This is a genomic window from Candidatus Minimicrobia sp. QA0096 (genome assembly GCF_963967315.1).
Taxonomy (GTDB): domain Bacteria; phylum Patescibacteriota; class Saccharimonadia; order Saccharimonadales; family Saccharimonadaceae; genus Nanosynbacter.
In genome coordinates this window covers 519,045-689,351 of sequence record NZ_OZ017288.1, presented here as the reverse complement: position 1 = coordinate 689,351, position 170,307 = coordinate 519,045, and the positions used below count along the sequence as shown (strand labels likewise).

The following is a 170,307-nucleotide window of genomic DNA, read 5'->3' as shown; positions in this document are numbered from 1 at the left end:
ACGAATATTCTTCCATAATTTATCAATACTGCGCGGAATAGAGTCAGTTTTTTCAACTTCCAAATTATACTCTTTCAGTTTAGCGGCAACTTCTTCAATCGTCGTGTTATAAACATCGATTCCGTAATGCTTGCGAATAACCTCAGCATAATCCCAAACTTCCCACTCGCCACTCATATCGACGTTGAACTTGCCCAATTGGAATTGCAGGGTACCAAAAGTCTTCTGAAGCACATCTTTATACATCGACTCCATGAAACGCATTCCCTGTTTCCAGTTCCAGTAAGCCGCATACCACTCCATGGCAATATGTTCTGGCAGATGCTCGTCCGAATAATTTTCATTGCGAAAACGAGGACCGAGGTCGTAAACTTTCTCAAATCCAGCGCCAATTAATCGCTTTAATGGTAATTCGTGGCTAATTCGCAAATAAAACTGCTGATCGCCCAGCGCATCCATATGCGTCACAAATGGGTTCGCGTCCGCACCGCCAGTTGTATGCTCCAAAACAGGAACATTAATCTCAATGAATCCATGACTATTCAAATAATCTCGCGTTGCCTGCCAAAACTTACTTCGGCGAATGAACCGCTCGCGAACTTCGGGATTGACGTTCATATCAACATAACGTCGGCGCAAGCGCTCTTCCTTATTCTCTAATTTTTCTGGCATTGGCCTCAACGATTTAGTCAACAATCTAAGTTCGCGTACACCAACGGATTTTTCGCCCGTTTGCGTCGTAGTCATTACGCCCTTCGCCTCGATAAAATCGCCCGTGTCCAGCAATTTAAGCTGCTTCATTCCAAGCACACCGCGCGCAGCATCTAATTCCGCCACGTCATCACGCTGTAAGTAAAGTTGCACATCACCAGATTGATCACGCAACTTAATAAATGCCAATTTACCAAAACTGCGAATAGATGCCACACGACCCGCAACAACAACTTCCTTACCAGCTAGCTCATCGTATTTAGATAAAACCTCAGCACAAGTGTGAGTTCGTTCTGATTTTGCTGGATATGGTTCAACGCCTAATTGACGTAATGTTTCCAGTTTTCGTAGTCGTTCATTGCGATAATCTTGAAGTGTGGCCATAACAGAGATAATTATAGCACATTATACGCGGTAAATCCCGCCAGACTTAAGATATCGACTTAATAATGTAAGTAATTTCGGCTTTTGGAGTTTTAATTGTAACTTCATCGCCGATTTTCTTACCAATCAATTCTTTACCAATTGGCGACTGATCTGAGATTCGTCCAGCCAATGGATCGGCCTCAACTGGACCGACAACCGTATAAGTCACAGTTTTCTCTGGACATTGCAATTCAACTGTACTACCCAAACCAACACTTGAGCTGCCGCTGGATTTAATAATTTCGGCGTTCTGCAGAATATCTTCAATTTCCAAAATTCGCGTTTCCACCAAGCCTTGCTCTTCGCGTGCAGCGTCATATTCCGCGTTTTCACTCAAATCGCCAAAGTCTCGCGCTGCCGCAATTTTTTCAGCAATTTCACCACGTCGGCCTTTCAACTCTGCCAATTCTTTTTCTAAATCAGCTTTACCAGATTCTGTAATTTGATAAGTTTTTTTCATAAAAATCTCCTCCTCTACTGTATGTAGTGGTATTAGCCCTACGATCTACACTAAATATAGTGTTTTTAGTTAGTCTTGATTAAGTCTATCTGAGTATATCAATCGCTATTTATTATGTCAACATAATCAGCCCTACCGACTAAGGCAAAAATCCATCAATTGTTGATAATCCATTTTTCGCGTTTCGCCAGTTGCTCGTTCCGTCAATTCAAACAAGCCATCACCGTCAATCGCTCGATCGCCAATCGTTATCCGCCACGGCAAACCCATGAGCTCAGCATCAGCAAATTTCACGCCTGGACGCTCATCACGATCATCAAGCAGCGCATCGACGCCGCTATTAGCTAGCTCGTCATAAAACTTGCCCGCCAATTCCTGTCCTTTTTCACCAATTGCAACAATATGAACCTTAAACGGCGCAACATTTTCTGGCCAGACCAAACCTTTATCATCAGCGAACTTCTCAACAATCACGCCCATAACTCGCGTAATTCCAATGCCATAACTTCCCATATAAGCGTATTGTTCTTTACCTTCGGCGTCAGTAAATACCAACTTCATTTCTTCGGATTTCTGCGTTCCGAAATTAAAGATATTGCCAACTTCGGCAGTTTTCACCTTTTCCAACTCACTACGATCAACGCCGAGTTCCTCAATTGCCTCGTCCAAAATTTCTTCATTAACAGCGATATTTTTACCACGATGCAAATAAATATAATCCTCACCAGCCTCGCAAATCGTCTGAAATTCATGACTAAACTTCGTGAAAGCGCCACCAGAAGCAAATGTTACATACGTTTCATCGCCAATTCCAAATCGGTCATAACAACGCTTATACGCCTCAATAACTGAATTGTAGTAACTATCTAGACTCTCCTTGCTATCGTGAATCGAATACATATCCTTCATCACAAATTCACGACCACGCATAATTCCACTCTTAGCGCGAAGTTCGTTTCGCAATTTGTTCTGGAATTGATAAACGCTAATTGGCAAATCTTTGTAGCTCTTTAAGTAATTACGAAGAAGATCAACAATCGGCTCCTCGTGCGTCCAACCAAAGCCAATGTCCGTGCCGTCTTGCAACTTAGATTTAAACCAAACGTCGACCAATTCATCACTCCAGCGACCAGTTTCTTCCCACAATTCCTTTCGCTGCAAAGTACTCATCACCAATTCCTGGCTATTAACCTTGTCCATTTCCTCACGAACAATTTGCTTGATATTCTCAAGAACTCTCAAACCCAACGGTAAAAACGAATACACACCCGCCATCGTTTTATGTACGTAGCCAGCACGAATCAAAAGCTGAGCATTTCGCGCAACCTCGCCAGCTGGCGCCTGCTTCAAAGTTCTAGTAAAAAGTTGTGTCATTCGCATATCTTTTCTCCTTTACATAAATATAAATGGCAATAACGATTCTGTCTGATTAATTGCGCCCGTATTGATAAACAAGAAATAAAAAGCTATTCCGTTTTTCATCATATGCATCATAATAGGCACCCAAATTGCGCCAGTATATTCCCTAGTTGCGCACATCACCAAGCTTAAAGTAAGTGTATCAACTGCCACCGCCCATTGCAATGGCGAATCCGGACCAACCCAAAGATGTGCCGCGCCAAACGCTATGCTTGTTACGATAATTGATGACCAAATCGAGAAAGAATTGCGCAACTTGCCGTAAAGATATCCGCGATACAAAAGTTCCTCAACAATCGGCGCCAGCACCACCAGCACAACAAACGCCATGATAAATTGCCAATGAGTCGCCAGCATACTCTGACTGAACGGCATGACCTGCTTTTGCTGCATATCCACCGAGAAAACACCACTGGCGATGCTCATCGCGACCATTGTTAGTAAAAAGTAAGCCACAAAAGCAAACGGAGAAATAAATATTTCCAAAAATGTTGGCCAGTCATTCACGCCCAAATTGCCCAAAGTTGTTCGGCGCTTCTTAACCAAAAACGGCACAGAAATCACGACAATTAGCGACAAAATATATACGACAACCGAAAGCACCGTGTTAAAAATAACTGGATTCACAGAATTGAGCGGTACACCAGTTTTTATCAAAGCGCTGACCGCCAATGAAGCAACAACTTCCACCGCCAAAAATACGCCATAAACCCAAGCTGGGAGCGCCAAAATCAGCCACCATTTGCGGTTTTTTAATTTCTTAGAAGAGTTTTCCAACATCACTGATCGTCACCAAAATTGTTAAGATTAATAGAATTAGCATACCGGTTGCCTGAATATTTTCCTCGCGCTCTTTCGTTAAATCTTTCTTAAATAAGCGGAAAATTGTCATCGTGAACCAGCGACCGCCGTCAAGCGCTGGAATTGGTAAAATGTTCATCACCGCCAGCGTCAGTGAAATTAACGCCGCTACGAAAATGATTTGCTCAATTCCAGAACTGACAACTGACGGGAATAATACACCCAGTATGCCAATTGGTCCTGCTACACTCTGCCCAACAGATGCCAAATCCGCACGAGCCGATTCCTTTGATTCGTTAGACCCAAATATTTGTCCAACTAATCCATGAGCCGTCTTCGCCAACAATACGCCAACACCCTTCAGAGTCTCATATGATAATTGCCCAGTGGTCGCCACGCCCACTATGGGAGCTGACCACGTGCTATACATTTTCTCCGTCTGTCCCGGAATAACACCCAAATATCCACTTCCCTTCGCGGACTTTTCATCATTCAACTGGACGTCAACAGATGACTCTTTGCCGTCACGCCTATATTCAACCCTGACTTTCTTGCCAGAACTTTGCTTAGTTATAATTGGCAATTTTTCCGCCTCCGTAAGCGGCTGACCATTTATCTTAATAAGTTCGTCATTAACCTTAAGTCCAATTTTATCCGCTGGAGAATTCGGGGTGATTTTCACTATCGCTACTGGCGAACGCCTAACCTCTGTATCAAACGGCAATTGAACTTGGTTCGACAGGATTTTCGGCATGCCAATTATCGCAAGAATTGTGAACAAAACAATCGCAGTTATCCAGTTCATCACGACGCCAGCCAGCAAGATTTTCGTCTTCACCCAAAACGTCGAACCGCCATATGTGCCCTCGCCTTTTGCAGAATCGTATTCACCTTTCAACCTAACAAATCCACCAAGCGGCAGCCAATTCAGACTAAACGTTACGTTTTCACCCAAGAAACTTCGCTTTACTTTCCATTTTTTTGCGGCAGGCGGAAATCCAACTCCAAATTCCTCAACCTTGACGCCGTTTCTCTTGGCGACAATAGCATGACCTAATTCATGCAAAACCACCAATAAAATGAGAACAAATAGCCCTAAAAGTACTCCCCAAATAATCATTTTCCAAACCGCCTATTCCGATTAGCATATTCCTCTAAAATCACCGACACGTCTTCCACCGTCATGTCTGGCCAATTTTTCTCAACAAACATCAACTCACTGTACGCCGATCGCCACAACATAAAGTTACTGAGCCGCTGTTCGCTAGAAGTTCTGACAATCAAATCACACGGCGGCACCTCTGGCGCATATATATTTTGAGCAATCAACTCGGGCGTAATTTCCTCAGCAGAAACTCCAGATTGAACAATTTTTTTAACCGCATCAGCAATTTCCAAATGTCCGCCATAGTTCAAGCATAAGACCAGTTCTCCATTTTTCAGATCGGCGGTCTTTTTCTCAGCCTCGTCAATCGCTTTGATCAATTGATCCGACAAGCCTTCCCTGGACCCAACAACCCTCAAGCGAACCTCGTTTTCAATAAATATCGGAAGATCAGCCTTCAGTATGTTCAATAGTAATTTCATCAAATGTCGGACCTCTTCCTCTGACCGCTTCCAGTTTTCCGTACTAAAAACGTAAGCACTCGCATATTTCACACCTCGATGAAGAACCTCCAATGCCACGTCTTTTAGCGCGTTATAGCCCGCCAGATGTCCTTCGTATGTCGGCAAGCCATGCTGTTTTGCCCACCGCCGATTTCCATCAACAATAAACCCGATGTGCCTCGGCAAATTAGCATCTTCACTCATTATTCGCCCTCCATTCATCAATTAGCTCAACATCTCGTACGTCTTTTTCACGTCCACGCCAGCTCTTCCATTTGCGCAGAAATTCCAAATCAACAAACCTCACGCCATCATATTTCACCGCATAATCAAGCAAATCATCATAACTAACAGCCTGCCCATCAAACTCCCAGCCGTCCCAGACTTCAGCCGAACCGTCATCTTTTACAAAATAAAAACGCTGATTGTCATCAAACTTTTTAAGCCAATCACCACTTTCCTCAGAGAGCTTTTTCATCAAATCAGAACTCGCCGCAAGATCAATATCACTAGCTGGACGAATCCCCAATTGATCCAAAATCCCGCTACCAATAACAATAATTTGATCCAACGGCAAATTCAACGCCTTCACTTTATCGGCAAAAGTTTCGCTCATTAAACAGTCAAGACGTCCTTTTCTTTCGCCTTAAACGCCTCGTCAATTTGCGTTTGCATCTTACTCATTAAGCCGTCAATTTCTTTCTCTACACGCTTCAAATCGTCTTCGCTCAGCTCTTTATTGTCCTTCATTCGCTTAGCGTCCTTAAGGGCATCCTGACGAATATTTCGCATCGCAATTCGAGCCTCCTCAACCTTCTCGCTGACCTGTTTCACCAGTTGGTGGCGGCGCTCTTCGGTCAAAGCTGGAACTGGAACGCGAACCACTCGCCCATCGTCAGACGGATTAAAACCTAGACTTTGATTGTCGCGAATTGCAGAAGAAATTGCTGTAATATTACTCGGGTCAAATGGCGTAACTAACAACATTTGTGCCTCTGGAGCGGTTACGTTTGCAACCTGATTAAGCGGCATTTTCGTGCCGTAAGCCTCAACCATAATTCCATCAAGCATTCCAGCGTGCGCCCTGCCCGTTCGCACCTTCTTCAATTCATCTTGAAAAAAGCTAAACGCTGCATTCATTTTTTCTTCATAAGGGTTTGTGTCGAACATATTTCCTCCAATTTATCTATCCGTTATTATATCAAACTTCGGGCGTCTTGTCTGCTAATTTTGCCTTACGCCCCGTGCTATAATAACAGAGTGATTTCTAAGATTAAGCTATACAATTTCCGGTCTTATCATCTGCACGAAGCGGCTTTTAGTAATTCTGGGACGGTAATTGTTGGGCCAAACGGCACAGGAAAAACAAATCTGCTTGAAGCGGTTTACGTAGCTCTACGCGGCAGTAGTTTTCGAGGTAGCCTTAGCGATTGTATGACGCTGAATGCTCCGCAAACAATTATTCACCTGGAGGGCGATTTCGGCGAGCGACGTATTAAGCTTGATTCAATTTCCGGAAAAATCAACAAAGAATTCATCATCAATGACAATAAATCAAAGGCTTTAACCAGGAAAAATCGTCTGCCTGTCGTTTTGTTTGAGCCAAGCGAACTAAGATTAATTTCCTCCTCACCGTCCCGACGACGCGACTTTCTGGATGGCTTAATTGCCCGACTTGACCCCAAATACGACACGGATTTAAGAGCTTTCAATCGCACTCTTTTACAGCGCAACGAACTCTTAAAATCCCACCAAGAAGACTCATCAATTTGGCGTGACAATCTGTTTGCTTGGGACATAAAATTTGTCCAATACGCGACCAACATTGCCCAAAAACGAGCCAAATTTCTCCAGATAAACGAGCCCCGCATAAAAAATTTATACGAATCTTTGGCGGGAAAAGACACACAATTATCCATCGAATATGGAGCTATTGTACCTCTGGAAAATTACGACCAAGCCCTACTTAATCGCTTAGGAAAATCCCGCGAATATGAAATAGTCACAGGATTTACTTCGGCTGGCCCACACCGTGAAGATTTCACAATTTTCCTCCATGATCAGCCCGCTATTAAAGTTGCTTCACGTGGCGAAATGCGCACAATTATGCTGGCGTTCAAATTATTAGAGCTTGAAATGCAGACAGAAATTAGTCAATCTCGACCGCTAATTCTACTGGATGACGTTTTCTCGGAGCTAGACGCCACTCGCGAAAAACTCCTCCAAGAAACCATCCAAAATCACCAATTTATCGTCACCACGACAGATGCGCGCCACCAAAAAGACGGCTGCTCAATAATTTCCACACAATAAAAATCGGCCGCATTATTACAGCCGATTTCTTTCCAGAGCAATTTTCTAAACTAGGAATTATTCGCTTACACCCAGCTCGATTCGCTTGAACTGACGAATAACAATATTCTCGCCCAATTTAGCAATTGCTTCCTTAATGTGTTGCTCAACAGTCTTAGAATCGTCCAAGATGTAAGCCTGGCTCATAAGAACCTGCTCAGCAAAATGCTTCTTCAATTGACCTTCAACGATCTTTTCGCGCATTTCTTCAGGCTTGCTTGCCAAAGATTCGCTCGCCATAAGCTCAGCTTTAACGCGCTCCATTTCCTCTGCTGGAATGTCAGCTTCAGAAACATACTTTGGGCTCATCGCTGCAATCTGCATAGCAATTTCGTGCGCCAACGTCTTAAAGTCGTCAAGTCGAGCCACGAAGTCGGTTTCGCAGTTCACCTCAACGATAACGCCGATTCGGCCAGAGTGAACATAACTTTCGATCAAACCTTCACGGGCTTCACGATCACCCTTCTTTTCAGCTTTCGTCAAGCCTTTTTTGCGCATAGCTTCCAAAGCTTTATCGAAATCGCCCTCAGCTTCAACCAAAGCTTTTTTAGCGTCAGTCAAGCCTACGCCGGTCAATTCGCGCAATTTTTTAATATCGTCAACAGAAACGCCCATCCTATTTCTCCTCTTTTTTAGCTGGTTTTTCTTCAACCTTTACGCTACCTGCACCTTCAGCAACAGCTGCGGTGAAGTAATCTAATAGCAATTGAATACCCTTAACGGCGTCGTCATTACCTGGAATTACGTAATCAATTCCCGTTGGGTTAACGTTGGTGTCAACAATTGCAAATACTGGAACGCCCAAAGTTTGAGCCTCGCGAACTGCATTTGCGTCGGTCAATGCGTCAACTACAACAACAGCGCCTGGCTTGCCCATCAAATCCTTGATGCCGCCATATTTCATATTCAAGCTGTCGATTTCCTCTTGGAAACGCTGCACCTCAAGCTTATTGTAACGCTTTTCCAAATCACCTGAAGCCATTCGCTTTTCAAGATTCTTCAGCTTCTTAATTTGCTGAGCAATAGTTGAACCGTTAGTCAACATACCACCAATCCAGCGCTCAACTACGTATGGCTGGTTGATCTTTTCAGCTGCTTCACGAACAACGTCTTTAGCTTGTTTTTTAGTACCAACAAACAAAACCTTGCGGCCTGATGCAGCAATCTTTGTCAATTCCGGCAAAGCCTTATCCAAAGCTTCAACGGTCTTAGTCAAGTCAATAATGTGACTATCCTGACGCTTACTGTGAATATATGGCGCCATCTTTGGGTGCCAGCGGCTGGTTTTGTGTCCAAAATGAACACCTGACTCCAGCAAAGCCTTAATGTCTACCTTTACAGACATTCTCTTCTCCTTTTGCCTCATCCGCCCACGATTTGGAGTGTGAAACGGATTGTGTCATTAAAATTAGTTACTTGGCAATTATACCAAATAGTCAATAAATCTGCAAATATTACTCTTTCTCTAACAATTGTCTAAATCGCGACAAACCGTCAAAATTCTCACCATTTCGATACGGCCGTACTATATTTGCCAATGCAGGCAGACTTAGCTCATCAATTCCCTCTCCTTTGAGAATTCCTCTTTCGATAGCACAGTACGCTATACCATCAACTTCATAGCCAAATGTGTTATCGGTCGAAGAATGTATGCCTGTCACTCTACTCATACCCCCAGCATCAGGACTATTCTTGAGTCTGTAGCAAGCCTCTACAGAATATGTCGCTCCTCCATACTGAGAGTACGCACTTATGCCGTTATCAAGATAATCTCCACTAGCCGCCATAACCAAAACACTTGCCTCATGGCCCTCAGGATCATTATCCACTTCAAATCCTGCAATTCGCTCCTTTACCTGATCACCACTAACAATCCAATCATCAAGAAATAAAATCTTAGAACTCTTGCCAATCTCACCCCTACCGCCATACACTTTCAGTCTACCTTCATATTCTTCGAATTCATCGTCTGGAAATTTAGACAAGACCAGACTTAAAATATACTGACTACTTTTCATCTCGTTTTTAGCACGATACTGACTTAGCGAATTTCCTACGTCAATATAAACTGGCTTATTATCAACCTCCAAATGATACCTCAGCCTTTTTGCTAACGCGTTTGCTGCGAAATTTAGTTCCGGCACGCCCAAAAACGCCAATTCATCTATTAATTCTTTAGCGCAATCCTCCATATAATCAGGTAAATAATGCTTTATCATCTCTATAAATTGCACAAAATCATTTATCGCTTCGTATTCAGTCGTTTTACATCGACTTTCCATAAATGAAGGATCGCTCGTTTCCGTGCCCAGATAATTATCCGCTTTTACATAGACCATAAGATTATCTCGACTAGCGTCTTGAGCCTGCGATAATAACTTTGGCGGCGCCACTGGACTTAACTCACTCAAAGCATCAGGATTAGTCGGTAACTCAATCATATCTATATTATGTCATAATTTCGCCAAAATAGCAAAGTTAAGGTTACGGACTTTTGACATTTTCCGATAAATTATGTACAATTGAACAGTTATGAAAAGCAGTATTCACCCACAGAACTATCGCCCTGTCGTATTTAGCGACGAACAAGCGGGCTTCGCGTTCTTGACTCAGTCAACAGCGCAAACAACCGAAACCATCAAATGGGAAGACGGCAACGAATATCCATTGGTTAAGGTTCACATTTCATCAGCTTCACACCCATTCTTTACTGGTGAGGAAAAGATTATCGACACCGAAGGTCGTGTTGATCGCTTTAAGGCTCGTCAAGCAGCCGCTGAAGCTCGTAAAGCAGCTTTGGCAAACAAAGCAAAAAAAGCTAACGCTAAAAAAGCAGCTAAAACTGATTCTCCAAAATCAGATAAAAAGACTAAATAATCTGACAAATTAGTCCGACAATCCAAAAACCGCTCAATCACTGGGCGGTTTTATTTTACGTTAGTTCAATCTGACAATACTTATCTCGCGACATAATATTTCACGGTCTCCCCGCATTTTTGCAGCACATAAGCGGTGAGCACCATCCCCTTGTAAAGCTAAAAATACTCCGCCATCAGAATCCACAACAACATCTACACTGCGTATTGGAGGGCTAGTTTTCGGATTCATTCCTGCGTATTGTCTAATAATATCGCGGCTGCTTTTCCCACCTTTCGATTCCGACACTCGCCCTTCTCGCCAATCTTTAATCATCGGTGCAGCCACAAATAACTCAACCGGCAACGGAATGTCAGATCCCGGAATCGCTCTCATGTCAGGCCACCCACCCTCATATATGGATATTTTCGTTTCACTGACAATATTATCTTTAATTAATTCATTTAAATCGCGTAGTGGAACAGGCTTCGCTATTGGATGAGCGTCAATCTTAGACAAACTCTTCACAATCAAATCAACTCTCGGATCGTTTGCTGGTATAGCTTCTGGAAGATTTCCAATACATCGCATCAGTTCAGATGGCTCTCCAACATCGCGAAACGCCGACTTATCAGCATTTTCGTAAACCAAGTTATGCGAATTGTCCTCGTATTCTCTCATCACGGTCTATATAATATAATACAAGGAAACATTTGTCAATGTATGATATAATTCTATAGATATGGCGAAGATTTCTTTAGATATGAATTCTCTGAAAAGTGAGCGAGCTGATTTGAGCAATTTTCTGGCGCAACCTGACGCCTATAGCTCACCTGATTTTACCACAAAAAATAAACGATTTTCAGAACTGGAAACACTTATATCAAAGGGTGAAGAACGAGAAAACTTAGAAAAAAACTTAGCAGAAGCCAAAGAATTAGCAAACGAGGGTGGAGAGCTGGCTGCTTTAGCGAAGCTTGAAATCACTGAAATTGAAACCCGATTAGCTGAACTGGAAGAAGAATTATTCATCTTACTCACACCCAAAGATCCTAATGACGAGAAAAATATCATCATGGAAATCCGCGCTGGGGCTGGCGGCGATGAGGCCTCCCTATTCGCGGCGGAACTGTACCGCATGTATTTACGCTGGTGTGAGTCTAATGGCTATAAAATAGAGCTAATTAACGAATCAGCCAATGATTCTGGTGGCTATAAAGAAGTAATTTTCATGATCAAAGGCGATGCACCGTATGCTAAATTGAAGTTCGAAGGTGGCGTTCACCGAGTCCAGCGCATACCAGTAACCGAAAGCCAAGGCCGCGTCCATACTTCAACCGTAACAGTAGCAGTTTTACCAGAAGCAGAAGAGGCTGACATTGAAATAAATCCGAACGATTTGCGCGTTGACATTTACCGCTCCAGCGGACACGGCGGACAGAGCGTGAATACCACAGACTCAGCAGTGCGAATCACCCACTTGCCGACTGGAATGATCGTCACAAACCAAGACGAAAAATCGCAAATTAAAAACCGCGAAAAAGCCATGAGCGTGCTTCGTTCGCGATTGTTGCAGATGAAAATTGACGAGGAAAACGCCAAATTAAGCGCCGAGCGACGCTCGTTGGTCGGAACTGGCGACCGCTCGGAAAAAATCCGAACCTACAACTTCCCGCAAGACCGAATCACCGACCACCGCATTCACTACAGCCGCAGCAATATCCCCGCTGCAATGAACGGGGATATCGATGATTTGATTGAAAATCTACAGAGATATGAGCGTGAGCTGAAAGCTCAGAATGCTAATCATTAAAGAGGTCTGGATTCCTAAATTCTAAATCAAGCGCAGCCTCACTCCACTTATCACGGTCGTCAAGACTTAAAGATTCGTCGCTAGCGCGCCGTTTATATTTTCCGTACAAACTCTTAATTGCCGCTTCATCAGCTGCCTTCTGCTCCTCGGGGGTCATCTCTCGACGCTCTTCCTCTCGTTGATTCAACAACACATCAGTATCACTCTCTACTGTTACAACTGGAGTCTCTTTAGTCCTATTCCATCCATAATCAGCCCCTGTTTCAAGACCTATTCCCATAACCACGTTAGCGATAGGAAGCTCATACTTTTTTGTCATATTATCTAATATAATCCTTTTCTTCTGCTTAATAATATATCTGTACAATACTATCTTTTTCTTTATTTGTCAATATCGTCTATCTTCCCTCGCTTTTTACATTCCATAGATATATGTTATAATTAGCAACATGATTATCTCTGAATGGCTAAAAATTGCCACAAAATCCTTAAAAACGGCAAACATCCCGTCCGCCAGATTAGACGCTGAATTGATATTAGCCAACACTTTACGAAAAAACCGCACTTACCTACACGCTCACCTAGACGAAGAAATTGACCCCAGAAGATTTGACATCGCAAATGCCAGATTAGACCTAAGATTAGACCGCGTACCGATCGCCTACATTCTGGGCTATAAAGAATTTTACGGCCGTAGATTTACCGTATCTCCTTCCGTTTTAATTCCCCGCCCTGAATCCGAAGATCTGATTTCATTGTTCTTAGAACTGACCGCCAGCGAAATTGCCGAAAAAGTTTTAATTGACGTTGGCGCAGGATCTGGCTGTCTGGGAATTACTGCCAAATTAGAGAGGAGTAACTTGTCGGTAATTTTATCCGATATCAGCAAACCAGCCTTAAATATTGCAGAAAAAAATGCGAATGCCTTAAATGCGGACGTCCATATTCAACAGCAATCATTACTTAATGGCCAACTCAAACCAGTCGACTATATCTTTGCCAATTTGCCTTACGTTGACAAAAATTGGGACGTATCTCCAGAACTTCAATACGAACCAGAAATTGCGCTTTTCGCCGAAGACGAAGGATTGAAATTGATATTGCAATTGATCTCACAAGCACCAAAATGCCTTACTCCAGATGGATTATTATTCATAGAGGCAGATCCTCAGCAGCACAATAGAATAATTGACGAAGCTACAAAAAAAGGCTTCATAAAAGAAAGAATCTTAAATTACATTTTAGTTTTAAGATTTGTGGGTGCTCAGCAGTATTAAATTACTACAGAATTTAAGAACACTAGCATCGCTAAGATAATTCCGATAGTAAGAATCACCGGAGCGGATATGTCTGAAAATCGGATAGCTTTGTGTTTGTTGTAAGATTGGTAAGCTTTACTGGCGACGAGCGAGAATAGCAATAGGATTATTGTAACCTGTGAAACGCCGCCAAATAATGACTTTCCATAGCTATAAGTCCAATAATACGACAGCCAACCCAGCTCAGCAAAGACAAGTCCCCAGATTGCCGAAAGTAAAACCGTTTGTTCTTCGTCATAACTGTGTAGGAAATGACGCGCAGAACTATAGCCGATCAAGAACATCAGAATAACAACCACAGAAACTGGCCACTCGTATGACACCACCATAAGCGCAGTTACACCGACGAAAATAGCGATCAACGACTGCATGGCAACCTGCCAGCGCTTAGACATCGGCTTAATCACAACCAGCCAAATTGCATATAGTATTGCCAATGTTACGCGGAAATAAAACACTGACGTAGGTAGATACATCAGACCAACAACACCAATTCCGACCGTTAAGTCAACCAAGTTAGCCTGAATGTTTGCCCACCAAAAACGCGGACGAACGGCAATTATGCGCCATTTGCTCAGCACAACAAGCGCTAACGCCGGAAATGGAGTCTGAAACGCTTGAGCAATGACAAGCAATGCAGCTGCCAAGCCAATATTTAAGACATAGTAAACCAATTCGCTCCAAAACGTTCTTCGCTTAACAGTTTTCAGTAACTCCATAACTTACTCTATTATACCAAATTATGAGCCAGTTCCCACAACAACGATAAATTGCGCGTCAACATTCAAATTATACTTCGAGGAATCTGATGAAACCGAGCCGTACAACTCCTTAAATTTATCTTTTGTGGCGGTTTTTTCTTTACCAGCTGGCAATTGATAAACTTGAGTCTTCCCTAGCTTTTCATTACCTGGAGCATTGCCAACATGAACAACTTTCATTCCTAATTCCGTCAATTTGTCCGCTTCTTTCTGTGCTGCACCAGCCACGCCGGAACCATTCAAGACAGCAACTGTGGCTTTTTCCTTAGATAACGGCGTTGCGTAAATCTCAGATTTTATATAAGCGCGAATGTCGTTATAATCATACAATCCCGCAGCCGGCTGGACTATGCTTGCGCCACCTACCGTGCCAGTAGTCATAAGTACGTTGTTTTCATCCACAAAACTCAGTCTATGAATATCAGATTCTTTTATCTCTGAACCAAGGTTCATAATTGTACGGATTTCTTTCGTGTCAATGTTTGTGCGCAAGTTTTTGCCCATGGCATCCATAAGAGACGTCACCTTACCAAAGTCAGTCAGTGTTCCTGTGGAAGTAGCTTTGTTTTTCAGCGCCATAAGCACCAATTGCTGGTTTTTCTCTCGGTCAAAGTTAGATTGTTCCAATCCGTAAGTTGGTGCCACCAAACCACGCGCTCGAGAGAACCACATCGCTTTTTCGCCGTCCATTTCGTGCTTGCCGTTAGTCAATTGCATATAGTGACCCGTTGGGCATCGTTCGCGACGTTGCTGATAATTCAATTCCTTCGCTCGGCACATCCAGTCCATACTTGGATCAAGAATTCCTCGTGGATCACGACTCTGCACATCAACGGTAACTCCGCCGACCGCATTGACAGCATCGCGAATTACCGCGGTATTAATATGCGCCACGTATTGAATATCCATACCGAATATATCGCCGATGAATTTCTTAGTTTTATCCATTCGTTCGGCTTCTGCCTGTGCGCTATCTCCACTATTTACACAACCAAAATACTCATTGATTTTACCAGCGTAGCCAGAATTACACGCCATGCCAAATTTTACATACAAGTCACGCGGAATGCTAAACATATACGCATCCTTCTTTGTCTGATTGACGCTAAGAATCATCATTGAGTCAGTCAATGTCGCACCTGGATGGTCCGGATCGTCATCTGTTGTACCTAAAATCAGCACATTACTTCTGCCATAAGCATCCTCTTTCAGCTTCTGCTGCGAAAATAGTCCTAAGATTCCACCGTTATGGAATACTGAGTTCATTGTATGCCAAAGCTTCAACAACAGCCAACCAGCTGCAATTGCAATAATAATTCCGATAATCGCAAGAACAATCCTGGTAATTAACTTTTTCTTACGCTTCTGCTTACGCTCCTGCCGAGGAGAAGGCTGGGTGTTTTCATCAATCGCCGCCAACGATTCGCTAATATTCTGCTTTAATTTATTAGCAGAAGTTGGTTGCTGAATATTTCTTGTCGCATTATTCGACACTTGCGGACTATCTTCGTTACTACGAGAATGCCCGAGCGTAGTCGTTTTTTTGCTAGTAATTTCCCCCAACGAAGTTCGCTGTGGTCGCTTGGCGACAAATCCGTCCATCGACTGTTTGCGTGGTTTCATATCTATTGATTATAACACACAAAACGCTTATAATTGAAACAATGGACGCTACTTTTATGGATCGTCATCCAAAATTACAAGATGGCCTGGGAATGGTCATTTTCGTTGTTGGCGTAGTGATTGGTACACTTTTATTGAACACTTTTGTATTTCAAACTTTCAATGTTGAAGGCGCCAGTATGGAAACAACTATGTACACTGGTGATCGCCTGATCGTCAATCGATTGCCCGTCACTAGCTCAAAATTGCAAAATAAAAATTATATTCCAAATCGTGGGCAAATAATTGTATTTAAGAATCCTAATTTCAATTCTTCGACAGGTAAAGATGAGTATATCGTCAAGCGAGTCATTGCCTTTGCCGGCGAACGAGTTACCGTAAAAAACGGCAACGTAACCGTTTACAATACAGAAAATCCCGACGGATTCAACCCTGATACTTTAGTCAATAAAAATGAGCCAGGACAGCCTACTTCTGGAGATGTCGATACGACCGTACCAGAAGGCACAATATTCGTTATGGGCGATCACCGCCAAGGAAGTTATTCTTGCGACTCTCGAAACTGCATGGGACCGATCCCCCTTTATGACATCGTTGGGCCAGTTAGCCTACGAATATTTCCTTTCAATAAAATTCGCTCGTTCTAACAAAAATTATTTTTCGAGTAATTCTCTTATTCGCTCGAATTCAAGATTGTCCTTAAACTTGATACTGATTTGACCAGCGCCACGACCATTCGTCCGGATCTTTACTCCCGTACCAAACCTTTTAGAAAGACTCTCAATAGCGTCTGCATGCGGCATATCTGCTGGGCGTCGTTTATTCTCGATTGGACTAGCCTTCGCCTGCTTCCATAAAGTAACAACCTGCTCGATCCGTCGCGCAGACCACTCCTCGCGAATAGCTCGCTCCATAATATCTTCCGCGGCGTCATCAGGCAAACCGATTAGAGGCCTTGCCTGCCCTTCATTTAATCGCCCCTCAAACAACGCCTGCTGCACAGACTTCGGTAGCTTCAGCAACCTCAACGTATTACTGACCGCACTTATAGATTTGCCGCCCAAACGCTTGCCAATTTCCTCTAGCGTCATATTGAATTGGTCGCGTAATTTTTGATAAGCAGTCGCCGTTTCGAGCGCATTCAAATCATGTCGCTGCAAGTTTTCAATCAAAGAAATCTCCAGGCGATTTTGATCGCTCATACTCCTGATGATACACGGCACCTCTGCTAAATTCGCCCTATTCGCCGCACGCCAACGTCGCTCGCCCGCCACTATCAGATATTTATCGCCTTTTGGCGTCACAACAATCGGCTGAACCACACCATGCTCGCGCACCGATTCCGTCAACTCATTCAAAGCATTTTCATCAAAAAAGCGACGCGGCTGATCAGGGTCTGGGACAACTTGGTCAATAGCTATATCTCTCAAATGAGAAACTTTCACATCCTGTTGTGCTGTCGGATCAAACGTTTCATCGATCAAATTGGTTGGAATCAATGACCCAAAACCTCTACCTAAACCTTTTTTCATCGTTCCACCCTCTCTATAATTTCTTTCGTTAGTGCCTTATAAGCCCGAGAACCTTTTGAAAAACGATCATACGCCCCAACTGGCGCACCATGGCTAGGAGCCTCAGCCAAGCGAATGTTTCTCGGAATGCTATTCTTGAAAATCTTATCTGGAAAATACTTTTTAACCTCAGCATGAACCTGCCCAGATAACGTAGTCCTGGAGTCCATCATCGTCAATAAAACACCCAATAATTCCAGAGGCGGATTAAGCCCCTTCTTTATCAATTTCATACTTTCCAAAAGCTGCCCCAATCCTTCCAATGCGTAAAATTCTGCCTGAACTGGAAGCAATACGTAATTAGCGGCAATCATACCGTTGACTGTCAACAAGCTCAAGCTCGGCGGGCTATCAATAATAATATAATCGTAATCCGTCGCCTTTTGTAAAGCTTCTCGCAAACGAACAAATCTTCCCTGCGCCTGCGCCAATTCTACTTCCGTATTCGCCAAATGAGGTGTAGCTGGAGCGATTGATAAGTTTTTATATTCCGTCGGCAATATGATATTCGCTAGGTCAATTTGCCGCATAATCACCTCTGATATTGTTGCGCCCAAATTCTGCTTATCTATCCCAAGTCCGCTAGTGGCATTGCCCTGCGGATCAAAATCCACCAACAATGTTTTCTTGCCAGCTTTTGCCAAAAAATATGCTACGTTAATTGACGTCGTTGTTTTGCCGACGCCACCTTTTTGATTTGTCACCGCAATGATTTTTGTCATTCGTTCCCCTTTTTACCTGCCTTAATTATAGCATGAGCAGAACATAAATAACAGACATCAAAAAAACCGCTTCCTTTGCGAAAGCGGCTCTTAGACTATTTGATTGACGTAATTTCAATCTTCGTGTACTTCTGGCGATGACCAGTTTCTTTGTGCACACGCTTCTTACTCTTGTAGCGGATAACACGAAGCTTATCGCCCTTAACTTCCGCTTCTACGACCTTAGCCTTAACGCTAGAGCCTTTTACAGTTGGCGTACCAACCTTGATTTTATCACCATCAATCACCAAAAGTGCGTCGAGAGTGAGTTCTTTTGTGCCTTCAGGGAGGAGATCCACCAAGAGGGACTCTTTTTCACTGACAAGATATTGTTTGCCAGAGATTTTTACGACTGCTTTCATTTCGTTCCTTAATTATTATGAATTAACTCTAACAATTCTATCAAAAATTAGCAATAAAATCAAGTACAGTTAACAATTAACGTTTTTCGCCATAACGTTATTCGCCTTCAACCAACCACTCGGTGAGCCGCATTCCATATATTCGCCCTTAGCCTCACCAACAGCAATCACGCCGCCGCCATCGATATACGCATTAATCGCGTCCGTTAGCTCAAACTCGCCTCTCTTAGGGTTCGCTGGCAAGGTTCGCGCCAACTCAAAAATCTCTTTGTTCAGAACGTAAAAACTTGAATTGCTGAGGTTGCTTGGAGCTTCTTCCAGTTTCGGCTTTTCAATTATTCGCACAAAATTGCCCTGATCGTCAGTTTCAATAATTCCTGTTTGCGGAATAAACTCCTCTTCGACAGGATTTCCCAATAGCCCAGCCGACAATCCACGCGATTCCACCAACTCCGCCAAATCAGCCGCATTTGAGCCGCCGTCGTCACGCCAAAAGAATTGATCGCCCATAATCACAAAGGCCGATTCGCCCTGTTCAATAAATTCACTCGCCAGACCAACTGGAATGCTTGTGCCGTAACCACCAGTTCCCGGTTGGGTTAAAAAATGTATTCGGACGTCGCGAAGTGGCGCCACCAGAGGTAATTTATCTTCTTTTCCTGCACGGCGCAGATAATCGTTTAATTGAATATTTGATCGATAATAGCTCTGCACTTGAGTGCTTTGTTCACCAACCACGAAGTAAATATCCTTAACGCCAGCGCGCACAACGTCTTGCACGATATAATCAATCACCGGCCTCGTACCGACCGGCAGCATACATTTTTCAATAGATTTGGTAATCGGCAACATTCGCGTGCCCCAGCCCGCAACCGGAATAATAGCTTTAGTAATCATAGAACCTCCTGCATTTTCAGCTCTTTGTGAGAGTAATTATACATCATCAATCGTCAAAGCTATCATCCGCACGAGACCAAAACTTGCGGATATCCTCTATATCGTCGGCATCCAGACGAATCGCCTGCGGCTCCCGCTGTTCTTTAATAATTTCTTCAGCAAGTCCGTCTGCCAGCGGATCGATTGGCGAAAACCCTATTTTACTACCAAATAATTTGTTGAATAAATTTTGCATAACTTTTTTATTTTTATCAATTAACAATTATATATTAGCATAAGTATGGTTAAAAGTCAATAGAATATCCTCCCCATGAAGAGGAGGGTATTCTCATTTCACTTACTGGCCTTTAAGCTTCTTTCAGGGAAATTTCTACCAATTTACCCTCGATTTTGGCATCATATTTTTCTGATTCATCGACCACAGAGTTCAATTCCACAGCAAGAGTCTCAGATTTAATGACATCGGCGAAAGCATCAATAGCTTGAGATATTTCAGAATCGTCACTGAAAATACTCAATATAATTCGATCATCTATCTGTAGACCAGCCTGCTTGCGTGCGCTTTGAACGTGGCGAACGATTTCACGCATCAAACCTTCGCGCTTTAGTTCAGGAGTGATTGTTAAGTCATAAACAACGCTCGGTTGCGCCGACTCAGACTCTGAATCTGTAACAATTTCAACCGATTTCACGTTCAATTCATCTTTAGCAATATCGATCAAGAACTGCGCAACTTCCGCTGGCGTATCCTGAGAAATAGTGTTGATAAGCTTCACAGACGCCAACGGCTGACGCACCTTAATTCCCTCCGATGCGCGCTTCGACAAGCCATCATTCACCGCAGTACGCAGTGCATTCATGTCGCGTAGCATTGAATTATCTATTTCACCAGCTGGCAACCAATCTTTAAGATGAATCGACTCGTTATCGCCCGTCAAATTATGATACAATTCTTCCGCTAAGAATGGCGTAAACGGCGCTAGCATATAACTGAGTCGCACCAAAATATAATGGAGCGTGCGGTAAGCGTCATTTTTATCACTGTCATCTTCAGATTTCCAGAAGCGGCGGCGGCTGCGTCGGACATACCAGTTACTTGCGTCGTCTAAGAACGGCAAGATCGGCTTGGTTGCGTCCTGTAGATTGTAATTATTAAGACCTCGCTCAACCTCTGCTATCAATTGATGCAGCCTCGACACAATCCAAATATCCAACGGATTTGTTAAATCATGAAGCGGATCTGACAAATCGCTATTAAACTCCCAGCCGTCAACTTCAGCATACATCGTGAAGAAATCGTACATATTCCAGATCATACCAAGCTTACGCGCTACATCCATCACGTCCTTATCCGCCAAGGCAAAGTTTTCGCCATTTGTTAGCGGACTTGAAAGCATCAAGAATCGGAAACTGTCGGCCGAAGTCTTATTCATAAGTTCCATCGGATCGGTATAATTTTTTAGCTTCTTGCTCATTTTTTTACCGTCGGCGGCATTGATAAATCCAGTACAAATCAAATTCTTCCATGGAGATTTACCAAACAAAGCCACGTTTACCGCCGTTAAGCTATAAAACCAGCCACGAGTTTGATCAATCGCTTCAATGATGAAATCGGCAGGAAAACTTGCTTCAAATTTTTCCTTGTTCTCAAATGGATAATGGAACTGAGCAAACGGCATCGAGCCAGACTCAAACCAACAGTCCAAAACCTTACCAATATGATGCATTTCTGCGCCGTCGCACTCAAACGTAACGTCCATAACTTGCGGCAAGTGATAATCGTCCAACTTGCGGCCCGTAACTTCTTCAAATTCCGCAAAGCTACCAATCACCTTCACCACTTCCGTGCCGTCATTTTTCACGCCCTTCCACACTGGAATTGGTGTTGCCCAGTAACGATCGCGGCTCAAATTCCAATCCGGCGCCTGCTCGATGATGTTATGGAATCGTCCAGTCCTCAGATTGTCTGGCGTCCAGCTTGTCTGCTCGTTCGCCTCCAACATTTCCTTTTTCTGACTCTGAATATCCATAAACCAACTTGGGTGAGCACGGTACATCAATTTCGTGCCGCATCGATGGCAATGTGGATATTCGTGGCGAATATATTCAATTTTCAGCGCCCGACCTTCTTCCAATAAAGTCTTCGCTATCTCTTTATTTACTTCCCAAATATTGCGACCCAGCCACCTGCCTTCTGTGTAATTTCCATCACCGTCAACCAACGATAGCACTGGAACGTCATTTTTTCGGCACAATTCATAATCGTCCTCACCGTAAGCTGGCGCAATATGAACAATTCCCGTACCATCATCAGTCGTCACGAAATCGGCGTGAAGAATCTTATGCGCAACCGGCCCACGATTTTCGAACAAAGGCTCAAATCGCTTTCCTACCAATTCGGAGCCCTTAATCGTCTTAACAATCGAATGTTCCAGCGGCTGGTGTTTTTCATCCGTCATAACTTTCTCAACACGGTCGCTTGCAACGTAAAACTTTTTATCGCCGTACGCTACCAAAGAATAATCGACATCCTGATTCACCGCCAAAACCATATTTGCCGGCAAAGTCCACGGCGTTGTCGTCCACGCAAGCAAATACTCATCTTCATCCTCCAGCTTAAAGTAAACAAACAAGCTCGGATCAGTGTCTATTTGATAGCTATTTTCCATAGCCACTTCACTCTTAGAGATTGGTGTCGCATCCTTCGTACAATAGACCAAAATCTTTTCGCCTTCGTAGATTTTGCCTTCTTCGTAAAGTCTCTTGAATGCCCACCAAACAGATTCCATGTAATTATTATCCATGGTTTTATAAGCGCCCTTAAACTCGACCCAACGTCCAATTCGCTCAATCGTGTCTTCCCACTCGGTGCCAGTTCGCACCATAGCCGCTCGACATTCCTTGACATAGTCTGAAACGCTAATTTTCGTGCCAATCTCTTTTTTGTTAGAAATGCCTAGCGTTTTTTCGACGTAAACCTCTGCTGGTAGTCCGTGACAATCCCAACCCCAACGGCGCTCAACTCGCTGACCTTTCATCGTGTGAAATCGTCCCATCGTATCCTTCACCGTGCTAACCAACAAATGTCCGTGGTGTGGCGTTCCCGTCAAAAACGGAGGACCGTCATAAAAAACCCAAGAATTATCGGCAGGACGCTGCGCGACCGACTTGTTAAATGTATCATCCTCTTTCCATCGCCGCACCCAATATTTCTCATATTCCGCAGCCCGACGACGTGTTCCATGTTTGAATTTCATTATATTGCCTCCTTTATTTTTTAGATCTTCGACAATTATTTTCAATTAAAAATCACCTCTTTTGACTTCGAGAATCCGCTCAGGTGTTTTGTGCGGACGGTACCATCTCGATTCCAAAAGAAGTGATTCTTTCAGCTCTTTATTTGCTATTTACGCAAGCTCACGGCAGGTTCTAATCTCGACTTTGTGCCGATTTCTTCCCGCAGACTTCACGGCTGATAACCGCTCATTTCACGCCAATTCAACATACGCGAAAACGCCCTACTGCTATTGTAGCGCGTTTTCATTAAAATCCCAAGAACTTTATTTAATTTCCAGACCGCCTAAAATACACTCACCCTTCAGGCATAGAGTCTTTTTGGCAGAATCTTTAGGTAGAGTTTTATCATCAGTTCCGCCCAAAAATCCGCGCACTTCGTTCTCGATAATTACATCGTCTGGCAAAGTAATATTAACGCCACCGCAAAATGTAAAAATTTCAATTACAGAACCGTCTTTAATCTTTGCTTGACGCAAATCCAAATCCACGCCACCAAATATCGCAACCAACGAACCGCCAGTATAATCACCCTTTACAGCGTCTTCTTCGCCCCAAAAACAAGCAATTTTCTCATTACCTGCGCCGTCTTTATCCAACTTTTTAGAACGCTTAACACCCTTAGGGCTAGTATTAAACATCATTGCCAAACCAGCAGCAATCAAAACTACAGGCCAGAATACCTTCCAGATACTAACATCAACTATTCCGTAGGAATTTAAGCCAATCAGAACGCCAATAGCGACTAGTAATAATCCCCAAATCCACGCCGTTTTATTTCGATAATTGAATATATTCACCAGCCCAGACAATACAAATCCTGCAGCCCAAACCGTACCCCAGAAAATATCCCAGCTAATGTTGATAATATCGAGGTTCTTCAATAGCAAAACCCCGCCGAGCGCCACGACTACAATGCTCAAAAACGCTCTAATCAAAGAACTTTTCTTCATACATCTATTCTATCACTTTTTTATAAACTCAACGTTTTTTAAATTGAACAGTTTTTTTGTTCCGTTTTGATTTTATTACAATTATCACTATCAAGATAATGAACAAAAGTATTCCACCGCCAATCATCATTAGCGCTGTAGTTGATGGCCAGAAGAACAATTCTTTTGATTCGGCGGTTTTGGTGATTAGCTCATTTTTGTCCTGGCTAATCCCCCACTCGCCAGCCTTCTTTTTATAGGAAATCGACAACTCTACCTTATATTTTCCGCCCCAAAACGGCGCCAAATTACTATCATAATTAAACTGCCGCGTTTCATTCGCAATCGTTGCATTCACACCACCGTTTTTATAGACAACATTCCCCATCGGGTCTTTCACGACCAGCTTTACGTCAACATCAGCCGACACATTGCCAGAGTTTTTTAAGGCAATTTCATACAATTGACTACTGTTAGAATTCTTAATATTAAACTTCTCAATCGTCACGTCACGGTGAATATCGCCAGGAACGGTTATCGCCATACGGATAGCCTGACGAGTCTGGACTTGAATGCCACCAGCATTATTTGACGCCTGATTAGCCTTCCGCTGAACAACCATGCATGCATTATGCTCGCCAACATCTGCTTTGCTTGGAACATTTACCGTAAAATCAACAAGCGTGTTCTCATTCGCGCCAAGAGTCACCTCTTTTTTAGAGACAGAAACCCATTTGCCCGCACCAACTTTATCCTCCGACTTCTCTTTGCAAGTCATATCACCAGTCGTCGTAACCGTGCCGTCAACCGAATAAACTTCAATCGTTTCTTCTTTATCAGACCCGTTTTGAACATACAATTGGTCAGATTTCGAAGCGCCACCAGAAAGATTATATATGAAAATTGAGCTTGTCCTGGGATTATTCGGATCAGGATTTGCTGGTCGACCACCAATACCATTAGCAGACACCGACACAGGTAGAATCAACCCTGCAATCATCGCCGCTCCAATAGCCTTACTCCACAATAAATTCTTCATATTCCTCCTTAAAAACCCATTATGCTTATTATATCAATGTCACACATAAAAGAATAGACACTCATCAGAATGTCTATTCTCGTTTAACAATTTAAGTCCGCTAAAGAGCCGTAATCGTTTGAACCATTGGCAATACGTATGTACCTGCTGCCTGACCAGCTGGGATGGTTTGGGCTAATGAGGTATTAGTTATATATCCAGCCCATACTTTACTAGCAGTCGCTGAAGCGCTCATTAGTGTTACGGGGCTAGTACCAGAAAAGGTCGTAGAAGTACCCTTGGTAATACCTGCAGCTGCACCAATTACAGGAGTTACCGTACCGCCAGCTGGATTAACTGTTAGGCGACCTTCGTTAATGGTTCCATTGTATTTATACTGTTTTCCACCGCCTGCAGACCAAACACCAGTTCCTGGAATCGCTACGTTTAGTGTCAACGTCCAGCCATTATCTGCGGCACCTGGGTTTTCGGCATAAATTCGATTGTCGTTATTCCCAAAAACACCAGTTCCCGATCCTAATGAAGATGACACTGTCGTAGCGCCCATAGCGAATGTTGGATTATTAACTAAGGAATTCGTTGAATCACGGATATCAGTACTCAAAACTCCAGGATTAATTGTCTGAGAGAGTTTAGAGTTAGCAGTAGTTGCGGCATTAGCTACAGAAGAGTTTGTCATATTATACAATCCCAATAGACCAACTACGCCTACGCTCGCAACGATCAACAACGTTAACTTTTTCATTTTTTCTCCTTACTTAATTTATTACATTATAACTTATTATGCTTATTTTTTCATTCATCCCTCTTTTTCTGTTTTTTAACAATAAATAACATAATGAACGCCGCAACAATTACACCAATACCAGCAGCCATAATCATCCATAAATTAATTCCCGTATTAGCCAAAGCCTTACTTATCTCTTTAACAATCTTTGGAATAACAATAACATCTTCAATGGTCTTTTCCACGGTCTTTTTCGGAGTAGTAAATGAAAAATCAGCAAACCGCACTACTTCTGGAGATGTTGCATTAGCCTTAAGTTTAGCTGTAACACGACCGTTATGGGTGTATTCTGGAGTTGACGGTATAAAATTGTCGCCTGGATGATTATTCTGCCAATTTGAAAAATCCAGCATCCATATATTTCCCTTAACTTTAAGCTCACGATTACGCCCTAAAACAAAAGTTCGACCACCAAACTCAACCTTCAAATCGTGCTGACCTGTAGCGGGATTAACCACCGTATGGACCGCATCATAAACGCCATATACCAACAGGTCTTTCCCATTTACCAAATCAAACTTAGAGAATTTTGACGGAAAAATCGGACAAATTGACTCATTCATCTGGCTACCTGTTTCCAGAGAATCGCGAGCGCAATCAGTAATCACTTGTGACAAATTAGAATTAGCCGACGAATCTGCAAAAGCCGAATAAGGACTACTCAGAGCGATTAGTAATGTTATGACGATGAATAATTTTTTTACTCTATTTTTCATACTCAACCCTATTGCGCTGTTACTGTTAATGTCATTGGCAATTCATAAGCTCCTGGTTTTTGATATGCCGGAATAGTCTGGTTTAATCGAACGTTCTGTAGCAAAAATGCGCACCCCAATTGACCAGTTGACCCGCTGCTACTCATCAATGTAACGCCGTTAGCCGTAGCAGTCCCTACCTTAAATTGAGAATCAACGCCCTTTGATATTCCTGATATTTGGCAAGTTGACCCGCTCAATGAACTACCCGAAGCTAAGACGGATGATGTGCCAAAATTGACAGACAGAAATCCCTGATCGCCATTAGTGCCGTTGAACATATACGATTCTGTGCCAGCAGTTCGCTTCCATTTGGCGGTCGCGCCGTCAGATGCCGACAACACAACACTCCACCCAGAGATGGTCTGTGTATTCGTAACTTCAATTTGCTTCGAGCTTGAGTTGGACAAGAGAGCGCTGGTGGCTACACTGCTGCTACTCATCATGGAATTATCAAACCTCGTACCAGTATCTGCAATTGTAGCGCCAGCATTATCCCTAAAACGAATATCTAACGACCCAGGAGCGGTCTTAAATTCTGGATACATTGTGTAGCTATCAATACTAGATCCAGGAGCGGCAGTTGTGTCAGTTGCTACGCGGACACAATAATTTTCGTTCCTATCAAGCCCTTTATCGACAAGCGCCAAATCCCACACACCCACTTCGCCAGCAGATATTTTTTGCACATTCGTGAACGTTCCAGCCACTCCGCTTTTTCTCACCAGACTTTGAGGTCGAGAAGCGATAGCTCCTGACGGCAATTCTGGATCAGTCGAGTTACTATTGATATTAGTGCCGTCAGCAGGACCACCCACAGAATAAGCAAGTTTTGATACTCCGGTCACGACTTGCCAATCTGAACTACTTACAGCCGAACAAGTTGCCGCGCTACCCTTTTTTGCGTATTCGACACGCAGCTTCATTGATGAAGATTCAACGGCTCCTCCTGGAGGCGCAATTAGCGTAGGGCGCGTGACAGGACTATTACTCGACTGGCCATTCCCTACCTGCCCCTTGTTATTATTACCCCAACAATACATCTCGCCCGTACGTAAAGCGCATAAAAAGTCTTTACCTAAATACATGGAAGTTTCACCAGAACTCGTAAATGGAACATTCACTTTTACGGGAGAGGGCAAAAATCCTGTGGCAGTTCCACTGCCCATTTGACCCTTAGAGTTATCACCCCAACAATAAATTTCGCCAGTGTTTAATACCATACACGTAAATTCGCCGCCAGCGTAAACATTTTTAATAGTCTTCCCTCCAGAAAGAATGCTACTTCCAAAAGAAGCTCTTGAAGCAGTATTTCTATAGCCAGATGCTGTGTTACCCAACTGACCATTGTGATTTCTTCCCCAACAATACACTTCTTGACCGCCAGAAATAACAGCACAGGCATGCGAATCGCCAGCAGATATTGACTCAACTTTTTTCCCATTAAAACCTTTGACTTTAGTGGGATATTGAGTTCTACCAGCAACACTCCCTACTCCAGTCCTTCCTGTAGCATTATACCCCCAGCAGAATGCTGTACCTTCGACCGTCGAAGCGCACGTGAATCTATCCCCTGACACAACCTGCTTAACCGATTCCGTTCCAAAGTTATTCATATTAACCGCTGCTGGCGTGTATGAAGCTAGGAATACGTCACGACCTAATTCTCCATTTATGCCTCTACCCCAACAGTGCAATTTTCCCTCCGAGTTAAGCGAACAAGTATGCTCATTACCCGCGGCAATCTGAGAGATGACTGTAGTCGTGGTCTCTCTAACTGGATATGGAGCGTTGCGCTGAATTATGCCACCATTTCCTAGTCTTCCAACTGCACCAGAGCCCCAACAATAGTCTTTATTGTCAGAAGTAATTACGCAAGTGTGATAATAACCAGTAGTAATCTGTTTTATAGTCTTACCGTTAAGCACGTCTTGTGTATATACAGGCACTGGGGTTGTTGATGAGGTGGTTGAATTAGTACCAAGAGCTCCATACTGACCATTACCCCAACAATAAGCACTATCATCCGACATAATGGCGCAGCTATGTTCATACCCGCTTCCGTATTCAGCTAATTTTTTAAAATATGCACTCTTATTTTGCAGACCAACTCTCAGTCGAAAATCGGCACCGACTTTTGGTAACGTGGCAGCGATGTTGGTATTTGCAAGCGGACTGCCTGGATTAACACCATTGGAAGATTCGTATAATCGATAAGAAACTTGCCCCACTTCAATCTGCTTGCCACTACTAGGAATAGTCGCACGACTTTGCTGAGAATTCAAAAACATAAACCCTAAGGCTACACTAACGACAATAAAACTGCCAAGGGCAAAAAATCTCTTGGCTTTACGGTCTTTTATTATTGATAGCGGTCTATTATGTTTCATAGTGGTGGTATAAATTGAACATAAATATACATCATAAATATACCATAAGCACTTTAAATAAAGCAAGCAAATAAGCACACAGTTATAACAATTGACTGCCGAATTTGGCGATTATCGCGACAATTACCGCGACGACCAGCGACACCACGACAAGCACATCATATCCGCCGCCAACAATCTTCTGCATATATCGACAAGAAATATTTTTCTGTAGAACATTATAACGCGTCAAACCGAACATAATCATCAGCATTCCAAGATCCAAGGTCAAGCACCACGGACAAAGCACGCCAATTTCAATATAGCTCATATAAAACATCCAAATAGCAAATATCATTCCAATAATAGCACCAGCCTGCGCTGCCTGCATAAACCACTTCGGAAACTTTGCTCCCGCCAACAACGCCACTGCAATTGTTACCATAACAGGCAGGGTCATCACGCCGATGAAACTATTTGGAAATCCTAAAATAGCCGCCGACCAATGATTCGCCACCGCCGAACAGCTCAGAGCCGAGCTAAAATCGCAACTTAATACAGCATGAGAATTTTTTGCTAATTCTAAAGCTTCAATAGATAATACAAATGACGCCAATAACCCTAATCCACTACCGAGAAGCATTATAAACGCCGCCAAATTTTGCTTTTTCAAGTCTTCGTGAAATATCCAGTTTTTGATTTTATTAAACATAAAAACTCACTTCGCTAATTGTTGGTAATGGTAATCCGCGCCAAAGGTTTTGCAGTTGACCGCTGTCGCTCAACGCGATAATTGTTGGATACTCCACAATGTCATACACTTCGCAAAAATTATTACCTTCTGCAGAATCAGGACTCATTTCCTCTAAAACCCGACCAGTTTGTCGACTAAAATCACGCAAAAAGTCTGCAACTTGGCGCTCATAATCGCTTTCCGAACGATAAATCACAACTACTCGCATTACAATTCCCGCTCGCCCTTACTGCGTCGCTTCGCTAAAATCTCCACAAAATCATCCAACGTCTTAAACTCGTAAAAAACGCTAGCAAAACGAACATACGCCACTTCGTTGCGTTTTTCTAATTCATCCAAAACTTGATCGCCAATCTGTTTTGACGTAACTTCCGATTCGCCCAGCGCGTATAAAGAGTCTTCAACCGCCGTAATGATATTATCAACTTCTTCGTCAGACTTAAAGAATTTTCCGACCGAACGGCGTGTCGAATTCGCCAATTTCACTCGGTCAAACAGCTCACGATCACCATTTTTCTTTATCACCGCCAGGTTTGGTTTTTCAACTCGCTCATACGTAGTAAATCGCTTGCCATCTGGAGTTTCTCTGCGACGTCGAATTGCGGCACCATCAGAAACTTCGCGTGATTCAATAACGCGACTATTGCCGATATTAAACACCATTTCATCTACTCCTTGTTCTTCTTTCGTCGCCTCAGAAATGCCGGCGTATCATCCTCATCATCGTCAGCTTCAACGGTTGGATTTTCCCAAATATTAGTCTCTGGCTCAGCCGCAAAACTTTCGGCAGATTCTTCCTTATCCAACTCTAGGTCAATATTTTTAACCATTTCGTCATCAACTTCTGTTTCGGCAGGTTTCGCGTCGTCGCCTACAGTCAAGCTAACTTCCTGCTGGCGGAATGTATCGCTATCAAATCCTGTCGCAATCACCGTAATAACCAGCTCGTCTTCCATTTCCGGCTTCAAAGTCGCACCAAAAATAATGTTGGCGTTCGGACTAACAGCACTAGTAATAATTTCTGCGGCTTCCTGAATTTCCGCCATACTCATGTCGTAGCCGCCAGTTACGTTGAATAGCACACCCTTGGCGCCATCAATCGACACCTCAATTAGCGGACTTTCAATAGCTTGTTGCGCCGCCTGAACCGCTCGGTCATCACCGCTCGCTCGCCCAATTCCCATCAAAGCTGAACCGGCATTACTCATAATCGCCTTAACATCGGCAAAGTCAAGGTTAATCAAACCATGCTCAGTAATCAGTTCAGAAATACCTTGAACGCCCTGCCTTAAAACATCATCAGCAATCTTAAATGTTTCTAGTAGCGGCGTTCGGCGATCAATAGTTTGCAACAATCTGTCATTTGGAATAGTAATCAAGGTATCAACCTCGCGTCCCAAGTGAGAAATCGCCCAATCCGCGTTAACTCGACGCTTTTCACCCTCAAAGCTAAACGGTCGAGTTGCCACGCCAACTACCAAAATACCAAGCTCGCGCGCCACTTCTGCCACGACATAACCAGCACCAGAACCAGTTCCGCCACCAGCACCAATTGTTACAAACACCATGTCCGCGCCTTCTAGTGCTTCCCTGATTTCGTCACGAGATTCATTAGCTGCGGCCTCACCAACAGTAGGGTCGGCACCAGCACCCAAACCATTAGTTGCATCACGGCCAAGATGAATTTTTACGTCAGCCTTCGAATTATGCAACGCCTGAGCGTCCGTATTCATAGCAATGAACTGAACGCCAGTCAGACCAGCGTCTTTCATTCGGTTAATAGCTGAACCACCAGCGCCGCCGACACCGACGACTTTTATGCTGGCAAATGTTTGAACTTCACTTGGTTGTATTTGCGGCATATATTCCCTCTCTTAATCCTTACATAAAGTATATCATTTATTTAAATCTAGCGAAAATATTTTTGAGTAAACCGCCAGCTTTTTTAGTGACATCATTTGCGCCAACTATCGGTTTTATCTGCTGCGAAATACCCATAGAGTCGATCAACATCAGACCAACCGCAGCTGAAAACTCCGCGCCTTTCACTTCATCGCTAACTCCGCTATAGCCAGCCGGAACACCCAAGCGTGCCGCCACACTCAATTGATCTTTCGTGAACTCCACCATACCTTTTACTTTCGCCGCACCACCAACCAGCACAACGCCGCTCGGTAGCTTTCCTAATCGTCCAGCTCGCTTCAGCTCTTTAGCAATTGCTTCAAAGATCTCTTCATAGCGCGCCTGAACAATCTCATCAATTTCCTCTTGATTGAACTTATATGTCTGCTTTTCAACCTTCGTTTCGACTTCGCCCAGAGCCTCGCCGCCAAATCGAGCATGTGCCAATTTCACAACTTCCGCAATTTCCGGATCCGTCCTAAGTCCAATAGCCAAATCGTTCGTTACATTCTGACCACCCATTGGAATAACCGCCAGATGTTGCAAATCGCCCTCTTCGTAAATGGCAATTCCTGTAGTTGCCGCACCAAAATCAATCACCGCAACGCCATTTTCACGCTGACTTTCCGTAAGAACGGATTGAGCTGCCGCCAAAACCGACGGAACAACAGACACAGCCTCAACCTTAGCCATTTCCGCCGACTTCTGTAAATTAGTAATGTGTGGAACCAAACCAGACACGACATTCGCCCTAATTTCCAGACGCGCGCCAGTCATACCAATTGGATCTTTAATATTATCCTGACCATCCAGCCTATACGCGTGCGCAATAATATCCAAAATTTCTCTATTCTGCGGCACTTTTCCAGTTGTAGCAACTTCCTCCAGCCTTAATGTATCATCATGAGTGACCTCATTATTAACGGTTCCAACGGTAATCATTCCGTCGGCTTTTGTACTCAATAAATGAGATCCGTTAATACTCAATGTGGCTGCGTTAATCTGATGACCGCTCATTCGCTCGGCTGGCTCCAGGGCCTTATCAATAGCCTCAGCTGGACCGCTCAAATTCGTTACAGTCCCCTTTCGCATTCCGCTATTCGGCGCTTCGCCGACGCCAACAATTTTTGGCGCACCATTTTCTGCGTCAATATAACCAACGACACAGCGCACATTTTTCGTGCCAATATCAATTCCTACCACATATCGAGATTGCTCCTGCATAAGCTCTATTATACAGGTTATGTCTATAATTTGGCAAGCGAATTAGTTTAAAGCTTTGTCAGAATTTCAGCACCAGTTTCGGTAATCAATACCGTATGCTCAAAATGCGCACCTAGACTGCCGTCTTTCATACTAATTGTCCATCCGTCGCTGTCAGTAATAATTTTCTCACCGCCCAAGCTCGCCATCGGCTCAATTGCAATTGTGTCGCCAGCGTGCAACATCGGACCAGTTCCTCGCCTGCCGTAATTCGGAATTTCTGGCTCCATATGCATACTCAGCCCCACACCATGACCAACCAATTCACGGATTATACCAAGTTTAGCCTTCTTCAACACAGCTTCCACTCCCGCTGAAATATCACCAACTCGCGTTCCATCGCCAGTTATCGCGTCAATTCCCGCATATAAACTCTGTTCTGTTGCATGCAATAAATGTTTCTTCGCACCCTTAGGCTCTTCATCGACAACCATAGTAAAAGCGCTATCCGTCTTCATTCCACGATAGCCAATCACCAAATCGAAACTGACCACGTCGCCCTTTTCAAAAACATATTCGGTCGGCAAAGAATGCACCAACTGCTCATTCGTCGATATACAAATCACTCCCGGGAACTTCACCTCGTCCGTAAGATAAGTCGCCTCTGCGCCAAAATCTTTAATTCGCTTAGCTACAAAATCATTAGCGTCCAACTCACTCATTCCAGCCGTTACAGATTTTTTCAATTCATCGTAAATTGTCGCAAGCATTTTGCCGCACTCGCGCATATCTTTCATCTGCTGCGGCGTTTTTTCTCCAGTGATCAATTGGCTCATTTTATACCCTCAATAATGCCACGACTGACCAGCTCTCTCTCAATCTCATCATGAACTTGCCCGACAGTTCCAACGCCGCTCATATGTACAATTGGAACACCGTTTTCATTTAGATAATCCAGAATTGGGTAAATTTCACCTCGATAAATACTGAGTCGTTTGTCAATTGCTTCAGGCGTGTCGTCAACTCGACCACGAACCCTCAAACGCTCCAGAATTTCGTCGCGCGGAACTTCCAGCACAATCACCAACTTAACATCTTTTCCGTGATGTGAACGCGACTCAATCAGCCATTTAGCTTGCTCTAATTGCCTTGGATAGCCGTCCAGAATTACGCCATTAATATCCTTAGCCTTATTAAGAGCCTCGCCCATCAAACCGTTGATAGTTTCCATCGGCACCAGTTCGCCAGATTGCATACGATGAATCAATTCACCATCATGTGTGTCGCGAAGCAGCTGTCCGGCACTAAGCCAACGCCAACCGTGTCGTGCCGCTAAAATCTGCCCCTGCACACTCTTGCCAGCACCCGCCGGCCCAAAAAATACAATCATTTTTTCCTCCTATTTTGTGAGTTTTTCTTTAACAATTTTTGCCACCAACGCGCCATCCGCAGCATTGCCAACCTTACTTTTTACCGCGCCAATAACTTGTCCCATTTTCTGAATTGAGACATCGTCCATACCCGCAATAACTTCTTCTACTATCTTTGAGATTTCCGCCTCGCCAAGTTGCTCTGGCAAAAATTCTCGTAAAATTTCCGCTTCTTTTTCTTCAGGTTCCGCCAATTCCGCACGGTCGTTCTTTCGATATAAATCCGCACTTTCGACGCGCTTTTTCACTTCTCGAGCAACGACTTTTTCAATTTCAGAATCATCCAAGCCATCTTCTCGCTTGCCCAAAGAAACTTCTTCGTTTAAGATTGCTGCCTTTAGATTACGCAAAACATCACCACGAAAACGATCGCCGCTCAATAGAGCGGCTTTCATTTCACTAGTAATGCGCTCTTTTAGCGCAGACATTAACGCACCCCTAGGCGCATTTTTGCCGTTTTTTCAGCTCGTCGCTCGCGGCGAATAATAGCTTTTTTACGACGCTCGGTCTTTGAAATTGGTTTTTCAAAACGCATAACGCTCTTAGCGCGAGCCAAAACACCGCTTTGCAAAACCCTGCGGTTGAAACGACGAATGATATTTTCGTTCGCTTCCTTCTGATCTTTACGTGTTACTTGTACCATACTGCAAACATTATAACAGATAAGAAAGTATTTGCCAACTAGATTGTTATAAAATAGCCCAACATCTACACCCCAGAAATATGTAGCAATCGCCCTTCAACTGACTTCATCCCCTGCCATTCATTTACAGTCGGCTGGAACCAGACGGACACTTCGTCGCCCACTTCACGGAAAAACTCTTCTGGCGCGTTAAAAGCCAGCATCTGCAGCGCAACGCCATTCTTATCACGCAAGGTCAATTTCACGTGTTGCCCATCCGCGCCCATTCTCCTCACATTCAAAACCATCGCTTCAGTTATCTTCAATATAGGCTCGGCGTTACCATTGCCGAATGGCTCCATCTTTGCCAAATTATCAATCAGCTCCTCATTAATTTCCGAAAAATCGTCAATCTCAACGTCAGCTCTCGGTAGCAAATATAATTCCTGATTTTTTAATTGCAGCGAATCGTAAAACTCATTCACTCGTCGTCTAAAATCGTCAATTCTCTCGGTCGCCAGCGTCACGCCCGCCGCCGCTCCGTGACCACCACCTTTAATAATGATGTCGTCAGCTGCCCGAACCGCGTCAGCCGCAGAAAAATCGCCAAAACTTCGCGCCGAACCCGTAGCCTCATCACCACGCTCACCAATTATAAAAACTGGCTTCTTATATTTCTCAACCAACTTTGACGCCACAATGCCAATAATTCCGTGATTCCAATTGCCGCTATTCACCACCAAAACTCGATCATCAGTCATATTGTCCGCCTGCTGGCAAGCTTCGTCAAAAATCTCGTCCTGAATACTACGGCGTTTGATATTTAATTCTTCCAGCTTTTCGCTAGCCTCCAACGCCTCCAGCCCATCACTCGCTGTCAGCATATCCAGAGCATATTGCGCCGTTTCCAGCCTGCCCGCCGCATTCATTCGCGGCCCCAGACCAAATCCCAAATGCCTAGCGTTAACCTTCTCCGGCTCAATTCCCGCCACTGACATCAATGCCTTCAAACCAGGACGCCTCTGCTTTTTCAAAACCTCCAAACCCCAATAGACATTCGCCCTATTTTCATCCGCCAGCGTAACTATGTCGCAAACAGTCCCTAGCGCCACCAGATCCAATAGCCACTTCTCGTAACCATCTGGCAACCCGTCCAGTTCGGTTTGTAGAGCCTGAACCAATTTAAACGCCACACCCGCGCCGCATAAATCGCGAAACGGATATTTATGACCAGGAAATTTCGGATTAACCGCAGCAACGCTCGGCGGTGGAGTCTTAGCAACATTATGATGATCAGTCACCACCGTATCAATCCCCAAACTCGACGCATATTCAATTTCTGCATGACACAAACTTCCCGTATCAACCGTAACAATTAAATCCGCACCCATATTCTGCACTTTATCAACGGCGCCCATCGTCATTCCGTAACCCTCAACAAACCGATTTGGAATAAACGCACCAACTTCCTTAAAGCCAAACTTGCCAAACGCATCCAACAAAATTGCCGTTGCACTCAGCCCGTCAATATCATAATCGCCGTAAATAACAATTTTCTCACCCTCAGCGTGCGCCTTTTTCAAGCGATCCACTGCTTTTTTCATATCTGGCAATAAAAACGGATCGTGCTTTACTGACATGTAATTCGGATGTAAAAATTCCTCACGCGCCTTACGCGTAGTCAAGCCTCGAGCCGCTAAAATTTTCTCAAATAATGTCATTAGTCTTTATCAGCCATGCCGCGCTTTGATCGCGCTGAATATTGCTGAGATTTAATCACCATACTTTGCAATTCCTTAAAAATTGGGAATTGTTTATTAGTGAAATACGTGCGTGAGTTACCTTGCTTTTCACTCTGCAAAAATCCAACCTTTTCTAGTCGCTTCAATTCTCGTTGAATATTTCCAGGGTCTTCCTTAATTAGCTTTGCTAATCCGCGAACATGTGTGTGAAAATCAGGATACTTAGCGTATACTACTACAATTTTTCGCCGCACCCTAGATGTAATAAAAACGTCTAACATAACCTCCCTAACGCATCTTTCTTAATTAAAGTTTATCACAATTTTACAACACCCGACAAGTTTTTTATTTCCAATTCAAAATAACCTGGTTAATTTTCGCTATCGTTTCCTCTTTGGACGGCAATGTATTATCCTCATAATAATGATTTAATCCCATAAAATTCTCCTTCACGTCCAAGATATGCATTTCATCAACCGTCATGTGCAATTTATCCACCGCCGCCACGCCACAAAACGGCACCGCAATCACCAATTTCTCAATCCGAACTGACTTCAGAAAACTCAAAGCCACATCCAAAACCGACAAATCATCACCAAAACCATCACTTGCCAGAATCACCACCCGATCCTTTAGCATATCCTTATCGATGATTCCACCATCACCCAAAAGCCTATTCATTTTCTGATGAGCCTCGCGCTTTTTCTCTTCCAGATAACCGTGAAATTCACTAGTATATTCATTAATTTGACCGTCAGAAAATTGACTATTATACGTAAATTGCCCAGACTGTGACATCGCCCCGATGCTTAAACTTTCCCCAGGAATCTCAATCCCTTCGCTAAGCAACATCATGAGGACACAGTGAAGCTTCACTGCAATTTGCTCGCCGATCAGCACGCCACCTTCGCCAATTGCAACCACTGCGCAGTTTTCATAACGATACTTTTCCAGTACTTGATCAGCCAGAATTGCTCCAGCCTGCGAACGACTCTCAAAATACATATGCTTATTTTAGCATTTTTTTCGCGATATAATATAAACATGCATTACTATTTGGTTTCACCGACAAGAATCGTCCGCGCCGACGCAAGTTCGTTTACGTATTCTTCAGAAGAAAGACTGCCGACCGGAATGATTGTCGCTATAGAAATCGGCAAAATCAATGCCATTGGCGTAGTCCTACAAGAAGTTCGCCAGCCTGATTTTGAAGTCAAGCCAATTAGTAAAATCGTTGAAGAATATCCCTTGCCAATCGAACTCGTTCAAACTGCCATATGGATGAGCAAGTATTACGCTACACACCAAGCGACCGTCTGGCAAGCAATTTTACCCAGCGGATTATCCAAAAAACGTCGCTCAATTAACCAGTCCACCTCAGTTAATCAAGCAGAAAATCGAACAAAAAATGTATTCACAGATGAGCAAAAATCAGCCCTCCAGACCATCGAAAATCTCCATTCCGGAACAGTACTTTTACACGGCGTAACTGGCTCAGGAAAAACTCTAGTGTATATAGAAGCCGCAAAACAAACCTTAAAAGAAGAGCAATCATCAATAATTTTAGTTCCCGAAATCGCTCTAACTTCGCAACTGGTTGCTGAGTTCTCTGCTCATCTGCCAAATGTCATAGTTACCCATTCCAAACAAACCGAAACTCAACGATATGCAATCTGGAAAAGAGTCATCAGCTCAAACGATCCAGTAGTAATCATCGGCCCGCGATCTGCTCTTTTCATGCCCGTGCAACAGCTCGGACTTGTGGTGATTGACGAATGTCATGAGCCGAGTTTCAAGCAAGAGCAATCCCCTCGATATTCAGCCCTTCGTGTCGCCTCAGTTCTTACAAATCAACATCGCGGCAAGCTAATTCTAGGTAGTGCTACTCCAGCAGTTGCCGACTATTACGTTGCAAAAAAATCAAACACGCCAATTATTACAATGACAAAACCAGCAAGACCAGACACCGTTCGCCCCAACGTGACGCTGGTGGATATGACAAAGCGCAATAATTTTACTCAACATCAATTCCTCTCTAATCCACTCCTGAAATCTATAAACACAGCGTTATCAAAAAATAGGCAAGTCCTTATTTTTCACAATCGACGCGGCACAGCATCAATCACATTATGCGATAACTGCGGCTGGCAGGCTGGCTGCCCGCGCTGTTTTATTCCGCTCACGCTACACGCGGATAGTCATAAATTGTCATGCCACATTTGCGGTTTTTCGACCAAAGTTCCTACTAGTTGCCCTGAATGTAAAAATGCCGACATCATTCATAAAGGTATCGGAACTAAGCGAATTGAAGACGAATTACAGAGGTTATTCCCGAACAAAAAAATTGCTCGATTTGATAAAGACACCGATTTGAAAGCCACTGTAGACGAGCGTTACGATGAACTGAAAAATGGCGAAATAGATATAATTATCGGCACGCAAGTTATTGCTAAAGGACTAGATTTGCCACATTTAACAGTCGTCGGAGTCATTCAAGCCGACACCGGACTTTCCCTCCCTGACTATTCATCACCCGAACGAACATTTCAATTGCTCGCCCAAGTCGTCGGCCGCGTCGGCAGGTCAAGCATGCCAACAGAAGTTGTCGTTCAATCATACCAGCCAAGTCACCCATCCATCACAAACGGATTATCTCAAAACTATACAGAATTTTATCAAAGAACCATATCTCAACGACAAAAAACCAACTTTCCACCTTTTACTTACTTATTAAAACTAACTTGCGTTTATAAAACCGAAGACGCCGCCATAAGGAACGCTAAGAAATTGTCCGAACTATTAAAATCCAATTTTGATAACATTGAAGTTTTTGGACCAACGCCCGCTTTTTATGAGCGCATCCGCGATACATATCGATGGCAAATCGTAATAAAAAGCCCCAAACGACAAGAGCTTCTTGACGTCTTGAATCTCCTGCCATCATCACACTGGCAGTACGAGCTTGACCCTGTAAGTCTACTGTAATTTCTGGTATAATTATAGCAATGACAAAAGACGATATTATCACATTACCAAATCCACACCTTCGCCAAAAATCATCGAAAATCCACGTTGTTACTAATGATGTTGTAAAACTGGCAGACGAAATGACCGCAGCTGCGCTGGACTGGGAAGATTCCAGACCTCACGAAATTAGCGCTGCCCTCGCTGCAGTTCAAGTCGATAAATTAGAGCGTGTTGTGATTGTTCGAGCTGACTTTGAAAGAAAATCAACTCGCAAATTCATCACTCTTATCAATCCAGAAATCGTGAAATATGAAGGTGAAATTGTTGAAGACTTCGAGGGATGCTTAAGCGTTAAAAGCATTTACGGAAAAGTTCCCCGCTACAGTAAAATTCGCGTAAAAGCCATGGGTTTAGATGGCGAAGAAGTGCGAATTAAAGCCGAAGGATTTTTGGCGCGCGTATTACAGCACGAGATAGACCACTGCAACGGATTAGTTTTTATAGACCATATTAAGGATAATAAAGACGCTTTTTATACGCTCGATAAGAAAGGCGAGTTGCAACCGTTAGATTATGACAAAGATATCGCCGAAAATAGTATTCTTTGGGACTGAAAATTACAGTCTAATTACTTTAGAAGCTCTCGTTGAAGAGGGATTTAACGTTGTTTGCGTCATTACCAAACCCGACACCAAGCGTGGTCGCGGGCACAAACTTACTGAACCTCCAGTAAAAACATTCGCTAAATCTCACAATATTCCAGTTTTGCAACCAAGCAAAGTCAGTGAAATTACCGACTATATAAAACAACTTCAGCCAGTAACGGGAGTTTTGGTTGCATACGGAAAAATCATTCCACAGTCAATTATCGACTTATTTACACCGGGAATTATCAATGTTCATCCTTCTCTACTACCAAAATATCGAGGGCCTTCACCTATTGAATCAGCCATAGCCAATAGAGATGCCGAAACTGGCGTATCAATAATGCAACTTGATAGTAAAATGGATGCCGGTCCTATATACATCCAAACTCGACAATCGCTCACTGGAAAAGAAATAAAGTCCGAGCTGTACGACAAACTATTTCACGACGGCACTTCTCTGCTAATAAAAAACTTGCCAAATATCATCAATGGGAATCTTCAGCCAACACCACAAGACGATTCTCTGGCTTCATATTGCCAATTATTAAGCAAGGACAATTCATGGCTCGATATGGAGCGTATGACCGCGGCCGAGGCTGAAGCTCACGTCCGCGCACACCTCGGATTTCCGCGCAGCCGAATGACAATTGACGATCGAGATATCATCATCACGAAATCTCATTGCGACAAAACTCCGAGTTCTCATCTTGATAAAAAATTTGCCGACGGCAACTATTTAATCATTGACGAGCTCATCGCGCCCAGCGGAAAAACAATGACCGCTGAAGATTACCTAAGAGGCTACAATAAAAAATAACCCCACAATAAGGGGTTATTTTATCGTCCGCATAAAATTATGCTTGGACTGAACCTAAAATAGCATCTTTATTCGCTATAATTTCCTTTTTCAAATCAGCCATCACTGCAGCCACAACGTCACGATAATCTGGTCGATTGACCTCCAGCCACTTAGTAGCCGCAAATTCATCCTTCAGACGCGGATCGTCAACTGGCAAACCTGAAGCTTGCGACATTTTCTGCAACATTGGTTCCTGTTGATAATTAGGCGCATGTTTTGTCAGAAAATCATCCACAGCACCCGGAGTTTTATCGATAATTCCCGCAAACTCCTCCAGCTGAGCATCGCTCATTCCCTGGCTTAATCGTTCGCCAACTCGAAGCTCTAACTCGCTATAAATATGCTGTAACAACGATTTTTGCTGATCTTCCGGCAACTGGTCCAGCCCCAATTCTTTAAGAAATTCTTCATTCAGTTGGAACATAGTTCTCCTTTTCTTTCGTCTATATGATTAGGTTAAATTATACCAATAACTGTTTAATATTACTATCCACGCATCATATTCAGCGCGTCATTGTATAATTTTTGCAGCTCGACCATAGTCTCATTCATCGAGGTTTGAACAATTTCCGTTAAATTAACGCCATTGTTTGCGCACCAATTCAATACCACAGAAACATCGTCGCCATCCAGTAATTTCATAAACTCATCCAGCTTCGCTTCGCCAACAGCCAGCAAAATCTTCCTTGTAATCTTATCCTGTACACTGTTAGCGACGTCTTCCCTCATTTGCTCTTTTTTATCCGCAGGCAATGATCCAAAACCAGCCTGTGCTAAGAATTCGTCAGTAATTTCAAACATTTTTATCTCCTTGTTTATTTTATATTTTATCTATTAAGCGTATTTATTCAATACCTTCAATACGTCCGCAGTAGCGCTAGATCCGTCAACTTTCATCCAAACTGATCCGTCAGGGTTATTAAACCACTCTACGGTATGACCGTTAGCCATAGCTTTATCAGCCAGGTTGTGAAGTTGATCTATTGCGTTTGCGTCACCAAACTTCTCAGCAGCCCAGTCCCAAGGATAGTCGTAAGAATTGAAGTTTGATGTATCTGGATTAATATTATCTACGATTGCTTTGGCAGCAGGGTTATCCGCAGAAGATGCGCCACCAGACTGAGGTGTTTGCTCACCACCAGATTGTGGAGTTGTATCAGCATTACCCTCACCTCCAGTAGCGTGTGCAGAGTTAGCCCAGTCGCCAATATATTTACCAGCAAAACCACCCAAGGCAAAACCAACACCATACTTACCTAATGACGATCGCACCTTCTTACGCAGGGCATCCTGCCTCTCTGTACTCACGTCCTTAAGATTGTCAACTGATACATTGACTGCATGCTCCATAACATCGTCAATTTTCATGTTAGCCACAGTTTTTTCAAATGAAGGATCTATAGTTTCAAGGCGGTCATCAGCAGCTATGCGATCTTCGCCACGATGTTCTTCCAGAACAGCTTGCTTTGTTGCTCCAGCAACTCCTAATTCTGTTACAATACCGACAGCCGTCGTAATAGGCCATGCAGCAACAGACCCTACTATAGCACCGCCCACAAAACCAGTACCACCCAACTTCAGCCACTGAGCAATCTTACCACCCTTATTAAACCACTTACCAACTTTAGCGGCAGCTTTCTTAAATTTACCACGATCATCGAGCATGTTGTCATACTTATCTGTCGTTGTTCTTGAGGTTTCTCGCATACTTGCAAACGCCGCTTGACCCATTTCCGCTGCTAATTCAGCCTGCTTTTTTGGATCCTGTTTTGCTGCTTCGATTTTATCAGCAAACTTAAGACGCATATATTCTAATTCGCTCTGCTTCAATTGTTCCGTAGCAGCTTCTAATTCAGCTTGGCGCTTCTTTCCACCAAAGTACTTCTTAGAGAAATGAGTTTCAACGGCGATACTGGCCTTAGCGAATCTCTCCCTAGCAACCTTAAGAGAGGCAGCCGCCTCGTCATCTTCGGTTTTTTCAGCATCATCATGCTCATCACCAAGATACTTATCTCGCATAGCCTGTTCGTACAGTGTTAAGCCTTCTGGATTATCATCCACGTTAGGGATCGTCGTTCTAAACATCTCTTTGTCTATTACGTTTTCACCTTTAACCCTAGAGACCTCTTCTGGACTATATCTTGAGTAAATATCTACCCCAAAACTCTCAAGTTCCCTTAGATCCTCTTCAGTCGTCGGATGAACAAGAACAGAACGTTTAGCAGCCGCATCCCTCATATAGTCATTCCACTTAATTCTATCTAGATCAGCAAGTGTAGGTTCAGGCGGCTCAGAAACAGGAATGTTCTTTTCCGCAGAGCTTCCCGAAGCGTCTTCAGTATTATCACTAATCTGCTCTTCTGGATTTGAAATAACTACTACCCTAGCATCCCTCCTCAACACCTCTATCTGTTTAGGTGTCAAACCATTAGAACTACCTTCCCTGGAATCTTTTTCACCGCTCTCAGTACTACTATCAGAGGAAAGGACGCCTTCTGCTGCAGCACTATCAACATCAACTCCAGCCGCTAGGCCATTCTTATTTTCTGTGTTTATACCCAAGCGCTCGGCGAATCCGTTTCTATTTTTTGCTGTACGAACAATATCTCTTACTGCTCCTGCCGCTTTCGCTGCAGCCTGACCCAATTTTCCAATCACAGATAAATTCTTGTTTTCGACATCTGCACTGGATGGACGTCCTTCGGGTGTTTTGTTCATTTTGTGGTGGTTTCCTTTCACCTTCTGCACGCAGAATGGCAATAAACTTATGTATATCTAAGATACTACCATAAATACATAAAAAAGTCAATACTTAGAACAGTCTACCCCAGAGTTTTCTTCACTAATTCCCTAGTAAAGAACTCCAGCTTGTCGCCAATTTCTAAGGTAATTTTTTTCTTTGTCCTGAGGCTCAGTCCACACATTTCACCTTCAAAGACCTCTTTTGCTTCTTGTTGCTGACGTTGTACAGAAGAAACTTCCACTTCAGCAATTTGCTCTTCGCCACGCTTTACGCGCGCCAGCAAGTCCTTAGCGACTTTACCGTGCTTCACTTCGCCACCAGCAATCACTTCTTCGCGCATCGTCCTAAACACACCCTTAATTTCCAACTCACCAATTTCAGTTTCAACGATTTCTGGCGCTAGCAAAGCCTCCATTGAAGCCTTAGCGTCATCCAACAGCTCATAAATTACCTTAAAAATTCGCACTTCCACATGCTCACGCGCCGCTAATCGCTTAACTGCTGGTGGCAAATCGACATTAAAGCCATAAATCACCGTATTTTCACCGACCGCCAAATGAATATCGTTCTCGGAAATATTACCAACACCAGTTCCAACAACATGAAGCTCAACTTCGCCATTCGTATCAATCAGCTTCAAACTATCAACCACAGATGTTACCGAACCCTGAACGTCAGCCTTAACGATTACGTTAAATTCTTCCGCATCAAGCTTTCGATTCATCATCTTAAGAATATCTGCGCCAGTAACATTGGTTGTGGCTGCCATTTTCTCCTGTTCAATTTTAGCCTTTTGCGCCAAATTGCGAGCTTCTTTTTCGCTCTTCGCAATCTCAAATCCATCACCGAATTGTGGCAATTCCTTAAATCCAGTCATATTCACTGGCATACTTGGACCGGCATCTTTAACGGTTTTACCACGGAAATCTTGAAGCGTTCGGACTCGCCCGTAAGCCGTCCCAGCAACCAGATAATGACCAGGTTTCAAATGACCATTCTCCACCAACAAGCCAACAACAGCGCCACGACCAGTTTCCATGTGCGCCTCAATAACCAAACCTTCAGCAGGAACATCTTCATCCGCACGTAAATCTTCCATATCCGCCACCAATAAAACCATATCCAAAAGCTTGTCTAAGTTCTGACCGGTTTTTGCACTAACCTCAACCATCACAGTATCGCCACCCCATTCTTCAGGATTTAAACCATGCTCAGACGCCAATTGAGTTTTTACTAGTTGCGGATTGGCTGCTTCTTTATCAATCTTATTAATTGCCACCACAATTTTAGCGTTAGCTGACCTGGCAAATCGAATAGCTTCAACAGTCTGAGGTTTAACTCCGTCGTCTGCCGCCACCACGATAATCACCACATCAGTCAGCGTAGCTCCGTGCTGCCTTAGCGCTGCAAAAGCCTCATGACCTGGGGTGTCCAGTAAAGTGATAGTTCGTCCGTTGCGCTGAGCTTGATAAGCGCTAATATGCTGAGTAATTCCTCCGGCTTCACTAGCCGCTGTTTTCTTATCAAGAATCGCATCTAGCAAACTCGTTTTACCGTGGTCAACATGCCCCATCACAGCCACAATTGGCGGACGAGGAACTGCCTTGTCCGATAATTTATGTGCATGGTGATGAATTTCTGTAGAAACCGTCTTCCGTTTCAGCTGCACGTCTAGCCCCAATTCTTCAACAATAATCTGTGCAGTCTCAAAATCTAGTCGCTGATTAATTGTCGCAGCGATTCCGTTCTTAAACAATTCACCAATCAGCGTAGTTACTGACAATCCCAGAGTTTCGGCCAACTCGCCAACCGTTACCGAATCCGCAATATTGACGATTTTTTCTGCCATAATAAGCTCCTCTCACCTCTGGGCGTAACTACGCTTCAGGGGATTTGTATTATTTTTTCTTTGATGATTTGCCAAGTGAAAGAGAAATCTTACGATTTTCCTTATCGATATCCAAAACTGTAAATTCTTTACGCTCGTTCAATGTAAATACTTTTTCAGGATCAGTACCGTCACCACCAAGCTCTGACACATGAACCAAAGCTTCAACCGCTGGACTCAACTGTACGAATGCACCAAATGGAGTAATTCGAGTTACAGTTCCCTCAACTTTTTCACCAGGCTTAAATTGCTCAACTTCATCCAACCATGGATCTTTAGTCAATTGCTTCATACTCAAGCTCAAGCGTTCTTTGTCGATTGCGATAATCTTAGCTTCGATAGTTTGACCAACTTTTACATAGTCAGATGGGTTATTAACACGCTCCCAGCTAATTTCTGAGATGTGAATCAAACCTTCAATACCTTCAACGTTAACGAATACGCCAAAGTCGACAACACCTGTAACAACACCTGTAACTGTGTCACCGATTGCCAACTTCTGGAATCGCTCTGCCAAACCTTCTTTAACCGCCTCTTTTTCAGAGAAGATCAATTTGTTAGCTTTTCGGTCAGCGTCTAAGATTCGTGCTTTAATATCCTTCTTTACCAGGCTGTTCAATCGTTGCAAGATTTCGTCCTTGTCGCTAGAACCTACACGAGGATAGTGTTCAGCTGACAATTGCGATACTGGCAAAAATCCGCGAATACCTTCGTATTCAACTAGTAATCCACCGCGGTTGGCGTCGTATGGTACAACGGTGATGATTTCACCAGATTCCAATTTAGCCATAACTTCATCCCAACCACGATCTTTCGCAGCCTTGCGCAATGAAAGTAGCGAATAGCCATCTTCCAATTCGGTATCAATTACGCTAGCAATTACTGAATCGCCAACATTGTAGTTCTTTGAAAGGCTAACTTCGCGGCGTGGAACCAATCCAACGCCCAAAGGTCCTAAATCGATTAAAATTTCGTGCTTCTTTACTGATAAAACAGTACCGTCAACTGTTTCACCGACAGTAAGTTGTTTAACATTATCGCCTGCTTGAGCCAGCAGGTCATCCATTGTAATTTTGGCATCTGCCATAAGTCTTCTAAAGACCCCTTCCTTAAAATTGATATTATTCTTCAGGGACATAATAAAAATATCCCCACAGATTATCACAATTATACCACAACAGATAGATAGAAGTCAAAGCTAGATAAGATAGCGAGATCGCTGATAAGCTACCGTCAAAAACGCCAAAATACCAAAAGCCACTGCAGAAACAGCTACATCTTCTGGTCCAGTTTTTGGCAATCCTTTATCAGATTGCTTAGAAGAAGTAGAAGGATCTGGCGTTGTAGATGATGACGATTGTTGAGACTGAGAAGATTCAGATGTAGGAGTTGTCTTTTTTGACTCTTCAGTCTTCACGTCGGTTCGCGCCTCACCCCTTCCGCCTGACTGACTATTCGTTTTTTGATCTACAGACTGCTGAGATGTGCCGTTTTGTGAATTCTTATTACTATTCTCTGATGCTACCAAATCGCTAGAGATCGGCGATTCATCTTGTGATAAATTATTCTGCCTAATTCCGTAAAGAACAGCTAAAGATATAGCCACTAAAATAGCACCTACTACTACAAAAACTCCAATTGATCCAGCCCGATTTACTCGCTTCATATTATATCTCCACTCAAATTTTCTTTATTATATCATAATGACCTCTTATAGGTAAAGCTGGTGATATAATAAATATATGATTATTACGGTTGACACAGGTGGGACCAAAACATTAGTAGCCAGCTTTGACGAGGAAAAAAATCCTAAGCATATCATTAAGTTCCCCACCCCTAAAAACATAGACCAATATATTCAACGCATTGCCGATCAAATTCACCTGATTGCGAATAATAAGCCAATTGATGCAATTTCCGTGGCTCTGCCAGGAGTAGTCAAAGATGGCGTGGCAGTGTGGTGTCAAAACCTCGGCTGGAAAAATCAACCTATCCGTGAGCTACTTTCCCGATATTTTCCTAATATGCCAATATTTATTGCAAATGACGCCAATATGGCAGGACTGGCAAGTATGCTCAGATTGCCCAAAACCCCCAGATGTGGTCTATACATCACCCTAGGAACCGGCGTTGGCACTTCCCTGATTCTGGATGGAAATCTGCATAAAGAGCTTAGCGACTGCGAGGGCGGACATATGTCTTTGAATTACAATGGCAAGATTACCACTTGGGAAGAGATTGCTGCGGGTAGGGTTTTGCAGAGAATTTTTGGCGAATTATCATCAGACACACCCCTGGAAGTCTGGGAAGAGGTCGCCAATAGAATAAAAGCTGGATTGCAACCACTCATCGCCTTTACACAACCAGATGTCGTTGTTATTGGCGGGAGCGTGGGAGTGTTCACATCCTATTTTTCAGATATTTTAAGCGGTCTTCTGGCAGAAAACTTACCCGCCGCCATATCAGTACCAAAAATAATCAGCGCCCCTAACCCAGAAGAAATTGTATTATACGGATGCTACGATAATGCCATCAGTCAGCTTACCTCAAATTGAACACGATTTTCCAGAACTGCAATTCAAGGAGGGTGAAGTATTTTCCTGGAACCCCAATTCGCAAACAGTCTATTACGAAAAATTAGATTCACAAAAAGGCTTAGTGCAACTTTTACACGAAATCGCCCATGCTAAACTTGGTCATAAAAATTATCAATATGATGTCCAGCTGATCGAAATGGAAAGATCCGCCTGGGAGTACGCCGTTGATACTTTGTCTCCAAAATACGGCTTAACACTCAGTATGGACGACGATAATATTCAAGATTCTTTAGATAGCTACAGGGACTGGCTACATAAACGTAGTCTTTGCCCTCAGTGTGGCGCAGTTGGATTACAGGCTACTTCCTCATCTTACAAGTGTATTAATTGCCACTCGGAATGGCGCGTAAATCAGGCGAAATCCTGCCAACTTAAAAGATATCAAATAAAATAAGCCTCTCATACGGAGGCTAATTTTAAGAGATTGGAGCGGTCTTATTCTGCAATTTTTTGTACGTCTTTTTTCGTACGGCGTGAAATGCGTCCGCCCTTAGCGCCAGCGATACGAGCCAAAGCTGGATTTGCAGCAAAGCCACCAGTTCGACCATTTTTACCGCCCTTACGTCCAATTTTTGCATAAAAATCTGGATCGCGAGCTAGATTTTTTTGAGCAGCCTTTAAGCCGCCAGCCTTTGTTCCTGCCATAGGAAGGTTTTCCTCCGTTTTTAAAAAAGATTTCCACATAAATTTAAATGGAAACCCTCACCTTTATATATCACACATGATATGTGTTATGTTTATATGCTAGCATATAACTAACGCTTTGTCAATATTTACATAAGTAGTTTTTTATTGTGAATAAAATATTGCATTTTACTGACGCGTTAGCTATACTAATAAAGTCAGTTACTGACGGCACCTGTTGGAGCTTTAGAAATCATGAGTTCCACCACAAAAAATTCTCGTTTTCTGCGAGATTCGAGAAGAAAAATATCCCATCACATAAAGGGATATTTTTTATTGCAGATTTATTCTAAAACTCTCTTAATAGATTATCTATTCTAAGCTGAGATTCTTGTGTTAACTCATTTTGCAAACCAATCCAGGCGTTAATAGCCACGGTAAATTTGTCCCTAGCTACAGTAAACTGGTCGCTATCTTTCTTTTCGTTAGCCGACTTTAGATCGCGTACAGCCAATAAAATAGCGTCTATTCTCTTCATCGCTAACTTACGTAAGTCAACCTCGTCTTCTCTGGATTCCAACCTCTTCTTTACACCGGTCCATATTTTCTCCATAGCAATAAAGTCATTTTGCTTGGTCTTCGATAGGTTATCTAACACCATACGTATTTCACCACTCAACTCCTTATCTAACTCCGTAAAGCTGACAATCTTCTCTATACTCTGTATAGTTCGGTTCATCTTCTCTACCGATTTATTACATTCTTCTGAATACTTTTTAAATCTAGTATTAACGTTCTTCTGCCAAGATACAAGAAATACTACATCGCAGCTTTGGCGTTTATTTTTTAAATCAGCCAAATATTCGTTCAATTTTTCAGTAGATAATTTATCTTTTTGCAAATTAATAAACAGCGAGTTCTCCACTTCATTAGTGTTTTTTGTTACGCTTTGAACATTTTCCCAAGATTTCCAGCTCACAAATCCATATGCCAATATCATTATCAGCGTTATAAAACTCATGACAATAGCCAATTTAAGCGTGCGATAATTTTTTATCAATTTCATAGTTCTATCCCCAGCGTGGTTGACCATAATTCACTATCAAGCGGCCAAGGATTAAAAGCACACCCCTGTAAATCAATTGATTGCTGCTGCATAACCGCCGCTGGATTATTAACCCCAGAACAATTCAAATGCCCATGCCCCAACCAGTGTCCAACTTCATGATTGATTACCATATGTCGATAATTACGAATATCACCACCCGCTTTATTCCACGCTGTAGTCGCGCCAGACCATCGATTATCATTGATAATGACGGAAGATCCGACTCGACAGCTCCAATCCGCGTCACAACCTGATGAGAACGACGACATCAATTCAGCTTGCGACAGAACTAAATTGAAACTTCCACCCCCTTTCACCTCTTTAAAAACAATCCCCATACGCGCCCAGCCTCGATTGTCGTTTAAGGTTTCGTTTACTAGTTTCGAGAATTCAGACAAATTTGATCGGACATTGCCCTTTGTTGATATTGTATATGTGATTTCTTTTTTCGCTCCAGAATTTGATTTTTTTGACGATTGAGATGTGGAGTGCCAATCTGGAGTCTGGATATCTGATACCTTAAAGCTAGATAGCGACGACGGAGATTTTATTTCAGAGAAAATTTTAGCACTAATTACCTTCTTCGCATCACTCTTATTCTCATTGGGTGCTGTTATACTAACCGTTGGCGTTAAAGCAACAGCAATTGCCATACCGCCAGAAGCCACCCTACATACCATACACATGTAACCATTTTATCACCGACCAAAACATACCACAAACGTTTTAAGACAAAGAAGAAAGCCACCCTATTAGGATGGCTTTCTTATAATTCGGCACCGTGCTAGTTTCCCACTTTCGCAGTATAATCGCCGCTGGGGAGCTTAACTTCTGTGTTCGGAATGAGAACAGGTGTTTCCTCCTCGCCATGGGCACCGAAGGAGGGGGTTACGACGCTTGGTTCCGTATATATTCCACGGTGGGCCAAACCCCTTTCTTCGATGTCCAACATCAGCACGGAATTGATTTTTAACTGACCGGTACTTTTGAAAAGCACCAATTACTAGTTAAGTCTACCTTATCCGCAATGTTTATGCAAGCATAAACTCCACGGACAAGGACATAAAAAGGCAATGGGACTATTAGTACGCTTTAGCTCCATACATTACTGTACTTCCACCTTGCGCCTATCAAACAGATAGTCTTTCTGTGTCCTCATAGGGAAACCTTATCTTGAGGTTAGTTTCGCGCTTAATATGCTTTCAGCGCTTATCTAGTCCGCACATAGCTACTCGACAATGCAGCAGGTGGCCACAATCGATACACCAGAGGTGCGTCCGCCCCGGTCCTCTCGTACTAGGGGTAGATCCTCTCAAGTTTCCTATCGTCCATACCGGATATAAACCGAACTGTCTCACGACGTTCTGAACCCAGCTCGCGTACCACTTTAATCGGCGAACAGCCGAACCCTTGGAAGGTGCTCCCCCTCCAGGATGTGATGAGCCGACATCGAGGTGCCAAACAGCGCCGTCTATGTGAACTATTGGGCGCTATAAGCCTGTTATCCCCAGGGTAACTTTTATCCGTTTGCGCTGTCGATCCCACATTCATGTACAAAATGTACGTACAGCGGATCACTTACTCCGACTTTCGTCTCTGATTGGAATGTACTCCTCACAGTCAAGCTGGCTTATGCGCATACACTATCACTTCGATTTCCATCCGAAGTTAGCCAACCTTTGAACGCCTCCGCTACTCTTTAGGAGGCAACCGCCCCAGTTAAACTACCCACCATACACGGTCCGCTAACCGGATAACGGTCAGCGTGAGAACACAATCACAACAAGGGTGGTATTTCACTTGGTGACTCCACAAATACTGGCGTATCTGCTTCAAAGTCTCCCACCTATGCTACACATGTTGAAACCATATTCAATGTAAAGCTGTAGTAAAGCTCCATGGGGTCTTTTCGTCCTGGTACGGACAGACGGCATCTTTACCGCCAATGCACTTTCACCGAGTCCTTCGCTGAGACAGTGCCCACATGATTACTCCATTCGTGCGGGTCAGAACTTACCTGACAAGGAATTTCGCTACCTTAGGACGGTTATAGTTACCGCCGCCATTGACTAGGGCTTCAGTTCGCACCGTGAAGCGCTCCCCTTAACCTTCCAGCATTGGGCAGGAGTCAGCCCCTATACATCCACTTTCGTGTTAGCAGAGACCTGTGTTTTTGATAAACAGTTCCGTGGGCTCTTTTGCTGCGGCCCCCACATCGTTAGATGCCAGAGGTTCGCGTTCAAAAGAACAATTCGTTTGCTCTATCTCAGAAAATTCGTTTTTGTGATTAAAAATGTACTCTTTAACCTAATATTCACTGAGTGAACGCGGCTGATATCCACCGAAGTGGGGGCAGACCTTATCCCGAAGTTACGGTCGCTGTATTGCCGAGTTCCTTAGCGAAGGTTCGCTCGTAAGCCTGAGTCTACTCGACTCGAGCACCTGTGTTGGTTTGCGGTACGGGCGGCTAAGTCCACGCGTACACCTGCTTTTCTAGCCAGGGCTTTCACCAAAATCGCGACTCCGAAGAATCACTTTCACTCCCTTTGCGTTCCCGCTCGGTTGGACGGATAAACCATGAATCCGCTTCGATTACTTCCCCGTGAACAGTGTACAAAACTTAACCGGTTCAGGAATATTAACCTGATGTCCATCGCCTACGCTCTGCGCCTCGGCTTAGGCCCGACTAACCCTGAGATGATTACCATGGCTCAGGAAACCTTGCTCTTACGGCCGAGAGGATTCTCACCTCTCTTATGGTTACTCATTCCAGCATTCTCACTTCCTACCGCTCCACCGAACCTTCCGATTCGACTTCACTGCTGATAGGAACGCTCCTCTACCACGCCAGATAAATCTGACATCCATATCTTCGGTATAACGTTTTAGCCCCGTTACATTTTCCACGCAAGATCTCTTGACTAGTGAGCTGTTACGCACTCTTTAAATGAATGGCTGCTTCTAAGCCAACATCCTAGCTGTTTAAGAAATCTCACCTTGTTTCCCACTGAACGTTAATTTAGGGACCTTAGATGATGGTCTGGGCTGTTTCCCTTTTGAGCACCGATCTTAGCACCGATGTTCTAACTGCCGTGATTACACACATGGTATTCGTAGTTTGTTAAGGGTGGGTACAGTTGCCCGCCCCAGTCCTTTACAGAGCTCTACCCCCATGTGCTACTAACACGACGCTAGCCCTAAAGCTATTTCGAGGAGAACCAGCTATCTCCGAGTTCGATTGGCATTTCACCGCTAACCACAAGTCATCCAAACACTTTGCTGCGTATCCTGGTTCGGTCCTCCACCACCTGTTACAGTGGCTTCAACCTGCTCATGGTTAGGTCACCCGGTTTCGGGTCTAATCCTTACAACTTATTCGCCCTATTCAGGCTCGCTTTCACTGTGGCTCCGTCAATTGACTTAACCTCGCTGTAAAAATTAACTCGCTGGATCGTTCTACAAAAAGCACGCCGTCACCGGACAAGCCGGCTCCGACTCCTTGTAGGCACTAAATTTCAGGATCTATTTCACTCCCCTCCCGGGGTTCTTTTCACCTTTCCATCACTGTACTAGTTCACTATCGATCGTATATTATATTTAGCCTTGGCTGGTGGTCCAGCCAGATTCAAACAGGGTTTCTCGTGCCCCGTCCTACTCGATAAAACATACATAAGGTCAGCGTCGTTTTCATATACACGGCTTTCACGTTCTTTGGCTAGTCATTCAAACTATTCTACTAACCACGCCGATTTCTTACCTTACTAACTGTTGATAGCCAGTTATCACAAATCAGATTATTTGAATGAATCAAATTCTCTGACTTGGTCATATGTAATATCACAACCCCTTATAAGTATTCGTCTATCAACTTATTTGCCTAAATAAATAGGCAAAAACTTAAAAGGTTTGGGCTGTTGCGATTTCGCTCGCCACTACTTTCGCAATCGTTATTTACTTTCTCTTCCTCATCCTACTAAGATGTTTCAGTTCAGATGGTTCCCGCTCGCTTGCCTATGTGTTCAGCAAGTGGCAACATGACATGACTCATGCTGGGTTTCCCCATTCGGAGATCTCCGGATCAAAGCTTGTTGACAGCTTCCCGAAGCTTATCGCAGTCTTCCACGTCCTTCATCGGTAATATACGTCTAGGCATCCATTTAGCGCCCTTGAGTACCTTTTTATGCATTGACTTAACTAGTAGTTGCTACTTTGCAATTACTACTACCGTCAATTAAAAACTCAATTTCTTTTACTCTCAAATTGTTAATGATCAGTGCCTCACACATTTGAGTGCACAATCGACAAGTCAATAAATTGACAAATCTATCTACACTCAGATGTTTTCTCACTGCCCTCGCACGTTTTGCAGTGTATTGCCAGAGGTTCGTTTGAACATTCGCTTAACTAGTAATTAACTATACAGCAGCTGAGATTCTTTTGCAAGGGTTTTTTCAAAGTTTTTTCGACTTTTTTTGCTTTTTATTAAAATCAGCGCCAATCGCCTCAGAAATACTAGAAAAACCATCATTTTTTAGCAACTGAGACAGCTCGCGATTTATTCGCCCGATTAGCTGCGGACCTTCGAAAAACAGCCCAGTGATAAGCCCAACTAGACTAGCCCCTGCCTTGATCTTAGCGTATGCATCTTCGGCCGAAAAAACCCCACCAACACCAATAATAGTCAGTTTATCTCCATAATTTTTATATGTATGCTTAATCAATTCTAAGCTATGTGCGCGAGTAGGTTCGCCGCTTAATCCTCCCCTAATATCATCAGTCAAAGGATCTTTAAGATCTACCTTCTCACGATTCTTTATTAAATTAGCGACCGTTACGCCCTGAATATTATGCTCAACAATAACCTTTAATAACGAATCGAATTGCTTCAGATCATACAAATGTGGCATTTTAACCCAGAAAGGAACATTTCTCTCTACAGAATCTAATTCGCTCAATAAAGCCTCTAGCGTATCGGCATAGATAAACGGCTCCTTGCCAGCATTCGGACAAGAAATATTAATCTCTATAACATTAGCCAGGCTGTTTCCTACGATATAACTAACTGCTTTTTTTACGTCCCGAATTATATATTCTTCCGGAACGACTGGCCCAAATTCGTCTTTCGTGGATTTATCAGCAATAACAGCCACAGACACAACTGTCGGCATTGATTTAACTTTAAGTCTGTTTAGTTCAATGTAGTCACTAATCTTCTCTAATCCATAATTTGGCATACCGGCGTATACAACTACAGATTTAGTGTTCGGCAATCGATGAAACCATGGTCGCAGATTCCCCCTTCTCGGCTCCGTAGTCACAGATCCGCCAGAAGCAAAGCCAAATCCAACATCTTCCATTAAAGGTGACAGTTGTACATTTTTATCAAATCCCGCCGACAAGCCTATTGGGTTATTAAATACAACTCCATCAATTTCCTGCTGTAGCGACTTGTTCTGAAAGTTCCATAATTTACGAATAGCCCACCTAACAGGAGGGAATGCTTGCGCTACGCGTCCACAAAAAATAATTAATTTATGAGTAAAATCCGGTGTTAACAAAAATAATATCGGCTTAATAATACGCTTATACATATTCTAAGAGTATAGCTATCTATGCTTTATTAAGCAAGGTTACTTGTAAACAAAAAATCGCCTTCTCGGCGATAGTCATGACTATCTATGATTGGTGGGCGCTGAGGGGCTCGAACCCCCGACCCTCTCGGTGTAAACGAGATGCTCTAGCCAACTGAGCTAAGCGCCCATATTAAAAAATATGGTGGGCGATGAGGGACTTGAACCTCCGACCTCGTCATTATCAGTGACGCGCTCTAACCAGCTGAGCTAATCGCCCTCATTCGTCTTGGTGGAGTGTTGTGGACGTAAGCCCACTTCACCCCATATGGTGGAGACACAGGGACTCGAACCCTGGACCCCCTGCTTGCAAAGCAGGTGCTCTAGCCAACTGAGCTATGTCCCCATAAATTGCCAAGACTTTTTAATTGTACAGTATCTTTTTAATTCTGACAAGTGTATAATTAATAATATGTTATATCAATTTAGTTTTGGCTCATTATTTTTTGGGATTTTGGTCTTAATTGCCGGTGGAATCGTCGTTATTTTCCATCAAAAATTAGCCGACAATCTGGGAAGTGGCGTAAGTAGCTATGACCGTTTCAAATTTTGGGGACTTGTTACATGCGGAGTAGGATTCGCTATTATGCTCAGTCTACACACTATCCCACTAAACTGGCTACTAAACTCCCTTTTTGGCGGCGGACTATAATAGACGCTCACGAAAAGCATAAATAGCCAAAAATTATTGGCTATTTTTTATAATCACAATTCTACCAAAATATCAGATTTGATTAAATATGCCATATAAAAAAGCCCCTCATAGAGGGACTTTTTCGTTTAACAACTTGATTGTGCAATTCATCAATCGGCTTATCGTAGAGAAAGGTTGAACTTTTGTCTCGTCCTCGAGAGGACTATTGTAAATATGTAAGCTCGACACATTTACGAGACCGACCTAGCTCAATCTGTGATTGCTCGACAGATTGGCATCGTTACTCCCTAGAAAGGAGGTAATCCATCCGCACCTTCCGGTACGGATACCTTGTTACGACTTAACCCCAATCATGCCCCCCACCTTAGGCCGACGAATCGGACTTCGGGTGTTGGTCACTTTCATGGTTTGACGGGCGGTGTGTACAAGACCCGGGAACGTATTCACCGCAACTTGCTGATTTGCGATTACTAGCGATTCCGACTTCATGCAGGCGAGTTTCAGCCTACAATCCGAACTGGGACTAGCTTTGATGCGATTTGCTTCACCTCGCGGCTTCGCTGCGCATTGTACTAGCCATTGTATTACGTTTCTAGCCCAGGACGTAAGGGAAATACTGACCTGACATCATCCCCTCCTTCCTCCCCGTTACCGGGGCAGTCTGAATAGAAAAATACAACTATTCACAAGGGTTGCGCTCGTTGAAGGACTTAACCTAACATCTCACGACACGAGCTGACGACGGCCATGCATCACCTGTCACAGGGTTCCAAAAGGCACAGTCTACTTTCGCAGACCTTCCCTGGATGTCAAGCCCTGGTAAGGTTCTTCGGTTATCATCGAATTAAAGAACATAATCCACCGCTTGTGCGGGTCCCCGTCAATTCCTTTATGTTTTAGCCTTGCGGCCGTACTCCACAGGCGGGATACTTAACGCGTTAGCTTCGCTACTGAAGGGGTCGATACCTCCAACAGCTAGTATCCATCGTTTACGGCGTGGACTACCCGGGTATCTAATCCGGTTCGCTCCCCACGCTTTCGTGCCTTAGCGTCAGAAATGGCCCAGTAACCTGCCTACGCCATCGGTGTTCCTTCTAATATCTACGGATTTCACTCCTACACTAGAAATTCCAGTTACCTCTACCATTCTCGAGTTTAACAGTTTGAATAATAGTCTGTATGGTTGAGCCACCAGGTTTCACTATTCACTTATTAAACCGCCTACGCAACTCTTTACGCCCAGTCACTCCGGATAATGCTTGCACCCTACGTATGACCGCGGCTGCTGGCACGTAGTTAGCCGGTGCTTATTCATGAGTTACCGTCATATTCTTCACTCATAAAAGAAGTTTACAACCCGAAGGCCTTCATCCTTCACGCGGCGTTGCTCCATCAGGCTTTCGCCCATTGTGGAAGATTCCTCACTGCTGCCTCCCGTAGGAGTCTGGACCGTGTCTCAGTTCCAGTCTGGCTGATCATCCTCTCAGACCAGCTATGGATCGTCGGCTTGGTAGGCCATTACCCTACCAACTACCTAATCCAACGCAGGCTTCTCCCAAAGCGCCCGAAGGCTTTAATCCGAAGACCATATGCGGCATTAGCTACCCTTTCGGGCAGTTATTCCTCACTTTGGGGCAAATTCCTACGCGTTACTCAGCCGTCCGCCGCTCGCCGACATTTTACACAAAATTCTTGAATAGATCTTCTATATTACCCAGAAGCTTCCAGAATTCAGTGTAAAACTCGCTGCCGCTCGACTTGCATGTGTTAGGCACGCCGCCAGCATTCATCCTGAGCCAGGATCAAACTCTCCGTTAAAATCTACTTTGTATCAAAGTATTAAGGCTCTACAAAAATATAAACTGACGATGATATTGCACAATCAAATTGTTAAAGTTCATCTTAAGTCAGACTGAAGTATGATTTACCTCGCTTTACAGATTGTAAATCGTTGCTTAACTCGCACTCCAGCAACCAGACTTGTTACTAATCTTACAGTATATAATTGCTTAGGTCAATAGATTTTTACAATTATTTTGTTGCGAAAAATACAACGGCAGCTACGACCATACCAATAGTCGCCCCAGCCGCCACTTCTACAGGGGTGTGACCATGAGCAACGCGAAGTTTTTTCAACTTGCTACCCTGCTCCGAAATTAACTTATTAAGCGCTTCACCCTGCATTCCGGACGAATAACGGACCATCATAGCGTCATACATCACTATAATAGCCAGCCAAGTAGCTAGTCCAAATATGGAACTATCCCAGCCATCTTGTAGTCCCAGAAATACCGCCAGCGACACAACAATCGCACTATGAGCGCTTGGCATGCCTCCGGATAGAAGTATTTTTGGGTTTGTATCACCGCTAAATACTCGACGATTACGCCCCATGAGATGAAACACTTGCTTCAACCCTTGGGATATCGCCCATGCAATTACTGGGACTATCAAGACCTTCACTATTAATTACCCTCATCCTGCGGGCGATCCGCCATCAAACCGATTGACGAAACAGCATCGCCGTCAGATAGACGCATAATCGTCACACCCTGAGTTGTCCTTCCGAGCAATTTAATGTCACTCAAGCCCAGGCGGATAGTCTGACCATTCTGAGAAACCAATAACGCCTCTGTTATTTCTGGGTCAATAGTCTGCACAGAGATAATCGGACCAGTTTTTGCAGTTACAACTGCGGCTTTTATACCGACTCCGCCACGCTTATGGCTTGGGAAGTTTGATACCTTTGTACGTTTACCGAAACCCTTTTCACTAACCACCAACAAGGTTTGGTCGTCACCTGTAACGATATCCATACCAACAACAGAATCGTTTGGACGCAATCTTACGCCGCGAACACCGCGAGCCGATCTACCCATTGGGCGAGTGTCTTTTTCGTTAAAACGAATAGCCTGTCCTGCAGACGTAGATATAATTACGTCATTTTCGCCGCTCGTTCTCTTTATCCAGCGAAGTTCATCGCCTTCATCCAATTTAATTGCAATCAATCCATTCGTACGAACATTGGCATAATCTTTCACAGGAGTCTTCTTAACTGTACCCTTCTTTGTCGCCATGAATAGATATCCGTCTTCGTTAGCGTTCTTTTCATGCTTGATAATCGCCGTTATCTTCTCTTCTGGCTGAAGTTGCAATAAGTTAACCGCAGCAACACCTTTCGCGCTTAGGCTGGCAGCTGGCACTTCGTAAGCCTTCAAGCGGAAAATCCTACCCATATTGGTGAAGAATAGCAAATAATCATGCGAGCTTGCCTGAACAACTTGATCAATGACATCTTCTTCCTTAGTCGTCATTCCGCGCTTACCCTTACCGCCACGATTTTGCCTGCGATAATCACTCACAAGAGTTCGCTTAATGTAATTTTCGCTTGTAAGTAGAATAACTGATTCCTCTTCCGGAATTAGCTCCTCGTCAGAGAACTTTCCTAATTCGTGATTAATGATCTTACTGCGCCTATCATCGCCATATTTTTCTTTCATAGCAAGCAATTCTTCCTTAACAACACGCAAAATCTCGTTCTCGTCAGCCAAAATTGCCTCCAGCTTCTTAATCAGTTCATGAAGTTGCTTCAATTCTTCTTCAATCTTGTCGCGCTCCAGCCCTTGCAATCGTCGTAGTTGCATCGCCAAAATTGCGGCCGCTTGAATTTCCGACAGACCAAATCTCTCCATCAAACGTTTGTCGGCATCATCATAACTTTCGCGAATTGTCTTGATCACCTCGTCGATATGATCAAGCGCAATTTTCAGACCTTCCAATATATGAGCTCGTTCCTTAGCTTTTCGAAGTTCAAACTCAGTCCTGCGTCGAATAACGCCTTGACGATGCTTAATGAATTCCGACAAAATCTCCTTCAAGCCCATAACTTTAGGCTGAATACCATTGACCAAAGCCAGGACATTATAATGGAATGATGTTTGTAATCCAGTCAATTTATACAATTGGTTAAGAATCTTCTTTGGATAAGCATCTTTTTTCAGTTCAACAACAACTCGAACCTTACCGCGAGCACTTTCATCTCGCGCATCGGCAATGTGCGTTATTTTTTTGGCAAGGACAAGTTCTCGAACCTTATCAACAAAGCCCTCCTTACTCATGCCATACGGAACTTCGGTGATTATAATACTGTAACGGCCATTTTTGCGCTCTTCAATCGACGCAACCGCACGAATCGTAACTGAGCCACGCCCAGTTTCATATGCTTGACGCATTGGCGCACCACCATAAACTTCCGCACCCGTCGGAAAATCAGGACCCTTAATATGTGTCAATAGTTCGTCTAGTGTAATTTCAGGATTATCTATCTTAGCAACTGTAGCGTCAACCACCTCACCAAGATTATGTGGCGGAATATTTGTCGCCATACCAACAGCAATACCCATCTGACCGTTCAACAGAATATTTGGAACGGCCGACGGCAAAACAACCGGTTCTTTCTCCGTTCCGTCGAAGTTGTCACGAAAATCAACAGTTTCTTTGTCGATGTCAGACAGCAACTCGCCGCCAATTTTATCCATTCGCGCCTCAGTATAACGAGAAGCCGCTGGCTCGTCACCGTCCATAGAACCGAAGTTACCCTGACCTTCAACCAGCGTATAACGCATCTTCCAAGGTTGAGCCAAGTTCACCATGGCGTCATAAATTGATGAGTCACCGTGCGGGTGATAGTTACCCATAACTTCACCGACAATTTTTGCCGACTTCACTGTAGCATGAGGAGCACGCCAACCATTCTTATTCATCGCATACAAAATACGACGATTAACAGGCTTCAGCCCGTCACGAACGTCCGGCAAAGCACGGTCAATAATAACCGACATAGAGTATTTAAGGAAGGAGTCTTCCATAACACGCTCAACTGTCGACTTTTCAATACCGCGAACTTCTGGCTCTTCGTTCAGAATTTCCGGTTCTACTATATTTTTATTGTCATTATCCGCCATATCTCCTCCTTAAAAGTCCAAATCTTCCACATTAACCTTAGCGGCATTTGTTTGAATAAAATTTTTCCTCAATTCTACACTATCACCCATAAGCTTCGTAAATATCGCATCTGCCCGTTCTGCATCTTCAATATTAACCTTCACTAATGTTCGGTTTTCTGGATTCATAGTTGTTTCCCATAATTGGGCGGCATCCATCTCACCAAGACCCTTAAATCGCTGCTGTGCTGTGTAGCCTGCCTGCTTAAATTTCTCAGCATTTTCATCAATCTTTACACCAGCAGCCTTGCGTTCATTGATCTTTTCGTTCAATTTTTGCTCGAGGGCTACTTCATCATAAACGTAATCTATCTTACGATTGCTGCCAGTTCCTCTACTCAACCCAAACAGAGGCGGTTTCGCCAGATATACGTGGCCCGCTTCAATCACTTCAGACATATATCGAAAGAAGAATGTCATCAAAAGTGTAGAGATGTGCGCACCATCAACATCGGCATCTGTCATAAATATAATCTTGTCGTAACGAATGCCACTGATATCAAATTGGTCGCCAATTCCAACGCCCATAGCCTTAATCAACGAAACAATTTCAGCATTAGCAAACATCTTATCAAACCTTGCGCGCTCAGTATTCAGCACTTTACCGCGAAGAGGAAGAACAGCCTGAATAGTTGAATCGCGACCATCCTTAGCTGAACCCGCAGCCGAATTACCCTCGACAATAAATAATTCACAATCTTTTCGGTTACGAGATGAGCAATCCGTCAATTTAGATGGCAAGTTTAAGCCTTCAAATGCTCCCTTACGGATAACGTTGTCTCGCGCAGCCCTTGCCGCCTTACGAGCTCGTGCCGCCAATGTAGCCTTGCCAACAACCTTCTTAGCTGTAGCTGGATTTTCCTCCAAGTAATACGCAAAATATTCGCTCATCACCTGATCAACATAGCGGCGCATCTCTGGATTACCAAGTTTATTCTTGGTCTGACCTTCAAACTGAGGATCTGGCAACTTCACCAAAATAACTGCCGTCAAACCTTCACGGATGTCATCACCAGTCAGATTATCCTCTTTTTCTTTCAGTAAGCTATTCTTGCGAGCATAATCATTAATTACACGCGTGAGGGCTGTTCGGAAACCAACCAAATGAGTACCGCCATCAGGAGTTAAGACGTTATTAGCAAATGGCTTTACCACTTCAGCGTAAGTGTCGTTATATTGAACCGCAATTTCCACCATACAATCTTCAACCTGTTTCTCGACATAAAATATATCGTCCGATAAAACATCCTTGCCAATATTCAGGTTTTTTACATAGCTCTGAATACCGCCCTCAAAGTAGAAAGCTTTTCGTTCGCCAGTTCGCTCATCAATAACCGACGTGTGAATGCCTTTTGTAAGGTACGCCTGATGACGAAGATAATTAACAACCCATTTATAGTCAAAATTAACCGTCTCCTTAAAGATAGTTGGGTCTGGATAAAATGTAATTGTCGTTCCAGAATCATCAGACTTTCCGACTACCTCTAATTCTGTCTGAGGCACGCCTGTTGCGTATTCTTGGCGATAGATTTTACCGTTCTTCCTAACTTCAGCAATCATCCGCGTAGATAGCGCGTTCACAACACTAGAACCAACACCATGAAGTCCAGACGAGACCTTATAGCCACCGCCACCAAACTTACCACCGGCGTGTAAGATTGTTAATACCGTCTCTAGTGTACTCTTACCCGTCTTTGGATGCTTATCGACAGGAATACCACGACCGTCATCAGATACTCGAACACCACCATCCTTTAACAAAGTTACTTCGACCTTTGTAGCGTAACCAGCGATTGCCTCGTCAATTGAGTTATCGGCAATCTCCTTAATCAAGTGATGTACGCCCTCATACCCCGTACTACCGATGTACATTCCTGGACGCTTACGAACCGGCTCAAGGCCCTCTAGGACCTGGATTTGTGAGCCATCATAAGATTGTTCATTTGTTTGTTTAGCCATATCTCCCTCACTATTATCTGAATTATCAGCTCTTTTCAACAACCTTATTATACATCAAAATAGATATATTCTCAAACTATTTACTTTTTCAGCATGCTTATGCTAAAGTTAGATTAAAGTTATATAACAACAAAAATAAAAGAGGTCAAAATGTTCAAAAAAATTATCTCGCGCCTACCATATAGCCCTTCAATGATCCACAGTTTGGGCTTTTACGCGAAACGCTTACGCAAAGAAGAAGCTACTCGAAAGATCGGGCTTATTTTAACTGCCCTAGCGCTTATTGTGCAATCTTTCACTGTTTTTTCACCGCCAGAATCAGCCAATGCAGCAGATTCCAGCGACCTAATTTACGGCGGAATTTCTAGCGGCCAACAACTAATGGCTCATTATGACGCGAACACAAATAATATTCACGACCTCTACGATCATCTTGGTATTAGCCGCTCTGATTTGGCAGCGGCAACTGGTAATCTTCAGACCTTAAATAGCAATATGGGTACCTATTCTTGGGGACTTACACCTCACTTTGGTGCAGCAAGAGGTGAAGGTTCATATGTAGTGCGCACATCTCAAGGAGGGGCTCGCACTTTCTACTATCGACCTCACAACCTCTGGGGCAGCTTCTCATATAGAGCATTCGTTGGATATTCAGCTGGAACCGGATGGTTTGCAATCATGCTTAACTGCGGTAACTTAATCCTTAAAATCGCACCACCGAGCCATCAATGTCCAACTGGGCAAGTCGGCACATACCCAAACTGCTCTACTCCGCCACAGCCAGTAGCTACGTGTAACGCCTTAGACATAAAGAAGAATGGCGATACATATCAACTTACTGCTAACGCCAGTGCGGCCAATGGTGCGACAATCCAAAAATATGTATACAGCATTTACCGAGGAAATACTCTAGTTAAGACTATCGAAGGCAACGATAAAATCGTAACTTATACAGAGAAAACACCGGGATCATATAAAGTTATTCTAACGGTAAAGAGCTCATTAGGCGATAAGACCTCAGACGCCTGCGTAAAGACATTTACTATACCAGAGCCAGCAAGATGCCCTCAAAACCCTAAATTATTAAAGGACGATCCTCAGTGTCAACCATGTCCAGGCGACTCTACTATATGGATTAACGATAGTCGATGTTCTGCCTCGTTCGTGCAGACAAAAACCGCAGTTAATCTCACCCAAAATAATGCCGATGCAACAACTACGGTTGCGAAATCTGGAGATCGAATTATCTACACTCTTTCGGTAAAAAACAAAGGTCTTAAAGAGGAAGAATTTACGTTTAAAGATCAAGTCAGCGACCTATTAGAATATGCAGACATATTCGACGCTGGCGGTGGAACATTGACAGATGATAAAGGCGCTAGCGCGGGCAGCGGCAACGCAAAAGTACTAGTATGGAACCCTATCAAGATCAAGCCAGGAGAAACCCAGAAGCGCAGCTTTACCATCCAAATAAAGAACAGCATCCCGGCGATGGCTAGCGGTAAAAGTAATCCAATGTCTTATGATTGTAGGATCGATAACACATTTGGCAATACTGTCAGCACAAAAATTGACTGCCCTGCACCGAAAGTTATTGAACAAACCACTTCGCAACTACCAAAAACTGGTGCCAGCGAGAATATGATGTTCGCAGGAATTATTGCAGCCGTGGTCGTATACTTCTACGCTCGATCACGTCAATTAAATAAAGAAGTTAGAATCATTCGGCGAGACATGTCCGCAGGAACTTTATAGGAGGTGAAAAATGAGTGAAAAATTAAAATCTACCGTAGAGAATGCTGTCGACACCAGAGAATTAGCAGATTTAAGCAGAGAAAAAGCTGCTGAAATCGAAAGATCCCTAGAAAAGGCGGTTGAAAAAGAAAAATCAAATGCCGAAAATGAAATTAGCATTAAACATGAGGCTATAGAAATTGCCGCCCGCCAAGAAAAACGGCAAGAACAAAAAGAATCTAAAGAGATAAAAGAAGATAAACCTCTTACAAAAAAAGATATTGAAGCTTCGTATAAGAAGACCTTGGAAAATGTACAAGACCAACTATCAGCTCCATCCAGAGCTTTCAGCAAGGTCATTCATAATCCAGTCGTCGAAAAGACTAGTGACGCAATCGGCAATACCGTTGCCCGCCCTAACTTAATCATCTCTGGCGCCTTAGGCGCAATAGCTTCTGTCGTCGTGTATTTTATCGCCAAACGATACGGATATCTATTATCAGGATCAGAAACTATTATCTTGTTTGTAGCTGGCTGGTCTATCGGCGCTGTTATCGAATACGCTCGAGTAGGGTTTATCAATAACAGGAAAAATAGCTAGATAGATGTTGAATCTTATCTCAAACTAATCATCACTTCACTATCGTCATCATCACCATTACGTAAATCGAGCCTATTCTTAACCACAGGTTGGTTCGGTTTTACATTTACAGAAGAGACAGGGTTATTATTTGTAGTCATGGACACATTTGTCCTATTGACGACAGCACTATCTATCGCAGAAGGTTGACTTTGCTGTTTGCTGTCAAGATTAGAAGCTGTAGCATTTACGCTATTTATATTAGAAGGCGCATTATTAACCACCCCTGGGCGACCTTGCGGATTCTGTATTTGCGAGGAAGTCTGTGGGGCTTGCGAATTTACCGGTCTTACAGTTGAGTTAGAAGCGGGCTTTCCTCCTAATTGTTGTCTCTTCGCTAGCCATTCATCCAAGAACGACGACCCACCAGATGCCTTTTGATTAGCAGAAGGCGCTAATTGAGAAGGACTCGTCTTTGGTTGCACACTACCTCTAATCCTGTCAAATATCTCCTTCTCGACAACAGCTCGCGGTCTACCATATTTAGCAGCAGATAGCCTTACTAACGCGTCTCTCAGCTGATTATTAACTTGCCCCATCGGAGGAATCCAATTCATGCTAAACGGCGCAGACGGCACATTATTAATCATCACAGAGGTTATAGATTGGAAGTTTGGCAATTTAGCCAAGTCGTCGACATCGAAGGTCGGCTGGAACTTCTTAACCATCAATTCGGCATCAGTTACACCGATACGCCCAGAAATAACCGTACCGACGTTACCAATAATAGCTTCTCGTATCTTATCTGTTAACTGCGTCATAAACTGGTTACCCATAATAAGACTCAATTTATACTTACGAGCCTCAGACAAAATAGATTCAAAGCTGTCAGTAGCGAAGTTCTGAAACTCGTCAACATACAATGAGAAATCAACTCGCTGATCTTCTGGAATATCCGCCCGAGACATCGCTGCTGCCTGGAACTTCATCACAAAAATAATACCCAGAAGCTTCGAATTAAGTTCACCCATCTTACCTTTCGACAAATTAACCAGCAAAATCTTATTATTATCCATAATTTCACGCAAATTAAATCCAGATTTGGTCTGACCAATGATATTGCGCATTGCATCGTTGGAAATAAATGGACCAAACTTTGATACAACCCATGAAATAACCTCACCTGCCTCATTTGACCTCTGCGACGCAGGAAATTCCTTTGTCCAGAAATCAATAACTTGCTGATCTTTTACATACTTAAGCTTGTTTTTTACAAATTCAGGATCAATAAGACACTTCGGCACATCAATAAACGTTCCACCAGCAGGATCTGACATCAGCAGCAAGGCGCAGTTTCTAAAAATATGTTCCAAACGAGGGCCAACAATTCCCGTATGGCCTGGATCGTAAAGACCATACAGCATATTAATTGCCTCTTGAACCAAAAAGTCTTTTTGGTCTGGAGTGTCGAACTCAAACATATTCAACCCAATTGGATTAGTCATATCGGCAGGATTAAAGTAGATAATATCCTCAACGCGTTCTTTTGGAACCTTACCCAATAAAGATTCAACCAAATCACCGTGCGGATCAATAAAGGCAAATCCCCGACCATCCATCATATCCTGATAAGCCATATTTTCCTGCAAGACAGATTTACCAACGCCTGTTTGACCAATAATATATACATGGCGGCGGCGGTCTTTTGTTCCGATTCTAATAGGTTTTTTGACTCCTCGAAATTCGTTATACCCAATCAGCAAACCCTCATCCAAAACGTCTGTTGGTCCATCAACCTGCTTGGACATCTGTCGCTTAACTTGTGAAGTCGGGATCGCGTTAGCTCCAGGCAAATGGAATAACGTTGCCATTTCTACACTGTTGAGAATATTACTACGAGTTTCCTGAGGGAAAAACCTCATAATATATGATGTTGTCATTTCCTCAACATTCCTAGTTAAAGAGAACTTAAACCCATTATTGCGAGGTGAGTCAAACAACGAGAAGGCTGCTATTATATTTTTTAACAACACTTGAGAGCGCGCCGCAGTGTTTGACGAAATTACAACACGCACTAAGACTTCATATGCAGGATAGCGAGCTTTTTCACTGATAGCATCCACTTCCGCCTGCTCTAAAGATGTTAGCTGCTTGTCCTCAGAACTAGAGCCACCGTCTTTTTCATTATTCTCTGGCGGTTTCCACAGAGCCTCCATAATATCCATAGGAGCAACGCCTCCAAAGCCTTTCTTCTTGCCCTTATTTTTCTTCATGCCGTCAATATGAGACTCTGAAGCCTTGGACCAACCGTCATACGCCGGACGTAGTAAAAATTGTACACCTATTCCATCTTCTCTGGACGCCGAAGATAAAGCATTTAATAATGCCCTGGAAGCATCTCTTTTCGACTCCTGATAAGTCGATATTGGATAAACAAAGGATTTTTTCAGGGTGAATTCGCCGCCGATGGTTCCGCTCATCTTGCCGACCTTGCTGAATATATTAATATCAGATACCTCTTCTAGCCTAGCAGAAGGATATGCCGCCGCTACAGCTTGACGAATAACATCAACTAACACTAGCGGAACAACAGCATAATAGTGAACTAACCCACCATGTGCAACAATCTCAAACGATATATGACGTTGGCCGTAGACTTTACTTTTGAATCCTTTAGTTGCTGTACTTGAGATAATATTGTACATCACCTGGGCTTGCGACAGCACCTCTTCAGTTAAATCTCGCTCATCTCGATTTGAATTATTGACGTCTTCACTTGTCGGAGGCAAATGTATAAGCAACGGCACCATCTTCAAGCCTCGTTCATAATTTTTGGCTTCCCTCAGCATGTTACGATACAACACAAAAGCTACCGCAGAACCAGCGGCTATAATAACAATCGCGATAAAACTAACTATCAAAGGACCCGCACCCATATAAAACCCTACTTACTACCATCGTCATTTTGACCTAAAGTCTTATTATATCGTTTTTTTAAATAATCAGCCTGCAGCTGTGCAATAACTCTATTCCTCTCATAAGGATTATCTTTTGTTAAAGCTATAATCTTTTTAACTTTATCCACCCATTCTCTTTCTATCAGATCTTCATCCGCTGCCACCAGAGGAGTATCGTCATCAGCTACTACCCCCGACTGCTTCGTACTTTGAGCGTCGTTTTGAGATAAAGGAGCTGTTGTAGTATTATCAACAGGCAAAGCCACAGGGATATTGTTATATTGTTCAACCCTAACACCAAGTGACTGCTCGGACTCTCTTCCGATCTCAGGATTTAATGATGTATTTTCTACATTATACTCACCGCCACCTATATTTTGTGGCTGCACCTCAGGAGTCCTATTAACTTGTGGCAGTTCGGGATTCATAAATATATTGTACCACGTAACTACTTAAAATACACGACTACGTTCAGGACGGAATTAGTATCTTTTATGTATAAAAAAACACGCCAGCAACTCAAACACACCAAGTAATAATATCTCAAAAATCCCAACATCTCCCATCGATTGCATACCCACATAAATAACTGGAGCAAGAGAGATTACGGTAGAATAATAATAAGTCTTATACTTAGATTCATTGCGACTATTCTTGAAATTAAAAAATTTCGCAGCTATTCGCTCCGATGTTAAAAATACTACATAAGTTAGACAGATAAATAGTATATACAAACATACAAAAAACACTAAAATCCCAAACGGACCAGCAGAACTCGGGTTTGTCGCGTTCAAAATAACCGCAGTCAAAATCAATGCAACCAACGCTATAAAACTAGTTATCTTCATCCCCATACTCACATCATACTATACACAAGAAGCCTGAGCGATAATACTATAGCATATAGACACAAACCATCCGCCGATAAAAAATAACTATTAGGCGCGGGTGCTACTTGCCTATTACCGCTCGAGGCAATTTGACCGCTCCTTAATTAAGGAGCATCCTTGCAGTTTTCCTCTGCATACATCCAGGACTCTCACCGCTAGTTCTTTAACGAGGATTAACTGGATGCATGCGGTACTAGCCGCGCGCTCAACGCTTTTACAATTTGCGAAGTAAAGGCGGAGCATTGGCTGCGTCATTATAAAAATCATGCAGCCAACTATCCGTCGACTTATACGTAAAAACGCGGCTTTATATAAATTTTATTGTTAATGTATTTTTGCTTTTTTGTTTTTCTAAAAGCTTAACCTTATACTAGCATAGCCCTATTTAGATGTCAACCATTACTCGATCAAAAAATATTGTAATTTTCACCTATTTTTTAATGTTGTTAAAATTATCATCTGTTAATTATTCTCTTATCACTTTATAGCTATCTGTGCATTTTACAACAATCTTGTCATTTTTGAGTATTATCTAGCACGGATTACACGCCATTCAATGAAGATATCGTTGACTTAGCGAACACCCAATTGCACAAATAGCCTATGATTGCCCGTCATCCAAACATTGCCACAAAAATAGGTTCGTACAGTCAATATCAGACCGACGTCTAACACTCAAATTCGCAATAAAATAATAATCTCTATTCCCCGCTTTATAAAACTCTGTTCACTTTTATTGTCACACTATAGCAAACTTAACAAAATTATTTTTTTATATTATTACAAGAACATCCAAGCATCAGTATGCATATTAAATCTCATACATCAAAAATGTTATACAACAGTTTTAATTAAAAATTACAAAACGAAAGTATAAAGTTTATTCATAGTACACAAAGCCACCTTTTACACTTCAATAAAAGAGTCCTAGAAAATGTGCGACAATTTAATTTGTCGCACACATAAAAGACATAGAAAATCATCAAACAAACGCCAGTCTCTGACATATAACTTCACAGTAAAAGCCATTAGAAAAATAGTTGCGAAGATTAGAAAGAAGATTATAAAATGTGTGGTATTTTTTACTAAACTTTTTTACAAAAATATTGTTGACATAAGCGTTTATATAGCTTATTATAGGGGTAGCTTCTGAATAAAAAAGTTATACAGAGGCCAAAAATAAAAAGAAATTGTAAAACTCCACTTTTTTGAAAACAACCACTACTCGCAGGTGGTTGTTTTTCTATATTAAAGATAAATTCTACTCTTTAATATAAATAAAGCCAGCGACAAGACTGACTTTTAGTTTAATCTATCTGGTGGAGCTGCCGGGTACTGCCCCCGGGTCCAACTGGTATCACAACATCCGTCTACGAACATAGGCTTATCTAAATTTATTTAATAACGCTACTCGGATTTAAAATAAACCAAGAAAACCGAGTCTCGTTACGTAGTAAAAGTCCTATATATCCGCTACTTCCAAATATATAGCTAGCAACATAGATATAACACCCTTAGATATTGACTGTTGCCACAATACAAGGATGATCGCTAAAAATTAGGCAGCGATTGGCGCAAAGGCCATCTTAGGAGCGAAAGCGCTCGCTACGAATGACTTTGCTTTTGCAACAAAGTTTGCATCTAAAAATATACGTTACGCGTATCGTCGGCTCGCAGAATGTCATGATAAGGTCCAATTGTCGAAAGCTATATCAGCCCCACATATCGGTTCATATTATACCCTGATCTCATTCAAAAATCTACATGCTTATGTTTTAATAGATTCATGATTAGTAGAGTTATTTCAGCTACACCTTATGGATTTAGCGGACAAATCATCGAAGTTGAGGGAGATATGTCAAAAGGACTTCCTAGCCTACAAATTGTCGGAATGGGCAATAAGGCCATCGATGAGTCCAGAGATCGAGTACGTAGTGCAATAAAAAACTCTTCCCTAGATTTTCCGAAAGGAAAAATAATCATCAACTTAGCACCGGCAGAGTTACCTAAAGACGGATCTCATTTTGATCTACCCATCGCCTTATCTATTTTATGCATCAGCGGCGCACTCAACCAAAGTGACGTAAGTAATGCGGTTTTTGCGGGAGAACTAGCGCTAGACGGCAGCCTACGTCCAATACGATCAGCAATTATTACAGTCGAAGTAGCTAAAAACCAAAAAATTAAATCAGTATACGTGCCAGCCCAAAACGCCAAACAAGCAGCTCTAGTGACTGGAATTGATGTATTTCCAGTAGAAAACCTAAAATCACTCTTCTTACATCTCAAAAAAGAAAAGATTATTAAGCCAATAGACAGATCATCAATAAAAAATGTATCTCACAATCATAAAAACGCTCCAACCATCGACGACATCTACGGACAAGAACAAGCAAAAAGAGCTATCCAGATAGCCGTTGCCGGAAGACATAATATTTTATTGTCTGGCCCTCCGGGATCAGGAAAAACTATGTTGGCAAAATCTTTGAAGAATCTATTACCAGCCCTATCAGAGGATGAGATAGTAGAGGTGACAAAACTTCACAGTCTTGGAGAACACACTATAATAAATAATCCCATAGTAGATAGACCATTCAGGTCGCCGCACCACACCGCAAGTAGGGCCTCTATTATTGGCGGAGGATCGAAAGTGCAGCCGGGAGAAATCAGTTTAGCTCATAGGGGCGTCCTATTTCTTGATGAGCTACTCGAATATCCACGCACTGTGCTTGAATCACTTCGTCAACCCTTAGAGGATCACGAAATTACCGTCAGTCGTGCAAATGGCAAATTCAACTTCCCTGCCAATTTCTTATTAGTAGCCACAATGAATCCTTGTCCTTGTGGATTTCTTGGAGATCCAGAAAAAACTTGCATATGCTCACAAAATCAGATTCTAAATTACCAAAAAAGATTATCGGGACCGCTACTCGATCGAATAGACCTAACGGTATCGGTTTCACGAGTCCCCCATGAAAAATTATTAAATAATAAAATGTCGACAAAATCACAACAAGAGGCATTTTTATCTGAGATATATAAAGCCTACTCTATTCAGAGAGACAGATATAAGTGTAGCTATAAATACAACAATGACATTTCAAGCAATAGTGTTGATAAAATCACATCAATCTCAGAATCTGCAAAAATCTTCTTGATGAACGCAGCCAAAAAACTAGATTTAAGCACTCGCAGCTACTTTAAGGTCATAAAAGTTTCTCGCACTATCGCAGATTTAGAAGGATCCGCGTCTATAGAAGTCCCGCACATAGCAGAAAGCCTACAATACAGAAAGATTAACATAGGTTAATTATTATCCTTGAAAATAACAAACATCTCTGTTACAATAGCAACTGAGTTAATCTAAAATTGCTTCAAAAAGGAGAGCCAGAGATTAATAAATCAATCCGTATCAACGGAGCAATCCGTGCAAGAGAACTGCGGATAATTGGTCCTGATGGCGAGCAGCTAGGAATCATGTCCCTTAAAGAGGCTTTAAGTAAGGCCAACAACATGAATCTTGACCTAGTTGAAATATCACCGGGAGCCAATCCGCCAGTTGCTAAAATCATTGACTGGGGTAAATACCAGTACCAAAAAATGAAGGATCAACAGAAGAATCGGCGCCAAGCCAAATCTGGAGACCTAAAGCAGATGCGCTTTGGTCTAAAGATAGGAGCTGGAGACCTAGAGGTCAAGCTGAAGAAGATCCGTAAATTTTTAGAAGGCGGACATAAAGTTCGTATACAAGTGGTCTACAAAGGTCGCGAAATGGCCCATAAAGAGATCGGCTACGAATTGATCGACAAAATCATGGAACACCTTAGTGAAGACGCAATATTAGAGCAAAAACCTCAGATGGCTGGTCGCAATCTGAGCGTAGTAATAAGGAGTAAATAATGCCAAAGCTAAAGACCCACAAAGGCACTGCGAAGCGTATCAAGCTGACCAGCACCGGAAAATTGACCCGCCAGCGCGCATTTGGCGGCCACTTGTTGGCTAAAAAGTCAAAAAGTCGTAAGCGCGCAATCAACACAACAACAACAGTAACTGGTTCGATGGCCAAGAACGCCCGTCGAGCAATGGGAGTATAGTTATGCGAGTAAAACGAGGAGTTGCCGCACGCGCTAAGCACAAAAAAATCTTAAAAGCAGCTGAGGGAATGCAGCATAATCGCACCAGAAGTTTTCGTCTTGCAAAACAAGGTGTTATTAGGGCTCTACAGTACGCCTACCGCGATCGCCGAAACAAGAAGCGCGATCTACGCGGTCTATGGATTACCCGAATCAATGCAGCTGCTCGACAAGAAGGCACAACTTACGGCAAACTTATAGCTTCTATGAAATCTAAAAACATTGAGATTGATAGAAAAATATTAGCAGAATTGGCAGTTAACGAGCCAAAAGCTTTCGCTGAAATAGTAAAAGCTAGTCTATAACAGGATAAATTTACCAATATAAAACACCCTGACATTATGCAGGGTGTTTTGTTCATAGTCTGCCTATAAGCCGGGTTCTGTCTAGGGCAATCATCTATCTAGTTTGCTTGTTGCCAAACAAATCAAGCGGTTATCGATCTGCGGACGGATAATCCTATTTGCAAATCTCCTTGCAGCCGACAGGGTTTACCTCTCGTCTATGTCGCCATAAACGACTGTGGGCTCTTACCCCACTCGTTTCACCTTTTCCCTCGTATATAAAATACGAAGGTAGTTTCGTTTCTGTGGCACTTTCCCTAGAGTTGCCTCCGGTCGCCGTTAACGACTGTCGTATCCTTCGCTGCCCGGACTTTCCTCTTAAGTATAACTTAAGCGATTACCTAACAGACTACATGATATATTATAGCACTAAACCCTAGACTTGTCTGTGGGCGCTAGATATTCCCCGCATAAATGCAAGGTGGGTGCTCGCAACTTATTGCCACGACAATAAATCATTAAAGCTCCCTATCATATGATGTTAGGAAAATCATACGCGCCCACGGATAAATCCAGGGTATACTCCTATTATACACCAAATATATTCATAAATACACGCAAAATTGCCCGAATACAGCCCGACATAACCTGCCCAATTACATCAGAAAACAGCACAACTATAATCATCACCAAAAGAACGCCGTTTTGCTCAATTTTTTGCATAACACCTCTGACACCGTCTGGCGCTACGGCGTATAATATTCTAGATCCGTCCAGAGGCGGAATTGGTAGCATATTAAAAACAAAAAAACCCAGATTCACCGATACAGCAGTAGAAATAATCAGTCCAAATATCGTAGGCTGTACTGCCCCAGCACTATTAATAACGCCACTAAACACTCCGACGCCAAACGCGATAAAGGCGATTACTAAATTAGTAATTGGGCCAGAAAGAGCAACAAGAGCCGCCCCCCAATCGCCAAAACGGACTCTATTCGGATTAAACGGAACAGGCTTAGCTCCTCCGAAAACTGGAGCGCGTAATACTACCATAATCAAAGGAAGCAAAATAGTCATCACCGGATCGATATGTCTTATGGGATTAAGTGTCAACCTCCCCTCTTCTTTTGCAGTATTATCGCCCAGCGCATACCCCATAAAAGCATGCATAGCCTCATGAATAGTCATAGACAGCAATATGACAATCAAAACTATTATTATTTCTAAAATCATAAGTGTTATTATAGCATCAATACGTAATCTTGACTAATTATACAAATGTCGCTACAATAATAAGGATTGTTATTAATAATAAAGTAAAGAGAGTGGAAATGGCATCACGATGTGATTTAACAGGCAAAGGCAAGCAATTTGGCAACAACGTCAGCTTCTCCCTGCGCCGCACTAAGCGTGTTTTCAAACCAAACCTTCAGAAGAAGACTTTTGTTGTTGACGGTCAAAAAATTACCATGACTTTAAGCACGAAAGCTATTCGCACCCTGAAGAAAAAAGGTATTTTGAGCGCAGCTGCTAATAAGTAATCGCTAAATCAAATTTTAATAAAATAACTCCGATTGTATTATCGGAGTTATTTTTAATTCAACAAGAAGACCCTAGCTTTTAGATATCTGAACAACTGTTAAATTATCTGGCAAATCCGTTATTTTCTTTAGCTTCCACTTTGGACCAGCCTCAACAACTGGAGCTCCTAGATTTTTCACAAACTCATCCACACCATCCTGTGGAACTTCATAATGCAAAGTAGCGTCATTGTAATGTACCGGAATCACCACCTTAGGATCCAATTGACGAATTATTGAAGTCGCTCCCATTGCGTCTAATGTATATCCATTTCCACCGACAGGTAATATTGCAAAATCAACAACACCTATATCTTCAAGCTGATCATCAGTTAGTTTATTCTCAATATTGCCAACAACCACTCCCTTAGCTTCACCAATCGTAATTTTATATATTGTAGATTTTTTAACATCATCTGTAGCGTCAATATGTCGGCGCGCTGGAATTCCTAGCAATGAGATGTCTCCGACTTCATATTCACCTGGACCCGAAAATAGTAGTCTTGGTGTAGAATCCACAACAGCAAACCGATCCTCTGTAACCACTTCTACGTCATTATTCACAGAAACATTTTTTCCTCCGACAATCTCTAAATTCGGATCAAATACCACACGAAGTTTCTTTGTGGTAACAATAACAGCATTTGCTCCTTTATACTCTATTTCAAACATACCTACTCCTTTCTCATTATATTTTCCGTATCTACTAATACGGAGTGCTTATTTCTTATAATATCCATTATAAACCTATCTTTGACACTCATCCTATAATAGAAATCATCATAAGATATTACGGCATAATTTATCTCTATTTTTCTATCTTTTTCGATTTTTTTAACAAGATTTTTTATAGTTACAGCAGACATGTCATCACCAACTAATAGCAGGTCAACAGAAGAGCTTGATCCGACCACTAATTTTCCCGAAATAATAGCCAACCTTAAACCCCTCATTCTTCCTAAAGAATCTTTCCAGGAAACGCCACTCGCAGTACCCATGCCGCCTTCTGTATTTTTATCTGAGAATATAGCCGCAAGCGGCTTAATGTAAGGATAGTCTTCATTTACGCTATAGTATAGTTTATTATCAATAGCATCCTGCTGTACTATACCTACAGACACCATATTAGCTAGCTCTCGACGAACAGAATTTATTTGCTCATCGATCATCCTAGTAATTTCCCTCACATAAAATGATTTTTCTGGATTATTCAGAAAAAGATGTAATAATTTTACCCTAGTTTTTGAACCAAATAATGAATCAATCATTGTACTATAATTGTAACATATTTTTTACTTACTATCTAATACTCGAGATAAATATTGTTCACACGAATGAATATCTCCCCATTCAATAAATGGGTTTCGTCTAAACCACGTCAACTGACGTTTCACTAAGTTTACATCACTAACAATAAACTCCCGAATAGCCTGATCTTCATCTATTTCTTTCTCGATTAATTTCTTAATAATAGGATAAACATTACCCGTCATAGCCTCATTACACCACCCGGCGTTATTAGTTAATCCTATTGTTTCTTCTACAACACCATCCTTGAACATTTTTTTTGCTCTATCTGTAATCCTCTGTTTTAATAGTTGTTTATCTGTAGTAATTCCGACAACGATGGTATTACTCAATGGCACTTCCAATCCAGATGACTTTTTACCGGCTCGCTCAATAGCCCTAATTAGATATCTTTTATTTTTACTATTCTCCGGCAAGACTACATCGTGATTGACGCAGTATTGTTGAAGCTCAGATATCGTCATTTCTTGTAAGTTAGCTCTCTTTTCTTTGCTGTATTTAGCTCCAAACTGAAAATCAAATATAACAGAATCAATATACAACCCTGTTCCACCAACAAGAAATGGAATATTTCCTCGACTTCGGATTTCCTTAATCTTTTGACGGGCATAGTCCTTAAATTGCGACGCACTGAAAGAATCTCCTGGATCCACTAAGTCAAGACCCCAATGAGAAACCTCCTGCTGCTCTTCCAAAGAAGGCTTAGCTGTCCCGATATTCATACCACGATAGACAGTTCTACTGTCAGCACAAATTATCTCTCCTCTATACTTCTTTGCCAATTGTATAGCTAATGATGTTTTGCCGCTAGCAGTAGGACCAACAATTGCAATTAGTGGTAGGTGATCTTCCTTCATCAATGCCGTTATCTAATTTTATAAACCTATCCAATTAGCTCAACCCTACAAAGATTTTATATACTCAGCAAGCTGCTCCAACGATATTTTTTCTTCGCCAGATTGCATGCGAACACTAACCTCGTTAGCTTCCATATCCTTTGGTCCTACGATAAGTTGAACAGGTATCTTCATAGAGGTAGCTTCCCTGATCTTCTTGCCTAATGATTCATTTCTAGAATCTATTGTAAATCTTACATCGTTATATCTAACCGGATTCATGAGAGTAATGCCTGATAATATGGTTGTTATTTTATCAACATACTCTAGTACTGTGTCGTTAATCGTCAAAACACGAACCTGTTCTGGAGTCGCCCAAAACGGAAACCATCCGCCAGTATGCTCTATAAACACACTTAAGAATCGCTCAATTGAACCCAATAAGGCGCAGTGAATCATAACTGGTGTTGTAAAATTACCATCAGCATCCGCATATTCCAAACCGAACCTTTGTGGTTGCACGAAATCTAGCTGCACAGTTGCAACTTGATGTTCACGACCGATTGCATCCGTTGCCATAAAATCGATCTTTGGACCATAAAATGCCGCCTCGCCCTCTTGCTCAAAATAATCCAAGCCTACTTTCTCGACAGCAGATTTTAACTGGTTCTGTGCAGAATCCCATAAGCCAAGGTCGCCTAAATACGAATCAGACTCGTCACGATAGCTTAATCTAACCCTGAGCTTCATATCGATCGATCCATACAGCTCACGAGCGGCAGATAATAAATTATTAATCTCCTCCTCAATCTGATCAGTACGACAAAATATATGACTATCATCCTGAGTTAATGAGCGCACACGATTTAACCCGCCTAACTCACCAGTTTTTTCGTCACGATAATCTGTTGTCGTCTCCAAGTATCTTACCGGCATATCACGATAGCTTCGCGGTCGTGAGGCAAAAATTTGCGTATGATGCGGACAGTTCATAGGCTTAAGAGCCATCTCGTCACTAGTTTCTTGACTCTTAACTAAAAATAATTCCTCTCCAAACTTAGCCCAATGTCCCGATGTTTCATATAAATCTTTTTTCGTAATATGAGGAGTCCAGACCTTTTCAAAGCCAAACTTCTGTCTCAGCTGGTTCGAATATTGAGCCACTATATCTCGTAAAATCGTACCTCGAGGAGTAAACAAAGGTAAACCAATCCCTATCAGAGAAGAGGTCGTATATAGATCAAGTTCCTTGCCTAACTTGCGATGATCTCGTTGTTTTGCAATTTCCAACCTATTAATATATTCATCCAGCTCTTCTTGTGTAGCAAACGCTACACCGTATATTCGCTGCATTTGTGGATTATTCTCATTGCCTCGCCAGTATGCTCCAGCCGTCTTAGTAAGCTTAAATGCGCCAACTTTTCCAGTACTATCCACATGTCCACCTCTACACAAATCAGTGTAATCACCCTGAGAATACAAAGAAACAGTCTCAACTTTACTGTCGCCATCAGACATAGATCCCATTTTTTCTCCAGCTAATTCACTAGCAACTGTAGTACCAGATCTCTTAAGATCATTCAGTAGTTCCACCTTAAATGACTGATCTCCACTTATAGCCCAATCAATAGCCTCTTCTACCGACACATCGCGCCTCTCAAACGGATAATTAGCCGCTACGATCTTTCGCATCTCCTCTTCTATCTTCGGAAGGTCAGCTTCAGAAATTGTCCCGTTGTCAAGATAAACATCATAATAAAAACCATTATCGATAGCCGGCCCCACACCAAACTTCGCCTGAGGCCATAAATGCTGAATAGCCTGCGCCATAATATGCGCTAGGCTGTGTCTCATAGATTTTAGTTCTTCTTCACTCATATCAATATTATACCACGCTCCTTGATAGTAGGCATCTGTTATGATAATATTATTATATCTGGGCGATTAGCTCATTTGGCTAGAGCGCTTCATTGACGTTGAAGAGGTGAGAGGTTCGAATCCTCTATTGCCCACCAGATGTGATACATAAGCCTCGTCGATAGTAGACGGGGCTTTTTTTATAAATAGAATTAGTTAATGTAACGGAAAACGATCAAGCCTGCATGTTTTCCGTGTGTACCTTGACTTTATCCAATAAGTATGTTAGAATTTAAAGCATGAGTAAGCATGACTCGCCTAGTTTAGGCACAAAAAAGCCACAACACTGTTCTTTATTGAGTAAGGCGAAAATTCACTACGAATATAATAAGAAGATCAACGAAGAAAGATCTATACTTAATTAAGTTCCCAGATTTACAAAGTAATCGCCTCTATAACGAGGCGATTTTTATTTTACACAGTACTTTTCCACTGGATTTTTTTATAGTTGTATGTCAATATATTGATATGATATGCATAAAATGTTTTCACGAAAAAACCCACGTAACAAATTCTCGCCAAAATAAAAAATACCCAATAACCTGGCGTAGACATATATGCGACCAATGCGGTTATTCTTTTACAACCTACGAAAAGCCTGCGATTTCCCTCGTTGTCACATCACAAGATGGCAAGAAAAATAATTTTTCTATAGGAAAACTGATACTTAGTATTGCACGAAGTTTTAATCATAACGAAAAATTAGCAGGCTCATATAGCTATGACTTGGCCAATACTATACAAGATAAGTTGATACTTTTACAAAACAAACCCACTATATCATCACAACACATCGCCGAAATAACCCACTCAACATTACAGAATTTCGACCAAATAGCCGCACTGCAATACGCAGCACAACATGATCTTATCATCCCTCAGAGGAAGAGGCGTCGTGGTCGCCCTTCTTTTTCTTATTCTGAGCACGACTCTGATCATTCATCTCTACAGTAGTCTTCTCTGTCACGTCAAACTTATCAAGATATTTACCAAGCAAAAGATGAGTCTGGGCATTATACGAGGCCATTGAGCTGTATACTATAGCAATTACAGGCATCAGAGCCCATTGCAGGACCATTAATACATTCCTACTCTTTTTATATCTTTCTGGGCGCGGAGGCAGAAGTTTAAATGATACGAAAATTGAAACCAGAATACCTACCATAGCTATCTGTTGTATTAAGCTAACCGTATCCGGCAGTTGATGTGCGGCAACACTACGAGCAGCCTCACCATTCAGCACAAGTGGCGCCCACCCGCCAAAAGCAACAATTAGGGCAATACAGGCCTGTGTTACATGTCCATCTAACAACCTTATAAACCTGGCTAGACTAGGCCAAAATTTTACTGTTCTATTTTTATTGAATACGTTATTACCAACGTATGCCACATCTGAAGCCCCGTAGCTCCAACGACGCAACTGAACAAACTGAGCCTTCAGTGTCTTTTTATATCCATTAGACAATACCGCATCCTGATAAATCGGTACAAAAATTGGCACAACCTCATAATTGCCATCAAAATAGAAATAGCTCCTCCAATACTGATGACCATCTTCAACAATTGTTCGCGTACTCCAAAAGTTCATCTCAACGAGAGCATTCATTGGTTGCGAATGTGACGCAAAGTTACGCAAAGAATATGGGCGCATGGAGCTAATAATGTTCCAGAATGAGTTCCCTGTTGCCACTACTCGCATCGGTGCAGGAACATCCCATATATTATTAGTAAATAAACATATTGGCTGAAACGATAAGTGCTTTCTATCTTCGTGAACAATATATTCGTACGTCACATAGTCAAAGTAATACTTATGCGGCTTATTATCACAGTCCATCGTTGTAACAATAACATCAGAAAAAGCTATTTCTTCCTGTTGTAAATATTGCTCTAACCACTTGCCTGCATACGTAATGTTTCCGCCTTTACCAACTACTTCATTTGGCAGATCTTTCGGATGTTTTACAACGTGGAAAGAATGAAAGTGCTTGCCGTATTTCTTTTTTAGTATTTTAGCTGTTGTATCAATATCAACACCACCACGTTCTTCGTATGCAAAAACCACAATCAGACGCTTCTTGTTGTATGTCGTATCTAAGACCGCTTTAAGAGCAGGCTCAATCACTTCTATACTCTCGTTGTATGCAGGCATAATAAGAGCGTTGTAAATATTACTAGGTTTAGGATAGTACCCATCTTCCGCAGCAGACATGAATCTTAGGTTATCTACGTGTTGTTGATATAACAACTCCTTAGATCGACTATCTCTCAGTCTAGAGTATGCTTCTTTCGGATCTTCCAAATCAGACAATCGACCATTCCAGTCGACTCTCGACGCTTTTTCCATATTACTATAACCACTAATTACCCTATAGCTAATTGCTATAGCTTTCACAAACGCGGCTAGGATTATAGACAGTAAATAAATTGATGCCAGAACAGGACTTAAAATAGACAAAACAACCAAAAGAATAATAGCCCCATAGCTCAATATCCCAGGGAGCATCTCAAAAAAACGATATTTTTTTGTTCGTTTACCAAGCGGTATTTCAATGTCCATGTATTATCCTATCGATGCAATTTTAATTATAGAATAGGCTAAAATAGCTAAAATAGCTAAAATACCCAACGTCAACCATAAAATAAATATAGCCAAGCTTCGTTTCTCTAGTGAAATTAACTTGACACTTAGTGCAGAGTGGCCAAAAACTATCATAAACGCCAAAGCAAAATAGCTAAATAGACTAGACCAGTGGCTCCTATAAAAATTTGCATCACCATACGTAGTGTAGCGCGTAATAACCTGAGCCTCGCTATGTTTTATTGATGATCCTAAAAATATAGATATAACAATAGCCACAACAACGTTAACGATCAAAAGAGTTGCCACAGTCCTGTCGCTAAAAACAATTTTTATCGATTTCTTTATAGTGTCTTTCATAAAATGGAGCCGTTGACTGGGCTTGAACCAGCGACCTGCTCGTTACGAATGAGCTGCTCTACCAGCTGAGCTACAACGGCAAACTCCTTAGGAAATTATAGCAAAAATAGGAGTTTTTTCAAACTAGAACGACTATTTATCAATTGAAATGAAATATTTTACTTTATTGTTATTTTTTAAGTAGTTAAACTGGTTATTAAATTCAGTCAATGGAACTTTTACATAATAGTAATTTACGGTGTTGCCTTCAATATTATTAAGCATCACAAAATAATATCCGTCACCCGAAAGAGTCTTTATGGGACCTGAGATTTTACCCTTTGCTAATGACATAGCAGCTTTCGTTAGGCCTCCGTCAGAATTATCCGTAGAGACGGATAGATCAAATACCGGCTGCACTTTGTCGCCCATTTCCGTAGCAATATCCTTTAATGATTTACCCTCTTGCAACCTCTTTTTAATGTCAGACGCTAGATTATTAGCTGTTTTATCAATCTTAAAAGACACTTCCTGTTTTAACAAAGTATATTTCATAGCAGTTTTTAGCTCATCCATTGACCAATGAAGATTGTCTTTCACTACAGACTCATAAGCGGACTGTGATAACTTGCTAGATTCCTGCTGTTTTTTGATAAGATCTTGAACCTTTTTATCATCAACCGTAATATTATTTTCTCTCGCAAGTTTTTTGGCGTATGCCACCTCCAATGCCTTATTTATAGACTGGTTTTGATAGAACTTAACTTTGTCCTTTTGATCCGCTTGCCCCTGAGACTGCAATACTGCCAACGAACTACGATGATACAGAAGATAGTCGCTATACTCAGCATTTTCTCCGTCAATATTAGCCACAGGAAGAGGTAAAATCTTAGTTATCCTATATGCGATATCACTTGTATCTTTCCAGATATATAACTGTGCCCAACCAAGAGCAATGAAAACAATCAGAATAACAACACTAACGAGCATCGTTATCCACACCAATCGACGTTTGGTGTATTGGATAGGATATTTATGCTTACGACCAGCCGCCAAGACCTTCTCGCGGTGCTGAGCTACTGTATCGTTTGTAATCCTCTTAGGTAGCTCCTTTGGTTGTTTTTTATCTTTACGGTTCAATAGATTCTTCATTGATATCCTCCTTCTTTGTCGAAATTTCCACTGCGTCTTGTAGTTTATTATAGATCTTATCTGGATGTTCTACGTTTTTTATAACAAGATCTCCAACAAAAGTTTGAATAACTATTGTACCAAACTTAAACATTTCTCCGCTAAACCCCGGAATACTATAACTAATATTCTGAATTTTTGACAATTTCAGCTCAATGACATCTTTACCAAAAAATCCATGCTGAGTAATCTGACGAATCCTCTGATCGGTAACAATATAGTAAGTATAAAACCACATCAGAAAATGATAGAAAAAGAGCATCAAACCAAAAATAAATCCACCAACGAACACCCATAAAAGATTCAAATTATCTTGCCAAATTAAAAAAGGCAATGAACCAAGCGTCATTGATCCGAGAAGCAGATAAAATCCTTTTCTCATAGCGATTATGTGACGACGAAACACAAACAACAGTTGCTCTCCGTCACGCTGCCCATCAAATTGCTTATCTTTAATTTGTTCTGTCATATATCTGGTACCCCGGGCAGGAGTCGAACCTACAACCTTATCCTTAGGACGGATCTGCTCTATCCAGTTGAGCTACCGAGGCATACAACCATTATACCACGGTAGCTCTCAGGAAAGACTAGCTTAGCGAGTAAACTTTTCACTTAATGTGTGATAATTTACCAATTCTTCCGGCTTGAACCAATGCTCGATCTCACGAACAGCCTCATCTGAATCGCCGGATGCGTGAATCAAATTTGGAACTCCCTTTTGACACTCATCCGCATAGCCAAAACTAATGTGTGAGTAATCACCGCGAATTGTTCCCATGTCAGCTGACTTAGGCTCTGTTGGGCCAACAATCTTCCTAACAACAGCAACAGCTTCAACGCCCTCTAGTACCATTGCTATGACCGGACCGTCCATCATCATATCTAATGTTATATTCAAAGTTCCCTCGCCTCGACGAGTAGCCAATTTACCAATGTCTTCGTAATGAGCATAGTAATGGTCTCTAGATGGTGATGTCATTTTTACACCGACTATCTTCAAGCCAACTCGCTCAAAACGTTGTAAAATTTCCCCAACTATACCTCGTTGAACTGCGTCAGGCTTAAAGACGATCAATGTCCTTTCAACGCCACAGTAATTTTTTTCGCTTTCCGCCATAGATACTCCTCTGCTTATTATTTTCTAATATAGTAACAGAAATAAATAATTTGATAAACATATTCATTAGCGATAGAATAAATATTATGTTTATATCAGAAGCTTTAACTGATTTCTTAGAGCACCTAGAGGTTGAAGGTGGGCGTAGTCAAAAAACCATCATAAATTATCAACTATACCTAGAGAGATTCATTGATTTTGCTGGCGATATAAATGTTGATAAAATTACATCAGAACTAATACGTCAGTATCGCCTCTGGTTAAACCGTTATAAAAATGACAACACTGGCGAAGAGCTGTCTTTAATTACCCAAAGTTATCATCTTATTGCACTGCGAGGTCTGCTAACCTACCTTTCTCGTCGTAATATCAAAAGTCTAGCGGCCGACAGAATTATATTACCCAAAGTAGTCCGTAAACAAGTGACTTTTTTACAATATGACGAGATTTTACGTATGATCGATCAGATACCAACCGATACAGAATCTGGACTGAGAGATCGAGCAATCGTTGAGTTACTATTTTCCAGCGGACTGCGTGTTTCAGAATTGGTCAATTTAAACCGAGATCATATAAACCTAAAGAGGCGCGAATTTATGGTGCGAGGAAAAGGACAAAAGGATCGCCCTGTTTTTATTTCAAAAAGTGCTGCCGAACACATATCGGCATACCTGGAAGCTAGAACAGATAATCTACCCGCTCTATTTTTAAGCTATAGCAAACGCCATACAACTCCCAACACCTCCGGAGACTACCGTAGGCTAAGCGCGCGCAGTATTCAGAGAATGGTTGGTCAATATGCTAGATTAGCTGGTATCACAAAACATGTAAGCCCACACACTATGCGCCATAGCTTTGCCACCGACCTACTTATGAACGGTGCAGACTTGCGTTCAGTCCAATCAATGCTGGGACATAGCAATATATCAACAACACAGGTATATACGCATGTTACCGACCAACACCTGAAAGATATTCACGACCGATTCCATAGCGATACAGAAGCTTAGCTTATGGCTTACATCGACCTGCGGTAGCAGATCCGCCGCCAGATACAGAGAAATCTTTGCATAGACTATTCTTTAATTCAACCGCATTATTAGGATATGCGAAATCATCTCCTATTTGCAATCGAGCTTCAACTCTTCTAAACAAATCACTTGCCCGCCCCGTGGAATCGACAATTGGCTGGACTCCATCAAAATTGACAATTGTTCCGTCAGTTTTTTGAAGAGAAATCTTCACACTACCACCTTTATATATAGACAATAATCTCAAGAATGCAGTTTCACTACCAGCTGGAATCTCATCAACATCAATCACCGCTTTACACGAATATTCGCCAGAAAACTTGAATGTCTTACTGCAAGAAACCACACTTGTTCCATTATTATGTTCATTCCCGTCAGTTGCGCGTGGATGATCAGAAATCTTACCAGAAACAGCAGTACCATTCTGGCTTGCTACGTCTGACCTTAAAACGTTTGGCCGCAAGAAAGAAGTGACGCCAGTTGAATCTAAAGCCGCTAAATTAAAGGTGGATCCTGGATTGATAAGTTGCACGCGCATCAATTGTGGCGAATTAGCATTCCAGTTGTTTTTCGTCGGCAGATCCCCAGAAGTGGATATTTCAGTATTAGCGGCGTTGGCGCCATTCAAATTGCTCTCATCATCGCGCCTATACCATTCGATAGATATCTTGTTGAATGAACCAGTTGCGCGTAGTGGCACAATTTGAGATTTTTCCTCAATAGACTTATATATAAAATCTTGAGATTTCATAGTGATTTTTACACAAGTATACGCTTGATCAAATCTTTTACCCGCATCTGTACCAGTTTTAATAATAGTTTCGCCAGAAGAACTGCCTCCAACGACACCAGACGCCGCGACCATATTACAATTAATTGGACCATTCAGCACTCCCGCCGCTTGAATATTGCCCGTCTGGGCGGCACGAACTACACGCTTAGCATCCTCAACCCCAGCCAAAGCCGCGTCATAAGCACTTTGCGACAGATCATTATTCGAGGACTGTCGCTGATCCATAATCATCAACTTGATAAACCCAATAGTAACAATAGTCAGCAACATCGCGCCAAATATAACCGCAAAAAGAGATACAGCACCTGATTGTCGCGCATTTTTACCCATTTGTCCTCACAATCATCTCAAATTTATTTATAGCACAGAACTCAAAATTGCTATCATCTTCAGTCGGAGCTTTACAGGAAGAATTCCTTATTTCACTCATCTTGCTCGTCCCCAGAGTAAAAGTCAATTTATACAGCGCCTCTCTTGAATTATCTGAGGTAACCTTTTCTAACGTAACTTCGTGCACACCAATTGAGCCATCGCCGCTATTGATAGCCCTGAGCAAATTGGATGATTTTGCAAGATCGACGGTTTCTGGATATTTGCCAGAAGCATCTTTTTTACATAATCCGCTATCCGCATCAACTACACGCACCAAATTCACTGGGTTACCATCAACCTTAAACAGACTATTTCCGCCCAACAGACTAGGGTCGTCCAAATACTTCGGATTATTCCACACATAAGAATGAGAGCCAAGGCAAAGTCGACCAGTTGACCAATTGCTATTATTCGGTACCCTCAATCCCGTACTGTCAATCTTTTCAGCATTCGCCTGAAGAAAATCGCGTCGAATAGTATCTGAAATATCTCGCCCCGCTTGATTAACATCACGAAGCACAATACCTCTGCTATACATTTTTCCCGCTTGAATACCCACCATCGCAATCGACAACAAAAGAACAGAGATAAAACTCATGGCGAGCATCAATTCGATAAGTGTAAATCCTTTTTTATAGCCCCGAATCATACAACCTCACAATCGTACCAATAGTCGCCGGCATTTTGCTACCAACAGGCATCCAGCACGCTTTTATGTACGCATCATATTTGTTACTATCCCTGCTTCCAGTGACCGTACTCGGCTTAACCAATCTAACTGATATTCCATACGTTTTTTTAGTATCGCTATCAACCCGCGCGTATGTTTCTGCCGCTTTATAATCTCCAGGATTGTTCAATATACTAATCTTCGAAGCGAGCGAAGGCGTCGCAGCCAAAGCAAACTCTTTCGTAGAAAAATCATCAGGACATTTTTCAACACCCAAGTTTCCTTCATTGTCATTAACAGCAGAAACGCTCACCGAATTATTGTCTACCAATTTCTTCCAAGTATCATTTTTCATATCGTGAGCATATCTTATCATTTCAGCCTGAGCGTCAACCTGTTGACGAACCAACGTCGTCTCTAAAGAATACTGAGCAATAGCCATCCCGCGGTTCATGGTTTCTAATGCAATAACGGCGACTAGGCTAAAAATGGTTACTCCAAGTAACACTTCGACAAGTGTGTCACCTCTGTTAAACTTACGCATCAGCGCAACCTCCTGTCGCATTACCCATAACTACAGCATCAGCAGAACCTGCGTGTGATCGTAGAAAAATAGATAATCTCTCCCCCGGTAGCCAGCCGTCATCATAAACACAAATTTCCCCCTGTTGACGCTGCTCGCCAGCAGATTGCACAACTCCAGCACTATTTTTATTATTGACGAAATCAGTCAAATTGTCACCGAATCGACTCGTGTCAGTTCTAATATCCAACTGCCCCGTATCTGGATGGCGGTACATCAAAATAGAAATATACGCACTATCCTTAGCTTGGTTAGAGAACCTAGTTTTTGCTTGCCAATTAACAATATATTTGTCAGACTCAGCGCCGCGTTTATAAGTCCACGCACTACCCTTATCTGATCTATAGGCATAAACTGGATAAGTTTTGTACAGATTGCCGTTCGTCGAGCCCAAAGAACCTTCAGTGGTAATATAGCGACCAACAATCACACAATCAGATTGGCCGCGTAGAGTTTCAGCTCGACCATCAGAGCCTTCAATTGGACAAGTGTCCTTAGATCGCTCATTCTCAACATTGACCACCTTCGAGTACTCATTTCGCAAAAAACCAGCATAAGACTGCACCGAATCGCGATATTGCTGACGATTAATTGACATACTTACACCGACCATCAGCATAGAGGTCAGTAAGCCAGAAATAGCCACAAACAAAATCACTTCAATTATAGTAAAACCTTTTTGTTTATTGCCCATCACTTCTCCATTATAACATAAGCGCTTTTTACTTAGACAATAAGAAAGCCCCACTCTAAAATTTGTCGGCTAAAGAACCAAGCGAGTAAAAACCCTACGATAAGCAATGGGCCGAAGCATATCCGTGAAGTTGCTTGCAATTTTCCTCGCATCATTGATGGCAAGACAAGAAGCGTGCCGATAAGATTCGCGATAAACAACGCAGCAAACGCCAAAAGCCAGTTTCCCAAGAATAAACCCAGTCCAAGTCCAAGCTTAACATCACCAAAACCGATCCAAGTTTTATCTTCCCCGTAACGATATTTCGAGAATAAATATAGCACCATATATATTCCGCTCAGAATCGCAATCGACCCAAATAACGTCATCAAGCTTTTCGAAAAATCGCCAGCTAGACATACTTTTATTCCCGCAAAAATAGCGCCAAGAATGATAAACGGAATATTAACTACATCTGGAAGAAGTAGCCATCTGAGGTCATAGACAAATAAAATCGCCAGCAGCACCAAACTTGCCAACCACAAGACCAGCAACGCGACTTGCCAGATATCCGTTAATGATCCAGGCCAAAAAGCCACGGATGCAACGAATAATCCAGCTATCACTAGTTCTAGCAAGATTTCCATCCAACCGATAAATGCTTTGCAATATCTGCATCGCCCCAATCCAGCAACCCAACTTACCACAGGAATCAAATCGCACCACTTAAGCTCATGCCCGCAAGATAAACAGCGAGATCTATCTTTGGAAATTTTTTTTATCAATGGAGATAATTTCTTTAATTCCTTTTGGTTGACTTTTTCTCCAGCTTTTTTATCTTCCATCAATTGACGAGCCCGCAAGCGCCAAATTTGCGCTCCAGCGAAACTGCCTAAAATAGCCCCTAAAAATCCCACTAGTACAAACTTAATCATACTTCTTATGGTAACAAAAAACCATAAAAAAATCAGCCCCATACTGAGGCTGATTCATAATTTATCTATAGATTATACGTCCTGGCAATACAATTGCTTTTGAGAGCCATTATTTTCCAATAGAACTACAACTGCTGCGTTGCGTGAAGATCCGTTTTGCAAAGTTATATTTGCTGGATCGTCAGCAGATGGAGCTGGCGTGCTAGAAGGACACTTCTTGCCTCGCATAACCTTGATTTCATTGCCAGCGACTGACATTGAAGCACCAGGTGTAGCAACCTTTAACTCTGAAGACTTGTCGTATTGATCAAGCTTATCGACATACTTGCGTAGAGATTCTTCATTAAACGTGCCACCGTTACGATTAGCTGAATTCCAATTGGTAATAGCTGCAGCAACCGTTGAAGCGTCATTCTTCCTTGACTGGTCGTGCTGGCTACGTTGCAAAGCTGGCAATGCGATAAACACCATCGCAAAGATAAGTCCAGCAATAGCCAAGACTAGAACGACCTCGATGATTGTAAATCCTTTTTTATTATCTTTTTTTGTCATTAGATTTCCCACCTTTCTATGGTTTACCTATATTTACGCAAAAATGCTTACGTTTATAATACACTAAAAATATAAGTCAGTCTAGCGAATATTGATGTTGCCAACCAAGCTATAGATTGGAAGCAAGATAGCCGACACCATCGTACCGGCAACTATAGCCAAGAAGACCATTAGGACTGGTTCTATCGCCGTCGACAAAGCGCGAATTTCCTCATCAAGCTCATCTTCATAAACTTGAGCGGTCTTGCCCATCATCTCATCAATCTTACCCGACTGCTCACCGATTTTAATCATCTGCGGCACCATTGCTAGGAAATAATCTTCATTAGATAAAGAAGCCGAGAGCGCCTTACCACCTTTAACCTTATCCGATGCGCGAAGTATGCTTTCACTAATAATCACGTTATTAACAGCGTCAGCCGTAATACGAAGCATATCAAGCATTGGCACGCCAGTTCTCAGAAGAACTTGACCAGTTCTAGCAAATCGAGCCATGTACATCTTCCTGAACATTCCTTTAAATAGCGGGACATTGAGCTTAAAGATGTCTTTAGTCCTAATTCCCTGCTCAGTTTTCAAATATTGTGCTAGGAAATAACCGCCGATAATCATTGCCAATATAACAAGCCACCAAAGACTACTAAAAAAGTTCGCCACTTTAATCATCGCAAGAGTCACAAATGGCAACTCCTTATTTAAGTCACGATACAGACCCTCAACTTGCGGAACAACCGTGAACAACATAAATCCGATAACTAAGATAATCACTACCAAGACAATTGACGGATACATCATAGCACCTCTAATCTTACTCATCATAGCAGCGTCTTTTTCCTGCTGAGCAGCTAACCTCTTAAGCGAATCATCCATCGTACCTGACGTTTCACCAGCCGAAACCAAAGCTACATAAACTTTATTAAAAGCCTCTGGATGCTTTGCGAACGAATCAGACAAGGATTTACCACCTTCGACGTCAGAGATAATTTCCTGGACTATCTCCTGCATACGCTTATTCGTAGTCTGCTCCTGAACCGTTCGAAGGCTTTGTGCCAAAGGTAGTCCTGCTCCAATAAGAGTTGCTAGCTGACGAGTAAACACAACCTTGTCCTTAGTGGTGATTCTACCAGAAAACCTCGCAAAGAAATTTGTTTTATCGTCTTGTAATTCAATTTTTAACGGCACAAAGCCCTGCGCCGTCAAAAGCTTTGCGGCAGCGTTTTCACTATCAGCCTGAACAACTGATTTAACGATTTTGTTACTTGCGCTATCTCTGGCTTCATAATTGTATTTTTTCATTTATTACCCCCTCATCAACCTCTCAAATTCCGTCAAATCGACAGCAAATTCACGAGCACTATCATACGTAATCGTACCGTTCTGCACCAAATTGGCCAAAGTTCGATCCATCGTCTGCATTCCCTGGTCAGCACCAGTCTGAATCACGGCATCCAATTGGTGAGATTTACCTTCGCGAATAATATTGCGCACCGCTGGATTAGCAATCAAAACCTCTGCCGCCACGACTCGTCCACCGCCGATAGCTGGGACTAGTCGCTGCGAACAAATTGCCATCAAAATATTACTGAGCTGAGCGCGAATCTGTGGCTGCTGGTGTGGCGGGAACACGTCAATCATACGGTCGATTGATTGTGCAGCAGAGTTTGTGTGTAGCGTCGCAAACACCAAGTGTCCAGTTTCAGCAATTGTAATCGCTGCTGAAATCGTCTCGAGGTCGCGCATCTCACCAATCAACACAACGTCTGGGTCCTGACGAAGGCTTGAGCGTAAAGCCGCAGAGAACGAATAGGTATCGTAGTGAACTTCCCGCTGAACTACCACTGATTTTTTCGACTTGTGAGTAAACTCGATAGGATCTTCAATGGTAATAATATGCCGTGAGCGCTCAGAATTAATTTTATCAACCAGCGCCGCCAAAGTCGTTGACTTGCCGGAACCAGTTGGACCAGTGACCAACACCAAACCGCGAGGAAAATCCGCAAACGTATTAACAACTGGTGGCATACCTAGTTCAGACGCCGACTTAATTTCATTTGGAATCAAACGTAGAGCTGCAGCCAAATTGCCACGCTCATGGAAGGCGTTAACTCGGAATCGTCCCAGTGTACCAAACGCAAACGAAAAGTCGAATTCCTTATCTTTTAGCAAAATCTGTCGCTGATCTTCATCAAGAATCTGAAATACCAATCTCTCAACTGCAGGCTCGTCCAATGGTTGAGTTCCGGCGGCCGGCATTAATGAACCGTCAATTCGTAGCATTGGCGGCAAACCAACTTGGATATGAAGGTCCGAAGCACGCTTCTTAACGACTTCTTCCAGCAAAATCTCAATTCGCAATTCTTGATTATTCATGTTTCCTCCTTTTACGCGGTATCCGCCGCTACCCTATTAACTTCTTCTATTGTCGTTATTCCGTTCAACGCCTTCAGATAACCATCTTGACGCATCGTAATCATCCCTTGCTGAATTGCCATTCGCTGGATTTCCGCTGAGGTTGCGCGCTTAACAATCAAATTCTGAATCTCTTCGGTAATATCCATAACCTCATACAAACCAGCTCGCCCAGCATAACCGCGAGGAGTCTGCGGCGTATCTTTTCCTTTTGCCAAGGCAAACGACGTCTGCGTCGCTAGCGGCAAACTTTCATATCCCAAATCTTGCGCGTATTGAGCAACCTGCTCCCTTGTTTGCGGCAATAATCCACCAACCGCCTCGCGAATTGCCTGCGTTTCCAGTGGTGATGATTGATAAATATCTCGACGGCGCGCCACTCGCCTCACCAAACGCTGACCAATAATCGTGTTAACCGTACTGGCTATAAGAAATGGCTCAATTCCCATATCTAACAGACGCGGCAGCACACCAGCGGCGGAATTGGTGTGAAGTGTTGAGAAAACTAAGTGCCCCGTTAAGGCTGCCTGAATAGCCAAATTTGCTGTTTCATTATCGCGAATCTCACCAACCATCACAATGTCTGGGTCTTGACGCAAAATTGAGCGCAGCCCAGAAGCAAACGTCAAGCCAACTTCCGCGTTCACCTGAATCTGATTGACGCCATCCATCTTATACTCAACCGGATCTTCAAGCGTCACAATATTCACAGTGTCGTCTTTAATTTCTTTAATCAACGCGTACAAACTCGTTGACTTACCAGAACCAGTTGGACCTGACGTCAAAATCATTCCATTTGGCCGCTTAATTCCCTTGCGAATCGTTCTTAACGCGCGCCCAGCGTAGCCCATGTCTTCCAAATTGAAAGAACTTCCGCTCTTATCAAGCAGACGAATAACCACCTGTTCACCCCAAACAACAGGAGAGATAGCAATACGAAGGTCAACCTCCTTGCCTGCAACGTTAACCGCGAATTGACCATCCTGAGGAATGCGATGTTCGTCAATCTTCAAATTGGAAAGAATCTTAATACGACTAACTAACGCCGGCTCAATGCTCTTTGGGAGCTGCATTATTTCACGCAAAACACCGTCAACGCGACAACGAATCTTCAAATCCTTCTCTAATGGCTCAATATGCACGTCGGATGCGTGACTCTTTACCGCGTATTCCAAAATTGTCGATAACGCTCGTGATATCGGCGAATCTTGAACAATTGTTTTAATATTTCCAGCCTCCGACAAAGACTCTTCCTGCGAAGCCTGTGCAGCCACATTAACAGATGACAAGTCAGTCTTATATTGATCCAAGACATGACGGACACTCTCTTCCGAAGCCATGAAAACTTTTATCGGACGCTGGATGCGATTCGACAAATAGTCCACCGCTTGAACATTATTCGCGTCGATCATCGCTACTGCTAATCGATTCTGAACTTCGGCCAGCGGCACAGCCATAAATCTCTCAGCAACGTCGGACGGCAATAGAGATAAAATATCCTGGCTAATAACACTATTCGACAGATTGACATACGGCACGCCCGAAACTTGAGCCACACCATGAACCAGTAGCTCATTATCAAGCAGTCCTTCTTCGCTAAGCAAACTAAATAACGGCTTGCCACTCTCAGAGGCACGCTTTAAGGCATCATCAATGACAGACTTCTCAATAAGCCCCTCGTTTACGAGCAGCTCGATCAACTTATCTTGGATGTCGTCCGTCAGTAAAGCCATTTACACCCCTTCTCTATTTGGCTGCATCTTGACCTACGAATATTTCAACAGTTGGATTTATCGCATTATTATTAAAAATTGCTGGGTTTGGTTTTTCGACGTCAGGTGATATTTCTCGAATAGTCTGTACTTTTGTGCCAGATTCTGGGACTTTTAAGAACGAGATGTTAGAGGCGACAATATAGCCGATTGCCACACCCACACCCGCGATCAATACTACCATTGCTATGTCTGTTTTCTTCATGGCTTAACCACCTTATTCTCTAATTGTATTGTTTGCGCTGGCTCGTAATAAGCGACACCTCGAACCACTAAGCTCAATCTATCCTCATTTCGCTGGATTTCCACGGTCTTTAGGTCAATGACTCGAATAGACGCCTCTAACTTAGTTAACAATTCTTTCAATTTTTCAGCCGGACCGCTCACTTCCATAGTAAATGATATGGCATTTTCAGACGTTGACTCAGAGCTTTCACTATCAGATCCAGATTGAGCAACGGTCAGATTTTGAATAGTCACACCAGTAGTTGTATCAATAAATTTATTCTTCAATGAAGCGCCAAGAGCGTCGGCGTTCGCATTATCTGGCAATGCATCCAGTACCGTCTGAAGAGCATTACTTTCGCTACTTGATTTTATAGAGTTAAGAGCAGTATTCGTATCTAAAACTCGGATATTTTTCTTTAATTCGTCAACAGATGATAAATTCTTATCCAAGCGAGAAATCGTATTTTGCTTCTCTAAAAGAATCTTTGAATGAAATACAATTTGCTTCACTAAAAATACACTCACAACAAGCGCAATTCCCGCCAAAAATGCCGCAGAAGCCACAAAAATAAACATAGTCTTTTTCGATGAGTCAATCTGTTGCCGCTTGCGTATTGCAACTTCTTTATTATCGGTCGCCATTATTTCTTCTCCTGTTTTTTCGAGTTACTCTTAAACAAGCTATCTGGAATACCTCGGCGAGAATCTGTCACATCAACCTTACCAGTCGGCGTCAATACGGAAACTGTGCCATTATTTGCAGGCGCTAGTAATTCTTCTGCGTATTCAAACGAGAACGAGAATTGTAACACTTTTTTACCTTCTGAATTCTCTCCAAAACTAGTATCGCCATCTTTTATCTCCTTAGTCAGACTAACCTCGGAACTTTTATCACCATCAGTAGTCTGAACTTTCGTATTCAAGATGGTTTTCTTTAAAGTCTCTAGCGCACTATAGCCATTAACCGCGCTACCCTCCAGAGTAATAGTTTTTGACCCAGGATTGACTTTTATATCCGAAAAACTAACATTATTTGGTGCAACTGGATTAACCGCCGTTACAACATCAAAAATCCTTGAATTAATCTTCTTTCCAGAATGTTGCTCATTGATCTTTGTTAATTGATGTTGAATCGTTACAACCTTATTGAGATCTTCGACCGCCATCAATTTATCGTTTCTATCTTTAATAACTCCGTTCTGGACCGCCTCGGCTGCAATTTGGCTACCCAAAATCAACGCCAAAACAACTACTGCCGCAATCGAAGCACCGCCCACTAAGAACGATATCGAAATAACTCGATTGCGCATAACTCGAGTCTTTAATAGCTCGCGTTTAACGTTTGGGAGAAGATTTATCTCAATCATGATATATTACTCCTTTGTGCCAGACCTACGGCAATAGCAAATTCTGAAGCAATCGGCGCCAATTGCTGTTGATCTGACTGAGAAACTTGAACACGCTGCCACGGATCTGCGGCAATTGACTGGACTCCAGTTTTATTCATCACATATCCATCAAGTTGCGGAATAGCTGAACCAAACCCTGATAACAAAATTCCAGAAACTGCTACGCTTGGATATCGAGTTTGGAAAAACTTTATAGATTTCACCAACTCTGAAGAAAAATTGTCGAGAGTTGAATCAATAGCCCTTAACACTTGACCGTCTAATTTATCCGGCGCCAAACCAAATTTCAAAATAAATTGACGAGCTTGATCTTCCTGAACACTAAGATTCTGAACCGCCGATCGAACCAAAGATGAAAGTCCAGTTGGAATCATACGAATAAGTCGCGGCGCTCCGTTGTAGACGACCGCCAAATCCGTTGAATTTTCGCCCATATTGATAATCAAACGCGCATCCTGAGAATCGGTAGCCGATAAAGAGCGAACCATAGCAATAGCGTTCGGCTCTTCAGCAATCACATTGAAGCCAAGATTTTCAACTAATTCCAGACGCTCTTCCGCATAAGCCTTCGCTGTACTTGTCAGCAAAATCTCATACTGATTCTGAGCATGCAAACTATCGCCCAATAAAGCCCAGTCAACTTCTGCCTCATCCAAAGACATTGGAATATATTGGTCAATTTGATACTTCATCATCGCCTTTAGTTCTTGCTCAGGAACTTTCGGCACGTCAATAATGGTAGAAAACGTCTTATTTGACGGCAAACCAACAGCCACATTAGACGTCTTAATTCCGGCTTGACCAACGGCGGTCATAATAGCCTCACCCAAGCGTCGCTTAGACTCTGGAGAATCGCCGCTCGTTATCTTAGAATCAACTGGTGTATAACCGTAATGAGACAAACTCCATCCCGCGCCAGTACGAGACAATTGAACCACCCGCACCGCATTCGTATCGATGTCTAGTCCGAAGAAGTCGCCCAACCCTTTTGCTAATTTCATAACTAATAACAATTATATACATTAGCGTTTTAATTTGCAAACTTTTAATATCTTGGCGGCAATTCACGAACATTCATCGTGCTAATCGCGCCAGTGTTTCGATAATTATTATAAGCCCAAATATAAGTATCAGCCCTCAAATTAATGATTTCTGCTGGAGTTCCAGGATGCATGTTCGGATCATTCTTTGCAGATGAAGCATGTTTTCCGCCGTACGTTCGTCGCAAGAACAAGTGTCCAGTTTTAATTGGCCCGTTAACCTTCAGCTGTTTACCGCAAGAAGATTCAGAAACTCCATTCAGCCAAGCTCCAGCGCTAATTACCACGCCACAGGTACTAACATATCCGTCTTTCTGAGTAATCAACCAAGCATTCACTTCTCCAACCGAAGGCTCTATAATAATATTCTTCGCGTAGATAATTAGTTGTGGCAATTGACGTACATCATTCGTGTCTGTGTATAGCAAATCGCCCGAAATCGTAACTACACCCGAGGACTTTATGACTATACTCTTGCCTACGCTTAATTTTGACCCCGTTAAGGTTACGTTTCCAGCGTTATATTCACCCGTGGCCAAGCTGTTGACATCCACGTTACCAGAAACACTGCCCTTGACGCCACCAACCGACGGTAAAGTAAAATTATCTGGAACCGAACTGGTGCTGCTGAAATTACCAAACTTTGGAATATTGGCGAAAGTTAGCTTATTATAGTCACGCGGAGTTACTCCCGAGCGACCATTAAACGACGATGATAATCCAGCACCCGAAGCCGAATCCGCCTTACCATTAGCAATAATTCCATATTCACCCCAAGAACCGTACACATTCTGATTTGTATAAGCCATCTTATAGGCCAATGATATATCCTCGATCAGTAGCCCCATATGCGATGGGTTAGATTTTACATAAATATCGATGAAGTTGTTATTCTCGTATAAAACAGTGCCCGGCTGCGTCTCAGCAGTAAACCGGGAATTTACAACATAACCCGGAAAACCCCAACCAGAATACTGGGTTCCCTCAGGTCTTGCGCCGTTTTCATTACCCAACACCTTCATTTCATGACCATTAATTTTCACTCGAACATAGTTATCTACAGCTCCACTAAAACCAATCTCCAGCTTCTTAGCATCTTTTAGCTCTCCTAAATTAACACCTTTTAACCTAAAGACATACGTATTCGAGCACGAGATAACTTCTGCTATAGGGCGAGTATCATCCCGACAGTTCAGATTCGCTGGATCCGGTTTACTATTAGAATGCGTATGCCGACCAAAACTATTTATACTAATCCACTTCGCAGAGTCAGATGTCCTCCAAACACCCCTCTTGCAATAATCAGGATTATAGACAAGCGATGCGTCCCCGACTATACTGTAATACATAGGATCGGGTTTACATGTAATATAACCATCTTGCAATACATCACCTCCGCTAGGATTGCGCCACTGTGTCGTTACGACCGTTCTGGCTTGATAGTCGTCTTTTAGATTGGTCGCGTCACCATGGCAGCTCGGAAGATAATCTGGCTGTCCAGTAGACTTCTTATATGCTCTCTGATTTCCATTGCCGCCATACTGATCCTCAGCACATACTATAGACCAGTGCGGATCAACACTGTCACCGCCCTTAAAGCCGTATTCACCAGGACTAAAATTAATATTGCCTCCAATTTTATTACCATTTCTATCTAATCCTGTACCCCATAACCCTTTTGACCGTATAGAAGTCTTATCTAACTCAATACGGCTAAGATTCTCATCAGGAACGTTCACGTTGTTTGATGTCTTACTAGTAATAACCTCTTTATCTGTCTTAATATCACCGCCCCAAACCTGAACCTTTGGTCTTTTTGACGACCTAATACACTTAACCGCGTATTTAAAATCCGTCGAAGGCGCCGAACCGTTGTAATTACTGACCATAACCACATAACATAGGCTGTCGTTAGCACTTAGCTTAACTCTATCCAGATTATCTATCTGATTTGTAGCCACTGGAGTCTGACCGGTGTTTAATTGACTGCCAGTGTTTTGAACAATTTTTCCACACGCGCCACTATCAATATTCAAGCTATCTTTATATTGTCCTTTAATCAGTCGCACGACTGCACACGGCCAATCATTGTCAGCAGTACCCCCAGGCAACGAAACTACATTATCCTTGCCCGTAAGCCCCGATACTTCAGCCCCTCTGACAACAAACCGAGCAAGTGCATACGAAGAATTTTGAGTTTTTGACGTGCCCTTATTATTCAACCCAGCATTTATTCCCTCAATTTTCGTGACATTTTCTGCGTCAATGTAATCCGAGTTAACACTAACCGAAGGCTCTACGTCATAATCATATGGAACCTCTACGCACGCATACTGCGAATAGCCCCATCCCGAAACCGGCAAAGAATTCCGCTTACTCCAATAGATTCGCTGACAGATACGCTTGCCCATATCCTCTTTTCGAATAACTCGCGTAAACATAAATTTATCTTTTCCAAGCTCGCCATGAAGATCCTCAAGCCGAGATTTGCCGTTCAACGCCTCCATAGAGGTAGTGTGATAATCCGCTGGATTGTTCATCCGCTTCCAGGCATAATCCTTCCAATCCGTCATAACGTTAAACCATCGAGGATCTTCATTATGCCAAGCCCCCCTGTCGTTCAGACTGACATCATTATCCATCGGCTGATTTGAGCTTAAATCGAACACATCTTGCTGAACTCCAGTCACGACATTGTCAGTGGCTCCTCCGCTAACAAAAAGACTATGCCACCAGTCAACAGTATCACCAGGCTTTACATTCTTAAGTCGCCCAGGCGCCACCACCCAGTCAGAGCCGTACTTATTCGTGTCTGACGAATCAAACTTCTTCGTCACCCAGGATTTACCAGTTATCGTCCAATTTGGCGAGCTTGGCGCCGCGTACGTATAGATAAAAAAAGCCGTTACTGAAATAGCTAAAGCCACTACTATTGCCAGCATGCCCACCTTAGGCAATGAGTATTTTCTTCTCATGCTTATAATTATATCAAAGATTACGCAGATGATATAATAAATATATGAGTTTATCTATTGGAATCGTTGGCTTACCGAACGTCGGCAAATCGACACTTTTTAACGCTTTAACAAATAATGATATTTTGGCGGCTAATTATCCGTTTGCGACAATTGAACCGAACACAGGAATCGTTCCCGTGCCAGATAATCGCCTGCAAATTTTAGCCGATCTTTATCACGCGCAAAAAATTATTCCAGCCACCGTCACTTTCGTTGATATCGCGGGACTGGTTGCTGGCGCGTCTAAGGGTGAAGGTTTGGGCAATAAGTTTCTTCACAACATCAGAGAGTGTGACGCAATTATTCATGTTGTTCGTGCGTTCGAAAATTCAAAAATTTTGCGTCACGATGAAGCACCGATTGATCCTAAGAAAGACATTGAGGTTATAAATACCGAGCTGATTCTGGCTGATCTACAAACTCTTGAAAAACGCCTGCCCCAGCTTCAAAAAGAAGCCAAAGCAAATCCAAAAGCTCGTCAAAAAGTTGAATATCTGCAGTCTTTAATCGACAATTTACAAAAAGGCGTACCAATTTCCGCCCTGTCAGATGTGGATTTTGAGGCAATTTCCGACCTACACCTTCTTACCGCCAAACCTGTCATTTACGCATTTAATGTTGACGAAGAAGGATTGAACAATTCTGATCTACAGAGTCAATTGACCGAACTCGTAAGTCCCGCAAAAACCGTCTTTGTCTGCGCAAAACTAGAAGAAGAATTGAAGGGCTTATCTGAAAATGACACCAAAGAGTTATTAGAAAGCTACGGCGTCAAAGAAACTGGACTCGCCAAACTTATTCACGCAGCCTACGATACGCTCGGACTACAAAGCTACTTAACTGCGGGCGAAAAAGAAGTTCGCGCTTGGACAATTCACAAAGGCTGGACTGCACCGCAAGCCGCGGGCGTTATTCACTCGGATTTTGAGCGCGGATTTATTGCCGCACAGATTGTTGATTTTAACGATTTAGTCGCAGCGGGATCGGAAGTTAAGGCTCGTGAAAACGGCAAAATTCGCACCGAAGGAAAAACTTACGTTATGCAACCGAATGACGTTGTTGAGTTTCGGTTTAACGTTTAGCTAATTTCAATTTGTAAAATCGCTCAAGATTACCCTTACTGCCTGCCACTTCACTATCTTTTTTATCTAAGATAACAAAATACTTTTTCGCCCAATCTTCAAAATCGGATAAAATCTGTCGACGAACTTTATCGTTTTTAATAATTCCCTTATTAACCTGATGCCGCCCCGCCTCAAATTGAGGCTTTACCATAGCAATCAAAACAGTACCGCTATTCATCAAATTTTCTGCCACATGCGGCAAAATTTCTCTCAGCGATATAAACGACACATCGCCCACGATTATATCAATTGCTTCATCAGCATAAAAATCACGAATATCGGTCTTTTCGTGGAGAGCAATTTTTGGATTCGGCCTCAAACTTGGATGGAGCTGATCCGTTCCAACATCAACAGCAAATACCTTTTTGGCGCCATGACGCAGCGAATAGTCAGTAAATCCACCCGTACTCGAGCCAATGTCCAGAACCGTTTTATCCTGAAAATTAAGACGAAAATACTCCGCTACGCTTGCCAGTTTTAAGCCAGCTCGCGAAACATAAGTTTCTTTCTTCTCGAGCTTTATCTCGTCCGAATCAGACACCATAGTTCCTGATTTCTGGACAATTTTCTTATTCAAAAAAACATAGCCCAGGCGAATAAAATTATCCGCCTGAGACCTTGTTGTTGCCAAACCACGCTCGACCAGAGCTTTATCTAATCGCTGTTTCATTAAATATTATTATTTCTTTCGCTCGCGATATTCACCAGTGGATGTGTCAACGCTAATAATATCACCCTGCTTGATAAATGCTGGAACTTTGACAACTAGCCCTGTCTCCAAAGTAGCGTCTTTTAACACAGATGAAGTCGTATCGCCCTTAACCACATCTTCCGTGTAGGTAACTTCCAGATATTTATTCTTTGGTAGTTCAACGTTAATCACTCGACCGTCGAAGAATTGGAGGCTTAATTCGTCGCCTTCTTTCAGGTATTTACTAGCGTCGTCCACGATTTCCGCAGCCAGCTCAAATTGCTCAAAGCTAGTCGGGTCCATGAAATAGAACTTGTCACCATCGTTATACAAATATTGCGCAGTTTTGTTATTTACTTCCGCAGCTTCGATTCGCTCTTGACCCTTGAAAGTCTTTGGAATAACACTTCCGTCAATTAGGTTTTTCAATTTCACGTTAACAATCGAACCGCCACGACCCATAACTTTTTGGCCGTATTCTACGACGCGATATGGCTTGCCGTCAATTTGGCAAACTGCGCCTTTTTTCAAATCAGTTGGCTGATACATATTTTCTCCTTTCCAATAAAATATCTCGCTGCCAAATATGTAATAGCAACGAGATATTGCGCATTAAACGTTCCTAGTTGCTGCTGACAAATGGTAACAAAGCCAAGTGGCGAGCACGCTTAATTGCTACTGCCAAGCTTCGCTGTTGCTTTTCGCTCAAACCAGTCTTGCTGATTGGCTCGATTTGACCGTAAACATTGATGTAACGTTGCAAAGTTTTTACATCTTTATAGTCAAAAATAATCGGTGGATTTTTCTTCAATTGTGCCATTTTAATCTCCTTATTAGAATGGAATTTCGCTTAGGTCAATTGGCTTATCGTCAATTTCCGTTACGACTTCCTCTTTTTTAGTAGTCTTTGGTGCTGCAGAACCTGAATTATCGCCATTTGGACCGTCTAAGAACGTTACGTCCGAAGCAGTAACTTCAATTCGACTCTGCCTTTTACCGGTATCCTTATCTTCCCAGCTATCCTGTCGCAGTCGTCCTTGGATCAAAACCCGACGACCTTTGCTTAGATATTGCATTACCAAATCACCAAGTTTATCCCAGGCTGTGATATTGAAAAAGTCAGCCTGATCGTCTTGAGATTGTCGATCAACAGCAATACTGAAACTAACTACGTTCTTGCCAGAAGCAGTTGTTCGCTGTTCTGGATCGCGTGTCAATCTACCCAACAAAATCACTTGATTGATACTTCGTGCCATATTCTATCCCCTCTTTTACCTTACGGCAGTTAGGCTTATTTACTTGATTCGCTTGAATCAGATTCTTCGTTGCGTGCTTTTTGCTCGCTTAATGCTTGACGAGTTTTTTCATCAGTTTTTACCAATAGGTAACGCAAAACTTCGTCGGTAATATTAAGCGTATTTGAAATCTTCAACAAAGCTGGTGCTGGCAATTTAACCTCAAAGCAAACGTAAACTGCAAAATCTTCACGCTTGATTGTGTAGGCCAATTTTTTCTTGCCCCAGTTATCTTCTTTAGTAATTTCACCACCGTTAGTAGTGATTAAACCACGTACCTTATCCAACGCTGAATCTAGATTAGCCTCTAAATCCGGGTGAATAAGAACAGTTAGTTCGTATTCGTTCATGTTTCCTCCTCTGGAATCCATTTACGGATGCTTACGCTGTCTCACGTAAGCTTAGGTTAATATTCAATTGCTATTATATCACTAAACAGCCAATATTGCCAATCTCACTACTGATAAGTCGTAACAATTACTATTCCGCCAGCAATTCCTCAAGCTCTTCTGGACTAGAAATCAAAACATCACGTGGCTTAGAACCATTCTGCGGACCAATGATTCCCCGCTCTTCCATCTCTTCAATAATTCGCGCTGCTCGCTGATAACCAATTCCCAGGCGCGTTTGCAGCATACTTGTTGAGGCCTTGCGTCGTTCGACCACCACACGAACCGCATCCTTAAACTTATCATCACCACCTTCAGATAAGTCCATCACGACGCCACCCTTGCCGTCCAATTGAACCGGCTGAGCCACCACTTCATCGTTGTACTGCGGAGCCATCTGCATACGCAAATGATCGGCAATTTTATTCACCTCGTCATCTGTCACCCAGGCACCCTGAATACGTTTTGGCTTGCTCATACTTGTTACGTAAAATAGCATATCACCCTGACCTAATAGTTTTTCAGCTCCAGATTGGTCTAAGATCGTAATACTGTCAACTTGACTAGCCACCGTAAAGGCAATGCGCGCCGGCACGTTAGCCTTAATCAAACCAGTAATAACATTCACACTCGGACGCTGAGTTGCCAATACCAAGTGAATACCAACCGCTCGCGATTTCTGCGCCAATCGAACAATTAACGTCTCAACATCCTTTTTAGCCATCATCATAAGGTCAGACATCTCATCCACCACAATCACAATATACGGCATCGATCCATCTTCATGCTCCTGAACATTGCCATTTTCATCAGCAATCGCAATCTTCTTAGCGCGCGACTGCAGTCTCTTGTTGTATTCCTTAATATTACGGATTTTCTCGCCCGCCAACAATTTGTAGCGTCGCTCCATCTCATTCACCGCCCACTTCAAAGCTGAAATGGTCTTCTCTGGTTCATTAATAACTGGCGTAAGAAGGTGCGGAATATCAGCATACGGTGCCATTTCAACTTGCTTCGGGTCAACCAGAATCAACTTCATATCACTCGGACTATTGCGATACAGCAAGCTACACAGCAAAGTATTAATCATCACAGACTTACCAGAACCCGTTTGTCCAGCAATCAACAAATGCGGCATCTTTCCCAGTTCACCCACAACAACTTGACCAGATATATCTTTACCAATTCCAAAACTCAAAGGATCACGAGCAGCAGCCCACTGCTTCGACGACAAAGTACTTCGTAGGCGAACTTCAGCAGCCTTACGGTTAGGTACCTCAATACCAACCGCTCGCTGACCAGGAATTGGCGCCTCAATCCTTAAACTTTGTGCTGCCAAATTAAGCGCAATGTTAGTTTCCAGCGCCGTAATTCGCGTCAATTTAACCCCACTTGGTGGTCTTAGGGTGTATTGCGTGACTTTTGGACCAACATTAATGTCGCCCATCGCCGCTTCAATATTAAATTCAGCCAGCGTATCGTGGATTATTTGGGCGTTCTGGCGCGTATCTCCAGCATCAGCACCGCTTTCGTTCTTCTCTAATAGATCCAAGCTTGGCGCCTCCCAATTCGGATCACGAGTTGCCACCAAAGCCTGTTCTTCATTGGCCTTTTCCGGCTTCTCTACTTTCTTCAATAGACTCTTTTTCTCTTTGGCTGTATCAATTATTGGCACACCGGCGTTTAGCTTAATTTCTCCCAGGTCGGTCTTTTTCTCTTCTTCTGCTGGCTGAGCAATTGACGCCTTCTTCATAACAGAACGATTATCATCGTCTTCCTTGGTATTGCTCTTTAATATCTCCCAAAGTTTACTGAAAACCGTAAACGGTGACGTTTGAGTAATAAATAGAACTGTTATAAACGCCAAAACCAGATAAATAATCACCGCAATTGCCGAATCTACCATTTTCAAGGTTGCCGTATTCAATATATCGCCCACAAATCCACCAGAATTCGGATGCGAAGCCGTCTTCATTAGCCCAAACAATCCAGAAAACCACACAATTTCCAGAATTGCCGCAAATTTCACCACTGTAGGCAATTGATTCTCTTCCGCTCGGAAAGTCTCAACCGCCAAATAAATCAGCAATATCGGCAAGGCATACGCGGTGTAACCAATAGTTTTTACGGTCGCCATATCAATCCATTGTAAAACTGGACCACCAACGCCAAACCACGATACGACAAGTAGTAGCGACAAAAGAATAAGCATCACCGCGCCAACTTGCGACCAAAAACCCGCCGGCAAACTATGCTGCGGCTTGGCTGGTGCGGATTTTTTCGTGCTCTTTCGTTTTTTTGCCATAATCGTTTTTATTATACACTGATTTTACACTTATTAACAGATGTAAAATCAACTTAATACGCTTAGTATTATAGCATAATTCACCAGCAAAATCAATCTAGAACCCTAGTACGGGCGAGTATTCTGCCGCTCCCTGGCTTTTGTGTCATTGGCTTCCGTATCTGGTACTTGGCGCTGCGGAAAACGACGACGCGGCGTAGTCGGAAGGGTCATTTTTGACTCGCCCGAGGCGGGTCTCTTACCGCGCGCTGGCGATTTTGAAACAGAATGAGCTGACGCAGCTTCCGACTTTACAGACTTCAATCCGCCAACTTCGTTAATCACCGGAATAACAATCGGTGTTCGGCGAGTCTGATCGTACAATATATGCGTAATCTCATCTTTAATCTCTTTTTTAATCACATCCAAATCATATTTGCCAGAAAAACTACGTGCCGCTTTTTGCTTCAAGTATTGGCGAATCATATTCATCAACTCTTCAGAGTCGCGCAAGTAAATAAATCCGCGAGAAATAATGTCTGGGCTAGTTAATAATCGTCCTGTGCCGCGCTGTACGGTCAGCACCACAACAAACATTCCCTCTTGCGACATGTGAATGCGATCTTTCAGCACAACCTCAGAAACAATCGCGCCAGTATCATCATACATCACACCGCCAACATGAATTCGCCCAGCCTTCTTTGCTTGCCTTTCAATATCAATCTCAATAATATCTCCAGCATCGCACACAAAAATATTCTTGCGAGGAATTCCACATTCCTTTTCCGCCAATCTGGCATTATGCACCAACATATGGAATTCACCGTGAATTGGCATATAGTAAGTTGGGTTAAGCGCGTTGATCAATTTGACATGATCGTCATAATAGCCGTGACCTGACAAGTGCAGCGGACCGACACCTGTTAAGTGGGTTTTACCATTCTGAATAACATCAGAACCTTCACGCATCAGACCGTCAACCGTTCGCACCACGCTTTTTTCATTGCCAGGAATTGGATTTGAGCTAAACACTACAACGTCCGAGCCCTTAATCTTCATATATTTATGAGCACCCGTCGCCATGCGATTTAAGACAGCATTAAACTCACCTTGCGATCCAGTACAAACTACGGCAATTTGATTATCTGGCAATTTAACAATATCTTCCATCTTCATGATGGTGTCTTTAGGAATCTTAATCGTCCCCGAACGCAACGCCACTTCCAGGTTTTGAATCATCGAGAATCCAGCAAATGCCACCTTGCGTCCGTGCTTATGCGCCTCTTCTAAAATTAATTGCAAGCGATGCACCTGCGATGAGAAACAGCTTAAAATAACTCGACTATTACTAAACTTGTCCATCACCTGACCGATGGAATACTGAATATCAAACTCTGTGTGCGTGTGTGTGCCAGCCGACTCACAGTTGGTCGACTCGTTCATGAGCATCAAAATGCCTTCTTTTGAAGCCACATCCGTAAGTCGCTCAAGGTCAAACTTTTGACCGTCAACTGGACTTTCCTCAAATCGCCAGTCACCAGAATCGACAATCACACCCATTGGAGTTCGAATAATCACCGCCGTAGAATCAGGAATTGAGTGGTTAACTCGCACCAACTCGATTGAAAAATGCTTAGAAACTTGAACAATTTCGTGACTCAGCGGATCCATCACTCGATAATCTGGCTTAAAATCCACTTCTGAATCGTCCATCGTTCGATCAAGCATGCCAATCGTAAACTTAGAGCCATAAACTGGCGCTGGAATACGATGAATGAAGTGACGGAACGAACCAATGTGGTCAAGGTGTCCGTGCGTAAATACGTGTGCCTTAATTTTATGCTTATTCTCTTCCAGCCAAGTAATATCTGGCGTGATGTAATTGATGCCTGGATAATCACTGCCCGGGAACAAAAAGCCCATATCTACGATGATAATTTCATCATCATATTCAATGGCATTCATATTCTTACCAATTCCCATTTCGCCCACGCCACCAATCGGAATAATGCGCAGTTTCGGCTGACCGCCGCGAACAGGTTTTGGCTGCATTTTGGCGCTAAATTGCTCACCACCATATCCGTTGTAAACCGACTTATTTACAGGAATATCAATCAAGTGCTGTGAAGCCCTGAGATTAACGTTCTCGCTCGTTCGTCGCTGAGCTCGGAAAACCTCACCCTTACGAGTAGTTGTGCTATTCAAAACTGCATTGTTGCTTTTCTTTGACTGCGGACGCTTATTGGCGTCATCTTTTTGCGGTGTTGCTAGTCGCCGCTGACCCATATTGTTATACTCCTTTTTTATTACAATATAATTCAAAAACCAGGTATAGAGGTGAACTGATGTAAATTCCTCTAGTTAGTACTCTTATATTAGCAAACCGCTCATTTTTTGTCAAAGAACAATGTTTTATAACAGAGGTCAATTAATCATCGCCATCCACCGACGTGTGTGCGAATTTACGCTTACCACGATAAGTGAAGAAGCCGATTGTCAATAAATTAGCCACCAACAAAAATCCAACCAAAACCCACATACTGCCGCCGTAAAATGCGTTATCTAGCCCACCCGAAATAGCCTGGCGCAATGCGCGAATCGAGTAAGTCATCGGCACTAGCGGATTAATTGCTTGGAAGAATCCGTTGGCGGTTTGGATTGGGAACGTTCCCTCGCTGGAGCCCAATTGAAGCACCAAAAGAACCATCGCTAGGAATCGCCCTGGATTGTCCAAAACAATTACCAAAAGCGACACAATCGACATATACGCAAACGACGTCAGATAAATTGCCCCGATGAAATGCGCTGGATGCTCTGGAGTTAGCCCTAAGAAAAACACCATCACCAGCATCAAAATCGTTGCTTGCATAAACGCCGCCACGCCAGCCACCGAAGCTTTAGATAACCACCAACGAATCGCACTTTCCTGTTCAGAAAAAGTTTTGCGGATCGGATAAATAACGTTCAGAACGAGTGCCCCAACGAACAAACTTAGCGACAAAACATACGGCGACAAAGCGTAGCCATAATTCGGAACATTGCCCTTTTCGGTCATTTCCGACTTCACTGGATTTGCAATTTGCTGTTGAGTCGTAGCACCAGTTGGTTGAATTTTTATGCGATTAGAAGCGTCCGCCAATTTATTCGCTAGCGTATCTGCGCCGCTTGCTAGTTGCGAAGTTCCATCAATCAACGCACCCGAGCGGCTTTCTAACAAACTCGCACCATTCGCCAATTTTTGACTGCCCGATTTTGCTTCGCTTAAGCCGTTTGTTAAGCTTGCTGAGCCCGCCAATAATTGATTGTTCGCGAATCGCACGCTGTTATAGCCGTTAAATGCGGTGATTGCGTTTGGCGCCAATTGATTCACGCCGTTATTTAATGCAGAAACTCCAGCCTGAAGTTGCGTTTGTTGTGCTGATAGTTGCTGTTTTAGAGTTTGAAGATCTTCATGTAGCATCCCCATCTGCACGATAATTGGCTGAGTTTTTTTAAGTGCCTGAGAAATACTGCTAATTTGTGGCAAACTTATCGTCGTAGAATCGCCACCAGAAGCGGCTGCTTGCGCGCCCAAAATCCGCAAAGTATCGCCCGCCGTCAACAAGTCGGACTCCGAATCTTTCATTGTTTGCACCAAAGTTTGCGCGTCCGTTTCTACCTTGTTTTGTTGAGCCACGAGCGCTGGCGATGGATTCCTCACGCTGGCGTTTAACTGATTTATGCCCGATTGCAATTGCTTCATACCGTCAGATAATTGCGACAATTGAGATTCGGTCGGCAAATTGTTCGACAATTGCCCCAATCCCGCCTGTAATTTATGAGAACCGTCGCTAAGTTGCGCCAATCCGCCAGCCAAGGATTGCTGGTTTACTGCCAACTGTTTAACGCCACCAACGTATGTTTGTGTGCCAGATTGCAATCGCCCTAATCCGTCGTGCAAAGTTGACGCGCCGTTAGCCGCCGTGTCCAGCCCCATTCCAAGCTTGTCCAAATTCTCCAAAATTCCCTTAGCGTACGCCTGAGTGATTTGCTCAGACACCGAAGATTTGACCTTGGCGGCAGCTTGATTACTGACTAGCGAACCTATGTAGTTTTTCGCTGGCGTGGTTGTAAAATTAATAACCGCTTGCTGAGGTTCAGATTTGGTAATTGACGCCACTTTCTGCGAAAAATCGGACGGAATAGTTACCACTGCATAAAAATGCCCGTTATTCACACCTTCGTCTGCTTGTTGTTTGCTAACAAACTCCCAGCCCAAATCGTGATTATCTTTCAGTTTTTTCTCGACAGATTCGCCTACATTCAGCGATTTGCCATTTAAGCTGGTGCCCTTATCTTCATTCACAAACGCCACCGGCAAGTTTTTTGTTTGTCCGTATGGATCCCAAATTGAGCCTAGGAAAAATCCACTGTATAAAATCGGGATAAACGAAATCACAGCCATGGATATCAGCAATATTTTATTATTAAACAAATGCTTCCACTCGGCTCGTAACATCTTATTTTTAATCATGCGTAACCTCCTTTGCTACATCTTCCAGTGTCACAGTTTTCAAATATTCACTCCACTTTTCCTGCGCTTCAGAAAAAACCTTTTCTATCATATTCATGCCAATTTCCACCTGACGAGGACGCGATTGAAAAACTCTCTCAACAATTCCCTGAGGTTGGAAAAATGGCGATTCTCCCTCAATTGCAAGGACAACATCATGCAACGTAACTTCGTTCATTTTTCTTGCTAAAATAAATCCGCCGCCAGTTCCTTGCGTTGAAGTGATTAGCTTTGCTATTACCAATTTCCGACTAATTTTCTTCAAGTACGTCGGCGAAACCAGCATCTTTTCCGCCAGCGCATCATTAGTTACCGGCGTCGTCCTTTTCGGATCCGCCAGAATTGCCATAATGCAGCACGCCTGTTCAACAGCTCCCGATAATCTCATACAAATCCTTTCTCGACTTAGATATAATAGATATCGACTATCCACTATACTACGTCTGGAAAACTTTTGCAAGAAAATAGTCTAATTAAGCGCCGCTATTATTCTTCACAAATTCCACAGCCTGAATAAAATCGTCAATTAAAGTCTGACGCATACCGCCGTTATAAAGCGCAGCGGCTGGATGATATAGAGGAATGACCACAAATTCTAGATCATGTAGACGCACTTTACGTGGACGACCGTGTTCTTTACTGATCTGCAATCCCGGAATAAACCCGCCGCCGCTGTGTCGCCCTAAGGTCAGAATGGCCTTTGGCTGGATAATCTCTAATTGTCTGAGTAAATATGGCCAAAATTGTCGCTTTTCCTCCGGCAGTGGGTCGCGATTATTTGGTGGACGATATTTAACAATGTTGGTAATATATACATCTGAACGTTGTAGATTAGCAGACTTTAGCATCTCATCAAGGAATTTTCCCGCAGCGCCAACGAACGGCTTGCCCTGCAAATCTTCATTCTTCCCCGGCGCCTCGCCAATAAAAACGATATCAGCATCAGGATTTCCATCGCCCATAACAAGCTGTGTCGCCTGATCCGCCAAATCCGAGCAAACCTTCTCTTTTACAATTTCTTCCGCCAACGCATCCAATTTAGCCTGCTTGTCCATATATTTATTTTATCAAAAAACGCCCCGCAAGAAACGAGGCGCTTCTGATATTTATCAGAACTATTTATTTACCTTGTCTGCCAATATAGTTCCTAGGTCGTTTAATTCATCGCGAATTTCACCCTCTTCTGCCAGCTTCTGTATTCCCGATGTCCATTCATTAATAGGCTTCTGAATCGCGGTAAGACTGTCATAAAATTCACTCATATAGTTGGAATTATACTTTTTATAGTCAGCCTTCATCTCCGCAACCTTCGGCAACATTTCTTCGATTTTTTCTAGCTTGGCAGTAAAATCTCTAATAAACTTTTTATTAGTTTCATTCTTAGCGTCAACATTCTTAAGATTCTGTCGAGTCTTCTTAATTGTGCTTTCTACGCTAGAAAAGTTAGAGCTATTTCTGCCGTCAGAAAATTCAATTATCACTGGCATAATCTTCTCGTATACTTCTCCAAAAGCATCTACGGCTGTATTGAACTTTTCTAGTTTGCTCTTCAGAGCCTCATACTTTTCGCGAACCTCTTTGTCACCAGTGACGGCCTTCATTTTACCTATCTCGGTCAATCTGTCGTTAATTTCGCTCTTTGTTTTAGCGAGCTTATCACGATTGGATTTCAATGAAGTCTCAGTTTCTGAAGTGGAGATATACGAAAGCGACGAAGCCGCCTTATTGTATATCTCAATTGTCTCGTTTAACTTTTCTCCAGCAGCTTTATAATCTGCCTTGCTTGGACCACCTAGCAACAAGACGGCTAGGACTACACCAACGATAATTACGACTAGCCCAATTATTCCGCCGATGATTCCCCACATGACACCTTTGCTCATTTTCTTTTTTGGTGGCATTTGGTATGGGGTTCCCACGACTGGCTGTTGTGGGAATTGTTGTTGTGGCTGAGGCTGCTGAACCTGTTGGAATTGTGGCTGTTGTGGAGCCTGCTGGAATTGCGGCTGAGGCGGCACTTGAGGTTTGTTGTTATTACTATTGTCCATAAATTTCCCTCCTAAAATTACGCTTTCGCTATTATATATTTACAAACCAATCATCGTCAAATTGATCTTACCGCGCTCGTCAATTCCAGTAATTTTCACGCGAACAGTTTGACCTTCTTTCACGACATCAGTCACTTTTTCAACTCGACGTTCTGCCAATTTTGAAATATGAACCATTCCGTCAACACCAGGAAGTATATTCACAAACGCGCCAAAATCTTTAATGCCAACAACTTTACCTTCGTAAATCTTACCAACTTCTGGTTCCTCAACCAGACTCTTAATCCAGTTCATAGCCTTTTCAATCGACATGCCGTCTGGGCTAGCTACAGTAATCAAACCATCTTCCTTAATATCGATCTCAGCGCCAGTTTCCGAAGTAATCTTATTGATCGTCTCGCCACCCTTACCGATAATCACGCCAATCTTATCTGGATCAATCTTAATCTTCTCAATTCGTGGCGCATACGGACTTAGCGATTCACGAGGTTCTGGAAGAATGCTGAGCATATGTTCCAAAATGTGTGCGCGTCCCGCTTTGCTCTGCTCGATCGCTTGACGTAAAACCGCCACCGGCAAACCATGAACTTTCATATCCATTTGAAGAGCCGTAATACCTTTTGAAGTACCAGTAACCTTAAAGTCCATATCTCCAGCAAAGTCCTCGGCGTCAGCGATATCGCTCAACACATACGGAGTATCGCCATCCATCATCAAGCCCATCGCAATTCCACTCACGGGAGCCGAAATTGGCACGCCAGCGTCCATCAACGCCAAACAGCTAGAACAAGTCGCCGCCATTGAAGTTGAACCGTTCTGACTCATAATCTCAGTAACTGAGCGAATAGCGTATGGAAAATCCTCTTCAGTTGGTAAAACTGGAAGCAAAGCACGTTCCGCCAAATATCCGTGACCAATTTCACGTCGACCTGGACTGCCCATTCGCTTAACTTCGCCAACCGTATAGCCCGGCGCATTGTAATGATGCATATAACGTCGCTCACCATCGGTAATTTCCATAGTGTCAATCAATTGCGAATAACTCAGTGGCGCCAAAGTCACAATATTCATTCCCTGAGTTACGCCACGCGTAAACAAGCTGGAACCGTGAGCGCGCGGCAAGAATCCAACTTCCGAGCTGAGCGGACGAATCTCGGTCAATTGTCGACCGTCAGGACGAACTCGCTCGGTAACAATTCCCCGGCGGACATCTTTATGTAAAGCCAAAGTAAACGCTTCGTCATAATCGCCACGAACTTCGCTATATTCTTCCTCATCCAGCCCCAATTTTTCCGCCATAGCCTCATGGAACTCGGCACGAATTTCGCTAATCATTTCATTACGCTTTGGATATGGGCGACGAATTTTCTCACCAAATTTTCCATCAACCCACGCGTTAACTGTTTGCTGAATTGATTCATCTGGCAAAATTAGATCATATTCCTGCTGTATTGGCGCAACTTTTTCCGCCAATTCGCGTTGCAAGGCAATCGCTGGCTGCATCATCTGGTGAGCCCACGCCATCGCATCAACAATAACGTCCTCCGAAACTTCTTTAGCGCCAGCCTCGACCATTGTTATACCGCTTTCAATACCAGCCACAACCAAATCAAGATCTGACTTTTCGCGCTCTTCTGGAGTCAAGAACGCCTTAAATTCGCCATTCACTCGACCCACGCGCAAACCAGCCACTGGACCATCAAACGGCGTGCCAGTTAACATTAACGCACTAGACGCAGCGATCATCGCAATCACATCTGGGCGGAAACTCGGATCCATGCTCAAAACAGTTGCAACAACTTGAATTTCTTGTCTATAACCCTTCGGGAAAAGCGGACGAATCGGACGATCAATCAATCGACCAATCAACACAGCTTCATCGCTTGGACGACCTTCACGCTTGATAAATCGGCTGCCAGAAATCTTACCTGCGGCATAAAACTTTTCTTCGTAATCAATCGACAACGGAAAATAATCCAATTGCACTGGACGAGAACTAACCTGAGCGCTACCCAAAACTACAGTGTCGCCATAGCGCACCAAAACACTACCAGTCGTCCTAAAGCCGACGCGATTCACTTCTAAAGTCAGCGGCCGACCACAAAAATCAGTGGTAACACTAAAAATCTCCTTGCCGCTTGGATTGATAATACTCATAAAGAGCTCCTTTCTTGCGGTAGTAACAGGGATGAAATTACTTGGCAATTTAGTCGTCTCATCTCTATCACTTCCGCGTTACAAATTGCTCCTTATATTATACTAAAACCTCAGCCCAAACACCAGCCGCGAGCGCACTTAACATAACCCTATTAACAGATGAGTATGCTATAATTTATTCATGTCACTTCAGCTAGATTCAGTAAAAAATCGCCAAAAAAACTGGAAAAGCTATATCTTAACTATAATCGCAATCTTAATGATTCTTGGCGGAGTTTATTTGCTTGTTCTCATCAGCACGCCCCTTATTTTGTCGCAAAACATAAATCCAAAAGACAACCGCACCACTCAGCTCATCACTAAAACCGAGAATAAAATTACCGAAAATCGACTTTATATTCCGAAAATCGATATAAATCTTCCCTATGCCACTGGTGGCGCCGAAACAATGGAGCGCGGCGCATGGTGGCGAAAACCAGAAAACGGCAACCCAAAAGATGGCGGCAATTTCGTCTTATCTGCACACCGTTTTATTATGGGCCTAACTCCTCAACAAACACTCAGAAAATCGCCTTTTTATAATATCGATAAATTGACTGTCGGCGATGAAATTATCATTGACTATAACGGCGTGCGTTACAATTACGTCATCAGCGAAAAACAAAGCGTTAAACCAGATGCCGTGGAAATCGAACAGCGCACAGATCAGCCGCAATTAACTCTTTATTCCTGCACTTTGGGCGGTGCAAACGACGGACGAGATGTGATTATCGCCAAATTGAAAAAATAGCCAGGACAACAAAAATCCCCTTTTCGTCAAAGGGGATTTAAGCAGTTTTTAACGTAAATTATTTACGCAAACCTAATTTGGCAACAACTGCTTTGTAAGACTCAAAATCAGTTCGCTCCAAATATTTCAGCAAACGCTTGCGCTTACCAACCATTTGGATCAAGCCGCGACGAGCCATGAAGTCGTGCTTATTCGCCTTCAAATGCTCTGTGACTTCTTTGATACGAGCCGTCAAAACTGACACCTGAGCTTGTGGGCTACCGACGTCGTTTTTATTGACCTGAGTCAAAGCAATTGCTTTCGCTTTATTCTCTTTGCTAATCATAGCTCTGTAATTATACCAAGCTTCTCTGTTTTTTGCAATTAGCTAGTAATTCCAAAGTCCGCCAGAGTCTTTGCGGCGTCAATAGAATAGTCGGCAATTTTCGTACGACGCAAATTCTCACAATACGCGCCCGTCCCCAATTTCTCGCCAATGTCCACCGCTAACGTTCGAATATAAGTTCCGCTTGAAACGTGAGTTCTGATCTTTAATTTGGGATATTCGTATGCTAATAACTCCAACGAGTAAATTTCTATCACACGCTTAGGAATCTCAACTTGTTTACCTTCGCGCGCCAATTTATACGCTCTTTCGCCGTTAATTTTTATCGCGCTAAAAATCGGCGGCGTCTGTTCAATTTTTCCTACAAATTGACTAACCACCTGCTGAACTTCTTCCAAACTTGGCTCATAATCAGACACATCGGTAATTTCGCCTTCTGGATCACCCGTTGAACTATTCTTGCCCAGAATAATTTCCGCCTCGTACCACTTATCCAACTTAGTGAAAGTTTCAGCTTCGCGGCATTTCTTTCCAGTCACAATAATCATTAGCCCAGTAGCAAACGGATCAAGCGTACCTGTGTGACCAACCTTCACCTTCTTTCCCGCCTGATTAGATAAAACTCGCCGCAAGCGCGCCACTACCCCAAAGCTAGTCATTCCCTGAGGCTTGTCTATGAGAATCACTTCATCCATCAACTATTGTCCTGGAATGTGAAATTGCGCTGGATTGAAATCTGCGTTTTGAGCTGGCTGAGTTGGCATCGCGGTGATCGGCGCAGGTGCTGGAGCTTGCGGAGCGGATGCTGGTTCAGGAGCCACTCCTAGCGGTGCAATCTGTGGCAATCCATTTACATCAACACCTGTAGGCGCTGGCGGCATTGGTGGCAAAGCGCCGAAATCTGGCATCGCTGGTGGCATTGGCAAATCGAAACTTGGAATGCTATTTTCAGGATTTGTTATTGCTGGCTCAATTGGCGCAATCGGCTGACTCGGAGCTGGCGCTACTGGATTATTCAATTGATTCATGTCGTTAGTAATTGCCGAAATAATTGACTCTTCAGATTGCGGCGCAACAGGTATCGTCGACAATTTTTGCTCAGCGGCGTTAGTTGTAGCAAACGGATCAATCTTTGGTGGTTCATCAGACGCGCCCATAGCCGCATTTAACGGAGTATTGCCAAACGACGGCGTATTATCACCCACATATTTACCGTGCGTTAAGATGGTTTTATTCTGATCGCTAGCCAATTCCCTAATCTTATCCTCGGCAGCCTGTGTAGTCGTTGCGTTCAGAGTGCCACCCATCAGCGGAGTTTCCTCAAAAGAAAGTTCGCCCTTTGAAACTATTTTTTCACTAGGATTTTCTTCCCCAACTTGTGGCTCCTCCTTTATTGGCTCAATTTTAGCCAATTTCTCTTCAGCAATCCTAGCAGACTCTTCTTGCTTTTCCTTTGCTGTTTGTTCGGCTACTTCATCAACATCGCCCTTCTTTTCGTGGCTAATCGACAAAGTTCCGTCCGCGTGTACAGTTTCCTCATCTTTCTCCGCTTCTTCAGTTTTATCCTCTGAAGCTTCTTCTTTTTCTGGAGATTTTTCTTCGATCTTTTCAATCTTCTGCGGCTTGTCCTCTACTTCGCTCTCTGCAATCTTTGAAACCACCAATTGCTGATTTGCGCCGGCCGCCATAAGTTCTGCGGCTGTAGTCATAACCTTTGATGATGTATTTCCATTACTAAATCGGTCAGTTACTGCAACAATTCCCGTAAGCAAAGCCGTCGCCATCTGCTCATCCAGAGTCACCTTCGGCGTCTTCAGATCATCAAGAAGCTCAACAACCATTTCACTCACACCACTCGCGTTAGATTCGTGCCAATCAACAGAACCCAGACCACTCTTTACATCGCCCGCTGTTATAGCCACAACTGTAGCATCATGTAAAATCTTACCGTGTGCCGTTAATGCCGTATCAATACTTTCACTATTTTCAACATTTAGCGCCAGAACTAGCTCAACGTTATAATCACCCTGTGAAAATTCCAAGTCTTTATCGGTAATTGTCGTACGATATGGCGTAATGAAAATCTTTACGGCGTCGTCAACAACTTTATAGCGTAAATGATCAGCCTTCTCTTTATCTAAAGCAATAATAAAATCACGTAAAGAATCTGCGGTCTGCTCAAACGTCTTATCAGGATTCAAGAACGTAATTGCTGGCGGAATGTCGCCGCTAAACACAGCCGTAGCGTGCTTCCCTAGCTTATTGAGGAAAATCGTCAATCCTAATGCTGCCGACAATTCGTCGACTGACGGACTAGAACTCACCGTCACTAAAATATTAGTTACATCCTTGATGCTCTGGATTACTTTTTGCTTTGCTGATCCGTTTGACATGATTTTTCCTATGTTTGTTTTGTAATTACGCTTGGCATCACTATACCATAAGCAGTACCATAAAGTCAATATCTAAGCCAACTCTTTACAATTTATGCTATTTTCTGTATAATTCTTCCTGATTAGCGATACAAATCTATAGAGGTAAAGGAGAAACATGCCAATCATCAAATCCGCCATCAAGCGTGCTAAACAAACCTTAAAGCGCCGCGAGCGAAACATCAGCATTAAAAAAGACATTAAGACTGCTGTTAAAGCTTTCTCTACAGAACCAAGCGCAAAGACTCTTGCTGCAGCACAAAGCGAAATCGACACTGCTGTTAAAAAAGGCTTGATTAAGAAAAACACTGCTGCTCGCCGAAAGAGCGCATTGAGCAAAATTGCTAAAAAAGCAGGTGTTACATTAGAAGCTACTAAAAAACCAGCCGCAAAGCCAGCAACAGCAAAGAAAACTGCCGCTAAAAAAGCTCCAGCAAAGAAGCCAGCTGCTAAGAAATCTGAAAAATAATCTGTAAAGATTACTAGAAAATACCCCGGAATTAACTGGGGTATTTTTATTTTCCAATTCCGACCAGTGCCGCCTCCACAGGCAGCCACGGATTTACAGAAGTTGTTTTCATTTGCAAGTCTGCCCGAAGTAGCGCGTCATTTATCCTTTTCAGTTTTTTCTTATCGACACCTTTTGCTGAAGATGCTAATTTTCGTAAAACATACGGATTAGCCGAAAAATCCGAAGCCACCAACTTACTGTCGCCGTCAGCCAAAACCAACGCCGTCAAGTTAGTTGCCTGCGAGGCAAGCAATCCCATTGTCTGATAAGCGCCATCAACACCACTTTCCGACTCCAAATAGCTAATTATGTCGTGAACCTTATCATAATCACCCGCTAGCGCCGAAACGAACAAATCAAACACATTTTCCGATCTCGCCAAAGGTATAAAGTTGTCAATTAAATCATCCGTCACTTTTTCCGCCAGCGACAATTGATCCAAAAAATTACTCAATCGCAACTGATCAAATCCCAAACGATCGACAATTATCTCTGCTTGACGATTCGTTAATTCACACTCGCGAACCTTCGCCTCCGCCACGCACCACTTTAAAAGCTGCGGTTTTTGACGATCACTAAGCGGTGAAAATTCCTGAACTTTGGCATTTTTCTGCAGCCACTTATACGTTTTCGTTCGCTTATCAATTTTATCTTCCACCAAAATAATCGTCCTGTCATCATCAAACTTCATATCTGGAAGCTGCGACCAAATCTCAGAATTTTCGCTCAATCTTGAAATCAAATACACCGACGAGTTCATAAACAGCGTCTGCCCAATTGCTATTTCCTGCATTCCAGCCAGCGTCAACTCTTCTCCATCATGTCGCGCCGCTTTTTCGTTGCCGATCAGCTTAGCAATTGCCCGCCGTTTCTCGAATTCATTTTCGCCGTAAAAAAAGTAAATCATTTGATTTCCACCTGGCAGACTGGACAAATATGCGTACCGCGTCCAGAAACCTTCATCTTTACAATCTCTTGGTCAGGATGCCGATGGCACGGCTGGCCTTCCCGACGAAATACATGCGCAAATGACAGATAATTACCTTTTCTGCCTTCAGCGTCAACATAATTTTTATCCGTCGAGCCGCCCTGATCAATGCTCAATTGTAAAATCTGACGCAGTTCGTTAAACAAATCTTCCAATTGGTCATCACTAACATTTTTGACGCGCGTCTGAGGGTGAATTTTCGCAGCCCACAGAGCTTCATCGGCATAAATATTACCAACCCCAGCGATCACCGACTGATCAAGAAACGCCGGCTTTATCATTGAATTTTGCCGACGACGAATTCGCTTAATAAAGTCATCCGCCTCGGTTTTTTTATCGAGCGGCTCTGGTCCAACCTTTTGCATAAATGGCAAATTTTCTATCTCATCAGTCGGCATCAATTTCATCCAGCCAAACTTACGCTGATCATTGAAAAACAGACGTGAACCATCCGTAAAATCAATTTGCACTCGTGTCGATCTATCAGGCAATTCACCGATCAAACTATCATTCGGATGACCACCAGCAAAACTATTAGCCCCACGAAAAATCAATTGGCCAGTCATCTTAAGATGTATCACCAGCGAATAACGCGTATCAAGATCAATCATCAATACTTTCGCGCGACGCCGCACCGCCGTTACGTGCGCACCGTATAAAAATTGCTGAACGTCTGTGGGTGAATTCGGAAAGCTTTTTGGCGAATCAAATACCGTCGCTCGCACAACAGCCTGACCTGGCAGCAAATCCGCCAAGCCGCGACGAACTGTCTCAACTTCGGGTAGTTCTGGCATTCGGCAAGTCCTACAGCTTAAACAAAGCTTCTTCTTGGCTTAGGCCAATTCCAGCCGCCATTTTCTTGCCGTCAGGAATTTGCTTCAAAAACATATCCAAAATCTCGTTTACATTAGCTTGCGCCGAACCCTTAGAGCCACTACAATCCGACGTCCACAAACTTTTCACAACGGAATTGTCCTTCAAAGTTTCGAATTTGTAAATTTTACCGCTAGCACAAATCCCCCGCAAATCATTTTGCTGCTCGGTTAGCGGTGTGCCTTCCATCATTTTTCGCTTATCAAGCGCGTAAACCAGCTCCGTATAAGCCTTGCTGTTATTGTCCAATTTTTTCTCTGCAATCGGCTTATCCAAATAGCCCTCGTACGTCGTCATTTCGCGAGATTCTGGCGAAATAGTGATGCTATATGAGCGGAAATTCTCGTTCGCTACAATTGGTCCGCGTACCGTCAATCGAACTGCGCTTCCCGCGTCCGTCGACAACAAAGCAACTTGTCCTACGTTAACATTCTGATCTGCTGTTTGACCTGAATCATTTTTACCAAATAATGCTCGACCAATCGCAATAACCGCTGCTACCGCCACTACCGTGATAACAATAACCAGCAAAATTGGCACAAATCGAGAAAATGAATTTCGTCGTTGAGTGTATTTCATGGCATAATTATACCATATTTTCTATACTTCACCCCAATTTGCGCCCGTGCCAACATCAACCTTCAACTTAATTGGCAATTCTGGACAAACGCCTTCCATTTCCGCTTTCATAATCTCGCTGACTTTCTGGACGTCTTCAGGTTTGCATTCCACCAAAATCGAATCATGAACCTGTAAAATCGCATCAGCTAAGTCCGACAATTTATCCTCCAGCCGAATCATCGCTAATTTCATCAAATCCGCTTCTGTGCCTTGAATTGGCATATTCATCGCAGCTCTTTCCGCCGAAGATCGCACCATAAAATTGCTCGATTTTACATCAGGCGTTGGTCGTCGCCTGCCAAAATACGTTTCAACAAAACCCTGTTCCCGCGCTTGAGTTAGAATTTTATCCAAGTACTGACGAATCGGCTTTCGTACCTCAAAATAATGATCAATAAACTTTTTCGCCTCTGTAAATGACATTCCCGTAGCCGCCGCTAAACCGTGCGGGCTCATTCCGTAAAGTACACCAAAATTGATCACTTTCGCTGCTCGACGCTGAGATTTGCTCACTTCGTCAATCGATATTCCGTATGTTTCCGCCGCCGTTTTTGCGTGAATATCAACATCGCTATTAAAGTCTTCGATCAACTTCTCGTCGCCTGCCAACACAGCCGCCAGCCTCAGCTCAAATTGTGAATAATCCGCACCGACAAAAACTTTGCCATCACTCGGAACAAACGCCTGGCGAATTTTCCTACCCAGTTCAGTCCGTACCGGAATATTCTGTAAATTCGGATTTGTACTACTCAGTCGCCCCGTGCTGGTTACATCCTGATTGAATGTAGTGTGAATTCGCCCATCAGTCGCCATCAATTTTGGTAACGCCTCAATGTACGTGCTGATCAATTTGGTCAATTCTCGATATCGCTCAATCAACTCGATAATCGAATGTTGTCCGCGTAATTTGTCCAGCTCTTTTTGACCTGTTGAATATCCAGTTTTTCCCTTTTTTATGCCCGCGGTTGGTAATTGCAATTTGGTAAACAAAACCTCAGAAAGTTGCGCTGGACTAGACGCGTTAAACTCGTATCCAGCCATGGAATACATTTGTTGTTCAAGCTCGCTAACTTCCGCCGCCAGCTCATCGCCCATCTGTTTTAATAGCGCATCATCCAATTTCATCCCGCGTTTTTCCATCTGGAATAGCGCCCAAATTACTGGAAAATCAAACTCGTAAGCCACACGCGCAATTTGTGAATTGTTCGACATGTAAACTTTTTGTTCACGATAAATTTTATGCAAGCGAGCCAATTGATAAGGCGCGGAATTGTCGTCAGAAAAATCACCAGACAGCGCATTCAAACTACGGTCGCGCTTCAGCGGATCAATTAAAAACGCCGCCTGCTCAACGTCCCAAACCTCATGAAAACGCACCGCCACGCCATGATTATCCAGCGCGTGATATAACCGTTTGACATCCGCCGCAATCACAATTCCCTGCGCCAGTAATTGCCACATAGATTGACTAATTTCGCTAATTTTCGCCGTCCACGCTGACTCAGGATTTGAGCTTATGTAAATTACGTCAGGCTCCGACGAATCGATATATATTATATTTTCCGCCTCAAACATCGGCATATCGGGCAATTTTTCAATTCGTGGAATATCCAACTTCGGTTCTTCTTTTTTCTCATTTTCCGCAATTTGCATTGTTTTTGGCAATCGTCCAATCAGCGATTGAAATTCTAATTTCTGCAGAATTTCCGTTACTCGCGTAAAGTCGCAATCATTCACGTCCGCCACATCCCAATTCAGCTCAATCGGCGCATCAGTCCAAATTTCCGCCACTTGCTTGGTCAAATATGCCGACTCGCGACCATTTTCCAGCTTCGTTCGCAAAGCGCCTTTTTGCTCATCCAAATGCTCATAAACTCCGTCCAGCGTTTCATATTCTTGCAATAATTTCACTGCCGTTTTCTCACCAATTCCCGGCACTCCCGGTAAATTGTCACTAGAATCACCCTTCAAAGCCTTCAGGTCTAAAAACTGCTCCGTCCGAATACCATATTTTTCTTCAAAATATTCCGCCGTGAACTCCTCGATATTCCTTAAACCATTTTTCATGGCGTAAACCTTGGTCATTGGTGATATCAATTGCAATGCGTCCAAATCCGACGTTATCAAGCACGTTTCAATTCCGCGAGATTCCGCCTGCCTGGCAAACGCACCCATAATATCATCCGCCTCGTAATCATCAATTTCATAAAGCGGCCAACCAAATGCATCAAGCAACTCGTGTAAAATCGGTATTTGCTGATAAAAGTCATCTGGTGCTGGCTTGCGACCAGCTTTATATTCTGGATATAATTCCCGCCGCTTGCGAATATTTGTGCCTCGCTTATCCCAAGCTACCGCCACATAATCCGGCTCTAATTTCTTAATTAACTCAATTGCCAAACTGACAAATCCGTACACTCCGCCAGTCGGAGTTCCGTCAGCCATCGACAATCCCGGCATAGCATAATAACCTCGGTAAAACACCGACTTTCCATCAATAACCACTAGACGCTTCATACTTCTATTGTAGCATTTAAGCGGCTATCGTCAGAGAATTGATTATTGACGCTTCAGCAAGTTTCTTCTGGGCTCTTTCGTGCTTCTCGTACAACCTCTTGCGCTCCTCCAGATAGCTATAACAATGGACATACTCAATCACTCCATCGTCATTAAAGAACACGGTTATAGTCTCATCTCTACCGTCATCTGGTCCAACAAAAAACTCATAAGAGGTTTTATGGCACCCAGGGTAGCGATCAACCTCAAGCTCTTTTATGAAAGCATATCTAAACTCATCTTCATCATTGAGTATCTTATATATTTGATATCGATCCTTTGGTTCACATGAAGACGTCGCAGAATTTTCCCAAATCATCCAAATCTGCCCATATTGATCCTCGATAGGCTCGCTAATAAGCCTCTGCCATTTCTCGCTACCATCTGGGTTACGATCAAATTTCGATTCCAATTTCTCAATCTGAGCAGCTATATGTTCATTTTCTGTTGGATTTTCTTGACCCTTAATATCAAGGTCAGAAGGAGAATTCTGAGGTAACTCTTCAGTATGTCCATGAAGTGTTTCCATAATATGTAACTTAAAGATACTCTCTATTTGGAAGAATGTCAACAAATTGTTAAAATTAGTACATGACACAACCATACGCAAAAATTATCGCCCTGGTTGGATTGGCGGGCAGCGGCAAAAGCTCAGCTGTCGAATATTTGACAGAAAAAGGATTTCCAAAAATTTACTTCGGTGGCGTTATTTATAAAGCCATGGACGAGGCTGGAATTGAAAAAACTTGGGACAATCAACAACAATTTCGCGAAGAAATTCGTCGCCGTGAGGGCAAAGATTTCGTAATCAAACGCGTCATAAAAAATATCCACGACTTAATAAACGCTGGGCAAAATAAAATCGTTTTGGACGGATTATACACTTGGAGTGAATATAAATTCCTTAAGCACGAATTTCCTGGACAAGTTGTCGTTATTGCTATTGTTACACCAAAATACCTCCGTTATCAACGAATGGCTAAGCGCATAGAGCGCCCAATGCAACCACACGAAGTCGATCAGCGCGACTGGTCAGAAATCGAGAATTTGGAAAAAGGTGGACCAATTGCTATTGCTGATTATTTCATCATTAACGACGGTAGCCTCGAGCAATTACACCAAAAAATAGACGCCGCAACTCACGACGCCCATTTTTGTAAATCGCCCGAACAGTGTTAATTAGTCCAGATATTCGTAAAGTTTTTTCGCGTCTTTGTGTTTGCGAAGTTTTGCTAGCGCCTTAGCTTCAATCTGGCGGATTCGCTCGCGCGTAACCGCAAATTCCTGACCAACTTCTTCCAAAGTGTGATTTTTCCCATTGTCCAAGCCAAAACGCATTCGAACAATTTTCTGCTCGCGATCACTCAAACTTGATAGAATTTCCTGAACTTGCTCTTTTAATAATTGATTTGAAGCGGAATCTTCTGGTGAAACCGTATCTTCATCAACGATAAAATCTTGCAAGACTGAATCGTCATCTTCACCATCACGACCAACACCAGCGTCCAGAGAAGAAATATCCTGTTTAATCTTAATGACGTATTCAATTTTCTCTGGTTCCATATCCAGCTCTTTAGACAATTCTTCAATTGTCGGCTCACGATTCAATTCCTGTGTCATTCGTCGCTGAGTACGCAGCAATTTATTGATCGTTTCCACCATGTGAACTGGAATACGAATCGTTCGCGCCTGATCAGCAATCGCACGCGTAATCGCTTGACGAATCCACCAAGTCGCATAAGTCGAAAACTTAAATCCCTTATCTGGATCAAATTTCTCAACTGCGCGCAAAAGTCCCGTATTTCCTTCTTGAATCAAATCCAAAAAGTCCAAGCCACGACCAGAATAACGCTTAGCAATTGACACCACCAAACGCATATTCGCCTCAGCCATCTTATCCTTAGCCTTTTTATCGCCTTCAACAATTCGGCGCGCCAAGTCCATTTCTTCTTCAGAACTAAGTAATGGAATTTTACCGATTTCGCGCAAGTACAGTCTGACTGAGTCATCCGACACGTCGTCCAAATATTGCCCAGTTGTCAACGAATCCAAATCTTCCGATTCTTCTTCGTCTATAAGCGTTGGATCAAAATCATCATCTTCATTTAAGTTTACTGGCTTCGTCGTGATATCGTCGCTCACATTTTCTCCTTAATCAGATTATTTAGGCTCTGGCGCAAATTCTGAGACAAAACCTCATCGCCCGACGCCTCGGCCTCTCTAAGCTGCGTTAATAGTTGATTCTTTTTGTTTTCGCGATGTTTGATTGTTATCTGTCTGACTAGCCGAGCCATCTCTTCGTCTAAGCTTTTTTGCTCCCAATTGGCGTAACGACTTTCACTTTTCAACTGTACTATTTTCACATACTGTTCGATTTTTTGCAAGTCCAGCGGAACCTCGTCCAAATCCGCGTCTGGATTTTTCCGCAAATAGCCAATCAACTGCCGCGCATTGTCATCATCCAACATTTCGCCAGAAACCGCCGCCAACCAACGCCGCACGGATTTTTCACTCGCCGCCAGCCCCGCCAGCATATCTTCAGTTTCATCCTGAATTGGAGTTGGTTTTTCTTTCTCAATTTTCGCCTTTTTCAATTGATGTTCAGCGACTTTTTCATTCGACAATTTTGCCTTCAGCGCGGTAATTGACGCGCCAGTTTTTTCAGAAATCACCGACAAATAATGCTCTTGTTCCACCGGATCTTTCAAGCCTCGGACAATTCTCAGCGCAATGGTCGAAAATCTCCGCTTGCCTTCCGCCGACTTCAAATTCTCCATTTCCGCGTATCTGGCAATCACCCAATCCACCGCTGGCTGAGATTTATCAATCGCCGCCTGCCAAAGCGCTGGATCTTTTTGGATCAATTCGTCTGGATCTTTGACGCCATCAGGCAAACTCACCACTTCCAATTCCACACCGACTTCCTGCGCCAAGTTGATTGCCCGCTCCGTCGCGTTAACTCCCGCTCGATCGCCATCAAACGCCAAGCGAATCCGCCCTGCCAATCGACTAAGCGACTTCAAATGTTGCGTCGTCATCGCCGTTCCAGAAGTAGCGACAACGTTTTTGACTCCCGCTTGATGACTGCTAATTACGTCCAAATTGCCCTCAACAATAACCGCCACATCGCTTTTTCGAATCGCTTCTTTGGCTTGATGTAAACCAAAAATATGTCGCGACTTATCGAATAGCAGCGTTTGCGGCGTGTTCAAGTATTTTGGCGCGCGCGGATCGTCACGAATAATTCTGCCCGTAAATCCCACAACTTCGCCATTGCCGTCACTCAACGCCACCATCATTCGCCCACGAAACAAATCGCCACCAAACCTATTCGACAAGCCAGCGTCCGCCAATTCCTGCCTAGAAAATCCTCTTTTTTCCAACGCTTTCGTCAACGTGTCACCATTCTCCGGCGCATAGCCAATCAAAAAATCACCAATTGTTTGACGATTTAATCGCCGTTTTTTAACCACATAATTTAACGCTGTCGAATTTTTTACCAAATTCTGCTGATAAAAATTAGCTGCTAATTTCAGTGCTTCTCTAGCTCTGGCACGACGCTTGGCTGTTCGTCCGTCACCATTAGAAAACAAAGTCAGATCAACGCCCGCCTTCCGAGCCAAATGCTCCAGCGATTGACGAAAATCCATTCCTTCCACCATCATCACAAACGTAAAAATATCGCCACCTTTTCCAGAAGAAAAATCGTGCCAAATCTGCTTTTCTGGACTGACCATAAAGCTTGGAGTTCGCTCGTCGGTAAACGGACTTAAACCCTTCAAATTGCGCCCCGCTCGCTTCAACTGAACATACTCACCAATCACATCCTCGATGTTCAGTCGCGCCCGCACTTCTTCTTTGGCATCATTCATATTTTTATTATATCACTCTTTACCTCTGTTATTGTTTGTGGTTAAATAGAAATATGTATCCTGACAATTTGAACAACCAACCTCAAGGTATCGATTATCTGAATCAAATTGCCACACCTCCGCCAGCGGAAGGTTTTGATAAAAAAACCAAAATCATCATCGCTATTTTGAGCTTTATCGGCTTGATAACCCTAATCGCGATATTCGTTTTTTCACAAGATTCCATGCCGAACGCCAACCCGTCACAAGTTGCAGCGCGCGTTAATAAGTTATTCACTATTTCCAAAAAATACAATAATAAGTTCCGGTCGACCAGTCTGCAGACCACCAACAGTTCTCTGGTTGCAGTGCTGACTACTGCGGATGCCTCAATGGGCGAAGCGCTCCAAGCAACCGGTATCAATTACAAGGAGAAACAGAAGGACATCCTCGCTCTAGATCCGTCAGAAAAATTAGAGAAAAAATTGGACGAAGCCCTTCTGAACACGCAATTGGATATTACCTATGCCCATGAGATGAATGTGCAAATAACAGACACAATCAACATGATGAAAAAGGTGTACAAGTCCACCAAGTCAAAAAAGATGCGCGAATGGCTAGTAAAAACTGCTGGCGATTTAGAGAATATTCAGAAGCAGATCAATCAAATCATTAAAGCAGATTAAGCTTCCGAGACTAATCGATAGCTCAACCTCACCAAATCAAAGACCTCTTCGTCAGTCAATTGACCTGAACAAATAATTGTATTCCAATGCTTCTTGTTTAAGTGATAGCCTGGTAAAACCGTTTCGTATTTTTCTCGTAAATTCTGCGCCAACAACGGATCGCATTTTAGGCTTACTCTGAGAGGCTTTGAACCTTCCGTCACCAATGCTACCATTTTCCCTGTACCGTCATTATCTCGACCAAATTTATACACCGCAACATCCTCGCCAAACGGATAATCCAGCCATACGCCCGGCAAGCTTAGGATAAATTCTTCAAATTGTTTATGTGTCATACCTTTACCTTTTTCAAATAATATTCAAGTTCCATAATGCTGCCGCGGATGTCTTCCAACGCTCGATGATCTTCTGGCTTGGCGAATTTCTTACCGTATTTGCCTTCAAATACCACCTTCCACGCACTCACATCAAGCACACGATAATGTAGTTTTTTTGACAACGTCGGCCACCATTGGTCAATAAATCGCCTATCTTGATGAATTGAATTACCTGCTAACAAAATCTTCGTTTCACCCGTAAAATGCTCATCACAAAACGCCAACAATTCGCGTTCTATTTCCGCCAAAGGCTTGCCCGATTCATTCTGCTCCTCCAGCCCGCGTCGCGCTTCCGGATGCTCATTCCAAAAACCAGCATTTCGATCTAACAACTTAGCCAGCTTTTCCGAATCATGGCGCACAATTCCTTCATACGTCGCAATTTCCTTAAAATTCCAATCAGTCACAATTGCCGCCACTTCCAAAATCTCATCACGCACTGGATCTAATCCAGTCATCTCCAAATCCACCCATAAAATCTTTTTCGCCTTACTCATACTATCTATTATACACTCGTTATCTGTTTATCTGACCATAAAAAGCTTCTTGCTGCTCGCTCGTTAACACATTCTGCACTTCAGCCCAAACCTTAGCCTCCGCCTCATGGACATTGTGACTATTTACCGCAGACCCGTCTAGGACCTGATGCAATTGACCCTTGGTGATAACTCGCTGATGTTGTAAATCAAACAATACTCTTACTTGTTTATTAGCCTTGTTTTTCATTGCGTCCACTATCAGCGCGATTTGCTCATCTGTTATGGCGGGGATTTTTTGCTGCCGCTCTGGACCGAGTATCAGTGAGCCGACTTTCGGCCGCGTCACACGAACCAAGTCACCATTAGGAGCAACTCTATCACCAAGGGATTCAGACACAGCGCTGCTACTCAAGGCTTGAGCAACTTGATTCTTGGTTACTGGTAAAATTGTGTTGAGTGTGTATCGACGACCATCACGCGTATCATACCACCACGGTAAAGCCAGGGCCAACTTCAACGCCTCCGAGCCCATACGTCGCACTAAGCTGTGCGAACTAATTTCATACTCAGAAATACCACGTTCGCCAGTATGAACATTCTTGTATTGATTAACCGTTGTTCGTCCAATGCGCCGACTACCAGCTTTGGTATACAATAATTCCTGAAACCCGCGCACCAAAGCCACCGATATATTGTGTTTTTCCTCGCTGTTTAGTTCACCCATGTTGATATCGTTTGGATTAACCGACAGGCGCCGACATATTTTATTAAATTGATAGTGAATATTATCCGCCTTATTGGGATCAATACCATTAGTCAGGTAGACGTCATTGTCAGTACGACAGCCGTCATAAATCTCTCTGGTTTTCAAAAAAGCATCGTATTCGGCAAAAAAGTCATCTGTTGTATCGGGGCTGACAAATTCCTGGAACAATTCCTTTGGTTGATGCCAGGCGGCAAAGCCACCACCCGAGACGGAGGCTGCCATGGCCGATAATGCCAACACTTCACGTAAGCTTCCCCCATTCTTAATCATTTCTGCTAATGACCGAGAAAGTTCTGGCGACAATGATAAACTATCCATAAACTCACCAATTTTTGTGATCTGCCCTTCTCCATCAATTGCTTCCAGGGTTTCCAGCAAATCGTACGACTCTTGAATAACTTTTTTACTAGCAACAGGATGCATCAGGTATCGGTTCAGATCCTCAAAATTACCATTCAGATGGATAGCCGACAAAACGTTGCGCACAATATTCGTGTGATATATCTCCGGTGGAATATGCTGTTCGCGGGACGCAATATCATAAAATCCTTTCAGCTCATCTGGCAAATAAATCTTATCGTAAGATATCGGACGAGCCAATACAAACTTAGCGCCATCAATATCACGACCGCCCCGCCCCGCCTGCTGCATCAGCTCTGCTTGAGTACACAATCGAGGTGGCAACCCCTCCGTGCCCTCTTCACCAATTTCTTTACTCTTCGTCAGTCCATTTGACAGCACCAAATCAACCTCGGAGATGGTAATACCAGACTGTCCAGCCGAGGTCGAAACGATGACAAACGACTCATCTTCTGCTGGTTTGGCAGTAAAAATCTCTCGGCGCACGGCTTCTGATATGCCAGAATGTAGTTTGAAAAATCGTATTTTCCCGGATTGATGGCGAGTATGACGTTTGATTGACGCAATGGTCTCATCAATACTCCTCACGCCTTCAACAAAGATTAGTGATTTTTTCGAGTCCTTACCATATTCAAGGTAAGCTTCGGATACGGTATTCACCTTATCTTCTTCAATATCAATATCATGCGGCCGACCCTTAATGGTTACGACTGGTAGTTCTGACCCATTAATATCTTCGTACATCGCCTGAGAAACTTCTGTATCAGGCGTGGCACTAGAAAAAGCCATATGCCATTTGCCGGTATTCTCTATCGATTTTGCCGCCAGAGCGGTAGCAAATTCCATCTCCAAATTGGCTTCATGTATTTCATCAACCAGGATAAGCGTCTTCTCGTCCTGCCAGTCGCTAGAAAATTGTTCCAGCTTTTTCGTAAACGTTGCTGGAGTCATGAAACAGAGCCTAGTGTCCGGCGTCGCTTCAGTGGCACGTCCGTGAATCTTGCCCACCAAGTGATTAGGATATTGTTCGCCAAGCTGTTCACGCAAACTCTTCTCGACATATTCAGTAACATTATCGACAATAACCCGCCGCGGCATCAACACCACGACACGATCAAACCGCTCCAGTGCATACTGAGCAGTTTGTGTCGTTTTACCACTACCCGTCGGTCCGCACAACCAGGATATTTTACTTTCCGATAATGTGTCTAATATCTCTGCTTTGTGCTTATATGCAGGTAGTTTTTTGTCACCAAGATCATAGTCAGCAAAAGGAGTTTCCGGTAGTTTACTGTACCGTTCCCGCAATTCTTTTAAACGCTGTCGCCTCTGTTCGGGCGGTTCACCATAACTATACGACGGTTGACTGGATCTTTCAATATTTCGACTCAATAAATGGCTACTGCTAGGTTCTTGCGATCTACGTAAATAGCCCGGCCGCCGAACTCCATCTTTCACACTACTCTCTCCTTTATACTCACATTGTAGATAGGAGAAAGTAAAATAGCAAACGTAAGCGTCTTAGCTTTTTCTTGTCTAGTTTGTCTAACTTAAAAAACGAATATTTGTATAGCAAAATCGCAATTTGTATTACACTGCCGCCTCCCTTTTGCATTTATGTTATTTTTCAAGCGCGCTATGATACACTGGTGTCATGACAAAACGCATCCTACTCAAATTATCAGGTGAACAACTTCAAGGCGAATTCGCCAGCGGCTTTGACCCAAAACGCGCTCGCTGGATTGCCGAACAAATTCGACCAGCGCTGGACGACGGGGCTGAAATTGTAATTATGGTTGGCGGCGGCAATTATGTTCGTGGCAATCAAATTATCGGTCACGGAATTCAACCTGTTTCCGCACATAATATCGGGATGCTTTCTACGCTAATGAATGCAATTGCTCTAGCTGACGTATTAAATGACGCAGGACTGCCAACTCGCGCATTATCTACGGTTGAAGTCAATCAATTTATTGACCACTATACTTTCCGACGCGCCATTAGCCATATTAAGAAAAATCGCATCGTTATTGTGGCGTGCGGCACTGGTCGGCCGTTCTTGACCACCGATACTGCAGCCTTAAACTTAGCACTAGAAATGCAATGTGACGCCGTAATTAAAACGACAAAGGTTGACGGAGTTTATGATAAAGATCCTATGAAATTCCCTGACGCCGTAAAAATTGATCATTTATCTTACCAAGAAGCCCTGACAAATCCTAACATTGCCGTTATGGATAAGGCGGCAATTGGACTAGCAATGGACGAACATATTCCAGTTGTAATTTGTGATTTGCTTACAGACGGAAATATTCTCCGCGCAACCCGCGGAGAATCAGTAGGCACGCTTATTAGTTAAGGTTTTAATCCTTTTTCTTATCTAATTTATCGAGTTTCAAGAAGTGAATGATTGCATATACAACAAACGCAACGGCTATCAACGTGATTAACGAGCTAACAAATGCGCCGTATAAAAACTCACCTTTACGTCCAGCAACTTCAACTGTGAATGAAGCTGATTGTAACCCTTGCTGAGAACCAACAACCAGCTGCACTAGCGGATCAATAAATGCTGTTACCAATTTTTTCACAGTATCACCAGCTGCGGTACCGATTGCCAAACCAACCGCCATACCGACGACGCCCTGTTCGCGAATAAAATTAACAAATCCAGCCATGTGAGTATCTTTTATAGCTGCACTTACAATTTTCTTCTCTTTAAGAGCGGCAACTTTCGCCGCGGCTTTTACGCTCTTCGAAGCTAATTTCTTAGCTGATACTTTTGAACCTTTAGTTGATTCTGAAGATTTCATAACTATAAAACTCCTTTTATTAGATATTTATTCACTAATTTTATCACAGGTAGCATCGCACACAATCGAACCAGCAGCCTTCATAGACCTCAGCAACTTTTCGGCAACCCTTAACTTCCCCACAGCCAAGCTATCATACTTAGGTTTACTATTGATAATTTCCTTATACAACCTAATTGCCTCATTTAATAAGTTAATATCCCTATCATGTTTAGCTACTTTACGCACAACATCAGGAAGAAACAGCCTGTTCTTTGAAGAATCTCCCGACAACAAACTATCATTTACCACGGACGCTACTTGAACAGCCAAATCACCACTGCCTTGTTTTATTAATTCTCTACATAATTTATCCGCTTCTTTCAAATCATTCCGAGAATCAACATCCAAATATATACCAGACAAGTCTACTATTTTATCCGCAGCCTCTTTATATCGCCCATTCAACTGATCAATTCGAGCATTATATTCATCTAGCAATAATAATCTACCTGGAATAGACGGCAGAGTAAGCATCTGTAGTCGTGCATTTCTTCCGTAGCCATCTCGATATTTTATACCATCCGAGAACATCAACCATTCTCGTCGAGCTACAAAATCACCTCTATTAACAGACGAGGGCAATTTCTGCAATAATAAATCTGTATATAAAGTACTATTAGCCCTGAGTTCACCACAATACAACTGCTCAACCGGATCTATTCCATCAAAGCCAATAGCGTCAGTCATTTCACAGCGCAACTCCTCTGTCAAAACATCTATTATAAACGACCTATTACTACTACGATCAAATAGTGTGATGAACGTGTGTTGATTTGCGTAACTAATAAAATGTTCAATTCCTAACTTTTCTAAACATTCTGACGCAACAATTGTATGTCCATAACAATTAGCAGCTTCGTCTTTGGCGATGTTTACTGCTTCAAGCGGACTTGAAAAATTACCCGTTGACCTAAAATAAAGTGTTTCACGAACAAGCTCTGCAACAGATTTAGCCGCTTCCGCTACATCATCAAACGTCTTATCTGACTTTTTGTACACATTTTTTATGCCACAAAGCTTCTCTGACTCTAATAAGAGTTCTCGCTTAATGCCTCTTTTCTCTGCTATATCACTTCTCGGAGTTAATAATTGCGATGATAAGTATTGATTGCATCTATCTTGACGTTTATCCGACTGCTCGCCTCGCTCATTCATAAAGGCATATTATATACTAATATAGTATATTTTACAACCGTTCTGGTGCCACGATTCCCAAAATAGCCAGTCCAGCCTTAAGAATGTCGGCGTAAATTGCCACGATTCCTACGCGGTGCGCCTCTTTGTCACTACCAATAACCTGATTTTTCTCGTAATATCGATTGAATTCCTGAGCCAATTCAAACAAATACGTACAAATGTAATGAGGCTCCAGACTTTCCTTAGCGCGATCAACCACGTCCACATACTCGCTCAACTTTCTGACCAGCATCTTATCTTCGTCAAACAACTCTGTCGGAAAGGCAATTTCTTTATCGGATTTAGTTAAAATGCCTCGCGCTCGAGCATGGGCGTATTGCAGGTAGCTTCCCGTATTTCCCGTCAAACTTACCGCGTCATTAATATCAAATATGACGTCACCGCCGATCTTCACTTTCAAGAATTGATAACGAAGCGCGCCAGCAATCACGTCGTCGGTTGGCTCACCACCAGCATTTTCAATTGCCTTCTTAAACTCATCGAACAGCCAGCCAATTGTAACAACCTCACCCGTTCGCGAACTCATCTTTCCAGTTGCCAATTTAACAAAGCCAGTCGCGTAATTGAACAATTTTCCCTTCAAAACCGGAATCGACAATTCACTAGCCGCAATCACGCCACGGAAGTACGCTGCTTGCTCCTCGGCGTTTACTGTAATCGATAAGTCCAAATCTGGGTAATCCTTATACTTCAACTGAATTAATCCCATATCATGCGCGCCATAAAGGCCATTGCCATGAGATCCAATAAACACGTTATCAAACGCGCCGTATTTGCTACCCTTAAAAACATACGCACCGTCAGATTTGGTAAACACCTCTGGAGTTTTCTCTTTAATCAAAGATTTTCCCAATTCTTCAGTTTCGCTCTCAACGTAACGTCGCTCAATTGGCACGTTTCCAAGTCGCCCAACATTAGAGTCAATTTCGTCAAAACTCCAACTTTTACAGATTTCGTAAACTTGTTTATATAGTGGATCATCCAAGACGAATGATTGCTTGGCTAGTTCATCAATTTCTGCTTTCGCCTCTGGAGATTCTTTCGCCGCACGCGCACCTTCAACGTACATGCGACTCATAAATTCATTTCGCTTATCAGCTGGGATTTCGTTCAATTTATTCACATCGCCGTCAATCTCACGCAAAATCGCCCACATACTTTTACCAACATGTGTTCCGACATCACCGTGATAACTCACTCGATGCACAATTGCGCCATCAACCGCCAACAAATTAGCCATCGTGTCCGCCAAAATCGCATTCAAAGCGTGTCCGATATGCATAGCCTTAAATGGATTCGGACAATTGGTTTCAATTACAACCGTCTGACCGGCGCGCTTCGTCGTTGGCTCTTTTTTCAAAGAATTTAGAACGGATTGATCGCTCAGCTTTACATTGATAAAACCTGGACCAGCCACGCTTACTTCACTAAACTCCTCTTCCTTGCGCAGATTTTCAGCAATCATCTCCGCAATTTCACGCGGATTTTTTCCCAGCGGCTTAGCCAATTGCAATGCCACATTTGTAGCAAAGTCACCAAACTTCGGATCAGGACGCGTCAATTGCACTGATATATCTTGATCAAAAAGTTGCTTCACTACTTGAGAAATAATCTGTTCCATACTGTCCAGTATACAACAGAGGTGGATTATTATCTAGCTAAATCCCTACGCTGTTTCATCAAGTTCTTCCAGTTCCAGACTTAATTTCGTCGCCGAACTTGGGCTAGATCCTTTCACGTGTTGCAATACGTAAGTCAACGCCGACATATCGTCTCGACTCAATACGCCTTCAGTAAGTCCGTGAATATCTTTTTCTTCAGCCATTTTATTCCTTTTTGTTTTAATTATTTATATAGTGAAATGATATCACATTATTTTTATTTTGTCAATAACTAGAACCTTGCGGACACTTACTTAGCTTTATTTTTATCTGATCGACGCTTATATTCTTCTGCTATAACCCTACCTATTTCGCTGTCTTTTAAGTACTCTTTGCATGACGATAATAAACACTCGGATGCAGCAGAATCCTTCATATCTAGCGCCTTTCTATATGAATTGCTAAACGCCGCAAGCATACCACCCTCATCTTCCATGACCCTAATAGTAAGTTTCTTGTCCTCTGACGATACGTAAACAAATATCAAGTCTGCGCCAGATTTCAATGCCGTATGAATCGCTGCAGAGCCCATTTCACTGCGAGGCTTTGAGCCTACTGAGTCATCCGCTGAATATCCAGCCAAAACCAAAGATCCACCATCCTCAACAAATTTAACCGCTTCTTCGTAATGGTCTGTTGAAAAGTGAACTGGTTTTTTACTCTTTTTATCTACCCATTCATATGACACACCAAAAAAGTTTTTAGCGCCAAACGCAAGATACTGTATTGTATAGCCTCTAGGTTGATTCCGCCAACACCCTTCTTAATCCAATCTCTATTAGTCGACGCTACGCCAATATTAATTTTGTTCAACAAAGACGCCAAATAACTAGCCGTAGGAACATCTTCTCCATTGAAATGTGTTGGCGGCTATAACACTTCCCTTACCTTCTTCTTTAACCCTTTTAGCGGCTTCAATTAAGATATCTTCGCCAATTATTTCAACTTCCTTTTTGCCATGCATTAAGCCCATCAACAGCTTAAGTCCAGAGGAAAGACGAACGTCTGTTTCTGGCAATCCCAATTCTTCTCCAGCTGCCTCAAGTTTTTCTACCGCTGAATTGTTAGTTAATCCAAAAGGTTTGCCGTACTTTTCTCGTCTACCACACACCCATTTCTTGAGAGAACCAAGCGCAACCGCCAGAGAAAAACCCTCTCTCTGTGGCTCAATTTCTTTCATAGCCTCAGATCCTGAAAGAGTCTCAATTGTTTTCATGATACTCTTAATTATACAACATAATTGGCTATGCTGTCAATAGTAAAACGCTGCTCGAAACTCTATTCGCAACCGTCACAAATAGTCAAACTTGCTGGGTCAACTGGTGCCGCAACAGTGCCGTTCGACTTTGCTTGATCATCAGCCGCTTCCTGCGCCGCTTTAAGAGCTGCGTCAATGGCGCTCAATTTTTCTTCCAAAGTCATGTCATCAGTAATAATCTGATTTGCGTTCATTTTCATTTTCCCCTATATTTAGTAGTTACTTAACTAATTTTACGCTAGATATAGTGCTTATGCAATAAAATGCAGCCAATTGCCCGTTGTAGTTTTTTCATCAAGTTCACCAATCGGTGCAACGTATATTTGCGGATTTTGACAACGTGGCATAAAATCAGCCAACTTCTCTTTATAAGCTGCCATTGCCGCCTCTTTTTCAGATTCTGGAAGTTCAGTCACGTTAGTTTTTAAGAAAACTGCTCGCTTTTTATCATCCCAAACCACAAATTCTGCCTTACCGTTTCGAAACGCATTCTCCGAATGGCGCGCAGTCGGCTCTGATATCCAAACTATCGAATCACCCAATCGTGCAAAATGTATTGGTGTCACCAGTGGCGTCCTATCAGAATTAACAGTAGCCAACGCACCAACTTCGACTGTATCTAATATTTCTTTCGCTAATTCGTTCATATCATCAACTCCCATTACTTCGTGGTATTAACTTCGTAACTAGTGTTTGTGCTTTCAAAGAAATTCACCAATTCCAGCGTATCATTGGCAGCTGCCATCCATTTAGCTGGATTTGGCACGTTATATTCAGGCTCAAAACCTAATTCTTGCAAGCGACGGTCGGTCATATGCATAACATACTGATTGACATAATCAGCATTCAATCCCAAAATTCCCTTTGGTAGCATATCCTTATTGTAAGCCTTCTCAAGCTCCACTGCCTGCAGAATCAAGCCACGAATTTCTTCTGCAAATTCCTGTGTTTGCAATTCTGGGTTCTCGTCCAAAATTGTCAAAAGCAAATTGATACCAAACGTCAAGTGAAGATTTTCATCGCGAGTAATCCAGTCCAGTAGCGAGCCAACGTTGCGCAACAAATTACGCTGGCGGAAACTCATACCAACCATAAAGCCTGAATAGAACCAAATTCCCTCAAGCACGATGTTATATGCTACCAATGAACGAACAAAATCTTTCTTACCTTCCAGCGAATAAATATCCAAATTCGGATCAAGCATCACATCCAAATGCTTATTCTGGAAGTCAGCTTTGTCGGCTAATGATTTTTTACCAAATCCCGCAGCATAAATTTCCTCGCGATCAAACGGAAATGTCTCAATAATGTATTCAAACGTCATAAAGTGGTTAGCTTCTTCCCACATCTGTTTCGACAAATATAGTTGAGCTTCCGCCGCGTTCACGTATGGATAAATACCAAACGCCAATGATTTATTGATCAATAACTCGTTTGGGTTCAAATAGCTAATCACTGTTTTTAAGGCGTGTTTTTCATCATCTGACAATTTTTCAAAATCTGCCAAATCTTGGACTAATTGAACTTCGTTTGGAAACCACGTGTTAGCCACTGCTTGATTATAAAGATCATACGCCCAAGGGTAACGAATTGGGTGAAGTGACAATCCATCGCGTAATCCTGAACCTAAAATTCCCATCTTAATTTCCTCCTTTATTTATTAATTTTCGCAAATCCAAATCCGCGCACTTTACTATTTGTACGGACTTTTTGTTCTGCAATTTTATCAACTGAAACCGTCGTTTGCTCCGACTGATGACGCGGCTTAACGTGTAGATAATATGTCGTTTTCAAGCCACGCTTCCACGCTTCTGAATAAATCTTCACATATTCATCAATATCTCGCGTCTCCAGGTACATATTTCGAGAAATCGCCTGATCCACCCACTTCTGAGCCCTGGCTGCCACTTCAATAAATGCGTACGGACTGAGCTGGAAGCTTGTCTTATAAACATCCTTGATGTTTTGCGGAATGCCGTCAATATCTTGAATATCGCCTTGAGCTGCAAAAATCTCATCTTTCAAATCATCCCACAGACCAAGCTTCTTCAAATCGCGAACTAAATTATGGTTCACTTCCAAAAACTTACCATTCAAAGTCGAGCGACTGAAAATCTGTGCAAATTGCGGATCAATTCCAGGAGTCGTTCCCGCCACATGCCCAATATTAGCCGTCGGCGCAATTGCCATAAGAGTCGCATTTCGCATTCCCTTCTTCACCTTCTTTCGCAAACTGTCCCAGTCCAGTCGCGTCTTTTGGTCTATTTTCACCTTCACGCCGCGATCTTTCGACAATTTATCAACCGTATCAATCGGAAGAAGGCCCTTGCTCCAGCCGCTACCCGCGAATGTTGGATAACTACCCAATTCCTTTGCCAAATCAGCCGACTGGTCAATCGCGTGATAGCTAATGAACTCTGTCAATTGATCAACCAAATCGTAAGATTCTTTTGATTCGTAGCAATAGCCCAACTTCTCCAATACGTCAGAAAGACCCATAATCCCGAGGCCAATTGCTCGAGTTTGTTGATTCGAATGCATCGCTTCTGGAATTGGCGTTTGAGTGATGTCGCACAAATTGTCCAATTGTCGCACTGCCGCACGAGCCGCTTCTTTCAATCTATCCCAATCCCAAGTTTTATCCTCACCGAGAAATGCCGACAAATTAATGCTCACCAAATTACACGTCGCAATATTATTTTTATCCTGCGGTAATGTAATTTCCGTACACAAGTTACTGAGGTGAATTGTGCCCGTATTGTTATTTAATGCTCGCACGTTAATCGTGTCTTTCCAAGTCAGCCACGGATGTGATGTCGCCTGCAAACTAGTCAAAATGCGCTTAAATTGCTGACGAGCTGGAACTTTATCAAACGCACGCAATTTTCCAGCTTCTGCCATCTTGATATATTCTTTATATCGCGCCGAAAATTCTTCGCCGTATAATTCCGTCAAATCTGGAGTTTCCGCTGGATCAAACAAATACCAATCTTGATCTTTTTCTACTCGCTTCATAAATTCGTCAGAGATAAATACCGCGGTATTTGCAAATCTGGTTCGTAGATATGGGTCGCCAGAGTTTTGACGAAGATCGATAAATTGATCAAAATTAAGGTGCCAGTTTTCCATGTAAATTGCAGCTGCACCAGCCTTTTTTCCCTTACGAGAAACCGCAAACAGCGCCGTATCAATCATCTTCATAAATGGAATTGGTCCAGTCGATTCAGTGTTGGTGGTTTTAACTGGACTGCCAGCTGCGCGTAGCTTTGTAAAACCAATACCAATTCCGCCCGTGCCTTTAGCAATCCACATTGTGTCGCGAACAGCCTTAGCAATTGACTCCATATCATCATCGACATTAAGCAAGAAACAGTTACTGAGCTGTGGGAACGAACCGCCAGCATTAACTCGCGTTGAGCCACCCGGAACGTATTCCAAATTACTCATGTGATTATAAAACTCAATCGCTGCAGTGGTCGGATCAGCCTCGTTGTAACTAAGCCCCATAGCAATTCGCATGTGCGTAAACTGAGGCGTTTCAATTGGTGAGCCGTTTTGCTTACGAAGAGCGTAGCGGTTTTTATTGGTCACCACACCCAAATATTTACTCAAATCATCACGCGCTGGATCAAGTTCCGCCGCCAGCTTTTTCAGATCAAATCGACCGTCAGCCATGCGATTATCCAACAATCCTTCTTTTACTGCCGACTTAACGAACTTCGGAAATTCGCGCGCATGAAGCTTTTTCAATTCTTCCGCCGTCTCATAATCGCCCAAAATCTGCTTATAGACAGTTTTCAATAATAATCGTGCCGCGATTTTATCATAGTCTGGGTCGTCTTTAACGTTTTGTAAAACTGTTTGAATGACAGCCTCGTCTAGTTGTTCGGTCGTAATTCCATCAAATAATGTCAATTGCAATTCAGTCGCAACTTGAACGACCTTAGAAATTTGGTCCGGCAAACCTTCGCATGCTTTTAAAATAGCCGTGTTAATTTTATTTGCATCAAACGGCTCTTTTGTTCCGTCGCGTTTGACTACGTTAATTTCTTTCACATACCCTCCTTAATTTTCCCTCTTAAAAACAAACCACCAGCACCTCATCTGGTGGCTTATCTTCGTAGCTTGTGTTTTTGTTTATTTATGGGCTCGCTATATATATAGCGTACAATAATAACTATAGCCGCTATATCTAGTGTTTTGCAAGCTATTTAGTAAAAATTACAACCTATTTTTGCTATAATCAGATACGGTATGAAATTTGCAGTCGAGATTGAATACAATCCAGACAGAGCTCTCACAAAAGCCATCGAGAAAGCCCAGCAGCTTGATACGTACGTCGTTATTGCTGGGTCGTTTTATTTGGTGAGTGAATTTGCGGCAAGGTAGATCATTATAATGTTCGGAAGAATTTAACAAAAATATCTTCTAGCTTTTCCTGCTGAGCCACACCGCTTGCCATAAATTGTTTGACACCAGGCGTTGCGTTTACCTCTATTACGCCGTATTCGCTATCTGATTGCGTAATATCCTTACACGCCAAATCAACCCCACATATTCGTAAATCAAAGATTCTTGCCACCCTGACAGCTAGATCTCGCCACCGCTGATGCATAACTTCACCGACATCAACTGGCATTCCTCCTGCTGATAAATTTGATATATCCATCAACCGAACATCTGTGCCTTCCGGTATAATATCGGTCATAGACAGACCCATTTTCTCTAATTTATTCATAATTATAGGTAGCTGTCTTTCAAAATGTATATCTCTACCAGAATCTACCAAGGTCTTATGTTTCAAATCAATTAGCTGTTCTAAATTACTTACTCCATCACCCTTAACAGAAAAAGGTCGTCTCTCATAGGCACTAACTACCTCATCATCAAAAACCAATATACGATAGTCAGGCATTTTTAATTCTTCTTCAATGACAGCTACTTTAACACGCTCCTCGTTATACTGATTAAGAAGCTTATCAAGTTCTTCAGCGGTTTCAACTCTAGCTACACCAACTCCTTGAGAACCTCTGCTAGGTTTAACATAGACAGGAAATCCTAAAGATTTATCAATATAGCCAAGGGCTTCTTTTGTGTCACGCATAGAGTGATTAAACTGCTGACGGTCTGATTGACGCAACATATCCGCCCACCAAGGTAAAAGAAATTCAGAACCTCTTGCACAATCTATGCCATTTTCTCTAAGCAAAAACTTTGTATACCCCTTATCATTAGCTAATTGCTCTGCACTTCCTGAATTAAACCCAGGATCATGTCCATATAAAACTCTGTGTTCTCCAGAATTATACTCAATTGACGCCACATACCCATATTCAGGTTCGACAATAATATCTTTTATCTCTGGTAGCTTACCAGCATTATATGCGTCTATCAAAATATTGATTAAGTACGTATAATGTTTTCTTGTTTCTATAATACCCTCTCAAATATCTCTTGGCGGAAGGAGAGGGATTCGAACCCTCGAACAGATTGCTCCGTTACACGCGTTCCAGGCGTGCCAGTTCAACCACTCCTGCACCCTTCCTTGTTGATAATTATACCACAATTTTATTATCTCTTATGGTTGCACTTAATAACATTCATTCTCTATAATAAGTCAAAGATGAAAGAAACTATTCCACCACGCATTAGACTTGTTAATGTCACTAAAAAATTTGGCTTTGGTGATGCTGAGATTCGCGCCTTAGATAACGTCGATTTAACCGTTAAAAAGGGTGAATTTATCGCTATTATGGGCCCAAGCGGCTGCGGAAAAACTACTCTATTAAACACCCTTGGACTATTAGACCAGCCGTCAGAGGGCGAATATTATCTGGATGATGTCGCTGTCGACAATCTCAGTTCGCGACGACGCGCCAAAATTCGCTCCAAACACATCGGCTTCGTTTTCCAGAATTTCAATCTTATCCCTCGCCTGACTGTAATTGAAAACGTAGCATTGCCGCTAACGTATAAAGGACTCGGGAAAGTTAAACGACTTCAAGAAGCTAGCCGCATTCTGAAAACTTTTCATCTGGGACAACGCGAATATTACATGCCACATCAATTATCCGGCGGTCAGGTTCAGCGCGTAGCAATTGCTAGAGCGCTGGTTAATAGCCCGTCAATTATCTTAGCCGATGAACCAACAGGAAATTTGGATAGCAAATCGAGTCATCTCATTATGGAAGAATTGTCCGACCTACATCGTCGCGGCAATACTATAATTATGGTTACTCACAACCCAGAATTGACTCATTATGCCAGTCGCGTCATCACCATGCTGGACGGAAAAATCGACACTGACGAGCATAAGGAAAAGCGCAAGTTCACTAAGAAGTTAATTGTAGACGACGAAAAAGAAGAAAAACCTAAGAAGCAAAAGTCTTCAAAGAAATCGAGGGCGAAAAAATCGTGAAAATATTAGTAAAAAATCATTTTGAAAACGCTACTCAGGCGCTACGAGCTAATCGTGGACGAACATTTTTGACAATTGTAGGCGTAGCTATTGGCATCGCCAGCATCACCATGGTTCTATCTCTAACTGGCGGATTTAATCACCTATTAGGCGACAATTCCAACCAATCATCTGCTCCTGTCGCTATTGTTAAGTCTGGCAATCAAAAAGCCATCCCGAATCTACTGACCGAATCCGACAACACGACGACAGTCAACACATTGACTGAAACGGACGCCAGGGATATAGAAAAAATTGCCAATACAAAAGCTGCGCCAATTGCATTTCTGCACGCCGAACTGCGCGCCCGCGAAGGTAAAGTCGATATCCAAAACGCCGCGTTAATCGGCAGTACGGAATCGCTAAAAGACGTCGCTAATTTGCAAATTGCTACTGGGCAATTTATTAACGACATCGGCGGAGTTGTCGTCGGTCAGCAATTGTCGGTCGATTTGTTCGGCACCGAAAGATCCATCGGAAACGTTATTTACATCCGAAATCAACCATTGACCGTTGTTGGCGTGTTGAAGAATATTGAAAATCAAGCCAGTTATTTGGACGTGAATTTTAATAACGCCGCCATTATTCCATTGTCTGTGATTAAAAAATTCACCCAAGGAACGCCGCAGATTCAGCAAATCATCGTAACTACCAAAGATTATAAAAATCTCAATTCAGTCATAAAATCGGCTGACGATATTTTGAAGAAGAATCATGATAGTGATAAGAATTATCGAATCGTTTCCGGTGAAGAGATAAACGAAAAGAAGTCTAATGTCGCGAGGTTTCTCTCGATAATCTTAACTGTCATCGGTATTATTTCTCTGTTAATCGGTGGAATAGGCGTTATGAACGTGATGCTTGTCAATGTCGCCGAGCGCCAGCGTGAAGTCGGCGTCAGACGAGCCGTCGGCGCCACAGGCTGGGATATCATCAATCAATTCTTAATCGAGGCAGCGATCATCGGATTCCTCGGCGGAATATTGGGCTATGGATTAGGCTTGGTGGGAGCTTATATTGCCAGCTTATATTTACCTCTCACACCTTATATTTATTGGCAAACAGCCGTCTTATCAATTGGACTATCAATAATCATCGGCGTAATTTCTGGCGTATATCCAGCAGCCCGCGCCACCAGACGCGACCCAATCGAATCTCTACGATATTAAATTAACTAAGTTCCGCTTTCAATTTTTCAATCAACTGAACTGGACCAGGATTGACTCCATTGAGAATGGCTGTGTAAATACTAGCCGCGTCAGCCAGCACCAAACCCCACAGTAATTGTTCCATAAGCGTCTTTCCTCGAAGTTCCAGTACGTGCGCTTTTGGTCGCTTGCCACTTAACAGTCGGTCGCTCAGCTCCATTCGCTCGCGGATTCTGTCCCGCTCCAAATTGCTACGAATATCAAAAACCGTAAACGGCTTTTCTACTGGATGCGACGACCAGCCGATAAACTCGTTATGATTAAATTCTGGATATTGATTCGAGAACGCCAAATTCTTCGCCGATTCATTCCAGCTGATCTTCCATTTATACGCCAGCGGCCAAGTCAGTTCACCGCCAAAAACAACCAACGTCTTGCCAATTGTTAATTTCGCAATCTGCTTCGCCAAATTATCAGCTTCTGGCGTTTTGGCTGTCCAATTAGATATCTCGCCCGCCAACCAATCAGCGCTATTTTTCACCTGATCGTACAAATCATTATCAATCACCCAAAAATGTTGTAATAGTTTCAATAATCCTCGCAAATGGTAAACCGTCGACATTCGTGGCTGCGCGCCAGCTGGAACTTGAGCGTAAGTTACATTGTCATTTTTCGCTCGCTCAATCAACGCTCCACCAATCGACATAGCCGCCAGACATGCCTTCTTTTCCAATGCTTGCTGATAGCAACTCAGAGTTTCCTCGGTATTGCCCGAATGACTAACCGCAATAACCAACGTTTCCTCGCTCACGAACCCCGGCAAATCATAGCCCTTCACCACTTCAAGTGGAATATGCAACCAGCCCGCGGTCAAAACTCGAACCATATCAGCCGCTAAAGCCGAACCGCCCATTCCCGCGATCACAATATTCTTGAAATCTCGACGCTGGTTCGCGCCTTCGTGGATCGACACCTCATATCGAGCTTGTTCTGGGATATTCAAAACGCCGCTCAAAACGTCGCCTGGATCATATTGTTTTATCACATTCATATCATCTAACATCTTGCGCTCCTTTGTTAACTCATGTTATAGTGTAACATATATAAGCTTAAACAATTTAATATATAAGGTGGGTTATAATGGATTCTCAAGCTAATCAATCATTCAGTGACGACCAAGAACTGGCTAAGGTATTAGCTGGCGTATCACAAAATACAGACAATAATTTACAGTTCGAAGAAACAAATGCTACAGCTTCACCTGTAATTAATCCTGCAACCATCTCACCGGATCCTGTCGCTACGGATCAAAACGATGAGCCTGCTATTGATGATATAGCGAAGCCTGCCGCTCCAGAGTCAGTTATGCCAACTCCAACAGTCAGCACACCAGCTCCAGCTGCAGCCGCAGATCCTACGCTTGATACGATTAAGCAAACTGCCTTGAACGAGTTGCGTCCATTAGTCGACAAGCTAGATGTTTCTCCAGAGGAAAAGTTTGACACTTACCTATTACTTCTTCGTTCTACGGACGATAAAACTCTGATCGCACCAGCACACGACGCTGCTGTAGCTATTGTCGATGAAGCTCGCCGCGCACAGGCTCTACTGGATATCATTAAAGAAATCGACTACTTATCAAATCCTCGATAGTCCATTCCTCCAAAATAAAAACCCGCCATTTTCGGCGGGATTTTTATTGCTCGGGGCAGATTTACATCATACCCATTCCCGGCATACCGCCAGGAGCAGCTGCAACCTCAGCCTCTGGAATATCAACCACCAAAGCGCCCATAGTTGCCGCAGTTGATGCAATTGATACTGCGTTTTGAACAGCTTCTTTAGTCACACGAGCTGGATCAATAACACCAGCCTTCTTCACGTCAATCAGACCGTCTTCTGGCTTCATAACGTTAACGCCGAATCCAGGTTTGCCAGATTCAACTTGAGCAAGCAGTGCATCAGCATTCAACCCGGCGTTTTTCATAATCTGCAAGAACGGTTGCTTCAGAGCGTCTTTCAAGATCTGTCGACCGACCGACAAACTATCTGCGCCGCTAACTTTTAGATTGCCAGCCAAATTGACCAAAGTTACGCCACCACCAGCAACAATTCCCTCAGCCAAAGCCGCCTTAGTAGCCGCCACGGCGTCATCAACGCGGAATTTCTTTTCGTCAATTTCAGTCTCAGTCGCGCCACCAACCTTAATAACCGCAACCTTGCCAGATAATGCCGCGGCACGCTTGTCGAATTGTTCTTTTTCATACTCACTTGAAGCATTTTCTGAAAGCGATTTAATCTCAGCAATTCGCTCCTTCACGCCTGAAGGCTTGCCCGCGCCTTCGATAATTGTCGTTTCGTCTTTACCAACAATCACCTTGCGCGCCGAACCCAAAACTTCCAAGCCAGCGTTTTCGAATGTCAATCCGTGATCTTCAGAAATCACAATCGCGCCAGTCAGCACAGCGATATCACGAAGAACATCTTTACGACGATCACCGAAACTTGGCGCCTTAACAGCTACGGTATTGAATACGCCCTTCAATTTGTTCAAGACCAAAATGCTCAAAGCTTCGCCTTCAACTTCATCAGCAATCAGAACAACGTCCTTTTTACCGCTTTGTGCCAATTTTTCCAACATTGGCAAGAATTCTTGTACACTAGAAATCTTCTTATCGGTAATCAAAATCGCTGGCTTTTCGTACACAGCCTCCTGACGACCCGCATCAGTAACAAAGAACGGACTCACCCAACCCTTGTCCAAGCTAAAACCTTCGACAACTTCAGCTTCCAGCTCCAAGCCTTGACCAGCCTCAACAGTAACTACGCCGTCTTTGCCAACTTTCTCGATTACGCCAGCAATCAATTTACCAATTTCTGCATCACCCGCCGAAATCGTAGCAACTTCAGCCACGCGATCAGACTTGCCTTCAATCGGCTCAGCCAATTTGTTCAATTCTTTAACAATTTCCGCGCCAGCTTGCTCGATACCTTTCCTAAGTTCCATCGGATTATGTCCAGCCGCAATCAATCGATTTGCCTCTTTCAAAATCGAGTACGTCAACACCGTTACAGTCGTTGTGCCGTCGCCTGCTTGCTTGTTCAAGTTCTTAGCGGCCTGTTTGATTAAATCGGCACCGACTTTATAGCCCAGCGTTTCGTCATCATTTTCTGGCAATTCAATTCCTTCAGCCACAGTTACGCCGTCATGAGTAACAGTTGGTCCACCAAAACCCTTCGCAATCACAACATTGCGACCCTTTGGACCGTAAGTTACCTTAACTGCGTCGTATAGTGACTTAGCGCCGCCAAGCACGCGATTTCGCGCATCGTCATCATAAAAAACTTTTTTTGCCATAATTAAACTCCCCTTTTTATCCAACAACCGTTGCTAAAATATCTTCTTCGCGAACAACCAAATATTCCGTGCCGTCAATTTTCAAATCCGTAGTCGAATATTCCTTATAGACAATTCGATCACCGACTTTGACGTTCTTCACATCGCCGCCAACTGCTTTAACTTCCGCAACTACTGGCTTTTCTTTAGCGTTATCAGGCAAGTAAATTCCGCTCGCTGTCTGAGTCTTTGCTTCTTCACGCACCGCTACAACACGGTCGCCAAGAGGCTTAATAGGTGTACTCACGTTATCCTCCATTTCGTTAACAATACATTTATTGTAGCGCAACAAATTAGCACTCGTCAAGTGTGAGTGCTAATTATTTTGTCTTTTACAATCTTCTTCTCTGACCATCTCTTCAAGAACACCCTTATAATATGAAATCTTTCCTCTAATAACACGCTTCTTAGGAATTAAGCCATCTTCATCATAGCCAAAGTCACCAGCCTTGTGATTAAAGCCAGACCAGATAGCACGGTAGTCCATGCAATACTTATCATTATTAGCCTTACGTGCTGCGGTTTTCGTTGATTTTATATCAAAACCAAATACATATATATTACCGTCTCTTACATATTCAACCAAAATATCAGTCCCAGCAAGGTCGCCTTCAACGCTAGATGTATAAACAGCTTGTACTCCCTCAACCTCATTTAGGGCCATCTCAGCGGCGATTTCATGGCGCATACCATTAATTACATAATTTAAAAATCTATGCGCATTTTTAACCTCTTTATCACTATAATCAAGATGATTCATAGCATTTTCAATATCCGATATAAGCTCTGACTTACGAGTGTATTGTCCTTCGCTGATAATAGTCCGCAGAATTTTATTAAAGGCTACGACCGTCTCTTTTTCTTTTATCTTATTATTACGTTCATAAAATGCCCCGTTCCTATAAGACTCGAGATTCTCCTCCGATCGAATCCAATAAGGCATGATCTGTATCAACTCCAGCACTCTATCTTTCGGCATTTTGTCTGTGTCGCTTCTTTCTCTTAAAGTATCATCCGCCACACCTGACGCGACATATCTATCCACTAATCGATATGAACTTTCCGGATTAAAATCTCTGGTTGCAGCTCGCCCTATTCCTAATACAATTTCACGCAGTCTTTCTTGGTATTCGGAAGATTCAACAATCCCCCAAGCAATCTCAGCTACTCCTGATTCTCTAGCAATCTCCATACAATGGTTGCTATAATACCATAAAATCATTAAAGAGGCAACCTCACACCCTTCTCCCTACTGTTCCTCAATCTGTTATAATAACTCCATGCAATTATTCAAACATCTCTTAGAAACAATTCTCGGCTCTTATGTAAAAAAATATCTTAAATCTCATCCTGACACTAAACTAATTGCTGTAGTCGGCAGCGTTGGTAAAACTAGCGTAAAATCAGCAACCGCCACTGTTCTATCAGAAAAATTCACCGTGCGCCATAGTCGTGGCAATTTGAACACAACCTTAAGTGCGCCGCTGGAAATCTTAGGCGTAGACGGGCCAAAAAACGCCAAATCTCCCCTAGCCTGGCTAAAAGTCTTCTCCGCAGCACACGCCAGCATAAAAAACCCCGAATCTCCAGATATAATTATTCAAGAATGTGGTATTGATTGCCCTGGTGAAATGGCTACTTTTATGCGCTATATCCAGCCCGACATTGCCATAATTACCTCTGTTGCACCTGAACATATGGAGTTTTTCAAAAATATGGATACGGTAGCTCATGAGGAACTGTCCATTAGCCAGGTCGCTAAAAAAACCATCTTCAACCTTCACGATATCGATGAAAAATATCATAATCTCATAGTTGGAAATCGCGTAAGTTACGGCGATGGATCCGCTGATGTTTTCCTGGAAATTAAAAAGACTACAGATACTGGCTGTATTGTCAATTTAAGACACTCCGAAAAAACTTCTCAGGATATAAATATTTCTGTATTGGGCAAACACAACATCCGCTCAATCACTGGCGCGGCGGCGGCGGGATTGGCTTGCGGAATGAATATTGAAGAAGTTGCATCGGCTTTAACAAAAATCAGACCAGTTTCAGGCAGAATGAATATTTTACGTGGCATACGCGGTTGCACATTACTGGACGACACTTACAACGCCAGCCCTATTGCCATGGAAAATTCGCTAAAAACACTCTATTCCATCTCCGCCGATCACAAGATTGCCGTATTGGGAGATATGAATGAACTGGGCGAAACATCCGAATCGGAGCATAAAAAAATCGGTGAAATTTGCGACCCTAAACAGCTAGAATCGCTCATCACTGTCGGTAAAATGGCTAAGAAACACCTCGCGCCAATCGCTGAAAAAAATGGCTGTAAAGTAATTTCTTTTGACACGGCGCTTGAAGCTGGAGAATTCCTGAAAAATAGCGACATTAAAGATACGACAATTCTATTCAAAGGCTCACAGGGCGGCATTTACCTTGAAGACGCCGTGAAAGAATTGCTGCTCGACCCAAGCGATGTAGAAAAATTAGTTCGCCAATCACAAAGCTGGAAACAGATTAAAGCGAAATTTTACGACTCTTTTTCTCAATCTCAGAAATAATTTCCTGAACGACTTTCTTGTCGTTCCACGGAATTCGCTTGCCATTCACAATTCGGTACTGCTCATGACCCATACCCGTAATCAGAACCGTATCGCCACGAACAGCCGACCTCAGAGCTTGATAAATCGCCTGTTTTCGATCAGCAATTTCCGTCATTTTATGAGCCTTTTTCGTTCGCTCAATTCCCTGACGAATCATTGCCCGAATTTCATCTGGATTTTCGTTATAGCTTTCCTCGTCAGTTAGAAAAATCCTATCTGCCAAATTAGCCGCCAGCTCGCCCATAATCGGTCGCTTTGTCTTATCTCTGTCACCACACGCACCAAACACCAAAGTTAATCGCCCCTTGGTAATTTTATGAGTGGTTTTTAGCAATTTTTCCAACGCGTCTGGCGTGTGAGCATAATCCACAATAATATCAATTCCAATCTTATTTTCTACTCGCTCGAATCGTCCAGGAATCGCTTCCAAATTCGCCACGCCCTCTTGGATATCTTCCAACTTTATCCCCAACAAATATGCCAACGACACCGCAGCCGACATATTCATCACGTTAAATTCGCCAGGCAAATTAGTCGCCAACTCCAAATGAGTTTGATGATCAATCAGCAGACTCGCCTCTGTTCCCTTTTTATATAACTTAACGTGCGTCAAGTGAGCTTCAGCTTCCGGATTCGTTCCGTAAGTCATTTTCTCGCCAGAAGCCGTAAACTTATCAAAATATTCAAACCACTCGTCATCGCGATTCAGCACGATATATTTCGGTTTTTTCTCAAACAACTTAGCCTTAGCCGCCGCGTAAGCTTCCATCGTCTTGTGATAATCCAAATGGTCTTGAGTCAAATTAGTCATCACCGCCGCTTCAATTGGCACGCCGTCAAACTTATGCTGTGATAAAGCGTGACTTGTTGCCTCTAAAATCACATATTCCACGCCTTCACGCTGAGCTGTCTGGAAAAAGCTGAATAGCCTCGCTACAGTCGGAACTGTCGCATTCAAATCATTTATCTTTTCCTTGCCAGCAATTTCAATCACCGCCGTCGTAAATAATGCAGTCTTAAAACCAGCTTCTTTCAAGATCTCATTGATATAACAAGCAGTCGTAGTTTTCCCGTTCGTCCCTGTTACTGCAATAATTCTCAAGCCACGAGCTGGATTGCCATATCTTAGGCTAATCATCTTCGTGCGCGCAACTCTATAGGCGTTTTCGGTTTTTTCCAAAGCTCCTTGAGGTAGCGTTTTTCTAGCAATTTTTACCAACTCGTTTTTCATAATACCCATTTTACCACTTATATTTGCTATAATAAAAGCAAATGAGGATTTTGGGAATTGAATCCAGTTGCGACGAAACAGCGGCGTCAATCGTTGAAGATGGCGAACGCTTGCTTTCAAATGTCGTCAATTCTCAAATTGATATTCATGCAGAATACGGCGGAGTTATTCCAGAAATTGCCGCGCGTAGTCATTTGGAAGTTGTAAATCCCGTCATTAAAAAAGCTTTGTCTGACGCAAATTGTACTTGGGATGATATTGACGCCATCGCCGTTACTTACGCGCCGGGGCTTATTGGCTCGCTATTAATCGGCACTCTCGCCGCTAGAACTCTCGCTATTATCCATAATAAGCCGCTCTTTAAGATTCATCACGTAGAAGCTCACGTGTACGCCAATTTTATCAATAAGCAATCCGACAATTTATCTCTAACATTGCCGAAACAGCAGCCGTCATTCCCTATGCTTTCGTTGATCGTTTCAGGCGGGCATTCACAACTTGTCCTATTTAAAAATCACGGAGATTATCAGCTCATAGGTCAAACTCAAGACGACGCGGTTGGCGAAGCGTTTGATAAAGTTGCTAAAATCATCGGTTTGCCGTATCCTGGCGGCCCAGCCATCGCCAAAGCCGCCGAACTTGGCGATCCGCACACGTTCCATTTACCTATTGCCAAATTATCCGGCGAATACGATTTCTCCTTCTCTGGGCTTAAGACAGCCGTTTTGAGAGCCGTTCAGCACGAAGTCGGTAAAGACTTCACTTTTCCCTCCCATGAGCTTCCAGCGCTCGTAGATGACGAATTACGACGTAATATGGCGGCAAGTTTCCAGTATACAGCCATAAAAACGCTCGTAAATAAAACCAAGAAGGCGTTTGACAATTTCCAGCCAGCCTCCGTTGTGATCGCTGGCGGAGTCGCAGCTAACCAAGAGTTGCGTCGTCAATTACGTGAAGCCCTGCCAATTGACATCGAATACGCCCCTATCCAACTCTGTACAGATAACGCCGCGATGATTGCTACCCTTGGTTATTTCAGATCTCAAATTGACGAGCCTACAGATCCATACGATCTGGAAGTTCAGCCAAGTTTATCAATGACAGCAATATAACGTTGTGAGGATTACAACATGAATCAACATTTTCTACAATCATCAGCCTGGGAAAAATTTCAACAATCGCTCGGTCGAAAAGTCTTTCACAACAGAGGTGAAGGATGGGAATATTTCGCAATATTAGAGCGCGGCACAGGCAATTCTCGCTTATATTGCCCCTTCGGTCCAACCGCTATTAACGAAGAAGTATTACGATTGGCGCTAAAAGACCTAGCAGAGCTCGGTAAAAAACTTGGCGTAACTTTCCTTAGAATCGGACCAATTAAACCTACCTTTTCTAAGGTGTTATCTGATGAGAATTGGAAAAAAGCCACTTACGTTCATTTACAGCCAGAACATACGCACATTATCAATCTCCAGCAGCCAGAGGAAGAAATCATAGCAAACATGGCGCAACCTGTAAGGAATTGTTATAGGAATTATCACAAAAAAGGCGTAACTATTCATCAATCTCAAAACCCAGACGATATTAAATATTTCTTAGAATTGATACACGAAGTTGCCAAAAGAACCGGCATGTCGCCGCACCCAGATTCATATTTTCATAAGCAAGCTGGTTCTCTACTTCCATCCAAAGATGCTTCTTTTTGGTACGCAACATATGACAATAAAGTAATTGCTACTGCCCTATTTTTCGACTCAAAAACAACTCGAATTTATGCACATGCGGCAGCAAATTCTACGCCAGAATATCGCAAGCTTAACGCTGGAACTGCCCTGCTCACCGAAGCGATAATCGATGCAAAACATTGTCAAATGGAGAAAGTCGATTTATACGGAATTGCTCCTGAAAACGCACCAAAAAATCACCCATGGGCTGGCTTTACAAAGTTTAAGCGATCGTTCGGCGGCGAAGATATCTATTCTGGGTCAACCTGGGAACTTCCCCTAAAGCCACTTCAATATTGGCTATATCGAGCGTATCAAACGATTAGAAAATAACCTTAATTTCATCCATCGCACCGCATAAATTTGTGATATAATTAAGATGTAATATAAACATGTGGAGAAATTAGAGGATTACATATTTAAGGGCTTTTGCACGTGAAAAGCTACTTTGTTTTCTTTTGTATTTTTTCACATGAAAAAACCATGGAATAACTTATGCAGCTAGCTAAACAATACATACCAAACGATTACGAACCAAACATTTACGCCCTATGGGAAACCAGCGGCGCATTAGAACCAACAGGGGTAGGCAAGCCATATTCAATCATTATGCCGCCACCTAACGCGAACGGTAACCTTCACATTGGGCACGCACTCGATATGAATCTGAAGGATATTCTGATTCGCTATCACCGAATGAAGGGTGACGACGCCGTATTTATTCCAGGCGCCGACCATGCTGGGTTTGAAACTTGGGTTGTGTATGAAAGAGAATTAACAAAGCAAGGGAAGAGTCGCTTCGATTTTTCACGTGACCAATTGTATAGTCAAGTTTGGAATTTTGTACAAGAAAAACGCGGCAATATGGAGCTGCAATTGCGCGCGTTAGGTGTTAGTGCGTCATGGAAGCATTTGACATTCACTCTGGACGACAAAGTTATCAACACCGTATACGACACATTTAAGAAAATGTGGGATGACAATTTGGTTTACAGAGGTGAGCGAATTGTCAATTATTGTACCGAACACCAAACCAGCTTTGCCGACATCGAGGTAGAACATAAGAATGAGAAAGGGAAGTTGTGGAAAATAGCTTACCCGACATTAGATAAAATTGGCGAAATTATCATTGCTACTACGCGCCCAGAAACTATGCTTGGCGACGTCGCTGTGGCAGTTCATCCAGATGATGAGCGATACAAAAAATTGATTGGAACTCGCATTTTACTGCCGATTGTCGATAAGGAAATTCCTATCATCGCGGACGAATACGTCGACATGAGCTATGGTACCGGTGCGGTTAAGATTACGCCAGCGCACGACCCGAACGACTTTGAAATTGCAAAACGTCATGATTTACCTATAGAGTCAATTATCAGCCCAGAAGGGAAGATGATAAACGTGCCAGCGCAGTTCTTAGGATTAACACCAGTAGAAGCTCGCGCTCGAGTTTTGGAGGCACTGGAGGCACTGGAGCTACGCCGCGGTGAGACTGAAATTGAACACGCCGTTGGACATTGTTATAAGTGTGGCAGCGTAATTGAGCCAATGATTAAAGAGCAGTGGTTTATTAAAACACAATCACTCGCACAGCCAGCAATTGATGCACTCAAAAAAGAAGAAATCACTTTTTATCCAGCATCCAAGCGCAAAGAGCTTATCGCATATTTTGAGCAATTGAAAGACTGGAATATTTCACGACAGATTCCATGGGGAATACCAATTCCTGCGTTTGTAAATGAAAACGACCCTAAGGATTGGATATTCGACACTCGCACCAACGAACAGAGTATTGTTGTAAATGGCACAACATATATTAGGGAAGAGGATACCTTTGACACCTGGTTCTCATCTGGACAATGGCCATATATTGTTACAGACTACTTGGATGGCGGCGATTTAGCCAATTATTTCCCGACCGACATGATGGAAACTGGTATGGATATTATGCGCGCATGGGTTTCTCGAATGATTATGCTTAGTCTGTACCGAACAGGGAAGTTGCCGTTCAAAGAAGTTTATCTACACGGAATGGTTAATGACGAACATAACCAAAAAATGTCTAAGTCTAAGGGCAACGTCATTAATCCAATGGAATTGGTTGCGGAATTTGGATCTGACGCCACACGTATGGGAATTATCGCTGGACGGGCGCCGGCTCAAAGTCAGGCCTTTAACCGCGGCTCTGTTATCGCTGCTCGCAACTTCTGCAATAAGCTATGGAATATTGCCAGGTTTGTTGAAGCGCAAATTGGCGATAATCACCAAATTGTCGACTTAGAACCACAAACTCCGGCTGATCACTGGATTATTCGCCAATTGAACGACGCCGCCAACAACATCGCCGTTCGATTAGAGCAATATCGCTTCTCAGAGGCATCAGAAACTGTTTATCACACCATCTGGGACGACGTGGCCGACTGGTACATTGAATCGTCTAAAACCGCGATCAATCGTCCATTATTATCTTGGGTTTTGGCAACTTCTTTGAAAATCGCTCATCCATTTGCGCCATTTGTTACGGAAACGATTTGGCAAACGCTCAATTACACCGACGGCATTTTGATGCGTGAAGCTTGGCCAACTTCAGAAAAGTTCGATCCGATTGCTGCCGAACAATTCGAGCAACTTAAGCTCTTGGTTGCCGAAGGTCGCTGGGTGATTGCTGAACTGCCAGGGAATAAGAAATATCGATTGTTATACGGCAACGACAATCTTATCGCTGACAATCAAGACACGATTAAGCATCTGATGCGGCTTGAGGCAATTGAACACACCGACCAACCGCGCGGACTGAGATTGGCGACGGCAAACAGGGAAGCGTGGCTAGATATTGATAGCGAAACTCTGTATCAACATCAGGAAAATCTGGAAATGCGCCTAGCCGAATCACGTCAGAAATTGGCGGGATTAAACAAGCGCCTGGAAAATCCGACTTACGTTGAGAAGGCGCCAGCCCACCTTGTCGAGGAAACTCGCGAGCAATTAGCCGAGCAAGAAAAAATCATTACTCGGCTTGTTTCGGAACTGGAAGTAATTAGCTTAAAATAGTTTAACTCACACCTTCAAAATCAAGGTGATAACCATCAAAAGTATGCTGTCCACGAGCGGCATATTTTTGGCGCAATCGCTTCTTATCGTTATTACGAGGCGTAGTTCGCGGTCGCGCCGAACCTTCTTTCAGCACATTTGACAATTGAGCGTGTTCTGGATGAGTATGAGGCTTTGTTTCTGGCATTTTTATTTCACCCTCAACGTCACTTTGAACGCTATATGTTTTCCAAGATGACAAAAACGCTTTATCAACGTTGGTGTCGTGCAGCAGCACACCAAACGCTACATTCAAACTGACAAACATAGTTGTAACGGTGAAAAACTGTTGTACTAAATTCATTTTTATTCTTTCTTTTTTGTATCTATTTTTAGAATACTGATTACAATGTTAGCATAAGCTTTGTTTTTTGTCAAGTATATTTCCCAGCATAGAAATAGTCATCCTGAACTTTATAGAGAAAATGTTTAGTATAATGGAGTCTATGGGATACCTAATTTCTATTAAGGTTGCACTAATCCTTTTTCCAATTTTAGCTTTTCTTATCACGTTGCCGTATATGATTGCGAACTATCGAAAATACGGCTCCGTCAATAAGCTTAGGACTTTGATTTTCTATTCCTTTATTCTGTATTTATTAACTGTATATTTCTTAGTTATTTTACCGTTACCAAATCCAGAATCTGTTCACACAACTTACGCAGAAAATCTGAATTTAATTCCGTTTTCATTCGTCGCAGATTTTATAAAGGATAGTCCACTTGTATTAACAGATAGCTCGACTTGGATTACGGCGATAAAACATCCCACTTTTTACGTTCCTGCTTTCAACATTTTAATGCTCATTCCGTTCGGAATTTACCTGCGCTACTATTTCAAATGTAGCCTTAAAAAGACGTTATTATTGACGGCTATTTTAAGTTTATTCTTTGAGATAACTCAATTGTCTGGACTTTATTTCATCTATTCAGGACCTTACCGATTAGCCGACGTCGATGATATCATCCAGAACACGATAGGCGGATGCGTCGGTTACTTTCTGGGCTGGTTTGCGACGTGGCTACTTCCGTCCAGGGAAGAAATAGATGAAAAATCCTTTGAGGCTGGCTCACGAGTTTCTGGAATTCGTGTTAGTTTATCTCTAATAATCGACGCTGTTATCATCCGTATTCCTTACACCTTATCAAAAACCCAACTTCCGTTTTCGCTATTTTTAGCCCTCTATTTTAGCCTAATTCCTCTACTGAATGGTAAAACTTTTGGTAGTGCATTATTAAAGTTTGGACTCAAATTTGAAAATAAAAAACGGATTCGCACAATTTTCAGAGGAATCTTACTCACGATATATTTTCGCATCATTCCCGCAGGCTTGTTTTACCTCGCGGATGAATTTAATAAGGAAGCGAATTCGCTATTGTTTCTCTGTCTATTCGCAATTACATTCTTAGCATTCATATTATTCGTATTAGTTACAATTGTCGTAGCGTTATTTAATCGACGTTTTATGTTTGATCGTCTATCTGGCGCAAGTTACAAAAGTACGATTCAAGTCAAACAAGAGAAATAAAAAAATAGGAAACTCGCACGAATCTCCTATTTTTCGACTTCAATAGTACTGTTTTGGCGGAAGGGGAGGGATTCGAACCCTCGGTACGTTTTACCGCACGCCGGTTTTCAAGACCGGTACCTTCAACCACTCGGTCACCCTTCCGTACTATCTCTGAATTTTGGCGGAGGAGGGGGGATTCGAACCCCCGCTACAGATCTCTCCATACTAACGATTTAGCAAACCGTCCCCTTCAGCCACTTGGGTACTCCTCCAAATTCACTATTTAGTGTACCATAGAAGTGCAATTATTGATAGCTTTATCGTAAATAGAGTATAATAGAATTATGGTAAAAGGATATATTTCTAAAATTACAATAGGATTACTTACAATTGGGTTCGGTATAGTTTTGGCAACCGCTCCAGTTTCTGCATTAGGCGAAGGTGGCGCTCCAGCTGGAATTAACGCGGCACGCGGCGACAATACGCCATCCAACTTGGCTAATGGTGATTCATCAATCGTAAGGCGAGCCATCAACATTATGCTGTTCGGCGTCGGCGTCTTAAGTGTCGTTATGCTAATCTTCGGCGGTTTCCGCTACGTAATATCTGGCGGTAAAAAAGAATCCGTCACAAACGCCAAAAACACAATTCTATACGCAATCATTGGTCTATTAATCGCAGTCTTCGCTTACGCCATCATTAACTTCATCCTTGGCGCAGCTTTAAGCGGCGGATCAACCACTAACGTTTAATTGTTCACTAATTCTCATCGTGATATACTAACGTCATGAACGATAGTCCAGAAAACCAAGACTTTGAAGCGCCAGCATCTGACAGGATTGATTTAACCGAGCCAATAGCTTGGAACGCGCCAGAAGGCGTGCAGGTTCAGCGCGGTAAATTGTGGTACGTGTTTTTTGTAATTGTGTTGATAGGATTAATGGCTTTGGCAATTTTGGTGTTTAAGAACTGGACTTTCGCTGTTTTGTTGCCAATTATGGCTGTAGCCTTGTTTGTATTATCAAACAAAACCCCACAAGTAATAAACTACGCGATTAGCCCCAAAGGTATTTACATCGCCGATGTTTTACACGATTTTAGCGAATTTCGCGCATTTGGATTAATTCACGAAAACAACCAACATTCGATTCTATTATTGCCAGTAAAACGATTTTCGCCAGGTTTAACTATTTACTTTTCCGAAGCAGAGGGCGAGAGAATTGTCGATATGCTCGGAGCACGCCTACCAATGCAAGAAATTAAGCCGGACGCCTTAGAGAAGTTTATTCGACTGATAAAGCTATAGCTTGATTGGCTATATTTTATGTGGTAGAATACAAAAGTTCAGTGCTTTATAGCAATGAAGGTACCTTATATTTTTATTATAGCCAATCGATTTTCGAAAGGCTGTATGCACCCGTAGCTCAGCTGGATAGAGCGCTGGCTTGCGGAGCCAGAGGTCGTAAGTTCGAATCTTGCCGGGTGTACCACATTAGCTTTATGGAGAGGTGCAGGAGTGGTTGAACTGGCCGCTCTCGAAAAGCGGTATGGGGCAACTCATCGAGGGTTCGAATCCCTCTCTCTCCGCCATAGATATTATGAAAATCACCATTATAACAATCGGAAAAAAGCACGAAGCCTGGGTTCAGCCAGGCATTTTTCGTTTTTTAGAGCGTCTACGAGCACCTTTTGCTGCGGAAATGATTATTCTACCGCATTCAAGCTTTGAAGGCGACAGAGCGCGCCAGGAAGAGTCTGAGCGTATTTTTTCACGCCTTAATTCAGACGACTTCGTTATTTTGCTCGATGAGCGCGGAAAAAACTTATCATCGCCAGAATTATCTAATTTAATTACAGGCAACATCAATAAGCATATTATTTTTATCATCGGTGGCGCTTACGGAGTTACCAGCGACTTGCGCCAAAAATCCAACATCGTCTGGTCATTATCAAACTTAGTGTTTCCGCACCAATTAGTTCGTCTTATTTTAGCTGAACAATTGTACCGCGCCCAAGAAATCCATCGCGGCAGTCATTATCATCACTCATAGCTTCGGGCGCCCGTGCCTGGCAATAACCGCAATTTCCACGTGTTTAGCACCATTTTTCTTCAAACATTCCGCCGCCGCCAACACAGTTGAGCCAGTCGTAAATATATCATCAATAATGATATACCTCTTATTTTTATCAACTTTACCCGCAATTTCAAAAAACTCCTTTGCTTGGCGTTTTCTCTGGGCGGAAGATTTTGTGAAATGCTGAGTGACATTGTTTCTACGCCGAAGCAGGGAACAATATTCTATTTTTCTACGTCGAGATAGTTTAACGGCAATTTTTCGGATATGATCAAATCCACGGCGTCGAATATTCTTAGAAATTGTAGGGATTGGTACAATTGCCGCATCTGACGGCAATTCAGGCAGAGCTTCGTCTAAGAACTCACTTAGCAATCCAGCCGCTGCCTGAACGCGGTTAAACTTATAATCATCAATGATCTTTGCAACAACACCTGTACGCCGTGAAAAACACCAGATCATATCACAGGGAAGATTATGCTTTTTACATAAATTGCCATTCTCCAATAAATCGCCACACAATACGCACATATCATACTTCCGACTCGTGATGTATTTTTTACAATCTAAGCATAAAATACCACCCGTTTCACCGCACTTATAACAGTGGTGAGGAGCGATGATTGATAATAGCGTGTCAAACATTGTAATTTTTACGTTTTAAGCCTTTCTCTGTTGATTATAACGCACATTACAGTTATACTAATAAAGACTTTGTCAATGAGCCTATTATAAAAGTGGAGGAAATTATGGCCCGAAAGCAAGATGATACATTACTAACAGAACAGGAATTGGCTGCGGCGTTTATTGACGATGATAACGACGATCTGCTACCTGGTTTTAACGACGACAATAGTAGAAGCAATAGCACACCAACAACGCGATCCGACGATAATTGGGAAGATGAAGCTGATGACGCAATGGGACAATTGGCTGTTGACGTTTTCGAGACAGAAAACAACCTAGTTATCAAAGCTCGTACCGCTGGCGTAGATCGAAACGACCTAGACGTAAGCATTTCTGACGGTATTTTAACAATTAGCGGCACACTGTCTAGCGGTGACGAAGCAGATGTTCGCCAATGGCACATCCAAGAATGCTACTGGGGCGAATTCAGTCGTACATTAGCATTGCCAACCGCTGTAAATGAAGAAGGTGTTAAGGCAGAATTAAAAGATGGCGTTTTGACAATTACTTTTGAAAAGATAAAGCAAGAAAAAGCAAAGAAGATTCAAGTTCTGTAAAAATCATTTCACAGAAAATACCGTCACAAGTTGGCGGTATTTTTTTAGCCACAAAAAAAGAACCTCATCAGCGAGGCTCTTTTTTAACGGTAGGGTAGATTAACCCTTAAACTTATCAATAACCATATTGACGATTGCGTATGCCAAAATTGCAACCACCAAACCGACAATTGCATACAAAACTGTATTCTTAGCAGCTGTAACCTTATTGCTGTCACCAGCTGAAGTAGTGTATCGGATACCGCCCCAGATAAGCATAATAACGCTTAATGCACCGACGGCAAACAAGAATATATTTACAAATTGCTTAACTAGAGACTCAGGGCTTGCAGTATTGTCACTCACACCTTCTCCTCTTGCACTATTTACGCCATTAGTTAAGGTAAAATCACCTTCAGCGCTTGCAGCTGGGGCTACAGCCAAAGCAACAGTTGGTACTACCAGTAGTCCCGCCAAGATTAATTTTAATTTATTCATTGTTATTTTCTCCTTGTTTAATGATATTACTATTATACATTTTTATCTGTTATTTGTAAAACTAATTATGGATTTATTATAGTCGATTTGTAACCATATTGACGATCGCGTATGCCATAATAGCCACAATTAGTCCAACCACTGAATAGGTGAGCGTACTCTGAGCAGATTTTGTCTTTGAAGCGTCGCCAGCCGAAGTAATATAGCGAAATCCACTAAAAATAATCATAATAACAGACAGAATACCTACAGCCCAAAGCAAAACATTAACTACTGTTTTTATTAGACCTTTATCACCGTCAATACTTTTACCTTTCATTTCCGATGTTGTAGCGGTATTAATACCATCAGATACCTGGGCAGAAGCGCTACCTGGCAGGGAAGCAGTAGATAAAACTGATGTTCCAAATACCGCACAGGTCATAATTGCTATTGATATTATTGATTTTTTCATACTTTCTCCTAATTAAACCTATTAAATACAAAATTAACAATCGCTGAAGCGAATATAGAAACTATTAAGCCAACGACAGCATATAAAACAGTATTCCTGGCTTTTGCAGCTTTCTGAGCATCACCGCTGGAAAGTGCAAACATAATACCGCCAATAACTATCATAATAATCGAAATAGCACCAACGGCCGTAAGTAAAACTTCAACGATAGTTTTTATAATACCGTTCACTTGAGTTTCGCCACTGCCCTTATTTTTACAATAGACAGAGTTTTCATTTCCATTTGAGCAAATATCAATACCGTTAGCCGCGGATACCGCTGGAGTAAACACGCCAAGGAGCCCAATTATTAGTATTCCAGCCGTCAGGATTTTTGTAAAAATCTTCATTTTAAACCTTTCCTATAATATAACCTGTTATAGCAATCGCACTAGCAATAATAACCAAACCAATAACTGAATATAAAATAGCATTCTTTGCGCTGGCCGTCTTAGCGGGATCGCCGGAAGACAGGGAATAATTTATTCCAGCAATAATCACCACAATAACAGCCACGACACCAGCCACCCAGAGCGCCAAATTAACAAACTTCATAATATCTACATCGTTATTCTGTGGCACGCCAAGATCATCTGCTTTTCCTAATAATCCAGCAAAAAATTCCATATATCTCATTTTATACCCCTATCTTTGATGATATAAAGTTAACCAACGCAACAGAAGCTAGGGCGATAACCAGACCGATCGCGGCACTCATAATAGTCTTTCGCCCATGAGCAGCCTTGTCTGGAGCACCGTTACTGGTCATCATCAAGAATCCACCGTACATAATATATCCAACAGTCGTGTAACCGATAAGCTGCAGCAAATCATCAACGATATTAAGCGCGATTTTCCAAATATAGTTAGCTTGAGAATTAGTATCTGTGCCTGGATTTTTAAGGGAACAGTCACTATTAGTCAAGCCGCTATACCATGGTTTTAATGTTAAAATCTTCCCCTTATTAGAACATGCATCGTCCGCAAAAGAAATACCCGGGAAAGTTACGCTCGCCCCAAACGACCCTATAATCATTAAAGACATTGCTATTATAATTTTCTTCATTAATCGAAAACTCCTCCTGGAATAATAAAGTTAGTAATTGCCACCATAAACGCAAACATTATTATCCCAATAACAGTATTCGTCCAGACTTCACGTGCTTTTTTTATCTTATCTGGACTACCCTCAGAAGTGGTATATAAGAATGCGCCATATATAACAGCACCAACCGCCGCGACCAAAACTCCAGCGGTTAAGATTTTAATAACTTGCTTGATTATGTTGATAATTGCCGTACTACCTTCGCCTTCACAAGAAATAACAGAGGTTTCCGCGCCGCCGCAGCCGGCAGCCAAAGCTACTTTGGGTATAAAAACGCTCCCTGCGATTACTGTTGCGATGAATATACTGATTACAATATTTCTTTTTGCCATAAAATTTTCTCTTATACCTAAATTGTAAAATAGTCAAGCGAAAAAAGCAAACATTTTCCTTGAAAAGACAGAAGTAATCTGATAATATAAGGGGTATTGATATGCGCTCGTAGTGAAGTTGGCCTATCACGCCTCCCTGTCACGGAGGAGATCGCCGGTTCGAATCCGGTCGAGCGCGCCACAGATATTTTCACCCTAACAGGGTGTTTTTTTATGGAAAATATACTTAACTTATTGCATTTTTGTATAGTTTATGTTATGATATGGGCAATTGGACTAGAAAGTCTAAGAAGTTTTTACAATAAAATATCTGACAATGTCAGAGGAAGGATACCAAGCGTTATGGTTCGAAATCGTGAACAATTTAACCCAAGCGATTCAAAAACAAGTCTTTCAACTACAACTAAAGAAAAGTTCTTAAAGGGCATCGCTACAGCGGCAGCACTGTTAGCTTCAGTAGCTCCGTTGTCAGCCTGTGGTGAAAGCTACAGTGAGCCAACTCCAGATACAACACCTACCTCGCAGGAAACTCAAGATTCTACACCTTCAGTAGAAGAGACAAGTTCTCCATCACCAGAGGCTAGAGAAATCCCAGAAATTGAGGGACTGGATAATCTTCTAGACTCTTTGGATAATGCAAAAGACACGAACGACAAGAGAGCAGCCTTCATTAATTATACAAACATGCATGCTAACAGCGAATCTGCAAAATTAGATATTGATGAGTTTGGTCAGATAATCACAACAAAAGAAGAACTCCCTGGAGTCATGAAAAATATCGGAGAGCACAGCGCCTACAGTATTAATTTGATGGCCAAATCCTACTTTAAACTAGTCGACGAAGGCAGAGTGGAAGAGGCAGACAAGATGCGCGACGCCTACCTAAGCAGTATGGCTATAGGAAGTGCTCAAAAGGTGATATATGACTTTTTTGAGGAGTATAAAGAATACCCTGAGGAAAGATATCTTGACTATAACGTTTTCGACCTATTTCCACTAGATGGACAGCCAAATAAAATATTTGAGTCTACAGGAAAAGACGGTAATTATCCAAAGCTAGTCCGAAACAACGCTAATAACGCAGACCCTTGTTCTGATGAAGGAGATCTTACACGATGCAACGGTCTAAATTACGGTGGTTGGATTCCTAAATATCAAGCAGCTTATCTAACAGGAGATGGTGGGGTTGAAGAAATAATGACCATTGTTAACACTGACAGGGGGAGTGCCGAAAATCTAAACTTTGACCCGTCAAAGGAGCAATCCCTTGATGCGGTATCAGACCGCACAGTAAAGATTCGAGTAGCTCCTGTGATAATTGATTTCCGAGGAATCAGTGTACCTCATGATTATCAAAAACAAGGAAGCCCGATGCTATTCACTATAAACGGTGAAGACGTACCAGCATACGAAATCCCTGAGATACAGAATGCTTGGGACAATATTAAAAAAGACTAAACTCCAGACTTAGCAACTATTGCATAAACACCTTCATATGTGATTAAATGAAGGTGTTTATGTTTATGAGTGGGTTTAGTCGTAGAAACGTCTTTAAGAGTATAGTTTTATATTTGTGCGTGAGCGCCTTATTTATATTACCAATTTCTACACTATTAACCTCTTTACCCGCATTTGCTGATGGATACTTTGATGGCCTCAGTACTCAAGAAAAATATAAGTTCTATGTTTATGCGCGCGCATTAGATACATGTTTTGTCCGTGCAGGAAGTAAGGCGCCCAACAGCAACGTAGAGGAGCTGAAAAAGGGAAAAATATTTAATAATGTTGGCGACGGAGCTTACGTAGGAACTTTTCCAGGCTTTACAGGATACAATAGCTCGGGAGGATATTTTGATTGCAACTCAGCTGAACTTATGAGTACAGCTGTTAGTCAATTCAACATACAGCCACAAGGAAGATCCTCCGCCGTAGAGGTATTGCTTTGCAAAATAGGATACAGGAGAGGCACTAACTACACCCTGTCCGAAGACGAATGTATAAATGGAAGTGGTGCATTTGGCAAAAAAAAGAAGTCTGCAGGAGGGAAGGATGATAGACAAGTTGACGCTAATGTATATTCAAAAGGAAAGATATTTGAAGTACTAACAAATTTATCAGGTTATAAAAATGGTATAGAAAACTCCGATCCTAGCATAAAATATCTGGTTTCGAGGTCCATGATAAAAGGTTGCGTAAAAGACGACAATCCTCAACCTCAACGACACAGCTCAAAAGATTGGGAAATACCAAATATAGATGGTAACGGAAATGCAACTAACTCATATTACCTACCTGGCGACGGGCAGGGTTATAATGTGGGCGGATCAAATAACCGTGAATGGCCACAGAATCATTATGACGCAAACATTTCTGAATGGCAGTGTATGAATATATATCAACGCCTAGTGGAGTCAGCGCCAAAATATCAAGAAGCCCTAAAGCAGTCAGTCACAGACACCGCGTGTGTAGGGCTGGCAGACGAAAATCTAAAAGCCGCCTGCAGACGCGGTATAAATCATAAGGATGATCCTAAGTATTGCTACACAAAATATGAAAATCAGCCAGAAAAAATAAACGCCTGTAAGCAAGGTCAGTCTGCTAAAATAGAAACTCCGTCGGAAGGTGACGGCGGCGGAGAAGAAGAGGAAAAAAATTCGTGTGGTATTGATGGAATGGGATGGCTTATTTGTCCTTTAATGACTTTTATGGGGGGAATTGCTGATGCTTCTTATTCTGTAATATCACAGTTTCTTAATATTAGACCTGCTATCTTCGATGAGGGGTCTGATGCGGTAGGAGCAAAACAGGCATGGAACTTCTTTCGTGATATAGCAAACGTCATATTTGTATTGCTATTTTTATGGGTAATTTTCTCACAAGTCAGTAGTATCGGCATAAGTAACTACGGCATTAAAAAAATCTTACCAAAATTAATAGTGGGAGCTGTATTAGTAAACCTATCGTTTTATATATGTCAATTAGCCGTCGACTTATCCAATATCCTTGGCTTTACACTAAAAGAAGCTCTTGAAGGAGCGGTGTCTGGAGTTGGTGGATCGTCTTCAAATTCAGCAATAGCGAGCGGTCTCGGCGCAGCAGTTGCTGGCATTCTAGTTCTTACAGGAACAGTGCTATTTGCAGCGCTTGCAGTCAGTGTACCAACATTACTATCTCTAATGTTAGTGCTACTTGTTGTGCTTGTCATACTAATAGTTAGACAAGCAGCTATAGTTCTCCTAATATCAATTGCGCCCCTAGCATTCGCAGCTTGGCTCCTGCCAAACACCGAAAGTTTATTCAAAAAATGGGTATCAATGTTTAGGGGGTTATTAATGGTTTTTCCTATAATATCCCTTTTGTATGGAGCTGGTAAATTAGCAGGGGCAATATTAATGACAACAGCCACAAGCGACCCGAATGATACTGCGATAACTATGCAGTTTGCAGGCTTGGCAGCGTCTATTTTGCCATTAGGCGCCACACCTTTCGTACTACAGAGCTCCTTAAATTCGTTGGGCAATATTGGCGCAAAGATAGGCAGAATGGGTGCTAATGCGCATAGTCGATTCGCTGGAAATATAAAAGGCGCAGCAAAAGGACGTGTTGACAATTCTGTTATTGGCGATACAAAAAGAAAATACTCAGACTTCATGAATAGAAAACGCGCAAGCAGGCGAACGGGTAAATTTGCGACGTGGAGGGACAATAGTCCACTCGGTCAATTCATGGGTTGGGATAAAGGTGGAGCGCGCGCCCGCGCAACTGTAGCTAAGGCGTTCGAAAGCGACGTTGAAAATGCATCCACAATGTTGCAAGGTATGACATCTGACAAGATAGCCAATATAGCCAACGGCACAACTGTAGAATCAAAGGCTATGCGCGCGGCGGCTATTGACCATACTATGGCTAATGGTAGTTTTAAAGAACGTATGGATGTATTGAGTAGTCTAAAAGGCACAGACAACTCCATAAAACAACGGGCAATTAAAGCTGCATACGCAAAGAAGGATAATAATATCATAGGAAATGGATTAGGAGATGCTATCCTTAATGACGAGGTTGGTAGTACGCAAGACCTATCTAATATGGCAGTAAATAATGCCGCGTCTGGAAATCTACAGGCGGAACACTTAGTACAAAATGGCGCAGCAACCAAATGGTTATCCGATGCTATTACTACTAGTGGAAGTCAGCAAGCTAAGGATGCATTTATAAAAGCAGGAGAAGTTGCCATATCAAATCCAAATACTGCGAAAAATATAAATCAAGCAATATCCGAAGCGTTAAATGCTCACGGAGTGGTTGCCCATAATACGCCACAGAATACATCCTCCTCTAATTCTCAACAGAACAGCCAAGGTAGCAGTCCTCAACAATCACCACAAAATAACCAACAGAATAATAGTAATTCTGGGGAGAAAATAATTATCGCTACATCTCAAGAAGATGTAAGAAAGGCATTGGAGGATTCTAGGCGACGAGGGAACTAGGCACATGCTTCATACGCTCTCTTGACTTTTTCCATCAAAAATGCTAATATAAACCCAGATGGAGTGGTTAATTTCCCGTAAGCAGTTTCTTAACAAGTGGCTGCAGTGGTTTGTATTGCTGATAGCAGGGATGCTGGTGGGCATTTTTCTTAATAACTTAACACACTCAACCTCTGTTTACGCTGTAGATGCAGAATGGAGTGGTCATAATTTAACCTATAATAAAGAAAAATATACAAAGGTAAGTGATGATAAAAAGATCAAACAATTTAACCTACCTGATAATTCGCTTGTTTATGTTAATGAAGATAAGAATAAAAAAGAAGCCAAGGTTATTTATTTCCCATCAAGCGAAATATCTTCACTAAGTTCCGCAACCTACGCAGTTTATTCATTTACGCCACCAAACACCTATGAACAAACCAGCACCTCAACTATTTCAATTGAATCGCCATCTGAAAATTCAACAGGTACTTCCTGTGATGTGCAGGGAATAGGTTGGATTATCTGTCCACTCTCCAACTGGCTGGCTGATGGCATAGATTATATGTACAGCGCGCTTCAGGAGTTCTTAAAAACTAAGCCGTTAGAAACGACCAACCAAAACAGTGGAATTTATCTGGCGTGGGTCATTATGCGCAACATTAGCAATGTGGCGTTTATTGTGGCGTTTTTGGTGATTATCTACTCACAATTGACCTCTGTAGGAATTAGCAATTACGGCGTTAAAAAAATGCTCCCTAGGTTAATAATTGCGGCAGTGCTGGTCAACTTATCATTTACGATTTGTGCTATATTACTGGATTTATCAAACGTAACTGGTTACGCTTTCCAAGACGCTTTCATGGGGATTAAAAATACCATATCCACCGTAGGAGAAAATACGGGTGTAGGTTGGACATGGTCAGAAGTTATTGTGATGATATTATCCAACGGAGCTTTAGCTGGCGGGGCAGTCGCAACAGTAGCCATGGGCGCAGAACTGCTACCATTGGCACTATCAGCATTAGTGGGGATAGGTCTAGTGCTTCTCTTAGTACTTCTAATTATGGCAGCACGTCAAGCTTTGATTGTAATCTTAATTATCATTTCACCTTTAGCCTTCGTTTGCTATTTACTTCCTGGCACAGAAAAATGGTTTAAGAAATGGCGAGACTTATTCCTCACGATGTTAGTATTTTTCCCGGCATTCGCTGTAATATTCGGTGGGGCACAACTAGCGGGAATAATAATTATCCAAAACGCCACTGGAGCAAATGGTGGAATAATGCAAATCTTAGGAATGGTGGTTCAAGTTATACCATTAGCCTTAACACCTATAATTCTGAAACTTAGCGGCGGAGTATTAGGCAAATTCGCTGGGTTTGTTAATGACAAGAATAAAGGCTGGTACGACAAGTCCAAAAACTGGGCTAAAGATCGTCGTGAGATCACTAAAAACAAGAAGTTGACTAATGCCAATATGACGCGATTCAACCCAAATCGTTTACGCCGCCGAATGGATCATAATAGTAGATTGCGTAAAAAGGATCTGGAAACTTCACAGAAAAATGCCGAGAATTCATTTAGGAATACAGCCAAATATAAGAAGTCGGACTTATATGCCAGACAGGCT

At 42.7% G+C, this 170,307-nt stretch carries 169 protein-coding genes, 12 tRNA genes, 3 rRNA genes and 2 other RNA genes (1 of these 186 cut by a window edge); 47 read left to right on the top strand and 139 right to left on the bottom strand.

Translation table 11 applies throughout. The features are described from left to right. The 8 genes from AACH20_RS03690 to frr form a co-directional block, all read right to left on the bottom strand. On the bottom strand, positions 1-1,095 hold a 1,095-nt coding region (locus AACH20_RS03690; protein ID WP_338504271.1), incomplete at its 3' end, for an amino acid--tRNA ligase-related protein. Between the two features lie 46 nt (positions 1,096-1,141). Beyond that, a complete protein-coding gene (gene greA, locus AACH20_RS03685) occupies positions 1,142-1,597 on the bottom strand; it encodes a transcription elongation factor GreA (RefSeq protein WP_376787507.1) in 456 nt (151 codons plus the stop codon). Positions 1,598-1,729: 132 nt separating this feature from the next. Beyond that, positions 1,730-2,971: an aminoacyl--tRNA ligase-related protein gene (locus AACH20_RS03680; RefSeq protein WP_338504269.1), complete on the bottom strand. Its 1,242-nt coding sequence runs from the start codon at positions 2,969-2,971 to the stop codon at positions 1,730-1,732. An 18-nt stretch (positions 2,972-2,989) separates the two neighbouring features. Beyond that, complete coding sequence (locus AACH20_RS03675; protein ID WP_338504267.1) at positions 2,990-3,796, bottom strand: CPBP family intramembrane glutamic endopeptidase; 807 nt, start codon at positions 3,794-3,796, stop codon at positions 2,990-2,992. Next, a complete protein-coding gene (locus AACH20_RS03670) occupies positions 3,777-4,937 on the bottom strand; it encodes a M50 family metallopeptidase (RefSeq protein ID WP_338504265.1) in 1,161 nt (386 codons plus the stop codon). Before AACH20_RS03670 ends, AACH20_RS03675 begins: the two co-directional genes overlap by 20 nt. Then, entirely contained in the window at positions 4,934-5,629 is a 696-nt protein-coding gene (gene uppS / locus AACH20_RS03665; protein WP_338504262.1) for a polyprenyl diphosphate synthase, read from the bottom strand. The genes AACH20_RS03670 and uppS overlap by 4 nt, the downstream gene beginning before the upstream one ends. Continuing rightward, entirely contained in the window at positions 5,622-6,041 is a 420-nt protein-coding gene (locus AACH20_RS03660) for a hypothetical protein (protein WP_338504260.1), read from the bottom strand. The genes uppS and AACH20_RS03660 overlap by 8 nt, the downstream gene beginning before the upstream one ends. Further along, positions 6,041-6,595 (bottom strand): ribosome recycling factor, encoded by a 555-nt coding sequence (gene frr / locus AACH20_RS03655; RefSeq protein ID WP_338504257.1) that lies wholly within the window; start codon positions 6,593-6,595, stop codon positions 6,041-6,043. The genes AACH20_RS03660 and frr overlap by 1 nt, the downstream gene beginning before the upstream one ends. Positions 6,596-6,685: 90 nt before the next feature. Here frr and recF point away from each other — a divergent pair, with 90 nt between their 5' ends. Then, a complete protein-coding gene (gene recF / locus AACH20_RS03650) occupies positions 6,686-7,738 on the top strand; it encodes a DNA replication/repair protein RecF (protein ID WP_338504255.1) in 1,053 nt (350 codons plus the stop codon). A 57-nt stretch (positions 7,739-7,795) separates the two neighbouring features. On the opposite strand, the gene tsf is transcribed toward recF, so the two are convergent. The 3 genes from tsf to AACH20_RS03635 all read right to left on the bottom strand — a co-directional run bounded on the left by tsf (position 7,796) and on the right by AACH20_RS03635 (position 10,218). Beyond that, positions 7,796-8,392 (bottom strand): translation elongation factor Ts, encoded by a 597-nt coding sequence (tsf, locus tag AACH20_RS03645; RefSeq protein WP_338504253.1) that lies wholly within the window; start codon positions 8,390-8,392, stop codon positions 7,796-7,798. A 1-nt stretch (position 8,393) separates the two neighbouring features. Continuing rightward, the gene (gene rpsB / locus AACH20_RS03640; RefSeq protein ID WP_165000018.1) at positions 8,394-9,122 is read right to left on the bottom strand and encodes a 30S ribosomal protein S2; all 729 of its coding nucleotides are present in this window, start codon (positions 9,120-9,122) and stop codon (positions 8,394-8,396) included. A gap of 109 nt (positions 9,123-9,231) precedes the next feature. Then, on the bottom strand, positions 9,232-10,218 hold the full coding sequence (locus tag AACH20_RS03635) for a hypothetical protein (RefSeq protein WP_338504247.1): 987 nt from the start codon (positions 10,216-10,218) through the stop codon (positions 9,232-9,234). 91 nt (positions 10,219-10,309) lie between these two features. On the opposite strand from AACH20_RS03635, the gene AACH20_RS03630 reads away from it, so the two are divergent. Continuing rightward, on the top strand, positions 10,310-10,654 hold the full coding sequence (locus tag AACH20_RS03630; protein ID WP_129636941.1) for a type B 50S ribosomal protein L31: 345 nt from the start codon (positions 10,310-10,312) through the stop codon (positions 10,652-10,654). A gap of 60 nt (positions 10,655-10,714) precedes the next feature. Here AACH20_RS03630 and AACH20_RS03625 read toward each other — a convergent pair whose 3' ends face one another. After that, positions 10,715-11,314 (bottom strand): hypothetical protein, encoded by a 600-nt coding sequence (locus AACH20_RS03625; RefSeq protein ID WP_338504244.1) that lies wholly within the window; start codon positions 11,312-11,314, stop codon positions 10,715-10,717. A gap of 61 nt (positions 11,315-11,375) precedes the next feature. On the opposite strand from AACH20_RS03625, the gene prfA reads away from it, so the two are divergent. Continuing rightward, entirely contained in the window at positions 11,376-12,446 is a 1,071-nt protein-coding gene (gene prfA, locus AACH20_RS03620) for a peptide chain release factor 1 (protein ID WP_338504242.1), read from the top strand. On the opposite strand, the gene AACH20_RS03615 is transcribed toward prfA, so the two are convergent. Beyond that, the gene (locus AACH20_RS03615; RefSeq protein WP_243826373.1) at positions 12,436-12,765 is read right to left on the bottom strand and encodes a hypothetical protein; all 330 of its coding nucleotides are present in this window, start codon (positions 12,763-12,765) and stop codon (positions 12,436-12,438) included. The two genes, prfA and AACH20_RS03615, sit on opposite strands and share 11 nt — an antisense overlap. A 130-nt stretch (positions 12,766-12,895) precedes the next feature. On the opposite strand from AACH20_RS03615, the gene prmC reads away from it, so the two are divergent. Next, positions 12,896-13,723, top strand: a complete 828-nt coding sequence (gene prmC / locus AACH20_RS03610; RefSeq protein WP_338504236.1) for a peptide chain release factor N(5)-glutamine methyltransferase — start codon at positions 12,896-12,898, stop codon at positions 13,721-13,723. On the opposite strand, the gene AACH20_RS03605 is transcribed toward prmC, so the two are convergent. Together AACH20_RS03605 and AACH20_RS03600 are read right to left on the bottom strand one after the other, a co-directional pair. Continuing rightward, positions 13,720-14,484, bottom strand: coding sequence for a hypothetical protein (locus AACH20_RS03605; protein ID WP_338504234.1), 765 nt, complete (start codon positions 14,482-14,484; stop codon positions 13,720-13,722). The two genes, prmC and AACH20_RS03605, sit on opposite strands and share 4 nt — an antisense overlap. Before the next feature lie 21 nt (positions 14,485-14,505). Further along, on the bottom strand, positions 14,506-16,149 hold the full coding sequence (locus AACH20_RS03600) for an LCP family protein (RefSeq protein ID WP_338504232.1): 1,644 nt from the start codon (positions 16,147-16,149) through the stop codon (positions 14,506-14,508). A 41-nt stretch (positions 16,150-16,190) separates the two neighbouring features. On the opposite strand from AACH20_RS03600, the gene lepB reads away from it, so the two are divergent. After that, entirely contained in the window at positions 16,191-16,796 is a 606-nt protein-coding gene (lepB, locus tag AACH20_RS03595) for a signal peptidase I (RefSeq protein ID WP_338504230.1), read from the top strand. A gap of 6 nt (positions 16,797-16,802) precedes the next feature. On the opposite strand, the gene AACH20_RS03590 is transcribed toward lepB, so the two are convergent. The 23 genes from AACH20_RS03590 to AACH20_RS03480 all read right to left on the bottom strand — a co-directional run bounded on the left by AACH20_RS03590 (position 16,803) and on the right by AACH20_RS03480 (position 37,574). Then, positions 16,803-17,681 (bottom strand): ParB/RepB/Spo0J family partition protein, encoded by an 879-nt coding sequence (locus AACH20_RS03590; RefSeq protein WP_338504228.1) that lies wholly within the window; start codon positions 17,679-17,681, stop codon positions 16,803-16,805. Continuing rightward, the gene (locus AACH20_RS03585) at positions 17,678-18,442 is read right to left on the bottom strand and encodes a ParA family protein (protein ID WP_129632346.1); all 765 of its coding nucleotides are present in this window, start codon (positions 18,440-18,442) and stop codon (positions 17,678-17,680) included. The genes AACH20_RS03590 and AACH20_RS03585 overlap by 4 nt, the downstream gene beginning before the upstream one ends. 95 nt (positions 18,443-18,537) lie before the next feature. After that, entirely contained in the window at positions 18,538-18,843 is a 306-nt protein-coding gene (gene rplU, locus AACH20_RS03580; protein WP_129632343.1) for a 50S ribosomal protein L21, read from the bottom strand. Positions 18,844-18,912: 69 nt separating this feature from the next. Then, positions 18,913-19,740 (bottom strand): sugar phosphate nucleotidyltransferase, encoded by an 828-nt coding sequence (locus tag AACH20_RS03575; RefSeq protein ID WP_338504225.1) that lies wholly within the window; start codon positions 19,738-19,740, stop codon positions 18,913-18,915. A 46-nt stretch (positions 19,741-19,786) separates the two neighbouring features. Further along, entirely contained in the window at positions 19,787-20,002 is a 216-nt protein-coding gene (locus tag AACH20_RS03570; RefSeq protein ID WP_338504223.1) for a hypothetical protein, read from the bottom strand. Between the two features lie 85 nt (positions 20,003-20,087). Next, positions 20,088-22,997, bottom strand: a complete 2,910-nt coding sequence (ileS, locus tag AACH20_RS03565) for an isoleucine--tRNA ligase (protein ID WP_338504221.1) — start codon at positions 22,995-22,997, stop codon at positions 20,088-20,090. A 303-nt stretch (positions 22,998-23,300) separates the two neighbouring features. After that, entirely contained in the window at positions 23,301-23,987 is a 687-nt protein-coding gene (locus tag AACH20_RS03560; protein WP_338504219.1) for a LiaI-LiaF-like domain-containing protein, read from the bottom strand. Between the two features lie 28 nt (positions 23,988-24,015). After that, on the bottom strand, positions 24,016-25,005 hold the full coding sequence (locus AACH20_RS03555) for a WxL protein peptidoglycan domain-containing protein (RefSeq protein WP_338504217.1): 990 nt from the start codon (positions 25,003-25,005) through the stop codon (positions 24,016-24,018). A 100-nt stretch (positions 25,006-25,105) separates the two neighbouring features. Beyond that, entirely contained in the window at positions 25,106-25,750 is a 645-nt protein-coding gene (locus AACH20_RS03550) for a hypothetical protein (RefSeq protein ID WP_338504215.1), read from the bottom strand. A 50-nt stretch (positions 25,751-25,800) separates the two neighbouring features. Further along, on the bottom strand, positions 25,801-26,508 hold the full coding sequence (locus AACH20_RS03545) for an LPXTG cell wall anchor domain-containing protein (RefSeq protein WP_338504213.1): 708 nt from the start codon (positions 26,506-26,508) through the stop codon (positions 25,801-25,803). 8 nt (positions 26,509-26,516) lie between these two features. Beyond that, the gene (locus tag AACH20_RS03540) at positions 26,517-28,937 is read right to left on the bottom strand and encodes an RCC1 domain-containing protein (RefSeq protein ID WP_338504210.1); all 2,421 of its coding nucleotides are present in this window, start codon (positions 28,935-28,937) and stop codon (positions 26,517-26,519) included. An 82-nt stretch (positions 28,938-29,019) separates the two neighbouring features. Further along, positions 29,020-29,628, bottom strand: a complete 609-nt coding sequence (locus AACH20_RS03535; protein ID WP_338504208.1) for a vitamin K epoxide reductase family protein — start codon at positions 29,626-29,628, stop codon at positions 29,020-29,022. After that, positions 29,621-29,878: a hypothetical protein gene (locus AACH20_RS03530; protein WP_338504205.1), complete on the bottom strand. Its 258-nt coding sequence runs from the start codon at positions 29,876-29,878 to the stop codon at positions 29,621-29,623. The genes AACH20_RS03535 and AACH20_RS03530 overlap by 8 nt, the downstream gene beginning before the upstream one ends. Further along, positions 29,878-30,333: a transcriptional regulator NrdR gene (gene nrdR / locus AACH20_RS03525; protein ID WP_129632309.1), complete on the bottom strand. Its 456-nt coding sequence runs from the start codon at positions 30,331-30,333 to the stop codon at positions 29,878-29,880. Before nrdR ends, AACH20_RS03530 begins: the two co-directional genes overlap by 1 nt. A gap of 5 nt (positions 30,334-30,338) precedes the next feature. Then, entirely contained in the window at positions 30,339-31,532 is a 1,194-nt protein-coding gene (gene ftsZ / locus AACH20_RS03520) for a cell division protein FtsZ (protein WP_338504201.1), read from the bottom strand. Between the two features lie 37 nt (positions 31,533-31,569). Next, positions 31,570-32,796: a cell division protein FtsA gene (gene ftsA, locus AACH20_RS03515; protein WP_338504199.1), complete on the bottom strand. Its 1,227-nt coding sequence runs from the start codon at positions 32,794-32,796 to the stop codon at positions 31,570-31,572. 47 nt (positions 32,797-32,843) lie between these two features. Beyond that, a complete protein-coding gene (map, locus tag AACH20_RS03510) occupies positions 32,844-33,611 on the bottom strand; it encodes a type I methionyl aminopeptidase (RefSeq protein WP_146475648.1) in 768 nt (255 codons plus the stop codon). Next, on the bottom strand, positions 33,608-34,165 hold the full coding sequence (locus AACH20_RS03505) for an adenylate kinase family protein (RefSeq protein ID WP_338504195.1): 558 nt from the start codon (positions 34,163-34,165) through the stop codon (positions 33,608-33,610). Before AACH20_RS03505 ends, map begins: the two co-directional genes overlap by 4 nt. Before the next feature lie 9 nt (positions 34,166-34,174). Next, positions 34,175-34,633, bottom strand: coding sequence for a GatB/YqeY domain-containing protein (locus AACH20_RS03500; protein WP_232736349.1), 459 nt, complete (start codon positions 34,631-34,633; stop codon positions 34,175-34,177). Beyond that, a complete protein-coding gene (locus AACH20_RS03495; protein ID WP_039326918.1) occupies positions 34,633-34,848 on the bottom strand; it encodes a 30S ribosomal protein S21 in 216 nt (71 codons plus the stop codon). The genes AACH20_RS03500 and AACH20_RS03495 overlap by 1 nt, the downstream gene beginning before the upstream one ends. A gap of 65 nt (positions 34,849-34,913) precedes the next feature. Continuing rightward, positions 34,914-36,548 carry a single-stranded-DNA-specific exonuclease RecJ gene (gene recJ / locus AACH20_RS03490; RefSeq protein ID WP_338504190.1) on the bottom strand — a complete coding sequence of 545 codons (1,635 nt, stop codon included), beginning with the start codon at positions 36,546-36,548 and terminating at the stop codon, positions 34,914-34,916. Beyond that, entirely contained in the window at positions 36,548-36,850 is a 303-nt protein-coding gene (locus tag AACH20_RS03485) for an ArsR family transcriptional regulator (RefSeq protein WP_129632285.1), read from the bottom strand. The genes recJ and AACH20_RS03485 overlap by 1 nt, the downstream gene beginning before the upstream one ends. A gap of 64 nt (positions 36,851-36,914) precedes the next feature. Further along, entirely contained in the window at positions 36,915-37,574 is a 660-nt protein-coding gene (locus AACH20_RS03480; protein WP_338504188.1) for a phosphoribosyltransferase, read from the bottom strand. 39 nt (positions 37,575-37,613) lie between these two features. Between AACH20_RS03480 and priA the strand changes: the two genes are divergently transcribed. From priA to fmt, 3 genes are read left to right on the top strand one after another with little or no spacing between them, the layout of a single operon-like run. Next, positions 37,614-39,554, top strand: coding sequence for a replication restart helicase PriA (gene priA / locus AACH20_RS03475; RefSeq protein WP_338504186.1), 1,941 nt, complete (start codon positions 37,614-37,616; stop codon positions 39,552-39,554). A gap of 20 nt (positions 39,555-39,574) precedes the next feature. Further along, complete coding sequence (gene def, locus AACH20_RS03470; protein ID WP_338504184.1) at positions 39,575-40,150, top strand: peptide deformylase; 576 nt, start codon at positions 39,575-39,577, stop codon at positions 40,148-40,150. Then, the gene (fmt, locus tag AACH20_RS03465) at positions 40,110-41,000 is read left to right on the top strand and encodes a methionyl-tRNA formyltransferase (RefSeq protein ID WP_338504182.1); all 891 of its coding nucleotides are present in this window, start codon (positions 40,110-40,112) and stop codon (positions 40,998-41,000) included. Before def ends, fmt begins: the two co-directional genes overlap by 41 nt. A gap of 37 nt (positions 41,001-41,037) precedes the next feature. On the opposite strand, the gene AACH20_RS03460 is transcribed toward fmt, so the two are convergent. The 6 genes from AACH20_RS03460 to AACH20_RS03435 all read right to left on the bottom strand — a co-directional run bounded on the left by AACH20_RS03460 (position 41,038) and on the right by AACH20_RS03435 (position 47,339). Beyond that, positions 41,038-41,466 (bottom strand): DUF5663 domain-containing protein, encoded by a 429-nt coding sequence (locus tag AACH20_RS03460; RefSeq protein ID WP_338504180.1) that lies wholly within the window; start codon positions 41,464-41,466, stop codon positions 41,038-41,040. A 62-nt stretch (positions 41,467-41,528) separates the two neighbouring features. Further along, positions 41,529-41,843 (bottom strand): DUF5663 domain-containing protein, encoded by a 315-nt coding sequence (locus AACH20_RS03455; RefSeq protein WP_338504178.1) that lies wholly within the window; start codon positions 41,841-41,843, stop codon positions 41,529-41,531. 33 nt (positions 41,844-41,876) lie between these two features. Continuing rightward, positions 41,877-43,760, bottom strand: coding sequence for a hypothetical protein (locus tag AACH20_RS03450; protein ID WP_338504176.1), 1,884 nt, complete (start codon positions 43,758-43,760; stop codon positions 41,877-41,879). A 104-nt stretch (positions 43,761-43,864) separates the two neighbouring features. Further along, positions 43,865-45,634, bottom strand: a complete 1,770-nt coding sequence (gene infB, locus AACH20_RS03445) for a translation initiation factor IF-2 (protein ID WP_338504174.1) — start codon at positions 45,632-45,634, stop codon at positions 43,865-43,867. A gap of 49 nt (positions 45,635-45,683) precedes the next feature. Continuing rightward, positions 45,684-46,760: a 30S ribosomal protein S1 gene (locus AACH20_RS03440; protein WP_146422314.1), complete on the bottom strand. Its 1,077-nt coding sequence runs from the start codon at positions 46,758-46,760 to the stop codon at positions 45,684-45,686. A 111-nt stretch (positions 46,761-46,871) separates the two neighbouring features. Further along, positions 46,872-47,339 (bottom strand): hypothetical protein, encoded by a 468-nt coding sequence (locus AACH20_RS03435; RefSeq protein WP_338504172.1) that lies wholly within the window; start codon positions 47,337-47,339, stop codon positions 46,872-46,874. A 76-nt stretch (positions 47,340-47,415) separates the two neighbouring features. Here AACH20_RS03435 and AACH20_RS03430 point away from each other — a divergent pair, with 76 nt between their 5' ends. Both AACH20_RS03430 and AACH20_RS03425 read left to right on the top strand, forming a co-directional pair. Further along, positions 47,416-48,228, top strand: a complete 813-nt coding sequence (locus AACH20_RS03430) for an ROK family protein (protein WP_338504170.1) — start codon at positions 47,416-47,418, stop codon at positions 48,226-48,228. Next, entirely contained in the window at positions 48,200-48,664 is a 465-nt protein-coding gene (locus AACH20_RS03425) for a hypothetical protein (RefSeq protein ID WP_338504167.1), read from the top strand. Before AACH20_RS03430 ends, AACH20_RS03425 begins: the two co-directional genes overlap by 29 nt. Positions 48,665-48,705: 41 nt before the next feature. Here AACH20_RS03425 and AACH20_RS03420 read toward each other — a convergent pair whose 3' ends face one another. The 9 genes from AACH20_RS03420 to AACH20_RS03380 form a co-directional block, all read right to left on the bottom strand. Further along, positions 48,706-48,915 (bottom strand): general stress protein, encoded by a 210-nt coding sequence (locus AACH20_RS03420; RefSeq protein ID WP_338504165.1) that lies wholly within the window; start codon positions 48,913-48,915, stop codon positions 48,706-48,708. Between the two features lie 328 nt (positions 48,916-49,243). Beyond that, positions 49,244-49,960: a hypothetical protein gene (locus AACH20_RS03415; RefSeq protein WP_338504163.1), complete on the bottom strand. Its 717-nt coding sequence runs from the start codon at positions 49,958-49,960 to the stop codon at positions 49,244-49,246. Next, positions 49,957-50,682 carry a DUF3152 domain-containing protein gene (locus tag AACH20_RS03410; RefSeq protein WP_338504161.1) on the bottom strand — a complete coding sequence of 242 codons (726 nt, stop codon included), beginning with the start codon at positions 50,680-50,682 and terminating at the stop codon, positions 49,957-49,959. Before AACH20_RS03410 ends, AACH20_RS03415 begins: the two co-directional genes overlap by 4 nt. Positions 50,683-50,773: 91 nt before the next feature. Next, positions 50,774-50,882: ribosomal RNA gene (gene rrf / locus AACH20_RS03405) — 5S ribosomal RNA — on the bottom strand. 181 nt (positions 50,883-51,063) lie between these two features. Further along, positions 51,064-54,183: ribosomal RNA gene (locus AACH20_RS03400) — 23S ribosomal RNA — on the bottom strand. Between the two features lie 270 nt (positions 54,184-54,453). After that, positions 54,454-55,593 carry a dihydroorotate dehydrogenase (quinone) gene (pyrD, locus tag AACH20_RS03395; protein WP_338504159.1) on the bottom strand — a complete coding sequence of 380 codons (1,140 nt, stop codon included), beginning with the start codon at positions 55,591-55,593 and terminating at the stop codon, positions 54,454-54,456. Between the two features lie 92 nt (positions 55,594-55,685). Then, positions 55,686-55,762 (bottom strand) — tRNA-Val (locus AACH20_RS03390). A 13-nt stretch (positions 55,763-55,775) separates the two neighbouring features. Continuing rightward, positions 55,776-55,852, bottom strand: a tRNA-Ile gene (locus tag AACH20_RS03385). A gap of 49 nt (positions 55,853-55,901) precedes the next feature. Further along, positions 55,902-55,978, bottom strand: a tRNA-Ala gene (locus AACH20_RS03380). Between the two features lie 66 nt (positions 55,979-56,044). On the opposite strand from AACH20_RS03380, the gene AACH20_RS03375 reads away from it, so the two are divergent. Then, a complete protein-coding gene (locus tag AACH20_RS03375; protein WP_178143173.1) occupies positions 56,045-56,284 on the top strand; it encodes a hypothetical protein in 240 nt (79 codons plus the stop codon). Between the two features lie 294 nt (positions 56,285-56,578). Here AACH20_RS03375 and AACH20_RS03370 read toward each other — a convergent pair. From AACH20_RS03370 to AACH20_RS03355, 4 genes are all read right to left on the bottom strand, one after another. Next, a 16S ribosomal RNA gene (locus AACH20_RS03370) occupies positions 56,579-58,105 on the bottom strand. A 213-nt stretch (positions 58,106-58,318) separates the two neighbouring features. After that, positions 58,319-58,750, bottom strand: a complete 432-nt coding sequence (locus tag AACH20_RS03365) for a divergent PAP2 family protein (RefSeq protein WP_338504156.1) — start codon at positions 58,748-58,750, stop codon at positions 58,319-58,321. A 2-nt stretch (positions 58,751-58,752) separates the two neighbouring features. Further along, the gene (gene gyrA / locus AACH20_RS03360) at positions 58,753-61,251 is read right to left on the bottom strand and encodes a DNA gyrase subunit A (protein ID WP_338504154.1); all 2,499 of its coding nucleotides are present in this window, start codon (positions 61,249-61,251) and stop codon (positions 58,753-58,755) included. A 9-nt stretch (positions 61,252-61,260) separates the two neighbouring features. Continuing rightward, entirely contained in the window at positions 61,261-63,249 is a 1,989-nt protein-coding gene (locus AACH20_RS03355) for a DNA gyrase/topoisomerase IV subunit B (RefSeq protein ID WP_129743830.1), read from the bottom strand. Positions 63,250-63,441: 192 nt separating this feature from the next. Between AACH20_RS03355 and AACH20_RS03350 the strand changes: the two genes are divergently transcribed. Both AACH20_RS03350 and AACH20_RS03345 read left to right on the top strand, forming a co-directional pair. Beyond that, positions 63,442-65,004 carry a hypothetical protein gene (locus tag AACH20_RS03350; protein WP_338504150.1) on the top strand — a complete coding sequence of 521 codons (1,563 nt, stop codon included), beginning with the start codon at positions 63,442-63,444 and terminating at the stop codon, positions 65,002-65,004. A 10-nt stretch (positions 65,005-65,014) separates the two neighbouring features. Next, on the top strand, positions 65,015-65,584 hold the full coding sequence (locus AACH20_RS03345; protein WP_338504148.1) for a hypothetical protein: 570 nt from the start codon (positions 65,015-65,017) through the stop codon (positions 65,582-65,584). 14 nt (positions 65,585-65,598) lie between these two features. Here the strand turns inward: AACH20_RS03345 and AACH20_RS03340 are convergent, their stop codons facing one another. From AACH20_RS03340 to ssrA, 4 genes are all read right to left on the bottom strand, one after another. Next, entirely contained in the window at positions 65,599-68,499 is a 2,901-nt protein-coding gene (locus tag AACH20_RS03340; RefSeq protein ID WP_338504145.1) for a type IV secretory system conjugative DNA transfer family protein, read from the bottom strand. An 8-nt stretch (positions 68,500-68,507) separates the two neighbouring features. Beyond that, the gene (locus tag AACH20_RS03335) at positions 68,508-68,948 is read right to left on the bottom strand and encodes a hypothetical protein (protein ID WP_338504143.1); all 441 of its coding nucleotides are present in this window, start codon (positions 68,946-68,948) and stop codon (positions 68,508-68,510) included. Between the two features lie 54 nt (positions 68,949-69,002). Then, the gene (locus AACH20_RS03330; protein WP_338504140.1) at positions 69,003-69,374 is read right to left on the bottom strand and encodes a hypothetical protein; all 372 of its coding nucleotides are present in this window, start codon (positions 69,372-69,374) and stop codon (positions 69,003-69,005) included. Positions 69,375-70,727: 1,353 nt separating this feature from the next. Next, positions 70,728-71,130, bottom strand: a transfer-messenger RNA (tmRNA) gene (gene ssrA / locus AACH20_RS03325). 66 nt (positions 71,131-71,196) lie between these two features. Here ssrA and AACH20_RS03320 point away from each other — a divergent pair. Genes AACH20_RS03320 through rplT form a run of 4 tightly spaced genes read left to right on the top strand, consistent with a single transcriptional unit; the run spans position 71,197 to position 73,848 of the window. After that, positions 71,197-72,720 (top strand): YifB family Mg chelatase-like AAA ATPase, encoded by a 1,524-nt coding sequence (locus AACH20_RS03320; protein ID WP_338504137.1) that lies wholly within the window; start codon positions 71,197-71,199, stop codon positions 72,718-72,720. A gap of 59 nt (positions 72,721-72,779) precedes the next feature. After that, complete coding sequence (gene infC, locus AACH20_RS03315) at positions 72,780-73,310, top strand: translation initiation factor IF-3 (RefSeq protein WP_338504135.1); 531 nt, start codon at positions 72,780-72,782, stop codon at positions 73,308-73,310. Further along, a complete protein-coding gene (gene rpmI / locus AACH20_RS03310; RefSeq protein WP_338504133.1) occupies positions 73,310-73,504 on the top strand; it encodes a 50S ribosomal protein L35 in 195 nt (64 codons plus the stop codon). The genes infC and rpmI overlap by 1 nt, the downstream gene beginning before the upstream one ends. 2 nt (positions 73,505-73,506) lie before the next feature. Then, positions 73,507-73,848 carry a 50S ribosomal protein L20 gene (rplT, locus tag AACH20_RS03305; RefSeq protein ID WP_129743558.1) on the top strand — a complete coding sequence of 114 codons (342 nt, stop codon included), beginning with the start codon at positions 73,507-73,509 and terminating at the stop codon, positions 73,846-73,848. Positions 73,849-73,898: 50 nt separating this feature from the next. Here rplT and rnpB read toward each other — a convergent pair. After that, positions 73,899-74,240: RNase P RNA component class A (gene rnpB / locus AACH20_RS03300), an RNA gene on the bottom strand. 175 nt (positions 74,241-74,415) lie between these two features. Next, on the bottom strand, positions 74,416-75,060 hold the full coding sequence (locus tag AACH20_RS03295) for a site-2 protease family protein (RefSeq protein WP_338504129.1): 645 nt from the start codon (positions 75,058-75,060) through the stop codon (positions 74,416-74,418). Positions 75,061-75,158: 98 nt separating this feature from the next. On the opposite strand from AACH20_RS03295, the gene rpmB reads away from it, so the two are divergent. Next, the gene (gene rpmB, locus AACH20_RS03290; RefSeq protein ID WP_338504126.1) at positions 75,159-75,368 is read left to right on the top strand and encodes a 50S ribosomal protein L28; all 210 of its coding nucleotides are present in this window, start codon (positions 75,159-75,161) and stop codon (positions 75,366-75,368) included. A 72-nt stretch (positions 75,369-75,440) separates the two neighbouring features. Here the strand turns inward: rpmB and AACH20_RS03285 are convergent, their stop codons facing one another. From AACH20_RS03285 to thrS, 4 genes are read right to left on the bottom strand one after another with little or no spacing between them, the layout of a single operon-like run. Next, positions 75,441-76,079 (bottom strand): MBL fold metallo-hydrolase, encoded by a 639-nt coding sequence (locus tag AACH20_RS03285; protein ID WP_338504123.1) that lies wholly within the window; start codon positions 76,077-76,079, stop codon positions 75,441-75,443. Positions 76,080-76,081: 2 nt separating this feature from the next. Further along, entirely contained in the window at positions 76,082-76,675 is a 594-nt protein-coding gene (locus AACH20_RS03280) for a transcriptional regulator (RefSeq protein WP_338504120.1), read from the bottom strand. Between the two features lie 24 nt (positions 76,676-76,699). Continuing rightward, complete coding sequence (miaA, locus tag AACH20_RS03275; protein ID WP_338504118.1) at positions 76,700-77,572, bottom strand: tRNA (adenosine(37)-N6)-dimethylallyltransferase MiaA; 873 nt, start codon at positions 77,570-77,572, stop codon at positions 76,700-76,702. Between the two features lie 45 nt (positions 77,573-77,617). Further along, a complete protein-coding gene (gene thrS / locus AACH20_RS03270) occupies positions 77,618-79,429 on the bottom strand; it encodes a threonine--tRNA ligase (protein ID WP_338504116.1) in 1,812 nt (603 codons plus the stop codon). A gap of 60 nt (positions 79,430-79,489) precedes the next feature. Here thrS and AACH20_RS03265 point away from each other — a divergent pair. The 3 genes from AACH20_RS03265 (at position 79,490) to AACH20_RS03700 (ending at position 80,422) form a co-directional block, all read left to right on the top strand. After that, a tRNA-Val gene (locus tag AACH20_RS03265) sits at positions 79,490-79,566 on the top strand. 141 nt (positions 79,567-79,707) lie between these two features. Beyond that, a complete protein-coding gene (locus tag AACH20_RS03260; RefSeq protein WP_338504114.1) occupies positions 79,708-79,833 on the top strand; it encodes a hypothetical protein in 126 nt (41 codons plus the stop codon). Between the two features lie 103 nt (positions 79,834-79,936). Next, a complete protein-coding gene (locus tag AACH20_RS03700) occupies positions 79,937-80,422 on the top strand; it encodes a hypothetical protein (protein WP_376787506.1) in 486 nt (161 codons plus the stop codon). Here the strand turns inward: AACH20_RS03700 and AACH20_RS03255 are convergent. The 6 genes from AACH20_RS03255 to AACH20_RS03230 all read right to left on the bottom strand — a co-directional run bounded on the left by AACH20_RS03255 (position 80,340) and on the right by AACH20_RS03230 (position 84,696). After that, positions 80,340-82,028, bottom strand: a complete 1,689-nt coding sequence (locus AACH20_RS03255) for a glycosyltransferase (RefSeq protein ID WP_338504112.1) — start codon at positions 82,026-82,028, stop codon at positions 80,340-80,342. The two genes, AACH20_RS03700 and AACH20_RS03255, sit on opposite strands and share 83 nt — an antisense overlap. 385 nt (positions 82,029-82,413) lie before the next feature. Then, positions 82,414-82,489, bottom strand: a tRNA-Thr gene (locus tag AACH20_RS03250). Positions 82,490-82,541: 52 nt separating this feature from the next. Next, positions 82,542-83,540 carry a SurA N-terminal domain-containing protein gene (locus AACH20_RS03245; RefSeq protein WP_338504110.1) on the bottom strand — a complete coding sequence of 333 codons (999 nt, stop codon included), beginning with the start codon at positions 83,538-83,540 and terminating at the stop codon, positions 82,542-82,544. Then, positions 83,518-84,048, bottom strand: coding sequence for a PH domain-containing protein (locus AACH20_RS03240; protein ID WP_178143150.1), 531 nt, complete (start codon positions 84,046-84,048; stop codon positions 83,518-83,520). Before AACH20_RS03240 ends, AACH20_RS03245 begins: the two co-directional genes overlap by 23 nt. Before the next feature lie 5 nt (positions 84,049-84,053). Next, positions 84,054-84,130: transfer RNA gene (locus AACH20_RS03235), tRNA-Arg, on the bottom strand. A 41-nt stretch (positions 84,131-84,171) separates the two neighbouring features. Then, positions 84,172-84,696: a nucleoside-diphosphate kinase gene (locus tag AACH20_RS03230; RefSeq protein WP_146423680.1), complete on the bottom strand. Its 525-nt coding sequence runs from the start codon at positions 84,694-84,696 to the stop codon at positions 84,172-84,174. A gap of 86 nt (positions 84,697-84,782) precedes the next feature. Here AACH20_RS03230 and xerA point away from each other — a divergent pair, with 86 nt between their 5' ends. Next, a complete protein-coding gene (xerA, locus tag AACH20_RS03225; protein ID WP_338504105.1) occupies positions 84,783-85,706 on the top strand; it encodes a site-specific tyrosine recombinase/integron integrase in 924 nt (307 codons plus the stop codon). A 1-nt stretch (position 85,707) separates the two neighbouring features. On the opposite strand, the gene AACH20_RS03220 is transcribed toward xerA, so the two are convergent. The 14 genes from AACH20_RS03220 to AACH20_RS03155 all read right to left on the bottom strand — a co-directional run bounded on the left by AACH20_RS03220 (position 85,708) and on the right by AACH20_RS03155 (position 100,138). Beyond that, positions 85,708-86,850 carry a hypothetical protein gene (locus AACH20_RS03220; protein ID WP_338504103.1) on the bottom strand — a complete coding sequence of 381 codons (1,143 nt, stop codon included), beginning with the start codon at positions 86,848-86,850 and terminating at the stop codon, positions 85,708-85,710. Next, positions 86,843-87,541: a PilW family protein gene (locus AACH20_RS03215; RefSeq protein ID WP_338504101.1), complete on the bottom strand. Its 699-nt coding sequence runs from the start codon at positions 87,539-87,541 to the stop codon at positions 86,843-86,845. The genes AACH20_RS03220 and AACH20_RS03215 overlap by 8 nt, the downstream gene beginning before the upstream one ends. Further along, a complete protein-coding gene (locus AACH20_RS03210) occupies positions 87,525-88,106 on the bottom strand; it encodes a type II secretion system protein (RefSeq protein ID WP_243818985.1) in 582 nt (193 codons plus the stop codon). Before AACH20_RS03210 ends, AACH20_RS03215 begins: the two co-directional genes overlap by 17 nt. Beyond that, a complete protein-coding gene (locus tag AACH20_RS03205; RefSeq protein ID WP_338504097.1) occupies positions 88,099-88,839 on the bottom strand; it encodes a type II secretion system protein in 741 nt (246 codons plus the stop codon). Before AACH20_RS03205 ends, AACH20_RS03210 begins: the two co-directional genes overlap by 8 nt. A gap of 32 nt (positions 88,840-88,871) precedes the next feature. Next, positions 88,872-89,753 (bottom strand): prepilin peptidase, encoded by an 882-nt coding sequence (locus tag AACH20_RS03200; protein ID WP_338504095.1) that lies wholly within the window; start codon positions 89,751-89,753, stop codon positions 88,872-88,874. 72 nt (positions 89,754-89,825) lie between these two features. Next, positions 89,826-90,305 carry a type II secretion system protein gene (locus AACH20_RS03195; RefSeq protein WP_338504093.1) on the bottom strand — a complete coding sequence of 160 codons (480 nt, stop codon included), beginning with the start codon at positions 90,303-90,305 and terminating at the stop codon, positions 89,826-89,828. Positions 90,306-90,386: 81 nt separating this feature from the next. Beyond that, the gene (locus AACH20_RS03190; protein ID WP_338504091.1) at positions 90,387-91,601 is read right to left on the bottom strand and encodes a type II secretion system F family protein; all 1,215 of its coding nucleotides are present in this window, start codon (positions 91,599-91,601) and stop codon (positions 90,387-90,389) included. Positions 91,602-91,604: 3 nt separating this feature from the next. Continuing rightward, complete coding sequence (locus AACH20_RS03185) at positions 91,605-92,675, bottom strand: type IV pilus twitching motility protein PilT (RefSeq protein WP_338504089.1); 1,071 nt, start codon at positions 92,673-92,675, stop codon at positions 91,605-91,607. Between the two features lie 11 nt (positions 92,676-92,686). Further along, on the bottom strand, positions 92,687-94,447 hold the full coding sequence (locus AACH20_RS03180; RefSeq protein ID WP_338504087.1) for a GspE/PulE family protein: 1,761 nt from the start codon (positions 94,445-94,447) through the stop codon (positions 92,687-92,689). Between the two features lie 13 nt (positions 94,448-94,460). Next, the gene (locus AACH20_RS03175; RefSeq protein ID WP_129637149.1) at positions 94,461-94,691 is read right to left on the bottom strand and encodes a hypothetical protein; all 231 of its coding nucleotides are present in this window, start codon (positions 94,689-94,691) and stop codon (positions 94,461-94,463) included. Further along, complete coding sequence (locus tag AACH20_RS03170) at positions 94,688-95,356, bottom strand: hypothetical protein (protein ID WP_338504084.1); 669 nt, start codon at positions 95,354-95,356, stop codon at positions 94,688-94,690. Before AACH20_RS03170 ends, AACH20_RS03175 begins: the two co-directional genes overlap by 4 nt. Beyond that, positions 95,356-96,081, bottom strand: a complete 726-nt coding sequence (locus AACH20_RS03165; RefSeq protein ID WP_338504082.1) for a PilN domain-containing protein — start codon at positions 96,079-96,081, stop codon at positions 95,356-95,358. The genes AACH20_RS03170 and AACH20_RS03165 overlap by 1 nt, the downstream gene beginning before the upstream one ends. Then, a complete protein-coding gene (gene pilM, locus AACH20_RS03160; RefSeq protein WP_338504080.1) occupies positions 96,078-97,124 on the bottom strand; it encodes a type IV pilus assembly protein PilM in 1,047 nt (348 codons plus the stop codon). Before pilM ends, AACH20_RS03165 begins: the two co-directional genes overlap by 4 nt. Before the next feature lie 44 nt (positions 97,125-97,168). Beyond that, positions 97,169-100,138, bottom strand: a complete 2,970-nt coding sequence (locus tag AACH20_RS03155) for a hypothetical protein (RefSeq protein WP_338504078.1) — start codon at positions 100,136-100,138, stop codon at positions 97,169-97,171. 44 nt (positions 100,139-100,182) lie between these two features. On the opposite strand from AACH20_RS03155, the gene ychF reads away from it, so the two are divergent. Next, positions 100,183-101,262, top strand: a complete 1,080-nt coding sequence (gene ychF, locus AACH20_RS03150; RefSeq protein WP_338504075.1) for a redox-regulated ATPase YchF — start codon at positions 100,183-100,185, stop codon at positions 101,260-101,262. Here ychF and AACH20_RS03145 read toward each other — a convergent pair. From AACH20_RS03145 to pnp, 12 genes are all read right to left on the bottom strand, one after another. Continuing rightward, complete coding sequence (locus AACH20_RS03145) at positions 101,252-101,974, bottom strand: TlyA family RNA methyltransferase (protein WP_338504073.1); 723 nt, start codon at positions 101,972-101,974, stop codon at positions 101,252-101,254. The genes ychF and AACH20_RS03145 overlap by 11 nt on opposite strands. 9 nt (positions 101,975-101,983) lie before the next feature. After that, positions 101,984-102,544 carry an elongation factor P gene (efp, locus tag AACH20_RS03140; protein ID WP_338504070.1) on the bottom strand — a complete coding sequence of 187 codons (561 nt, stop codon included), beginning with the start codon at positions 102,542-102,544 and terminating at the stop codon, positions 101,984-101,986. A gap of 73 nt (positions 102,545-102,617) precedes the next feature. After that, on the bottom strand, positions 102,618-102,815 hold the full coding sequence (gene rpsR / locus AACH20_RS03135) for a 30S ribosomal protein S18 (protein WP_129634767.1): 198 nt from the start codon (positions 102,813-102,815) through the stop codon (positions 102,618-102,620). 13 nt (positions 102,816-102,828) lie between these two features. Then, a complete protein-coding gene (locus tag AACH20_RS03130) occupies positions 102,829-103,251 on the bottom strand; it encodes a single-stranded DNA-binding protein (RefSeq protein WP_129632164.1) in 423 nt (140 codons plus the stop codon). A gap of 35 nt (positions 103,252-103,286) precedes the next feature. After that, positions 103,287-103,640: a 30S ribosomal protein S6 gene (gene rpsF, locus AACH20_RS03125; protein ID WP_165000120.1), complete on the bottom strand. Its 354-nt coding sequence runs from the start codon at positions 103,638-103,640 to the stop codon at positions 103,287-103,289. Positions 103,641-103,770: 130 nt separating this feature from the next. After that, positions 103,771-105,984, bottom strand: coding sequence for an FtsK/SpoIIIE family DNA translocase (locus tag AACH20_RS03120; protein ID WP_338504067.1), 2,214 nt, complete (start codon positions 105,982-105,984; stop codon positions 103,771-103,773). A gap of 105 nt (positions 105,985-106,089) precedes the next feature. Then, the gene (locus AACH20_RS03115) at positions 106,090-108,249 is read right to left on the bottom strand and encodes a ribonuclease J (protein ID WP_338504065.1); all 2,160 of its coding nucleotides are present in this window, start codon (positions 108,247-108,249) and stop codon (positions 106,090-106,092) included. A 142-nt stretch (positions 108,250-108,391) separates the two neighbouring features. Continuing rightward, the gene (locus AACH20_RS03110) at positions 108,392-110,476 is read right to left on the bottom strand and encodes a YhgE/Pip domain-containing protein (RefSeq protein ID WP_338504063.1); all 2,085 of its coding nucleotides are present in this window, start codon (positions 110,474-110,476) and stop codon (positions 108,392-108,394) included. After that, positions 110,469-110,903 carry an RrF2 family transcriptional regulator gene (locus AACH20_RS03105; RefSeq protein WP_338504061.1) on the bottom strand — a complete coding sequence of 145 codons (435 nt, stop codon included), beginning with the start codon at positions 110,901-110,903 and terminating at the stop codon, positions 110,469-110,471. Before AACH20_RS03105 ends, AACH20_RS03110 begins: the two co-directional genes overlap by 8 nt. 85 nt (positions 110,904-110,988) lie before the next feature. After that, entirely contained in the window at positions 110,989-111,570 is a 582-nt protein-coding gene (locus tag AACH20_RS03100; protein ID WP_243804213.1) for a uracil-DNA glycosylase, read from the bottom strand. A 60-nt stretch (positions 111,571-111,630) separates the two neighbouring features. Further along, positions 111,631-112,563: a hypothetical protein gene (locus tag AACH20_RS03095; RefSeq protein WP_338504058.1), complete on the bottom strand. Its 933-nt coding sequence runs from the start codon at positions 112,561-112,563 to the stop codon at positions 111,631-111,633. Between the two features lie 39 nt (positions 112,564-112,602). Then, entirely contained in the window at positions 112,603-114,720 is a 2,118-nt protein-coding gene (pnp, locus tag AACH20_RS03090) for a polyribonucleotide nucleotidyltransferase (RefSeq protein WP_338504056.1), read from the bottom strand. A 181-nt stretch (positions 114,721-114,901) separates the two neighbouring features. On the opposite strand from pnp, the gene AACH20_RS03085 reads away from it, so the two are divergent. Beyond that, entirely contained in the window at positions 114,902-115,510 is a 609-nt protein-coding gene (locus AACH20_RS03085) for a sortase (protein ID WP_338504054.1), read from the top strand. A 58-nt stretch (positions 115,511-115,568) separates the two neighbouring features. Here the strand turns inward: AACH20_RS03085 and rpsO are convergent, their stop codons facing one another. From rpsO to AACH20_RS03070, 3 genes are read right to left on the bottom strand one after another with little or no spacing between them, the layout of a single operon-like run. Next, positions 115,569-115,835 carry a 30S ribosomal protein S15 gene (gene rpsO / locus AACH20_RS03080; RefSeq protein ID WP_129632131.1) on the bottom strand — a complete coding sequence of 89 codons (267 nt, stop codon included), beginning with the start codon at positions 115,833-115,835 and terminating at the stop codon, positions 115,569-115,571. Positions 115,836-115,873: 38 nt separating this feature from the next. After that, positions 115,874-116,530 carry a tRNA pseudouridine(55) synthase TruB gene (truB, locus tag AACH20_RS03075; protein WP_338504050.1) on the bottom strand — a complete coding sequence of 219 codons (657 nt, stop codon included), beginning with the start codon at positions 116,528-116,530 and terminating at the stop codon, positions 115,874-115,876. 3 nt (positions 116,531-116,533) lie between these two features. After that, on the bottom strand, positions 116,534-118,228 hold the full coding sequence (locus AACH20_RS03070; RefSeq protein ID WP_338504047.1) for a hypothetical protein: 1,695 nt from the start codon (positions 118,226-118,228) through the stop codon (positions 116,534-116,536). A 157-nt stretch (positions 118,229-118,385) separates the two neighbouring features. Here AACH20_RS03070 and rpsT point away from each other — a divergent pair, with 157 nt between their 5' ends. Next, positions 118,386-118,736 carry a 30S ribosomal protein S20 gene (rpsT, locus tag AACH20_RS03065; RefSeq protein WP_376787505.1) on the top strand — a complete coding sequence of 117 codons (351 nt, stop codon included), beginning with the start codon at positions 118,386-118,388 and terminating at the stop codon, positions 118,734-118,736. A 46-nt stretch (positions 118,737-118,782) separates the two neighbouring features. Here rpsT and holA read toward each other — a convergent pair whose 3' ends face one another. The 5 genes from holA to AACH20_RS03040 are packed head-to-tail and all read right to left on the bottom strand — an operon-like array spanning position 118,783 to position 124,345. Further along, the gene (holA, locus tag AACH20_RS03060) at positions 118,783-119,685 is read right to left on the bottom strand and encodes a DNA polymerase III subunit delta (protein ID WP_338504045.1); all 903 of its coding nucleotides are present in this window, start codon (positions 119,683-119,685) and stop codon (positions 118,783-118,785) included. After that, positions 119,682-120,560, bottom strand: a complete 879-nt coding sequence (mutM, locus tag AACH20_RS03055) for a bifunctional DNA-formamidopyrimidine glycosylase/DNA-(apurinic or apyrimidinic site) lyase (protein WP_338504043.1) — start codon at positions 120,558-120,560, stop codon at positions 119,682-119,684. The genes holA and mutM overlap by 4 nt, the downstream gene beginning before the upstream one ends. Positions 120,561-120,570: 10 nt before the next feature. Continuing rightward, positions 120,571-121,218: a hypothetical protein gene (locus AACH20_RS03050; RefSeq protein WP_338504041.1), complete on the bottom strand. Its 648-nt coding sequence runs from the start codon at positions 121,216-121,218 to the stop codon at positions 120,571-120,573. A gap of 21 nt (positions 121,219-121,239) precedes the next feature. Continuing rightward, positions 121,240-123,777: a DNA polymerase I gene (gene polA, locus AACH20_RS03045; RefSeq protein ID WP_338504039.1), complete on the bottom strand. Its 2,538-nt coding sequence runs from the start codon at positions 123,775-123,777 to the stop codon at positions 121,240-121,242. 16 nt (positions 123,778-123,793) lie between these two features. Continuing rightward, complete coding sequence (locus tag AACH20_RS03040; protein WP_338504036.1) at positions 123,794-124,345, bottom strand: hypothetical protein; 552 nt, start codon at positions 124,343-124,345, stop codon at positions 123,794-123,796. A gap of 62 nt (positions 124,346-124,407) precedes the next feature. Here AACH20_RS03040 and AACH20_RS03035 point away from each other — a divergent pair, with 62 nt between their 5' ends. Then, complete coding sequence (locus AACH20_RS03035; protein WP_129744938.1) at positions 124,408-124,995, top strand: AAA family ATPase; 588 nt, start codon at positions 124,408-124,410, stop codon at positions 124,993-124,995. Here the strand turns inward: AACH20_RS03035 and rpoD are convergent, their stop codons facing one another. Further along, positions 124,996-125,958: an RNA polymerase sigma factor RpoD gene (gene rpoD, locus AACH20_RS03030; protein WP_129636639.1), complete on the bottom strand. Its 963-nt coding sequence runs from the start codon at positions 125,956-125,958 to the stop codon at positions 124,996-124,998. It abuts the gene before it with no gap. After that, a complete protein-coding gene (gene dnaG, locus AACH20_RS03025) occupies positions 125,955-127,688 on the bottom strand; it encodes a DNA primase (protein WP_338504033.1) in 1,734 nt (577 codons plus the stop codon). The genes rpoD and dnaG overlap by 4 nt, the downstream gene beginning before the upstream one ends. Before the next feature lie 53 nt (positions 127,689-127,741). On the opposite strand from dnaG, the gene AACH20_RS03020 reads away from it, so the two are divergent. Then, a complete protein-coding gene (locus tag AACH20_RS03020; RefSeq protein ID WP_338504032.1) occupies positions 127,742-128,353 on the top strand; it encodes a hypothetical protein in 612 nt (203 codons plus the stop codon). Here the strand turns inward: AACH20_RS03020 and AACH20_RS03015 are convergent. Genes AACH20_RS03015 through AACH20_RS03005 form a run of 3 tightly spaced genes read right to left on the bottom strand, consistent with a single transcriptional unit; the run spans position 128,350 to position 131,793 of the window. Next, positions 128,350-128,688, bottom strand: a complete 339-nt coding sequence (locus AACH20_RS03015) for an MmcQ/YjbR family DNA-binding protein (protein WP_338504030.1) — start codon at positions 128,686-128,688, stop codon at positions 128,350-128,352. The two genes, AACH20_RS03020 and AACH20_RS03015, sit on opposite strands and share 4 nt — an antisense overlap. Continuing rightward, the gene (orn, locus tag AACH20_RS03010) at positions 128,685-129,227 is read right to left on the bottom strand and encodes an oligoribonuclease (protein ID WP_338504028.1); all 543 of its coding nucleotides are present in this window, start codon (positions 129,225-129,227) and stop codon (positions 128,685-128,687) included. The genes AACH20_RS03015 and orn overlap by 4 nt, the downstream gene beginning before the upstream one ends. Before the next feature lie 19 nt (positions 129,228-129,246). Beyond that, on the bottom strand, positions 129,247-131,793 hold the full coding sequence (locus AACH20_RS03005) for a helicase-related protein (RefSeq protein WP_338504026.1): 2,547 nt from the start codon (positions 131,791-131,793) through the stop codon (positions 129,247-129,249). A 196-nt stretch (positions 131,794-131,989) separates the two neighbouring features. On the opposite strand from AACH20_RS03005, the gene pyrH reads away from it, so the two are divergent. Next, a complete protein-coding gene (pyrH, locus tag AACH20_RS03000; protein ID WP_338504024.1) occupies positions 131,990-132,694 on the top strand; it encodes a UMP kinase in 705 nt (234 codons plus the stop codon). A 4-nt stretch (positions 132,695-132,698) separates the two neighbouring features. On the opposite strand, the gene AACH20_RS02995 is transcribed toward pyrH, so the two are convergent. From AACH20_RS02995 to AACH20_RS02950, 10 genes are all read right to left on the bottom strand, one after another. Further along, entirely contained in the window at positions 132,699-133,148 is a 450-nt protein-coding gene (locus AACH20_RS02995) for an MscL family protein (RefSeq protein ID WP_338504022.1), read from the bottom strand. Between the two features lie 27 nt (positions 133,149-133,175). Continuing rightward, positions 133,176-134,345 carry a hypothetical protein gene (locus tag AACH20_RS02990; protein WP_338504020.1) on the bottom strand — a complete coding sequence of 390 codons (1,170 nt, stop codon included), beginning with the start codon at positions 134,343-134,345 and terminating at the stop codon, positions 133,176-133,178. Positions 134,346-134,376: 31 nt separating this feature from the next. Then, on the bottom strand, positions 134,377-136,008 hold the full coding sequence (gene argS, locus AACH20_RS02985; RefSeq protein ID WP_338504018.1) for an arginine--tRNA ligase: 1,632 nt from the start codon (positions 136,006-136,008) through the stop codon (positions 134,377-134,379). A 45-nt stretch (positions 136,009-136,053) separates the two neighbouring features. Next, positions 136,054-136,212: a hypothetical protein gene (locus tag AACH20_RS02980; protein WP_164999857.1), complete on the bottom strand. Its 159-nt coding sequence runs from the start codon at positions 136,210-136,212 to the stop codon at positions 136,054-136,056. A gap of 86 nt (positions 136,213-136,298) precedes the next feature. After that, entirely contained in the window at positions 136,299-136,736 is a 438-nt protein-coding gene (locus AACH20_RS02975) for a hypothetical protein (RefSeq protein ID WP_338504015.1), read from the bottom strand. A gap of 141 nt (positions 136,737-136,877) precedes the next feature. Then, complete coding sequence (locus AACH20_RS02970) at positions 136,878-137,264, bottom strand: hypothetical protein (protein WP_338504013.1); 387 nt, start codon at positions 137,262-137,264, stop codon at positions 136,878-136,880. Between the two features lie 62 nt (positions 137,265-137,326). Beyond that, complete coding sequence (locus tag AACH20_RS02965) at positions 137,327-137,506, bottom strand: hypothetical protein (protein WP_129634555.1); 180 nt, start codon at positions 137,504-137,506, stop codon at positions 137,327-137,329. Between the two features lie 51 nt (positions 137,507-137,557). Beyond that, on the bottom strand, positions 137,558-137,953 hold the full coding sequence (locus AACH20_RS02960) for a pyridoxamine 5'-phosphate oxidase family protein (protein ID WP_338504010.1): 396 nt from the start codon (positions 137,951-137,953) through the stop codon (positions 137,558-137,560). A 14-nt stretch (positions 137,954-137,967) separates the two neighbouring features. Beyond that, on the bottom strand, positions 137,968-138,945 hold the full coding sequence (locus AACH20_RS02955; RefSeq protein ID WP_039327939.1) for a ribonucleotide-diphosphate reductase subunit beta: 978 nt from the start codon (positions 138,943-138,945) through the stop codon (positions 137,968-137,970). A 14-nt stretch (positions 138,946-138,959) separates the two neighbouring features. Further along, entirely contained in the window at positions 138,960-141,362 is a 2,403-nt protein-coding gene (locus AACH20_RS02950) for a ribonucleoside-diphosphate reductase subunit alpha (RefSeq protein ID WP_338504006.1), read from the bottom strand. Between the two features lie 198 nt (positions 141,363-141,560). Here AACH20_RS02950 and AACH20_RS02945 point away from each other — a divergent pair, with 198 nt between their 5' ends. Then, positions 141,561-141,695: a hypothetical protein gene (locus AACH20_RS02945; protein ID WP_338504004.1), complete on the top strand. Its 135-nt coding sequence runs from the start codon at positions 141,561-141,563 to the stop codon at positions 141,693-141,695. A gap of 4 nt (positions 141,696-141,699) precedes the next feature. Here the strand turns inward: AACH20_RS02945 and AACH20_RS02940 are convergent, their stop codons facing one another. Together AACH20_RS02940 and AACH20_RS02935 are read right to left on the bottom strand one after the other, a co-directional pair. Continuing rightward, the gene (locus tag AACH20_RS02940) at positions 141,700-142,701 is read right to left on the bottom strand and encodes a hypothetical protein (RefSeq protein ID WP_338504002.1); all 1,002 of its coding nucleotides are present in this window, start codon (positions 142,699-142,701) and stop codon (positions 141,700-141,702) included. Positions 142,702-142,761: 60 nt separating this feature from the next. Beyond that, positions 142,762-142,851 (bottom strand) — tRNA-Ser (locus AACH20_RS02935). 78 nt (positions 142,852-142,929) lie between these two features. Between AACH20_RS02935 and AACH20_RS02930 the strand changes: the two genes are divergently transcribed. Both AACH20_RS02930 and AACH20_RS02925 read left to right on the top strand, forming a co-directional pair. Then, the gene (locus AACH20_RS02930) at positions 142,930-143,724 is read left to right on the top strand and encodes an ABC transporter ATP-binding protein (RefSeq protein ID WP_129634543.1); all 795 of its coding nucleotides are present in this window, start codon (positions 142,930-142,932) and stop codon (positions 143,722-143,724) included. Next, entirely contained in the window at positions 143,721-144,932 is a 1,212-nt protein-coding gene (locus tag AACH20_RS02925) for an ABC transporter permease (RefSeq protein WP_338503997.1), read from the top strand. The genes AACH20_RS02930 and AACH20_RS02925 overlap by 4 nt, the downstream gene beginning before the upstream one ends. A 1-nt stretch (position 144,933) precedes the next feature. Here the strand turns inward: AACH20_RS02925 and AACH20_RS02920 are convergent, their stop codons facing one another. Beyond that, on the bottom strand, positions 144,934-145,974 hold the full coding sequence (locus AACH20_RS02920; RefSeq protein ID WP_338503995.1) for a bifunctional phosphoglucose/phosphomannose isomerase: 1,041 nt from the start codon (positions 145,972-145,974) through the stop codon (positions 144,934-144,936). A gap of 77 nt (positions 145,975-146,051) precedes the next feature. Here AACH20_RS02920 and AACH20_RS02915 point away from each other — a divergent pair, with 77 nt between their 5' ends. Continuing rightward, complete coding sequence (locus AACH20_RS02915; protein ID WP_338503993.1) at positions 146,052-146,564, top strand: hypothetical protein; 513 nt, start codon at positions 146,052-146,054, stop codon at positions 146,562-146,564. A gap of 61 nt (positions 146,565-146,625) precedes the next feature. On the opposite strand, the gene groL is transcribed toward AACH20_RS02915, so the two are convergent. The 3 genes from groL to AACH20_RS02900 form a co-directional block, all read right to left on the bottom strand. Next, positions 146,626-148,269, bottom strand: a complete 1,644-nt coding sequence (gene groL, locus AACH20_RS02910; protein WP_338503991.1) for a chaperonin GroEL — start codon at positions 148,267-148,269, stop codon at positions 146,626-146,628. Between the two features lie 16 nt (positions 148,270-148,285). After that, a complete protein-coding gene (locus tag AACH20_RS02905; protein ID WP_232272958.1) occupies positions 148,286-148,555 on the bottom strand; it encodes a co-chaperone GroES in 270 nt (89 codons plus the stop codon). Between the two features lie 69 nt (positions 148,556-148,624). Then, positions 148,625-149,500 carry a hypothetical protein gene (locus AACH20_RS02900; RefSeq protein WP_338503989.1) on the bottom strand — a complete coding sequence of 292 codons (876 nt, stop codon included), beginning with the start codon at positions 149,498-149,500 and terminating at the stop codon, positions 148,625-148,627. 88 nt (positions 149,501-149,588) lie between these two features. Between AACH20_RS02900 and AACH20_RS02895 the strand changes: the two genes are divergently transcribed. Then, positions 149,589-150,878, top strand: coding sequence for a UDP-N-acetylmuramoyl-tripeptide--D-alanyl-D-alanine ligase (locus AACH20_RS02895; RefSeq protein ID WP_338503987.1), 1,290 nt, complete (start codon positions 149,589-149,591; stop codon positions 150,876-150,878). Here the strand turns inward: AACH20_RS02895 and AACH20_RS02890 are convergent. Next, positions 150,835-152,160 carry a UDP-N-acetylmuramoyl-L-alanyl-D-glutamate--2,6-diaminopimelate ligase gene (locus AACH20_RS02890; protein WP_338503985.1) on the bottom strand — a complete coding sequence of 442 codons (1,326 nt, stop codon included), beginning with the start codon at positions 152,158-152,160 and terminating at the stop codon, positions 150,835-150,837. The genes AACH20_RS02895 and AACH20_RS02890 overlap by 44 nt on opposite strands. Positions 152,161-152,192: 32 nt before the next feature. Between AACH20_RS02890 and tsaD the strand changes: the two genes are divergently transcribed. From tsaD to AACH20_RS02875, 3 genes are all read left to right on the top strand, one after another. Continuing rightward, complete coding sequence (gene tsaD, locus AACH20_RS02885) at positions 152,193-153,263, top strand: tRNA (adenosine(37)-N6)-threonylcarbamoyltransferase complex transferase subunit TsaD (RefSeq protein ID WP_338503983.1); 1,071 nt, start codon at positions 152,193-152,195, stop codon at positions 153,261-153,263. A gap of 18 nt (positions 153,264-153,281) precedes the next feature. After that, positions 153,282-154,208, top strand: coding sequence for a lipid II:glycine glycyltransferase FemX (locus AACH20_RS02880; protein WP_338503981.1), 927 nt, complete (start codon positions 153,282-153,284; stop codon positions 154,206-154,208). 162 nt (positions 154,209-154,370) lie between these two features. After that, entirely contained in the window at positions 154,371-156,926 is a 2,556-nt protein-coding gene (locus AACH20_RS02875; protein ID WP_338503979.1) for a valine--tRNA ligase, read from the top strand. Between the two features lies 1 nt (position 156,927). Here the strand turns inward: AACH20_RS02875 and AACH20_RS02870 are convergent, their stop codons facing one another. Further along, complete coding sequence (locus AACH20_RS02870) at positions 156,928-157,269, bottom strand: hypothetical protein (protein ID WP_129743614.1); 342 nt, start codon at positions 157,267-157,269, stop codon at positions 156,928-156,930. 142 nt (positions 157,270-157,411) lie between these two features. Between AACH20_RS02870 and AACH20_RS02865 the strand changes: the two genes are divergently transcribed. Further along, on the top strand, positions 157,412-158,494 hold the full coding sequence (locus tag AACH20_RS02865) for a VanZ family protein (protein ID WP_338503975.1): 1,083 nt from the start codon (positions 157,412-157,414) through the stop codon (positions 158,492-158,494). Between the two features lie 54 nt (positions 158,495-158,548). On the opposite strand, the gene AACH20_RS02860 is transcribed toward AACH20_RS02865, so the two are convergent. Beyond that, positions 158,549-158,638, bottom strand: a tRNA-Ser gene (locus AACH20_RS02860). Positions 158,639-158,655: 17 nt separating this feature from the next. After that, positions 158,656-158,748, bottom strand: a tRNA-Ser gene (locus AACH20_RS02855). Between the two features lie 72 nt (positions 158,749-158,820). On the opposite strand from AACH20_RS02855, the gene AACH20_RS02850 reads away from it, so the two are divergent. The 5 genes from AACH20_RS02850 (at position 158,821) to AACH20_RS02830 (ending at position 160,527) form a co-directional block, all read left to right on the top strand. Then, a complete protein-coding gene (locus tag AACH20_RS02850; protein WP_338503973.1) occupies positions 158,821-159,228 on the top strand; it encodes a hypothetical protein in 408 nt (135 codons plus the stop codon). A 35-nt stretch (positions 159,229-159,263) separates the two neighbouring features. Beyond that, complete coding sequence (locus tag AACH20_RS02845) at positions 159,264-159,782, top strand: hypothetical protein (protein WP_338503971.1); 519 nt, start codon at positions 159,264-159,266, stop codon at positions 159,780-159,782. A 107-nt stretch (positions 159,783-159,889) separates the two neighbouring features. Next, positions 159,890-159,966, top strand: a tRNA-Arg gene (locus tag AACH20_RS02840). A gap of 12 nt (positions 159,967-159,978) precedes the next feature. Next, positions 159,979-160,066, top strand: a tRNA-Ser gene (locus tag AACH20_RS02835). 8 nt (positions 160,067-160,074) lie between these two features. Then, the gene (locus AACH20_RS02830; RefSeq protein WP_338503969.1) at positions 160,075-160,527 is read left to right on the top strand and encodes a 23S rRNA (pseudouridine(1915)-N(3))-methyltransferase RlmH; all 453 of its coding nucleotides are present in this window, start codon (positions 160,075-160,077) and stop codon (positions 160,525-160,527) included. Here AACH20_RS02830 and AACH20_RS02825 read toward each other — a convergent pair. Further along, entirely contained in the window at positions 160,522-161,196 is a 675-nt protein-coding gene (locus AACH20_RS02825; RefSeq protein WP_338503967.1) for a ComF family protein, read from the bottom strand. The two genes, AACH20_RS02830 and AACH20_RS02825, sit on opposite strands and share 6 nt — an antisense overlap. A 104-nt stretch (positions 161,197-161,300) precedes the next feature. Between AACH20_RS02825 and AACH20_RS02820 the strand changes: the two genes are divergently transcribed. Next, the gene (locus AACH20_RS02820; protein ID WP_146555098.1) at positions 161,301-161,795 is read left to right on the top strand and encodes an Hsp20/alpha crystallin family protein; all 495 of its coding nucleotides are present in this window, start codon (positions 161,301-161,303) and stop codon (positions 161,793-161,795) included. Positions 161,796-161,894: 99 nt separating this feature from the next. Here AACH20_RS02820 and AACH20_RS02815 read toward each other — a convergent pair whose 3' ends face one another. The 6 genes from AACH20_RS02815 to AACH20_RS02790 all read right to left on the bottom strand — a co-directional run bounded on the left by AACH20_RS02815 (position 161,895) and on the right by AACH20_RS02790 (position 164,202). Continuing rightward, a complete protein-coding gene (locus tag AACH20_RS02815; protein WP_338503963.1) occupies positions 161,895-162,272 on the bottom strand; it encodes a pilin in 378 nt (125 codons plus the stop codon). Between the two features lie 76 nt (positions 162,273-162,348). Continuing rightward, positions 162,349-162,726: a hypothetical protein gene (locus AACH20_RS02810; protein WP_338503960.1), complete on the bottom strand. Its 378-nt coding sequence runs from the start codon at positions 162,724-162,726 to the stop codon at positions 162,349-162,351. A gap of 8 nt (positions 162,727-162,734) precedes the next feature. Further along, on the bottom strand, positions 162,735-163,115 hold the full coding sequence (locus AACH20_RS02805; protein WP_338503957.1) for a hypothetical protein: 381 nt from the start codon (positions 163,113-163,115) through the stop codon (positions 162,735-162,737). Between the two features lies 1 nt (position 163,116). After that, a complete protein-coding gene (locus AACH20_RS02800; protein ID WP_146475607.1) occupies positions 163,117-163,392 on the bottom strand; it encodes a hypothetical protein in 276 nt (91 codons plus the stop codon). A gap of 10 nt (positions 163,393-163,402) precedes the next feature. Next, positions 163,403-163,831 carry a hypothetical protein gene (locus AACH20_RS02795; RefSeq protein WP_338503951.1) on the bottom strand — a complete coding sequence of 143 codons (429 nt, stop codon included), beginning with the start codon at positions 163,829-163,831 and terminating at the stop codon, positions 163,403-163,405. Further along, a complete protein-coding gene (locus AACH20_RS02790) occupies positions 163,831-164,202 on the bottom strand; it encodes a hypothetical protein (RefSeq protein WP_338503949.1) in 372 nt (123 codons plus the stop codon). The genes AACH20_RS02795 and AACH20_RS02790 overlap by 1 nt, the downstream gene beginning before the upstream one ends. A gap of 103 nt (positions 164,203-164,305) precedes the next feature. Here AACH20_RS02790 and AACH20_RS02785 point away from each other — a divergent pair. The 4 genes from AACH20_RS02785 to AACH20_RS02770 form a co-directional block, all read left to right on the top strand. Then, positions 164,306-164,383 (top strand) — tRNA-Asp (locus AACH20_RS02785). A 32-nt stretch (positions 164,384-164,415) separates the two neighbouring features. Next, complete coding sequence (locus AACH20_RS02780; RefSeq protein ID WP_338503947.1) at positions 164,416-165,660, top strand: hypothetical protein; 1,245 nt, start codon at positions 164,416-164,418, stop codon at positions 165,658-165,660. 47 nt (positions 165,661-165,707) lie between these two features. Next, positions 165,708-168,692 carry a hypothetical protein gene (locus AACH20_RS02775; RefSeq protein ID WP_338503945.1) on the top strand — a complete coding sequence of 995 codons (2,985 nt, stop codon included), beginning with the start codon at positions 165,708-165,710 and terminating at the stop codon, positions 168,690-168,692. Between the two features lie 58 nt (positions 168,693-168,750). Continuing rightward, positions 168,751-170,307, top strand: partial view of a hypothetical protein gene (locus AACH20_RS02770; protein WP_338503943.1) — the 5' portion only. The gene runs 975 nt beyond the window's last position; 1,557 of the gene's 2,532 nt are visible here — the first part of the coding sequence; its start codon is at positions 168,751-168,753; its stop codon lies beyond the right edge, outside the window.

Coding starts and splice junctions, on each gene's coding strand:
- greA (WP_376787507.1), bottom strand. CDS start 1,597: ATGAAAAAAACTTATCAAATTACAGAATCTGGTAAAGCTGATTTAGAA.
- AACH20_RS03680 (WP_338504269.1), bottom strand. CDS start 2,971: ATGACACAACTTTTTACTAGAACTTTGAAGCAGGCGCCAGCTGGCGAG.
- AACH20_RS03675 (WP_338504267.1), bottom strand. CDS start 3,796: ATGTTGGAAAACTCTTCTAAGAAATTAAAAAACCGCAAATGGTGGCTG.
- AACH20_RS03670 (WP_338504265.1), bottom strand. CDS start 4,937: ATGATTATTTGGGGAGTACTTTTAGGGCTATTTGTTCTCATTTTATTG.
- uppS (WP_338504262.1), bottom strand. CDS start 5,629: ATGAGTGAAGATGCTAATTTGCCGAGGCACATCGGGTTTATTGTTGAT.
- AACH20_RS03660 (WP_338504260.1), bottom strand. CDS start 6,041: ATGAGCGAAACTTTTGCCGATAAAGTGAAGGCGTTGAATTTGCCGTTG.
- frr (WP_338504257.1), bottom strand. CDS start 6,595: ATGTTCGACACAAACCCTTATGAAGAAAAAATGAATGCAGCGTTTAGC.
- tsf (WP_338504253.1), bottom strand. CDS start 8,392: ATGGGCGTTTCTGTTGACGATATTAAAAAATTGCGCGAATTGACCGGC.
- rpsB (WP_165000018.1), bottom strand. CDS start 9,122: ATGTCTGTAAAGGTAGACATTAAGGCTTTGCTGGAGTCAGGTGTTCAT.
- AACH20_RS03635 (WP_338504247.1), bottom strand. CDS start 10,218: ATGATTGAGTTACCGACTAATCCTGATGCTTTGAGTGAGTTAAGTCCA.
- AACH20_RS03630 (WP_129636941.1), top strand. CDS start 10,310: ATGAAAAGCAGTATTCACCCACAGAACTATCGCCCTGTCGTATTTAGC.
- AACH20_RS03625 (WP_338504244.1), bottom strand. CDS start 11,314: ATGAGAGAATACGAGGACAATTCGCATAACTTGGTTTACGAAAATGCT.
- prfA (WP_338504242.1), top strand. CDS start 11,376: ATGGCGAAGATTTCTTTAGATATGAATTCTCTGAAAAGTGAGCGAGCT.
- AACH20_RS03615 (WP_243826373.1), bottom strand. CDS start 12,765: ATGACAAAAAAGTATGAGCTTCCTATCGCTAACGTGGTTATGGGAATA.
- prmC (WP_338504236.1), top strand. CDS start 12,896: ATGATTATCTCTGAATGGCTAAAAATTGCCACAAAATCCTTAAAAACG.
- AACH20_RS03605 (WP_338504234.1), bottom strand. CDS start 14,484: ATGGAGTTACTGAAAACTGTTAAGCGAAGAACGTTTTGGAGCGAATTG.
- AACH20_RS03600 (WP_338504232.1), bottom strand. CDS start 16,149: ATGAAACCACGCAAACAGTCGATGGACGGATTTGTCGCCAAGCGACCA.
- lepB (WP_338504230.1), top strand. CDS start 16,191: ATGGACGCTACTTTTATGGATCGTCATCCAAAATTACAAGATGGCCTG.
- AACH20_RS03590 (WP_338504228.1), bottom strand. CDS start 17,681: ATGAAAAAAGGTTTAGGTAGAGGTTTTGGGTCATTGATTCCAACCAAT.
- AACH20_RS03585 (WP_129632346.1), bottom strand. CDS start 18,442: ATGACAAAAATCATTGCGGTGACAAATCAAAAAGGTGGCGTCGGCAAA.
- rplU (WP_129632343.1), bottom strand. CDS start 18,843: ATGAAAGCAGTCGTAAAAATCTCTGGCAAACAATATCTTGTCAGTGAA.
- AACH20_RS03575 (WP_338504225.1), bottom strand. CDS start 19,740: ATGATTACTAAAGCTATTATTCCGGTTGCGGGCTGGGGCACGCGAATG.
- ileS (WP_338504221.1), bottom strand. CDS start 22,997: ATGAAATTCAAACATGGAACACGTCGTCGGGCTGCGGAATATGAGAAA.
- AACH20_RS03560 (WP_338504219.1), bottom strand. CDS start 23,987: ATGAAGAAAAGTTCTTTGATTAGAGCGTTTTTGAGCATTGTAGTCGTG.
- AACH20_RS03555 (WP_338504217.1), bottom strand. CDS start 25,005: ATGAAGAATTTATTGTGGAGTAAGGCTATTGGAGCGGCGATGATTGCA.
- AACH20_RS03550 (WP_338504215.1), bottom strand. CDS start 25,750: ATGAAAAAGTTAACGTTGTTGATCGTTGCGAGCGTAGGCGTAGTTGGT.
- AACH20_RS03545 (WP_338504213.1), bottom strand. CDS start 26,508: ATGAAAAATAGAGTAAAAAAATTATTCATCGTCATAACATTACTAATC.
- AACH20_RS03540 (WP_338504210.1), bottom strand. CDS start 28,937: ATGAAACATAATAGACCGCTATCAATAATAAAAGACCGTAAAGCCAAG.
- AACH20_RS03535 (WP_338504208.1), bottom strand. CDS start 29,628: ATGTTTAATAAAATCAAAAACTGGATATTTCACGAAGACTTGAAAAAG.
- AACH20_RS03530 (WP_338504205.1), bottom strand. CDS start 29,878: ATGCGAGTAGTTGTGATTTATCGTTCGGAAAGCGATTATGAGCGCCAA.
- nrdR (WP_129632309.1), bottom strand. CDS start 30,333: ATGGTGTTTAATATCGGCAATAGTCGCGTTATTGAATCACGCGAAGTT.
- ftsZ (WP_338504201.1), bottom strand. CDS start 31,532: ATGCCGCAAATACAACCAAGTGAAGTTCAAACATTTGCCAGCATAAAA.
- ftsA (WP_338504199.1), bottom strand. CDS start 32,796: ATGCAGGAGCAATCTCGATATGTGGTAGGAATTGATATTGGCACGAAA.
- map (WP_146475648.1), bottom strand. CDS start 33,611: ATGAGCCAATTGATCACTGGAGAAAAAACGCCGCAGCAGATGAAAGAT.
- AACH20_RS03505 (WP_338504195.1), bottom strand. CDS start 34,165: ATGATTGTATTTTTTGGGCCGGCGGGTGCTGGCAAGAGTGTGCAGGGG.
- AACH20_RS03500 (WP_232736349.1), bottom strand. CDS start 34,633: ATGTCTGCGCTAAAAGAGCGCATTACTAGTGAAATGAAAGCCGCTCTA.
- AACH20_RS03495 (WP_039326918.1), bottom strand. CDS start 34,848: ATGGTACAAGTAACACGTAAAGATCAGAAGGAAGCGAACGAAAATATC.
- recJ (WP_338504190.1), bottom strand. CDS start 36,548: ATGACATTATTTGAGAAAATTTTAGCGGCTCGAGGCTTGACTACGCGT.
- AACH20_RS03485 (WP_129632285.1), bottom strand. CDS start 36,850: ATGTTAGACGTTTTTATTACATCTAGGGTGCGGCGAAAAATTGTAGTA.
- AACH20_RS03480 (WP_338504188.1), bottom strand. CDS start 37,574: ATGTATTTTGAGAGTCGTTCGCAGGCTGGAGCAATTCTGGCTGATCAA.
- priA (WP_338504186.1), top strand. CDS start 37,614: ATGCATTACTATTTGGTTTCACCGACAAGAATCGTCCGCGCCGACGCA.
- def (WP_338504184.1), top strand. CDS start 39,575: ATGACAAAAGACGATATTATCACATTACCAAATCCACACCTTCGCCAA.
- fmt (WP_338504182.1), top strand. CDS start 40,110: ATGACAAAGATATCGCCGAAAATAGTATTCTTTGGGACTGAAAATTAC.
- AACH20_RS03460 (WP_338504180.1), bottom strand. CDS start 41,466: ATGTTCCAACTGAATGAAGAATTTCTTAAAGAATTGGGGCTGGACCAG.
- AACH20_RS03455 (WP_338504178.1), bottom strand. CDS start 41,843: ATGTTTGAAATTACTGACGAATTCTTAGCACAGGCTGGTTTTGGATCA.
- AACH20_RS03450 (WP_338504176.1), bottom strand. CDS start 43,760: ATGAACAAAACACCCGAAGGACGTCCATCCAGTGCAGATGTCGAAAAC.
- infB (WP_338504174.1), bottom strand. CDS start 45,634: ATGGCAGAAAAAATCGTCAATATTGCGGATTCGGTAACGGTTGGCGAG.
- AACH20_RS03440 (WP_146422314.1), bottom strand. CDS start 46,760: ATGGCAGATGCCAAAATTACAATGGATGACCTGCTGGCTCAAGCAGGC.
- AACH20_RS03435 (WP_338504172.1), bottom strand. CDS start 47,339: ATGAAGCGAGTAAATCGGGCTGGATCAATTGGAGTTTTTGTAGTAGTA.
- AACH20_RS03430 (WP_338504170.1), top strand. CDS start 47,416: ATGATTATTACGGTTGACACAGGTGGGACCAAAACATTAGTAGCCAGC.
- AACH20_RS03425 (WP_338504167.1), top strand. CDS start 48,200: ATGCCATCAGTCAGCTTACCTCAAATTGAACACGATTTTCCAGAACTG.
- AACH20_RS03420 (WP_338504165.1), bottom strand. CDS start 48,915: ATGGCAGGAACAAAGGCTGGCGGCTTAAAGGCTGCTCAAAAAAATCTA.
- AACH20_RS03415 (WP_338504163.1), bottom strand. CDS start 49,960: ATGAAATTGATAAAAAATTATCGCACGCTTAAATTGGCTATTGTCATG.
- AACH20_RS03410 (WP_338504161.1), bottom strand. CDS start 50,682: ATGGTATGTAGGGTGGCTTCTGGCGGTATGGCAATTGCTGTTGCTTTA.
- pyrD (WP_338504159.1), bottom strand. CDS start 55,593: ATGTATAAGCGTATTATTAAGCCGATATTATTTTTGTTAACACCGGAT.
- AACH20_RS03375 (WP_178143173.1), top strand. CDS start 56,045: ATGTTATATCAATTTAGTTTTGGCTCATTATTTTTTGGGATTTTGGTC.
- gyrA (WP_338504154.1), bottom strand. CDS start 61,251: ATGGCGGATAATGACAATAAAAATATAGTAGAACCGGAAATTCTGAAC.
- AACH20_RS03355 (WP_129743830.1), bottom strand. CDS start 63,249: ATGGCTAAACAAACAAATGAACAATCTTATGATGGCTCACAAATCCAG.
- AACH20_RS03350 (WP_338504150.1), top strand. CDS start 63,442: ATGATCCACAGTTTGGGCTTTTACGCGAAACGCTTACGCAAAGAAGAA.
- AACH20_RS03345 (WP_338504148.1), top strand. CDS start 65,015: ATGAGTGAAAAATTAAAATCTACCGTAGAGAATGCTGTCGACACCAGA.
- AACH20_RS03340 (WP_338504145.1), bottom strand. CDS start 68,499: ATGGGTGCGGGTCCTTTGATAGTTAGTTTTATCGCGATTGTTATTATA.
- AACH20_RS03335 (WP_338504143.1), bottom strand. CDS start 68,948: ATGAATCCCGAACTGCCACAAGTTAATAGGACTCCTGAGGTGCAGCCA.
- AACH20_RS03330 (WP_338504140.1), bottom strand. CDS start 69,374: ATGGGGATGAAGATAACTAGTTTTATAGCGTTGGTTGCATTGATTTTG.
- AACH20_RS03320 (WP_338504137.1), top strand. CDS start 71,197: ATGATTAGTAGAGTTATTTCAGCTACACCTTATGGATTTAGCGGACAA.
- rpmI (WP_338504133.1), top strand. CDS start 73,310: ATGCCAAAGCTAAAGACCCACAAAGGCACTGCGAAGCGTATCAAGCTG.
- rplT (WP_129743558.1), top strand. CDS start 73,507: ATGCGAGTAAAACGAGGAGTTGCCGCACGCGCTAAGCACAAAAAAATC.
- AACH20_RS03295 (WP_338504129.1), bottom strand. CDS start 75,060: ATGATTTTAGAAATAATAATAGTTTTGATTGTCATATTGCTGTCTATG.
- rpmB (WP_338504126.1), top strand. CDS start 75,159: ATGGCATCACGATGTGATTTAACAGGCAAAGGCAAGCAATTTGGCAAC.
- AACH20_RS03285 (WP_338504123.1), bottom strand. CDS start 76,079: ATGTTTGAAATAGAGTATAAAGGAGCAAATGCTGTTATTGTTACCACA.
- AACH20_RS03280 (WP_338504120.1), bottom strand. CDS start 76,675: ATGATTGATTCATTATTTGGTTCAAAAACTAGGGTAAAATTATTACAT.
- miaA (WP_338504118.1), bottom strand. CDS start 77,572: ATGAAGGAAGATCACCTACCACTAATTGCAATTGTTGGTCCTACTGCT.
- thrS (WP_338504116.1), bottom strand. CDS start 79,429: ATGAGTGAAGAAGAACTAAAATCTATGAGACACAGCCTAGCGCATATT.
- AACH20_RS03260 (WP_338504114.1), top strand. CDS start 79,708: ATGAGTAAGCATGACTCGCCTAGTTTAGGCACAAAAAAGCCACAACAC.
- AACH20_RS03700 (WP_376787506.1), top strand. CDS start 79,937: ATGATATGCATAAAATGTTTTCACGAAAAAACCCACGTAACAAATTCT.
- AACH20_RS03255 (WP_338504112.1), bottom strand. CDS start 82,028: ATGGACATTGAAATACCGCTTGGTAAACGAACAAAAAAATATCGTTTT.
- AACH20_RS03245 (WP_338504110.1), bottom strand. CDS start 83,540: ATGAAGAATCTATTGAACCGTAAAGATAAAAAACAACCAAAGGAGCTA.
- AACH20_RS03240 (WP_178143150.1), bottom strand. CDS start 84,048: ATGACAGAACAAATTAAAGATAAGCAATTTGATGGGCAGCGTGACGGA.
- AACH20_RS03230 (WP_146423680.1), bottom strand. CDS start 84,696: ATGGCGGAAAGCGAAAAAAATTACTGTGGCGTTGAAAGGACATTGATC.
- xerA (WP_338504105.1), top strand. CDS start 84,783: ATGTTTATATCAGAAGCTTTAACTGATTTCTTAGAGCACCTAGAGGTT.
- AACH20_RS03220 (WP_338504103.1), bottom strand. CDS start 86,850: ATGGGTAAAAATGCGCGACAATCAGGTGCTGTATCTCTTTTTGCGGTT.
- AACH20_RS03215 (WP_338504101.1), bottom strand. CDS start 87,541: ATGATTCGGGGCTATAAAAAAGGATTTACACTTATCGAATTGATGCTC.
- AACH20_RS03210 (WP_243818985.1), bottom strand. CDS start 88,106: ATGCGTAAGTTTAACAGAGGTGACACACTTGTCGAAGTGTTACTTGGA.
- AACH20_RS03205 (WP_338504097.1), bottom strand. CDS start 88,839: ATGGGCAATAAACAAAAAGGTTTTACTATAATTGAAGTGATTTTGTTT.
- AACH20_RS03200 (WP_338504095.1), bottom strand. CDS start 89,753: ATGATTAAGTTTGTACTAGTGGGATTTTTAGGGGCTATTTTAGGCAGT.
- AACH20_RS03195 (WP_338504093.1), bottom strand. CDS start 90,305: ATGACAAAAAAAGATAATAAAAAAGGATTTACAATCATCGAGGTCGTT.
- AACH20_RS03190 (WP_338504091.1), bottom strand. CDS start 91,601: ATGAAAAAATACAATTATGAAGCCAGAGATAGCGCAAGTAACAAAATC.
- AACH20_RS03185 (WP_338504089.1), bottom strand. CDS start 92,675: ATGAATAATCAAGAATTGCGAATTGAGATTTTGCTGGAAGAAGTCGTT.
- AACH20_RS03180 (WP_338504087.1), bottom strand. CDS start 94,447: ATGGCTTTACTGACGGACGACATCCAAGATAAGTTGATCGAGCTGCTC.
- AACH20_RS03175 (WP_129637149.1), bottom strand. CDS start 94,691: ATGAAGAAAACAGACATAGCAATGGTAGTATTGATCGCGGGTGTGGGT.
- AACH20_RS03170 (WP_338504084.1), bottom strand. CDS start 95,356: ATGGCGACCGATAATAAAGAAGTTGCAATACGCAAGCGGCAACAGATT.
- AACH20_RS03165 (WP_338504082.1), bottom strand. CDS start 96,081: ATGATTGAGATAAATCTTCTCCCAAACGTTAAACGCGAGCTATTAAAG.
- pilM (WP_338504080.1), bottom strand. CDS start 97,124: ATGAAATTAGCAAAAGGGTTGGGCGACTTCTTCGGACTAGACATCGAT.
- AACH20_RS03155 (WP_338504078.1), bottom strand. CDS start 100,138: ATGAGAAGAAAATACTCATTGCCTAAGGTGGGCATGCTGGCAATAGTA.
- ychF (WP_338504075.1), top strand. CDS start 100,183: ATGAGTTTATCTATTGGAATCGTTGGCTTACCGAACGTCGGCAAATCG.
- AACH20_RS03145 (WP_338504073.1), bottom strand. CDS start 101,974: ATGAAACAGCGATTAGATAAAGCTCTGGTCGAGCGTGGTTTGGCAACA.
- efp (WP_338504070.1), bottom strand. CDS start 102,544: ATGTATCAGCCAACTGATTTGAAAAAAGGCGCAGTTTGCCAAATTGAC.
- rpsR (WP_129634767.1), bottom strand. CDS start 102,815: ATGGCACAATTGAAGAAAAATCCACCGATTATTTTTGACTATAAAGAT.
- AACH20_RS03130 (WP_129632164.1), bottom strand. CDS start 103,251: ATGGCACGAAGTATCAATCAAGTGATTTTGTTGGGTAGATTGACACGC.
- rpsF (WP_165000120.1), bottom strand. CDS start 103,640: ATGAACGAATACGAACTAACTGTTCTTATTCACCCGGATTTAGAGGCT.
- AACH20_RS03120 (WP_338504067.1), bottom strand. CDS start 105,984: ATGGCAAAAAAACGAAAGAGCACGAAAAAATCCGCACCAGCCAAGCCG.
- AACH20_RS03115 (WP_338504065.1), bottom strand. CDS start 108,249: ATGGGTCAGCGGCGACTAGCAACACCGCAAAAAGATGACGCCAATAAG.
- AACH20_RS03110 (WP_338504063.1), bottom strand. CDS start 110,476: ATGATTAAAAATAAGATGTTACGAGCCGAGTGGAAGCATTTGTTTAAT.
- AACH20_RS03105 (WP_338504061.1), bottom strand. CDS start 110,903: ATGAGATTATCGGGAGCTGTTGAACAGGCGTGCTGCATTATGGCAATT.
- AACH20_RS03100 (WP_243804213.1), bottom strand. CDS start 111,570: ATGGACAAGCAGGCTAAATTGGATGCGTTGGCGGAAGAAATTGTAAAA.
- AACH20_RS03095 (WP_338504058.1), bottom strand. CDS start 112,563: ATGGACAATAGTAATAACAACAAACCTCAAGTGCCGCCTCAGCCGCAA.
- pnp (WP_338504056.1), bottom strand. CDS start 114,720: ATGAGTATTATCAATCCAAGCGGCAAGGAGATTTTTAGTGTTACCACT.
- AACH20_RS03085 (WP_338504054.1), top strand. CDS start 114,902: ATGTCACTTCAGCTAGATTCAGTAAAAAATCGCCAAAAAAACTGGAAA.
- rpsO (WP_129632131.1), bottom strand. CDS start 115,835: ATGATTAGCAAAGAGAATAAAGCGAAAGCAATTGCTTTGACTCAGGTC.
- truB (WP_338504050.1), bottom strand. CDS start 116,530: ATGGATGAAGTGATTCTCATAGACAAGCCTCAGGGAATGACTAGCTTT.
- AACH20_RS03070 (WP_338504047.1), bottom strand. CDS start 118,228: ATGTCAAACGGATCAGCAAAGCAAAAAGTAATCCAGAGCATCAAGGAT.
- rpsT (WP_376787505.1), top strand. CDS start 118,386: ATGCCAATCATCAAATCCGCCATCAAGCGTGCTAAACAAACCTTAAAG.
- holA (WP_338504045.1), bottom strand. CDS start 119,685: ATGATTTACTTTTTTTACGGCGAAAATGAATTCGAGAAACGGCGGGCA.
- mutM (WP_338504043.1), bottom strand. CDS start 120,560: ATGCCAGAACTACCCGAAGTTGAGACAGTTCGTCGCGGCTTGGCGGAT.
- AACH20_RS03050 (WP_338504041.1), bottom strand. CDS start 121,218: ATGAAATACACTCAACGACGAAATTCATTTTCTCGATTTGTGCCAATT.
- polA (WP_338504039.1), bottom strand. CDS start 123,777: ATGAAGCGTCTAGTGGTTATTGATGGAAAGTCGGTGTTTTACCGAGGT.
- AACH20_RS03040 (WP_338504036.1), bottom strand. CDS start 124,345: ATGGAAACACTTCATGGACATACTGAAGAGTTACCTCAGAATTCTCCT.
- AACH20_RS03035 (WP_129744938.1), top strand. CDS start 124,408: ATGACACAACCATACGCAAAAATTATCGCCCTGGTTGGATTGGCGGGC.
- dnaG (WP_338504033.1), bottom strand. CDS start 127,688: ATGAATGATGCCAAAGAAGAAGTGCGGGCGCGACTGAACATCGAGGAT.
- AACH20_RS03020 (WP_338504032.1), top strand. CDS start 127,742: ATGTATCCTGACAATTTGAACAACCAACCTCAAGGTATCGATTATCTG.
- AACH20_RS03015 (WP_338504030.1), bottom strand. CDS start 128,688: ATGACACATAAACAATTTGAAGAATTTATCCTAAGCTTGCCGGGCGTA.
- orn (WP_338504028.1), bottom strand. CDS start 129,227: ATGAGTAAGGCGAAAAAGATTTTATGGGTGGATTTGGAGATGACTGGA.
- pyrH (WP_338504024.1), top strand. CDS start 131,990: ATGACAAAACGCATCCTACTCAAATTATCAGGTGAACAACTTCAAGGC.
- AACH20_RS02995 (WP_338504022.1), bottom strand. CDS start 133,148: ATGAAATCTTCAGAATCAACTAAAGGTTCAAAAGTATCAGCTAAGAAA.
- AACH20_RS02990 (WP_338504020.1), bottom strand. CDS start 134,345: ATGAATGAGCGAGGCGAGCAGTCGGATAAACGTCAAGATAGATGCAAT.
- argS (WP_338504018.1), bottom strand. CDS start 136,008: ATGGAACAGATTATTTCTCAAGTAGTGAAGCAACTTTTTGATCAAGAT.
- AACH20_RS02980 (WP_164999857.1), bottom strand. CDS start 136,212: ATGGCTGAAGAAAAAGATATTCACGGACTTACTGAAGGCGTATTGAGT.
- AACH20_RS02970 (WP_338504013.1), bottom strand. CDS start 137,264: ATGAAAACAATTGAGACTCTTTCAGGATCTGAGGCTATGAAAGAAATT.
- AACH20_RS02965 (WP_129634555.1), bottom strand. CDS start 137,506: ATGAAAATGAACGCAAATCAGATTATTACTGATGACATGACTTTGGAA.
- AACH20_RS02960 (WP_338504010.1), bottom strand. CDS start 137,953: ATGAACGAATTAGCGAAAGAAATATTAGATACAGTCGAAGTTGGTGCG.
- AACH20_RS02955 (WP_039327939.1), bottom strand. CDS start 138,945: ATGGGAATTTTAGGTTCAGGATTACGCGATGGATTGTCACTTCACCCA.
- AACH20_RS02945 (WP_338504004.1), top strand. CDS start 141,561: ATGAAATTTGCAGTCGAGATTGAATACAATCCAGACAGAGCTCTCACA.
- AACH20_RS02930 (WP_129634543.1), top strand. CDS start 142,930: ATGAAAGAAACTATTCCACCACGCATTAGACTTGTTAATGTCACTAAA.
- AACH20_RS02920 (WP_338503995.1), bottom strand. CDS start 145,974: ATGTTAGATGATATGAATGTGATAAAACAATATGATCCAGGCGACGTT.
- AACH20_RS02915 (WP_338503993.1), top strand. CDS start 146,052: ATGGATTCTCAAGCTAATCAATCATTCAGTGACGACCAAGAACTGGCT.
- groL (WP_338503991.1), bottom strand. CDS start 148,269: ATGGCAAAAAAAGTTTTTTATGATGACGATGCGCGAAATCGCGTGCTT.
- AACH20_RS02900 (WP_338503989.1), bottom strand. CDS start 149,500: ATGGAGATTGCTAGAGAATCAGGAGTAGCTGAGATTGCTTGGGGGATT.
- AACH20_RS02895 (WP_338503987.1), top strand. CDS start 149,589: ATGCAATTATTCAAACATCTCTTAGAAACAATTCTCGGCTCTTATGTA.
- AACH20_RS02890 (WP_338503985.1), bottom strand. CDS start 152,160: ATGGGTATTATGAAAAACGAGTTGGTAAAAATTGCTAGAAAAACGCTA.
- tsaD (WP_338503983.1), top strand. CDS start 152,193: ATGAGGATTTTGGGAATTGAATCCAGTTGCGACGAAACAGCGGCGTCA.
- AACH20_RS02880 (WP_338503981.1), top strand. CDS start 153,282: ATGAATCAACATTTTCTACAATCATCAGCCTGGGAAAAATTTCAACAA.
- AACH20_RS02875 (WP_338503979.1), top strand. CDS start 154,371: ATGCAGCTAGCTAAACAATACATACCAAACGATTACGAACCAAACATT.
- AACH20_RS02870 (WP_129743614.1), bottom strand. CDS start 157,269: ATGAATTTAGTACAACAGTTTTTCACCGTTACAACTATGTTTGTCAGT.
- AACH20_RS02865 (WP_338503975.1), top strand. CDS start 157,412: ATGGGATACCTAATTTCTATTAAGGTTGCACTAATCCTTTTTCCAATT.
- AACH20_RS02850 (WP_338503973.1), top strand. CDS start 158,821: ATGGTAAAAGGATATATTTCTAAAATTACAATAGGATTACTTACAATT.
- AACH20_RS02845 (WP_338503971.1), top strand. CDS start 159,264: ATGAACGATAGTCCAGAAAACCAAGACTTTGAAGCGCCAGCATCTGAC.
- AACH20_RS02830 (WP_338503969.1), top strand. CDS start 160,075: ATGAAAATCACCATTATAACAATCGGAAAAAAGCACGAAGCCTGGGTT.
- AACH20_RS02825 (WP_338503967.1), bottom strand. CDS start 161,196: ATGTTTGACACGCTATTATCAATCATCGCTCCTCACCACTGTTATAAG.
- AACH20_RS02820 (WP_146555098.1), top strand. CDS start 161,301: ATGGCCCGAAAGCAAGATGATACATTACTAACAGAACAGGAATTGGCT.
- AACH20_RS02815 (WP_338503963.1), bottom strand. CDS start 162,272: ATGAATAAATTAAAATTAATCTTGGCGGGACTACTGGTAGTACCAACT.
- AACH20_RS02810 (WP_338503960.1), bottom strand. CDS start 162,726: ATGAAAAAATCAATAATATCAATAGCAATTATGACCTGTGCGGTATTT.
- AACH20_RS02805 (WP_338503957.1), bottom strand. CDS start 163,115: ATGAAGATTTTTACAAAAATCCTGACGGCTGGAATACTAATAATTGGG.
- AACH20_RS02800 (WP_146475607.1), bottom strand. CDS start 163,392: ATGGAATTTTTTGCTGGATTATTAGGAAAAGCAGATGATCTTGGCGTG.
- AACH20_RS02795 (WP_338503951.1), bottom strand. CDS start 163,831: ATGAAGAAAATTATAATAGCAATGTCTTTAATGATTATAGGGTCGTTT.
- AACH20_RS02790 (WP_338503949.1), bottom strand. CDS start 164,202: ATGGCAAAAAGAAATATTGTAATCAGTATATTCATCGCAACAGTAATC.
- AACH20_RS02780 (WP_338503947.1), top strand. CDS start 164,416: ATGGAAAATATACTTAACTTATTGCATTTTTGTATAGTTTATGTTATG.
- AACH20_RS02775 (WP_338503945.1), top strand. CDS start 165,708: ATGAAGGTGTTTATGTTTATGAGTGGGTTTAGTCGTAGAAACGTCTTT.